At 72.2% G+C, this 193,682-nt stretch carries 177 protein-coding genes and 1 riboswitch (1 of these 178 running past the window's edge); of the genes, 99 read left to right on the top strand and 78 right to left on the bottom strand.

Features of this window, described 5'->3' with window-relative positions:
- A riboswitch (cyclic di-AMP (ydaO/yuaA leader) is annotated at positions 1–74 on the bottom strand (it extends 87 nt beyond the left edge of the window).
- 165 nt (positions 75–239) lie between these two features.
- Both GNZ18_RS16835 and GNZ18_RS16840 read right to left on the bottom strand, forming a co-directional pair.
- Positions 240–1,409 (bottom strand): S8 family peptidase, encoded by a 1,170-nt coding sequence (locus GNZ18_RS16835; RefSeq protein ID WP_156217385.1) that lies wholly within the window; start codon positions 1,407–1,409, stop codon positions 240–242.
- Positions 1,410–1,683: 274 nt separating this feature from the next.
- Positions 1,684–3,702 (bottom strand): serine/threonine protein kinase, encoded by a 2,019-nt coding sequence (locus GNZ18_RS16840; protein ID WP_156217386.1) that lies wholly within the window; start codon positions 3,700–3,702, stop codon positions 1,684–1,686.
- A gap of 150 nt (positions 3,703–3,852) precedes the next feature.
- On the opposite strand from GNZ18_RS16840, the gene GNZ18_RS16845 reads away from it, so the two are divergent.
- The 4 genes from GNZ18_RS16845 (at position 3,853) to GNZ18_RS16865 (ending at position 10,047) form a co-directional block, all read left to right on the top strand.
- The gene (locus GNZ18_RS16845) at positions 3,853–4,302 is read left to right on the top strand and encodes a sterol carrier family protein (protein WP_156217387.1); all 450 of its coding nucleotides are present in this window, start codon (positions 3,853–3,855) and stop codon (positions 4,300–4,302) included.
- A gap of 1,558 nt (positions 4,303–5,860) precedes the next feature.
- On the top strand, positions 5,861–7,522 hold the full coding sequence (purF, locus tag GNZ18_RS42230) for an amidophosphoribosyltransferase (RefSeq protein ID WP_246249893.1): 1,662 nt from the start codon (positions 5,861–5,863) through the stop codon (positions 7,520–7,522).
- A 97-nt stretch (positions 7,523–7,619) separates the two neighbouring features.
- Positions 7,620–8,645, top strand: a complete 1,026-nt coding sequence (gene purM, locus GNZ18_RS16860; protein ID WP_156217388.1) for a phosphoribosylformylglycinamidine cyclo-ligase — start codon at positions 7,620–7,622, stop codon at positions 8,643–8,645.
- An 802-nt stretch (positions 8,646–9,447) separates the two neighbouring features.
- Positions 9,448–10,047 (top strand): SanA/YdcF family protein, encoded by a 600-nt coding sequence (locus tag GNZ18_RS16865; protein WP_312874572.1) that lies wholly within the window; start codon positions 9,448–9,450, stop codon positions 10,045–10,047.
- 55 nt (positions 10,048–10,102) lie between these two features.
- Here the strand turns inward: GNZ18_RS16865 and GNZ18_RS16870 are convergent, their stop codons facing one another.
- Together GNZ18_RS16870 and GNZ18_RS43690 are read right to left on the bottom strand one after the other, a co-directional pair.
- Positions 10,103–10,309 (bottom strand): DUF3073 domain-containing protein, encoded by a 207-nt coding sequence (locus GNZ18_RS16870; protein ID WP_131954916.1) that lies wholly within the window; start codon positions 10,307–10,309, stop codon positions 10,103–10,105.
- 300 nt (positions 10,310–10,609) lie between these two features.
- Positions 10,610–11,692, bottom strand: coding sequence for a Leu/Phe/Val dehydrogenase (locus GNZ18_RS43690; RefSeq protein WP_312874573.1), 1,083 nt, complete (start codon positions 11,690–11,692; stop codon positions 10,610–10,612).
- Between the two features lie 173 nt (positions 11,693–11,865).
- On the opposite strand from GNZ18_RS43690, the gene GNZ18_RS16880 reads away from it, so the two are divergent.
- Positions 11,866–12,783, top strand: coding sequence for a DUF8083 family protein (locus GNZ18_RS16880; RefSeq protein ID WP_214615448.1), 918 nt, complete (start codon positions 11,866–11,868; stop codon positions 12,781–12,783).
- 264 nt (positions 12,784–13,047) lie between these two features.
- Positions 13,048–13,251, top strand: a complete 204-nt coding sequence (gene bldC / locus GNZ18_RS16885; RefSeq protein ID WP_012850682.1) for a developmental transcriptional regulator BldC — start codon at positions 13,048–13,050, stop codon at positions 13,249–13,251.
- 533 nt (positions 13,252–13,784) lie between these two features.
- Here the strand turns inward: bldC and GNZ18_RS16890 are convergent.
- On the bottom strand, positions 13,785–14,465 hold the full coding sequence (locus GNZ18_RS16890; RefSeq protein WP_214616566.1) for a TetR/AcrR family transcriptional regulator: 681 nt from the start codon (positions 14,463–14,465) through the stop codon (positions 13,785–13,787).
- Between the two features lie 347 nt (positions 14,466–14,812).
- On the opposite strand from GNZ18_RS16890, the gene GNZ18_RS16895 reads away from it, so the two are divergent.
- The 3 genes from GNZ18_RS16895 (at position 14,813) to GNZ18_RS16905 (ending at position 17,545) form a co-directional block, all read left to right on the top strand.
- Positions 14,813–15,883 carry a LacI family DNA-binding transcriptional regulator gene (locus tag GNZ18_RS16895; RefSeq protein WP_272498217.1) on the top strand — a complete coding sequence of 357 codons (1,071 nt, stop codon included), beginning with the start codon at positions 14,813–14,815 and terminating at the stop codon, positions 15,881–15,883.
- Between the two features lie 331 nt (positions 15,884–16,214).
- On the top strand, positions 16,215–16,451 hold the full coding sequence (locus GNZ18_RS16900) for a hypothetical protein (RefSeq protein WP_156217390.1): 237 nt from the start codon (positions 16,215–16,217) through the stop codon (positions 16,449–16,451).
- Positions 16,452–16,684: 233 nt separating this feature from the next.
- Positions 16,685–17,545: an N-acetylmuramoyl-L-alanine amidase gene (locus GNZ18_RS16905; protein WP_308165797.1), complete on the top strand. Its 861-nt coding sequence runs from the start codon at positions 16,685–16,687 to the stop codon at positions 17,543–17,545.
- Between the two features lie 60 nt (positions 17,546–17,605).
- Here the strand turns inward: GNZ18_RS16905 and GNZ18_RS16910 are convergent, their stop codons facing one another.
- Positions 17,606–18,100, bottom strand: a complete 495-nt coding sequence (locus GNZ18_RS16910) for a beta-class carbonic anhydrase (RefSeq protein WP_156217391.1) — start codon at positions 18,098–18,100, stop codon at positions 17,606–17,608.
- Between the two features lie 118 nt (positions 18,101–18,218).
- Between GNZ18_RS16910 and GNZ18_RS16915 the strand changes: the two genes are divergently transcribed.
- Positions 18,219–19,685, top strand: coding sequence for a DUF7059 domain-containing protein (locus GNZ18_RS16915; RefSeq protein ID WP_156217392.1), 1,467 nt, complete (start codon positions 18,219–18,221; stop codon positions 19,683–19,685).
- Between the two features lie 3 nt (positions 19,686–19,688).
- On the opposite strand, the gene GNZ18_RS16920 is transcribed toward GNZ18_RS16915, so the two are convergent.
- Both GNZ18_RS16920 and GNZ18_RS16925 read right to left on the bottom strand, forming a co-directional pair.
- A complete protein-coding gene (locus GNZ18_RS16920; protein ID WP_156217393.1) occupies positions 19,689–20,765 on the bottom strand; it encodes a quinone-dependent dihydroorotate dehydrogenase in 1,077 nt (358 codons plus the stop codon).
- 36 nt (positions 20,766–20,801) lie between these two features.
- The gene (locus GNZ18_RS16925; protein ID WP_156217394.1) at positions 20,802–21,917 is read right to left on the bottom strand and encodes a hypothetical protein; all 1,116 of its coding nucleotides are present in this window, start codon (positions 21,915–21,917) and stop codon (positions 20,802–20,804) included.
- Between the two features lie 253 nt (positions 21,918–22,170).
- Between GNZ18_RS16925 and GNZ18_RS16930 the strand changes: the two genes are divergently transcribed.
- The 6 genes from GNZ18_RS16930 (at position 22,171) to GNZ18_RS16955 (ending at position 28,759) form a co-directional block, all read left to right on the top strand.
- Complete coding sequence (locus GNZ18_RS16930; protein ID WP_156217395.1) at positions 22,171–23,163, top strand: hypothetical protein; 993 nt, start codon at positions 22,171–22,173, stop codon at positions 23,161–23,163.
- A gap of 329 nt (positions 23,164–23,492) precedes the next feature.
- The gene (locus tag GNZ18_RS16935; RefSeq protein WP_216651323.1) at positions 23,493–24,896 is read left to right on the top strand and encodes an extracellular solute-binding protein; all 1,404 of its coding nucleotides are present in this window, start codon (positions 23,493–23,495) and stop codon (positions 24,894–24,896) included.
- 11 nt (positions 24,897–24,907) lie between these two features.
- Positions 24,908–25,846, top strand: coding sequence for a carbohydrate ABC transporter permease (locus tag GNZ18_RS16940; RefSeq protein WP_156217396.1), 939 nt, complete (start codon positions 24,908–24,910; stop codon positions 25,844–25,846).
- Positions 25,846–26,676: a carbohydrate ABC transporter permease gene (locus tag GNZ18_RS16945; protein WP_156217397.1), complete on the top strand. Its 831-nt coding sequence runs from the start codon at positions 25,846–25,848 to the stop codon at positions 26,674–26,676. Before GNZ18_RS16940 ends, GNZ18_RS16945 begins: the two co-directional genes overlap by 1 nt.
- Before the next feature lie 23 nt (positions 26,677–26,699).
- Positions 26,700–28,016 carry an ABC transporter ATP-binding protein gene (locus GNZ18_RS16950; protein WP_156217398.1) on the top strand — a complete coding sequence of 439 codons (1,317 nt, stop codon included), beginning with the start codon at positions 26,700–26,702 and terminating at the stop codon, positions 28,014–28,016.
- Between the two features lie 44 nt (positions 28,017–28,060).
- Complete coding sequence (locus tag GNZ18_RS16955; protein WP_156217399.1) at positions 28,061–28,759, top strand: class I SAM-dependent methyltransferase; 699 nt, start codon at positions 28,061–28,063, stop codon at positions 28,757–28,759.
- Here GNZ18_RS16955 and GNZ18_RS16960 read toward each other — a convergent pair.
- Positions 28,751–29,623: an SCO6745 family protein gene (locus GNZ18_RS16960; protein WP_156217400.1), complete on the bottom strand. Its 873-nt coding sequence runs from the start codon at positions 29,621–29,623 to the stop codon at positions 28,751–28,753. The two genes, GNZ18_RS16955 and GNZ18_RS16960, sit on opposite strands and share 9 nt — an antisense overlap.
- 572 nt (positions 29,624–30,195) lie before the next feature.
- Here GNZ18_RS16960 and GNZ18_RS16965 point away from each other — a divergent pair.
- A complete protein-coding gene (locus tag GNZ18_RS16965) occupies positions 30,196–30,591 on the top strand; it encodes an ATP-binding protein (protein ID WP_156217612.1) in 396 nt (131 codons plus the stop codon).
- Between the two features lie 69 nt (positions 30,592–30,660).
- The gene (locus tag GNZ18_RS16970; RefSeq protein WP_156217401.1) at positions 30,661–31,254 is read left to right on the top strand and encodes a TetR/AcrR family transcriptional regulator; all 594 of its coding nucleotides are present in this window, start codon (positions 30,661–30,663) and stop codon (positions 31,252–31,254) included.
- Between the two features lie 4 nt (positions 31,255–31,258).
- Here GNZ18_RS16970 and GNZ18_RS16975 read toward each other — a convergent pair whose 3' ends face one another.
- A complete protein-coding gene (locus GNZ18_RS16975; protein ID WP_156217402.1) occupies positions 31,259–32,992 on the bottom strand; it encodes a pyruvate dehydrogenase in 1,734 nt (577 codons plus the stop codon).
- A 115-nt stretch (positions 32,993–33,107) separates the two neighbouring features.
- Between GNZ18_RS16975 and GNZ18_RS16980 the strand changes: the two genes are divergently transcribed.
- The 4 genes from GNZ18_RS16980 to fahA all read left to right on the top strand — a co-directional run bounded on the left by GNZ18_RS16980 (position 33,108) and on the right by fahA (position 36,989).
- The gene (locus GNZ18_RS16980) at positions 33,108–33,641 is read left to right on the top strand and encodes a MarR family winged helix-turn-helix transcriptional regulator (RefSeq protein WP_156217403.1); all 534 of its coding nucleotides are present in this window, start codon (positions 33,108–33,110) and stop codon (positions 33,639–33,641) included.
- 110 nt (positions 33,642–33,751) lie between these two features.
- Positions 33,752–34,942 carry a homogentisate 1,2-dioxygenase gene (locus GNZ18_RS16985; RefSeq protein ID WP_156217613.1) on the top strand — a complete coding sequence of 397 codons (1,191 nt, stop codon included), beginning with the start codon at positions 33,752–33,754 and terminating at the stop codon, positions 34,940–34,942.
- Positions 34,939–35,820 (top strand): hypothetical protein, encoded by an 882-nt coding sequence (locus tag GNZ18_RS16990; protein ID WP_156217404.1) that lies wholly within the window; start codon positions 34,939–34,941, stop codon positions 35,818–35,820. Before GNZ18_RS16985 ends, GNZ18_RS16990 begins: the two co-directional genes overlap by 4 nt.
- Complete coding sequence (gene fahA / locus GNZ18_RS16995; RefSeq protein WP_312874574.1) at positions 35,817–36,989, top strand: fumarylacetoacetase; 1,173 nt, start codon at positions 35,817–35,819, stop codon at positions 36,987–36,989. Before GNZ18_RS16990 ends, fahA begins: the two co-directional genes overlap by 4 nt.
- 34 nt (positions 36,990–37,023) lie before the next feature.
- Here fahA and GNZ18_RS17000 read toward each other — a convergent pair whose 3' ends face one another.
- The gene (locus GNZ18_RS17000) at positions 37,024–38,421 is read right to left on the bottom strand and encodes an alpha/beta fold hydrolase (RefSeq protein WP_156217405.1); all 1,398 of its coding nucleotides are present in this window, start codon (positions 38,419–38,421) and stop codon (positions 37,024–37,026) included.
- 203 nt (positions 38,422–38,624) lie between these two features.
- On the opposite strand from GNZ18_RS17000, the gene GNZ18_RS17005 reads away from it, so the two are divergent.
- Entirely contained in the window at positions 38,625–39,269 is a 645-nt protein-coding gene (locus tag GNZ18_RS17005) for a TetR/AcrR family transcriptional regulator (RefSeq protein ID WP_156217406.1), read from the top strand.
- A 433-nt stretch (positions 39,270–39,702) separates the two neighbouring features.
- Here GNZ18_RS17005 and GNZ18_RS17010 read toward each other — a convergent pair whose 3' ends face one another.
- Positions 39,703–39,939, bottom strand: coding sequence for a hypothetical protein (locus tag GNZ18_RS17010; protein WP_156217407.1), 237 nt, complete (start codon positions 39,937–39,939; stop codon positions 39,703–39,705).
- Between the two features lie 122 nt (positions 39,940–40,061).
- On the opposite strand from GNZ18_RS17010, the gene GNZ18_RS17015 reads away from it, so the two are divergent.
- From GNZ18_RS17015 to GNZ18_RS17035, 5 genes are all read left to right on the top strand, one after another.
- Complete coding sequence (locus GNZ18_RS17015) at positions 40,062–40,895, top strand: helix-turn-helix domain-containing protein (protein WP_156217408.1); 834 nt, start codon at positions 40,062–40,064, stop codon at positions 40,893–40,895.
- On the top strand, positions 40,892–41,104 hold the full coding sequence (locus GNZ18_RS17020; protein WP_312874575.1) for a DUF397 domain-containing protein: 213 nt from the start codon (positions 40,892–40,894) through the stop codon (positions 41,102–41,104). Before GNZ18_RS17015 ends, GNZ18_RS17020 begins: the two co-directional genes overlap by 4 nt.
- 2 nt (positions 41,105–41,106) lie before the next feature.
- A complete protein-coding gene (locus GNZ18_RS17025; protein ID WP_156217409.1) occupies positions 41,107–41,367 on the top strand; it encodes a DUF397 domain-containing protein in 261 nt (86 codons plus the stop codon).
- A gap of 2 nt (positions 41,368–41,369) precedes the next feature.
- Complete coding sequence (locus GNZ18_RS17030) at positions 41,370–41,627, top strand: DUF397 domain-containing protein (RefSeq protein ID WP_156217410.1); 258 nt, start codon at positions 41,370–41,372, stop codon at positions 41,625–41,627.
- 1,241 nt (positions 41,628–42,868) lie between these two features.
- Positions 42,869–43,975: a CapA family protein gene (locus GNZ18_RS17035; RefSeq protein WP_173390790.1), complete on the top strand. Its 1,107-nt coding sequence runs from the start codon at positions 42,869–42,871 to the stop codon at positions 43,973–43,975.
- Positions 43,976–44,479: 504 nt separating this feature from the next.
- Here the strand turns inward: GNZ18_RS17035 and GNZ18_RS17040 are convergent.
- Positions 44,480–44,941, bottom strand: a complete 462-nt coding sequence (locus GNZ18_RS17040; RefSeq protein WP_173390791.1) for a ribonuclease domain-containing protein — start codon at positions 44,939–44,941, stop codon at positions 44,480–44,482.
- Between the two features lie 580 nt (positions 44,942–45,521).
- Between GNZ18_RS17040 and GNZ18_RS17045 the strand changes: the two genes are divergently transcribed.
- Positions 45,522–46,373 carry a hypothetical protein gene (locus GNZ18_RS17045; protein ID WP_156217413.1) on the top strand — a complete coding sequence of 284 codons (852 nt, stop codon included), beginning with the start codon at positions 45,522–45,524 and terminating at the stop codon, positions 46,371–46,373.
- Positions 46,374–46,378: 5 nt separating this feature from the next.
- Here GNZ18_RS17045 and GNZ18_RS17050 read toward each other — a convergent pair whose 3' ends face one another.
- Together GNZ18_RS17050 and GNZ18_RS17055 are read right to left on the bottom strand one after the other, a co-directional pair.
- Positions 46,379–46,945 (bottom strand): DUF4232 domain-containing protein, encoded by a 567-nt coding sequence (locus GNZ18_RS17050; protein ID WP_156217414.1) that lies wholly within the window; start codon positions 46,943–46,945, stop codon positions 46,379–46,381.
- Between the two features lie 17 nt (positions 46,946–46,962).
- Entirely contained in the window at positions 46,963–48,066 is a 1,104-nt protein-coding gene (locus tag GNZ18_RS17055; RefSeq protein ID WP_173390792.1) for a serine hydrolase domain-containing protein, read from the bottom strand.
- 170 nt (positions 48,067–48,236) lie between these two features.
- Between GNZ18_RS17055 and GNZ18_RS17060 the strand changes: the two genes are divergently transcribed.
- Positions 48,237–49,397 carry a serine hydrolase domain-containing protein gene (locus tag GNZ18_RS17060; RefSeq protein WP_216651324.1) on the top strand — a complete coding sequence of 387 codons (1,161 nt, stop codon included), beginning with the start codon at positions 48,237–48,239 and terminating at the stop codon, positions 49,395–49,397.
- A gap of 47 nt (positions 49,398–49,444) precedes the next feature.
- Here GNZ18_RS17060 and GNZ18_RS17065 read toward each other — a convergent pair whose 3' ends face one another.
- Positions 49,445–50,200, bottom strand: a complete 756-nt coding sequence (locus GNZ18_RS17065) for an SDR family oxidoreductase (protein WP_156217416.1) — start codon at positions 50,198–50,200, stop codon at positions 49,445–49,447.
- Positions 50,201–50,454: 254 nt separating this feature from the next.
- On the opposite strand from GNZ18_RS17065, the gene GNZ18_RS17070 reads away from it, so the two are divergent.
- On the top strand, positions 50,455–51,210 hold the full coding sequence (locus GNZ18_RS17070) for a hypothetical protein (RefSeq protein WP_156217417.1): 756 nt from the start codon (positions 50,455–50,457) through the stop codon (positions 51,208–51,210).
- A gap of 153 nt (positions 51,211–51,363) precedes the next feature.
- The gene (locus tag GNZ18_RS17075) at positions 51,364–51,813 is read left to right on the top strand and encodes an ATP-binding protein (RefSeq protein WP_156217418.1); all 450 of its coding nucleotides are present in this window, start codon (positions 51,364–51,366) and stop codon (positions 51,811–51,813) included.
- On the opposite strand, the gene GNZ18_RS17080 is transcribed toward GNZ18_RS17075, so the two are convergent.
- Positions 51,797–51,949, bottom strand: a complete 153-nt coding sequence (locus GNZ18_RS17080; RefSeq protein ID WP_156217419.1) for a hypothetical protein — start codon at positions 51,947–51,949, stop codon at positions 51,797–51,799. The two genes, GNZ18_RS17075 and GNZ18_RS17080, sit on opposite strands and share 17 nt — an antisense overlap.
- Positions 51,950–52,339: 390 nt before the next feature.
- Here GNZ18_RS17080 and GNZ18_RS17085 point away from each other — a divergent pair, with 390 nt between their 5' ends.
- From GNZ18_RS17085 to GNZ18_RS17095, 3 genes are all read left to right on the top strand, one after another.
- Positions 52,340–53,677 carry an LCP family protein gene (locus GNZ18_RS17085; RefSeq protein WP_156217420.1) on the top strand — a complete coding sequence of 446 codons (1,338 nt, stop codon included), beginning with the start codon at positions 52,340–52,342 and terminating at the stop codon, positions 53,675–53,677.
- Positions 53,678–53,740: 63 nt separating this feature from the next.
- On the top strand, positions 53,741–54,694 hold the full coding sequence (locus tag GNZ18_RS17090; protein WP_156217421.1) for a GlxA family transcriptional regulator: 954 nt from the start codon (positions 53,741–53,743) through the stop codon (positions 54,692–54,694).
- Positions 54,691–55,296 (top strand): DJ-1/PfpI family protein, encoded by a 606-nt coding sequence (locus GNZ18_RS17095; protein ID WP_156217422.1) that lies wholly within the window; start codon positions 54,691–54,693, stop codon positions 55,294–55,296. The genes GNZ18_RS17090 and GNZ18_RS17095 overlap by 4 nt, the downstream gene beginning before the upstream one ends.
- Before the next feature lie 27 nt (positions 55,297–55,323).
- Here GNZ18_RS17095 and GNZ18_RS17100 read toward each other — a convergent pair whose 3' ends face one another.
- Together GNZ18_RS17100 and GNZ18_RS17105 are read right to left on the bottom strand one after the other, a co-directional pair.
- Positions 55,324–56,178, bottom strand: a complete 855-nt coding sequence (locus GNZ18_RS17100; RefSeq protein WP_156217423.1) for a hypothetical protein — start codon at positions 56,176–56,178, stop codon at positions 55,324–55,326.
- Between the two features lie 10 nt (positions 56,179–56,188).
- Positions 56,189–57,106 (bottom strand): arginase family protein, encoded by a 918-nt coding sequence (locus GNZ18_RS17105; protein ID WP_312874576.1) that lies wholly within the window; start codon positions 57,104–57,106, stop codon positions 56,189–56,191.
- Positions 57,107–57,151: 45 nt separating this feature from the next.
- On the opposite strand from GNZ18_RS17105, the gene GNZ18_RS17110 reads away from it, so the two are divergent.
- The gene (locus GNZ18_RS17110) at positions 57,152–58,768 is read left to right on the top strand and encodes a CocE/NonD family hydrolase (RefSeq protein WP_156217425.1); all 1,617 of its coding nucleotides are present in this window, start codon (positions 57,152–57,154) and stop codon (positions 58,766–58,768) included.
- Here the strand turns inward: GNZ18_RS17110 and def are convergent.
- On the bottom strand, positions 58,745–59,332 hold the full coding sequence (def, locus tag GNZ18_RS17115; RefSeq protein WP_156217426.1) for a peptide deformylase: 588 nt from the start codon (positions 59,330–59,332) through the stop codon (positions 58,745–58,747). The two genes, GNZ18_RS17110 and def, sit on opposite strands and share 24 nt — an antisense overlap.
- A 581-nt stretch (positions 59,333–59,913) precedes the next feature.
- Here def and GNZ18_RS17120 point away from each other — a divergent pair.
- From GNZ18_RS17120 to GNZ18_RS17130, 3 genes are all read left to right on the top strand, one after another.
- Positions 59,914–60,846, top strand: a complete 933-nt coding sequence (locus GNZ18_RS17120; RefSeq protein ID WP_156217427.1) for a dienelactone hydrolase family protein — start codon at positions 59,914–59,916, stop codon at positions 60,844–60,846.
- 115 nt (positions 60,847–60,961) lie between these two features.
- Positions 60,962–61,225, top strand: coding sequence for a hypothetical protein (locus GNZ18_RS17125; protein ID WP_156217428.1), 264 nt, complete (start codon positions 60,962–60,964; stop codon positions 61,223–61,225).
- 10 nt (positions 61,226–61,235) lie between these two features.
- Positions 61,236–62,087, top strand: coding sequence for a hypothetical protein (locus tag GNZ18_RS17130; RefSeq protein ID WP_156217429.1), 852 nt, complete (start codon positions 61,236–61,238; stop codon positions 62,085–62,087).
- Between the two features lie 52 nt (positions 62,088–62,139).
- On the opposite strand, the gene GNZ18_RS17135 is transcribed toward GNZ18_RS17130, so the two are convergent.
- Positions 62,140–62,334 (bottom strand): hypothetical protein, encoded by a 195-nt coding sequence (locus GNZ18_RS17135; protein WP_156217430.1) that lies wholly within the window; start codon positions 62,332–62,334, stop codon positions 62,140–62,142.
- Between the two features lie 75 nt (positions 62,335–62,409).
- Here GNZ18_RS17135 and GNZ18_RS17140 point away from each other — a divergent pair, with 75 nt between their 5' ends.
- Both GNZ18_RS17140 and GNZ18_RS17145 read left to right on the top strand, forming a co-directional pair.
- Complete coding sequence (locus tag GNZ18_RS17140) at positions 62,410–62,634, top strand: hypothetical protein (protein ID WP_156217431.1); 225 nt, start codon at positions 62,410–62,412, stop codon at positions 62,632–62,634.
- 8 nt (positions 62,635–62,642) lie between these two features.
- Positions 62,643–63,002, top strand: coding sequence for a DUF488 domain-containing protein (locus GNZ18_RS17145; RefSeq protein ID WP_156217432.1), 360 nt, complete (start codon positions 62,643–62,645; stop codon positions 63,000–63,002).
- Positions 63,003–63,245: 243 nt separating this feature from the next.
- Here GNZ18_RS17145 and GNZ18_RS17150 read toward each other — a convergent pair whose 3' ends face one another.
- Positions 63,246–63,680, bottom strand: coding sequence for a protein-tyrosine phosphatase family protein (locus GNZ18_RS17150; RefSeq protein ID WP_156217433.1), 435 nt, complete (start codon positions 63,678–63,680; stop codon positions 63,246–63,248).
- Positions 63,681–63,690: 10 nt separating this feature from the next.
- The gene (locus tag GNZ18_RS17155; RefSeq protein ID WP_312874577.1) at positions 63,691–64,284 is read right to left on the bottom strand and encodes a CGNR zinc finger domain-containing protein; all 594 of its coding nucleotides are present in this window, start codon (positions 64,282–64,284) and stop codon (positions 63,691–63,693) included.
- 190 nt (positions 64,285–64,474) lie between these two features.
- On the opposite strand from GNZ18_RS17155, the gene GNZ18_RS17160 reads away from it, so the two are divergent.
- Positions 64,475–67,336, top strand: coding sequence for an ATP-binding protein (locus GNZ18_RS17160; RefSeq protein ID WP_156217434.1), 2,862 nt, complete (start codon positions 64,475–64,477; stop codon positions 67,334–67,336).
- A gap of 170 nt (positions 67,337–67,506) precedes the next feature.
- Positions 67,507–68,211, top strand: coding sequence for a helix-turn-helix transcriptional regulator (locus tag GNZ18_RS17165; RefSeq protein ID WP_308165793.1), 705 nt, complete (start codon positions 67,507–67,509; stop codon positions 68,209–68,211).
- A 4-nt stretch (positions 68,212–68,215) separates the two neighbouring features.
- Here the strand turns inward: GNZ18_RS17165 and GNZ18_RS41230 are convergent, their stop codons facing one another.
- On the bottom strand, positions 68,216–69,688 hold the full coding sequence (locus GNZ18_RS41230) for a serine/threonine-protein kinase (protein ID WP_312874578.1): 1,473 nt from the start codon (positions 69,686–69,688) through the stop codon (positions 68,216–68,218).
- An 86-nt stretch (positions 69,689–69,774) separates the two neighbouring features.
- Positions 69,775–70,146 carry a DUF4267 domain-containing protein gene (locus GNZ18_RS17175; RefSeq protein ID WP_156217435.1) on the bottom strand — a complete coding sequence of 124 codons (372 nt, stop codon included), beginning with the start codon at positions 70,144–70,146 and terminating at the stop codon, positions 69,775–69,777.
- 89 nt (positions 70,147–70,235) lie between these two features.
- Between GNZ18_RS17175 and GNZ18_RS17180 the strand changes: the two genes are divergently transcribed.
- Complete coding sequence (locus tag GNZ18_RS17180) at positions 70,236–70,805, top strand: TetR/AcrR family transcriptional regulator (protein WP_156217436.1); 570 nt, start codon at positions 70,236–70,238, stop codon at positions 70,803–70,805.
- On the opposite strand, the gene GNZ18_RS17185 is transcribed toward GNZ18_RS17180, so the two are convergent.
- On the bottom strand, positions 70,792–71,499 hold the full coding sequence (locus GNZ18_RS17185; protein WP_156217437.1) for a DUF5825 family protein: 708 nt from the start codon (positions 71,497–71,499) through the stop codon (positions 70,792–70,794). The genes GNZ18_RS17180 and GNZ18_RS17185 overlap by 14 nt on opposite strands.
- A gap of 16 nt (positions 71,500–71,515) precedes the next feature.
- Positions 71,516–73,420: a RiPP maturation radical SAM C-methyltransferase gene (locus tag GNZ18_RS17190; protein WP_156217438.1), complete on the bottom strand. Its 1,905-nt coding sequence runs from the start codon at positions 73,418–73,420 to the stop codon at positions 71,516–71,518.
- A 297-nt stretch (positions 73,421–73,717) separates the two neighbouring features.
- Between GNZ18_RS17190 and GNZ18_RS17195 the strand changes: the two genes are divergently transcribed.
- Positions 73,718–74,962 (top strand): MFS transporter, encoded by a 1,245-nt coding sequence (locus GNZ18_RS17195; protein WP_156217439.1) that lies wholly within the window; start codon positions 73,718–73,720, stop codon positions 74,960–74,962.
- Positions 74,963–76,109: 1,147 nt separating this feature from the next.
- Here the strand turns inward: GNZ18_RS17195 and gdhA are convergent.
- Entirely contained in the window at positions 76,110–77,486 is a 1,377-nt protein-coding gene (gene gdhA, locus GNZ18_RS17200) for an NADP-specific glutamate dehydrogenase (protein ID WP_156217440.1), read from the bottom strand.
- 162 nt (positions 77,487–77,648) lie between these two features.
- Here gdhA and GNZ18_RS17205 point away from each other — a divergent pair, with 162 nt between their 5' ends.
- A complete protein-coding gene (locus GNZ18_RS17205) occupies positions 77,649–78,926 on the top strand; it encodes an acyltransferase family protein (protein WP_156217441.1) in 1,278 nt (425 codons plus the stop codon).
- Between the two features lie 599 nt (positions 78,927–79,525).
- Here the strand turns inward: GNZ18_RS17205 and GNZ18_RS17210 are convergent.
- Together GNZ18_RS17210 and GNZ18_RS17215 are read right to left on the bottom strand one after the other, a co-directional pair.
- Positions 79,526–80,233, bottom strand: coding sequence for a VWA domain-containing protein (locus tag GNZ18_RS17210; protein WP_156217442.1), 708 nt, complete (start codon positions 80,231–80,233; stop codon positions 79,526–79,528).
- 423 nt (positions 80,234–80,656) lie between these two features.
- Positions 80,657–83,110, bottom strand: a complete 2,454-nt coding sequence (locus GNZ18_RS17215) for a carbohydrate-binding protein (RefSeq protein ID WP_156217443.1) — start codon at positions 83,108–83,110, stop codon at positions 80,657–80,659.
- Positions 83,111–83,239: 129 nt separating this feature from the next.
- Between GNZ18_RS17215 and GNZ18_RS44015 the strand changes: the two genes are divergently transcribed.
- Together GNZ18_RS44015 and GNZ18_RS17230 are read left to right on the top strand one after the other, a co-directional pair.
- The gene (locus GNZ18_RS44015) at positions 83,240–85,273 is read left to right on the top strand and encodes a sensor histidine kinase (protein WP_216651325.1); all 2,034 of its coding nucleotides are present in this window, start codon (positions 83,240–83,242) and stop codon (positions 85,271–85,273) included.
- Positions 85,270–85,947, top strand: a complete 678-nt coding sequence (locus GNZ18_RS17230) for a response regulator (RefSeq protein ID WP_156217444.1) — start codon at positions 85,270–85,272, stop codon at positions 85,945–85,947. The genes GNZ18_RS44015 and GNZ18_RS17230 overlap by 4 nt, the downstream gene beginning before the upstream one ends.
- A 281-nt stretch (positions 85,948–86,228) precedes the next feature.
- Here the strand turns inward: GNZ18_RS17230 and GNZ18_RS17235 are convergent, their stop codons facing one another.
- Positions 86,229–87,410 (bottom strand): MFS transporter, encoded by a 1,182-nt coding sequence (locus GNZ18_RS17235; RefSeq protein WP_156217445.1) that lies wholly within the window; start codon positions 87,408–87,410, stop codon positions 86,229–86,231.
- A 213-nt stretch (positions 87,411–87,623) separates the two neighbouring features.
- On the opposite strand from GNZ18_RS17235, the gene GNZ18_RS41240 reads away from it, so the two are divergent.
- The gene (locus tag GNZ18_RS41240; RefSeq protein WP_216651326.1) at positions 87,624–90,416 is read left to right on the top strand and encodes a hypothetical protein; all 2,793 of its coding nucleotides are present in this window, start codon (positions 87,624–87,626) and stop codon (positions 90,414–90,416) included.
- Positions 90,413–92,176, top strand: a complete 1,764-nt coding sequence (locus tag GNZ18_RS17245; protein WP_156217446.1) for a hypothetical protein — start codon at positions 90,413–90,415, stop codon at positions 92,174–92,176. Before GNZ18_RS41240 ends, GNZ18_RS17245 begins: the two co-directional genes overlap by 4 nt.
- Before the next feature lie 3 nt (positions 92,177–92,179).
- On the opposite strand, the gene GNZ18_RS17250 is transcribed toward GNZ18_RS17245, so the two are convergent.
- Entirely contained in the window at positions 92,180–93,376 is a 1,197-nt protein-coding gene (locus GNZ18_RS17250) for an FAD-dependent monooxygenase (protein WP_156217447.1), read from the bottom strand.
- 94 nt (positions 93,377–93,470) lie between these two features.
- On the opposite strand from GNZ18_RS17250, the gene GNZ18_RS17255 reads away from it, so the two are divergent.
- Together GNZ18_RS17255 and GNZ18_RS17260 are read left to right on the top strand one after the other, a co-directional pair.
- Positions 93,471–93,983, top strand: coding sequence for a MarR family winged helix-turn-helix transcriptional regulator (locus GNZ18_RS17255; RefSeq protein WP_156217448.1), 513 nt, complete (start codon positions 93,471–93,473; stop codon positions 93,981–93,983).
- A 191-nt stretch (positions 93,984–94,174) separates the two neighbouring features.
- Positions 94,175–95,041 carry a helix-turn-helix transcriptional regulator gene (locus GNZ18_RS17260; protein ID WP_173390793.1) on the top strand — a complete coding sequence of 289 codons (867 nt, stop codon included), beginning with the start codon at positions 94,175–94,177 and terminating at the stop codon, positions 95,039–95,041.
- An 8-nt stretch (positions 95,042–95,049) separates the two neighbouring features.
- On the opposite strand, the gene GNZ18_RS17265 is transcribed toward GNZ18_RS17260, so the two are convergent.
- Positions 95,050–95,880 carry an SAM-dependent methyltransferase gene (locus tag GNZ18_RS17265; RefSeq protein WP_312874579.1) on the bottom strand — a complete coding sequence of 277 codons (831 nt, stop codon included), beginning with the start codon at positions 95,878–95,880 and terminating at the stop codon, positions 95,050–95,052.
- 69 nt (positions 95,881–95,949) lie between these two features.
- The gene (locus tag GNZ18_RS17270; RefSeq protein WP_156217449.1) at positions 95,950–96,966 is read right to left on the bottom strand and encodes a DUF5753 domain-containing protein; all 1,017 of its coding nucleotides are present in this window, start codon (positions 96,964–96,966) and stop codon (positions 95,950–95,952) included.
- 280 nt (positions 96,967–97,246) lie between these two features.
- On the opposite strand from GNZ18_RS17270, the gene GNZ18_RS17275 reads away from it, so the two are divergent.
- Positions 97,247–98,011 carry a hypothetical protein gene (locus GNZ18_RS17275; RefSeq protein ID WP_156217450.1) on the top strand — a complete coding sequence of 255 codons (765 nt, stop codon included), beginning with the start codon at positions 97,247–97,249 and terminating at the stop codon, positions 98,009–98,011.
- Positions 98,012–98,048: 37 nt separating this feature from the next.
- On the opposite strand, the gene GNZ18_RS17280 is transcribed toward GNZ18_RS17275, so the two are convergent.
- The 5 genes from GNZ18_RS17280 to GNZ18_RS17300 form a co-directional block, all read right to left on the bottom strand.
- A complete protein-coding gene (locus GNZ18_RS17280) occupies positions 98,049–100,073 on the bottom strand; it encodes a SpoIIE family protein phosphatase (protein WP_156217451.1) in 2,025 nt (674 codons plus the stop codon).
- Positions 100,074–100,155: 82 nt separating this feature from the next.
- Complete coding sequence (locus GNZ18_RS17285; protein ID WP_214615405.1) at positions 100,156–101,328, bottom strand: cytochrome P450; 1,173 nt, start codon at positions 101,326–101,328, stop codon at positions 100,156–100,158.
- Positions 101,325–102,158, bottom strand: a complete 834-nt coding sequence (locus GNZ18_RS17290) for an SAM-dependent methyltransferase (protein WP_156217452.1) — start codon at positions 102,156–102,158, stop codon at positions 101,325–101,327. Before GNZ18_RS17290 ends, GNZ18_RS17285 begins: the two co-directional genes overlap by 4 nt.
- Before the next feature lie 74 nt (positions 102,159–102,232).
- A complete protein-coding gene (locus GNZ18_RS17295; protein ID WP_156217453.1) occupies positions 102,233–102,460 on the bottom strand; it encodes a hypothetical protein in 228 nt (75 codons plus the stop codon).
- A 20-nt stretch (positions 102,461–102,480) separates the two neighbouring features.
- Entirely contained in the window at positions 102,481–102,888 is a 408-nt protein-coding gene (locus tag GNZ18_RS17300) for an ATP-binding protein (protein ID WP_156217454.1), read from the bottom strand.
- Between the two features lie 113 nt (positions 102,889–103,001).
- Between GNZ18_RS17300 and GNZ18_RS17305 the strand changes: the two genes are divergently transcribed.
- The 5 genes from GNZ18_RS17305 to GNZ18_RS17325 all read left to right on the top strand — a co-directional run bounded on the left by GNZ18_RS17305 (position 103,002) and on the right by GNZ18_RS17325 (position 107,428).
- Positions 103,002–104,153 (top strand): hypothetical protein, encoded by a 1,152-nt coding sequence (locus GNZ18_RS17305; protein ID WP_156217455.1) that lies wholly within the window; start codon positions 103,002–103,004, stop codon positions 104,151–104,153.
- Positions 104,154–104,216: 63 nt separating this feature from the next.
- Positions 104,217–104,702, top strand: a complete 486-nt coding sequence (locus GNZ18_RS17310) for a DUF2975 domain-containing protein (RefSeq protein ID WP_156217456.1) — start codon at positions 104,217–104,219, stop codon at positions 104,700–104,702.
- The gene (locus GNZ18_RS17315; RefSeq protein WP_156217457.1) at positions 104,702–104,923 is read left to right on the top strand and encodes a helix-turn-helix domain-containing protein; all 222 of its coding nucleotides are present in this window, start codon (positions 104,702–104,704) and stop codon (positions 104,921–104,923) included. The genes GNZ18_RS17310 and GNZ18_RS17315 overlap by 1 nt, the downstream gene beginning before the upstream one ends.
- A gap of 78 nt (positions 104,924–105,001) precedes the next feature.
- The gene (locus GNZ18_RS17320) at positions 105,002–106,678 is read left to right on the top strand and encodes an Eco57I restriction-modification methylase domain-containing protein (protein ID WP_216651327.1); all 1,677 of its coding nucleotides are present in this window, start codon (positions 105,002–105,004) and stop codon (positions 106,676–106,678) included.
- A gap of 9 nt (positions 106,679–106,687) precedes the next feature.
- Entirely contained in the window at positions 106,688–107,428 is a 741-nt protein-coding gene (locus GNZ18_RS17325) for a PaeR7I family type II restriction endonuclease (RefSeq protein WP_156217458.1), read from the top strand.
- 71 nt (positions 107,429–107,499) lie between these two features.
- On the opposite strand, the gene GNZ18_RS17330 is transcribed toward GNZ18_RS17325, so the two are convergent.
- Positions 107,500–108,144: a fasciclin domain-containing protein gene (locus tag GNZ18_RS17330; RefSeq protein ID WP_156217459.1), complete on the bottom strand. Its 645-nt coding sequence runs from the start codon at positions 108,142–108,144 to the stop codon at positions 107,500–107,502.
- Positions 108,145–108,186: 42 nt separating this feature from the next.
- The gene (locus GNZ18_RS17335; protein ID WP_312874580.1) at positions 108,187–109,707 is read right to left on the bottom strand and encodes a molybdopterin-dependent oxidoreductase; all 1,521 of its coding nucleotides are present in this window, start codon (positions 109,705–109,707) and stop codon (positions 108,187–108,189) included.
- A 98-nt stretch (positions 109,708–109,805) separates the two neighbouring features.
- Here GNZ18_RS17335 and sigK point away from each other — a divergent pair, with 98 nt between their 5' ends.
- Positions 109,806–110,396: an ECF RNA polymerase sigma factor SigK gene (gene sigK / locus GNZ18_RS17340; protein ID WP_156217460.1), complete on the top strand. Its 591-nt coding sequence runs from the start codon at positions 109,806–109,808 to the stop codon at positions 110,394–110,396.
- Positions 110,393–111,097, top strand: coding sequence for an anti-sigma factor (locus tag GNZ18_RS17345; protein ID WP_156217461.1), 705 nt, complete (start codon positions 110,393–110,395; stop codon positions 111,095–111,097). The genes sigK and GNZ18_RS17345 overlap by 4 nt, the downstream gene beginning before the upstream one ends.
- 50 nt (positions 111,098–111,147) lie before the next feature.
- On the opposite strand, the gene GNZ18_RS17350 is transcribed toward GNZ18_RS17345, so the two are convergent.
- Entirely contained in the window at positions 111,148–112,116 is a 969-nt protein-coding gene (locus tag GNZ18_RS17350; protein WP_156217462.1) for an NmrA/HSCARG family protein, read from the bottom strand.
- Positions 112,117–112,207: 91 nt separating this feature from the next.
- On the opposite strand from GNZ18_RS17350, the gene GNZ18_RS17355 reads away from it, so the two are divergent.
- Positions 112,208–112,789: a TetR/AcrR family transcriptional regulator gene (locus GNZ18_RS17355; protein ID WP_156217463.1), complete on the top strand. Its 582-nt coding sequence runs from the start codon at positions 112,208–112,210 to the stop codon at positions 112,787–112,789.
- On the opposite strand, the gene GNZ18_RS40850 is transcribed toward GNZ18_RS17355, so the two are convergent.
- Positions 112,790–113,335 carry a 4Fe-4S cluster-binding domain-containing protein gene (locus GNZ18_RS40850; protein WP_173390794.1) on the bottom strand — a complete coding sequence of 182 codons (546 nt, stop codon included), beginning with the start codon at positions 113,333–113,335 and terminating at the stop codon, positions 112,790–112,792.
- Between the two features lie 180 nt (positions 113,336–113,515).
- Here GNZ18_RS40850 and GNZ18_RS17365 point away from each other — a divergent pair, with 180 nt between their 5' ends.
- Complete coding sequence (locus tag GNZ18_RS17365) at positions 113,516–114,346, top strand: FHA domain-containing protein (protein ID WP_214615397.1); 831 nt, start codon at positions 113,516–113,518, stop codon at positions 114,344–114,346.
- A gap of 11 nt (positions 114,347–114,357) precedes the next feature.
- Here GNZ18_RS17365 and GNZ18_RS17370 read toward each other — a convergent pair whose 3' ends face one another.
- Positions 114,358–116,298 (bottom strand): serine/threonine-protein kinase, encoded by a 1,941-nt coding sequence (locus GNZ18_RS17370; protein ID WP_156217466.1) that lies wholly within the window; start codon positions 116,296–116,298, stop codon positions 114,358–114,360.
- Between the two features lie 1,003 nt (positions 116,299–117,301).
- Here GNZ18_RS17370 and GNZ18_RS17375 point away from each other — a divergent pair.
- A complete protein-coding gene (locus tag GNZ18_RS17375; RefSeq protein ID WP_156217467.1) occupies positions 117,302–118,855 on the top strand; it encodes an acyl-CoA dehydrogenase family protein in 1,554 nt (517 codons plus the stop codon).
- Between the two features lie 20 nt (positions 118,856–118,875).
- Here the strand turns inward: GNZ18_RS17375 and GNZ18_RS17380 are convergent, their stop codons facing one another.
- The 5 genes from GNZ18_RS17380 to GNZ18_RS17400 are packed head-to-tail and all read right to left on the bottom strand — an operon-like array spanning position 118,876 to position 122,512.
- The gene (locus GNZ18_RS17380; protein ID WP_214615395.1) at positions 118,876–119,451 is read right to left on the bottom strand and encodes a GAF domain-containing protein; all 576 of its coding nucleotides are present in this window, start codon (positions 119,449–119,451) and stop codon (positions 118,876–118,878) included.
- A gap of 25 nt (positions 119,452–119,476) precedes the next feature.
- Complete coding sequence (locus GNZ18_RS17385) at positions 119,477–120,064, bottom strand: GTP-binding protein (protein ID WP_156217468.1); 588 nt, start codon at positions 120,062–120,064, stop codon at positions 119,477–119,479.
- Positions 120,045–120,434, bottom strand: coding sequence for a DUF742 domain-containing protein (locus GNZ18_RS17390; RefSeq protein ID WP_246249895.1), 390 nt, complete (start codon positions 120,432–120,434; stop codon positions 120,045–120,047). The genes GNZ18_RS17385 and GNZ18_RS17390 overlap by 20 nt, the downstream gene beginning before the upstream one ends.
- Before the next feature lie 8 nt (positions 120,435–120,442).
- On the bottom strand, positions 120,443–120,877 hold the full coding sequence (locus GNZ18_RS17395) for a roadblock/LC7 domain-containing protein (RefSeq protein WP_242883750.1): 435 nt from the start codon (positions 120,875–120,877) through the stop codon (positions 120,443–120,445).
- Positions 120,878–120,907: 30 nt separating this feature from the next.
- On the bottom strand, positions 120,908–122,512 hold the full coding sequence (locus tag GNZ18_RS17400; RefSeq protein ID WP_156217470.1) for a sensor histidine kinase: 1,605 nt from the start codon (positions 122,510–122,512) through the stop codon (positions 120,908–120,910).
- Positions 122,513–123,243: 731 nt separating this feature from the next.
- On the opposite strand from GNZ18_RS17400, the gene GNZ18_RS17410 reads away from it, so the two are divergent.
- From GNZ18_RS17410 to katG, 5 genes are all read left to right on the top strand, one after another.
- Entirely contained in the window at positions 123,244–124,668 is a 1,425-nt protein-coding gene (locus tag GNZ18_RS17410; protein ID WP_173390776.1) for a hypothetical protein, read from the top strand.
- A 103-nt stretch (positions 124,669–124,771) separates the two neighbouring features.
- A complete protein-coding gene (locus tag GNZ18_RS17415; protein WP_156217473.1) occupies positions 124,772–126,340 on the top strand; it encodes an alpha/beta hydrolase in 1,569 nt (522 codons plus the stop codon).
- Positions 126,337–127,536, top strand: coding sequence for a serine hydrolase domain-containing protein (locus GNZ18_RS17420; RefSeq protein WP_156217474.1), 1,200 nt, complete (start codon positions 126,337–126,339; stop codon positions 127,534–127,536). The genes GNZ18_RS17415 and GNZ18_RS17420 overlap by 4 nt, the downstream gene beginning before the upstream one ends.
- Positions 127,537–127,707: 171 nt before the next feature.
- Positions 127,708–128,112 (top strand): Fur family transcriptional regulator, encoded by a 405-nt coding sequence (locus GNZ18_RS17425; RefSeq protein WP_281378023.1) that lies wholly within the window; start codon positions 127,708–127,710, stop codon positions 128,110–128,112.
- A gap of 27 nt (positions 128,113–128,139) precedes the next feature.
- The gene (katG, locus tag GNZ18_RS17430; protein ID WP_156217476.1) at positions 128,140–130,368 is read left to right on the top strand and encodes a catalase/peroxidase HPI; all 2,229 of its coding nucleotides are present in this window, start codon (positions 128,140–128,142) and stop codon (positions 130,366–130,368) included.
- A 58-nt stretch (positions 130,369–130,426) separates the two neighbouring features.
- Here katG and GNZ18_RS17435 read toward each other — a convergent pair whose 3' ends face one another.
- Positions 130,427–130,861, bottom strand: coding sequence for a Fur family transcriptional regulator (locus tag GNZ18_RS17435; RefSeq protein ID WP_214615390.1), 435 nt, complete (start codon positions 130,859–130,861; stop codon positions 130,427–130,429).
- 142 nt (positions 130,862–131,003) lie between these two features.
- Here GNZ18_RS17435 and GNZ18_RS17440 point away from each other — a divergent pair, with 142 nt between their 5' ends.
- Together GNZ18_RS17440 and GNZ18_RS17445 are read left to right on the top strand one after the other, a co-directional pair.
- Positions 131,004–132,428 carry an AAA family ATPase gene (locus GNZ18_RS17440; RefSeq protein ID WP_156217477.1) on the top strand — a complete coding sequence of 475 codons (1,425 nt, stop codon included), beginning with the start codon at positions 131,004–131,006 and terminating at the stop codon, positions 132,426–132,428.
- Positions 132,425–133,294, top strand: a complete 870-nt coding sequence (locus GNZ18_RS17445; RefSeq protein WP_216651328.1) for a DUF7192 family protein — start codon at positions 132,425–132,427, stop codon at positions 133,292–133,294. Before GNZ18_RS17440 ends, GNZ18_RS17445 begins: the two co-directional genes overlap by 4 nt.
- Before the next feature lie 3 nt (positions 133,295–133,297).
- On the opposite strand, the gene GNZ18_RS17450 is transcribed toward GNZ18_RS17445, so the two are convergent.
- The 5 genes from GNZ18_RS17450 to GNZ18_RS17470 form a co-directional block, all read right to left on the bottom strand.
- Positions 133,298–134,584: a serine/threonine-protein kinase gene (locus tag GNZ18_RS17450; RefSeq protein WP_156217478.1), complete on the bottom strand. Its 1,287-nt coding sequence runs from the start codon at positions 134,582–134,584 to the stop codon at positions 133,298–133,300.
- A gap of 3 nt (positions 134,585–134,587) precedes the next feature.
- Positions 134,588–136,615 carry an outer membrane protein assembly factor BamB family protein gene (locus tag GNZ18_RS17455; RefSeq protein ID WP_216651329.1) on the bottom strand — a complete coding sequence of 676 codons (2,028 nt, stop codon included), beginning with the start codon at positions 136,613–136,615 and terminating at the stop codon, positions 134,588–134,590.
- Positions 136,616–136,798: 183 nt separating this feature from the next.
- Positions 136,799–137,773, bottom strand: coding sequence for an alpha/beta hydrolase (locus GNZ18_RS17460; RefSeq protein WP_173390795.1), 975 nt, complete (start codon positions 137,771–137,773; stop codon positions 136,799–136,801).
- Between the two features lie 85 nt (positions 137,774–137,858).
- A complete protein-coding gene (locus GNZ18_RS17465) occupies positions 137,859–138,344 on the bottom strand; it encodes a flavin reductase family protein (protein ID WP_156217479.1) in 486 nt (161 codons plus the stop codon).
- Positions 138,341–139,336: an LLM class oxidoreductase gene (locus GNZ18_RS17470; RefSeq protein WP_156217480.1), complete on the bottom strand. Its 996-nt coding sequence runs from the start codon at positions 139,334–139,336 to the stop codon at positions 138,341–138,343. Before GNZ18_RS17470 ends, GNZ18_RS17465 begins: the two co-directional genes overlap by 4 nt.
- Positions 139,337–139,420: 84 nt before the next feature.
- Here GNZ18_RS17470 and GNZ18_RS17475 point away from each other — a divergent pair, with 84 nt between their 5' ends.
- Entirely contained in the window at positions 139,421–140,014 is a 594-nt protein-coding gene (locus tag GNZ18_RS17475; RefSeq protein ID WP_156217481.1) for a TetR/AcrR family transcriptional regulator, read from the top strand.
- Here the strand turns inward: GNZ18_RS17475 and GNZ18_RS17480 are convergent, their stop codons facing one another.
- Entirely contained in the window at positions 140,015–140,875 is an 861-nt protein-coding gene (locus GNZ18_RS17480; RefSeq protein WP_246249958.1) for a formylglycine-generating enzyme family protein, read from the bottom strand.
- Between the two features lie 139 nt (positions 140,876–141,014).
- Between GNZ18_RS17480 and GNZ18_RS17485 the strand changes: the two genes are divergently transcribed.
- Positions 141,015–141,401 carry a VOC family protein gene (locus tag GNZ18_RS17485; protein ID WP_214615382.1) on the top strand — a complete coding sequence of 129 codons (387 nt, stop codon included), beginning with the start codon at positions 141,015–141,017 and terminating at the stop codon, positions 141,399–141,401.
- Positions 141,402–141,420: 19 nt separating this feature from the next.
- Here the strand turns inward: GNZ18_RS17485 and GNZ18_RS17490 are convergent, their stop codons facing one another.
- From GNZ18_RS17490 to GNZ18_RS17515, 6 genes are read right to left on the bottom strand one after another with little or no spacing between them, the layout of a single operon-like run.
- On the bottom strand, positions 141,421–142,413 hold the full coding sequence (locus GNZ18_RS17490; protein ID WP_156217484.1) for an NAD-dependent epimerase/dehydratase family protein: 993 nt from the start codon (positions 142,411–142,413) through the stop codon (positions 141,421–141,423).
- The gene (locus GNZ18_RS17495; RefSeq protein ID WP_156217485.1) at positions 142,410–143,741 is read right to left on the bottom strand and encodes a nucleotide sugar dehydrogenase; all 1,332 of its coding nucleotides are present in this window, start codon (positions 143,739–143,741) and stop codon (positions 142,410–142,412) included. The genes GNZ18_RS17490 and GNZ18_RS17495 overlap by 4 nt, the downstream gene beginning before the upstream one ends.
- A gap of 8 nt (positions 143,742–143,749) precedes the next feature.
- Positions 143,750–144,991 (bottom strand): cytochrome P450, encoded by a 1,242-nt coding sequence (locus GNZ18_RS17500; protein ID WP_156217486.1) that lies wholly within the window; start codon positions 144,989–144,991, stop codon positions 143,750–143,752.
- 19 nt (positions 144,992–145,010) lie between these two features.
- Positions 145,011–146,105: a glycoside hydrolase family 113 protein gene (locus GNZ18_RS17505; protein WP_156217487.1), complete on the bottom strand. Its 1,095-nt coding sequence runs from the start codon at positions 146,103–146,105 to the stop codon at positions 145,011–145,013.
- Between the two features lie 27 nt (positions 146,106–146,132).
- Entirely contained in the window at positions 146,133–147,500 is a 1,368-nt protein-coding gene (locus GNZ18_RS17510; protein ID WP_156217488.1) for a condensation domain-containing protein, read from the bottom strand.
- A gap of 53 nt (positions 147,501–147,553) precedes the next feature.
- Positions 147,554–148,837 (bottom strand): cytochrome P450, encoded by a 1,284-nt coding sequence (locus GNZ18_RS17515; RefSeq protein ID WP_156217489.1) that lies wholly within the window; start codon positions 148,835–148,837, stop codon positions 147,554–147,556.
- Positions 148,838–149,463: 626 nt separating this feature from the next.
- On the opposite strand from GNZ18_RS17515, the gene GNZ18_RS17520 reads away from it, so the two are divergent.
- The gene (locus tag GNZ18_RS17520; RefSeq protein WP_246249896.1) at positions 149,464–150,012 is read left to right on the top strand and encodes a helix-turn-helix domain-containing protein; all 549 of its coding nucleotides are present in this window, start codon (positions 149,464–149,466) and stop codon (positions 150,010–150,012) included.
- Positions 150,013–150,099: 87 nt separating this feature from the next.
- Here GNZ18_RS17520 and GNZ18_RS17525 read toward each other — a convergent pair whose 3' ends face one another.
- Positions 150,100–150,558, bottom strand: coding sequence for an enediyne antibiotic chromoprotein (locus GNZ18_RS17525; RefSeq protein ID WP_173390796.1), 459 nt, complete (start codon positions 150,556–150,558; stop codon positions 150,100–150,102).
- Between the two features lie 509 nt (positions 150,559–151,067).
- On the opposite strand from GNZ18_RS17525, the gene GNZ18_RS17530 reads away from it, so the two are divergent.
- Together GNZ18_RS17530 and GNZ18_RS17535 are read left to right on the top strand one after the other, a co-directional pair.
- Positions 151,068–152,378, top strand: a complete 1,311-nt coding sequence (locus GNZ18_RS17530; RefSeq protein WP_156217491.1) for an NAD(P)/FAD-dependent oxidoreductase — start codon at positions 151,068–151,070, stop codon at positions 152,376–152,378.
- Positions 152,379–152,420: 42 nt separating this feature from the next.
- Positions 152,421–152,813: an SgcJ/EcaC family oxidoreductase gene (locus tag GNZ18_RS17535; protein WP_156217492.1), complete on the top strand. Its 393-nt coding sequence runs from the start codon at positions 152,421–152,423 to the stop codon at positions 152,811–152,813.
- Between the two features lie 32 nt (positions 152,814–152,845).
- Here the strand turns inward: GNZ18_RS17535 and GNZ18_RS17540 are convergent, their stop codons facing one another.
- Both GNZ18_RS17540 and GNZ18_RS17545 read right to left on the bottom strand, forming a co-directional pair.
- Positions 152,846–153,730 (bottom strand): EamA family transporter, encoded by an 885-nt coding sequence (locus GNZ18_RS17540; protein WP_156217493.1) that lies wholly within the window; start codon positions 153,728–153,730, stop codon positions 152,846–152,848.
- Between the two features lie 22 nt (positions 153,731–153,752).
- A complete protein-coding gene (locus GNZ18_RS17545) occupies positions 153,753–154,475 on the bottom strand; it encodes an iron-containing redox enzyme family protein (RefSeq protein WP_312874581.1) in 723 nt (240 codons plus the stop codon).
- A gap of 689 nt (positions 154,476–155,164) precedes the next feature.
- On the opposite strand from GNZ18_RS17545, the gene GNZ18_RS17550 reads away from it, so the two are divergent.
- From GNZ18_RS17550 to GNZ18_RS17560, 3 genes are read left to right on the top strand one after another with little or no spacing between them, the layout of a single operon-like run.
- A complete protein-coding gene (locus tag GNZ18_RS17550) occupies positions 155,165–155,335 on the top strand; it encodes a hypothetical protein (protein WP_156217494.1) in 171 nt (56 codons plus the stop codon).
- Positions 155,332–156,207, top strand: a complete 876-nt coding sequence (locus GNZ18_RS17555; RefSeq protein ID WP_312874582.1) for an ABC transporter ATP-binding protein — start codon at positions 155,332–155,334, stop codon at positions 156,205–156,207. Before GNZ18_RS17550 ends, GNZ18_RS17555 begins: the two co-directional genes overlap by 4 nt.
- The gene (locus tag GNZ18_RS17560) at positions 156,204–158,741 is read left to right on the top strand and encodes an ABC transporter permease (protein WP_156217495.1); all 2,538 of its coding nucleotides are present in this window, start codon (positions 156,204–156,206) and stop codon (positions 158,739–158,741) included. The genes GNZ18_RS17555 and GNZ18_RS17560 overlap by 4 nt, the downstream gene beginning before the upstream one ends.
- Before the next feature lie 65 nt (positions 158,742–158,806).
- On the opposite strand, the gene GNZ18_RS17565 is transcribed toward GNZ18_RS17560, so the two are convergent.
- Positions 158,807–159,460 (bottom strand): TetR/AcrR family transcriptional regulator, encoded by a 654-nt coding sequence (locus GNZ18_RS17565; RefSeq protein ID WP_156217496.1) that lies wholly within the window; start codon positions 159,458–159,460, stop codon positions 158,807–158,809.
- Positions 159,461–159,621: 161 nt separating this feature from the next.
- On the opposite strand from GNZ18_RS17565, the gene GNZ18_RS17570 reads away from it, so the two are divergent.
- Complete coding sequence (locus GNZ18_RS17570; protein WP_156217497.1) at positions 159,622–160,329, top strand: hypothetical protein; 708 nt, start codon at positions 159,622–159,624, stop codon at positions 160,327–160,329.
- Between the two features lie 69 nt (positions 160,330–160,398).
- On the opposite strand, the gene GNZ18_RS17575 is transcribed toward GNZ18_RS17570, so the two are convergent.
- Positions 160,399–160,662 (bottom strand): hypothetical protein, encoded by a 264-nt coding sequence (locus GNZ18_RS17575; RefSeq protein ID WP_156217498.1) that lies wholly within the window; start codon positions 160,660–160,662, stop codon positions 160,399–160,401.
- A 466-nt stretch (positions 160,663–161,128) separates the two neighbouring features.
- On the opposite strand from GNZ18_RS17575, the gene GNZ18_RS17580 reads away from it, so the two are divergent.
- The 3 genes from GNZ18_RS17580 (at position 161,129) to GNZ18_RS17590 (ending at position 164,384) form a co-directional block, all read left to right on the top strand.
- Complete coding sequence (locus GNZ18_RS17580; RefSeq protein ID WP_156217499.1) at positions 161,129–162,175, top strand: hypothetical protein; 1,047 nt, start codon at positions 161,129–161,131, stop codon at positions 162,173–162,175.
- A 247-nt stretch (positions 162,176–162,422) separates the two neighbouring features.
- The gene (locus tag GNZ18_RS42245; protein WP_156217500.1) at positions 162,423–163,682 is read left to right on the top strand and encodes a chaplin family protein; all 1,260 of its coding nucleotides are present in this window, start codon (positions 162,423–162,425) and stop codon (positions 163,680–163,682) included.
- Positions 163,683–163,832: 150 nt separating this feature from the next.
- Positions 163,833–164,384 (top strand): class E sortase, encoded by a 552-nt coding sequence (locus GNZ18_RS17590; RefSeq protein ID WP_156217501.1) that lies wholly within the window; start codon positions 163,833–163,835, stop codon positions 164,382–164,384.
- 9 nt (positions 164,385–164,393) lie between these two features.
- Here GNZ18_RS17590 and GNZ18_RS17595 read toward each other — a convergent pair whose 3' ends face one another.
- Entirely contained in the window at positions 164,394–164,807 is a 414-nt protein-coding gene (locus GNZ18_RS17595) for a hypothetical protein (RefSeq protein ID WP_156217502.1), read from the bottom strand.
- A 287-nt stretch (positions 164,808–165,094) separates the two neighbouring features.
- On the opposite strand from GNZ18_RS17595, the gene GNZ18_RS17600 reads away from it, so the two are divergent.
- Together GNZ18_RS17600 and GNZ18_RS17605 are read left to right on the top strand one after the other, a co-directional pair.
- Positions 165,095–166,102, top strand: a complete 1,008-nt coding sequence (locus GNZ18_RS17600) for a DUF2382 domain-containing protein (protein ID WP_156217503.1) — start codon at positions 165,095–165,097, stop codon at positions 166,100–166,102.
- A 526-nt stretch (positions 166,103–166,628) separates the two neighbouring features.
- Positions 166,629–167,045, top strand: a complete 417-nt coding sequence (locus GNZ18_RS17605; protein ID WP_156217504.1) for an Hsp15 family ribosome-associated heat shock protein — start codon at positions 166,629–166,631, stop codon at positions 167,043–167,045.
- A gap of 19 nt (positions 167,046–167,064) precedes the next feature.
- On the opposite strand, the gene GNZ18_RS17610 is transcribed toward GNZ18_RS17605, so the two are convergent.
- Positions 167,065–167,709: a class I SAM-dependent methyltransferase gene (locus GNZ18_RS17610; protein WP_312874583.1), complete on the bottom strand. Its 645-nt coding sequence runs from the start codon at positions 167,707–167,709 to the stop codon at positions 167,065–167,067.
- 90 nt (positions 167,710–167,799) lie between these two features.
- Here GNZ18_RS17610 and GNZ18_RS17615 point away from each other — a divergent pair, with 90 nt between their 5' ends.
- The 4 genes from GNZ18_RS17615 (at position 167,800) to GNZ18_RS17630 (ending at position 170,928) form a co-directional block, all read left to right on the top strand.
- Positions 167,800–168,882 (top strand): DUF6745 domain-containing protein, encoded by a 1,083-nt coding sequence (locus GNZ18_RS17615; RefSeq protein WP_214615370.1) that lies wholly within the window; start codon positions 167,800–167,802, stop codon positions 168,880–168,882.
- Between the two features lie 9 nt (positions 168,883–168,891).
- Positions 168,892–169,347: a DUF8820 family protein gene (locus GNZ18_RS17620; protein ID WP_246249897.1), complete on the top strand. Its 456-nt coding sequence runs from the start codon at positions 168,892–168,894 to the stop codon at positions 169,345–169,347.
- A 110-nt stretch (positions 169,348–169,457) separates the two neighbouring features.
- Positions 169,458–170,585 (top strand): zinc metalloprotease, encoded by a 1,128-nt coding sequence (locus GNZ18_RS17625; RefSeq protein WP_214615369.1) that lies wholly within the window; start codon positions 169,458–169,460, stop codon positions 170,583–170,585.
- Positions 170,586–170,601: 16 nt separating this feature from the next.
- Positions 170,602–170,928, top strand: coding sequence for a hypothetical protein (locus tag GNZ18_RS17630; RefSeq protein WP_156217506.1), 327 nt, complete (start codon positions 170,602–170,604; stop codon positions 170,926–170,928).
- A gap of 7 nt (positions 170,929–170,935) precedes the next feature.
- Here GNZ18_RS17630 and GNZ18_RS17635 read toward each other — a convergent pair whose 3' ends face one another.
- Positions 170,936–171,529, bottom strand: a complete 594-nt coding sequence (locus GNZ18_RS17635) for a helix-turn-helix domain-containing protein (protein WP_156217507.1) — start codon at positions 171,527–171,529, stop codon at positions 170,936–170,938.
- Positions 171,530–171,622: 93 nt separating this feature from the next.
- Between GNZ18_RS17635 and GNZ18_RS17640 the strand changes: the two genes are divergently transcribed.
- Entirely contained in the window at positions 171,623–172,579 is a 957-nt protein-coding gene (locus GNZ18_RS17640; protein ID WP_156217508.1) for an NAD(P)/FAD-dependent oxidoreductase, read from the top strand.
- Between the two features lie 7 nt (positions 172,580–172,586).
- Here GNZ18_RS17640 and GNZ18_RS17645 read toward each other — a convergent pair whose 3' ends face one another.
- Entirely contained in the window at positions 172,587–174,173 is a 1,587-nt protein-coding gene (locus GNZ18_RS17645; RefSeq protein ID WP_216651331.1) for an ArnT family glycosyltransferase, read from the bottom strand.
- Between the two features lie 105 nt (positions 174,174–174,278).
- Here GNZ18_RS17645 and GNZ18_RS17650 point away from each other — a divergent pair, with 105 nt between their 5' ends.
- Positions 174,279–175,055, top strand: coding sequence for a hypothetical protein (locus GNZ18_RS17650; protein ID WP_156217509.1), 777 nt, complete (start codon positions 174,279–174,281; stop codon positions 175,053–175,055).
- Here the strand turns inward: GNZ18_RS17650 and GNZ18_RS17655 are convergent.
- The 5 genes from GNZ18_RS17655 to GNZ18_RS17675 all read right to left on the bottom strand — a co-directional run bounded on the left by GNZ18_RS17655 (position 175,052) and on the right by GNZ18_RS17675 (position 179,433).
- Positions 175,052–176,029: an LLM class flavin-dependent oxidoreductase gene (locus GNZ18_RS17655; protein ID WP_156217510.1), complete on the bottom strand. Its 978-nt coding sequence runs from the start codon at positions 176,027–176,029 to the stop codon at positions 175,052–175,054. The two genes, GNZ18_RS17650 and GNZ18_RS17655, sit on opposite strands and share 4 nt — an antisense overlap.
- A 53-nt stretch (positions 176,030–176,082) precedes the next feature.
- The gene (locus GNZ18_RS43700; RefSeq protein ID WP_156217511.1) at positions 176,083–177,153 is read right to left on the bottom strand and encodes an NAD/NADP-dependent octopine/nopaline dehydrogenase family protein; all 1,071 of its coding nucleotides are present in this window, start codon (positions 177,151–177,153) and stop codon (positions 176,083–176,085) included.
- Between the two features lie 90 nt (positions 177,154–177,243).
- On the bottom strand, positions 177,244–178,464 hold the full coding sequence (locus GNZ18_RS17665) for an RNA polymerase sigma factor (RefSeq protein WP_312874584.1): 1,221 nt from the start codon (positions 178,462–178,464) through the stop codon (positions 177,244–177,246).
- Entirely contained in the window at positions 178,461–178,796 is a 336-nt protein-coding gene (locus GNZ18_RS17670) for a YciI family protein (RefSeq protein ID WP_156217512.1), read from the bottom strand. The genes GNZ18_RS17665 and GNZ18_RS17670 overlap by 4 nt, the downstream gene beginning before the upstream one ends.
- Before the next feature lie 10 nt (positions 178,797–178,806).
- Complete coding sequence (locus GNZ18_RS17675; RefSeq protein WP_156217513.1) at positions 178,807–179,433, bottom strand: dihydrofolate reductase family protein; 627 nt, start codon at positions 179,431–179,433, stop codon at positions 178,807–178,809.
- Positions 179,434–179,551: 118 nt separating this feature from the next.
- Between GNZ18_RS17675 and GNZ18_RS17680 the strand changes: the two genes are divergently transcribed.
- Positions 179,552–181,228: an SWIM zinc finger family protein gene (locus GNZ18_RS17680; protein WP_156217514.1), complete on the top strand. Its 1,677-nt coding sequence runs from the start codon at positions 179,552–179,554 to the stop codon at positions 181,226–181,228.
- A 7-nt stretch (positions 181,229–181,235) separates the two neighbouring features.
- On the opposite strand, the gene GNZ18_RS17685 is transcribed toward GNZ18_RS17680, so the two are convergent.
- Positions 181,236–182,324, bottom strand: coding sequence for a helix-turn-helix transcriptional regulator (locus GNZ18_RS17685; protein WP_156217515.1), 1,089 nt, complete (start codon positions 182,322–182,324; stop codon positions 181,236–181,238).
- 142 nt (positions 182,325–182,466) lie between these two features.
- Between GNZ18_RS17685 and GNZ18_RS17690 the strand changes: the two genes are divergently transcribed.
- From GNZ18_RS17690 to GNZ18_RS17720, 7 genes are all read left to right on the top strand, one after another.
- Positions 182,467–183,864, top strand: coding sequence for an FAD/NAD(P)-binding protein (locus tag GNZ18_RS17690; protein WP_156217516.1), 1,398 nt, complete (start codon positions 182,467–182,469; stop codon positions 183,862–183,864).
- 117 nt (positions 183,865–183,981) lie between these two features.
- The gene (locus tag GNZ18_RS17695; RefSeq protein ID WP_214615356.1) at positions 183,982–184,335 is read left to right on the top strand and encodes a CU044_2847 family protein; all 354 of its coding nucleotides are present in this window, start codon (positions 183,982–183,984) and stop codon (positions 184,333–184,335) included.
- On the top strand, positions 184,298–186,142 hold the full coding sequence (locus tag GNZ18_RS42260; RefSeq protein ID WP_156217518.1) for a VMAP-C domain-containing protein: 1,845 nt from the start codon (positions 184,298–184,300) through the stop codon (positions 186,140–186,142). Before GNZ18_RS17695 ends, GNZ18_RS42260 begins: the two co-directional genes overlap by 38 nt.
- The gene (locus tag GNZ18_RS17705; protein ID WP_246249898.1) at positions 186,139–187,134 is read left to right on the top strand and encodes an AAA family ATPase; all 996 of its coding nucleotides are present in this window, start codon (positions 186,139–186,141) and stop codon (positions 187,132–187,134) included. The genes GNZ18_RS42260 and GNZ18_RS17705 overlap by 4 nt, the downstream gene beginning before the upstream one ends.
- A 2-nt stretch (positions 187,135–187,136) precedes the next feature.
- Positions 187,137–190,961 carry an SAV_2336 N-terminal domain-related protein gene (locus tag GNZ18_RS17710; RefSeq protein WP_246249899.1) on the top strand — a complete coding sequence of 1,275 codons (3,825 nt, stop codon included), beginning with the start codon at positions 187,137–187,139 and terminating at the stop codon, positions 190,959–190,961.
- A 143-nt stretch (positions 190,962–191,104) separates the two neighbouring features.
- The gene (locus tag GNZ18_RS17715) at positions 191,105–191,527 is read left to right on the top strand and encodes a DUF7144 family membrane protein (RefSeq protein WP_156217520.1); all 423 of its coding nucleotides are present in this window, start codon (positions 191,105–191,107) and stop codon (positions 191,525–191,527) included.
- Positions 191,528–191,559: 32 nt separating this feature from the next.
- Positions 191,560–192,063 (top strand): DUF1269 domain-containing protein, encoded by a 504-nt coding sequence (locus GNZ18_RS17720; RefSeq protein WP_156217521.1) that lies wholly within the window; start codon positions 191,560–191,562, stop codon positions 192,061–192,063.
- Between the two features lie 61 nt (positions 192,064–192,124).
- On the opposite strand, the gene GNZ18_RS17725 is transcribed toward GNZ18_RS17720, so the two are convergent.
- A complete protein-coding gene (locus GNZ18_RS17725) occupies positions 192,125–193,063 on the bottom strand; it encodes a sulfotransferase family protein (RefSeq protein WP_173390797.1) in 939 nt (312 codons plus the stop codon).
- Between the two features lie 338 nt (positions 193,064–193,401).
- Between GNZ18_RS17725 and GNZ18_RS17730 the strand changes: the two genes are divergently transcribed.
- Positions 193,402–193,682, top strand: a 281-nt coding sequence (locus GNZ18_RS17730) for an acyl-CoA dehydrogenase family protein (protein WP_173390798.1), incomplete at its 3' end; no start/stop codon positions are given.

Consider the following 193,682-nt stretch of genomic DNA (forward strand, 5'->3'; position numbering starts at 1 on the left):
CCCCGGCCGGGTCGTCCCGGCTGGTGGGTCCCCGGTTCCCGGGCGCGCGCCCTGGGATTCGGCCCGCCGACCGGCGTGCCCGGGATCTCCGGGCGTCGCGCCGACCGATCATGGCATCGGACTGGGTGGGGCCGTCCGTCGCCCCGCCAAGATTAAACACCCAGCGGGCCGCCGCGACGGCTCGAAGCCCGAGAAGCCCGGCTCCCTGCCGGGAGCCGGGCCGACTTATGTGATGAGGTTCATAGTTTGCCCTTGTAAAGCAGCCTGTTCGCCTGCCCCCGCAGGTGCCCCAGGGAGTTCTTGGTGGAGTTGTCGTTCAGCCATTTCTGGACGGTCGGGAACGTGGCCTTGCGGTGCGTCGTCAGGTAGAGCGCCGCGACGCCGCTCACGTACGGCGCGGCCATCGACGTCCCGCTGAGGGACTTGTGGCCGCCGTTCTTCCAGGTGGAGGTGATCCCGTAGCCGGGGGCGCTGATGTCCACGCACCTGCCCCAGTTGGACCAGGACGCCCGGTTGTCGTAGACGGTCGTCGCGCCGACCGTCATGACCCATCCCGCACTGGCGGGCGACGTCCGGCACGCGTCGACGTTCTCGTTGCCCGCCGCGACCGACACGAACACGCCCGACTTCGACAGGTTCGTCACCGCCGTGTTGAGCGCCGCCGACTTCGGCCCGCCGATCGAGATGTTGGCGACCGCCGGCTTCGCGGCGTGCGTGCGCAGCCACTGGGCGGCGGCGACGAGGCTCGACAACGAGCCCTCGCCCTTGCAGTCGAGCACGCGCAGCGCCCGCAGCTTCACGTTCTTGGCGACGCCGTAGGACTTGGACCCGATGATGCCCGCGACATGCGTCCCGTGCCCGTTGCAGTCGTTGCCGTCGGCGAACCCGGCCGCCTTCCACGCGACCGCGGCGCGCCCGCCGAACTCCTTGTGCGTCGTGACGAGCCCGGAGTCGATGATGTAGGCCGTCACGCCGCTGCCGGTCGCGCTGTAGGTGTAGGACTTGGAGAGCTTCCGCCCGCGCTGGTCGATGCGGTCGAGCCCCCACGGCAGCGGCGCGCGCTGGGTCCTGGACGCGATCTTCACGACCTGGTCCTGCTCGATCGCGGCGACCCGCCTGTCCCGGCGCAGCTCGCCGAGCTGCCGGTCGCTGAGCCGCGCCGCGAAACCGTTCAGCACGCCGTCGAACCTCTGCACCCCGGTCGCGTCGACCTTCTCGGCGGCGTCGCCGGTGGACGCGCCCGCCTTCAGGGTGACGATGTACCGGCCGGGCAGCGGAGCGCCCTCGGCCGCGGTGACCTGCACCAACGACGGTGAGGGGTCATCGGCGAGCACCGGCGGTGCGGCCGCGCCGCCCACACCCGCCACGACCGCGCCGACCAGCAAGAGCCTTCGGTGGACAGCCCGCAAGACGTCTCCTTCTGCCCGGGGAACGGCGTTCTCGGAGGCCAGACCGCCACGTCCGGGGGGCTGAGCCGAGGGGAACCTTAGCGGATCTATCACGACATGACTGGTAAATCGGTCATCCTTGATCCGCCGCCGGACGCCGCCCTTTACAGCCGGACACCGTCCCCTCCACGCGAACGGGCGCTGGAGCCGGGTGGGGCGGCCCTGCCGAGGGCGCGGGGACCTCCACCAGCGGCGACCTGCCGGGCGAGTGCGACGGACTCACCGGCTCGGGGCCTCAGCCGCGGCTCAGCTTGCCCGCGTAGCCGAGTTGGGTGCCGGGCTTGCTCCAGGTGTACTGGAGCGTCCCGTCCGGTTCGCGGAGGACGCGCACGATGCCGTTCGTGCACGGTTTGGGGATGACCAGGTCCATGTTGAGGGTCTGCTCCGTCCCCTTGCTCAGCGTGAGCGTTCCGGTGCACCTCTCCCGCGGATAGACGGCCCGCGCGGTCCTGCCGCCCGTCTCGAACGTGACCTCGATGGGGAACGAGGCGTTGCGGTTGGTGTTGACGACCGTCCCCTTCCACGTCCCGGCGAACGAGGGCGGGATCGCGGTCACCGGACGGTCGGAGGTCGTCTTGTCCACCGTGGGCCCGGCGTCGTCGCCCTTGAGCTGCGGCCACAGCACCAGCGCGATGATCGCGATGCCGACCCCCACGCCGATGGTCAGGGAGAGCGCGACACCCAGCACATGGTTGCTCGGACGGCGCAGCTTCCCGAGTGCGAGCCCCGGGTTGAACCGCCGCTGCTCGCCGCTCTCCCGCGAGGGCTTCAGCCCCGGGATGAGGTGCGGGCCCGTTTGGGTGCGGTCGTGCGAGCCGTCCGGCTCGACCGACGTGAACGCGGCCGTCTGGTCGTTCGGTGAACCGATCTCAAGCACCGTCGTCGACTCGCCCCCGCCCACCGGGGAGAACGCGGCGGTCACTTCGAAGGCCGCCGGGTCGAGCTCCGTCGGCGAGGGCTCGTCCTTCTTGGGAGCGTCTCCGGACGGCGGAGGCGGGGCTCCCATGGGTGACCGCGGCGGTACGAGCGGACCGCCCGCGGGCCCGGCACCGTAGTTCGCCGTCCACGGCCCCGCCGCACCACCCCCAGGCACGGCGCCGAAGTTGCCGGGCCCGGGCGCATTCGCAGGGCCGCCCGGCCCGGGCACGGGGCCGAGGTTCGTTGGGCCGGACTCCGGCGCGCCGCCGGAACCGCCGAACGGCGGTGCGGGAGGGGCGATGCCCGTCCCGCCAGGGGCGGTCACCGCCGAGCCGGTGTCGGGGGCTCCCGATCCGGAACCCTCGGAGTCGGACACCACGGGCTCGGGCGCCGTCGGATCGGGCACGCGGTCTCCGGAGCCCACCTGACCGGCCGCTTCGCCGGTCCCGGCGATGATCTGGGAGGACGACGCGAGCGCGCGGCCCTCCGCGACCGTGGCGGAAGGCATGCGTCCCGCCAGCGGCGCGCCGTCGTCCAGCAGGCGTTCCAGCAGGATCTTGGCGGTCGGACGTTGGGCGGGGTCCTTGGCCAGGGCGTCCGCCATCACCTCGCGGAGCGACTCGGGGACGACCGACAGATCGGGGTCGTCGTAGACGATCCGCTGCATGACCTCGGACGGCGAATCGTCCCCGAACGGGGCCTTCCCGGTGGCCGCGAACAGGATCGTCGCCGCCCAGGCGAACACGTCGGCGGGCGCGCCGATGCCATGGCCGCTGAGCTGCTCGGGCGCCTTGTAGGCGGGGTCCTCGGCGACCCGTCCGGCGGGAGTGGCGTTGACGGCCTCCAGGGCACCGGCGATGCCGAAGTCGCACATCCTCGGCCCGGCCCGTCCGAGCAGGATGTTGCCCGGCTTCAGGTCGTGGTGCAGGGCACCGGCGCGGTGGACGGCGGCGAGGGCCACCGCGGCACCGACCGCCAGGCGCTCGACGACGGCACCGCCGCGTACGCCCTCCTCCTCCACGAGCTGCTGGAGGGACGGGCCGTCCACCCACTCGCTCACCACGTAGGCGCGGTCGCCCTCCACGTCGGCGTCCAGGATCGCGGCCGTGGAGAAACCGGAGACCTTCCGCGCCGCCGTGAACGAACCCGCGAACCGCGAGCGCGCCGCGGGCTCCCCGCTCAGCCGGGCGTGCAGCAGCTTCACCGCCACGACACCGCCGGCCGCGTCCCTGCCGAGGAAGACGGCGCCCTGCTCACCGACGCCGAGCCGTCCCGTGATCTCGTACGCGCCGAGTCTTCGCGGGTCACCCGGCTGCAGGGGCAGCGCCTCGGGCATCTGACGAACCTCCGTGTCCTGCGGGGACCCGTGTCCCCGGCCGTCCGTTCCCCTTCGCCCCCATGTCTCGCACCGGGGTCCATTGTTACCGCCCCGGTGGCGTTGTGCCGCCGGACGGCCCTAGCCCACGACCCGGTAGCGTCGGTCGCGATGCCCCGAACACCTCTGTCCCCGGCCGTCCTCACCGAGCAGCGCGCCGCGCTCGGCCTGCCGCCCTACACCGGCCCGGACGAGCCCGCCGAACTGCGCCGCGCGGCCCTCGACACCGTGCTGGCCTCGCTCGATGCCGGTCCCGCGGCCGCCGTGCCGTCCCGTCCGGTCGTCCAGGGCGCGGTGCGGTTCCTGCTCGACCGCCTGGCGGAACTCGCGCCCGGCCGGTCGGTGGAGGTCCGCGTCCCCCCGCACGCCGCCGTTCAGTGCATCGACGGCCCGCACCATACCCGGGGAACACCGGCAAATGTGGTCGAGATGGACGCCACCACCTGGATCGCCCTCGCCACCGGACGCCTGACCTGGCCCGACGCCGTAGCCAACGGCACCGTCCGCGCCAGCGGCTCAAGAGCAGACCTCTCCGCCCACCTTCCCCTCCCCACCGACTAACCCCCGCCACATCCTGGACGTGACGCCGCCAGCAGGAAGGAGAGGCCAGGGCGCCCCCGCCAAAACGAGCGCCGCCCCCGCGACGCCAGCCGCCCACCCCGAGGAATCGCCTCTATCCCGGGTCCACCGTGCCAGGAAGAACATCGGGCGAGGTGCCCGAGGCAAGACCGTCCGGACCAGAGCGGCTCCAAGCCCCAACCCCGGACGCGACCACCGGAGCCGACGCTCCCCCTCAAAGCCGCTGCCCAGGCCCACCGCTCGCAACCCCCGTGCTCACCACTCGGCAGCCCAGCCCAGCGACCCCGACACCAACCTTCGCCTGTCCCGCGAACATCTCCTCGCCACAGTCGAGGACATGCAGGGCGTGCCGCCTCTACCTGTGGTCCAGGTTCGTGCGAGAACCTCGCACGAACACGTCAGCAGAGCAGGACGGAGTTCCAGACAAAGGCTCAGCGGTGGGGCCAACCGGCGCGAGCGCGCCGCCGCAGGATGCTGCCTTGCTGAGCGAGCCGGACAGCGCCACAGAGCCGAAGTCAGGCACGCCGGCCAGCAGATGCAGTGACGCAACGCGCGGTCATGGCCGTCGCATCCGCGCCGCTACGCCTACCCCGCCCTGGGCGCGCCGCAGGGACACGGAGCTGTGGGGTTGCGGATCTGTGGGGACGTGAGACGCAGCCAGCCACCGCCAAGCACCGCCAAGCACAGTCAGGCGCCGCCTGCTCGTGCGCCGCCTGCTCGTGCTCCAAATCGCTGTGAGCCAGAGTGCCGAGGCTTCGCGGCCAGCTGACAGGCGCGTCTCGGCACTGGGGGTCTGCCCCCGGCACCTGGGTGAGTCAGGGAGTCTTGGGCGGGTGGCTGGCGAGTGGGCGTGGCCCGGCCTCGTCAGCCCGGGCGGGAGCCGAGGGTCGCGGCCAGTAGACGGGCGCGTCTCGGCACTGGGGGTCTGCCCCCGGAACCAGGATGAGTCAGGGAGTCCTGGGCGAGCGGCCGACGAGCGGGCGTGGCCCGGCCTCGTCCGCCTGGGCGGAATCGGAGTGCGCAAGGGGGCTCTAGGTGGGGGGGGTTGCAGGTCAGTGTGATCTGGCGCTGTCCGCCTGTGTACGGAGTTGCTGTGGGCAAGGAGGTCGGCTCGGCGGGGGCCCCGAGCTTCCTGGCAGGGGCGTGAGGCCCGGAGCGCGGTTTCGGCGGCGGGCGTTCGCGCCTTGCGGTCTGCGGAGTCGGGACGGACCAGGACCTAAGGGATGTGTGGCCAGCGAGTCTGGCGTGGCTCGCCATCGTCAGCCTGGGCGGGTCGGCGGGGATTGGGGGCTGTAGCCGAGCGGGGCGGCAGGGCAGGTGGGCTTGGTGTCGTCAGTCTGTGCGCGGAGTTGCTGTGGGCGGGGGAGGCCGAGCGGCTTGGGCGGGGCGTAGGGCGTGAGGCCGGTGGTGGGTGTTTGTGTTTTGTGGCCTGCCTGGGGGCTGGGGCCGGTGTTCGGGAGGTGGTGTGAGAGTTGCTCCCCTCTGGAGGGCCGAGGTTTTGCGGGCGTGGGAAACCGGGGGGTAAAGGCCGGTTAAGGAGATGCGCCGATCGGAGCAGGTGAAGGGGGCATCTAGACTGGTTCGCGTGCCTCTCCGTGATGGACGTCTGAGCCACGACCTCGACCCCTCCGACCGCTCCCCGCAGGACGCCTGCGGTGTGTTCGGCGTCTGGGTCCCCGCTGACCAGGCGTCGCGAGCAGAAGTGAGCAAGCTCACCTACTTTGGCCTGTACGCGCTTCAGCACCGCGGGCAGGAGTCGGCCGGGATCGCGGTCAGCGACGGGTCCCGTATCGTCGTTTTCAAGGACATGGGCCTCGTCGCCCAGGTCTTCGACGAGTCGGTGCTGAACACGCTCCGTGGTCACATCGCCGTCGGACACTGCCGATACTCCACGACCGGCTCGCCCACGTGGGAGAACGCGCAGCCCACCTTCAGGTCGACCGACTCGGGCGGGTTGGCGCTGGTCCACAACGGCAACCTGATCAACACGCCCGAACTCGCCGCGCGGCTGGAGCCCGGGGTGTTGACCGCGACCAGCGACACCGAGGTGCTGGCCGCGTTGCTCGCCACCGAGGGCAAGCGCGCGGAGACCACCGCGGCGGTGGACGCGCGTGGTGACAATGGCCACACTTCCGCCCCGTCCGAAGATCTTCGTTCCCTCGGGCAGGGTGCCGCCTCGGTGAACGGTGGGGCCAGGCTCCTCCATGACGGTCACGATGAGCCGGTGGCGCGGGTCGACGAGGGGCCGTTGGCTGCGGCACGGGAGATCCTTCCTGCTACGCGGGGTGCCTACTCACTTGTCTTCATGGACGAGGGGACCCTGTACGCCGCGCGCGACCCCGAGGGGATCCGCCCGCTCGTCCTGGGCAACCTTGAGGACCGCGGCTGGGTGGTCGCGTCCGAGACCGCCGCGCTCGACATCGTCGGGGCCCGCTTCGTCCGCGAGATCGAGCCCGGCGAGATGGTCGCGATCAACGGCGACGGCGTGCACTCCGAGCGGTTCGCCGAGCCCCGGCCCAAGGGCTGCCTGTTCGAGTACGTGTACCTGGCCAGGCCGGACACCACGATCGCCGGACGCAGCGTCCAGGCCACCCGCGTCGAGGTCGGGCGCCGGCTGGCGCGCGAGCATCCCGTCGAGGCCGACATGGTCATCCCGACCCCGGAGTCGGGGACGCCGGCCGCGATCGGATACGCCGAGGCGTCCGGGATCCCCTACGGCCAGGGGCTGGTGAAGAACTCCTATGTCGGGCGTACCTTCATCCAGCCGTCCCAGACCCTTCGCCAGTTGGGCATCCGCCTCAAGCTGAACCCGCTGCGCGAGGCCATCGAGGGCAAGCGCCTGATCGTGGTGGACGACTCGATCGTGCGCGGCAACACCCAGCGGGCGATCGTCTCGATGCTGCGGGACGCGGGTGCGGCCGAGGTCCACGTGCGGATCTCCAGCCCGCCCGTCGCCTGGCCCTGCTTCTACGGGATCGACTTCGCCACGCGCGCCGAGCTGATCGCCGGGAACCTGTCGGTCGAGGAGGTCCGCGACTCCATCGGCGCCGACTCGCTCGGGTACATCTCGCTGGACGAGTTGATCTCCGCCTCGCACATCGCCAAGGACAACCTGTGCCGCGCCTGCTTCGACGGCGTCTACCCGATCGAGGTGGAGGAGGCGGCACGCGGGAAACACCTCCTTGAGGTGACCCGCTCCTGAGGGGCCACGGGCGGCTGTGGTCGATCTCCTTCCATGCCAGGGTGGGGGATCTGCCGGGTGATGGACTGGATGCGCAAGTGCACGTCGAGAGGACGAGATGACCTCGTATGAGGCCGCCGGAGTCGACATCGCGGCGGGAGAGCGTGCCGTCGAGTTGATGAAGGCCAGGGTCGCGCGGTCGCGGCGGCCCGAGGTCGTGGACGACGCCAGCGGGTTCGCGGGCCTCTTCGACGCGTCGGCGTTCCTGCGCTACCGGCGCCCGCTGCTCGCGACGTCCACGGACGGCGTCGGCACGAAGGTCGACCTGGCGCGGCGCCTCGGGGTCTACACCACCATCGGGCATGACCTGGTCGGCATGGTCATCGACGACCTGGCGGTGTGCGGCGCCGAACCGCTGTTCATGACCGACTACATCGCCTGCGGCAAGGTCGTGCCCGAGCGCATCGCCGACATCGTGGGCGGGATCGCCGAAGCGTGCGCCCTCGCCGGATGCGCGCTGGTCGGCGGCGAGACCGCCGAGCACCCCGGGCTCCTCGAAGCCGACGAGTTCGACGTCGCCGGCGCCGGGACCGGTGTCGTCGAGGCGGACGAGCTGCTCGGGCCCGAGCGCGTGCGGCCGGGCGACGCCGTCATCGCGATGGCGTCGTCGGGGATCCACTCCAACGGGTACTCGCTCGTCCGCCACATCCTGGCGACGACCGATCTCACGCTGGAGTCCGAGCCCGCCGACCTCGGCCGGTCGCTCGGTGAGGAGCTCCTCACCCCGACCCGCATCTACGCCAAGGACTGCCTCGCCCTCACCGCGCTCGGCGGCGTGCGCGCGTTCGCCCACATCACAGGCGGCGGCCTGGCCGCCAACCTGGCCCGGTCCCTGCCCGCGACCGTGGACGCCGTGCTGCGCCGGTCCTCGTGGGAGGTCCCACCCGTGTTCCGGACGCTCCAAGCCCACGGGAACGTCCCCCAAGCGGAGATGGACAAGACTTTCAACCTCGGCGTCGGCATGGCCGCCATCGTCGCCCCCGACACGGCCGACGAAGCGCTCCGCGTCCTCGCCGACCGTGGCGTCCCCGCCTGGCAGCTCGGTGAGGTCGTTCCGGGCACCGGTACCGCCCTCCTGTCCTGACGTTTCCCGCTTGGGGGGCCGTCTCGGCGGTGTGTCGTCGGTTGGCGCCGCGTCGGTATTGCCCTTCTGTGCTGACGTCTCCGGCTTGGGGAGTCGTCTCGACCGTGCGTGGTCGGTCATCGCTGTACCGGTATCGCTCTCGTGTGCTGGCGTTTCCCGTTTGGGGGCCGTCTTGGCGGTGTGTCGTCGGTTGGCGCCGCGTCGGTATCGGCCCTCTGTCCTGACGTCTCCGGCTTGGGGAGGCGCCTCGACCGTGCGTGGTCGGTGGTCGGTCGGCGCCGCGTCGGTATCGCTCTCCTGTGCTGACGTCTCCCGTTGGGGGGGCCGCCTTGGCGGCTTGTTGTCGGCCATCGCCGGCACCTCCGTTCTGCTGAGTTCGACGGCCTTGTGGGCGGATGGTCCGTTTGGGGCTCTGGGGCTGTGTGTTCGGTGTGAGGCGGCTTCTCGCGGCTGGTGTGCCGCAGGGGCTCGACCGCCGTTGAGATCCCGGTCTCGGAGGGCGTGCGAGCTTGTCGGACCGTCCGGCTTCGGTTCGTTTCGCGGCCTCGGGGGTGCGCCGGTTGGGGGCGGGTGGTCTGTCGGCTTCATGCTCTTCTTGGCGGTGGGGGCGGGGAAGTGGAATCGCGTTCTGTGGATAACGCGCGAACTTCGGGGGTGGTGGGGACGTCCTAGTTGTGTGATCTTCATGCGGGGGCGGGCTGAGGGAGCTCAGGAGGGCGCGGGAAGGCTGCTGAGACTCTGGGGATGGGTGAGGCGCTGGGCGGGGCCTCTGGGCGTTCTCGGCGGCCTTGGGGCGTACGCCGTGCTGGCGCCGATGGGGTGGGCGTACGCGGACACCGCCCGATATCGGTACTCGGTGGAGGGCGTGCCGGAGACGCCGGTCGCGCTGGTGCTGGGGGCCGGGGTCTGGAGCGGGCAGCCGTCGCCGCTGCTCGCGCGGCGGCTGGATCTGGCCGTGGACCTCTACCGGCGGGGCAAGGTCAAGGTGGTGCTGGTCTCCGGCGACAATCGGTTCCGGGGCTATGACGAGCCGACGGTGATGCGCGCCTACCTGGTGGGGAAGGGCGTGCCCGAAAGCAAGATCGTCCGGGACTTCGCCGGGCTGGAGACGTGGGACTCCTGCACGCGCGCCAGACGGATCTTCGGCGTCACGAAGCTGACCGTCGTCACGCAGGACTTCCACCTGCCGCGGGCGGTCGCGCTCTGCCGGGCGGCGGGGATCGAGACCTGGGGCGTGGGGGACGACAGCATGGGCGGTTCGCGTACGCAGGCCACCGTGCGGGGTTACGTGCGCGAACCGCTCGCGATGCTGAAGGCGATGCGGAGCCTCACGCTACGGCCCGATCCGGCGCTGCTCGGCCGGAAGGAGCCGGGGGTGGAGCAGGCCCTGGCCTCCCCCTGAGGAGGCAAACAAACGCCACTGCCCGGGATCCGGGCAGTGGCGCCATGTCAGCCGGTCAGCCGGAGGTGCCGTCCTTACGGTCCTCCGTGCCGTAGTCCTCTGCGAAGTCCGCGTACTTCTCGGCGAGCTCGTCATAGGAGTCGTCGCCGGAGTCGTTGACTCCCAGTTCGCTCTTCAGGCGGTCGAGGTCCGTGTTGCCGCTGTTGTACTTGAGCTGTCGGGCAACCTTTACCTGCTTGGCCTTGGCTCGGCCGCGACCCATTGGCTCGACCCCCTCGATGGTCAGGGCTTTCGTGGGCCCATCAACGCGCGCGTGTACCACACGAACCGGTGCCTGATGAGCCATGCGTCAGTCACGGATACAACCGTACCCGTTTTGCGCCCGGCTCGGTACATCGACGGTACGTGGCGGCGCTCATGTTGCTTGGAACACCAGTCTATCTAGGCCCTGGCTAGGGAAGACAGGGTCTCGTAACCCACCCGGACACTTAGATCACCAAGGCCGTCATGGGAAGTTTCGGACAGCCCATGACGGCCCCGTGATGGCCTCGTGACGGGTCGCTCAGACGAGGATGCCGCGCAACCGGCCGATCTCCGACATCCGGCGCTCGGCGAGCCGGTCGGCGGCGACCGCCGGGGGGACGCCCTCGTCGGCGGCGAGCGCGAAGATCTTGCGGGTGGTCTCGAAGATGCCGGAGGCGCGGGCCTTGGCACGGTCGAAGTCGAAGCCGTCGATCTCGTCCGCCACCTGGATCACGCCACCGGAGTTGACCACATAGTCGGGCGCGTACAGGACGTCCCGGTCGGCGAGGCTCTTCTCTATGCCGGTGTGGGCGAGCTGGTTGTTCGCCGCCCCGCAGACGATCCGGGCCTGGAGGGCGGGGACGGAGTCGTCGTTCAGGGAACCGCCCAGGGCGCACGGCGCATACACGTCGAGTTCCGTGCGGACCATGGCGTCCTTGTCCGGGACGACCTCCACTTCGGGGTGCTGCGCCCGGACGCGTTCGACGGCGGCCTCGTTCACGTCGCAGATCACGACGTCCGCGCCGTCCTCGCGCAGGTGCTCGACCAGCCGGTGGCCGACCTTGCCGACGCCCTCGACGCCGACGCGGCGGCCATGCAGGGTGGGAGCGCCCCACACGGTCTCGGCGGCGGCGCGCATGCCCTGGAACACGCCGAACGCCGTGAGGATGGAGGAGTCGCCGGCCCCGCCGTGCGCGACCGTCCTGCCGGTGACGTAACGGGACTCGCGCGCGATGACGTCCATGTCCTCGCTGAAGGTGCCGACGTCGCAGGCGGTGTAGTAGCGGCCGTTCAGGGTCTGGACGAAACGCCCGTAGGCCCGTAGCAGCGCCTCCGACTTGTCCACCGACGGGTCGCCGATGATGACGGCCTTGCCGCCGCCGAGGTCCAGCCCCGCCAAGGCGTTCTTGTACGCCATCCCCCGGGACAGGTTCAGGACGTCGGTGAGCGCCTCCTCCTCCGACCCGTAGGGGTAGAACCGGGTGCCTCCCAGGGACGGGCCCAGGGCGGTGGAGTAGATCGCGATGATGGCGCGCAGGCCGCTGGCCTCGTCTTGGCAGAAGACGACCTGCTCGTGTCGGGGTTCTGAGCCCTTGTGAGGCGACCCGAAGACATTAGGCACGGTAGTGCCCTCCTCTCTGTCTCTAGATCAGCCTAAGGGGGCTACATGCCTGGCCGCCTGCGTATGCGCGTTTCCTCCGGGACGTGATCAGAGACGGGCGGGCGAGGTAACGCGCCCGTCTCGGTGGCCCTGACAGGCCCTCGCCGGGGCCAGTCTCATGTCACGATGCGGTTGTGTTTCCGTACGCCGCGTACCTGCGGGTATATGAGCCGGTGACCGCCTTCCCGCAACCCGCGCGGACCCTGTGGACGGCCTACGCGGACTCCAGACGGCGCCCGAGGCGGATCCACGCCCTCGCCGCGGAGCACCGGGAGGCGGCGCGGCGCCTCACCTCCGCGCCGCCCGAGGTCGTGCCGGACCGCGAGAGCCGCGACGCCTACGTCCGCCGCTCGGACGACATGATCTTCATCTGCCCCTGGGAGACGCGGCTGCGCTCCTGGCTGGCCTTCGAGCGCTTCCGGGACGAGCGGTCCGCGGGCGTCGCGGCGGCGTTCGTCCCGCCGACGGTGGCGGAGCGGGCGACGAGCGAGTTCGAGCGCTGGAAGCGGGCGGGCCGATCACTGCGCCCGCACATCCTGACGGATGTCTGGCATGTGCCGCTGGCCTGGTTCGTGCCGTTTGCCCGCTCGGAGCGATGTCTGATGCTCGGCGCGCCCGGTACCGGATACCGGACGACGTCCGACGCTTTGCAGGAACATGCAGGTCATGGGCCTGCGACGGCCGCTCGTGCGCGTACGCTCATCTATGTCACCTCGATGGGCGAGGCCCGCCGCAGGGTCGCCTCGGCGCTGCCGGTGGTACGCGCCAACCTCGGCGAGGGGGCCGCGGACGCCGTCCCGCTGTCGGCCGGACGGCTGGAGGCCCTCGGCCGGTGGCTGGAGGAGTTCCATCCGCGGGCGCTGGTCGAGCTGGACTACGGCGGCCTCGTCCACCTCCTGGACGACCGGACGCTCCAGGCGGACGAGTCGGTGGCGGAGATGTCCGTGGCGCTCGCCGCGATGGAGCGCGGTGAGGCCGAGCTCGCCGTCGCGATGTACAAGCGGCTCCTCGCGCGCTGGAGGCCGGTCAGGGCCCTCGAAACGGCGAACTAAAACAAATTTCCCGAATCAGCGGGCGATACGACTATACGTGTCGCTAGAATCACGCAGCGTGACCCGCTGGCCATCGAAGACGCGCTGCTCCCGGCGTCCGCAGGGATGTTTGCACGCAACTACCGCCAGGAACTTGCTTGTTGCGCTGAGTGGTGGCAAGGTTACACGTTGTGATGTCATAGTGGCTCTTTCGGGCCATAGGGGACATCAGTGACACCGCGAGGATCAATCGCAGGATCGGTCCACGGAGGAGAGGCCGCAAACATGTCAGCACGTACGCCAGAGGCCGAGCCCCTGCTGACGCCGGCGGAGGTGGCGACGATGTTCCGCGTCGACCCCAAGACCGTCACGAGGTGGGCGAAGGCCGGGAAGCTCACGTCCATCCGCACGCTCGGGGGGCACCGCCGCTACCGCGAGGCAGAGGTGCGGGCGCTGCTGGCGGGGATCCCGCAGCAGCGGTCGGAGTAGCGACTCCGCTCGGAGTAGTCGCTCCATCCGGCGGCGTACCGCCGGAACCGCCGGTCACCCGGCGGAACGCAAGGGGGGTCAGGAGGCCCTTGGACGACCTCGCGCGTCCATGTTCGCGCGAGGACACGCCAGAGGTCTCCTGAACAACGGGCCGGGACCACGGTCATCCGAGAATCGCGGTCCCGGACCGGCATCGTTCGACCGGATGTCCCGTCCGCGACCAACCGCGGGCGGGACATCCGCACGCCCTCACCCGCCATCCGGTCACGTGGTCGCTGTGTGTGCGCGGCCGGTGCGGCGGGGTAGGGCCGGCCTACCTCGGAGGCCACTTCTCGGTGCCGGGCGGGAGAGCGGAGGCGGCCGTGGGCCACGTCTCGGCGCGGCCACTTGTGGGTGGCCGCGGTGGTGACGTCGTCTGACCTTCGGTCACGCTGTGCGGTCGCGTCTGTTTGCATGGACGCGTGCGGGTGTTCGTGGCCCATGGGACGTGAGTCGTCGAGTTTGGGACGCGGCGTCCACAAGAGGACAGATCTTCAGGGGCTCGGGTGGAGTTCCGCTCGGGCCAGGCGGTCGACGAGGGCACCGGTGTCGGGGTCGCGGCGACCGGCGGCGTCGAGCATGACCACGAGCTGGTCGGCCAGGAGTCCCTCCAGGTCAGGACGTGGGACGTCGCGGTTCTCCAGCCAGTCCAGGCAGGCGGTCTCCACGGCGGCCATCCAGGAACGCAGCGTGATGCGCAGGATGGGCTGCGGAGACGCGACTCCCAAGGAGTGGAGGATGCGGTCGAGAAGGAGTCGGCGGATGCCGTCGACGATTTCGCCCACTTCGCCGGAACGGTCGGCCGGGCCGCCGCGAAGGAGGGCGGTATAGCCGGCGGCGTGGCTTTCGACGAAGTCGAAGTAGCGTTCGAGAGAGATGCGCAGGCGGTCGAGGGGGGCGCCCTCGGCGGGGGGTTCGAGGAGGACCGACAGCCGCTTGGCCGCGCTTCCGAGAGCGGCCAGGTAAAGCTCGTACTTGCCGCCGAAGTAGTGGTAGACCAATGCGCGGGAGGCGCCGGCGGCGGCCGCGACATCGTCGATCGAGATGTCCTCGGGCGGGCGGGTGCTGAACAACTGCAGCGCCGCTTCGATCAGTTCGTCGCGCCGTTCGTCGACGCTGAGCCTGCGGCGTCCGGGGCGGGTGCCCTCCCGGCTCCGTGCCTTTCCACCGGCCACGGCATGATCTCCCACCTGGGCAGCGTATCCGAGCGTGAACGGCCACCCGCCGCCCGCGGGCGGGGCCCGGCGCCGTTTTCGCCGGGTCCTGATCACGCCAGAATACGGCTGTGGCCCGAAACACCATAGCCCCGAACTGCCATTCACGGATGCCCGTTACTGACTGTTGCGACGATATGGGGTGAAGCCGAGGCATCATGGCATCTCCTCCCGCGCGGAGGCGGGCGCGCCGAGACTTCCCTGCAGTGGATCCCCGGGGCGCCATCGCGGCAAGTCCTGCAGGCCCCCCTCCTGGACGGAGTGCCATGTCATCTGGTGAAGGAAGCCCCCCGCACAACAGGCCGGTGATGGGAGAAGGCGCGGTTCCCCCACCGCGCGACGGCGGCCCTCATTCGGCGCGCGGCGAAGGGAGGTCGGTACCCGCGCCCAAACCGACCATCCGCAACGTCGCCGAGCGAGCCGGCGTGTCCAAGTCGCTCGTGTCGCTTGTCATGCGGGGGTCACCCCACGTGAGCGAAAGGCGGCGGCAGGCCGTCCTCCAGGCGGCGCGGGAGCTCGGCTACCGGCCGAACGCCGTGGCGCGCAGCCTCGTCGAAGGACGGACGAGGCTGATCGGCGCCATCGTCGCCGACCTGCACAACCCCTTCTTCGCGGAGTTCCTCGACGGGTTGCAGGAGAGCCTGCACGGTGAGGGGCTGCGGATGCTGGTCGGCAGCGGGCGGTGGGATCCGCTGTTCGAGGCCGAGGCGGTGGAGGCGTTCCTGGAGATGCGGGTGGACGGCCTCGTGCTGCTCAGCGTCGTCCCCGAGTCGTTGAAGGAGGCCGCCGCCAGCGTGCCCGTGGTGGTGGTCGGCGAGCGCGACGTCGTCGGCGTCGACATCGTGGTGGACGACGACGAGCTGGGCGCGAGCCTGGCCGTCGACCACCTCGTCGAGCTCGGGCACCGGCGGATCGCGCACATCGAGGGCGCGCGCTCGACCACCGCGCGGTACCGGCGCGCGGGCTATGAGAAGGCGATGCGACGGCACGGCCTGACGGACGAGATCGTCGTCGAGCCCGGAGACTTCACCGAGGAGGGCGGCTACCGCGCCACCCGCGCGCTGCTGCGCCGCGACCCCCGGCCGACGGCGATCTTCGCGCCGAACGACCTGGTGGCGACGGGCGCGCTGTCGGCGGCCGACGAGCTGGAGACGCCGGTGCCGACGCAGCTGTCGATCGTCGGATACGACAACACGCACCTCGCGGCGATCAGGCACATCTCGCTGACCAGCGTCGACCAGCCGCGCCGGGACATGGGACGGGTGGCCGCCGAGCTGCTCACCGCGCGGATCGGCGACCCGTCGCGGATCGCGCGGCAGAACCTCGTGGTCCCGCACCTGGTGATCCGATCGACGACGGGCCCGGTGCCCGTCCTGTAGTGGCCACGGCCAGGTCCCGGTGCCACGGCCCGGCCCCGGTACCGACGGCCGGGTTCCCGGTGGTCACGGTCAGGCCCCCCGCCTCCTCCAAGCTCCCCATCTGTCGTAGGGGCCCGCACGTGTTCCCGAGGTAGATCGTTCCTCGGACCGGTGCGCCCCGGGTAAGGGCCCGGCCAAGCCTGCCGTATTCGCCGGATCCCGGGCCGCCGCCGGAGGGTTAATGGACGCAACCGTTCGGCGGGGCCCGGTTCCGGCGCGGCCTCGGGTGAGGCCGCCCGTGTCGGCTCCGTCCTGCGTGACACGGGGAAGCTTCACCCAGGGGGGTCGGCTCATGCGTGATCCGGAATTGGTGTCGTGCGCGCAGCGCGCGGCGAACGAGTTGGAACGCGCGTGGACGGAGTGGCGGCATGCGCGCGGGCTCGCCGAGCAGGTCTCGGAGTCCGTCGCCAGCTACGTGGCCCACTCGATCGACCATCCGTGGGGGCAGCCCCGGGTGGTGCTGGGCCTGGACGCGGATGAGGCGCGCGCGCTCGCCGCGCTCCTCGGCAAGGAGGGCCCGCTCGGGTAGGCGGCCTGACGCGCTCGGGCAGGCGGCACGGCCCACCCGGCAGGCGGCACGGTCCGCCCGGGTAGGCGGCACGATGCGCCCGGATAGGCGGCACGGCCCCGCTCGGGAGGGCCCGCCCGCCTGCGCCGCGCGTGGCTGAGTCCTGCCCATTTCGTGGAACTTCGTTTGACGAACCCGGGTCCGTGTGCAGACTGTCAGGGTCGGTCACGAAGTCGTCACGGAGGGCGGGGTCTGTGCGCATCCATCGAGGCGGCCCCGCGGCCGCCGGTCTCGCGCTGTGCCTCGGCGTCCTGGCGGCCTGCGGTGGATCGTCCGACGACGCCTCAGGCGACCCCGCCGCGCCCCCCACGGTGCGCGGGACGGCCCCGCAGAGCGCGACCGGCTCCGAGGGGCCGAGGTCCCCGGAGGGCTCGCCAGAGGGCTCCCTGGACGGCTCCGCCCTGCGCGGCAAGGTGATCGTGATCGACCCCGGGCACAACGGGGGCAACGCCTCGCACCCGTCCGAGATCAACAAGCAGGTGCCGATCGGGAACGGCAGCAAGGAGTGCGACACGTCCGGCACGAGCACGAACGCCGGATACGAGGAGCACGCCTTCACCTGGGACGTCTCGAACCGGCTCGCGAAGCTGCTGCGCGCCGGGGGCGCCAAGGTGACGCTGACCCGCAAGAACGACACGAGCGTCGGGCCGTGCATCACCGAGCGGGCGGCGGTCGGCAACCGGCTGCGCGCCGACGCGGCGCTGTCCGTCCACGCGGACGGGGCGTCCGCGTCCGGGCACGGTTTCCACATCATCGAGCCGATCGGCGTGAAAGGCCACAACACCGAGGCCGTCCCCGCCTCCCTCAAGCTCGGCCGGAACCTCCGGGACGCCTACCGCTCGGGCACCGACGTCCCGTACTCGAACTACATCGGCGAGAAGGGGCTCGACCGGCGCAGCGACCTCGGCGGGCTGAACCTGTCGACGGTGCCGAAGGTGTTCATCGAGTGCGGCAACATGCGCAACGCGGGCGACGCGGGCAGGCTGTCCAGCTCGTCGTTCCGGCAGCGCATCGCCGAGTCGCTGGCCAAGGGCTTCGACGCCTACTTCCGCTGACCGCGACGCCCGGCGGTTCCGCGGCGCCCCGTCCCCTGAACCGGGGCGCCGCGTGTCACCTCAGGGCTTCACCTCGCGCAGGCGCCCGGTCTCGACCTCGTAGACGAAGCCGCGCACCTGGTCGGTGTGCGGGATGAACGGGTCGGACGTGACGCGCCGGATCGACTGGCGGACGTCCTCCTCCAGGTCGGGGAACGCCTCGGCGGCCCAGTCGGGCTTGACGCCCGTCTCCCGCTGGATGTCGGCCTTGAACCCGTCGTCGGTGAAGGTCAGCATGCCGCAGTCGGTGTGGTGGATCAGGATGATCTCGCGGGTGCCGAGCAGCCGCTGGCTGATCGCGAGGCTGCGGCGCTCGCCCGCGGTGATCACGCCGCCGGCGTTGCGGATGACGTGGGCGTCCCCCTCGCTCAGGCCGAGGACCCCGTAGGGGTTGAGCCGCGCGTCCATGCAGGCGACGACCGCGACGCCCTTGCCGGGCGGGAGGGGCAGGTCGCCCTTGTCGAATGTGGCGGCGTATCGCTCGGCGTTGGCGAGGAGTTCGTCTGTCACGCTCATGGCGGCCTTCCGTTCGCTCGGGACCTCAGGATTTCCGATTAAAACGGTAGAGTCAATGGGTAATGACGCACCGTGATTTCCGGGCCCGCGGAGTGTCGGGAGCGGGCAGGATGGGCGGATGCCTGATCTTCGTGCGCCCCTGGAACGCGTCCGCGCCGTCCTGGACGGGGCGGGCTACACCGTGGACGGCGTGCGCGAGCTGCTCGGGCCGGTGGCGGGCGGGGCGCTGGCGCGGGACGAGATCGTCCCGGCGCTGCGCGCCACCCGCGGCGGGTCGCCGCTGGAGGCGCTGACCCGGCTGTTCTGGCTCCAGGTCCCGGTGGCGGCGGACACCGTCCCGGTGGACGACCTCGTCCGCGCGGGCCTGGCCGAGGTCTCCGTGGACGAGGTGCGGCCGCTGCTCCACGTCGAGCCGCTCGAAGCCACCGGGCATGTCGGGTACGCCGTCTCGGATCTGAAGGTGCGGCCCGGATCCGGGGGCGTCGTGCCGTCCGATCATGTGGTGGGCGCGGGCGGCGCGTCGGGGAGCCTCGCCCGGCTGGTTGTCCACAGGGCTGTGGACAACGTGCTCGATCTCGGGACGGGATGCGGGGTGCAGGCGGTCCATCTGGCGCACCGCGACCCCGCCGCGCGGATCACCGCGACGGACGTCAACCCGAGGGCCCTGCGACTCGCCGCGATGAGCTTCGCGCTCTCCGGGGTGGAGGGCGCCGAGTTGCGCGAGGGGTCGCTTCTGGAGCCGGTGCGGGGGCGGCGTTTCGACCTGATCGTGTCCAATCCGCCGTTCGTCGTCGCGCCGTCAGGGGAGGGGGATCCGCGCTTCACCTACCGCGAGTCCGGGTTGCCGGGCGACGAGTTCTGCCGCCGGATCGTCACCGAGGCGCCACACCTTCTGAACGACGGCGGGCATGTACAACTGCTGGCCAACTGGCTGCACGTCGACGGGACGCCCTGGGAGGAGCGGGTCGGCGCGTGGGCGGAGGAGTCGGGCTGCGACGCGTGGATCGTCCAGCGGGACGTCCAGGACCCGGCGGAGTACGCCGAGTTGTGGCTGCGCGACTCGTGCGAGGCGGGGACCCCGGAGTACCGCGCGCGGTACGAGGCGTGGCTCGCGCATTTCGAACGCCGGAACGTGACCGGGATCGGCTTCGGCTGGATCACGCTGCGGCGCACCGGCGGGCGTCCGGGGGTGCGCGTCGAGGAGCTGCGGCACGCCGTCGAGCAGCCCGTGGGAGCCTATGTCGACCACGTGCTGGACGGCCTCGCGGCGGCCGCGGAGTTTTCCACAGGCTGTGGACGGCGGGTGCTCCGCGCGGCGGAGGGAATCGTCCAGGAGCAGATCGGCGCGCCGGGCGCGGAGGACCCTGAGCGGATCGTCCTGCGCCAGACCGGGCGGCTCGGGCGGGCCGCCGGCGTCGGGACGGTCGAGGCGGGGCTCGCCGGGGTCTGCGACGGCACGCTGCCGCTCGAACCGCTGCTGGACGCCATCGCCCAGCTCACCGGCATGCCCCCGGAGCAGGTGCGCGAGCACGCGCTGACCGTCCTGCCCGAGCTGATCGCGGACGGCTTCTTCGAGGTCCCGTAGGGGTCAGCCGCGGCGGGCGGCGGTGATCGTGCGGAAGGCGCTGCCGCGCAGGCGGCGTGCGAGGGCGCGGTTCACCCGGTGCGCCCACAGCGGCCCGCCGTAGATCATTCCCGTGTACGCCTGGACGAGGGTGGCCCCGGCCCGCACGCGTTCCCACACGTCGTCGGCGGTCTCGACGCCGCCCACCGAGATCAGGACGAGGCGTCCGCCGGTGCGGGCGTGCAGCCGGCGCAGGACCTCCAGCGAGCGCTCCTTGAGCGGGGCGCCCGACAGCCCGCCGGTCTCCTTGGCCAGGCCGGGCGCGCTGCGGAGCGCCTCGCGCCCGATCGTGGTGTTGGTGGCGATGATCCCGTCGAGCCCGAGGTCGAGCGCGAGGTCGGCGACGGCGTCGACGTCGTCGTCGGCGAGGTCGGGGGCGATCTTGACCAGCAGCGGGACGCGGCGCGCGGCGCACGCCCGGTCGGCCGCCTCGCGCACGGCGGTCAGCAGCGGCCGCAGGTGCTCGACGGCCTGGAGGTTCCGCAGGCCGGGGGTGTTGGGCGAGCTGACGTTGACGACGAGGTAGTCGGCGTGGGGGGCGAGGCGCTCGGTGCTCGCGACGTAGTCGGCCGCGGCCTCCGCCTCCGGCACGGCCTTGGTCTTGCCGATGTTGACGCCGACGATCGTCCCCGGACGCCGCCGCCGAAGCCGCAGCGCGGCGGCCTCGGAGCCCTCGTTGTTGAAGCCCATCCGGTTGATGACCGCCCGGTCGGGGACGAGCCGGAACAGCCTCGGGCGCGGGTTGCCCGGCTGCGCGCGCCCGGTGACGGTGCCGATCTCGACGTGGCCGAAGCCGAACGCGCCGAGCGCGTCGTAGGCGACGGCGTCCTTGTCGAACCCGGCGGCGAGGCCGAGCGGGCCGGGGAAGTCCAGCCCGAGCGCGCGGACGGCGAGCGCCGGGTCCCGGGGCGCGAGGACGCGGCGCAGCAGCGGCGCGAGGCCGGGCACGGCCTGGACCGCCCGCAGCGCGGCCAGCGTGAGGTGGTGCGCGGTCTCCGCCGGGACCCGCGTGATGACCAGTGAGAACAGGAGTCGATACATCGCCCGCCAGTATCCCAGCCGGTTCGTCCGGAAAGGTCAGTGGCCCCGGAAGGTGCGGCGCAGCGTCAGGCGGACCTCGCGGCTCGTCTCCCGCATGGTCGCGCGCACCGCCCGGACGGGGTCGCCGACGGTGACGCGCCAGCTCGTGCGGATGCCGTGCCCCACGGGGCGCAGCACGCTCGTCCTGACCCAGCGGGACGGCGCCACGATCAGGACGCGGCCGGTCCAGCGGAGGGGGACGGTGACGAACGTCCGCCAGAGCCAGCGCAGGAGCCGGGCCGCGAGGCGCCACGTCCCCCTGACGCCGTGCCCGATGGGGGTGAGCAGGTGCCGGTAGAGGGCACGTGCGGGCAGGACGAGCAGGTAGCGCGCCGGCAGGACGAACAGGACGTGTCCCAGCCACGCCAGGCCGCGGCCCAGCAATCGCCACGTCCATGCCACGGCGGATGCGAACGCCTTCCAGCCGCTGGCGAGCACGTCCCACACCGCGACGAAGAAGAGGCCGATTCCGCGCGCGACCCACGCGATGCCGCGGCCCACGGTCAGGAAGAGCCAGGCCAGACCGAGGAGCGGCGGACGCAGGACGTACCGCCACACCAGCACGGCGGGCAGCACCACCAGGACGCCGATCAGCCGGCCGACGACCGTCGCGATGCCCGATCCGAGCCAGGCCAGCCCGCGTCCGACCAGCCGGAGCGGTCGCAGCAGGACGAAGTCGAGCACGAGCGCGAGCCCGCGTCCGATCATGGCGAGGAGGCGGCCCACCGGGAGGAGCAGCCGGCGGTAGAGCCATCGGGCCAGGTGCACGGCGCCGCGTCCGAGGAGCCGGAGGCCGCCGATCACGACCACGACCACCAGCCACCGCAGCGGCCGGGTGATGAGGAGGTCGAGCAGCCACGCCACACCCCCGCCGACCGCGCGGAAGACCGCCGCGACGCCGCGTCCGACGAGGCGGAGCAGGTCGTAGCAGAGCCGGAGCGGGAGCACGACCACCAGCGCGACCGCCCGCGCGGGCACGACGATCCACGCCGGACCCGTCGGCCCCGCCGAAGGTTCGCGCCGCATGCCGGGTGCGGGCGCCGCGCCCTTGCCGAGGCTGACGCGGTCGCCCTCGCGCGCGCCGCGGCCGTCCGTGGGGGGTCCGGCGGTCACCACATCGCACCTCGGGGCGGGTCGGGGCAGTTCGTCCGGAATGAGACCTGCTGGGAAGGCGAACGGTTCCCTCGCGCCGCCGTGCCGGTCGTGCCGGTCGGGCCTGTCGCGCCCCGGTCGCACCCGGTTTGAACCTGTCGGGTCCCCTCCACCGTACTGCTAGTTGATCAAGGAGGGCGGTGCGGCCGCTTCGCCTCGATCGCCGCAGGGACCCCGGCCGACCCGGGGCCCGCATCGACCTGGAGGACACGACATGGAATTCCCACGTTGGGCGATCCCCGCGGCGGCCGCCCTGACCGCGACCGGGCTGGTGGTCACCGCGTGCGGGCAGGAGAAGGCCGGGGCCCAGCGGAACGCGGCGGCGGGCACGAGGCAGAGCCCCGCCGCGGCCGCGACGTCCGCGGCGCCGAAGCCCGAGCCCGAACCGACGACGCTGGAGGTCGCGAGCGTCACCAGGCTCGGCAAGGTCGTCACGGACGGCCGGGGCATGACGCTGTACCGCTTCGACAACGACACCGCGCGTCCGCCCGCCTCCACCTGCGAGGGGGCGTGCGCCAAGGCGTGGCCGCCGGTGTGGGCGGGCGCGGCCGAGACCGAGGTCAAGGGCGTCCGGCGGTCGCTGGTGGGCAAGGTCAAGCGGCCGGACGGCAGGTGGCAGGTCACGCTCGGCGGCTGGCCGCTGTACCGGTTCGCCAAGGACGCGAGCCCCGGCGACGTGAAGGGCCAGGGCGTGGGCGGCACCTGGTACGCGGCGGCGCCGACCGGCAAGAAGGCCCTGACGGCCGCGCCCACCGAGAAGGCGCCCACCGAGAAGGCGCCCACCGGGAACAAGCCCGCGAACGACCGCTGGAAGGGCTGGACGGTCGTCAGGGCCAAGCGCGATCCGAGGCTCGGACTGATCATCACCGATGGGCGGGGCCGCACGCTCTACCGCTATGACAAGGACACCAGCAGGCCGCCGAACTCCGTCTGCTTCGGCGCCTGCAAGAAGGCGTGGCCGCCCGCCGTGTTCAACGGCTGGAAGCATCTGAAGCTGGAGGGCGTCAGCAAGAAGGCCGTCAACTTCATCGAACGCAAGGACGACGGGAAGTGCCAGCTCACGATCAACGGCTGGCCCATGTACTTCTACGAGAAGGACGCGCGTCCGGGCGACACCAAGGGGCAGGGCGTCGGCGGGGTCTGGTGGGCCACGACCCCCGAGGGCAGGAAGGTCATGTCCGCGACCGGCAACGGTAACGGTTACTGAATTCGGCCGTCCGCGTCCTGATCCGCCCCCACGGGCGAAGGCGCGGGAGGTTCGTGGGTCGGTCGGGGCCCGCGAGCCTCCCGCGTCTTCTTTGCTCTGCTTACGCCATCGACGTTCCCCCGAGTCCCCTTTATCGAAACAAGTCCGTATCCGTACCACTGGTATCCCGTGGTATGGGCGGGGACATTGTTAGGCGTGGGCCGCTTTATGATCACGATCCCTTTCCGGACCTCGACAGGCACCCGCTCCAGTGATCGAATGAATACGGTCCCGCCATGGATGCGGCCCGGCGAAGTGCCCGCGCTTGGTGGGTGGCTTCAGGAGGCCCGATGGTCGAGCGGATCGGACGACGACCCGGCCGCGTCATGCGCGCTGAACGGATCGCACGGAGGAGAGCCATTCCGCCCGACCGGCACGCCCCGCCCGACCGGCGCATGCGGCGGAGCCTCCCCCCGCTCCGCGCCGCCGTGGCCCTGACCCTGCTGGCCGGCGGCCTCGCCGCGTGCTCGGGCGGCGGCGGGGGAACACCCACGCTGAACTGGTACATCAACCCCGACGACGGCGGCCAGGCCAAGCTCGCCGCGTCCTGCACCAAGGCGTCCGGCGGCAAGTACAAGATCAAGACCTCGGTGCTGCCGAACGACGCGACGCAGCAGCGCGAGCAGCTCGTCCGGCGGCTCGCCGCCAAGGACTCCGGGCTCGACATCATGAGCCTCGACCCGGTGTTCGTCGCGGAGGTCGCCAACGCGGGGTTCCTGCGCCCGTTCACCGCCGCCGAGTCGAAGCAGTTCACCGACGGGGTGTTCCCGCCCGCCGTCCAGAGCTCGACGTGGGAGGGCAAGCTCTACGCGGCGCCCTTCTGGGCCAACACCCAGTTGCTCTGGTACCGCAAGTCGGCCGCGCAGAAGGCGGGTGTCGATCCGAGCGCGCCCGACTTCACCTGGGACAAGATGATCGACGCCGCCGTCCGGACGAACACGACCGTCGCCGCGCAGGGCAACCGGTACGAGGGCTACATGGTGTGGATCAACGCCCTCATCTCGTCCGCGGGCGGCCGGATCATCAGCGACGCCGAGAAGGGCGCCGACGCCACCATCGAGATCGACTCCCCGGCCGGACGCCAGGCCGCGACGATCATCCGCAAGCTCGCCCGCTCGAAGGCGGCGAGCCCGACGCTGTCCACCGACATCGAGGAGCAGGCGAGGTCGGTGCTCAACGGGTCGCGCGGCGGATTCATGATCAACTGGGGGTACATCTGGCGCGCCGAGAACGGCGACGCCAAGGCCGGGGTGATCAACAAGAACATCCCCGCCGACCTCGGCTGGGCCCGCTACCCGAAGGTGAACGCGAACCAGGACAGCAAGCCCCCGTTCGGCGGCATCGAACTCGGCATCGGCGGCTACGGCAAGTACCGCGACACGCTCGCGGTGGACGCGGTCAGGTGCATCACCACCCCCGAGAACATGAAGCAGTACATGATCGACACGGGCAACCCGGCGGCCCGCGCGGTGGTCTACGACGACCCGCAGATCAAGAAGGAGTTCCCCATGGCCGGGCTCATCCGGGACTCGATCAACGCCGCGTCGCCGCGTCCCATCACGCCGTACTACACCGACGTGTCCGGCGCCGTGCAGAGCCGCTGGCACCCGCCCGCCTCCGTCGACCCGAACTCGACGCCGCGCAGGTCCGAGACGTTCATCCGCCAGGTCCTGCGCGACCAGGCGCTGCTCTGAAGGGACGGATGATGGCCGCAGTACAGAGCGCGCCCGCCGCGACGAAACGCAGGGCGGGACGCGCGGAGCTGTCCGACCGGAGCCGCAGCGAGCGCCGCCTCGGGCTGCTGCTGTCGGCGCCCGCCGTGATCGTCATGCTGCTGGTGACCGCGTACCCGCTGCTCAACGCGCTGTACCTGTCGCTGTTCCGGTACCGGATCACCGCGCCCGACGACAAGAAGTTCGTCGGCCTGTCCAACTACTGGACGGCGCTGTCGGACCCGCTGTTCTGGCAGAACGTGTTCACCACGTTCATCATCACGTTCGCCACCGTCGCCGTGGAGCTGGTGATCGGGTTCGGGCTGGCGATGGTGATGCACCGGGCGCTGTTCGCGCGGCGCACCGTCCGGACGGCGATCCTGCTCCCGTACGGCATCGTCACCGTGATCTCTGCGTTCGCCTGGCGGTACGCCTTCGACCTCCAGTCGGGGTTCGTGAACTCCTGGTTCGGGCTCGGCGACTACGCCTGGTTCTCCGGCCGCTGGTCGTCGCTGTTCGTGATCGTCCTGTCGGAGATCTGGAAGACGACGCCGTTCGTGTCGCTGCTGCTGCTCGCCGGGCTGGCGCAGGTGCCGAACGACCTCGGCGAGGCCGCGACCGTGGACGGCGCGACCGCCTGGCAGCGGCTCCGCCGAGTGACGATCCCCAACATGAAGGCCGCGATCCTCGTCGCGGTGCTGTTCCGCACCCTGGACGCGTGGCGGATCTTCGACAACGTCTACATCATGACCTCCGGCCAGCAGAAGACGCAGACGCTGTCGTTCCTCACCTACCAGCAGACGATCACCCGGACCGCCATCGGCCTCGGCGACGCGGTCGGCGTGCTGCTGTTCCTGTCGGTGGTCCTGATCGCGGTCGTGTTCATCCGCGGGTTCCGCGTGGACCTGTCCCAAGTGCGAGGTGACCGGTGATGGAGAGCGCCCGTTCCAAATGGCTGTGGATCGTCGCGTCCCTGCTCATCCTCGTCTGGACGGTCTTCCCGATCCTGTGGATCGTGATGCTGTCGTTCAAGCAGCCCGGTGAGATCGGCAACCAGAAGGGCTTCCTGCCCCACCACTGGACGTGGGACAACTACCGCACGGTCTTCAAGACCGACCTGTTCACCTCGGCGCTGATCAACTCGATCGGCATCTCGGTGATCGCGACGTTCGTCGGCGTGGTGTTCGCGACGCTCGTCGCCTACGCGATCGCCCGGCTGGAGTTCCCCGGCAAGAAGCTGATCCTGTCGTTCGCGCTGGCGATCGCGATGTTCCCGGTCGTCTCGCTCGTCGGCCCGCTGTTCAACCTGTGGCGCGACATCGGCCTGTACGACACCTGGCTCGGCCTGATCATCCCCTACATCTCGTTCGCGCTGCCGCTCGCGATCTGGACGCTGTCGGCGTTCTTCCGCGAGATCCCGTGGGAGATGGAGCAGGCCGCGCAGGTCGACGGCGCCACCGCCTGGCAGGCGTTCCGGAAGGTGATCGTCCCGCTGGCCGCGCCCGGCGTGTTCACCGCCGCGATCCTCACCTTCTTCTTCTGCTGGAACGACTTCGTGTTCGGGATCTCGCTGACCTCCTCCGACAACGCCCGTCCCGTCCCGGCGGCGCTGGCGTTCTTCACCGGCGCGTCGCAGTTCGAGCAGCCCACCACCGCCATCTGCGCGGCGGCGGTCGTCGTGACCGTCCCCGTCGTCGTCATCGTCCTGGCGTTCCAGCGCCGCATCGTGGCCGGGCTGACGTCCGGCGCCGTCAAGGGCTGAGCCCACCGGGATTAGGGAGAACCATGGCCGCCATCACCATGAAGAAGATCGTCAAGAGGTACGGTGACGGTTTCCCGGCCGTGAACGAGGTGTCCCTGGACGTACGGGACGGCGAGTTCATGATCCTGGTCGGGCCGTCGGGCTGCGGGAAGTCGACGCTGCTGCGGATGATCGTCGGGCTGGAGGACATCACCTCCGGCGAGATGGTCATCGGCGACCGCGTCGTCAACCGGGTCGCGCCGCGCGAGCGGAACCTGTCGATGGTCTTCCAGAACTACGCGCTGTACCCGCACCTCACGGTCTTCGAGAACATCGCGTTCCCGCTGCGGCTGGCGAAGACGCCCGACGCGGAGGTGAAGCGCCGCGTCAACGAGACGGCCGAGCTGCTGGAGCTGACCGAGCACCTGGAGCGCAAGCCCGCGAACCTGTCGGGCGGGCAGCGGCAGCGCGTCGCGATGGGCCGCGCGATCGTCCGGCAGGCCGACGCGTTCCTGTTCGACGAGCCGCTGTCGAACCTGGACGCCAAGCTGCGCGGCCAGATGCGCACCGAGATCTCCCGGCTCCAGCGGCGGCTCGGCGTCACGACCGTCTACGTCACGCACGACCAGACGGAGGCGATGACGCTCGGCGACCGCGTCGCGGTGCTGCGCAAGGGCGTCCTCCAGCAGGTCGGGAGCCCCCGTGAGCTGTACGAGCAGCCGGTCAACCTGTTCGTCGCCGGGTTCATCGGCTCGCCGTCGATGAACTTCCTGCCCGCCTCCGTCGACGGGACGACGCTGGAGACCCCGCTCGGCCGCTTCGAGGTGCGCGACGAGCGCAAGGCCGCCGCGCTGGAGGGCCGCGAGGTGGTGCTCGTCGGCATCCGTCCCGAGCACTTCGAGGACGCCTCGCTCGTCAGCGAGGAGAAGAAGGCGCACGGCAGCGTCGTCGCGGCCCACGTGGACGTGACCGAGTGGCTGGGCAACGAGCTGTACGCCTACGTCCCCTACGAGGCCCCGGACGACCTCGCCGCGCAGCTGCGCGAGCTGTCCCGCGAGCTCGACGGCGACCAGCTCCGCACGCAGGCCGTCGTCGCGCTGGACGCCTCCAGCCCGATCACCCCCGGGCGCGACGCCGAGCTGTGGATCGACACGTCCCGCATCCACATCTTCGACCCGTCCACGGGTGACAACCTGACCCGCGACGAGGAGCACGTCGCCGAACTCGGACGGCTCGGCGAGGAGCACCGCGAGGCCAAGCGCGACGCCCAGCGCCACGCGGAGCGGCCCGCACCGGAGGCGTCCACCTCGGAGGCGTCCACCTCGGAGGCGTCCGCGCCGGAGGCGCCCACCGAGCCCTGACCGGCCGCTCCTCCCCGTTGATCTTGTCTGGCACGATCGGGGGCATGACTTCCGGGGACATGTACGAGCGCTTCGCCCACGAGTACGCCGCCCACGCCGAGGACAGCGCCTACAACGCCTACTACGACCGGCCCGCCCTCCTCGGCCTGGCGGGCGACGTCGCGGGGCTGACGGTCTTCGACGCGGCGTGCGGCCCCGGCCTGTACGCACGCGAACTCCTGGACCGGGGAGCGCGCGTCCTCGGCTGCGACGCGTCCCCGACGTTCGTCGAGCTGGCCCGCGAGCGCACCGGCGGCCGGGCCGACCTGCGCGTCCACGACCTGACCAAGCCCCTGACCTGGGTCGAGGACGGCACGGCCGACCTGGTCGTGCTCGCGCTGGCCGTCCACTACTTCGACGACCGCGTCGCCCTGCTGCGCGAACTCCGCCGCGTCCTCACCCCGTCGGGCGCGCTCGTCCTGTCCACCGAGCACCCGATGGCGACATGGTTGCGCCTGGGCGGCTCCTACTTCACGACCGAGCCCGTGGAGGAGTCCCTCAGCGCGGAGCACGAGTGGCCCATCCGCGCCTGGCGCCGCCCCCTCACCGTCACCGTCGCCGAGTTCCGCGAGGCGGGCTTCTACATCGACGAACTCCTGGAACCCCGTCCCGCCCCCGAAATGGCGACCCGCTATCCCGACGACCACGCGCGCCTGGAGCAGTCCCCCGGCTTCATGGCCTTCCGCCTGCGCCCTCTACCGTGACGGCGCGGGGATCTTGCCTATGCCGAGGGCGTTCTCGCTGGGGAGCAGGCCGGATTCGAGTGCCTTGACCAGCAGCGGCGTGGTCAGTTCGGCCAGGCGGGCGGCCTTGTCGGCGCCCAGGGCCTGCCAGGGCGCGTAGGCGAGGTCGTCGGTGGTGCGCTCGACGTCGTCGCGCAGCGCGCGGAGTCCGTCGGCGGCGGCGCCGTCGGGGGTGAGGAGGCCGCGGCCGATGAGGCGGTCGCGGGCGGCGGTCCATTCGGCGTCCGTCCAGCCCCGGGTGGCGAAGGTCGCGGGGGACGCGGCGCCGATCGCGGCGAAGGAGACGAGGGCCTCGGCCGGGTCGAGGCCGGCGGTGAGCAGGGCGGCGATGTGGCCGTCGCCGCGGTGCTCGCGCAGGATGCCGATGGCGTGCCAGAGGACCAGGTGCGGCTCGTCCGGCCAGGGGACGGCGGCGTAGGCGGCGGCGAGCGGGCGGCCCGCCAGCGGGGCCGCGAGCGCGGCCTCGCGGGCGAGGTCGGCCGCCTCGGAGAGTTCGCCGACGGCGTCGCCGAGGAGGGTGCGGTAGAGGCGGTCCACGACGCGGGTGCGGGCGGCGAGGACGCGGTCGGGGGACGCGGTCTCCCAGTCGGCCGGGAAGTGCGCGGCGATCAGGCGCGGGCTGAAGCTGTAGAAGGCGGACGCCACGCGTTCGGCGCCCACCGCGCCGAGGGGCGCGGCGCGCCAGGCGAAGTAGCTCGCCCAGCGCTCCTCGCCGTCGAAGCCGAGGGCGGCGGCCTCGGCGAACATCTCGGGCGCGTACCAGAACGGGGCGTGGACGGGTTCGAGTTGGTGCCACATCCGGCGGGCCAGGCTCGGGTCGGTCATGTCGGGCTCCTCAGGTCGGCTGGGCACAGCATCGCATGATCGTTATGGGGCGCTCGCGGGGGCCTCGACCTGTGATTCTCCGTCCGGGTGAGCAATCGGCGACGCGCGGTTTACTTTTGGCGCAATCGGCGGATGGGACGTTAAGTCATACCGTAGGCTCCGCCCCAGAGCCCGACCTGGAAGCCCTCGAACGCACCGCCGAAACCGTCCGCCGCTCCGACCCGCCGCGCGCCCCGTCGGGTCGGTTTGGAGCGGTCCCAGACCGTCAGCGACCCGTCCCGGGCCGCCGGTGGTCCGGTTCCGCCCGCCGGACGGCGCCTGCCCACCGGACCCCCTGTGGCCCGGGCCCGCCGCTCGCCCGCGCGGGACCGGTGCCGCCCGGTACCCGTGCCGCCGAGCGTGTCCCGGAAAGGTCAAGATCAAGTCGTCCGGCGCGTTGCCCGATCACTTACCGCAGGTGAATGATTGCGATGCGCTTCCGACCCTCTGTGTGGTGATGCAGTGAATCTCGGCACGACGGACCCAGGCTCCCGCGACCGTGGCGGCCCTCGGCGGGCCGCGACGTGAGCGGGATGGAGCGGCTCGGCGACCCGCTCGGTTTCACCGCCGACCCGGAGGAGGCGCGGCGGGCGCGGCGCACGGTCCGGGAGCGGGCGGGCAAGGTCGTCGCCGACCCGGCGCTGCTCGACGACGTCGAGCTGATGAGCGCCGAGGCCATCGCGAACGCCGTCCTGCACGGGACCGGGCTCATCAGGGTGACCGTGGAGACCGACGGGCGGCGGCTGCGCGTGGAGGTGGCCGACGACGGTCCGGCCGGCGCCGACCAGCACCGGCGGTGCCGCCTGGACCACGGGCGCGGGCTCACCGTGATCGACGCGCTCGCCGAGGAGTGGGGGCTCGACCAGACGCCCCGCCGCACCCGGCTCTGGTTCGAGGTCGACGCCGCCAGGGTGTCCGCGGGGGCCTGAGACCGGGGGGCGGCGGGCAGATCGTCTCCTGGGCGGCGGTTCGTCCGGCATGGGTAGTCTGGATCGACCATGGAGACGACGTCCGGCGGGTTGCGCGAGCGCAAGAAGGAGGCGACGCGCGAGGCGCTGCACGACGCCGCGATGCGCCTCGCCGTCGAGCACGGTCTCCAGGAGGTCACCGTCGAGGCGATCGCCGACGCGGCCGGGGTGTCGCGGCGCACGTTCTCCAACTACTTCGGCGGCAAGGAGGAGGCGCTCCTCTACGGCGACGAGCGGCGCATGCAGAACCTGCTGGAGCGGTTCATCGCGCGCCCGTGCGACGAGTCGTCGTGGGCCGCGCTGCGCGGCTCGCTGCACGCGATGCTCGCCGAGGAGGGCGAGCGCGATCCGCGCTGGGTGGCGCAGGCGCGGCTGGCGCGCGAGCACCCCTCGGTGATGGCGCAGCAGCTCGCGCACTGGGCCTCGCTGGAGCGCACCTTCGCCGACCTCATCGCCGTGCGGGACGGCCTCCCCTCCGGCGGCGCCCGCCCCCGCGCGATGGCGGGCGCGTTCATGGCCGCCCTGCGCATCGCCGCGATCGTCTGGACGGACGAGCGGCCGCCCCGCCCGCTGGCCGAGATCGCCGACGACCTGCTGCAGGAGATGGCCCGGCCGTTCGGCTGAGGGGTCAGGGCCGCGGGATGTTGCGCAGGTTGCTGCGGGCCAGGTCCAGCATCCTGCCGACGCCGCCGGTCAGGACGGTCTTCCCGGCGGCCAGCGCGAAGCCCCTGATCTGCTGCGCGGTGACGCGCGGCGGGATGGACAGCGCGTTCGGGTCGGTGACGACGTCCACCAGGTAGGGGCCGGGCGAGGCGAGCGCCCTGCCGAGCGCGCCGCGCACGTCGGACGGGCGCTCCACCCGCGCCGACTCGATGCCCGCCGCCTCGGCGATCGCCGCGTAGTCGACGGCCTCGTGGTCGGTCTCGAACGAGGGCAGGCCGTCCACCAGCATCTCCAGCTTCACCATGCCGAGCGACGCGTTGTCGAAGACGACGATCTTCACCGGCACGCGGTGCAGCCGCACGGTGAGCAGTTCGCCGAGCAGCATCCCGAGGCCGCCGTCGCCGGAGACCGAGATGACCTGGCGGCCGGGCGCCCCGTACTGCGCGCCGATCGCGTGCGGGAGGGCGTTCGCCATGCTGCCGTGCACGAACGACCCCATCACGCGGCGCCGTCCGTTGGGGGTGATGTAGCGGGCGACCCACACGTTGCACATGCCGGTGTCCACGGTGAAGATGGCGTCTTCCGCGGCGAGGTCGTCCAGGACGCTCGCGACGTATTCGGGGTGGATCGGAATGTGCCGGTCGATGTCGCGCGTGTACGCGGAGACGACGTTCTCCAGGGCACGCGCGTGCTTGCGCAGCATGTCGTCCAGGTAGGAGCGGTCGTGCTTCTGCTCCACCTTCTCCAGGACGAGCCGGAGCGTCTCCCCGATGTCCCCGTGCACGGCCAGGTCCAGGGGTGTGCGGCGGCCCAGCCGGGACGGGTCGTCGTCCACCTGGATGGTGTTCTTACCGGGCAGGAACGGGTCGTAGGGGAAATCGGTGCCGAGCAGCAGGACGAGGTCGGCCTCCTGCGTCGCGTCGTAGCAGGCGCCGTAGCCGAGCAGCCCGCTCATACCCACGTCGAACGGATTGTCGTACTGGATCCACTCCTTGCCGCGCAGCGCGTGCCCGACCGGCGACAGGACCTTGTGCGCCAGCGCCATCACCTCCGCGTGCGCGTTCCTGACCCCCGCGCCGCAGAACAGCATCACCCTGCGGGCCCGGTTCAGCGCGCCCGCCAGCCGCTCCACCTGGTCGGGCGGCGGACGCACCACGCCCTTGCGGACGAGGAGGTCGTGCTCGCCCGTGGGCTCGGTCGCGTCCCGGCTGGCGATGTCGCCCGGCAACGTCAGCACGGCGACGCCGCCGAGCCCGACCGCGTGCTGGATCGCGGTCCGCAGGATCCGGGGCATCTGCGCCGGGCCGTTGATCATCTCGCAGTAGTGGCTGCACTCGGCGAACAGCCGCTCGGGACGGGTCTCCTGGAAGTAGCCGCTGCCGATCTGCGTGCTCGGGATCTGCGAGGCCAGCGCGAGCACGGGCGCGCCGGAGCGGTGCGCGTCGTACAGGCCCTGGAGCAGGTGCGTGTTGCCGGGCCCGCAGCTTCCGGCGCACACGGCGAGCCGTCCGGTGGTCTGCGCCTCGGCCGCCGCCGCGAACGCGCCCGCCTCCTCGTTGCGGACGTGGACCCAGTCGATGCCGTCCGTCCGGCGGACGGCGTCCACGACGGGGTTGAGGCTGTCGCCGACCACCCCGTAGATCCGCCGCACCCCGGCCTGCCGCAGCACCTCGATGAACTGGTCGGCGACCGTCGCCATCGTCCCCCCACGTCCCCGGTGATCGTCAGAGGGGAGATGCCCGGGGACCGCCACGGTGAACCCGCAGGTAATCAAAATGTGAACCAATTAGATCCGGCGGGACTAGGGTGGCGTCATGGACGCTGATGGCGACGCGGAACTGGACTTCTGGTCGTTCGTCGACCTCGCCGGCCGCCGTCTGTCGGAAGAGTTCGGCTTTCCGCACCGCGCCGCCACACGGTTGTTGCTGACGCTCAACCGGGCGTCCGCGATCGTCACCTACGACCTGGAGTCCACCGTGCACCGCCCGCGCGGGCACTCCTGGTCGGCGTTCCGGCTGCTGTTCGTCACCTGGCTCGCCGGGCCGCTGGAGCCCGGACGCGCCGCCACGCTGGCCGGGATGAGCAGGGCGGCCGTCTCCAACCTCGCCAAGACCCTCGTCGCGGACGGGATGATGGTCCGCACGCCCGGCGAGCGCGACGGCCGGTCGGTGATCCTGTCGCTGACCGATCAGGGCGGCAAGGCGATGCTGGACATCTTCACCGGGCAGAACGAGCGCGAGCGGCAGTGGGCGAGCGTGCTGACCGAGGCCGAGCAGCAGATACTGATCATGCTGCTGGACAAGCTCATCGCCGGGCGCGACCGGTTCGACGTCCGCGAGCGCAGCTAGCCTGGCGGGCGGCCGGCCCGGGGGGCGACCCTTCCCTGATCCCGACCGGCGTCGTAATGTCGACGCAAAGTAGTAAACACGTTAATCATTTGCTGGAGGCGAACGAGACCATGGCCCACTACCGCCGGGCCGGCGACGTACCGCCGAAGCGCCACACCCAGCACAGGGACGGCGCGGAGCGGCTGTACTTCGAGGAGTTGATGGGCGAGGAGGGCTTCTCCTCGGACTCCTCCCTGCTCTACCACCGGGAGATCCCCTCGGCGATCGTCGACTCGCGCGTCTGGGAGACCCCCGACGCCGCGACGACGCCGAACCACCCGCTCAAACCGCGCCACCTCAAGCTGCACGAGCTTTTCCCCAAGGAGACCTGGAGCGAGACCGACACGGTGACCGGGCGGCGGCTGATCCTCGGCAACGCCGACGTCCGGCTGTCCTACGCCGTCTCCAGCGCCGCGTCCCCGCTGTACCGCAACGCGACCGGCGACGAGATCGTCTACGTCGAGTCCGGCAGCGCGACCGTTGAGACGATCTTCGGCGCGCTCTCGGCGCGGCAGGGCGACTACGTGGTCATCCCCACGTCCACGACGCACCGGTGGCTGCCCAACGGCGACCTGCCGCTGCGCACCTACGTCATCGAGGCGACCGGGCACATCACGCCGCCCAAGCGGTACCTGTCGCGCTTCGGCCAGTTCCTGGAGCACGCCCCCTACTGCGAGCGCGATCTGCACGGCCCCGGCAACCCCATCCAGGTGGACGGCAGCGACGTCGACGTCCTGGTCAAGCACCGCGGCCCCGGCGGCGTCGCCGGCACCCGGCTCACCTACGCGCGGCACCCGTTCGACGTCGTCGGCTGGGACGGCTGCCTCTACCCGTTCACCTTCAACGTGGACGACTTCGAGCCGATCACCGGCCGCGTCCACCAGCCGCCGCCGGTGCACCAGGTGTTCGAGGGGCACAACTTCGTCGTGTGCAACTTCGTCCCGCGCAAGGTGGACTACCACCCGCTGTCCATCCCGGTGCCCTACTACCACTCCAACGTGGACTCCGACGAGGTCATGTTCTACTGCGGCGGCGACTACGAGGCCCGCAAGGGGTCGGGCATCGGGCAGGGCTCGGTGTCGGTCCACCCCGGCGGCCTCGCGCACGGCCCGCAGCCGGGCGCGTACGAGCGCAGCATCGGCGCCGAGTTCTTCGACGAGCTGGCCGTGATGGTCGACACCTTCCGTCCGCTGGAGATCGGCGAGGGCGGTCTGGCCGGTGAGGATCCCGCGTACGCCTGGACCTGGGCGAGGCGGTCATGACCGAGCCTCTCGCCGCCGTGGCCCCCGCCATCGAGCCTCCCGCCCTGTTCACCGGGCTGTGCGACGACGCGGCCGTGTTCCCGCCCGGCCTCGCGCCGCTGGCGGAGGCCGTTCCCGCGCACCGCCGGCACCGCGCCGCCGCCTACGCGCCGATGGTCGGCCCGCTCGTCCTGCCGGTGAACGCGCTGGGCGACCTCGGCCCGATGCTGCGCGAGAAGATCGGCATCTCGGTGACCGCGCCCGGCGGCCCCGACGACGTCACCGAGACCTTCGCCGCCGCGTCCGGGATCCCGGTCGAGCTGCACGGGATCGAGGTCGCCGTCCCGCCCGGCATGTCCCCGGGCGACTTCTTCCGCGCCCTCGACCGCGCCCACGCCGGACGCGAGGACGTCCCCGTCTGCGTCGAGGTGCCCCGCGACGAGCGCCGTTCCGAGATCATCCGGGGCCTCGCCGCGACCGGCCACCGCGCGAAGTTCCGCACCGGCGGCGTGACGGCCGACCTGTACCCGTCCGTGGAGGAGCTGGCCGACGCGATCAAGTCGGCGGTCATCGCGGGCGTGCCGTTCAAGGCCACGGCGGGGCTGCACAACCCCGTCCGGCACACCGAGCGCGCGACGGGCTTCGACCAGCACGGCTACCTGAACATCCTGCTCGCCACCGACGCGGCGCTGGACGGCGGCACCGCCGCCGAGCTGGCCAAGATCCTCGACCAGCGCGACCCGTTCTTCGTCGCGGGCGCCGTCCCCGCGCTCGCCGACCGGGCCGCCGAGATCCGCTCGGCCTTCCTGTCCTTCGGGACGTGCAGCATCGCCGAGCCGCTGGGCGACCTCGCGGGTCTCGGCCTACTCCCAGACGAGTTCTTCCAGGAGGATCTGTGACCCGTATCGCGATCCCGGCGGATTCTCCGTTCGGCCTCGCCAACCTGCCCTACGGCGTGTTCTCGACACCGGGGCTCTCACCCCGCGTGGGCGTCCGCGTCGCGAACACGGTGGTCGACCTGGCCGCCGCGCTCGGCGACGACGTCTTCGCCCGGCCGTCGCTGAACCCGTTCATGGCGCAGGGATACGGACGGTGGGTGGAGGTCCGCGAGCGGATCATCGACCTGGTGTCGGGGGACGTGCCGGGCTCGGCCGTCCACCCGGTCGGCGCGGTCACCCCGCACCTGCCGATCGAGGTCGCCGACTACGTCGACTTCTACGCCTCCGAGCACCACGCCTCCAACCTCGGACGCCTGTTCCGCCCGGACTCCGAGCCGCTCATGCCGAACTGGAAGCACCTCCCGGTCGGCTACCACGGACGCGCCGGGACGGTCGTCGCGTCCGGCACGGACATCGTCCGCCCGAGCGGCCAGCGCAAGGCGCCGTCTGAGGACACGCCCTCCTACGGCCCGTCCCGCCGGTTGGACATCGAGGCGGAGGTCGGCTTCATCGTCGGCACCACCTCCCCCCTGGGCACACCCGTCCCCACGGACGAGTTCTCTGAGCACGTCTTCGGGGCCGTCCTGCTGAACGACTGGTCGGCGCGTGACATCCAGGCTTGGGAGTACGTCCCGCTGGGGCCGTTCCTGGGGAAGAGTTTCGCGACGTCCATCTCCCCTTGGGTCGTCCCCCTCCTCGCGCTGGAATCGGCCCGCGTGGCCACTCCGCTGCAGGACCCCGAGCCTCTCCCGTACCTCCAGGAGAAGAACGCATGGGGGCTCGACCTGAACCTCGTCGTCGAGTGGAACGGCCAGGTCGTGTCCCGTCCGCCTTACCGGGAGATGTACTGGTCGCCTGCGCAGATGCTCGCGCACATGACGGTGAACGGCGCCTCGTCCCGCACCGGCGACCTGTTCGCGTCCGGGACGGTGTCGGGCCCCGAGAAGGACCAGCGCGGCGCGTTCATCGAGCTGACCTGGGGCGGCAAGGAGCCCGTCGAGGTGAACGGCGAGCCCCGCACCTTCCTTGAGGACGGCGACGAGGTCACGATCTCCGCGACCGCGCCGGGCGCGTCCGGCGCCTCGATCTCCTTCGGCGAGGTCCGGGGCCGCGTCCTGCCCGCACGCTGAACCGCCGGGCCCGGTCGGCGACCGGGCCCGGCGGTCAGTCGGTGCAGACGGTGCCGGGCGCGGGCAGCACGAGGTCGGTCAGGTACTGGTTGGTCGCGTCCCGGACGCATGCCGACGACAGGAACATGCTGTAGTCGTCGCCTTCCCGGCTCAGGACGACGCTCCCGGGCAACTGGCCGGCGAACGCCCGGCCCGCCGAGTGCGGCGCGTGCGCCTGGTGCGTCGACTGGACGACCAGCGCCTTCGGGCCCTGCGGGACCCTCCCACCGGCACGCGCGGGCTTGGCGGGCACCGGCCAGCCCACGCACCCGATGAGCTTGGCCCAGCCCGACACGGCCCCGCCGAGGTGAGGCGAACGCGCCTTGAGCGCCTTCTGCGCCCGCTCGGCCTGCTTGAACGTCCGGATCTGCCGGTGCGTGTCGAGGCACCCGCCGACCTGCTCCTGGACGCGGTCGAGCGTCCGGTCGGCCGCGGTGGCGAACCCCGACGCGTCCCCGCCCCGCGCCTTGGCGATCGCCCCCGCGAGCCGGGGCCAGAAGAATCCCTTGAGGTCCAGGCTCTCCTGCGTGGCCTCGCGGATGTCCTCACCCGTCAGCGGCCGCCCGTCCTCGACGGGGATGGGCTCACGATCGGCGCGGGCGACGAGCGCGTCGTACTCGGCGCCGACGTCGTGCCCCTTCAAGGCGCACCTGTCATCCGTGCCGCACCAGGCGGCGAACCGGTCGAAAGAATCCTCGGCGGCGGACGCCTCATTCAGCGCCTGGTCGAGCGGCGAGACGGTGTCGTCGAGCGCGGTGTCGGCGTTCAGCGTGCGGAGCCGTCCGGGGAAGAGCGCGGCGTAGGTGCGTCCGAGAAGGGTGCTGTGCATGATCCCGTACCAGTTCAGCTGCCGCTCCCCGAGCTTCACACGCAACGCCTCGAAGTCCCTGGCGGCGCTGACGGAGTCGACATTGGCGACCAGCGGCCCATTGCGCCGCAGGCAGTCCTCGCCGAATCCGCGATTGTGCTCGGCGAGCCTACGGAAGGCGCCACGATCCTGGGGAAAATGAGTGACCCCCTCGCCCTTCATCGGCACCGCACACCGCACAGGCGCACTGTGCCCCACCCCCCGAGGGTCGATCGCGACGATGTCGAACCGCTGCGTCATCGCCCCGGCGAGCTCGGGAAACCCGCTGCGCATCGCGAGCCTCAACTGCTCGATCGCGGACCGCCCGGCCCCGTTGTTGAGCACCAGCGTCCCCTGCCGGCGCGCCGGATCACCGGCCGCCCGCCGGACAAGCGCCAGCTCGATCTGCGCGCCACGCGGCGTGGACCACTCCACCGGCACCCGCATGGTGCCGCACTGCAGGCCCGCGAACTCGGCGTCGGCACAAGCACGCCACGCGATCCCCTGCGCTGCCTGCGCGGGCGCGGCCAGCACAGGGGCCAACATCACCCCACTCGCCAAAACGACGACCTCCACCCGCAGCCCGAAGACTCCGCCCACACCCAACCCCTTAGAAGCAGTTATGTACGCTAGAAGCTATAACCAAATTGACAGCCTCACAGTCGCCTCGTCAAGGGGCAGGGGGCCCGCAAGTTAGAAGCACTACTGTCGGCGATACTCTTTAACCCACGGTGGAAAGGGGTGGTGACATGGCGAAGAGCGCGACGTCTCCCCGCGAGCGGTACCGGGCGCAGGTCCGCGAGGAGATCAAGGAACGGGCGTGGGAGCAGATCGCCACCGCCGGAGCGTCCGCGCTGTCCCTCAACGCGATCGCCAAACAGATGGGCATGAGCGGCCCCGCCCTCTACCGCTACTTCGCCGGACGCGACGAGCTGATCACCGAGCTGATCAAGGACGCCTACCGCAGCCAGGCCGACACCCTCAAGGCCGCCGTGGCGGACAGCCCCGACCTGGCCACCCTCGCCCACGCCCTACGCCGCTGGGCGCTGGACGACCCGCAGCGCTACTTCCTCCTGCACGGCACACCGATTCCGGGCTACCACGCCCCCGACGAGACGACCGCGATAGCCGACGAGGTCATGCGCCTCGTACTGGACGCCTGCCAGGAAATCCCCGCCGCCGACCCGCCCACCGACTTCGAGGAACACCTGGCGACGTCCCGCCACTGGGCGAAAGACCACCCGGCCCCACCCCAAGCGCTGCACCGCGCCCTGTCCACGTGGACGCGCGTCCAAGGCGTCCTCTCCCTGGAACTAGCCGGCCACTTCGCCCCCATGGGCTTCGACCCCGCCCGCCTATTCGAGGCCGAAGTAGAAAGCCTGACAACCCCCTGACCCGCCGCCAGGACGAGGCGGGCCCAAGTGCAGGCCCAACCTCACCTAAGCCCGAGCCAGCTCCCGAACGACGAGCGCGACGGCATACTCGACATCGCTCACCGGCGTAATCCGCCGCCCGTCACCCCAGGTGAACCACCAGGCCCCCTCGAAGAAGTCGCACCCGACCTCAACCAGCCTGTGCGGCCGCCCCCGCCACACCACACTCAACCCCGCCGGCGCCCCACGCCGCTCAACCACCCCGCACGCCAGTTCCGGACGTAGGTCGAGGACTGCTCGCAGCGCACTCAGATGCGTCTGCCGGTCGCTCATAGGGGCGGGAAACGCCTGCCAGCTCACACCCATGACACACCCATGACGGTTCACCTCGCAGTTATCGATTGGAAGCGGCGCGGCCGGTGGTCCGGGGGGCATGACACCGACCGCGCCGCGCTCACCCAGACCCCGACGAGCCCTTACGGGCCCGCCGGGCCTGTTGCTTGAGGGCCTCGCGCAACAGCGACGCAGAGGGATGCATGAGCGTGGGCTCCACACCCGCCGCCGGGTCGTGCAGGCTGGCGACCCACTCACCGAGCCGGCCGTCCTGCCGCACGGCCCGCCAGATCCGCCACCCACCGAAGTCACCTCGCAGTGACTCCAGCTCCCGCTCGTCCCGCGCTCGCCCGTCCATCACCGACCCCTTGCTCGCCCGCCTGCCGGATTTCGTGCGACAACCTTCACACGCTCGACTACTCTCAGCTACAGCCCCAACACTCCCCAGGCTTCACCCCAGCTGTCCCGAGGAGCCTCCCCATGCCGAACGAACAAGCCGGTTACACCCGAGACCCGCTGCTTCGGACATTCGGCGCGGTCCTGCGCGCTCACCGAGAGGCAGCGGGCGCCTCGCGCCCCCAACTCGCGCAGGCGCTCGGCTGTCAGCCAGGGTGGATCGAGAAACTGGAGACCGCCCAGAAGCCCTGCTCCGAAGCCACCGCCGATGACCTGGACGTCTACTTCCAGACCCCGAAGCGTGTGTTCTGGAAGATGTGGCTTGAGATCAAGCGCGAAGGCAAGCACGTCGCAGCGCCTCCGGGATTCTCCAGGTATGCCGAGATCGAAGCCAAGGCTGTGGCGGCCCGCTTCTTCGAAGCTCAGGTAGTGCCCGGCCTGCTTCAGACACCGGCCTACGCGCGGGCGGTCCTGAACTCGGGACTGGCCCCTGAGATGCTCGAAGAGCGCGTCGCCTCGCGTATGGAGCGTCAGGAGATCCTCGCCCGGGACGATGCGCCTCGCATGTGGTACGTCCTCGACGAGGCCATCCTGCATCGTTGTGTCGGCGGGCCGCTGGTCATGGCGGAGCAGCTGGATCGATTGATTGACGTGACTGAAACGAACCCTAAAATAGAAGTCCGAATGCTGCCATTCTCCTCAGTTACTTACGCTGGCCTTGATGGGTCATTCTTTGTGTTGAGTCTTCCCATGGGCATAGATGTCGCCTATCATGAGGGTCCTGAGGTCAGCCAGATAATAGAGGATGCGGCCACGGTCGCCGAATACAGAGTGCGCTTCGACCTGGTGATGGGAGAGTCGCTTCCGACTGGAGGCTCTCTCAAGATGATCAAGATGGCTCTGGAGGACTACTCGTGAATGCCTCTGACCTGCAAGACCTTCGCTGGCGTACAAGTAGCTACAGCAGTGGTCAAGGTGGCGCCTGTGTCGAAGTCGCGCCACACGGCCCAATGGTGGCCGTACGAGATTCTAAGAACACGAGCGGTCCAAAGCTGATCTTTGATGCTTCTGCTTGGCAGGTCTTCGCGCAGCGCGTGAAGGTGAACGAATACGACCTGAGGGGGTAACTATGGTTGCCTCGGACGTCCGATGGTGCAAAAGCAGCCGCAGCAGTGGCCAGGGTGGCGACTGTGTCGAGGTGGGCCAGTGGCGCAAGAGTAGCCGTAGTGGCGGCCAGGGTGGCGACTGCGTGGAACTAGCGGACACTACATCCGCGATCCTGGTTCGTGACTCCAAGGATCCGAATGGTCCTCGGCTGGCGCTCGCCCCCGCCGCCTGGCGAGTATTCGCCCAACACGTGAAGGCGGATGTCTTCGACCTGTGGGGTTAATTATGGACGCATCGGACGTCCGATGGCGCAAAAGCAGTCACAGCGGCGGCCAAGGCGGTGCTTGCGTGGAAGCTGGCCGGTGGCGCAAGAGCAGCCGCAGCGGCGGCCAGGGTGGTAACTGCGTCGAGGTCACAGATGCGGCGTCCGTGATCTTGGTGCGAGACTCCAAGGACCCGGACGGCCCTCGGCTGGCACTCACCCCCGCTGCCTGGCGAGCTTTCACCAAGCACATAAGGCGGACCCCACCCTCTGAGCGCTAGGGCGCCACCATCCGCATGCGGTAACGAAACCTCCAAGGACGACGAGAACCTGACGTGGAGTATCAGGCGCGGCTGCTGGTGAGGTTGCGAACCCTGTAGGGGCGATAAGAACGCAGGCGCCCCACGAGCGCGGCCGTGGCAGCGCCCCAGATTGCGAACCCTCGCGGAGGGGCAATGAGGACCGCGATGGGCGCGGTCACGGAGCGCACGACGCGCACCTTGCGAACCCACCTAGGGCCGATGGACAGTCCACCCGGGTCAGAATGCCGCTGCGGATGTTGCGATCCCGCGTAGGGGCGATGAGGACGCGCGAGCGCCTGACGGACGCGGACATGAACTTCGAGTTGCGAACCCGCGTAGGGGTGATGAAGACAGGACGATGTGCCCGCCATGGTCGCCATGCGACGGTTGCGAACCCTCGTAGGAGCGATGCGGACAACCGCTCATCATGGCGCGGCTCTGGCCGTCTGAGCGTTGCGAACCCTCCCAGGGGCGATGAGGACCCCACGGTAAAGCCACAGGTCTGTGAGGGGAAGCACGGCCTGCTCGAAGCGGAATCTTCAGCGATCCGCCGGTTGTGTCGTTGACCCTGGCGTGTCGCTGAAAAACCTTGATCAAGCTTGTATCGGCGACCCGGGTGGATGAAGAGGTTACGACGCATTGATGACGGCGGTGCATCGCAGGTTCAGCGTAGGGCCTCGCGAAGCTCGGTGACGTCCGGTCGGCCCGACGTGCGTGAGGTCAGCTGGGTGTGCGAGCGGCGTAGCTACTCCAGTAGCCGCTGCGGCGCCGTGCCCTTGGCAACCGTCGACGCCTGTCTTGCATTCACAGGCGAGCCCTTGGCCTGAAGTCGGCGGTGCTCAGCCGGACGCCGAAAATCGCGGGCATGGTTGGGGGTGGCGTCTTCCGCTGGTCGGGGTCACTTCGCCGAGACCGTGACGCGCCTGACGTACGCGTACTTGGCGTGCCGTCGGAGGTTCTTCCAGTCTGCCGGCCTTGCCGATGGCGGTGACGCGCCGGGCGCCGCTCCGCGCGATGGCGTCGCCAATATGCCTGTTACGCGAGGCTTGTGCGCTTGCAAAGATGGTTCCAGAATCCGGCGGATTCCGACAAAGGCATCCTTAACGATGATCCACATTCTGGTAAGTTGTCGTTTGAGGGAAATGAGATGTTGAAGACCCGTATGCATGGGAACTTCTGCGTCCGTTCGAAAGGCCGTGATCACCCGGGGTCAGTGCGCTATGGGCGGTCTGCTCGTCGGCGCGCTCGGGCTCGCCGTGCTGTCGGGGTGCGGTGGCGACGACGACCACCCTGCGGGGCAGCGCGGGGCGACCGAGTCGGGCGGACGGCAGGAAGCTCGGTTCACCGTGGCGGGGACCGGCGACTTCCTCCTGCACGAGGTCGTGACCAAACAGGCCGCCTCGGATGCGAAGGCCAGGGGGAAGAGCGGGTTCGACTTCAGCCCGATGCTCGCCCAGCTCAAACCCATCATCAGTGACACGGACCTGGGAGTCTGCCACGTCGAGACGCCGTTGGCCCCGCCATCGGGGCCCTTCCAGGGCTACCCGATGTTCAGCTCACCGCCGCAGATCGTGAGCGCGATCCGCGGGCTCGGCTACAAGACCTGCTCCACCGCGTCCAACCACTCCATTGATCAAGGAGAACCGGGCGTGCGCCGAACCATCGACGACCTGGACAAGGCGGACATTCGGCACACGGGCACAGCCCTCAGCGCGAAAGATGCGGAGCGGATAAACATCCTGAACGTGAAAGGGGTCAAGGTCGCCCAGCTCTCCTATACCTTCGGCACCAACGGCATCCCGAAGCCCGCCGGAAAACCCTGGATCGTGAACTCCCCTCTGAACCCCAAAAGGATCCTCGCCGACGCGGCCCGCGCCAAGCAGGCAGGCGCCGAGATCGTGATCCTCAGCCTGCACTGGGGTGAGGAGTACAAGCACGAGCCGACGGCTGAGCAGCGCAGTCTGGCGAAGACCTTGATGCGCTCGCCCAATGTTGACCTGATCCTCGGCTGCCACGCGCACGTCGTCCAGCCCTACGAGCAGATCAACGGCAAATGGGTTGTGTACGGCATGGGGAACGTGGTCGCCAACCCGACCGCCAACACCCAGGCCACGCACGAAGGGATCGTCGCGAAGGTCACCTTCACCCGCAACTCGCAGGGCCAGTGGAAGACGCAGCCCTCCTTCGTCCCCACGCTCGTCACGCCCGGCACCATCAGACTCCGCGCGCTGAGCAGTGATTCAGGAAGCCAGGCCACCGTGGCCAGCACGACCCGGGTCGTACGAAGCCTCGGATACAACATCCCACTCGCCTCAACCCAGAACTAGGGCCGACGAGAACCTGCAAGCGCTGCTCCGCCTGCCGCTGACGCCCGAGTTTCGATCCCGCTCGGGGCGATGAGGACGTCGCCCAGCCGTCCGCCAGGGACCATTCCGGAGGCGTTGCGAACCCTGCTGGGGCGATGAGGACAGGTCGATGCGAAGGGAATTCGTCGCACTGCTGAATGTTGCGAACCCTGCTGAGGGCGATGAGGACCACTACGCCCTGGCCGCCATGGCGGCCGCCGTGTTCGCGTTGCGAACCCTGTGGGGGGCGATGAGGACGTGTATGAGTTCGGCGACCCGGCCACCGCGGCGAAGGTTGCGAACCCTGCTGGGGGCGATGAGGGCCCCACGGTAAAGCCGTAGACCTGAGAAGGGAAGTGGGGCTCGCTGGATATGGGTTCTTCAGCGGTCCGCCGGTCGTGTTGGCGAGGCCGGTGTGTCGCTGAAGAGTCTGGATCCACTTCGTGGCGACAGGTCGGGGCCTAGCTTGGAGATGATCAGGGTCGCCTACCAGCCGGCGCCTATGTAGCAGAAGCTTCTGTAGTGGTCGGCGGTGTAGTAGAGGTTGCCGCCCCTGAGTCTCCGGACGAGGCGATGGCTGTCTCTCGGCGCGTTCGGCCTACTGCTCGGGTGCACGTCGTACTCGTTGTAGGTGCCGTATGACGGCAGTCGCGGTGTACTGACGTTCTTGTAGGTTTTTCCGCCCCAGATGAAGGCGACGCGCCCGCCCTCGTCCATGCGGTACTGCTTGTTGACATCTCCGTTGCGCACCCAGCCGTTGCGTTTCCACCACCTGGCGATGGCGGTGGGAGGGTTGCTGCACATCGGGAAGCCGCGTGTCCATGATTCGGAGGCCGGGGCTGATGGTGCCGGGCGGGTCGGTGCGGACGAGGCGGCGGGAGCGGCGCCGGTGATCAGGGCGGCGGCGGCGAGTGGTGTCAGCCATCGGGCGGCTCTCTGGGCCAGCATGGATTCCCTTTCTTGCGTTGAGAAGCGAGGAGAGGTTTCGTGGCAGCGCATTATCGTGCGGTGTGGTCAGTCGTGAGCCTCGATGATGCGCCGCTATGTGTACATATTTGTTGGCGTGGGCGGCCGATCGCGTGGATCTTTGTTGCGCGAGTCAAAGTTAGCAGGTGCCATTTATTGATCACAAGCTTGCGACTCAATGGGGACTTGCTGTCCATTCATTGCAAATGGATGAGATTTGGCACTTGGTTGTTGTCTGGTTGGAACAGTCCGAAGGGTGGGGCGGCATGCCGGGGTGGGACCGGAAGGGTCTGGGGATCTGCCTTCCTTATGGGCGCTGAGCGCGGAGGACCGGTTGGCCCGTTGCATCGGTGATTTCGGACCGGTCGCGCGACGGCGGTGATTCGAGGGCGTCCAGCATGTCAGCGTGGTCGTCAAAGGGTCGCAACCGTCTCGGGTGGGCCAGAGTTTCAGATGGTGGCGAAGGTCGGGAATTTTTGGCCCTTGGCGACATGGGTGGGCGGTGAGACGCTCACCGCCCACCCGGCCCCAGCGGAGGGTGCCTTCCTGAAAGGAGACCGTTTTGCTGTCTCGACGCTCCCCGGCGCGCCGCCGTGTCATGGCGGCCGCGCTCACCGTGGCGGTCGCCGGTGTCTCGCCCGCCCCGGCCTCCGGTGCGACCGTTCGGCATCGCTTGTCCGGCCTGGAAATGGTGCAAGAGAGCGGGAAGGTCTCGCCCTACGAGGCCAGGACCGCCCACTGCCCCGAAGGCAAGCAACCCGTGGGAGGAGGCTTCGATCTGCCCGAGGGCCATAGTGTGGCCGCCTCGTTCCCTGTCGCCGACTCCGGGTGGCTGGTCAAGGCCCGCTCCGACAACGGCGACACCGCCCCGTTCGAGATGACCTGGTACGCCATGTGCGCGACCCCGTCGCCCGGCTACAGGATCATCAAGAACTCGGGGGTCGTTCCCAACAGGCATGGCGTCGGAATGGAGTGCTGGAACGACGCACCCCCGTACCCCCATTACGAACACATGGTGAATGTCGGAGGCGAGGCCAAGGGGCCGACTGCGGCGCTGACCGGTGCCAATATGTCGTACCAGCCGTCCCGCACCTACATTCGCGGCTTCGCCGGGGGCGCGCGAACCGACTCCGACACCGTGGAGGTCGACCTCTATGTGATCTGCATCGAGAACTCCGACGGCAGCGCCGACTGGTACAAGGAAGAACGGGGTTCCTACCTCAACGGCGACGGGCCCACCTGGGCCTGCCCGCGCGGCACGAGCAGCGTCGGTGTCGGCTTCTTCAGCTGGGAAGCCTTCCTGAGGTCCAGCAGGCCGCACGCCACCGGCAAGAGCGACTGGAAGCTCACGGGGGTCAACCCCAGCGGACCCGGTTACGAGATATCCGGGAACCTTATTTGCGAACGCTATTGACGCGGCTAGCGGGAGAGGGTCCAGGCTGTGGTTTTCAGGGTGCCTGTGGTGCCCAGGTCCAGGGTTCCTGACGGCTGGATGGTTTGGGGTTGGCGGCCTGGGGCGGGAACTATTTGGAGGTAGATGCCTTTGATCGGTGGGTCGACTGAGTCGGCGACCGTGTTTCGCCAGACGACCACCGCTTCGGCTGCCTTGCCCGGGGTGAGTGTCAGGGGGTGCGGGCCTGCGTCTTTTACCTCTGTGGGGCCTTGAACGATTCTGATCGGGGCCGGCTTGCGGGAGGCGTCCAGGACGGTGAGGCCCGGGTAGCCGTTCAAGGTGTAGGGCTTCGTGCCGCAGTTGGCCAGTTTGATCCGCATCGCGCGCAGGCCCAGGGCGGCGTCCGGGATGTCCGAGGTGATCGAGATGCCGTCCGGGGGGCAGGGCGGCGGCGAGGGGGACAGCGCGGACTTGGGCAGCATCGACGGCGGCGGGACGGCGGCGGTGGTGTCGGTGGACGGCGCGGATCCGCATGCGCCGCACAGCACCACCGCCGCGGCGATGATCGGCCAGGCTCGGGGACGGCGGGTCACCCGCTCAGCATGTCAGGTCAGGAGCAGAAGGCCGTCTCGGCGGCCTTCTTGATCTTCGCCTGGAAGGCCGGGTTGCCCTCCTCGCCTTCGGTCTCGTTGTAGGTGATGACGGCCTGGCGGCGGCCGTCCGCGCTGGTGTAGGCCCAGGTGCGGTAGCCGGGGAAGCCGCCGTCGTGGCCCCAGCCGTAGCCGCAGGAGAACCTCGTCCGGGCGACGCCCAGGCCGTAGTCCTCGACGATCCACTCGTCCATCACGGGGCGGGTGGTCGTCAGCTCGCGCATCTGGCGCGCGGGCAGGATCCGGCCGGTGAACAGGGCCCGGTGGAAGCGGGCCAGGTCGTCGACGGTGGAGATGAGGCCGCCGGAGCCGCGTCCGCTGGACGGGCTGACCTCCGTGCTCACGTCGCCGTACTTGCCCCAGTAGCCGTGGATGTAGGGGCCGGGGAACGCGCGGCTCGACGTCGGGAACGAGGTGTGCCGCAGCTTGAGGGGGTTGAAGATCCGGCGCTTCAGCTCGGTGCCGAGCGTCCGGCCGGTCGCCTTCTCGACGACCATGTCGGCGAGGATGTAGTTGGTGTTGGAGTAGTTCCAGTCTTCGCCGGGCTCGTACTTCGGCGGCTGCTCCATGGCCATCGCGATGAGTTCGGGCTTGGTCCAGGTGCGCTTGGGGTCCTGCAGGAGACGCGGGTCGCGGGTGTAGTCGTTCAGGCCGGTCTTCTGCGCGAGCAGCTGGCGGAGGGTGATCTTCGAGCCGTCGTTGCCGTTGCCCTGGACGACGCCGGGCAGCCACTTCTCGACCGTGTCGTCGAGGGAGAGGCGGTGCTCGGCGGCGAGTTGGAGGACGACCGTCGAGGTGAACGACTTGGTGAGGCTCGCCGCGCGGAACATCAGCCGGTGGTCCATGGGGGCGCCGGTCGCCTTGTCGGACACGCCCGAGGTGACGTAGGAGACGTGTCCGCCCCGGCGCATCATGATGTTCACGCCGGGGACGCCGGAGGCGACGAGGTCGTCCGCCGCGGCCTGGACCTTGGGCTTGGGGGCGGCGTTCGCGGCGGGGACGACGGCGGTGACGGCGAGTGCGGCGCCGAGGGCGGCGGTGAACAGGGCCGGGATGCGCGACATGGTGACTCCTCGTCGGTTCGTGCTGACGTGATCAACACTGCCGAAGCAGAGTCGGCGCGACACTGGGCCCAGGGCCCGAGCGGGGGTGTAGCTGTCTACACCATGGCTGTCCCCTGTGGGAGGGACCCTTCTGGCCTGTGATTTTGGCTCGGCCGGGGGACGCCTCCGGCGTGGCCTTCTCCGTAGCGTTCCGGGGCATGAAGGCATCCAGACTGACCGTGATCGTTGCCGCTGTCGTCATGACCGGTGCATGCGGCGGCGCCCCCGGGGTCGCCGCGCAGCGGGTGGCCGATACGGAATCGCCCCACAGCCCTGCGATCGACGCGTTCTTGGACGCGACGCTCCCGAAGGGGCCCGGGGGTACGGTCGTCGCCGCGCGGGACGGGCGGCTCGTCCACTGCGCGGGCTTCGGGCTCGCCGATCGCGAGAAGGCGGTCCCGGCGGGCTGCGACACCGCCTACGACATCATGTCGATCACCAAGCAGTTCACCGCCGCCGCGATCGTGAAGCTGGAGATGGCGGGACGGCTGCGGGTGACCGATCCGATCAGTACCTTCCTCGGCCCGGTGCCCCCTGACAAGCGGGGGATCACCGTCCATCATCTGCTGACGCACACCTCGGGGCTGGACGACGAGCAGGGCGGAGACGACTACGAGAAGGTTTCGCGTGGGCGCATGCTGAGCGTCGCGCTGAAATCCCGGCTCCAGTCCACTCCAGGTGCCGAGTTCCATTACTCCAACCTGGGTTACAGCGTTCTCGCGGCGATCGTCGAGAAGGTCTCCGGTGCCGGTTACGAACGGTTTCTCGCACGGGAGTTGTTCGCGCCGTCCGGGATGCGGCAGACGGGCTATGTGCTGCCGCGCTGGCGGCCGGGGCAGATCGCGGTCGAGTACGACGAGCAGGGCGAACCGCGGGGGCGGCCGAACGAGCACCCCTGGGCGCCGGACGGTCCGTACTGGTTCCTGCGCGGCAACGGCGGCATCATCTCAACGCCGCGTGACATGTTCCGCTGGCATCGCGCGCTGGAAGGCGACTCGATTCTGTCCGCGGATGCCAAGGCGAAGATGTTCAAGCCCTATGCCTACGTCGGGGCGCTGAACGGCGGCAAGTACTACTACGGATACGGCTGGGGAATCACCGATACCAGCGCGGGGACGGCCATTGAGCACACCGGCGGGAATGACTGGTCCTTCGGGGACTTCGCCCGCTTCCCCCGGCGGAAGACGATGGTCTTCTGGATCACCAACCACGTCCAGCGGGAAGGGAAGTGGAACCTGGAGGATCTGGACGCGGAGCTGACGCTCGGCGTGGAGAGGCGCGCGTCGGGTTGAGGCCGGGGCGCGCGGCGCGGTGGGCGGGCACCGCGCCGCGCGGCCGGTCAGCGGGCGGTGGTGAGCCACTCCTCGAACGTCGGGCCCGCGAGGACGGTGTCCGGGCCGGCGAGCAGCACGCCGGTCTTCACCAGCTCGAAGTCGGGGTCGCCCGGCCGCTCGACGCCCTCGACGCGCGGCGGGTCGCCGCGCCGCGCCGCGAGCCGGGCGGCCATGTCGACCAGGTCCTCCTCGCGCGGTCCCGCGATGTTCGAGATCGGCGGGGCGTCCTCGGCGCCGGGCGCCGTGGCCAGGTCGGCGAGCGCCTCGGCCACCGTCCGCGCGGCGACCGGCTGGACGCGGGTGGACGGGACGTGGCTCACGTCCCCCTGCCGTCCCCATTCGAGGTTCTGCGCGGCGAACTCGTGGAACTGCGCCGCCCTCAGGATGCGCACGGGGATCGGCCCCGCCAGCGCGACCCGCTCCTGCTCGGCCTTGGCCGCCATGTAGCCGCCCGAGAACCGGTCGACGGCGAGGATGGACAGCACGACCATCCGGCGCACGCCCGCCCGCCGCCCCGCCTCCATCAGGTTCCGGACGGCGGTCGTGAAGAACTCCGTCGCCGCCGCCTGGTCGATCGTCCCCGCGTTGCTGACCTCGATGACGCACTCCACGCCGCTCAGGGCGGCGTCGAGGCCGTCCCCGGTGATCACGTCCACCCCGGCGGACCGGGACACCGCGACGACGTCGTGGCCGCCGGTCTCCAGGATCTCGACGACATGACGGCCGACCATCCCGGTCGCTCCCACCACTGCGATCTTCATATCTCTTCCTTCCGTCACCAGAGCGACGACGCACCCCCGGTCCCTGTGACCGCGCGACCGGAGTACAAGGCCCGGACGCGGGCGGCCACTAGTGGCCGTCCCCAGATAAAGCCGCGAGATACGAGGTAGGGGGACCGCCTGCCCGGCGGGCGGGCGGGCGAATGGTCCTTTCGTCCGTGGCGCGCCGTGGCGGGTTGGAGGATGTCGGGTGGTCGGCCGAGGGGCCGGTCCCGGCGTCGGGTTGAGGAGTATCGGTGGGATTTCGGACGGGTTCGGCGGTGGTCGTCGCGTGCGCGCTGGCCCTGACCGGCTGTGACCTGGGGGGAGCGAAGGATTCGGAGGGGAAGGGCAAGCCCGCGGTGACCGAGGCCCCCGCCACCGACGGCGGCGAGCTGGCCAACCGGATCTCGGCGGCGTTCAAGAAGGCGCGTGCCGTGCACGCGTCCGGCACCTGGAAGGACAGCGGCGGGGGCGTCTCCCGGATCGACATCCGGATGCAGGGGGCGGACAGGCAGGTCGACGCGAAGGTCTTCGAGCTCGGCCGGATCGAGTTCGTCCAGGTGGGCGAGAAGGCGTATCTCAAGAGCCCGGCGGTGTGGAAGCTGCTTGAGAACGAGTCGAAGACGAAGGGTCTCGCGGCGCGGGTCGGCGACCGCTGGGGGGCGCTCAACGCCTCCGGAGGGCAGTTCGTCGACAAGCTGGTCGGGCTGGACGCGCTGCTGGTCCTGGCGTTCGGCGGCATGAACCCGCCCGGGACGGTGACCACGCTCGGCGGCCGGCCCGCCCGCGCCATCGGCTTCAAGGACTCGCCCGGCAAGACGATGTACATGGCGGCGTCGGGGGACGCGCGGCCGTTCGCGTTGGTCGACGGCAAGGAGCGGCTCGGCTTCGAGTACGACGTCCCGGTGCGGATCGAGGAACCCCGCGACGTGGTCTTCCTCCCGCACATGACCGGCGCCGCGTCCCGTCCGGGGGCGGAGCGTGGTCGGGGCGGTGTACGGGCGGTGTGATGTGCGGAAACGTTCGCGCATCCTGAACGGCGGGCGGGGACCGGCCGTACAGCCTGGGTGACGGGTGACTTTCCGGAGCGGAGGGGGGCCGTCGCCGTGGGTGTCGAGGACGCGTCGCGACCCGCCGGACGAACCGGACGGCGGGGAGGTGCGGTGGGCGGGGTGCTCGGTGAGGTCACGCTGCCGGGGACGCGGCGCTCGGTCGGGGTCGCGCGGGGTTTCGTCCGGGAGCTCGCGGCCGGTTTCGAGGATCTGGACGACCTGGTGACCGTGGTGAGCGAGATGGTCGCGAACGCGGTCACGCACACGGCGTCGGGACGGCGGGACGGCCACGTGCGGGTGGTGCTCGCGGAGGCCGCGGGACGGTACCGGCTTGAGGTCGCCGACGACGGCGCGGACGGCGCGCTCCCCCGGGTGAGGGAGGAGGCCGGCGCCGAGACGGGGCGCGGGCTGCGGATCGTCGCGGTCCTGGCGGAGCGGTGGGGGTTCCGGAGGGACGGCACCCGCACCGTCGTCTGGGCGGAGTTCCCCGTCCGCAGCGGGGAGGCCCCGGCCCCGGCCGGGGAGGGCCGGGGCCGGGGGCCGGTCAGCGGCCCCGGTTGAGCTGCCGGGTGGGCATCTGCCGGGCGTTGCGCCGGCCGCCGGCGAGACCGGCGGCGCGGAAATCGTGGTTCTTCTGCTTCCCCTTCTTCCTGAATTTGGCGAAGGGGTCGGATTCCGGGTTGTTCATGGCGCGCATGAGTAAACCACCTCCGGGCATACGTGAATTCGGCCATGAAAAGGCCGCGAAAAGGCAAAGAAAAGACGCGAGGACGCCCTGAACGCGAGGTCAGGGTGTGTCTGCGGTACTGAGAGGTGGGAGCGGCCCTGAGGGCGGCTCAACCGAGGTGGGGGATCAGAGCTCCATGCGTCAGAGCATGGAACAGCCGCCCGGCGATGTCAAGTCCGATTTCCGTGAACCCGGAACGGCGGGAGTGGAGAAACGTTCGAGGACACGGCGGAAAGCATCGGGAGGGCCCATGGACATTCTGGCGGCGCTGCGCGCCCTCGGGCGCGGGTTGGAACACGAGCCGCCGCCCGCGCTCGTCCTGCAGCGCGGCAGGCTCGCCAAGGCGATCGCGGCGCGGCGGTGAGGCTCCTGGCCTGGGCGGCCGTGGGGATGGCCGTGGTGGTCGTCACCGCGAGCCTGTCGGCGTACGGGTACTACTGGAAGCTCCAGAGCGCGGTCGAGCACGAGGACGTCGACAAGCTGATCGGCGGGAACCGGCCGAAGAAGCTCAACGCCGCCCGCGACATCCTCGTCCTCGGGTCGGACACGCGCGAGGGCGCGAACGCCCGGTACGGGCGGGGCCTGCGGCACAAGCCGCCCGCGTCCGACACGATGCTGCTGCTGCACCTGTCGCCGGGCGGCGGGCAGGCGCTCGCGGTCAGCTTCCCGCGCGACCTGATGGTGCCGATCCCGGCGTGCACGCGCAAGGACGGGACGAAGGCGCCCGCCAGCACCGTCGCCATGCTGAACGAGGCGATCGCGCGGGCCGGGCCGAGCTGCACGGTCAACACGATCGAGCAGGTCACCAAGATCCATATCGACCATTTCGTGCAGGTCGACTTCACGGGGTTCAAGAACATCGCGACGGCGGTCGGCGGGGTGCCGGTGTGCGTGACCGGCGACGTCCACGACAAGGACTCGGGGCTGAACCTGACGAAGGGGCGGCACCGGCTGAAGGGTGAGGACGCGCTCGCCTACGTCCGCAGCCGCAAGGGGTTCGGCGACCACAGCGACATCCAGCGGATCAAGCGGCAGCAGCACTTCTTCGGCGCGCTGGCGAAGGAGGCGATGAGCGGCGGCGTCCTCACCGATCCGGGCCGGATGAACGCCCTGCTCCAGGCCACCGCGAAGTCGCTCACGACCGACCGCGCGCTGACCGTCGGCGAGATGCTGAAGATCGCGCAGGGGATGCGGGACCTGAGCGCCGGGAAGCTGCGGTTCGTCACCGTGCCGTCCGGCGAGTACGCGCCGGACAAGAACCGGGTGGCGCTCGCGCATCCCGCGTCCGACGCGTTCTTCACCGCGATCCGCAAGGACCAGGCGCTGCCCCCGCCCACCAGGGCGCCGCGCGTGCCGCCAGGGAAGGTGCGGGTGCTCAACGCCTCCGGCGTCGAGGGGCGGGCCGCGCAGGTGGCGGCCCAGCTCAAGGACGGCGGCTGGCAGGTCACCGGGGTCGGCAACCTCGCGCGGCCGGCGCGGGTGACGGTCATCCGCTACGCGCCGGACGTCCGGGCGCGGGCGGCGGCGCTGGCCAGGCTCGTCCCGGGTGCGCGGACCGTGCGCGTGCCGGCCCCGGGCACGCTCGACCTGGTGATCGGCGCGAACTTCACGAGCGTCCGGACCTCCGGCGGCGGTGTGCCCGTCCAGCAGGGCGAGAGCCGGGCGAGTGAGGCGGTGTGCGAGACCGTCACCAGGTGATGGCGCGATCCGTGGGGTAGGGGTCGTTGACGCCATGCGCGGCGAGCGGCGAGCCTGGAGGCCATGCAGCGCGTCGCGTTCGTGATCTACGAGGGGTTCCAGGCGCTCGACCTGACCGGGCCGCACGAGGTGTTCCAGACTACCGGGCGGTACGAATGCCGGGTGGTGGCGGCCGAGGCGGGCCTCGTCCGCACCAACAGCGGTCTCGCCGTCGAGGCCGCGTACGGCATCGCGGACCTGCGTCCCGACCTCGTGGACACCTTGATGATCATCGGCGGGGTCGGGGTGGACGGCGCCCGGGAGGACGCGGCGCTGCTCGCCTGGATCGGCGCGGCCGCGCGGTCCGCGCGGCGCGTCGCGTCGGTGTGCAGCGGCGTCCTGCTGCTGGCCGCCGCCGGGCTGCTGGACGGGCGCCGCGTCACCACGCACTGGAGCCGCGAGACGCAGCTCAGGCGCGAGTTCCCCGGCCTGGACGTCGACTGCGACCCGATCTTCGTCCGGGACGGGCGGTTCTGGACCTCCGCCGGGGTCACGGCCGGGATGGACCTCGCGCTCGCCCTGGTCGAGGACGACCACGGACGCGAGGTCGCGCACGCCGTGGCCCGCGAGCTGGTGCTGTTCCTGCGGCGTCCGGGCAGCCAGTCGCAGTTCAGCGTGCCGCTGTGGTCGGCGCAGCCCGCCTCCGACCCGGTCCGGACGGCGGTGACCTCGATTCAGGCCGACCCCGGCGCCCGGCACGCCATCGCCGACCTCGCCGAGCGCTGCGGGCTGAGCGCGCGGCACCTGCAACGCCGCTTCACCGCCGAACTCGGCGTCCCGCCCGCCGCCTACGTCGAGCGGGTGCGGGTCGAGGCGGCGCGGCGGGCGCTGGCCGAGGGCGACGAACCGGTCGAGGCGCTGGCGCGCCGCCTCGGCTTCGGGACGGGCGAGACGCTGCGCCGCGCCTTCCACCGGCGGGTCGGCGTCGCCCCGTCGGACTACAGGGACCGATTCCGGGGAGCGAGGGAGTTCTCATGACCACGTACGGACTGCTGATCTTCGACAAGGCCGAGGAGCTGGACTTCGTCGGCCCGTGGGAGGTGTTCACGGCGTCGGCGATGGTGCGCGACGAGGGCGACCGGGCCGTGCTCATCGCCGAGACGACCGGCCCGGTCCGGTGCGCCAAGGGCATGCGCGTGCTGGCCGACCACACCCTGGACGACCACCCCGACCTGGACGTGCTGCTCGTCCCCGGCGGCTACGGCGCCCGCGAGGTCCAGCCGCACAACGAGACCGTGACCGGCTGGATCGGCCGGACGGCCGCGGACGTCGACTGGGTGACCAGCGTGTGCACCGGCTCGTTCCTGCTCCACGCGGCGGGCGTCGCCAAGGGGCGGCGCGTCGCGACGCACTGGGGCTCGGAGGACCTGCTGGAGGCGTCCGGCGGCGTGACCGTCGTCCGCGACGCCCGCTACGTCGTGGACGGGAACCTGGTCACGAGCCAGGGCGTGTCGGCGGGCATCGACATGGCGCTGTGGCTGGTCGGGCGCATCCACGGCCGCGACCACGCGCGGGCCGTCCGGCGCTACATCCAGTACGAGCCCGCCCCGCCCTACCTCGCCGACGAGCCCGTCGCCTGAGCGGCCCAGCGGTCGAAGACGCCCGCGTCAGGGGTCGAAGACGTTCGCGGCGCCCATCGCGACCCGGCCGCGCACGTCGTCCGGCGTCATGATCTGGCCGGATCCGCCGAGCACCAGCAGCGGCCAGTGCGCGGCGACCGCGTCGACCAGCTCGGCGGTGAGCAGCTGCGACTCGGTCCCGTCGAAGATCTCCAGGGCGACCGGGGTGTAGGGCGGCTCGCCGAGGAGGGCGCGGTGCGCGAGGAGCGCGGACGGCTCGACCGGCGCGGCGCCCGGCGACTGGAGGCGCATCCACACCCAGGCGCCGCCGCGCTCCAGCACCGCGTCGGTGTCGTCGCCGGGGCCGGACCGCGCCCCGGCGGACCGGACGAGCCGGGCGAACCGGTCCGGGGAGACCGTTCCGGGCAGCAGCAGCGTCGCCCGGCGGACCCGGCCGCGCCGGTGCCCGGCGGGCGGGGCGTGCAAGCGGCCCTCGGGCTGGAAGAAGTCGGTGCGGCGCCGCGCGAGGCGGCGGTGGAACTCGGCGACGGTGATCACCGCCTCCCCGAAGTCGCACACCGCGAGCGGCCAGCGGTCGGCGGCGGCCAGCACGATCTCGGCGGCGAGCCACTCGCTGTCGCGGCCCGCGTGCACCTCCATCATGATCCGCGTGCGCGGCGGCGCGCCGAGCGCCCGCGCGCACTCCTCGCGCAGCGCGGCGGCGCGGATCGGCTCGTCCGGCGGGAACGGGTAGACCAGCACGGACCCGTTCCCGCGTTGCAGGACGGCGACGTCGGGCTCGGTCACCGAGGGCTGGTGGACCCCGCCGAGCGAGACGACCAGGTCGCGGATCTCTCCGGACGGGATCGGCGCGCTGGAGACGAGGTTGACGTCGTGCGACACCGCGCCCGGCCTAGCCGGCCGCGGCGGCGACGGCGGTGGTGAGCGCCGTGGTGAGCGCGGCGCCCGCCGATCCGTCCGGGTCGCGTTCGGGGTCGTAGATGGCGACGTGCAGCCCGACCGCGCGGGGGCTCGCCAGCAGCGCCGTGAGCACGGAGGTCAGCTCCGCGAACGACAGCCCGTCCGGGTTCGGCGAGTCGACGGCGGGCATGACGGACCGGTCGAGGATGTCGGCGTCGAGGTGGATCCAGAAGCCGTCGATCGGCGCGGCCTCCAGGTACGCGCGGGCCTCCCGCCCCGCCGCGTCCGCGCTGTGCTCGCGGATGTACTCGATCGGGAACCGGCGGATCCGCGACGTCTCGAACGCCTCCAGGTCGGAGTCCTCGAAGTCCTCCGGCTCGCGCTGGACGCCGATGTGCGCGACGTGCTCCTCGACGACGTAGGGGCGCAGCCCGCCCTGGTCGGTGAGCGCGTCCGGGCCGTGGCCGGTGACCAGGCCGAGCGCGAGCCCCCCGGCGGTGAGCCGGCCGGCGTGCGCGGCGGGGTCGAGGCGGGGCGAGTAGTCGTCGTGCCCGTCCAGGTGGGCGAGGCCGTAGGTGCCGCGCGTCCGCAGCGCCAGCATCGGGCCGAGCAGGATCGAGCAGTCGCCGCCGAGCACGAGCGGGAACCGGCCCTCGTCCAGCAGCGCGCCGATCCGCTCCGCGAGCAGCGGCGAGTACGCGGCGAGGCCGGGGCCGTTCAGGTAGCCGGTGGCGGTGTCGGGGCCGAAGATGTACGGCGGCGGCTCGACGCGTCCGGCGTCGTCCGCGCCGACGCGGTCGGCGATCCCGTGGCCGCGGAGCGCGTCCGCGAGACCGCGCACGCCCGGCTCGTGGCCGTCGCGCGGCGGTCGTAGCCCGAGGTTGGAGGGAGCGTCCAGCACCGAGATCACGCTAGGCAGCCTAACGTTGGGGAGATACCGGACGTGGAGGAATTGATGACCGTTTTGGGCCGCCTCACCGAACGGATCCTCGGTCTACCCGCGGCATCGACGTCCGCAACGTCATCCGCGGGCGCGGGCGCGGTCGGCGTGGCGCGCGACCTGAGGGTGCCGATGGCCGACGGCGTCGACCTGCTCGCCGACCTGCACCGTCCGCGTGGCGCGGGCCCGCTGCCCGCCGTCCTCGTGCGCACCCCCTACGGCCGGAGGCAGGCGCTGGTGCGGGTGCTCGTCGGCGTGCTCGCCCGGCGCGGCTTCCAGGTCGTCGTGCAGGACGTGCGCGGGACGGGCGGCTCCGGCGGCGACTTCCGCGCCTTCCACGACGAGCGCGCCGACGGCCTCGCCACCCTCGCCTGGCTGCGCGCCCAGCCCTGGTGCGACGGACGGGTCGCGACGGCCGGGGCCAGCTACCTCGGCTTCGCGCAGTGGGCGCTCGCGCCGTACGCCGACCCGCCGCTGGCCGCGATGGGCCTCGGCGTCACCGCCTCGGAGATGGTCGGCTCGTTCTATCCGGGCGGCGCGCTCTCCCTGCACAACACGCTCGTGTGGTCGTCGCTGATGGGCACGCGCGACGGGCGGCCGCTGACGCACGCGCGGCGGGTCAGGCGCGCGATGCGGCACCTCCCGGTCGGCGAGGCCGACACCGCCGCGGTCGGACGGCCCGAGCCGTTCTTCCGCGAGGTCACCGCGAACGCCGAGCGCCGCGAGTTCTGGGACGCGACCGACCACAGCGCGGCCGTCGCCGCGACGACCGCCCCCGCCAGCATGGTCACGGGCTGGTGGGACCTGTTCCTGCGCGGCCAGCTCCGCGACTTCGAGGCGCTGCAGGACGCCGGACGGCAGCCCCGGATCACGATCGGGCCCTGGGGGCACGACCTGAAGGCCCTGCGCGCCGTCCTGCTCGACCAGGTCTCCTGGCTGGACGCGCACCTGCACGGCGACGCCGCCGCGCCGCGCCGCGCGCCCGTCCGGCTGCACCTCCAGGGCGCGGGACGCTGGCTGGACGTCGAGCGCTGGCCGCCGCCGGGGACCGAGCCGACCCCGCTGCACCTGTCGCACGTCCTGACCTGGGACGGCGACGCGTCCGGCGCCGAGCCCCTCGCGTTCACCTACGACGCCCTCGACCCCACGCCCAGCGTCGGCGGCCCGCTCCTCGCGCCCGGACGCGGCGGGCAGCGCGACAACACCCGCCTGGAGCGGCGCGGCGACGTGGCCGTGCTCACCGGCGCCGTCCTCGACCGCGACCTCGACCTGATCGGGCCGGTGTCGGCGGTGATCCACGTCCGCACGAGCACCGGGCACGGGGACCTGTTCGTCCGGCTCAGCGACGTCGACCCGCGCGGCGTCTCCCGCAACGTGACCGACGGCGTGCTGCGGATCGGCGCGCCGGGCATCGTGCGCGCCGAGGTCGAGATGCGCCCGACCGCGTACCGGTTCCGGCGCGGGCACCGGCTCCGCGTGCTGCTCGCGGGCGGCGCGTTCCCCCGCTTCGCGCGCAACCACGGCAGGGGAGAGCCGGCGGGGCGGGCCGTCGCGTCCAGGCGCGTCCGGTTCGAGGTGCACCGGGACGCCGACCACCCGTCGTCGCTGCTACTGCCCGTCTGGCGCGGCTGACGCCTCGGCCTCCGCCGCTTCGGCCGCCTCGGCCGCCTCGGCCGCCTCGGCGCGGAGGCGCTCGTACTCCTTCAGCACCTTCTTGCGCGAGCGCGTGGACAGCCGGTCGATGTAGACCTTGCCCTCCAGGTGGTCGGTCTCGTGCTGGAGGCAGCGGGCCAGCAGCCCCGTCCCCTCCACCGTGACCGGGTCGCCCTTCAGGTCGAAGCCGTGCACGGTCGCGCGGTCGGGGCGGGCCAGCTTCGCATACGGGCCGGGCACCGACAGGCAGCCCTCGTCGCTGTCGTCCAGGTGCCGCTCGTCCAGCGGGGGAAGCTCCAGGACGGGGTTGACCACGACGCCCCTGTGCGCCACTTCCTCCTTGTCGGGGCAGTCGTAGACGAAGATCCGCAGATCGACCCCGATCTGGTTCCCGGCCAGCCCCACGCCCTTCGCCGCGTACATGCTCGCGAACATGTCGTCGGCCAGCTCCGCCAGCGCCGCGTCGAACTCCTCCACCGGGCGGCACGCCTGGTGGAGGACCGGAGTCCCGACCAACGTGATCGCCCGCACCCGCCCCGCCATGACCGCTCTCCTCCAGCCCGGCGCACACTCGGCGACCGCGACACCAGAGATTTTTCCACCTTCGGCGACACCGCCGGTATCCGTGGCCCCGCCCGCCGGCCAGGAGGAGGCGCGGGGCGCGGTTCGGGCCCACCCCCCTACGGCCCGACACGCCCCGCACGTCCGTACCAGAACGGTACGGCGGGCCGCTTACACAGCGCTTACATGTGCCGGACGGTATGAGCCGGAAGTCGCGCGCCGCCGAGCCCGGCGGCGGGCCGGACGCACACCGTGTTCCGTTCGTCGCACACCGTGAACCGCTCACCGACGCGGGCCCGGGAACGCTCGATCCGGTCGTGGCGGGCTCGCTACGTTCGTCTCGTCCGCCGGATGAACGGCGCGGCCGCTCCCTGAGGGAGCGGGCCGCTTCGGGGGGAGCGGCAGGCCACGGCAGAGGGCCCGCGGCCGACCCGGCGGAACGGGGGGTAGAGGGGTCACTTCTTGGGGGGAGTGGCCCCTCCGTCTTTCCGGGGCATGAATGCTGGAGAACCTCGATTCCCTCTCCCCTTGACGGAATCGGTCAATGAAGGGCATTCCCCCCAATGAACCAGAATTCCGTAAACGCGCTCACGGCGCTCACCGCGGCGGCCGTCCTCGCCGCGTGTTCCGGCAGCACTCCCACTGCTCCCGCCGCTCCGGCCCCGAAGGCCACGGCCGCGCCGAACGACCGTCCGGCCCCCACGGCGCAGGTCCCGCGCTCGTTCGAGCGCGGCCCGGCGCCGTCGGAGAAGAGCGTGACCGCCGAACGCGGCCCGTTCGCCTTCGAGAAGATCGAGGTGCCCGCGGGCAGCGGGCCCGGCTTCAACAAGGGCACGATCTACGCGCCGACCGACACGGGCCGCGGCACGTTCGGCGCCATCGTCATGTCGCCCGGCTTCGCGTCCCCGCACACCTGGATCGACTGGTACGGGCCGCGCCTGGCCTCCCAGGGCTTCGTCGTCATGATGCTGGAGACCAACACGCTGTTCGACGTCCCGCTGCTGCGCGGGCGGCAGATCGTCGCGGCGCTCGACTACCTCACCGCCAGGAGCGTGGTGCGGGGCCGCGTCGACCCGTCCCGCACCGCCGTGATGGGGCACTCCATGGGCGGCGGCGGCACGCTGGAGGCGGCGCGGCAGCGGCCCGGACTGAAGGCCGCCGTCCCGCTCGCGCCGTGGAACCCCGACTACGACTGGGGCGGGGTCGTCGTGCCCACAATGATCATTGGCGCGCAGCGCGATGTGATCGCGCCGACGGCGTTAATGTCCGAGGCGTACTACAACCGGCTCACCGCGGCCCCCGAAAAGGCGTACCTGGTGCTCAGGGGCGCCGGTCATCTGACGTTCATGTCGCCGAACGCCACCATCGCCAAATACGTCATCTCGTGGATGAAGCGGTTCGTCGACAACGACTCCCGCTATGACCGCTTCCTGTGCCCGCCGCCGAAACCGCGGGGCCCGCTCACGGTCTACCGGGGGACCTGCCCGACCGGTTGACTTTCCTTCCGGGCTTGGGCTGGTATCGGCGGACTGCCGGAATCCGTTGTCGATCTCTGAAAACTTGACGCGGCGAACATCGACTTGACCCGCGCGCTGCGCAATGGTCGTCCCCATGGATTCACGAATCGGAGCCGTGGCGCGCGGCCCGGCGGGCTGGCTGCTCACCTTTCTCGGCGCCCGCGAGCGGGGGCTGCGCACGCATCGCGGCCTCGCCGCCGGCCCGGCGGAATGGCTGCTGGCCTTCCTTGAGGTCGAGCGCGCCGAACTCGACGTCCGGCGGCCCCCCGCGAAGGGACGGCAGCGCCCCGCCATGCTCGCGCCGCGCGGCCGGGCCGAGGAGTCCCCCTTCGCACGGCGTCCCGCCCGCAGCGCCTAGAACGGAAATCATGATCATCGAGATGTTGCTCGCCGCCCTGATCGGCGGCGCGATCGGGGTCGCCGAGCTCCTCGCGCGCTACCGCGACAAGCCCGTCGCGGCGCTGGCGTCGCCGGGCGGCCTGCTGTTCGTCTTCATCAACACCGGCGCGTCGGTGCTCGCGCTGATCGCGGTGACCGCGGCGGGCTGGCGGTTCGGCCTGCCGCCGACGATGCCGCAGGCGAGCCTCGTGGTCGTCCGCGTGCTGGCCGCGGGGATCGGCTCGGCGGCGCTGCTGCGCATGGCGTTCACCCCCGCCCAGAGCGGCGCGGTCGGCGCCGGGCCGGTCGCCCTGCTCAACGGCGTGCTCCGGCTCGCCGACGGCGAGTTGGAGCGCAAGCGCGCGCTCAGCAGGCTCTCGCGCAACGACCTGTCGGGCCTGTCGTTCGAGCGCGACCACGCGGCGCTCGCCGAGCTGTGCTGCCACCTCATGCGCGAGTTCGACCTCGCCGAGGCGGAGCGGCTCGGCGGCCTGGCCGCCGACCTCGGCCACCGCGACGACCTCACCGACGCCGACAAGCTGGACTGCTGGGGCCTGGAGCTGACCCGGCTGGTCGGCGAGCGCGCCCTGCTTCAGGCCGCCCGCCGCCTGCGGGACCGCCCACGCGCGGAACCGCGCGAGGAACCGCGTGAGGAGCCGCGCGAGGAACCGCGCCCCGCCGCGCCCGCCGCCGAGCGGCTCCCGGCCCCGGCCGAGAAGCCCGCCGAGCCCGTTCCGGGGCCGCGGCGGCCCCTCGGGTCCGCACCCGGGTCCGTATCCGGGCCCAAGACGTCCCGCCTCGCCGGCGGGCGGAGCGAGCGCAGGAGTTTCAGCGACGCCTGAGCACACGTGGAATACCGGTGCGCCGCCTCGGCGCACCGGTCATTTCATCGCCTCACGATTTCGGACGGGTGATCAAAGGGGGAGCGCTCTCGTCCCTTTCCTCAAGGGCCGCCGCGATGCGGTGCAGCGCCTCGGCCATCGACACCAGCGCCTGGACCTGGGCGGCCGCCATGAGATTGACCGGGGACGGATCGGCCGCCTGCGCCTCCGCTGCCGCCTCGCACGCCTGCTGGCTCCACCAATGCACGCGGCGATCCTAGGGGAACCGGCCAATCCATTACCCGCCGCCGCGCGGAAAACACCCCGAGAAAGGCTGGACGTCGTGAATCCACGGCTGCAGGACGGGCATCCTCCCTGGGCGCTGAAACCGCCGGGCGGGCTCACCACGGGAGAACTCGCCGAGGCCCTGGAGTACCTTGAGAAACACCATCCCGATGACGAGGTCCTCGGCCGCGCGCTCGCCGGCGAGTTCGCCCGCCGCACCGCCGCCGAGAACCGTCCGGCGAGACGTCCCGCCAAGCACGCCCGTCCCGCGTACGAGAAATAGGGGGCACGATGACCGAGGTGCGGCTGCGCCGCGTGTACGGGCGCCCCGAGCCGGACGACGGCGCCCGCGTGCTGGTCGACCGCGTCTGGCCGCGCGGGCTGAGCAAGGAGGACGCGCGCCTCGACCACTGGGAGAAGGACGTCGCGCCGTCGACCGACCTGCGCAAGTGGTACGGCCACGACCCCGAGCGGTTCGCGGAGTTCCGCCGCCGCTACGAGGCCGAGCTGGACGACCCGTCCCGCGCCGCCGCCCTCGACCGGCTCCGCGCCCTCGCGGACGGGGGGACGCTGACGCTCCTCACCGCCACGAAGGACGCGGAGCGCAGCCAGGCCGCCGTCCTCGCCGCCCTCCTGAACGGCGTTCGCTAGCCACGCCCGTGTTCATCGCCTGGCGTCCCGTGCCGTGGCCGCGCCTCGGCGGGTGCGGCATCGCTTCGCGATCTTCCCCGTGGTGCTCGCTTCCGGCTGCGCCCCACCGATCAGCCAACGCGCCCGCGTGACGGCCGAGGTCGTTGCGGAGGGTGCCCTGGCGCCTTTCGAGGGCGCCGCAATCAATGGCACCCGGCGGCCATTTCCGCTGGAGCCGAATTCACCTCTCGGGAGCGGCGACCGTCAGGCGGGAAATCGGGCGACCCAGCGGCGTTGCCAGGGGGTCTCGACGGCGCGGCGGTGATGGTGTTCGCGCGTCCAGGCGACGGCCTCCTGCGGGGGCAGGCCCGACAGCACGGCCAGGCACGCGATGACCGTGCCGGTGCGGCCGACGCCGCCCCCGCAGGCGACCTCGACCGCGTCCCCGGAGCGGGCGCGTCCGTGCAGGTCGCGGACGCGGCGGACGGCCAGCTCCGAATCGCGCGGCAGCAGGAAGTCGGGCCATTCGATCCACTCGTGCGGCCAGTTCAGCGCGTCCTCGTGGCGGCGGCGCAGGCGGCCCGAGCCGAGGTAGAGGCCGAAGTCCGGCGGCGGGCCGTCCGGCGCCGGATCGCGCAGGCCGCGGCCGCGCACCCAGGAGCCGTCGGGGAGCCGGAGCGCGCCGGTCAGCGCGCTCATCGGGCCGCGCTCATCGGACCGCGCCCATCGGGTCGCTCCCGGCCTGGCGGCGGGCCCGGTGGTTGGCGACGTTCAGCCGGTTCCCGCACAGGTCGGGCATGCAGTAGCGGCGGCGCCCGGCGCGGCTGGTGTCGGCGAACACGCCCCGGCAGTCCGGCGCGGCGCAGGCGCGGAACCGGTCGTGGCCGAGGGTCCTGACGGTGCCGAGCAGCCCGATCCCGATCAGCGCGGCCAACTCGTCGGCGAGGGGCGCGCCCGGCACCGTCGGGACGAACCACTGCCACGCGCCGCCGACCCGGCGCAGCACCGGGCCCCGGCCCGCGCGTCCGGCCAGGACGGTCCCGCCCGCGACGGCCTGCTCCTCGGTCTCGGTCTCCAGGACGCCGCGCACCTCGCGGCGCAGCAGGTGCACCTGGAAGACGTCGGCCTCGTCCGCGCGGGCGCCGGCGGCGTCGAGCCGGACGTCGCGTTCAGCCAGGAAGCGGGTCAGCTCGTCCGGGCCGGGGATCGCGTCCCCGGCGGCGCCCCGGACGGTGGGCGACGTGCTGACCAGGTCGGTTCCGACCGCCGCCCCCACCGCGTAGTCGACGATGGAGATCTCCACGCTCCTCCTTCCAATGTAACCGATGTGGCGAGACTATAGCACTTACCGACGATTTCGCGAAAACTGCTCGTTTTCCGGGTGATGGGGGCGAATTCGGGGGCGGTAACACTATTCTGAGAGGTCCTCCCACCACGATCACGAACCCGCCGAGGAGCGTTCGCGCTCCGTGATTTCGCCCGAAGGGCAGTCCATGGACGAATTCACCGCTCGCTCGACCTCGCTCGTGGGACGCCGGGAGGAACTCCGCGCCATCGACGAGGCGATCGCGGCGGCGGCCGGGGGCGGGTTCCGCTTTCTCGCGCTGACCGGGGAGCCCGGCGTGGGGAAGACCCGGCTGCTGAACGAGCTGGCCGCGCGCGCCGCTCCGGAGGGGTTCCTCGTGCTCGCGGGGCGCGCCTCGGAGTACGAGCGGGAGGTGCCGTTCGGGGTGCTGGTCGACGCGCTCGGCGACCACGTCCCCGACGTCGTGCCGAAGCTGCCGCCGCGGGTCGGCCCGGCGGCGGTGGCGCGGCTGTCGGGGATCTTCCCCACCGTCGCGGACCGCTGCGAACCGCCCCCGGCCCCCGAGCCCGGCGCGGACGCGAACCCCGTCGCCGCGCGCCACCGGCTGCACGGCACCCTCCGGCTCGTCGTCCAGACGTTCGCCAAGTCGCGCCCGCTCGCGCTCATCCTGGACGGGCTGCACTGGGGCGACTCCGCCTCGCTCGGCTTCCTCGACTACCTCGTCCGCAACCCGCCGCGCGCGGGGGTGGTGGTGGCGACGGCGTTCCACTACCGCCCGGACATCCCGAGCCTGGCCCGGCTGATCCAGGCCGACGACGGCCTGCACCTCAACGTCGGCTGCTTCGACCTGGGCGAGACGGCGGAGTACCTCGGCGCGGGGTTCAGCCGCGCGCGCCAGCGCGAGCTGCACCGCGTCAGCGGCGGCAACCCGTTCTACCTGGAGGCGCTGTCGCGCATGGACGGGGCCGCGACCCGCGACCCCCAGGCGGAGGTGCCGCTGAGCGTGCGGGCCGCCATCCAGCTCGAACTCGGCGGCCTGTCGGAACCGGCCCTGCTCGTCGCGCGCGCCGCCGCCGTCGCGGCGGACGCGTTCGAGCCCGGCCTGATCGCCGTCGCGGCGGGCGTCCCCGAGAGCGACGTCGTCACCGCGCTGGACGAGCTGGTCGTCAGCGGCGTCGTCCAGCCGTCCGCCACGGGGCGGTTCCGCTTCCGGCACCCGCTCGTCCGCAACACCGTCTACAGCACCGCCGCCGCGGGCTGGCGGCACGCCGTGCACGCGCGCATCGCCCGCCACCTGGAGCAGGTGGGCGCGCCCGCGACCCTGCTCGCCCACCACGTCGAGAACTCCGCCCGCTACGGCGACGCCGCCGCGATCGACATCCTGCTGCGGGCCGCGCGGGCCGTGGAGTCGCACGCGCCGAGCGCCTCCGCCTTCTGGTTCTCCGGCGCGCTGCGGCGGATGCCCGAGGACCACCCCGAGCGCGTCGCGGTGATGCTGAAGGTGAGCCGCCTGCACGTCGTCGCGGGCGAGCTGGAGCAGGGGGAGCGGGCCGCCGACGAGGTGATGCGGCTGCTGCCGCGCGGCGAGGGCACCGACCGCGCGCGGGCGGCCCGGTTCAGCGCGATGACGCGGCGGCTGCTCGGACGGGTGGAGGAGAGCCGCGCCGTCATCATGGACGAGCTGCGCGCGATGCCCGACCGCGAGTCCCCGGCGGCCGTCCACCTGCGGCTGCGGCTGGTCGCCGAGAACCTGCTGCGGATGGACCAGGACGCGGCCCGCGCCCTCCTCGACGACATCCCCGAGCACAGCCCGTCCTGGGACGCGGCGTGCACGATGGCGGTCGCCGCGCTGCGTCCCATGTGCAGCTACGCCGACGGCCAGATCGACCGGGCGCTCGGCGAGCTGGACACCGCGTCCCACCTCCTCGCGATCACCCCGGACGGGCAGCTCGCCGAGTCGGTGGACTCCCTCACCTGGCTCTGCTGGTCGGAGCTGCTGATGGGACGGCCCGCCGACGCCTCGCGGCACTTCGAGCGGGTGCTCTCGGTGACCCGCGCGACCGGGCAGCACTTCATCGTCTCGGTCGCCATGTGCGGCCTCGCGCGGGCGCAGACCGCCCTCGGCGGGCTCGCGCGGGCCGCCACGACGGCCGACGAGGCGGTCGAGCTGGCCGAGATGCTGAACGCGGGGCAGCAGATCGTGTTCGGCCTCGCGCAGCGGTCGGTCGTCGAGTACTGGAAGGGGAACGGCGCCGACGCGGTCGACTTCGCGCGGCGGGCCGTGGACACCGCCGGCGACCAGGGCGAGTGGTGGGGCAAGCAGGCCGAGCTGGCGCTCGGCCTGGCGCTGGTGGAGACGGGGCAGGCCGAGGCCGGGGCCCGGTCCCTGCTGGAGGCGGCCAACGGGTTCGCCCGTCCCGGGTCCGACCTCGTCACGCTGGTCCAGGTCTCCGAGCGGCTCGCCGAGCTGGAGGCCGCGCGGGGGCGGCACGCCGCGTCCGCCGAGTGGGCGGCCGAGGCCGACAAGTACTCCCACGCGAGCCTGCCCGTCTCGACCGGCCTCGCCGCGCTCGCCCGCGCGCACTCCCTGCTGAGCACCGACCCGGGCGCCGCCGCCGAGCACGCCCGGGGCGCCGCCGCCGTGCTGGCGGGCAACGAGTACCCGCTCGACGCCGGGCGGGCGCTGCTCACCGCCGGGACCGCCGCCGCGCGCGCGTCCCGCCGCGACACCGCCAAGGCCGACCTGCGGCGCGCGGCGGAGGTGTTCGGCGGCTGCGGCGCGGCCTCGTTCCTGCGGCGGGCGGTGCGGGAGCAGCGGCGGCTCGGGATCTACGTCCCGGTGCGCGGCCGCTCGTCCGGCCCGCACGAGCTGTCGCGGCGCGAGCTGGAGGTGGCCGAGCTGGTCTCGGCCGGGCGGACCAACCAGCAGATCGCCGAGGCGCTGTTCATCAGCGCCCGCACCGTCGAGAGCCACCTCGCGCACATCTTCGCCAAGCTGGGCGTCTCGTCCCGGGCGGGCGTCGTCAGCGCGCTCAGGTCCCCCTCCTGAGCCGCGGTCGCGGCGCTCCTGGGGTGCGGCCGCCGGGCACTACGTAACCCCGGGAATCGGCAATATCAGTGATTCTCCGGATGTGCGTCCGTAACCCCATCGGCGAGGCTCGCGGCAGAGGTGATCGGGTGATCGGGTCCCGTTCGCCGAGGCGCCGGGAGGTGGGGGACGTGACGTCGATACTGCTGTGCTCAGCCAACGCCGACTGCCGCGACCGGGTGGCGGGCGTCCTCGGCCGGACGCTCGGGGGCCAGGTCAGGCTCGTGGTGCCGGACGGGAGATCGGTGGCCGCCGCGCTCGTCGCCGCCGCGACCGACCTGCTCGTGGTCGACCTCAGCCCGTGGCGGGCCGGGCACGGGGACCTCGTCCGAGCGGTGTGCCGGGAGGGGCGCGTGCTCCGCGTCCCGGTCGTGCTGCTGGTGGACCACACCGCGCGGTTCGGCGAGGCCGCCGGGCGCCCCGAACTGCTGGCCGCGCTGTGGGCCGGTGTCGCGAGCATCGCCGACCGGCGGGGGCCGGTCGCCGAGGTGACCGCCGCCGCCCGGACGGCCGCCGCCGGCGGCCGCTACCTCGCCCCCGCGTTCGCCTGCTGTCTGCTGGACGACCCCGTCGACGGGCCCGCGCTGCTGGACGAGCTGTTCGAGGCCGACCCGCACCGTCCCGGTGTGCTGACGCCGCGCGAGCGGGAGGTGCTGGCGCTGCTGGCGTCCCGTCCGTCCAACGCGTGGATCGCCGAGCGGCTCGCGCTGAGCGAGAAGACCGTGAAGTACCACGTGTCGAACGTCCTCGGGAAGCTCGGGCTGCGCGACCGGGGCGAGGCCGCCGCGCTGGCCGCGAGCATGTCGCCCGACCACTGCGGGACGCTGGCGTCCTAGCGCGTCAGGCGTGGCCGCCCCACCGGGGGCCCGCGTACCGGACGACGATCCCCTCGATCTCCCGCCGCGAGGTCCGCAGCCGGATCAGCGGGGCGATGACGACCCAGCCGGTGTCCGCCTCGGTGTAGCAGAACGGGCTCCGCGGGCTCAGGTAGTCGGGCTGCGCGCTCCCAGGGTTCAGGGATACGCACAACGCCCGCTTCTTCTTGTCGTCGATGCGGCGGAGCACGACCCGTCCGATCTCGTGCCACCCGTAGTGGACGCGGCGTCCGCCGTGCCGCAGGCTGAGCCCGCCGGGGCCGATCTCGAACGTCACGGGCCGCGCCAGCGCCATGGCCTGCCAGACCGCGCGCGGAATCGCCCTGACGCAGTTCACCGCGCCGACTATGGCCACGACGACGCCGATGAGCGTGGCGACGCTGTCGGCGTCGGAGGAGGTGCCGCCGAGGGCGAGCCCGGCGCCGAGCAGAAAGATCGCGACCCAGATCAGCGAGTAGAGGACGGACGCGGCGAGCGCGATCGCGGCGGGCGTGATCCGCCCCGCGATCCGCACGGCCTGCCGCGCGGGTGGGGCGGCCTGCGGCGACGGGAGTTGGCGCGTCGGTGCCGGCCTGGGAGTGGGCGTGTGCGCGGTGGGGAAGCGGGTGACCATCTCCTGGACGGGCGGCGGCAGCCAGGCGCCCGCGTCCCCGCCCGGGGTCAGGGCGCCGAGCAGGTCGGACGGCGCCGGACGGGCCGCCGGGTCCTTGGCGAGGCAGGCCGCGACCAGGGGGCCGAGCGGCTCCGGCACGCCGCCGAGATCGGGCTCCCGGTGCACGACCCGGTAGGTCAGCGCCTCCGAGGGTCCCTCGCCGAACGGCCGCACCCCGACCGCGAAGGCGAGCACGGCGCCGAGCGCGAACACGTCGCAGGCCGGCGTGCTCGCGCCGTCCGTGATCAGCTCGGGGGCCATGAAGCCGGGCGTCCCGGCGCGGGTCGTGATCCCGGACGCGTCGACCGCGCGGGCGATGCCGAAGTCGATGACGCGCGGCCCGTCGGCGGCGATCAGCACGTTGGACGGCTTGAGGTCGCGGTGCACGACCCCCGCCCCGTGGACGGCCTCCAGCGCCTCGGCCAGCCCGGCGCCGAGCACCCGGGCCGAGGCCGGGGGGAACGGTCCGTGCTCGGCGACCGCCGAGGCCAGCGAGGGCCCGGGGACGTAGGCGGTGACCAGCCAGGGCGTGTCGGCGTCGGGGTCGGCGTCCACGACCGGCGCGGTGTGGAACCCGCCGACCCGCCGGGCCGCCTCCACCTCCCGCTTGAACCGGCGCCGGAACTCGGCGTCGGCGGCGAAACCGGCGTGGACGAGCTTGACGGCGACGGGCCGTCCGCCGGGCGATGACCCGAGGTAGACCTGGCCCATCCCGCCCGCGCCGAGGCGCGCCGTCAGGGTGTACCGGCCGACGGTACGGGGGTCCTCGGGTCGCAGATCGTCCACAGCCCCTCCTCCGGTCGTGACGGCCCCCGCCCAAGATTCAAGCGGTGCGGGGAGGTTTCGGAAAGCCCCGGGACGGCGTCCGTCGCTCAGACCGCGAACAGCAGGGCGGCGCTGAGCAGGACGACCAGCGCGGTCGCGAAGTGGATGCCGAACGCGGCGGCCCTCGTCCCGCCGTTGCGCAGCACGATCACGGTGTCGCCGAGCGGGACGAGTGCGACGACGAGCATGTACCAGGCGGCGGCGTCGGCTCCGGAGAAGGCGACCAGGGCCAGGCCGAGGAGCCCGAAGGCGGCGTCGCGGACCCCCTTGACGCTCAGGTAGGCGGGGTCGCCGTCCGGCTTGGCGGGGACGCCGTAGCCGGCCGCCGCCGGAAGCGGCTGGACGAGGAACCGCGCGCCGATGAACAGGACGAACAGGCTGAGCAGGACGGCCAGGCCGTAGGCGATCGGTGCGAGCATGACGACTCCCGTTGAGTTAGCAGTGCTAGGAACGTGATCGACGTTAGCAGAGCATTGGCAAGATGACTAGCGATGCTAGGATCATGGCCATGTCGATTCAGGCGCGCCGGGAGCGCGAGCGGGCGGAACGGGAACGGGCGATCGTCACGGCCGCGCGGGAGCTGGCCGAGGCCGAGGGCTGGGACGCGGTGACCACGCGGCGGCTCGCGGCGGAGATCGAGTACAGCCAGCCCATCCTCTACAGCCATTTCTCGGGCAAGGACGCGATCATGGCCGCGGTCGCGCTGGAGGGGTTAGCCGACCTCGCCGCCGTACTGCGCGCGGCCCGTCCGGGCGGCATCGCGGCGGTCGCGGCCGCCTACGCCGAGTTCGGCGAGCGGCGGCCCGCGCTGTACGACGCGATGCTCACGCTCGCCGTCGACCTGGAGTTCGCCAGCCCGGAGTCACCGGCGCCCTTGCGGGAGGGGTTCGGCGAACTGCGCGAGACCATGCGCCCCTACGCGGGCGACGACGACCTGGAGATGCTCACCGAGACGTTCTGGAGCGGCCTGCACGGCCTGCACATGCTGATGCGCCACGGCCGCCTGCGCCGCGCCGACCACGAGCGGCGGCTCGCGCTCCTGATCGGCCGGTTCTCCTCCCCGGTCAGAAGTCGATGACGGGCGCGGGCCAGCGGCGCAGCCGGTAGGGCAGCCCGACCGCGACGCCGCCGAGCTCGACGGCGAGCCGCGCGTCCAGCAGGTCGCGCAGGTGGGCGCGGTCGTCCGCGCCGAGGTCCGCGACCTCGACCGGGTCGGCGAGGCGGTGGAAGAGCGCGAGCAGGCCCGGCTCGTGGATGACGAAGTGGGCGCCCGGGTCCTCGCGCAGGTCCTGGACGGCGGCGAACCCGGGCCCGCGCCGCCAGTAGCACTGGCCGTAGCGGTGCGCCGCCCGCCACTTGCCCGCGACCTCGTCGCCGAACGCCGGGGGCGCCAGGTGGAACAGCAGCCCGCACGGCAGGTCCGCGACCGGGCCGCCCCACTCCAGCGGGAGCTGGAACGAGGTCGCGCGGACGAGGAAGGCGATCAGCCAGGGCGCGCGCGGCAGCGCCGGGGCCTCCAGCGTCAGGCCGACGACCCCGGCGGCGGGCAGCGCGCCGAGCGCGTCGTCGCCGGGCCACGGGCCGCCGTCGAGTTCGGCCCCGGTCGGGCGGACGCGCAGCCACGTCAGCGGCTCCTGCTTCCCGCGCGGGACCGCCGTGCCGGACGCCAGGTCGGCCAGGGACACCTCCAGGACGCGGACGTCCGGGCGCCCCCGTGCGGCGGCGACCCCGGCGGCGCTGGTCAGGTCGACCGGCGGCAGGTCGCGGATCATCGTGCTCCCCGAAGGATCATGTGCCCGCACCGACCATGGCGGGCGTGGGGATGGCCGTGCCGCGCACCGCCGTCGCGTCGTGCCCGGTCGACAGCGTCACCGCGCGCCCCGACTCGCGGAAGACGAGGCCGAGCGCGGTGAGATCGTCGATGAACGCCGAGGCCCAGGCGGCGTCGACCGGCCACCCGCCCGCCGACAGGTGCCGCGCGAGGCCCTCCGGCGAGCGGCCCCGCCCGAGCGCGGCGTAGGCGGCGACCTCGGCCGGTTCGTCCAGGACGTGGTCGGCGGCGCGCCGCCCGGCCCGCCGGTCGTACAGGTGCAGCCGCCCGGCGACGGCCCGGTGGGTGAGCGCCGAGGTCGCGTACGCCTCGCGCCAGGCGTCGAACGCCGCCTTCAACCCGGTCAGTGTGGCGCCGCCGACGCCCTGGTCGGGCGTCTCGAAGAGGTAGGCGACGTCGTTCAGGTCCGGTTCGCCCAGGTCGGGGAACACGCCCCGGTACCAGGATCGCGGACGGCGCTCGGCGAATCCCAGGTCAGGGTGGTCGAAGTACGGGTTGAAACGTTCGAGCGCGATGCGGTGCGCGCCGAGCGGCGGCTGAAGATGGTACAGAAGGGGGATCTGGGTGATCACCTCCTGATAGCACCCATCGGTCTCGCCGGGGAAGCCGACGAGGTAGTTCCACAGCACGGTGAGGCTCTGCTCCTGGAGTTCGCGAAGCGTCGCGACGTTGTTCGCGCCGGTGACGCCCTTGCGCATGAGCTTCAGCGGCAGCGAATGGAGGTTCTCGATTCCCGGCTGCACCTGGATGACCCCCGCGCCGCGCAACGCGCGCGCCTGCTCCGGTGTGATGTTCGACTTGATCTCGTACATCACCCGCAGATCGAGATCGCTTTTCTCCAGTGTGGGGAAAACCGTTTCGTAGTAGTTCTTGTCAACGATGTTGTCGGTGGTGAGAACATCGAGCACCTGATGCCTCTCGATGCCCGCGAGCAACTCCTCGACGACCCGGTCCGGCGCCTTCGACCGGAACGGCAGAATGAGATCGGAGAGCCCGCAGAAAGTGCAGTGGTGCCGCTCGCCCCACCAGCATCCGCGCGCCGACTCCATCATCAGCGCGGGCTGGATGTAGTCGGCGACCGGCGATTCCTCCAGTCGCTCGAAATAGGCGCTCTGGTCCATCGGCGGGAACTGCGCGCCGCTCGGCAGCGCGCCGCCCTCGGGGTTCGCGCGGGACGTCCCGTCCGCGTCGCGCCAGCACAGGCCGGGAATCGAGGCCGGCCGCCCTTGGTCGCCCTCGGCCAGCGCGGCCAGCAGCGAGCGCAGCGGCGCCTCGCCCTCCCGCCGCACCACAAAGTCGATCTCCGGGAAGCACCGGTGCAGCGCGGCGCCCATGGTGTCGTCGCAGTTGGAGCCGCCGAAGACGATCGTGATGTCCGGATCGAGCGCCCGCAGCCGCCGTGCGACCGCGAGTGCCGGAATGGTCTGGGAGAACGTCGTGGTGAACCCCACGACCTCGGGACGGCCCGCGATGATCTCTTGCGCCGCGGCGTCGGCGAACGCCGGGGCGAGCTCGAAGATCTGCTCCGCGACGTCCGGGTCGAAGCCGATCGCGGCGCAGGCGGCGGACGCCTCGTCCGGGAAACTCCGGTGCCCGTAGAGCGCGCCGGTGAAAAGCCATTCACCTATTCCGCCGGTGAATCCCTCTTCGGCGACGTACATGTACGCCTCGGGCAGCAATCGCGCTCGCGCGGTGCCTTCCTCGGCCGTTTCCGCCTCGCCGAGCAGGTGCTCGGCGAAGGAAATGCTGCCGTAGTACGTGGTGACCTCGTGGTCCGGCGCGAGGGCCGCGGCCAGGACGCCGGCCGCGCCGTTCGGCGCGGTCATGAGGTGCCAGGGCATGACCGCGAGGGTCACCCGCACGTGTCGACCTCCGGTGGTGGATGGGAAACGAGTGCCGGACGGAAACGTGGCGCGAACCCGAAAAGGGGCCCGGCCACGCTCGGGAGCCGTCAGAACTCGTGGCGCTGGCTGGCCGTCTGCTGCTTACGGATTACCTTTCGCTTCACGGGTCCTCCCTTCTGGGCTGGAAGTTTCACGCACCTTTTCTACCCGCCGCGACGAGGGCCACCGCACCGGGGTGGCCGATGTCGGCCAAGATCAGGCACTTTTCCGCCAAGCCGTGTGCGGACCGTGCTTACCTGGGTGCTGGAGGTGAAAATGACGGGGCCGAACCTGGGGACGGGAAGCGCCAACTCCTATCGTGCCCTGTTCGCCATTCCGGGCACCGCGCGCCTGTATTTCGGATATCTGCTCGCCCGGATGCCGGTCGGCGTCATCGGGCTCTCCCTCCTCCTGCTCGGCCAGGACACCGGCGGCACCGCGCGCTCCGGCCTGCTGGTCGGCGCGTTCTCCGCCGCTCTGATGATCGCGACCCCCCTGCTCGGCCGCGCCCTCGACACCTTTCCTCCCGGACGGGTGCTCTCCCTGGCCGCGACCGCCCAGTGCGCGGCGCTCGCCCTCCTGGCGATCTGCTGGTCGACCTCCGAGCCGGAGACCGGCCTGCTCCTCACGGGCGCGCTCCTCGCGGGCGCGTCCCTGCCCCCGGCCGGGCCCGCACTGCGGGTCGCGCTGCCCGTCTTCGTCCCCGACGACCTGCTGACCACCGGTTTCACCGCCGAGGCCGTCATCCTGGAGACCGTCTACATCATCGGCCCGCTACTGGTCGGCGGGCTCGGCGCGGTCGCGGGCTGGCTGCCGCTCGCGGCGGCGGGCGGCTGCACCGCCGCCGGGGTCGCGGTGATGCTGTCCAGCGGACGCCTCGCCGGCGCCTGCGTCGACACCCCGCCCGCCCGCGCCCTGTGGACGCTCGGCCCGCTCGCCGACGGCGGCGTCCGCCGGCTGCTGCTCGGCGCGTTCCTTTTCCTGCCCGCGCTCGCGGTGGTCGAAGTGGGCGTCGCCGCCGTCGCGGGAGAGCGCGACCGCCCCGAACTGCTCGGCGTCGTGATGGCGTTCTCCGCCGTCGCGAGCCTGGCGGGCGGCCTCCTGTTCGGCCTGCGCCGCTGGCCGGGGTCGCTGGCCTCCCATGTGGCGGTGCTCGCGGGCTGGTTCGCGGCGGCGTCCGTCCTCGGCGCCCTGGCCCCGGGCCCCTGGCCGGCCGGCGCGGCGGTCGTCCTGGGCAGCCTCGTCGTCGCCCCCGCCCTCGCCCTCCTCGGCCGGATCGGCGGCGTCGTCGCCCCCGAGGGCCGCGCCGCCGAGACCTACACCTGGCTGTCCACCATGAACAACTGCGGCCAGGCGGCCACCCTCCCCCTGGCCGGCCTCCTGGCCGAACGCAGCGGCCCCGAAGGCGCCTTCCTCCTGGCAGCCACCCTGGCCGGCACCGCAGCCCTGTTCATCCTGAACAACCGCCGCCACCTCGCACCCACCACCACGTCCCGCCCCAGAGAAACAGTAAGAACCTAACCCCAGCCCCCACACCGAACTGCCTAAGCCACCCTCACCGCAAGCCATCCCTACCGCCACCGAACCCAACCTGACCCGCCGCACCCCTTGCCCTGCCCCCAACACCAAGCCCGCCACAACGCGCCCCCGTCGCCAACCACCCCACCCAAGCCGAACCCGCCGCAGGCGCACCTGCCCTCACACGGTCCTCCCAAGCCGAGCGCACGCCACCGAAGCCGCCACGCCGCGCCCGCTGCAAGAGGACCGCCGTCTGAGGACCCAAGCCAACCCTGCTGAGCCGGGCCCGCTGCGATGCAGGCCATCCGCCAGACGGGATCCCTCCTCGCGCTCGTCGCGCCGAACCCGCTACGCCTAACCCGCCGCAGGCGCCCCTGCCTTCGGACGCGCCGCCCAAGCCAAGCCCATTCCAAACCGAGGCGCCTATGCCGAGCGCGCTGCACCGAAGCCGTTACACCGAGCCCGCTCGATGGTCCTGGCGCAGCGCCGCCCGCGACAGCGCCACCCGCTGGAGCAGCGGGACGGCCGCCGCCAGCGCCTCCTCGCCGAGCACCGCCGCCGTCGGGACGGCGCGCTCCGGGCCGCCCGCAGCGCCAGCGTCGGGGTTGCCGCCGGGCAGCTCCTCAAGCCAGACCTGCTGAGTCAGCCCCGCTGCAAGTCATGCCAAGCGCCTGATGGGCGCGCCCTTACCCCCGCCCACTGCACTGGACTCACCATGCCGAGCTCGCTGCAAGCGGCCCCGTCGTCAGACAGCCCGCCCCAAGCCGAGTCCGCCCCAAGGCGAGCCCGCCTTAGCCGTATCGCCTACGCCGAGCGCGCCCCAAGCCGAATCGACTACGCCGAGGCATTGCGCCTGAGTGGCTGCGGCGCGATCGCTGCAACAGGGCCGCCGTTGGACGGCCCTTTCCCAGGCTGGGCCCGCTGCGCAAGCCCGCTGTAGGGCGGACCGGTTGCCGGACACGGGCGTCCCAGCCGAGCCGCGTACGCCGAGGCGCTGGCCCGCGGCGGCGAGCCGCAGGAAAGGGTGCACAGCGGACGGCCCCGCCCAGCCGAGCGCGCTGCGCCGAGCCCTGCTGCGAAGCGGACCGGCTGCCGGACGGGCCCGCCCTGGGCGAGGTCGCCGTTGGGCGGGCCCGCGATCGACTGCGGTCTAGATCAGGCCCTGCGCGAGCATCGCGTCGGCGACGCGCTCGAAGCCCGCGATGTTGGCGCCGACGACGTAGTCGCCGGGCGCGCCGTACCGCTCGGCGGTCTCGAAGCAGGTGTCGTGGATGGACGTCATGATCCCCGACAGCTCGGACTCGACCCGCTCGAACGTCCACGACTCGCGGCCCGCGTTCTGCTGCATCTCCAGCGCGCTCACCGCGACGCCGCCCGCGTTGGCGGCCTTGCCCGGCCCGAACGCGACGCCCGCGCCCTGGAACACGTGCACCGCGCCGGGCGTCGCCGGCATGTTCGCGCCCTCCGAGACGGCCTTGACGCCGTTGCGGACGAGCACCGCCGCGGCGCTCTCGTCCAGTTCGTTCTGCGTCGCGGACGGGAGCGCGATGTCGGCGGGCACGTCCCAGACGCTGCCGCCCGCCACATACTGCGCCGAGTCGCCGCGCTGCTCGGCATAGTCGGAGACGCGGCCCCGGTCGACCTCCTTGACCTTCTTGAGCAGGTCGAGGTCGATGCCCTTCTCGTCCACCACGTAGCCGCCGGAGTCGGAGATCGTGACGACGTTCGCCCCGAGCGCCTGCGCCTTCTCGATGGTGTAGATCGCCACGTTGCCCGAGCCGGACACGACGACCTGCTGGCCGTCGAGGTCCTCCCCGCGCCGCCGCAGCATCTCGGCGGTGAACATGACGTTGCCGTAGCCGGTGGCCTCCGTCCGGCCCGCGGATCCGCCCCACGGCAGGCCCTTGCCGGTGAGCACGCCCGCCTCCCAGCGGTTGGTGACCCGCCGGTACTGCCCGAACAGGTAGCCGATCTCGCGTCCGCCGACCCCGATGTCGCCCGCCGGGACGTCGGTGTGGTCGCCGATGTGTCGCTGCAGCTCGGTCATGAACGACTGGCAGAACCGCATGACCTCGGCGTCGGAGCGCCCGTGCGGGTCGAAGTCGCTGCCGCCCTTGCCGCCGCCGATGCCGAGCCCGGTCAGCGCGTTCTTGAAGATTTGCTCGAAGCCGAGGAACTTCACCACGCCGAGGTTCACCGTCGGGTGGAACCGCAGCCCGCCCTTGTACGGCCCGAGCGCGCTGTTGAACTCGACCCGGAACCCGCGGTTGACGTGGATCTCGCCCGCGTCGTCCTGCCATGGGACGCGGAAGACGATCTGCCGCTCCGGCTCGATGACCCGCTCCACCATCTTCGCGGCCGCGAGCCCGGGTCGCGCGGCCAGCACGGGCGGGAGTGACTCCAGCACCTCGTGGACGGCCTGGTGGAACTCAGGCTCGCCCGGGTCGCGGCGCAGGACCCGCTCGTAGGACTCCTCCAGCAGGGCCAGTGTCTCCGGCGGTGCCTGGAGGCGGGGGGACAAGGGCATAGGTGATTCCTTTCGCAGAACAACAACCTTTGTACCTGCCCGGGAGCACCATCCTCGCACCCCGCGATCATCCGCGCGGTGCGAACGCCGGCCTGCTTCCCCTTGACCGGATGATCTGACAACCGGACCACCCCAGGGCGCCATGCGCCCTACTCTGTCGGGATGATCCCCAATGCGGTTGAGTCCTCCGCAATCGCCCGACTCGGCTGGTTGGACGCGCTGCGGGGATGGGCGGCGATCACGGTCGCGCTCCATCACGCGAGCTATGTCTACATCCCGGACGTGCAGAGGTGGATGGCCGAACGCTTCGACCCCGGCCGCTACGGCGTCCTCGTGTTCTTCCTGGTCAGCGGCTATATCGTACCGGCCTCTCTGGAGCGCCGCGGCAGCGTCCGGGGCTTTTGGATCGGACGCTTCTTCCGCATCTACCCCATGCTCGCGCTGTGCTGCCTGGCGGCGGTGCTCCCCTTCATCCTCGGCATCCTCGGGCTGCGCGCGGGGCTGGAACAGTACGACCCGGTGACAGCCGTCCTGGCGCATCTGACCATGTTGCAGGATCTCCTCGCCGTCCCCAATGCCATCAACGTCCTGTGGACGCTGACCTACGAGATGGCCTTCTACCTCCTTATCGTCGGGTTGTTCGTCGTCGGCGGGCACCGCCGCTCCGCGCCGGTCGCCTCCGGATTCGCACTGGCCGCGGTGCTCGTGGGCGGCCTCATCCCCTCCACCCTGCTCTCGCGCACCGCGGGCATCGGCCCCCTCGTCGCCGCCGTCACCATCGGTCTGGTCATCTCGATCGCCGCCGCCGTGTCGGACCGCCCCGGCCTGCGCGTCGTCGGCGGCGTCCTCGGCGGCCTGCTGGCCGCCGCGCTGGCGGCCGCCAACAGCCGCGTCTACGCCTGGGAGGGGCTGACCCTCCTAGCGATCATGTTCACCGGAACCGTCCTCTACCGCGCCGAACACCGCCAGATCAGCCGCCGCGCCGCCGCCGTCACCGTCGCCGTCGTCCTCGCGGGCGGGATCGCCGCCGGAACGGTGCACGCGGGTTCCTCCACCCGCGCCTGGAACAACCAGTTCACCTGGACCCTCCCGATCGTCCTGGCCGCCCTGACGTTCGGCGCCGCCTGGCTGCTGCGCGGCCGGAGCTTCCCCCGCTGGGCCATCACCCTCGGCGCCGCCAGCTACTCGATCTACCTCCTGCACCCGATCCTGCTGATGGTGGACACCCAGTTCCTCGGCACCAGCAACCACGAGAACAAACTGGGCCTGGCCGCCTTCGTCACCGTCCTGGTCACCGCAAGCTGGGCCTGCCACCGCTGGATCGAGACCCCGGCCCAACGCCTAGGCCGCCGCCTGACCCGCCGCCTGGTCCCCCCACCGGCTCCACCCCCAACCCCTCCACCCCCCACAGACCAAGCCCCCCACGCCCTAACCCCCTAACCCCCTAACCCCACCACCACACCACCCCCACAGATCACCCACCATGCCCACCCCCGACCCGCCTACCGTCTGCCCAACACACCCCCCGACTCGCACATCCCCGGCCCTCACACCGCCCCATCTGCAGATCGCCCGGCCCGCAGATCGCCCGGCCCTCACGCCGCCCGGCCTCAACACCCCCGACGCTCGCGCCCCCGCGGCCCGCATGCCAACCGGCCCGCACGCCCTATGGTCCGCACGTCGCACCGCCCTCCCGTGCGCCGCCTCCCGTGCACCGCCCCTCCCGTGCACCGCCCCTCCCGTGCACCGCCTCCCGTGCGTGTCGCCGCCGTCCGCCTCGCTTGCGGACCGTGGACCCTTCCCGCGCGCTCTCCCACGTGCGCAGCACACGCCGCTTCGCGCCATCACCCTCCCGCTTCGACACATGCCATGCGGCCTCATCCCGCCCGTGTGCGTAACGCCAGCTGCGTACCACTTATGGCGCGCCACTCACGGCGCACGTCCCGGCACCTGACACAGCCCCCAGCTCAACGCTCGGGCAGTTGTCTGGTCTCCTCGGCTTCTTCACCTCCGGCACTGGCCTCTGCGGCGTGGCCCCCCTACTTCACGATTCCGGCGGCGCGTGCGTCGGCGAGCCATGAGGGGAACTCGGTCATCAGTTGGTGGTAGAGGTCGTCGTCGGCGATCGCACGCGGCTCGGGGCCGGCGGGGAAGAACGCCGCATTGTCGATCATGCGCTTCTGCGGGACGGGAAGGTCGTCGAGCTTGTGCAGGAACCGGAACTCGTCGTTGCCGAAGCCGATGAACTGCCAGAAGATCGGCAGCGTGGACGCGCCGCAGAGGACCTTCTCCGCCGCCGTCTTCGAGTCCGGCGACCCGTCCGTCTGGAAGATCACGAACGCCGGTGCGGCGGGGGCGGTCTCCCGGTAGTGGGCGATGACCGCCTCCATCGCGGCGGCGTAGTTCGTGGTGCCCATATGCCCGAGGCGTTCGTGTTCCTCGTTGATCCGGCCCTGGTACCGGGTGAGGCCGACCTCCACTGGCGGGTACGCGGCCTTGTCGAAGAACACCACGGGGACCTTGCCGTCGTCGTCCAGGTGCGCGGCGAGCGCCAGGGCCTGTTCGGCCAGGTGCTGGACGGTGCCGTCCTTGTAGTAGCGCCGCATCGAGCCGGACCGGTCGAGCACCAGGTAGACGGCGGCGCGCTCGCCGCCGAGACCACGCTTTTCGAGGTTGACTCTGGCGGTCTTGTAAAGGTCGACCAAGCCGGGGGCCGTGGCATTGACCTTCTCCAGGCTTATGGGCATCGAGCAACGCTCCTAGCTGGGGTGGGACGGTTCGGAGCCTCTCAGCATGCACTCGTCGGCGATCTTCTGAGGCGCGATGGCCGACTGCGGCTAAAACGGTCCAACCGGGAGTTCCCGAGTGGTTGGAACCGCGATGGTCAGCTGGGGCAAGAGCGGTCGGACTGCTCGTCCCTGTGTGTAGTCGGGTTTGCGATGGCTGTTCGTAGTGGTCGGACTGCCGCTGCTGTGTGATTGAGGCGATGGTCGTCGTCGACAAGGGCGGTTCGATCGCTCGTCTTTGGGTGTTGGGGCCGCGGTGGGTGGGTTTGGTTTGGGGCTGTCGAGCCGCTCGTCCATGTGTGGTTGGGATTGTGTGCTGGTTGGGCATGGGCGAGGCCGTTGGATCGCTGGTTCTTGTGTGGTCGGGGTGATCGTGGGCGTGGGTCATCGTTTGAGTTGGATCCAGGAGGCCGACGGCGGGATCGGACGGCCCGCGAGTGTGCCGGTGAAGGTGAGGTCGTAGTCGATGCCGGGGCGGGGACGGGTACCTGCGGTGATGGTGAAGGGCACGCTGACACGACCTTGTGGGGGGATCGTGATCGTCGTGGCGGCACCGGGGCGGATCGTCCAGCCGTTGGAGACACGGCCGGACAAGCTGATCTTTTGTGGACGGTTACCGAAGTTGTAGGCGTCGAGCCACATGCGCGTGGTGGTGCCCATTCGGTAGCCGACGGGCGGTTCGGTGTTGCCGTTGTCCTTGCCGGGGGCGGCGTTGGCGGCGGCGTACCGCTGGCTGAGCACGACCTGCTCCGCCGCAGACGGGGCGCGCCGGAGCTGCTGCTCGCCGTGCGGACGGTGCGGTCGGCGTTCGGTGCGTTGCGACACCAGGTAGATCGGGTCGGGTGAGGCTGTGATGTGCAGGGTTCCGTCCGTGGCGCGCTCGGCTGGGCCCTGGGGGGCGCCCATCAGGTCGTAGCGGTCCACCCGTCCGGATATCGGGAGTTGCACCTGGGTGGGTTTGGCCGCCCACAGCACCGTGACGTTCTGCGTACCGCTGTCGAAGACGTGCCCGCTGGCTCCCGCGGGCAGGCCCGGCAGCCGCCAGACGAAGTCCGCCCTTCCCAGCAGTCCGGTGAGGGCGGCGTGCGCGCTGTAGGCGGGCAGCGGCTGAAAGGCTCGGCTGAACATCGAGAACGTGAACCCGTCATCGGTCAGCGGCGGCCCGGCGAACCAGAAGTGCTTGTCCACCCCGTCGGCGAGATCCTCGACGGCCGAACGGACCAGGTACCGCGCCTGCTCGGACTGCCGCGCCCCGGTGGGATCCTGCCCGGGCTGGACCGGCAGGAAGATCCCGGATTCGGTCATCCACCTCGCGGTCCCCTCACCGTGGCGCCGCCAGAGTTCGTGTTGGTCGCCGGCGGAGCTCGGGACATCGGGGTCGGGCGTTCCCGGAGGCCAGGGGTAGCCGTGGAATGACCAGATGTCGGCGTACCGGACGACATCGCTCCGCAGCATCAGCTGTTGGTAGGGCCCTATGTCCGCGATGCCCGGCAGTGCGATGAGCGGACGGTCGCGGCGGGCCGCCACGCCGAGGGCGGCCGCTTTCACGTAGGCGGCCTGCTGGTCGCCGGTGCTCGCGGTGTCGTCCACGTCGGGTTCGTTCGACATCTGGACCACGTCGGGCCGGACCCCGGAGGGTTTGCCCGCGACGTGCCGCCCGTATCTGTAGGCGTCGCGCAGGTCGGCCGGGAGCGGGACGGAGGTCGGTGTCATCGCCCACTCCGGCGGACCCTCGATGACCTCCAGCGACTTGAGGCCGTGGCGGTGCATCGCGGCGATGACGCCGTCCTGCGGGGTCGGAGCGTAGCGGCCCCGGCGCGGCTCGGTGGCGGGCCAGGACCGGCCGTCGCGCACGTAACCCGCCCCCATCTGCCGCAGCGCGTCGGCCAGCGCGTCCCTCCGGGCCGACGGCACCACCGCGTGGGCCCAGGTGTTCACGCCGAACCGGTTGCCGGAACCCTGGACGGGTCGCTGCTCCGGCAGCCTCGCGAAGCGTCCGACCAGTGTCTTCCCGGAAAGCGTCGCGCTCGTTGTGTAGTGGCCCGGCGGCAAGTTCGGCAGCGCGAGGGTCGCCGTCGTGGCTCCGGCGGGGATCGTGGCGGTCCCCGAGGCGACCCGGGAGGAGCGGTGGTCACGGATGTCGTACCGGACGGTTTGGGGGGCCGCCGTGTGCGCGTTGAGGCGGAAACGCAGATCCGCCTTTGAGCGGTAGATGCCGAGATTGGTGGCGGGATCCTGGATATGGACGTCCGACAGGGCGAGCGGCGTCGGCGTCAGCGTGAAGGAGTCGAGGAGGAAGCGGTGGAGCACCGCCCCCTCGAAGGCGACGGGCTCGTCGATCCTGAAGGTGATCTCGTTGACGCCGCGATGCAGCTCGACGTCGCCGAGGCCCAGCCGGTAGAGGTCGCCCCAGGCTCGGGGGGCGTCCGACCAGTACGCCTGGGATTTGGAGACCTGGGTGGAGGGACCGCCGTTGACCGCCAGGTTGATCGGGGAGCCGGTCTCGGTGTCCTCCGCCTGTTCCAGCGGGGAGGACATTGTCGCCTCCAGGCTGTAGGGGCCGGCGGCCGGGGCATGGACGGTGTAGGTGGCGTACCAGCCCCGTCCGTCCGGACGGCGGGCCGTGGCCAGCGCCAGATATCTGCCGCCCGACGCCCGCCGGTCGGACGCGGACGGGATGTCGGCCCGGGTCGGAGCCTCGCCCTCGATCTTGATCGCCGTCGCGGCGGCGCGTGCGTCCGCCTGCGGCCCGGCCGTGCCGATCAGGCCGAGCGCGAGCGCCACAGTGATCGCGGCGGCCACCTTGCCGTGGGCGCCGGGTGTGTTGATGACCTTCATGCCGTCGAGCACACCACCGGGGTCCGGGTCGCGTCCTCGGCCAGGCGGCCATCGATTCTGGCCAGGTGGCCACGACCAAAGGCCGATCGGCTACTGCCCGTCCGCTCGGACCGTCCCTAGGCTCGGCTCATGCACCGAATTCGCGAAGCCCTCGCCGCCACGGGCGGGACGTGGTGGACGCCGCCCGCCGGGCTCAGGCACCGCCGCGTCATGCGGGACTGGGCGGTCGATATCGCCCTGCTCGGCGGCGCGTGGCTGGTGTGGGCGGATGTCCAGCGGACCCTTCCGCAGCAGGACGGCCTGCCCGGCTGGACGGTCACGGCCGACCCCTGGTTCGGCGCCGTCGCCTGCTTGGCGCTGTGCCTGCGGCGACGCTTCCCGCTGGGGCTGGCCCTACTGATGGCGCCACTGCTCGCGGTGACGGCCGCCGCGACCGGTGCCGCCGCCGTCGCCGTGCTCACCGTGGCCGTCCACCGGGAATGGCCCGCCGCCGCGCTGGCCACCGGCCTCAACCTGCTGGTGGTCGTGCCCTTCGGGCTGCTGTTCCCGCCGCCGGGCAGCTCCGGCGGGCAGAACGCGGTGGCGTTGTTGCTGATCTTCACTGCGCCGCTCGGGTGGGGCGTGGCCGTCCGGGCCCGGCGCCGCCTGGCGGAGGGAGCGCGCCTGGAGGAGGAACGGCGACGGCGCGAGCACGCGCTGCGGCTCGCCGACGCCCGCCGGGCCGAGCGTGCCCGGATCGCCCGCGAGATGCACGACGTGCTGGCGCACCGCGTCTCCCTGCTGGCGATGCACGCCGGAGCGCTGGCCTACCGGACGACCCAGGCCGAGACGGGGAAGGGGCCGCCGCTTGAGGCCGCCGAGGTGCGGGAGGCGGTCGAGGTCATCCGCGGCAACGCCCGCCTCGCCCTCGACGAACTCGGTGACGTCCTCGCGGTGCTGCGTTCGGACGACGCCGAGGATCCCGACGACGCCTCCGCGTCCCTCGCGCGGCCACAACCGCGCATGACGGAGATCGCCGGTCTGGTCGAGGAGGCGCGGGCCGCCGGGCAGCGGGTCGCGTTCGACGGCGGGGACGTCCTCGACGCGCCGGTCCCGCCGCGTCCGCAGGTACAGCGCACCGCCTACCGCACGGTCCAGGAGGGCCTGACCAACGCCCGCAAACACGCCCCCGACGCTCCGGTCACCGTCCGCCTCACCGGCCGACCCGGCACCGGCCTAGAGGTGGTGGTCACCAACCCGATACCCGACAACGCTTCCACGCTGACTGAGCCCGCCCCCACGCTGACCGATGGCGCCTTGGTGGTGAGGGGCTCCATGCCTGGGTCGGCGGAGGCCGCTGGTGTGCCGGGGGTTCCTGGTGCCGCGCTAGGGGATGCCGCTGCTGCGTTGGAGGAGATCGCACCCGCGCCGGCGGTGTCTGGCCCTGTGGCCATCGGCGCCACGTTGACCGATGGCGCCCTGGTGGTGACGGGCTCCATGCCTGGGTCGGCGGAGGCCGCTGGTGTGCCGAGGGTTCCTGGTGCCGCGCTAGGGGATGCTGCTGCTGCGTTGGAGGAGATTGCACCCGCGCTGGCGGTGTCTGGCCCTGTGACCATCGGCGCCACGTTGACTGATGGCACCTTGGTGGTGGCGGGCTCCACCCCTGCGGCGGTGGAGGCTGCCGCCGTGCCGGCGGGACCCGCTGCCGTGTTGGGGGATGTCGCTGCTGTGGTGGGGGAGGCCGTATCCGCGTCGGCGAAGGCCGTCGCTCTGCCGAAGGACCCCGCTGTCTCTTCGGCGGATTCGGCTGCTGCGGTGGAGGTGGCTGTACCCGGGGTGGCTGAGGCTTGCCCTGCGGCGGTAGACGTCGCGTTGGCCGGTTCCGCTGGCGCCGCGATACCGGGATCGACGACGGGACGGGGCGTGCTGGCGAATGCTGCCGCTGTCAGGGGGGAGGCTCGGGCGACCGTGGTGGCCGAGGCTGTGACGGCGATGACCGGGGCGGCTGTCGGGTCGACAGGTGATGGCGCCGCGTTGGTTGATGCTGGCGGCGTGGTTCTGCCTGGTGCGGGGCGGGGGCTGGCCGGGTTGGGGGAACGGGTGGCGCTGGACGGTGGGACTCTGGAGCATGGGCCGCGCGAGGGGGGTTTCCGGTTGGCCGTCCGGTTACCGTGGCCGGCATGACCGATCGGCCGTCCGCCCCGGTACGGGTACTTCTCGTTGATGACGACCCGCTGGTGCGCACCGGGCTGCGGCTGATGCTGCGCGGCGCCACCGACCTGGAGGTGGTGGGGGAGGTCGCCGACGGTACCGGCGTCGTCGATGCGGTGTCCCGCCTGCTGCCCGATGTCGTCCTGATGGATGTGCGGATGCCGTATCTGGACGGCATCGCCGCGACCCGAGCGCTCTCCGCTCGTGGGGACGGTGCGCCAGCGGTCATCGTTCTGACGACGTTCGGTGACGACGCCAACGTCGTGGCCGCGCTGCGCGCCGGGGCGGCGGGCTTCCTACTCAAGCACGCGGGGCCCGACGAGATCGTCGACGCCGTGCGGCGGTCCGCCAGGGGCGAACCGGTGCTCTCCCCGACCGTGACCCGCACGCTGATCGACCGGCTCACCACGGGACCGGTGGAGAACGTCCGCTCCGCTGAGGCGCGTAAGCGCATGTCCGCGCTGTCGCGGCGCGAACGCGAGGTCGCCGCCGCCGTCGCCGAGGGACTCGCGAACTCCGAGATCGCCGAGCGCCTCTACATGTCGGTGAGCAGCGTCAAGGCCCACATCTCCAGCGCGCTGACGCGGCTGGATCTGTCCAACCGCATCCAGCTCGCCATCCTCGCCCACGACGCCGCCGACCACTGAAGACCACGCTCCGGCGAGGGGCGAGGGGCGAGGGGCGAGGGGCGAGGGTTGTGGTGGGCCAGCGCGAGCGCAAGAAGGCGGCTACCCGCCGCTCGATCGCGGACACGGCGCTCCGGCTGTTCCTGGAGCGCGGCTACGACGGGGTGGGTTGTTTATCGCGGGGTGAGTTTTTTTGTGGGGCGGGGTGGGGTTGTTTGGTGTTAGGGAGGTTGCGGGGCGGGGGAGGTGGAGTGGGGTGGGGTGGGTTTTGTGGGGGGTGGTTGTTTGTTGTTGTTGTTGGGTTAATTGGGGGTTCGGATTGGGGTTTTTAGGGCGGTTAGGGCTGTCAGGGTGCAGAGGGTGCCGGCTGTTAGGCAGGCTGTTTTTATGCCGTAGCGGGAGGCGGCGCCGGTTAGGGCTGCTACGCCTAGGGGGCCCAGGGTGTTGTGGATTGTCCAGAAGGAGGCGGTGACGCGGCCTAGGAGGTGGTCGGGGGTTACCTCTTGGCGGAAGGACATTGAGCAGATTCCGGCTGTACCGGTGGCGAACAGTTGGACGACCGCGAGGGCGCCGACCAGGAGGACGCCGGGGGACAGGCCCAGGAAGGCGATCGCGGTGCCGCACAGGGCCCATGAGCCGATCCAGCAGGCCGCGAAGCCCAGGTGGCGGCGTGCGGACGCGACGGTCGTCGCGGCCAGGAGGGAGCCCAGGGTCGCGGCGGCCAGGACGTAGCCGACGGTCCTGTCGGAATGGCCCAGGTCGTGCTTCAGGTAATAGATGATGAGGTCGGTCAGGCCGTAGGTGATGAAGATGAGCAATGAGAGCAGGGCTGTGAGGGCGCGTAGTGCTGGGTGGCGCCAGAGGAATTCGGCTCCTGCCAGGAAGTCTTTGAGGGGGGTTTGGTGGGGTGGGGTTTGGGGTGTGGCGCGGAATTTTATGAGGGCTATGCCGGCGGCGGAGAGGGCGAAGCTGGTCGCGTCCACGGCTATTGCCATTGCGGGGCCTACAAGGGCGGATACCAGGCCGGCGAGTAGGGGGCCGGCGACGCCCGCTACCGAGTACGCCGAATAGAGGTGGCCGTTTGCCTTGGTTATCTGGTCCTCCTTGACCAGGCCGGGCACCACCGTGACGTAGGTGACCTGGAACTGCATCGCGAAGGCGCCGGTGAGGGGCATGATCGCGTAGAGGAGCCAGACCTGGGGGGAGAAGAGCCAGACCAGGGGGATCAGGCCGTAGAGCAGGCAGCGGGCGATGTCGCAGGTGATCAGCAGGGCGCGGCGGTCCACGCGGTCGGCGAGGTATCCGGCGAAGAGGCCGGTGAGGATGGAGGAGGCGCCGACCAGGGCGGTGACCGCGCCCATCTGGACGAGTGACCCCGTCGCCCGCAGCACCAGCAGCGGAATCGCCACGAAGGAGAAGGCGTCGCCGAGGGCGGAGAGGGTCTGCGCGGTGAGGAAGATCCGGAAGTCCCGTCCGGAGTGCATTCGGCTCCCGTCGTGGTGATCAAGCCGCCCACGAAGAAGTGGAGCAAGATCGCGTCGCGTTGTCGAGGGGGCGGTGGCCGGGAGTGGTCGCGGGACCCTGTGAAGCGTGATCGTCACGCTACGGTGCGTGCAGGCTCTGGCAGGGGGTTCGCTATGGCGTTGGTGGTCACGTTCGCCGGCAAGGCGCCTTTGGGCGCGGATTCGGCTCTTCAGGTGTGGTCGTACACGGTGGCGGGGAGCCCGCCGGATCTGATCCCCGGGCAGCGGATCGCGATCGCGCTCCCGGCGGACGTGGACGTGCGCGACCCCGCGTCCTATCCCGCCGTGCCCGCGTTGCGCGGCATGTTCTTAGAACGGTCCGCCGCGGTCAGCAGGCAGTACGCCGGACGGACGATCTCCCCCGGCGGCGGCCAGCAGACGATCGCGTTCGTCGCGCCGCCCGGCCAGGCCGACCGGGAGCTGTTCGTGGTGACCGCCCAGGGCGGGCGGCCGTGGGCGGTGCAGCCGTTCGCGACGAGTGCGGGCGGGACGTCCGACAACGTCCAGACGATGGCCTCTCCGGCGCGGGCGTCCGGCACGGGGAGCGGCAGGCCGGTCGGGGAGTTCGCCGGGACGCTGCCCTATGCGAGCGAGGTCTTCGGCGTGTACCAGCCGCTGGCCGGGTGGTTCGGCAACGACGCCTCGCTGCGGGTCGCCGCCGCGCTCGGCCTCGACGTGGGCAGGGACGCCTTCGCCGGGGACGCGGCGCGCGAACTCGCCCATCCGGCCCTCGCGGAGCTGGCCGCGCAGGACCCGCCCACGGACGGCATCCTGTCGCCGGTCGGGCTGGTCAACCTGTTCCGGCAGTACTTCTTCGAGTTCGACACCTTCCTCGGCCCGCCCGCCGGGCACCTGTGGCTGAGCCCGGGCGGCACGGTCGAGGTCGTGGAGACCAGCACGCGGCGCACGCTGGTGGAGCGGACGGCCGAGCAGTCCGAGGAGGCGACCCGCAAGTCCGAGGAGAGCCTGACCTCGCAGGACGACGTCGCCGACGCGGTCAAGGAGGAGAACGCGAACGACACCAAGCTCGGCGCGAGCGTCAGCGCGGGCGGGAAGTTCGCCGGGATCTACCACGCCGACGCGAGCGCGAGCTTCAGCACCGAGAACACCACGAAGCGGTCGTCGGAGGAGACGCACAAGCACACCAGGACGCAGAGCTCCAAGGTCAGCAGCGAGATCAAGCGGAACTTCAGGACGACGTTCAAGACCGTCACCGAGACCACCGACACGACGAGCCGCCGCTACGTCGTGCAGAACACCACGGGCAAGCTCCTCAACTACGAGCTGCGCCGCAAGATGCGCAAGGTCGGGGTGCAGGTCCAGCACATCGGCACGCAGCTGAGCTGGCAGGTGTTCCTCGGGCCGGGCGCGGCGCAGCCCCCGGGCGCGCCGTCCCCGGGCGCGCCTGCCCCGGGCGCGCAGCCGCCGGGCGCGCCGTCCCCGGCCGCGCCCGCCTCGGGCGCGCCGCCCCGGACCGTCGTGGCCCCCGGGCGGCTGCTCGGGCTCGGCGAGCTGGTCCACGTCGTCCCGGCGCCGGACCTCACGTCGCTGCGCGAGCCGGTGAAGCCGCCGAAACTGGAGCGCAAGGAGGTGAACTACACCTGCGTCTACAACATCCAGATGTTCCCGATCGCCAACAACAACCCGCCCCACAACGACGCGTTCTGGAGCCGCATCGACGAGAACACCGGACGGATGGGACGCGGCGAGGAGGACGAGTACATCGTCGGGAACCTCCAGGTCAGGCCGAGCCCCCCGGCCCCCGGCTACACCCTCGACCCGAACACGGCGCTGATCCGGTTCATCTCGTGCAAGTCGGCGAACGGCTCCGACACCGCGTTCGACGCGCACTACAGCATCGACGGCACCGACCCCGCCGCGATCACGATCAAGTGCGACCATGTGAGCTTCGGCGGCACCGGCGCGGTCACGCTCGTCCACTCGCTGACCTGGAACCCGCCCCGCGTCGACCCGGCGCAGCAGGAGTACGAGGCGGCGAAGAAGCTCTACGACGAGCAGGTCGCGGAGTTGCAGCGCAAGGCGTACGGGGAGGCCGTGCGGACCCGGCTGAACCTGGTGAGCGGGATCCGGCCCCGGCCCGCCGCCGAGCTGCGCGAGGAGGAGCGGCAGGCGGTGTTCGCCAGCCTGATCAGGCAGCTCCGGCTGATCCCCTCCGACCCGCATCTGGAGTCGGAGATCATCCGGCAGATCTTCGACATCGACCAGATGCTGTACTTCGTGGCGCCCGACTTCTGGCGGCCCGACTACCTGTCCGACCCGGCCGGGCCCGACACCTCCGGCCGCTACCCGGTGCCCCAGCCGGTCTGGACGACGACCGCCGCCGATCCGCTGGCCGGGGAGACGGTGCTGAGCTGGTACTCCCACACCAGTTCCGACACGCTGCCGCCGTCCGCGCCCGCGCCGCCCGCGCCCGGCGAGCCGCCCACGCCGCCGCCCGCGCAGCAGAAGGAGTGGCGCGTCAACTACCTCGTCACCGAGAACACCCAGCCCGCGCCGATGGGCAGCTCGCTCGGCTGGCTGATCCAGGCCGACGGCGACGAGCGCCGCAACGAGTTCCTGAACGCGGCGTGGGTGAAGGCGGTGCTGCCCGTCCGGCCGAGGCACGAGCTGGACGCGCTGTCCTGGCTGTCGAAGGCGAACGTCGAGGGGGAGGCGGGGCTCGGCCGTCCCTACCCGTGGCAGCCCGGCGACCCGGACGAGTACCGGGGCAAGAAGGTCGGCGAGGTCCTCGTCCTGCTCGCCAAGGAGCTCCAGACCAAGAACGGCGACGTGGCGGTGACGCTGGCGACGGAGAAGGTGTTCGAGACGGGCTTCGACCCGCTGGACGGCGGTTTCCGGCCCGCGGAGCCTTACCAGATCTTCGACCAGTGGGTCGAGGTGCTGCCCACCGACCAGGTCGTCGCGGTGGAGGTCGAGTACGACCCGAAGACCGGCCAGCAGCGGTGAGGCTGCGGGTGGCGTGGGCCGACAAGGCCCACTTCCTCCTCGACCGCCGCTCCCCGGCGGGCAGGCCCGACGGCGCCGTGTCGCTGGAGGTGTTCGGCGACCTCCCGGCGGACGCGCCCTGGCACACCCCGGGCAGCGGCCTGCCGTCGCTGGCGGTCGATCCGGGCGACACGGCGGTGGCGTTCGACGTTCCGGCCGACACCCCGCTGCGGCTGGAGTTCACCGTCGACACGGTCGTGGACGGCAAGCAGTGCCGGTCGCTGGAAGTCGTGCAGTTGTTGCGCGTCTCGCCCGATGGGGCGGTCACCTTCGTCGAGCACGCGCTGACCCGGTTCCATGTGGACCTGCGCCCGTCGGGCGGGCCGGGGACGGTGCCGGGGCGCAGGCCGTTCGTGCACGCCGGGGGGACGTCGCTGTTCACCGGCCGCCACCCGCTGCTCACCACCGACGGGCGCGGCCAGCCGCGCGTGCGCGCCGACTTCCTCGACGTCACCGCGCTCTGGTGGGACCTGCATTTCCAGGACACCACCGTGCCGCCCGGCCAGGGCGTCTCCACCTGGGACTTCTGCCCCTGGTACCTCGACCCCGCCTGTGCCGGACGCCCCGACGGCCTGCGCGTGCTCGCCAGCACCTGGGGCGCGCCGCTGGTGTGGTTCGCCGTGATCCCGCCGTCGGCGGGGAAGGAGCTGCCGCCGCGGACGAGGCTGGGCGGCGCGGTCCTCTTCCGCCCGGTGGCGAGCGCCTACGCCTATTCGTCCACCGACAAGTCCGGGCTCGGCGACCGGACGCACGCGAAGCTCGGAATGGAGCAGCTCGCGCATTACCTGTTGCGCGGGCGCAACCGGCAGCAGGCGGCGAGCATCGTCCACTACAGCCCGCGTTCGCCGGAGCTGTACGACTTCGCCTCGGCGTTCCACAAACCCGAGGAGCCGTTCCCGAGGCCCAGCGACCGGCTTCCCTCCCTCCCGATCGGCGTGGAGGACAACCTCGCGAGGTCGGCGGCGCGGCTGCTGCCGGAGGCCGGGGAGCAGCGCGTGCTGTTCCTGCCGTGGCCCACCGCGCGCGGCCTCGACCCGGCCTACGCCGCCGCGCTCGCGCCCGGCCTGTCCGCGCGCGTCGAGCGGGCGCTGCACCTGCTGGCGGCGCGCGGCGCGGTCGGCGGGCGGAACCAGGCCATGGCCGGGCGGGACGGCATCGCGCCCATGTCGCTCGGCGGCGCGTCCCCCGCGTTCGCCCTCGACCCGCTGCTGTGGATCGCCGGGTACAGCCTGGGCGGCGCGGCCGCGAGCAAGGCGGTGGCGGCCAACCCCGCCGACGTGGCCCGCATGATCTCCCTCGACGACGGCCGGCTCGCCGAGCACGAGCAGGGCCTGGTCAACGCGGCGCGGCAGGCCGCCCGCGCGGGGCGCCGGATGCGGGCGATGATCGTGCACTCGCCCTACACCGGCGGCCCGCCGCAGGCGACGATGACCGCGCTGCGCGGTGCCGGGGCCGAGGTGACGATGCTGCCGCGCGGCGACTACACCGCGTTCTGGGCGGCGCCGCCGTTCACCGCGCCGTCCTGGCGGCAGTACGTGCTCGCGGAGTGGGACAAGCAGCCCGATGTCGTCCGCAAGGACGTCCGCGAGCAGGCGGGGAAGGAGGCGAACCGCTACGCGGCCTGGCAGCACGAGGTCGCCGCCTACGGCGGGGACGTGTTCGCGGTGGAGCCGCAGAACCCGGGCAGCCGCGCGTTCCTGGAGGAATGCCTCGGCCCCTGACCCCTACAGGGCGGGCGCGGGGTAGTCGGGGAGGACGTAGGAGTCGTTGGCGCCCCGCACCGCGTTCCCCGAGGGGATGCTCGACGGGTCGCGCAGCGCCCGGTCGCGGAGCGCCAGCTCCTCCTCGGTCGCCGGGTTGAGGACGGGGCGGGAGACGTCGGCGATCGCCTGGTTCCTCTCCACGAACGTCCGGAGCCCGCTCTCGTACGCCTCGAACGCCTCGGTGTGGGAGGGGCGGGCGGCCAGCTCGTTCGCGAGCACGTACGCGCCGATCAGCGCGATGCCGGTGCCCTGCCCCGACAGGAACGAGGGCGCGTAGGCGGCGTCCCCGACCAGCGCGACGCGTCCGCCGGACCAGCGCGGCATGTGGATCTGGCCGACCGAGTCGTAGAACAGGTCGCCCGCCGCGCGCATGGCCTCGACCAGGCCGGGGGTCCGCCAGCCGAGACCGGCGAACGCCTCGGCGACGACGGCGCGCTGCGCGTCCGGGTCCCGGTGGACGGCGGGCGAGGGCGAGCTGAAGCCGAGGATCGCGAACACGCGGTCGCCGTCGCCGGGCGCGTAGAGCGCGGCCATCCGGCCCGGCGTGTTCCAGATCAGGCTCTCGTGGGCGAGGCCCAGCTCGTTGGAGGAGCTGAAACCGGCGAACGACCAGCCGAGATGGCGGTGGTAGCGCTCCTCGGGCCCGAACGCCAGGCGCCGGGTGCGGGAGTGGACGCCGTCGGCGCCGACGACGATGTCGAAGGTGCGCCGCGTTCCGCCGCGGAACGTCACGTCCACGCCGCCGTCGTGGTCGTGGAGGGTCTCGATGGAGTCGTCGAAGATCAGCTCGACGCCGTCGGGCACGGCCGAGTGCAGGGCGGCGGCCAGCTCGCCCCGGGGGATCTCCAGGTCGCGTCCGCGTACCCCGCCGACGAGGTCGCCCGTGTCGATGACGGCGACCGGACGGCCGTCCGCGTCGAGGAAGGTGCTCTGGCGCGTGTCGACGTGGAGGGCCTCCAGCCGCTCGATCAGGCCCATGCGGCGGACGACGTCCAGCGCGGGCCCCCGGATGTCGACGGGGTAGCCGCCGTCGCGGATCGCGGGCGCCTTCTCGACGAGCGTGACGTCCCAGCCGTGGCGGCCGAGCCAGTAGGCGATCACGGGTCCGGCGATGCTGGCCCCGGACACCAGGGCCGTGCGGCGTGCGGTCGAGTCCATCGTGGTGCCTCCTCGGGAACTAGATACCTACCTTAGGTATCTTTCTGCCGTCTCGGCTACCATATACCTAACTTAGGTATGTATTGGAGTGACGATGGACACCCGCGACCCCGGGACGGGAGGCGACGACGCCGGACGCGACCGCTACCTGCGAGAACTGCTCCCCCGCCTGACCCAGCTCAGCAACGCGCTCAACCGCGGCCGGCTGACCGAGCGCGCGCTGGAGGCGGCGGGGGGCTCGGTGGACCGCCCGGCGATGTCGGCGCTGCTCGTCCTGCATATGGCGGACGAGCCGCTGCGCGTCGGCGAGATCGCCGCGCGGATGCAGGTCGTCGGGCCCCACGTCACGCGGCAGGTGAACGAGTTGGAGCGGCGCGGGCTGGTCCGCCGCGTCACCGACCCCGGCGACCAGCGCGCCCGCCTCGTCGAGCCGACCGGGCAGGGCCGCGAGGTGACCGACCGCTACATGCGCACCATCTTCGGCTGGTTCGGCGACGCCCTCGCGGGCTGGCCCGAGGGCGACCGCCGCGCCTTCGAGCGCCTCCTCGGCCGGTTCGTCGACGACCTCACCGTCCACCTGGCGACGCTCGACGACGACGCGACCTGACGTCCGGAGCCCGGGCCCGAGGGGCGGAGAGGATCGTCGCCTCCGCAGGGGGCACCGGTCCTCAACGCGCCCAGGCCCGCCGTCGTGACCAGGACGTTCAGTCCCGGGTGCGGCCTCGGCGCTCGCCGGGCCCGCTATCGGGGGATCCGCGCTCCCTGGTTCGCCCGCGCCGTCCGCGGATAATGGAGCGCATGGACCGTGCAGCGATGGCCGACTTCCTGCGGCGGCGGCGCGAGGCGCTGCGACCCGAGGACGTCGGGTTCAACCCGGGCCCGCGCCGCCGGACCCGGGGACTGCGGCGCGAGGAGGTCTCCTCGCTCGCCGTGATGTCGACCGACTACTACACGCGGCTCGAACAGCGGCGCGGCCCGCAGCCGAGCGAGCAGATGCTCGGTTCGCTGGCCCGCGCGCTCCGGCTGAACGCCGACGAGCGCGACTACCTGTTCCGGGTGGCCGGGCACAGCGCCCCCGACGCGGTGTCGGTCGCGACGCACGTCGCCCCCGGGCTGCTGCGGGTGATGGACCGCCTCGCCGACACCCCGGCGCTCATCCTGTCGAACCTCGGGGAGGCGCTCGTCCAGAACCGGATGGCGGACGCGCTGCTCGGCGACCGGTCGTCCTACACGGGCCTCGCCCGCAGCTCGACGTACCGCTGGTTCACCGACCCGCGGGCGCGGCGGGTCTACCCCGAGCGCGACCACGCCCGGCACTCCCGCTCGCAGGTCGCGAACCTGCGCGTCGCCTACGGGTCGATGGGGGCGAGGTCGCGCGCGGGCGACCTCGTCCGCGCGTTGCAGAAGGAGAGCGCCGAGTTCTCCGGCCTGTGGGAGCGGCACGAGGTCGGCAAGCGGTTCGAGGAGCACAAGACGCTCGTCCACCCCGAACTGGGCGAGATCGAGCTGGACTGCCAGTCCCTGTTCACCGAGGACCAGTCGCAGGTGCTGCTCGTGCTCACCGCCCCGCCGCGCACCGAGGGCCACGAGAAGCTGCGGCTGCTCTCGGTGCTGGGCGGAAGCCGCTTCCCCGACACGACCGCCGCGGCCCAGGAAGCGCACTGACCCTTTTCTCAGGCGTTTTTCCGTGCGATTCCCACCAGCGGCTGGACGGTGGGCGGCGCCGCCACGGGGGCGACCTCGGGACGCCATTCCAGGCACGGGACGAGCCCCGGCTCGACCAGCTCCAGCCCCGAGAAGAAGCGGCGGACCTGGTCGGCCGACCGCAGTTTGTAGGGGACGGAGCCGCCCTCGTCATAGTCGTGCTGCGCCTGGGAGAACTCGGTGGAGATGTTGTTGGAACCGTCCGCGACGGCGAGCCAACTGCCCGGGGCGAGACCGTCCATCAGCCGCGAGACGATCGCGGCGGCCTCGTCGTCGTTCCCGATATGGCCGAGCACGCCCATGACCGTCAGCCCGACGGGGCGCGAAAGGTCGAGGGTCCGGTCGGCGCCCTCCAGGATCGCGTCCGGGTCGTGCAGGTCGGCCTCGACGTAGTCGGTGGCCCCCTCGGGCGTGCCGGTGAGCAGGATGTGGGCGTGCAGCAGGACGAGCGGGTCGTTGTCGACGTAGACGACGCGGGCGTCGGGCACCAGGCGCTGCGCGACCTCGTGGGTGTTGTCGACGGTCGGCAGCCCGGTGCCGACGTCGAGGAACTGGTCGATCTCCGCCTCGTCCGCCAGGAAGGCGATCGAGCGTTTGAGGAAGTAGCGGGTGAGGCGCGCGATGTCGATGATGCCAGGGAATGTCTGGACATACTGGTCTCCCGCCGCGCGGTCCACGGGGAAATTGTCCTTGCCGCCGAGCCAGTAGTTCCATATCCGCGCCGAATGCGGGACGGAGGTGTCGATACCGCCGGCATGCTCCTTCGCCGCCTCGCTGAAGAACTCTTCTTCGCTGCCCACGTCGCCTCCCCAGGTTCCGCTTCCATACTGGGCTTGTCCGTGGGTGCGGGCAACTCGCGTAGCGAGAGTTCAGAGTTCGTTCTCGATACTGCGCAGCAATGCCCGGGACGGTTCGGGCAGTAGCGCCGCGAGGCCGAGTTCCTGGATCTTCTTCTGGTAGCGCGCGCGATCTTCCTCGTCCGACGGGTAGAGCGCGCTGTCGGTGTCCTCGATAAAGATCAGGTCCTGGAGCTTGAAGGAGCCGAAACGCAAGATCGTGATGGGCTTGGCGGCCTCGTCGTGGGCGGGGTGGGAGATCGGCAGGATCTGTAGGCGGACGTGCGGCCCGCTGTGGAGGAGGCGCCGGACCTGGCCCCGCATCGTCGCCGGTTCGACCAGGGGGTTCCGCAGGGCGCCCTCGTTGATGATCGCCCACATCTGCGGGCGCCCGTTGGTGCGTGCCAGGTGCTGTTGGCGCAGCATCCGGAGTTCGATGCGCTGGAGGAGGCGGTCGGCGGGCTCATGCCCGTAGGTGCCGCTGATGACCTCGGTCGCGTACTGGCGGGTTTGGAGGAGGCCGGGCACATAGAACGGCTCGTAGCCGATGATCAGGTCTGACAGCGGCTCATGGGTCAGGTAGCTCCTGAACCAGGGCCGTACGACACCGTGGAAGCGGTACCACCAGGTCGGCGGGCCGGTGACCACGGATCCAGGGGCGCCGGTGTCCCCCGTGGCCGGCACGGGCGTCAGATCGGGGCTGGACGCCGGGGTCAGGCGGTAGGCGGTCACGGCCACCTCGTGGCGGGCCTTCCACTCGGCCAGCGTCCCCACCTCCTCGACGGGAATACGCCGCTCGACGGCGGCCGCCTGGAACACGCGCGCGAGCAGGGAGACCTGGTCCCAGGACGGCATGCGCTTGCGCCTTCCCCGGAGAATCGCCCAGGCGGCCGTCCGGCTCAGGTGGGTCCTCCGGCCGGGCTGGTCCGCGGCCTCGACCTTGTCGAGCCTCCTCGCCAGCTCCCGGTAACTGCTGATTGCGGCCCTGTGGTAAGCCGCTTCCAGTTGACGTGAGAAAGCTTCGACGATACGCACGCGCTCATCCGGCATAGGTGTGCCTTTCTAGCGATCTCCACGGCCGCGCTGGGGGGCAACAATACCGTGCAACCGTACACGGGGTGCAACTGTGTGATAAATCAACAAACGACTCTTTCGTCCGAGTTGCCGAACGAGACTCGGTTTATGACCATTCAGTCATGATCGGATTCAGGGGTGCGGCGGGTTTGGCGTTCTTCTTTGTCCGAGGTTGCTCCAGTCGCCCACATCCGCTCCTTCGTATGAGCAGGATCTGTCTTGTAAGGCCGATCCGCCCGGAGGGGGAATTCGACCGATGCCGCGTTCACTACCGATCTTCGATGAGGACGACCCCGTATGGCGTGAGGCGGCGAAGGCGCTGTTCGTGGTCTGGGCGACCCGGACCGGGCGGAGGCTGCGGCACGTGCCCGTCGAGCACCTCAGCGCCTGGGAGCTGGAGGACTTCTGGGCCGACGACCAGCTCGACGACGTCCCCCTGCCGCGTCCCACGCACAAGGCGCTGGTCGCCGTCGACATCGTCGCCTTCGGCGCCCCCGGCCGCGACACCCGCATCCAGATCAGGCTGCGCGAGAACATGTACACGCAGGTCGAACGCGCGCTCGGCGCCACCGGTCTCACGCTGTCGGACTGCCACCACGAGGACCGGGGCGACGGCGCGTTCATCGTGGCCCCCGACGACGCCGACCCCTGCGACCTGCTGGACCCCTTCGCCCACGACCTGGCCGCCCACCTGCGCCGCGAGAACCGGGACGCGGGCCCCGACCTGCGGCTCCGGCTGCGCGCCGCCGTCCACTACGGCCATGTCGACCACGACGCGCACGGCGTCGTCGGACGCGCGCCGGTCGACCTGTTCCGCCATCTGGAGGCCCCGGCGTTCCGGCGCGCGATGGCCGAGACGCCGAGCGCCGACCTCGGTGTGATCGTCAGCGACTCGCTGTTCCGCGAGGCGGGCCACCGGGACGGCCGCGTCGACCACGACGCCTACCGCCCCATCCGGGTCAGGGTGAAGGAGACCCGCACCCGCGCCTGGCTGTGGCTCCCCCCGGCGCGACCCCGGTGACCCCGACGGATGCCTCCTCGACCCGGCCGGGGCCTGATCACGGCTCCGCCGGGATGCGGAGGGCGATGGCGGCGATGTCGTCGATGCCGGTGGTGGGCAGGCCCTCCAGGATGCCGTCGCAGAACAGCGGCAGCGGCTCGGCGGCGAGCCGGGACGCCTGGCGGAGGAGCCGCTCCAGCCCCCGGTCCAGGTGCTCGCCGGGGTGCTCGACCAGGCCGTCGGTGTAGAGGAACAGGGTGCAGCGGGGCGGCAGCGCCTCGACGGCGCTGCGGTAGGGGCGGTCGACGAGGAGGCCGAGCAGGGGGTTGCCCGCGTCCTCCAGCAGGCGGGCGTCGCCGTCGGCGGTGACCAGGAGGGGCGGCGGGTGCCCGGCGACCGAGTAGGTGAGCCGCCACCCCTCCGCCTCGGCGCACACCCGCGCGAGGGCGCAGGTGGCGGTGCTCTCGGGCGACAGCGTCTCCATCGCGATGCACAGCCGGCGCAGGACGTCGCCCGGGGCCTCCCCGCGGTCGATGGCGAGGGCCCGCAGCATGTTCCTGAGCTGGCTCATCGCGACCGCCGCCGCCAGGTCGTGCCCGGCGACGTCGCCGATCGCGAGGACCGTCTCGCCGTCGGGGAGCACGAACGAGTCGTACCAGTCCCCGCCCACCTCCGCCGCCGCCGGGCTCGCCCGGTACCGGGCGACGATGTCCAGGCCCGGGACGTCCGGCGGCTCGGCCAGCAGCCCGTGCTGGAGCGCCAGCGCGACCCGCTGGGTGCGGTGGTAGCGCAGGGCGCTGCTCAGCGCGTCGTGCGCGTGGTCGAACATCTGCCCGATCAGCACGACGTCCTCCGGGCTGATCGGCGGGCGGTCGCCGCAGGACGCGGCGGTCACCACGGCCGCGACCTCCCCGTCCACGGTCACCGGCAGCAGCACGACGCTGTTGGCGCCCGCCCGCGTCAGCCAGCCCGCCGTGCCCTCGGGCACGATGTCGGCCGGGGGCCGCCCCGCCTCGAACGTCCGGTAGACGGGCCGCCGCCGCTCGACCGCCCGGGTGAAGCCGCTGTCGGCCGGGAACGACTCCTCGCCGCCCGGCGGCAGCCTCGGCAGCCCCTCCCGCGCCCCGGTCGCGATGCGCTGCGCGGTGACCGGCCCGCCCTCGGGACGGTCGGTGAAGTCCGGCAGCAGGTGCACGCCGCAGCCGTCGGCCAGCGCGGGGACGAGCACGTCCGCGAGCGCGCCGAGCATCTCCCGCAGGTCGGAGTGCTCGGCGGTCGCGGCGGCGGCCCGGTCGAGCACCTCCCGCCGGTGCCGCTGGAGCCACTTCTGCTCCACGTCGGTGCAGGTGCCGACCCACTCCAGCACCACGCCGTTCTCGTAGACGGGCGCGGCGTTCACCTCGAAGTGCCGGTACTCGCCCTTCGGCGTCCGGAGCCGGTAGACGTGCCGCCACGGCCGCGAGAACCGGCGCGACTCGGCCCACGACCGCACCGTCGGCTCCTGGTCGTCGGGGTGCAGGGCCCGCACCCAGCCCATCCCGCGGAACTCCTCCCAGGTCTGCCCGGTCACCCGCTCCCATCCAGGGCTCGGCTCGATCGGCGTGCCCTCCGGCCCCGTCACCCACACGATCTCCGCGCTCACCCGGACGAGGCTCTGGAACCTGCGCAGCATGCGCCGCTGCGCCTCCGCCGCCCACCGGGCCTGCCGGTCCGCCGTCACCCGCTCGGTGACGTCGACGGCGACGATCAGCACCCCGGGCTCCCCGGTGATCCGGGACAGGCCGAAGGAGAAGAAGCGCTCCTCGCGTCCGGCGCCCGGGTAGGCGAGGCTCACCGGCACGTCCTCGCGGCTGACCGCCTCCCCGGTGGCGAGGACGTGGTCGAGCATCTCGAAGTAGTCGCGCTGGAGGAGGTCGTGGAAGGCGTCCCGCATCGGCCGCCCGAGCGGCCGGTCGCCGAAGCTCGCGCGGTAGGCCATGTTGGCGTAGACGAGCCGGTGGTCGCTCCCGCTCGTCACCGCCACCCCGACCGGCGCGAGATCGAAGACCTCCAGCGTCAGGTCGCCGCCGCCGGCGCCCTCCATGCAGTCCCCTCCTGACCTGCGCTCCCCCCTTGTTCGCCTACCCGGGAGAAAACCCAGTATGTGTGGACAGGGGTGCGCGCGGTCAGCGGGCGGGCGGCCAGCTCAGCGGCAGGGCGTCGAGGCCAAGGACGAGGCTCGCGTGCTCCGTCGGCCGCGCGCCCGGCGCGATGCCGTAGTCGGGGATGCGGGCGTGCCACTCGGTGAGCGCGACCTGGAGCTCCAGCCGGGCGAGGTGCGCGCCGAGGCAGCGGTGCGGGCCCGCGCCGAAGGCCAGGTGCGGCGCCGGTGGCCCGCCGATGTCCACGGACGCGGCGCTCGGGAACGCCCGCGGGTCGCGGGTGGCCATGGAGATCGGCAGCATGACCATCTCGCCCGCCCTCATCGGGCATCCGTGCAGGTCGACGTCCTCGGTGAGCCTGCGGGCCGGGAGCGGCAGCGCGTAGACGCGCAGGAACTCCTCGACCGCGCCGGGGACGACCGCCGGGTCGGCGGCGACGCGGGCGCGGTCGTCCTCGTGCGTGGCCAGATGCCAGAACGTGTAGGAGAGCTGCGCCGCGACGGTGTCCAGCCCCGCGAGGAACAGCAGCACGCACAGTTGCAGCAGCTCGGCGTCGGTCACGGGACGCCCGTCCAGGACGAAGGTGGTCGCGGCGCTGACCAGGTCGTCGCGCGGGTCCGCGCGGCGGTCCCGGATCAGCTCGGTGAAGCAGTCCGCGACCTCCCGCAGCGCCTCGGCCCGCCCGGCGCCGGACGGCGGCGGATGCAGCACCGCGTCCTCCCAGGCCAGGAACTCCTTCAGCCGCCCCGTCGGCAGGCCGACCAGCTCCAGGAAGATGATCGTCGGGAACAGCCGGGCGAAGTCGGTGACGAAGTCGCACGACCCCCGCCCGGCCAGGTCGCCGATCAGCGCCGCGCAGTGCCGGGTGATCCGCTCCCGCATCGCCCCGGCGGTCGCGGGCGTGAACAGAGGGCGCAGCAGCCGCCGCCACGCCGTGTGGAGCGGCGGGTCCAGCATGACGGGAATCCACTGGTAGGCCGGGTCGGGGTCGATGACCGCGATCGCGCGGCTGGAGAACGTCTCCGGGTTCTGGAACGCCGCGAGGATGTCGTCGTGCCTGGTGAGGACCCAGAATCCCTGCTGCCCCGTACTGCGGAACGCCTCGTGGCGCTCGCGCAGGCCGTCCAGCATCGCATGCATGCGCCCGGCGGGCCCGGACTCCGCGAACGGGTCGAAATCGATCTGCGGCACGCTCACCGCGTGATCATACGCGCCACTCCGCAGAGATAGGTGGCCGGAAGCTCGCACATCGACGTCGGCTCCGGACAGGGGTCGGGCCGCCAGTCCGGCAGGTTCACCAGCCCCGGCGGCAGCACCTCCCAGCCCCGGAAGAGCTCGACGAGCTGCTCCCTCTCCCGGAACGTCATGCTCATGTTGACGCCCAGGTCCTTGTAGGTCCGCGCGCCCTGCTCGGCGTTCCGCCGGTACGCCGAGGACGCGGTCGGACGGGTGATGTGCGAGACCGCCAGGTAGCTCCCGGGCGCGAGCACGTCGCGGAACCGCCGGACCGACCGCCGGACCGGCTCGTCGTCGGGGACGCAGTGCAGCACCGACAGCATCAGCAGCGCGACCGGCCGGTCCAGGTCGAGGACGGACCGCAGCTCCGGATCGAGCAGGATCGCGTCGGGGTCGTGGAGGTCGCCGCCGATGACGACCGTCCGGGGCTGCGTCGCCAGGAGCGCCCGCGCGTGCGTGAGCACCATGGTGTCGTTGTCGACGTACACGACACTGGCGTCCGGCCGCGCCGCCTGCGCCACCTCGTGCACATTGTGCTGGGTCGGCAACCCGCATCCGATGTCGAGGAACTGGTCGATCCCGGCTTCGAGTGCGAGGAACCGCACGACACGGGCGAGAAAATGGCGATTCGCCCAGGCCGTGGCACGGGTGGCGGGCGCGGCCCTGATGATCTGCTCCGCCGCCTCGCGATCGGCCGCGAAGTTGTCCTTGCCGTTCAGGAAGTAGTCGTAGATCCGCGCGACGTTGGGAGTGCTCACGTCAACGCCGGTCGGCGCTGCTTCCAGGGTCATGGTGCCCTCAATCTCGGCGACGGAGGCCCATGATGATACGCAGACCCCGGTGCCGGGGGGAGCCCCTCGCGACCCTACTTCACCCCGCGATTTCGTTCGCCCTGCAACAATCCGAGGTGAAAGCAGTAGTCGACCGCCATGATCTCCCGCCGCACATCATCGGCGCTCCCCAGGACATACCGCCGGGCGGGCTCCCGGACCGCCCGCCAGGCCCCCTTCGCGGCCTGCGTGATCTCCCAGTGCGGAAACTCGCGCCGCAGGCGCAGCAGCTCCTGCTCCCTCCGCCGCCGTATCGCTTTCAAGGAACCCGCCCTTCTACTAACTAGCGAACCATGAATTCGAACCAGGAGTTCTGGCCCTCGGGATCGGTGAACGTACCCCGCGCGGCGCACAGCCGCTCCACGATGAACAGCCCCCGCCCGGTCTCCGATCCGAGGTCCACTCCCACGCCGACGCGCGGCCTGTTCACCGCGGATCCGGAGTCCAGGACCTCGACCCGCACCCGGTCCGGATACTCGATGGCCAGGACCATGATCGTGTCCCCCTTCGCCCCGGTATCGGAGTGAAGGATCGCATTCGTAACCAACTCGGTCGCGCACAACTGGATCAGATAGGTGAGATTCTCAGAAAGGCCCGGAAGGGCGGCATGGACGAAGCGGCGCACCACTCTGAGTTCGGCGAGATCGCAGCCGACCAGTATCCCTGTCATGCGGGGCGCCGACGTTTCCATGATCGCTCCTGTGTGATCTTTCCTAACCCTCTGGCCGGTCGATGCCCGGCATCCTGACAAGCGGCGAAAACAAAACGTAGGCGCGCGGTCGCGGCGTGTTATAGCGTGGCCGCATGGACGGATCGATCATTCCGGCGCCGCTAAAAGCGATCATGGCCGAGCGCGAGTGCAGCCAGGTCGTCCTGGCCGAGGATCTGGGAATCAGCCAGGCGTTCGTGTCGCAGTTAGTGGGCGGTAAGCGGGACTACGGAATCAACAAGATGAACCGCTGCCTGGCGAGCGTAGGGTGGGAGGTACGCATCGAACCCAAGGCCAAGGAGAAGGTCCCCGTGGAACGACGCCGGTTCATCGCAGGTGCCGCGTCCGTGACGTTTGTGGCCGGTCCGAAAACCTTCCCGTTCCAGAACCCCGATTATGTGCATGGTTTGGCCGTCCGGCTAACGGATTCGACGGAGCAACTCGGAGGCACCTCACTGGTTCCAACGGTGTTGCGCTACATGGGCAACCTGCGCCGCATAACGAGCAGCCGCGATGAGCGGCTTCTGGAGGCGGCGGCCGAACTCAGTCGAGTCTCGGCCCACGCCCTCTACGACGCCCGGCAGCGGAACTCCGCCGAAGAGGCGGGCAGGCTCGCACTCGTGTTCTCGCGTCGTTCCGCCGACCCTGCGGAAATCGCGCAGGCGTACGAGAGTCTGTGCCTCATGACCACGGCCCTGGACGCGAACCGCGCGGCGCACTACGCGCAGCTCGGCCTTCAAGTCCCCGATGTCCCGGAGGAACAGCGCGCCCGCCTCAACGCGCGGCTCGGAACCGCGCTGGCGCGCAACGCGCACACCTCCCGCATCGCCGCACGGTCGGTATGCGCCGTGATCGACAAGGCGTGCAGTGTCAGCGGGCTGCCCAGCGAATCGACCGCTCTGATCCTCGGAAGCGCTGGGATCTCCAACGCGAGCCTTCACCGCTACGAAGAAGCGGACGCCGCACTGGCGGCCTCCGTGCGCACGTTCGGCGAGCGCCCGCTATACGTCGCGCTCTGGCGCGCACGCCAGATCATGACGACTCTGAGTGCGGGGGATGTCGCGAAGGCGGCGCACCAGATGTCGGCCCTCTCCGGAGTCGTCCCCCTGGTGGCCTCCGGGCGCCTCGACACCAAGGTCCAGCAGATCCTGACCGTCGCGGAGCGCTGGAAGCGCGTCCCGGAGATGAAGGACGCGACCCTCCAGCTCCGCTCGGTGGCGCCCCCGACCCCTGCCCGGTCCGTCTGACGCCCTTGTCTCACCTATCGAACTTCGATAGATTTCCATCGTGATTCGATGGAAGGGTGGGTTATGGGAAACCTGGCAGTGCGCGCGCTGCGCGCCGTGCTCGCGGTGGTGCTCATCGGCACCGTGCTCGTCCAGATACTGATGGTGTGGGCGCTGGCCACCGACCCGGAGGACGGGTCGCTCCCGCTGACGCCGCTGCGCGTGATCACGATCGTGGGCATCGGGACCGTCCAGGTCGCCCTGGTCTGCATATGGCGGCTGGTGGCGATGGTGCGGCGCGGGACCGTGTTCTCCGACGCCGCCTTCCGGTACGTGGACGTCATCATCGGCGCGATCGTGGCGGCCGCCCTCGTGTGGTTCACGGTCACGGCCGTCAACGCGCCGGACCAGCGGGACGACCCCGGCGTCACCGTCATCATGGCCGGGGTCGGCGTGGCCATCCTGGGCGGCGCGCTGCTGGTGCTCGTGCTGCGGATGCTGCTCCTCCAGGCCGTCGCGCGCGATGTCGAGGCGACGCGGATGCGGGCCGAGCTCGACGAGGTGGTCTGATGCCGATCGCCGTCGACATCGACGTGATGCTGGCCAAGCGCAAGATGTCGGTGGGCGAGCTGGCGGACCGCGTGGGGATCACGCCCGCCAACCTGGCGGTGCTCAAGAACGGCCGCGCCAAGGCCGTGCGCTTCACGACCCTCGCCGCGCTCTGCGAGGTGCTGGAGTGCCAGCCGGGCGACCTGCTGCGCTGGGAGGCCGAAGTCCCCGTGGACGGATGACGACGCCGTTGGATATGGCGGTCGCCACCTGGTCGGAGTTGACCGGGGCCTCCGGTGGCTGGCGGTATCGTCTGGTCGGTGGGCACTCAAGGGCTGTTCGATGTGGATGGGCCTCCGCTGCCTGCGGTGTCGCAGGAGGCCGTTCGGCACGGTGAGGTCTTCACCCGCCGATGGATCGTCGAACTGATCCTTGATCTCGCGGGATACACCGCCGATGGTGATCTTGCCCGGCTGAGGATCGTCGAGCCGGCGTGTGGCGCGGGCGCGTTCGTCGGGCCGATCGTGGAACGGTTGAGCAAGTCGTGCCGAGGGCACGGTCGGCCGCTCTCGGACGCCGCCGGAGCGATCCGGGCCTTCGATCTGCTGATCGGGAACGTGGAGCTGACCCGTGCCCTCGTTCGCGACCGGCTCACAGCGGACGGTTGGGAGCGCGACGAGGTCGACGAGGTCGTGCGGGGCTGGGTGCGCCAGGGGGACTACCTTCTCACCGCTCACGGCACCGCCGACGCCGACTTCGTGGTCGGAAATCCTCCCTACATCCGGCTTGAGGACGTACCGGATGAGCGTATGGCGGCCTACCGTTCCGCATGCCTGACGATGGGCGGTCGCGCCGACGTGTACGTCGGGTTCTACGAGCAGGGCCTTCGTAGCCTGAAGCCGGGGGGCACGCTGGGTTTCATCTGCGCCGATCGCTGGATGCGCAATCAGTATGGCCGGCACCTCCGGCGGATGGTGACCCGGCACCACAGCATGGACCTTGTTCTCTCCATGCATGACGTGGACGCGTTCCACGAGCGGGTCGCCGCCTATCCGGCGGTCACGATCATCCGCAACACGGTGCAGGGTTCCGTGGTCGCGGCCGACACCACCCGGGAGTTCGGGCCTCGTGAAGCTCAGAAGTTCCTGGCTTGGACAGCCCGTCCGACATCGATCGCCATGACCGATACGGGCTTCAAGGCTTCGAGGCTTTCCCACTGGTTCCCCGGCGAGGACTCATGGCCGACGGCCTCTCCCGCTCGGCTGGCGGTCCTGGAGGAGCTGAGCCAGGGTTTCCGGCCGCTGGAGGACGAGACCACCGGTACCCGCGTCGGCATCGGCGTTGCGACGGGGGCGGACAAGGTCTTCATCACCGACCGGTCCGATCTCGTGGAGGGGGACCGGATGCTTCCTCTCGCCATGGTCCGCGATACCACGGCGGGACGGCTCGACTGGGGCGGTATGTATCTGGTGAACCCGTGGGATAGAGCGGGCGCGCTGGTCGATCTCGCGGCCTATCCGCGCCTGCGGGCCTACCTCACAAAGAACAGGGCAGCGCTGGAAAAGCGTCATATCGCCCGTAAGCAACCAGGACGCTGGTACAAGACGATCGACAAGGTCGATCCTCGGCTGAACGTCCGCCCCAAACTTCTTCTTCCTGATATGAAACAGGCCATTCACCCGGTACTCGACGAGGGCGGCCTGTACCCTCATCACAACCTGTACTTCATCGTCTCCGAGGTCTGGGACCTGCGGGTACTCGGTGGCCTCTTGCTGTCCAAGATCGCTGAAGCCTTTGTGGAGGCTTACGCGGTCAAGATGCGAGGCGGTACCCTGCGTTTTCAAGCGCAGTATCTGCGTAAGATTCGGGTTCCTGACCCCTCGGAGATCGACGAACCCACCAGTACGGCGCTGGCGGTCGCGTTCGAACGCCGTGACGTCCAGGCGGCGACGCAGGCGGCACTACGCGCTTACGGGCTCACGAACTTCCCCGACTAAGAGGAATAAATGGCGGTCACCCGACAGGACTTCGAGGACGCGGTCGCCGCCTACTGGGGCGCGAAGGCGTCCCAGCGAGAGCTATCCATGATCAAGGACGCCGTCGGTGCAGGAACCGCCGGTTCAGTGCGGGCCGGCAAGCATTTCGACGACATCGTCGCCCTCCTGGCCAAGTTCTTCCTTGAGGCCGGTTACCCACCCGAAGACATTCGAGTCAAACGAGGTCGTGGCCTGGAACTGCCCGGATACTACCGTCCGCGGAAACAGTGGGACCTCGTGGTATCCCATAAGTCGACGCTCGTTGCGGCTTTCGAACTCAAGGGGCTCGGCGGTCCGTCCTTCGGCAACAACTACAACAACCGAGTGGAGGAAGCACTGGGAAGCGCGGTCGACCTCCGGCGCGCCGCCCTCGCCGACCTGTTTCCCGGTGAGAAGCCATGGCTGGGATACTTCTTCATCATGGAAGACGCCCCAGGCTCGCGCAAGCCGAAAGACACGAAAGGCGTCAAAGCGGGTGTGTTCTCCGGGGAGGAGATCTGGCGCGGGCGATCCTATCAGTCTAGTTTCGCGCTCTTCTGTGAGCGCCTCGTGGCCGAGGGCTTGTACGACGCGGTCTGCTACATCACCTCGTCCGAGGAAAACCCTAGCCCCAACGAGCTGGTCGAGAGTCTTGACTGGCAACATTTCTCCGCCGCCATTAAGGCCCGAATCACCTATCTCAACGAACTCGGCCTGCTGGCCGACGACTAGTTCACGGCCCTGAACCGTCCGGATGAGGACGGCCGAGACCTGGTGAGGTCTCGGCCGCCGTCCGTGCCGGGTCACTTGGGCGGCATCAGGACCGTGTCGATGATGTAGACGGTGGCGTTGGCGGTGTGGACGTTGCCGCAGACCACCCGCGCGGTGCCGCCGACCGTGAACGACTCGCCGGAGCCGCTGGTCTTCAGCGTCGCGCCGTTCAGGGTCTTCTCATCGGCGTTCGCGAGGGCGCTCGGCGTGATCGGCTGCCCGACCACGTGGTAGGTCAGGATCGCGGTGAGGGCCTTCTTGTCGTTCATGACCTTGTCGAGCGTCGCCTTCGGGATCTTCTTGAACGCCTCGTCGGTGGGCGCGAACACCGTGATGTTCTTCGCGGAGTTGAGCGTGTCCACGAGCCCGGCCTGCTTCACGGCGCCGACCAGCGTGGACAGCACCGGGTTGTTGGACGCGGCGGTCGCCACGGGGTCGGCGGACATGCCGCTGAAGCTGCCCTTGCCGGACGTCGGGACGGCCGAGCAGGCGGGCCCGAACGGCTGGTCGGCGGACGGCGCGGCGGACGGCGCGGCGCTCGTCGGGGCGGCCGGGGTCGCGGGGGCGGCGGCGGTGCCGCCGTCCTTGTCGTCGTCGGAGCAGGCGGCGGCCGTGGTCACGACGGCCGCGGCGGCCAGGACGCAGGCGGCGACGCGGGTGTGCGGGATGCGGTACATGGTGACTCCTTGGATCCGGTGTTGTCGTTGGCGGATGTTCGGTCAGGTGACGGTGACCACCACCGAGTGCCAGCCCGTCGCGCCGTCGGGGAACGGCGGGGTGCGGTGCTCCGGCTGGGTGTGGCCGGTCCCGTCGGTGGCGCGGCAGCGCAGCGTGTGGGAGCCGGGCGCGGCGTCCCACTCGGCGGTCCACTGCCGCCAGGTGTCCAGGCCGGGGACGGGTGCGAGCCGCGCCTGCCGCCAGGGCCCGCCGTCGACCTGCCATTCGACGGCGGCGACGCCCCGGTGCTGCGCCCAGGCGGTACCGGCGACGGCGACCCGTCCGGCGCGTACCGTGGCGAGCGGCTTGGGGACGTCCACGCGGGAGAACGTCTTGACCGGGGCGCGGTCGGCGTAGCCGCGCCTGGTCCAGTAGGCGTGGTCGGTCGCGAACCGGGTGACCTTGAGGTCCACGACCCACTTGGTGGCCGACACGTACCCGTACAGGCCGGGGACGACGAGCCGCGCGGGGAAGCCGTGGGCGATCGGGAGCGGCTCGCCGTTCATGCCGACGGCGACCATCGCGTCCCGGCCGTCCAGGACCGCCTCGATCGGGGTGGACAGCGTCATGCCGTCCGCCGAGCGGGACAGGATCTGGTCGGCGCCGGAGGTGATCCCGGCGCGGCGCAGCAGCGGCGCGAGCGGCGCGCCGAGCCAGCGGGCGTTGCCCGCGAGGTCGCCGCCGACCTGGTTCGACACGCACGACAGCGTGATGTCGCGTTCGATCAGCGCCAGGCGCAGCAGGTCGTCGAAGCCCAGCTCGACCGGGCGGGCGACCATGCCGTGGATGCGCAGCGTCCACTCGCGCGGGTCGACCTGCGGCAGCGTGAGCGCGGTGTCGACCCGGTAGAAGTCGCGGTTGGACGTGCGGAACGGCGTCATCCCGGGCGCCCGCGCCTGCGCGGCCGGGGGCACCGGACGCGCGGGGCCCGCCGGGCGCGGCAGCCGGGTGTCCGCGCGGACGGCGGAGACGTCGCCGCGGCGCAGCAGCCACCGGCCCGCCGTCCCGCTCGCGGCGGCGACCGCGACCACCCCGGCGCCGGTCAGCAGGGCGCGGCGGTCGGGGGCCTCGCGTGCGCCGCCGCGCACCAGCACGACCAGGGCGGCCATACCGGCGAGCGCGCCGATCGCGGACGGCGCCGCGTCCGCCGGTCCGGCGACCGGGCGGGTCAGCGCGGCGGCGACCCCGGCGGCGCCGAAGGCGGCGAGCCCGGCCAGCGCGTAGCCGAGCCGGATCCGGCTCACCAGCCCGACGGCCAGCGCGGCGAGGGTGACTCCGACGCCGAGGCCGACCAGCAGGGCGGTCTTGTCGTCGTCGCCGAAACGGCGGATCGCGAAGTCCTTCAGCCACACCGGGGTGAGGTCGATGAAGGCCGCGCCGACGGCGAGCAAGGGGGAGGACGAGGCGCGTCCGAGCAGACCGGCGGCCAGCTCCGCGACCCCCAGCGCGGCCACGGCCGCCAGGAGCCCGCGCAGCGCGGCGGTCACCCACCGCGTCGGTCCGATCGCTCGTTCGGCTGTCACGACCGGTGTTCGGGGCGGGACGGGCGGTGGATGGGTCGAATTCTTGACGGTCCCGACCCCATCCGCCGAGCCGTCCGCGCCGAATCACTTGTGTGGAGATGAACGAGCCAGGCGGCGGCCGGCGGGGGGCGGGGGCGGTCGGCGCGGAGCCGCCGGACCTCGCCGAGCTGCTCGGCCGCGTCGCGCGCGGCGACCAGGACGCGTTCGGGCAGGTGTACGAGCGGCTCTCGGGGCCGGTGTACGGGATCGCGCTGCGGGTCGTCCGCGACCCGGCGCAGGCGGAGGAGGTCGCGCAGGACGTGCTGGTCGAGCTGTGGCGCAAGGCGTCGCACTACCGCCCGGACCGGGGCGGCGCGACGGCGTGGGCGCTGACCGTGGCGCACCGCCGCGCCGTCGACCGGGTCCGCTCCAGCCAGGCCGACCGCGACCGGGAGGAGCGGGCGGGGGCGCCGCCGCGCGAGTACGACGAGGTGGCCGAGGAGGTCGGCACCCGGCTGGAGCACCAGCAGGTGCGCCGCTGCATGCGCGGCCTGACCCCGACGCAGCGCGAGTCGATCACGCTCGCCTACTACGGCGGCTACACCTACCGCGAGGTGGCCGAACTCCTCGGCGTCGGCCTCGCCGCCGTCAAGAGCCGGATGCGGGACGGGCTCATCCGGCTGCGCGACTGCCTGGGGGTGCAGCCATGAGCCACGAGCCGCACGACCTCGCCGGGCCGTACGCCCTCGACGCGCTCACCGAACCGGAACGGCGCCGCTTCGAGCGCCACCTGACCGGCTGCGCGGCCTGCGCGGAGGAGGCCGCCGGGCTCCGCGAGGCCACGGCGCGGCTCGCGCTCGCCGCGTCCCGCCGTCCGCCGGAGCGGCTGCGCGGACGGGTGCTGGCGGAGATCGCCCGGACGCGGCAGTCGCCGCCGCCGCTCGCGCGGCGCCTGCCGTCCCCGCGCACCCGGGGACCGGCGTGGCTCGCCGCCGCGGCCTGCCTCGTCCTGGCGCTGACCGGCGGGGGCGCGGCCTGGCACTTCCACCGGGACGCCGAGCACGCGCGGGCCCTGAACCGGCAGGTCGCCGCCGTGCTGACCGCGCCGGACGCCCGCACCTCCACGGTCTCGGGCCAGGGCCGCGTCACCGTCGTGTCGTCGCGTTCGGCGGGCAAGGCGGTCGTCACGGCGTCGCGGCTGCCGCGCCTGCCGTCCACCCGGACGTACCAGATGTGGTGGCTCGGCCCCTTCGCGCCGCGCTCGGCCGGGACGCTGGACCCGGGCGGGGAGGCGCGTCCCGTCGTCACGGCGGGCCTCGGCGACGCGCGGCGCTTCGGCGTGACGGTCGAACCGGCGGGCGGCTCGCCCCGGCCGACCGGCGCCCCGATCCTCACCCTTCCGCTGGGCTAGGCCGTGCCCTGGCGGGCGCGGCATCGCTTCGCGATCCTCCGGCGTCACCCTCACCGGTCAGCCGGCGCGCCCGCGGGACGGCCGAGGCCACTGCGAAACGCGCCCTGGCGCATGTGCTCGCGGGCCCAGGGCTCGAAGCCGGTCAGCGGGAGGCCCAGGGCGCGCGCGTACTCGGGGCGGGCCGGCTGCCCGGCCGCGTTCAGCCATTCGTGCGTGGCGCCCATCGGCGGCATCCCGGCGGCGAGCGCCTCGTCCACGGTCATGTCGGGGGCGGGCAGCCGCCTGCCCAGGACGCGGGAAAGGGTCTCGGCGATCCGCTCCATGGTCAGGTGGTCGCCCGCCAGTTCCAGTTCGACCCCGTTGAAGCCGTCCGGGGCGGTGAGGGCGGCGGCCGCCGCGGTGCCGATGTCGTTGACGGCCACCAGGGACAGGTGGGTGCCGGGTTTCAGGACGCTCACCAGGCCGCCCTCGATGCCGCGCGGGAACAGGAACGCCATGGAGGGGAGGAAGTTCTCCATGAAGAAGCCCGGCTTGAGGAGCGTCCAGTGCGGGAACCCGGCCGCGCGGACGTGGTCCTGGACCGCGGTCTTGGCGCCGAGCGTGGGCTCCAACGCGGACCAGCGGCCCTCGGCCCAGCCGGGGACCTCGGTGTGCTGACCGGCGCCGCTGACCGAGGTGTGCACGAACGTCGGGACCCCGGCGGCCTTCGCGCCCTCGACGAGGTTGACGCCCTGGGCCACCTCGCCCGCGAAGTCGAAGCCGTCGCCGGTCATCGCGGGCATCTGCACGGAGAAGACGGCACGGGCGCCCTCGGCGGCCCGCGCCACCGAGTCGCGGTCGAGCAGGTCGCCGGTGACCAGCTCGGCGCCGAGAGCGGCGATCGCCCCGGCCCGGTCGGCGGAGGGGTCGCGCACCAGGGCGCGGACGGGGACGCCCGCCGCGAGCAGGGCGCGGGCCGTGGCGCCGCCCTGCCTGCCGGTGGCGCCGGTGACCAGGACGGGTGCGGACGCTGTGGACATGATCCCCTCTCCAGAAATGGCGGGGCCCGCCGTTTTCTACTCGGGTACGATACGGCGGGCCCCGCCACTTAACAACCCGGGAGAGCACGCCATGACCGAGCGCCCGCGCGCGGACGCCAGGCGCAACCGCGCGCGCATCCTGGCCGTGGCCGAGGACGAGGTCGCCGCGCACGGCCCCGACGCCTCGCTGGAGCAGATCGCCCGGGTGGCGGGGGTCGGCTCGGCGACCGTCCGGCGGCACTTCCCCACCCGGCGCGCGCTGCTGGAGGCCGTGTCGCGCAGTCAGATGGAGGCGCTGTGCGGGCGCGCCCGCGGCCTGGGCGGGGACGGCGGGGGCCGGAGCGCGCTGGTGGAATGGCTGGCCGACGTCGTCGCGCACTCGGCGTCCGCGCGGGGCCTCGTCGCGGCGCTGGCCTTCGAGGGCGCCGAGCCGGGGCAGGAGGACGGCTGCGCGGCGATGATGGAGGAGGCGGTGGAGCCGCTGCTGCGCCGCGCGGTGCGCGAGGGCGCGGTCGCGGCGGACGTCACCGTCGCCGACCTGGTCACGCTGGTCGTCGGCGCCGTCCTCGCGACCGAGCACCACCCTGACCCGGTCGCGGCGGCCGACCGGGTGTTCCGGCTCGCCGTCGCCGGGATCGGCCCGCCCGGCGGCCGGTGGTCAGGTGCCCGGTGATCAGGCGTTCGGAGGAGGGGCCAGGTCGGCGGCGGTGTACCGGTCGGTGAGGAGGTGGACGGTCTTGCCGGACGAGCCGCGCAGCCCCTCGCCCAGGTGCCGGTCCTCGTCGCCGCGCCCGGACAGGAGCACGTCGACCCGGTCGCGCAGGGCGGTCGCCCCGGGCATGCGGACGAGTTCGGGCCAGGTGTAGCCGGTGAACAGGATGACCGACAGGGACGTCTCGTCCCGGATCCGCGCGAGCAGCCGCAGCACCGGGCGGCGTTGCAGCAGCGGTTCGCCGCCGCGGATCGTCACCCCCTCGATCCAGCCGGTGAGCAGCGCGATGTGCGCGAACATCTCCTCGCCCGTGACCTGGTGGCCGCGCCGGGCGTGCGTCTTCGGGTCGCGGCAGCTCGGGCAGCCCAGCGTGCGGCTCTGGAGCCAGAGCACCGCGCGCGTGCCGGGCCCGTCGGTCTCGCTGAACGGCTCGAAGGCGTGCACGCGCAGCGGACGCGGCGGACGCGGCGCCCAGGTCAGCTGCCGAGGCCGGAGTTCGTCGCTCACGCCGTGATTACACTCCGGCCGCACCGGGACCGGTCCCGGGCGGCGCGGGGGACGGGCGGATGCCGAAGTTCGGCGACCGGGCGTCGGGGCCGGGGCGAGGCGGTACAACGTCGCAGACGGGACCCCTCCCGCCGGGGCACGCTTACGGTGAGCGCCGCGGGGCCGGAGAGGACGGTGCACATGGCGTCGACGATGCGGAAGCCGCCCGGCAAGGTCGACATCCTGCCGAAGGAGATCGGCAGCCTGGCGACCGGGCTGCCCCCGGCGCAGCCCGGCACGCTGTTCGTCATGGGCGCGAACGGCGGGATGCGGGTGTCGCCCGACGCGGGGTTCGACGTGGTGTTCGGACGCTGCGAACCCGACGTCCACGTCTGTGTGGGGCCGTCCGACCCGCGCGTCAGCAGGCAGCACGGCTACATCACCCGCGAGCACTCGCGCTGGGTGCTCTACAACCTCGGCAAGCTCGCGATCCGCTTCCCCGGGTCGCGCCTCGTGCTCGGCGGGCACCGCGCCGAGCTGCCGGTGGCCTACACACCGCTGTTCATCGTCGCGCCGGGGCAGGAGCACCTGCTGGAGGCGCGGATCGCCGCCGGTCCGGTCACGCCGGGCCCGGTCGACCTGCACGAGGTCCCGACCTACGACCCCGACAGCCCCGAGCACCCCGACAACCGCGGGCCGGGCGCCGACCGCTGGCGGCTGAACCCGCTGGAGAAGCTCGTCCTGGTCTGCCTCGCCCAGCGCTACCTGCGGCAGGAGCCGTGGCCGCAGCCGCTCACCTGGGCGCAGGTCGCCGACGAGCTGGGCCGCCTGCGGCCCGGGGAGAAGTGGAACGAGCGGCGCGCCGCCCGCATCGTCACCGGGGTGCGGATGCGGCTCAGCGCCGAGGTCCCCGGCCTGCTGGAGGAGCAGATCCCGCCGCCGATCGGCAACGCGCTCAACCACAACCTGATCAGCGCGCTGCTCGTCCGCACCAAGCTCCGCACCGAGGACCTGGACCTCCTCGGCGGCTGACCCGCCGCGCGTCAGGCGGGCGGCAGCTGCGCGGCGGCCGCGTCGGCCAGGGACGTCGCCATCGCGCAGAGCTGCTTGGTGGGCGGGTCGCCCTCCACGACGAGGTACAGCATCTCGATCGCGTCCTTGCCGTTCTGGTCGGGATAGTGCCGGTGCACGACCCGCGCCAGGCACGTCCCCTCGCCGTCGCCGTTCGCCTCGATGAAGGTCTCGCGGCCCCGGAGCCGGGTCGGGCTGCCGTCCCTCGGGCCGAGCGGCTCGCCCCGGTCGAACCGCAGCTTGACGAAGATGCGGCGGGTGGTGCTGCGCCAGCGGCAGTCCCAGCCGCCGAACCCGGTCTTCGGGTCGGCGGCGTCGATGCCCGGGACGAGGTCGAGCGCGCGGGCCCCGAGCAGCACGCAGGCGTTCCGGTTCGCCAGCGACGCCGCCGGGAACGGCGCCGCGCGGCGGGGGACCGGGCCCGCGTTCAGCACCGCGACCGCCTTGGTGACGGCGGCGTCGGCGATGCCGCACAGGGGCGCGGCCCTGCCGTCGTCGAGCTGCGCGTCGACCGAGATCGTGGTGCCGACGTCGGGGGAGGGCAGCAGCAGCCGCCGGCCGCAGTGGTCGTCCTCCTCCGGGTCCTGGACGACCTGGACGCGCCCCATCGCCTTCACCGGACCGGCCGTCTCGGGCGCGGACTCGGCGGCGAGGTGGACCTCAAGATCGACCACCGCCTCGCCCGCGCCCTCGCCGATCGTCAGCACGACGTCGCACCGGTCGAAGTTGCCGTAGTCGATGTCGAGTTCGGTGTCGCCGAACCGGCCGAGCGCGGCGGGGTCCAGCAGCCGGCACGGGTCGATCGTGTGCGGGTCGCCGATCAGCGACACCGGCGTCGCGCGCTTCGGCGTGGCGCCGCCGTCCCTGTAGAGGGGGCTGAACGGGAGCGCGATCAGCGCCGCGAGGATGACCGCGCCCACCGCGAACCGCCGCGGATACCGCCGGATGAGCACGGCCGAACGCGTCCACGGCGACGGGCGCCCGCCCGGCCCGCCCGGCACCGGCCCGCCCGGCACGGGGCCGCCGCCGGGAGGATCCGACGCCGGGGGCCAGGTCTCCTTGGCGTAGTCGGGCGGCTCCAGCGCCACATCGCCGGCGACCTCGTCCAGCATCCGCCGCGCCTCGCCGGGGGTGGGCCGGTCGGGCGGGTCGGCTCGCAGCATCGCCGCCAGCACACCGCCCAGCGGCCCCGCCGCGACGGCCGCCGCCTGTGCGGAGGGCCCGGCCTCGGGCGCGTCGCCCGGGGGCTCGTCGGCGCGCGTCCCGCCGGTGAGCTCCTCGCCGGTCCTCGGGCCGGGCGGCGACCCGGTGATCAGGGCGTAGACGGTGGCGCCGAGCGAGTACACGTCGGACGCCGGTTCGGGCAGCCCCCGGACGACCTCCGGCGCGGCGTAGGCGGGGGTGTGGCTGACGGGCCCGTTCTGGGTGGTCGTCTCCAGCCCCGCGAGCCGGTAGGCGGCGCCGAAGTCGGCGAGCTTGACCGTGCGCTTCTCGGTCATGACGATGTTGCCCGGCTTGACGTCGCAGTGCACGATGCCCGCCGCGTGCAGGGCGACCAGCGCGTCCGCGATCTCGGCGCCGATGCGGGCCGCGACCCGCGGCGGGGCGGGCGGCCACGCGTCCAGGCTCCCGCCGCGCACGTACTCCAGGACGAGCCAGGACGTGCTCCGCCACAGGCTCCGCACCTGGATGGCGTCGAACAGCGTGACCACGTGCGGATGGCTGAACCGCGCCAGCGCGTGCGCCTCGGCCCGGAGCTGTTTGAAAGCGTGCGGGCCGCTGCCGCCGAATTTGGGCCGCTTCAGCACCACATGGCGCGGCAGGACCAGGTCGTCGGCCACCCACACCTCGCCGGTTCCCCCGTGAATGGGCCCTTTGACCAGCCGGTACCGTCCGGCGATCACCGCTCCCATGCGCACCGTGACTCCTCTCACCGGAACGCCCACAAGCCGCGCGAGATCAAACCTACTGGGTGACAGTCCAGACACACACCGTTTCGGCGTTACCCGTCCTTGGCCGGTCCGGCAAGGAGCTACCGCGAACAAATGATCATTACCAGGGGCTTTCCCGGCCCGGCCCCACTTCCGGAGGGGAGCGCCGTTTCTCCTAACCCCCTTCCCGGTTGGACGTTGGACGCCGCCCGGCGCGCCGCCCCCCTCCTCCAGGGCAGGGCCAAAAGGGGCCCTATCAGATCAGGACGCTCAATGCAATCACTTCGGCTTGGTAGCTCGCCCGGCCGTCACTTGGACTGTCCAAACGGAAAATCAGTGCCGCGAGCAGGGGGTTTCACCTCCGTCGGGCGGCCTCGCGGGCAAACGTCACGGGCCGGGACTTACCCTCGCCTTTGCGGGCATCGAGAGAAATGGTTTGTGCCGGAGGCGGGTGACCATAACCCGCGTGCACGCCAACGGCTCGCGGGTCGGCGGCAGGTGTGTTCACTGTGCCCGGCAACGCTATGTCTGTGCAGGTCAGAGCATATTTCGAGGGCGATTGAAGGGCCCCTGAAAACGCCGTCCAAGGCGGGCTTGCCGCCATCTGCCGGGGCCCGCGCAGCCTTGGCGGAGCATGCCGGTGATCTGACTACCGGCCTGGAATCTCTCTACTTTTAGTGTCAGGGTGGCAAATCGCGGTGGTACTGTGATCGTCGCGGTTCCCGGCCCTGGCCCGGAAAGCCCCGGCCGTGCCGCGAGAACGCGCAGGTCGCAGCAGGTGAAACGGTTTTTCGGACCGGCCGCGGTAAGCGAGATGTCCCTTGCGGGTGGCGACCGGGACGATTAACCATGACGATGTCCAAGATTGGACGATTCGGGAGGTGCTTCGTAGTCTGCCTTAGCACAGTGAATCGGACGAGCTCTTGATTGCCGGTACCTGACGCTTCCCCACGCACTGACAGGCCGACCCGTGAGAGCGGACACCATGTTGCATGATCTACTCCCTCTGTCGACGAACGAGTTCATCGCCGGGATCGAGGCGGTCGCGCCCCGCTTCGATTCCGCGACCTACCCCCAGCGGAACCTGCCCGCCGACGACTGGACCCTGCTGACCAAGGCGGGAGTGCTCCTCCCGACATTGCCCAAGGAGTTCGGCGGGCGCGACAGCCATATCGAGATGTGCCGGGTCGTGGAGACCCTGTCCGAATGGAACCTTCCGCTCGGCATGTACGTGACGATCGTCAGCGCGGTCGCGCTGCGTCCGATCGTGCTCTGGGCCGGTGAGGAGGCCCGCCAGGAGGTGCTGCCGCACTACGCCGGCGGCGACCCGATGATCGCCGGGTTCGCCTCGACCGAGCCCGGCTGCGGCTCGGCCATGTCGGCGATGACCACCACCTTCGAGGAGGTGACGGGCGGGTACCGGATCCGCGGCCGCAAGCACTGGCAGGCCTTCAGCCTCAGCGCGCAGTGGTGGCTGGTCAGCGCGAAGAACGACGACCACGGTCGGCGCGAGTACGGCTACTTCATCGTCAAGCGCAGCGAGGGGTTCCGCACCCTCCAGACCTACGAGCCGCTCGGCCTGAAGATCATCGACTACGGGTTGAACGAGATCGACGCGGTGATCCCCCGGCACCGGCGGATCGCCGCCGACGGCGGGTCGCTGCGCCCGATGGCGGAGATGCTGATGGCCTCGCGGTCGATGATGGCGGCGATGGGCACCGGGTTCCTGCGCCGCGTCAGCCGGGAGGCGCACGCCTACGCGGCGCGCCGCCGGATCGGTCCGGCGCCGCAGTCGGCGATCCGGTTCGTCCAGTACCGGCTGGCGGCGATCGACGCGTCCTACGCGATCTGCGCCGCGCTCAACCACCACCTCCAGACCGACCTGGACATGAAGGGCGCCATGCTCGGCGCGTTCCCGGCCGTCCACGCCATCAAGACCGTCGCCACCGAGCGGATGCTGAGCGCCGCCCACCACTACCAGCAGCTCGTCGGCGGCGAGGGGTACCGCAGCGGGTCCCCCACCAACATCTCCGCGCAGGCGTTCCTCGACGCCCGCGTCTACACGATCTTCGACGGCACCAACGACCTGCTCAGCCAGCAGCTCACCGAGTGGTGCCTCGCCCGGACGGCCGGGCGCCCGCTCAGCCGGTTCCTGGCCGAGTGGCCGCCCACCGCCTCCGCCGTCCGCGCCTGCCGCCTCGACCTCGGCTTCCTCGACCAGCCGCTCCGGCAGGAGCACCTCGTGCTCGCCGGGCGCGCGATCGCCTACCTGTTCACGGCGGGCCAGGTCATGCGGTGGACCGCCGAGACCGGCGCCGACCCCGTCCGGTCCCGGGCGGCGGTCGAGTTCCTCAAGGCCGACATCGCCTGCGTCCAGACCGAGTTCGGGCTGCTGGCGGCGGGCGTGATCCGTCCCGTGGACGGGCTCGACAACGGGCCGGGGGACATGGCCGCGGACGCGGGCGGCGCACCCGCGGCCGCGCCGTCCGCGGCCGGGGTGCTGTTCTCGCGTTCCGTCCCGGTCAGCACCGAAGCCTGACCTTGGGCCCGGCCGGGAACTCAGATGCCCTCGCGGCGGCGGATCAGCTCGACCAGGTCCGCCGCCCGTTCCTTGATGAGGTTCAGGCCGGGATGCCCCCACGGCTTCGGGTCGCGGTCGACGATGCAGACCGTTCCGAGGACCGTGCCAGTGTGGTCGATGAGGGGGGCGCCCGCGTAGGTGCGGATGCCGAGCCGGTCGACCACGGGGTTGCCCGCGAAGCGCGGATAGTCGCACACGTCGTCCAGGACGAGGGCCTTACGCCGCATCACGACGTGCGGGCAGTACCCGTGGTCGAGCGGGACCTCCCGGCCCAGCTCGACCGCGCCCGTCGCGTCCGACCCCGGGACGGGCGGCGCGTACAGGCCGCTCAGGTACTGCCGGTCGGTCACGAAGTTCACCATCGCGAACGGCGGGTGCTCGGAGCCGACGAGCCGCCCCGCGGTCTCGGCGAGGTCGCGGGCGAGCGCGTCGAACTCGCTGTCGGGGCCCTGCCCGAGGCCGAGTTCGCGCAGCCGCGCGACCCGCTGGGGGACCTCGGGGTCGACGGGCGTGAGGAGGTGGCCGGGCGGGTCGTAGAGCGGCTCATGGGTCACGGGGTTCTCCCTGAGTGGTGGAACGTCAGTTGGGGGAAGCGGGGGCGGGCGCCGCGGCCAGGAGGTGCAGGATCAGCTCGCGCAGCACCGAGGTGGCGGACGGCCGGTCCCGCGCGTCGCACGGCACGACCGGCACCGCCGGGTCGAGGCCGAGCGCGGAGCGCACCTCGTCGGCGCCGTAGCGGAACGCCGAGTCGAACTCGTTGACCGCGACGAGGAACCGGGTGCCCCGGCTCTCGAAGAAGTCGACCGCCTCGAAGGAGTCCTGGAGGCGGCGGGTGTCGGCGAGCACGATCGCGCCGAGCGCTCCGGCGGACAGCTCGTTCCACATGAACCAGAAGCGCCGCTGGCCGGGCGTCCCGAAGAGGTAGAGCACGATGCCGTGCTGCTCGATCGTGATCCGGCCGAAGTCGAGCGCCACCGTCGTGGTGGACTTCTGCTCCACCCCGCCGAGGTCGTCGACGCCGACGCTGGCCGCGGTGATCAGCTCCTCGGTGCTCAGCGGCTCGATCTCGCTGACCGCGCCGACGAACGTCGTCTTGCCGACGCCGAAGCCGCCCGCGACGAGGATCTTGACCTGGGTGGGGGGTTCCTCAGGCTCGTTGTAGGCCATCGAGCAGCTTCTCCAAGAGGGCTCGGTCGGTCGGATCGGCGGCGATGTGGGTCGCCTGCGTGGTCATCGCCCGGCGATCCAGCAGGTCGGACAGGACGACCTTGGTGACCACCACGGGCAGCCGTAACTGCGCGGCGACCTCCGCGACGGAGGTCGGCGTACGGCACAGGTCGAGGGCCCGCGCGTACTCGGGGTCGACGCCGGGCGGCGGCCGCTCGGCCGCCACCACCAGCGAGAGCAGGCCCAGCTCGACGGAGGGGCGGGTGCGGCCCGCCGTCACCGTGTAGGGCCGGACGAGCCGTCCGGCCGCGTCGTCGAGCCAGACCTCGTCGTCGGCGGGGTCACCGCCGGGGGGCATACCGGGCGTCATGCCGGACGTCATGCCGGACGGCGCGGATCGGCGGCGGCGGCCGGGGGGCGCGCCGCGGTGTGCAGGAACGGCCGGACGGCCCTGATCAACCGGGCCATCTCGAAACCGACGACGCCCGGATCGGCGTCGCCTCGCGCCAGCACCGCCAGCACCGAGTTGAAACCGGCCCAGGAGATGAAGAGCTGGCTGGACTGGAGTTCCGCCACCACCTGCCGGACCTCGTTGCTGTTGTCGAACTTGGTGCCGGTGCTCCGCGCGATGGAGAACAACCCCGACGCGAGCGCGGCGAGGTGTTCCGCGCTCGCCCGGTCGAAACCGTCGGATGCCTTCAACATGCCGTCGGAGGACAGCAACACGCTCCCGCGTATCACCGGAACCTCCTCGCCCAGCCCCCGCAGCAGCCAAGCGAGATCCTGCGCCTGGTTCGGGGAGACAGCACTCAATGGACGCTCCTTCTCGTTAGTCATGTCTCGTCAGTTCGCGCCGCCGGAGCCGTCCGGGGCGCCGTCGGTCTCCTCGGCGCTGCGGACTCCCCGCTTGAACGCGGCCATCAACCCGGGGTTGTGCTCGATCTCCCGCTCGTCGTCCACGGGCGCGGACATCTCGACCTGCTCGGCCAGCTCGGGCGCGATGTGCGTCTGGGCCTGGCGGCGCGGCAGGGGCGGCCGCTCACCGGCGCTCGCGGCCGGGGGCTGCTGCGGCGCCGCGGGCACGTGGCCGCCGAGGACGTCGCGCTGCTCCGGCGGGGCGCTCGGCCGGGTGGACGGCTGGGCCGGCGCCGCCGCGGCGACCGGGACCGGAGCGGGGACCGGTGCCGGTACGGAGGCCGGTACAGAGGCCGGGGCGGCTGCGGGCGCGGGTTCGGGCACGGGCTGCGGGGGCGCGGCGTGACGGGCGCCCGACCGCCTGGGCTGGGGCTGCGCCGGGGCCTGCGGCTGCGCCGGGGTGTGAGCGGGGGCCTGAGCGGGGGCCTGCGCCTGGACGGGGGCCTGCGGCTCGGGCCGCGCGCCCGCCTGCGGGCCGGTCTCCTCCGGGCCCCGGCCGTCCAGCTCCTTGGGCACCACGACGACGGCCTGCGTGCCGCCGTAGACGTTGCCCTGGAGCTGGACGCGGACCTTGTGGCGGCGCGCGAGCGCGGACACGACCAGCAGCCCGATCCGGCCGTCCTTCAGCAGCTCCTCGGTGTCGGCGCGCTCGTGGTCGGCGAGCAGGTCGTTGAGCCGCCGCTGGTCGCCGCGCGGGATGCCGAGGCCGCGGTCCTCGACCTCGATGGCGAGGCCCGCGCTGACGGTCTCGACGCGGATGTGCACCTGCGTGCTCGGCGGCGAGAACTTGGTGGCGTTCTCGATCAGCTCGGCGAGCAGGTGCACGACGTCGGCGACCGCGCCGCCGTGCAGCTCGCCCTCGATGGGCGGCACGACCTTGACGCGGTTGTAGTGCTCCACCTCGGCGATGGCCGAGCGCAGCACCTCGAAGACGCTGACCGGCCGCGTCCACTGGCGGCGGGACGCGGCGCCGCCGATCACCGCGAGGCTCTCGGCCTGGCGGCGCGTGCGGGTGGTGAGATGGTCCACCTTGAACAGCCCTTTGAGGAGGTCCGGATCCTCCACCTGGTTCTCCAGCTCGTCGAGGCCCTGGATGGCCCGGTGGGACAGCGACTGCATCCGCCGGGCGAGGTTCACGAAGACGCCGACGCGCTGGTTGGCGCGGTCGGGCTCGCGGGTGGCCGCGCCGAGCACGGTGTTCCAGGCGGCGCCCTGCGCCTGCCGCACCTCGTACGCGAGCGCGATCACGGGATCGGCGTCGCCCGGGGGCGGCTGGTCCTCGGTGTAGGGCATGGCCGTCTCCCCGGCGCTCAGCCCCTCGGCCAGCCGCTGCAGGTCGCGGCGGCCCCGGCTGACCAGCAGCCCGAGCTCGCCGAGGCGGCGGCGCGTCGCCTCCTGCTCCCGGGCGAGCGCACGCGCGCGCTGCTGGAGCACCCGGCGGGTCGCCGCGTCCGCCGCCACCGCGGCGATCGCCAGGGTGATCACCGCGCCGCCGGCAGCCAGGGCGAGGACCAGGCGGGTCTGCCGGGCCACGTCCGCGTCGCGGTACAGGACGCCGACGGCCGCCGTCCCGAATAGGCCGACAATGGCCGCGGGAAGGACGGAAATGGACAGATGAAAGGCGCGTATACTGCGATGGCGACGCTTAGCACGGGTCTGGGACCTGCCGGTTCGTCGACCATCCTGGTGCTCGGCGCCGGCGGCAGGTTCGAAGAAGTCAGGCATCGGCGTCCTCAGTGCGTTGACAGCGGAGATCACGATACTGAGTAATACGTACTCGTATGGGTACAGCTCGGATCTAGGCTGGCACAACGCCTCATCGGGGAAGCACGGATTGCTGAGATTCCACCGTCCCGACGACTCTATCAGGGTGTCCGTCCGCCGATGTCCCTTTCGCCGGCCTATTCGTCCCCTCGATCGTCATCCCCTGTTCACCTGCGCCGATGTCGCGATCCGCTGGTTCGGACGGCTGAAAACGGTCGGAACGGCCAGTCCCTAATGCGCCACGTTGAGATCATCCCTGGTGTCCCCTTATCGGCGTTGCTGACCTGCGGAAATCCGCGTCCAGAAGCCGTCCCGGGACCCGTCCCGCCGTCGCCGCCGAACAATTGGTGACGGTCCGCCGACAGCCCGTTTCGCGCCGAAGGACGACGATGTATCCCCCAAGCCAGGGCACGCCACCACCGCCCCCGCCACCACCGCCCCCGCCCCCTCCTCCCTCTCCGCCGCCGCTGCCCCCGTCGATGCCGCCGTCGCCGCCGCCGATGCGCCCGCGCCGCCCCCGGCCGCCGCGCGACCCGCTGGCCGTCGCGCTCGCCAACGCGTCCTTACTCAACGTCGGCTACCTGATGCTCGGACGGTACGGCCGCGCCGTCGCCACGGGGTTCGTCACCCTGGTCCTGCTCGACATCCTCGTTCAGTCCGGCCATTCGCTGTGGTTCGAACTCGTCGTGCTGCTGTGGTGGGCGGCCCTCGTCGCGAACGGCTGGTTCCTGGCGGGCGGGCGGAACGCGTGGGCCGGATGGTCCGGCGCGGGCGCGGTGCGCGGGCAGCTCGCGGTCGCGCTCGCGGCCACGCTCCCGGTGCTGCTGGCGCTGGGCCTCCTCCGCTACGACGCTGCCACGATCGGCGGGTCACTCGCGGACGCCCGCCGCACCGGCGACTGCGCCAAGGCGCTGCGCGCCGAGCGCGACATCTGGTTCGGCGACCGGCTCGCCGACTCCCCGCTCGCCGCCGACGCCGAGCGGACGGCCCGCGCGTGCCGGGAACTGGGGCGGGCCAAGGCCGACCTGACGACCGCGCTGACCGGCGACACCGGCGCGCTGCGGCGGGGGTTCGACGGCCTCGCGTCCGTGCTCGCCCATGAGCCCGGCCACAGGCGGATGGTCGAGGTCGTGCTGGACGGCTTCCTGCGCGGCCTGCCCGCCAGGGACCACTGCGACACGGTCCTGGTCACCGACTGGCTCGGCGCGCGGCGCGCGAGCCACGACGCGCTCGACCGGTCCGTCGCGACCGTGGCGCGGACGGCGCCCGCCGCGCTCATCGGATGCGGCGACCAGCTCATGTCGGCCAAGGAGTGGGCGACGGCGCGCATCCAGTACCAGAACCTGCTCGCCCGCTATCCGGGTTTCGCGCGGGCCGCCGAGGCGCGCGAGGGCGTCAGAAAGGCCACGCTCGCCATCGAGCTGGCACAGGTCACCCGGCTGCTGGAGGAGTCCGACGACGCCACCGACCTGGAGACCGGGTATTGCGCCGACCCGGTGAAATACAGCGGCGCGCCCCGCTACCGCAAGGGGGCCGACAAGGCGTATTTCACCGGCGACTCCGAATACGTCGGCAAACTGCCCGGGTCCTGGAAGACCGGCGACGCCGCCAAAGCCTCGCTGGTGGTCTGCGTGGGGGAGAAGGGCATGGGGGAACGCGTCCAGACCTGCCCTTATGAGCCCGAGTCGGGCTCGGGGGGCATCACCAACGTCACCTTCCGGAAGATCGCGGTGCCGGTGCGGGTCTATGAGTTGCGGACCGGAAAGCGCGTGATCGACCGGAAGCTCCAGATCGGCGGGTCGAGCTGCCCGTCGAGGATCCACTACCAGAGCTTCCTCAGCGGCGGGCCCCCGCCGGACGAGATGTACGTCGACGCGTCCACCTCCGACATCCGCGGCGCTTTCCAGTCGCTCGTCTCCCGCTGACGGGAATGGCCGGGCGCGCGTGAGGGGTTCGGGTTATCCCCACCCCCGGGCCAGGTGCCAGCCGTAGTGATGGCGCGGTGGTCCGGGCGGTGGGATCGGACGCATGACCATCCCACGCATCGCAACGGCCGTCACGGCGCTCGGCGTCGCCGGGCTCGTCGGCTGGACGGGGCCGGCCTCGGCCTCGATATCGGCGTCCCGGCCGCCCGCGCCCGGCCTGGGGCGCTATCTCGGGCAGCATCCGGACTGGGGCGCCTGCCCGTCCGACGCGCCCGAGCTGACCAAGGCGGGCGCGGAGTGCGCGAAGGTACGGGTGCCGCTCGACTACGCGGCGCCCGGCGGGCCGTCCGTCGAGATCGCCGTATCGCGGATCAAGGCCAAGGACCGCGCGCACCGGCGTGGAATCCTGCTCGCCAACCCGGGCGGCCCCGGCGGGGCCGGGCTGGAGTACACGGCGCTGATGCGCCCCGCGATGAAGGACGCGGCGGACCGCTACGACCTCATCGGCTTCGACCCGCGCTTCGTCGGCCGCAGCACCCCGATCCACTGCGGGAACGGCCCGAAGCCCGCCGACACGCACTCGCGGCGGGAGGCGTTCGAGGCGTCGGTGCGGAACGCGAAGGACACCGCCGAGCGCTGCTACGCGCACGGGAACAACGCGGCCCTGCTCCCGCACGCGTCCAGCCGGAACGTCGCCCGCGACATGGACCTGATCCGCGCCGTCCTCGGTGAGCGCAAGCTGTCCTACTACGGCATCTCCTACGGCGCGGACCTCGGCGCCGCGTACACGCAGATGTTCCCCCGGAACGCCGACCGCATCGTGATCGACAGCGTCACCGACCCCGCGAAGACGCAGTACGAGAACTTCCAGGCCGCGGGTCCCGCGCAGGAGCGGGGCCTGTCCGAATGGGCGGTCTGGACGGCCGAGCGCTCGGCCGAGTATAAGCTCGGCGGCACGCCCCGGCAGGTCAGGGCGACCGTCGAGCGCATCAGCGCCCAGACCGACAGGGGCCCGCTCACCCTCGGCGAGTACAAGCTGCACCCGAGCGTGCTCGGGCTTTTCCTGCGCCAGATGGTCGGCCTGGAGGAGAACAACGACGTCCTCGCGCGGAGCGTCCAGAACCTGGCCGACGCCGCCGCCGGGCGGCAGGTGACGCCGATCCCCGAACTCGCCGGCTGGCTCGGCCTGTTCAACGACCCGAGCCCCGAACTCGACAACCTGTTCAACAGCGGCAACGCGTTCCTCTGCGGGGACGGCGGCTGGCCCGCCGGGGGCTGGCCGTCCGAACCGGAGCGGTACTGGCGGAACATCGAGGCGGCGCGGCCCACCCAGCCGGTCTTCGCGGCGACCGCGAACGCGATCTTCCCGTGCCCGTTCTGGAAGACGAAGCCGCGCGAGCCCGGGGTCGCGGTCGACAACCGGGTGCCGCTGCTCCTGCTCCAGGCCACGCGCGACAACAACGTCCCCTACGAGGGCGCCGTCGCGCTGCACCGCAGGCTGAGGGGCTCGCGGATGATCACGGCGGACCTGCGCTCGCACGGCGTCTACGGGCGCGGTGTGGACGGCCTCACCCCCGTCCCCTGCGCGGACGACGCCGTCAACGCCTACCTGCGGACCGGCGCGCTGCCCGCCACCGACCGCACCTGCGCCCACCCCGAGGAGCGACGATGAACAAGCACGTCACCGCGACCCTGGCCGCGGGCGCGCTGCTGGCCGCGCTCGCCCCGGCCGCCGCGTCCGCCGCCGCTCCGTCCGCCGCCGCTCCATCCACCGGCGACCTCCAGCGGGACGCGGACGCCATCCACGCGACGGGGGCCACCGGCGTCCTCGCCGAGGTGCGGACCGACCGCGACAGCCGCACCGCCCGCGCCGGGGTCGCCGATCTGAAGACCCGGCAGCCCGTCCCGTGGGACTCCTACTACCGGATCGGCAGCGACACCAAGACCTTCACCTCGACCGTCGCGCTGCAACTGGTCGGCGAGGGCAGGCTCAAGCTCACCGACACCGTCGAGAAATGGCTCCCCGGAGTCGTCACGGGCCACGGGAACGACGGACGCAGGATCACCGTGAAGAACCTGCTGCGCCAGACCAGCGGCCTGAACGACTACGTCGCCGTCGAGCTGGGCGACGGCAGCGGCCTGACCCCCGAGAAGTTCAGGGAGAACCGGTTCCGCCCGTCCTCGCCGCGCGACCAGGTCGCGACGGCGATGACCGTGGCCCCGCAGTGGGTGCCGGACGCGGCCGACCCCGCCGAGGAGACCCGCTGGGGCTACTCCAACACCAACTACGTCCTCGCCGGGATGATCATCGAGAAGGCCACCGGGCACCCGTGGGCGCAGGAGGTGCACGACCGGATCATCGAGCCGCTCGGGCTGCGGCACACGATGACGCCGGCCGGGTCCTCCTACGTCCCGCAGCCGAGCGCCACCGCCTACACCCGCTTCCCCGGGCGGACGGACCTCACCGACACCTCCGTCAGCATGGGCGCCGGGGCCGACGGCGGGATCATCAGCACCACCCGCGACCACGGGGCGTTCCTGCGCGCCCTGATGGGCGGGAGGCTGCTGAAGCCCGAGCAGCTCGCCCAGATGAAGCAGACCGTGGCGGTCACCGACTGGGTGCCCGCGCCCGGCGTCCGGTACGGGCTGGGCATCGCGTGGCGGCCCGCCGGGAGGTGCGGCGGCGGGATCTGGTTCCACGGCGGCACCAGCTTCGGCGTGGTCTCGGAGTCGGGCGTGACCCCGGACGGCCGCCGCGCCGCAAACGTCGCCGTGTCCACGTTCCGGCTCGGCGGCGACGGCCAGGACGCCCAGGACAAGGCGTCCATGCGGCTGGTCGAGGACGCCCTCTGCCCGGCTGCCCGCTGAGTCGCAGGTCAGAGCCCCGCCGCGGTTCGGAGCACCCCCCGGGCCGCGGCGGTCCGCCGTCCTGCCGCAAGGGCGGGCAACGGCTGGGCAAAGATGGCCGTTCCAATCTTGACTCGTTCAAGAAAGCGCGCGAGTCTGTGGTGCGTGGCGACGCCCATGGACTTCCGGCAGATGCTGCGCGGGGCCGCGCTGCGCGTGACCCGTCCCCGCCTGGCGGTGCTGAGCGCGGTGCACGCGCATCCGCACGCCGACACCGACTCGATCATCGGCGCCGTGCGCGCCGATCTCCCGGCGGTGTCCCACCAGGCGGTGTACGACTCGCTGCGCGCGCTCACGGCGGCGGGTCTGGTGCGGCGCATCCAGCCGTCCGGCCATGTGGCCCGGTACGAGTCACGGGTCGGCGACAACCACCACCACGTCGTCTGCCGGTCCTGCGGTGAGATAGCCGACGCCGACTGCGCGGTCGGTGAGGCGCCCTGTCTCAGCGCGTCCGACGACAGCGGCTTCTCGATCGACGAGGCCGAGGTCATCTACTGGGGCCTGTGCCCCGGGTGCGCCACCGCCCAGAGTTCCTGATGCGCACTGCTTAGCCCTGGAGGAACCATGTCCGAGAACAACGAGAGCATCGCCAACGACAAGGCCGCCGAAGCCGGAGGCGGGTGTCCGGTCGCGCACACGCGCGCGCCCCACCCGACCCAGGGCGGCGGCAACCGGGGCTGGTGGCCGGAGCGGCTCAACCTGAAGCTCCTCGCCAAGAACACCTCGGTGGTCAACCCGCTGGGTGAGGACTTCGACTACGCCGAGGCGTTCAACAGCCTCGACCTGGACGCCGTGAAGCAGGACCTCGCGCGCGTCCTCACCGACTCGCAGGAGTGGTGGCCCGCCGACTTCGGCCACTACGGCCCGTTGATCATCCGGATGGCGTGGCACAGCGCGGGCACCTACCGCGTCAGCGACGGCCGCGGCGGCGCCGGGGCGGGCCAGCAGCGCTTCGCGCCCCTCAACAGCTGGCCCGACAACGCGAGCCTCGACAAGGCCCGCCGCGTGCTGTGGCCGGTCAAGCAGAAGTACGGCCGGAAGATCTCGTGGGCCGACCTGATGATCCTCGCCGGCAACGTCGCGCTGGAGACGATGGGCCTGAAGACCTTCGGCTACGCCGGCGGCCGCGAGGACGCCTGGGAGGCGGAGGAGGACGTCTTCTGGGGCCCGGAGACCACCTGGCTGGACGACGAGCGCTACAGCGGCGACAGGGAGCTGGAGAACCCCCTGGCGGCGGTGCAGATGGGGCTCATCTACGTCAACCCGGAGGGCCCGAACGGCAACCCCGACCCGCTCGCCGCCGCGCGCGACATCCGCGAGACGTTCGGCCGGATGGCGATGAACGACGAGGAGACCGTCGCGCTGATCGCCGGCGGCCACACCTTCGGCAAGGCGCACGGCGCGGCCCCGGGCGACAGCATCGGCCCCGAGCCCGAGGGCTCCCCGCTGGAGGACCAGGGCCTCGGCTGGAAGGGCACGCACGGCACCGGCAAGGGCCGCGACTCCTACACCAGCGGCCTTGAGGTCACCTGGACGGCCACCCCCACCACCTGGGACAACACCTTCTGGGACAACCTCTTCGGCTACGAGTGGGAGCTGACCAAGAGCCCCGCCGGGGCGCACCAGTGGCGGCCGAAGGACGGCGCCGGGGCCAACACCGTCCCCGACCCCGAGGACGGCACGCTGAACCGGCAGCCGATGATGCTGACGACCGACCTGTCGCTGCGCTTCGACCCGATCTACGAGCCGATCTCGCGCCGCTTCAAGGACAACCCCGAGGAGTTCGCGGACGCGTTCGCCCGCGCCTGGTTCAAGCTCACCCACCGCGACATGGGGCCGGTCGCCCGCTACCTCGGCCCGGAGGTCCCCGCCGAGACGCTGATCTGGCAGGACCCCGTCCCCGCCGTGGACCACGAGCTCGTCGGCCCGCAGGACGTCGCCGAGCTCAAGGCCCGGCTCCTGGACTCCGGCCTGTCGGTCTCCCAGCTCGTCGCCACCGCGTGGGCGTCGGCCGCGTCCTTCCGCGGCACCGACAAGCGCGGCGGCGCCAACGGCGCGCGCATCCGGCTCGAACCGCAGCGGAGCTGGGAGGTCAACAACCCGAGCGAGCTGGCGACGGTGCTGCGGACGCTGGAGCGGGTGCAGGAGACCTGGAACGCCGAGCAGACCGGCGGCAAGCGGATCTCGCTGGCCGACCTGATCATCCTCGGCGGGTCCGCGGGCGTCGAGCGGGCGGCCAAGGACGCCGGCCACGACATCGAGGTGCCCTTCACCCCCGGGCGCACCGATGCCTCGCAGGAGCAGACCGACGTGGAGTCGTTCGAGGTGATGGAGCCGGCGCACGACGGCTTCCGCAACTACCTCAAGAAGGGCCACCTGCTGCCGGGCGAGTTCCTGCTGATCGACCGGGCGAACCTGCTCACGCTGAGCCCGCCGCAGATGACCGTGCTGCTCGGCGGCCTGCGCGTCCTCGGCGTGAACCACGGGCAGTCGTCCCTGGGCGTCCTCACCGACCGTCCCGGCACCCTGACCAACGACTTCTTCGTGAACCTGCTCGACATGGGCACGGTGTGGAAGGCGACGTCGGAGGAGGCGGAGACCTTCGAGGGCCGCGACGCCTCGGGCAAGGTCCGGTGGACCGGCAGCCGCGCCGACCTGGTGTTCGGCTCGAACTCCGAGCTGCGCGCGGTCGCGGAGGTCTACGCGAGCGACGACGCCGAGGAGAAGTTCGTCCAGGACTTCGTCGCGGCGTGGGTCAAGGTCATGAACCTCGACCGCTACGACCTCGCCTGAGCGTCCCGGCGGCGTCCAGGCCAGCCCGGTTCCGGGTCGGCCTGGACGTTTCCGCTGTTCAGGGGGTCTTCGGCCGGCAGTTCGGGCACAGGCCCCAGAACGTCACGTCGGCCTGGTCGACCAGGTAGCCCTCGTCGTCGGACGGGTCGAGGCAGGGCGCGGCCCCGACGACGCAGTCGACGTCCTTGACCGCGCCGCAGTTCCGGCACACCAAGTGGTGGTGGTTGTCGCCGACCCGCCCCTCGAACCGGGCGGGGCCGCCCGCCGGTTCGATCCGGCGCACGAGGCCCGCCGCCGTCAGCGCGTGCAGCGCCTCGTAGACGGCCTGGAGCGAGATGTGGCCGACGCGGTCGCGCACGCCGGAGGCGATCGTCTCGGCGTCGAGGTGGTCGCCGGCGCGGACGGTGTCGAGCAGCGCGACGCGTCCGGCCGTCACCCGGAGGCCGGCACCGCGCAGTTCCTCGGCGATGGACGGGGCGGACGGAGCGGTCACGGCAACCGAACCTGCCCTTCACGAATCATGAACGACTCAAGTCAACAAATGACATCAGTCTAAGTCACTTTTCCCATGATGCGCCGTCGGCGGGATCGGGCGCGGGAGGGGTCCCGGCGCCGTTCGGGGAGGCTTGGCGGCCATGCGCGAGACATTCAGGGCGGAAGTCCGCCAGATAGCGGGGGCCATCGCCTTCGAGACCGTGATGCGGCACGGCGACGCCCTGGCCAGATCCCCCCATGCCGAGCGGCTGATCGAGGCGATCGCGCGCCGGACGGCCGCCGAGATCGCGCACGAGATCGCCGACGAGCGCGCCGCCCGCGCCGAACAGCTCCTGGCCGGCGCGCGGGAGGCGGCCGGGGAGACGGCCGCCGCCACCGCGCGCGAGATCGCCGGGGCCGCCGCCGCGGCCGCCGCGTCCGAGGCCGCGGCGGCATCGCTGGCGGAGGTGCGCGCGGCCGTCGAGGAGGACGTGCGCGCGGCGCGCGCCGCCGCCGAGAACGACCGGAAGAACGCGTGGGCCGCGCTGCGGGACGCGCGCGAGGGCGCCAAACGGGACCTGCGGGCCGGCCGGGACTCGCTCAACGAGGCGCGCTCGGCCGTCGAGGAGGAGGTGAAGGCGGCCCGCTCGGCGGTCGGGGAGGAGCTGAAGGGCGCCCGCGCGTCGCTGGCGCGGACGCGGGAGGAGATGACGCGGCACATCGACCGGTTCGCCCGCGAGGAGGCCGCCCGCGTCGTCGCCGAGGTCGTCGCCGGCAACGTGCCGCCCGTCGTCGAGGTCAACGTCGAGGGCGCCCTGGCCCCGGTCCGGGTCGGCGGCCACACCCACCGGCTGCTCCCGGACGTGCTGCTCGCGCTCGGCGCGGGCTGCCACGTGCTGCTCGTCGGCCCCGCCGGGACCGGCAAGTCGATGATGGCCCAGCAGGCGGCGGAGGCGTTCGAGCAGGAGTTCCACGCGCTCTCGCTCGGCCCGACGACGCCGATGAGCAAGATCTTCGGCTACTACGACGCGCACGGCCACTACCACGGGACGCCGTTCCGCCGCGCGTTCGAGCACGGCGGGCTGATGCTGCTCGACGAGCTGGACAGCGGCCACCCCGGGCTGCTGGCGGAGCTGAACCAGGCGCTGTCGATCCGGTCGTGCGCGTTCGCCGACGGCATGGTCGAGGCGCACCCGGACTTCCGGCTCGTCGCCACCGCGAACACCTACGGCACCGGCGGCGACCGGCAGTACGTGGGCCGCCAGGCGCTCGACGCCGCGACGCTGGACCGCTACATCGTGATCGACGTGCCGGTGGACGAGGGCCTGGAGGAGCGCCTCGCGCTCGGGTTCGCGCCCTCGCGGCAGGACGAGGCGATGCGGGTGGTCGAGGAGGTGCGGCGGCTGCGGGCGACCGCCGCCGAGAAGCGGCTGCCGGTGATGTTCTCGCCCCGGGCCAGCATCGACGCGGCGCGCCTGCTCCAGGCGGGCGCGAGCGTCGAGCAGGCCATGCGCTGGCGGGTGGTGCGGGGCATGTCGGCCGCGCACCGCTCGGCCCTCGGCCTCGCCGAGGACGGCGCGGCGTGACCGACGCGGCGCCCCGGCACGGCGACACCGTCCACGCGCTGCCGCCGATGTGGTCCTGGCAGGAGTTCGTGGACCGTGCCCGCGCCCCCGACACCATCGAGGACGGCGAGGGCCGGGGCTGCGCGGACGACTGGGCCGGGGCGACCTGGGAGGAGGCGCTGCGGCTCGCCGAGGACGGCTGGACGACCGTCCTGCCCGAGGTCGACGCCGAGGTCGCCGAACTGCGCGAGCGGGTCGGCGCCGAGGTGCTGACCACCGCGCTCGTCCCCGCGTGGGATGTGACCGGCAGCGAGGTCGACATCGGCGCCTACCTGAGCGGCGAGCCTGAGTGCATGGTGGACGCGGTGCCGCAGCGCATCTCGACCCGCGGCCGCGTGGTGACGTTCTTCGTTCCGGCCGGATACGTGCACACGACCCCGCACTCGGCCGTCCACCATCGGGGCGTGGCGCTGGCCGCGCTGTGCTCCTCGATCATCGCCGCCGGGCACAGCGTCGAGATCTGGTCGGGCTTCTGCCCCTACGTGAGCACGACGGACCGCTACGCGTCCATCGCGCGGGTGGTCTCGGCGGCCGAGCCCTTCGACATGGGACGGCTGATGTTCGTGATGGCGCATCCGGCGATGCTGCGCCGCCTGTGGTGCGCCGTCTGGGACAGCGCCCCCACACCGAACGCCCTCACCATGTGGAGCGAGAACTACGGGCACGCCTCCTACGAGTGCTTCCCCGAAGACCTCCCGGAGGGCATCGAGGACCCGTACATCCTCCCGTTCCTGTCCCCGGCCGACCCGCAGTGGAGAACGGCGGAATCAGCGATCGCGTGGTGCCGAGAGATGTTCACCAGCCTCGGCCTGCTGCGCGCGGCCTGACGGCTAGGCGTCGCCTTCGCCGCCGCCGCTGGTGCTTCCGCCTCTGCCGCCTGACCCGTTGAGGATCCGGTCCACGAACACGCGGTAGTCGACCTCGCCGTTCGGGTGCCGGTACCGGATGCGCCACGGGACGGACGGCGGGTACGCCGGGATGTCCACGGCGGTCTTCCAGGGCAGCGCGACGTTCCGGAGCGTCGTGCTCCTCCCGCCGACCGTGTAGGTCAGCGACGTCAGCCGGACGTCGCCGGTCAGCCGGATCTCCAGCACGCGGGACCGCGCGGCGGGCACCGCCGACGCCGTCCTCAGGGGCGTCGGGGCCGCGCTCCCCGGCTCCCGCGCCTCCTTCTCCGGCGGCTCGCCGTTCTGCTGGAGGAGCAGCGCGCCGGCGGCGCCCCCGGACAGCGCCGCGACCAGCGCGCCCGCGCCCGCCAGCAGCGTCCGCCGCCGCGCGGGCTCCGGCGCCCGGGGCGCCGGGGGGTTCTCGATCTCGGTGATGTGCCGGTGGATCTCGTCCCGGATCGGCGGCGGCCACGCCGAGGGCGCGCCGGGTGCGAGCGATCCGGCGAGGTCGCGCAGCCCGGGACGGGACGCCGGGTCGGGCCGCAGGCACCCGGCGACCACCGCCCGCAGCGCCTCGTCGGGGACGGCCGCGGGGTCGTCGGGCGGCTCGCCGGTGCATGCGAACACCAGCGTGGCGCCCAGGGAGTAGACGTCGGACGGCGGCCCGGTCGCCGCCCCGGCCTCCTGCTCGGGCGAGGCGAACCCGCGCGACCCCACCGGGCACCCCGCGACCGGCGCGCCGTCCCGCGACTCCTGGGCGATGCCGAAGTCGATCACGCGCGGGCCCTCGGCGGTGAGCAGCACGTTCGCCGGTTTCAGGTCGAGGTGCGCGTACCCGGCGCGGTGGATCAGCGTGAGCGCCTCGGCCAGCCCGGCCGCCAGCGCGCGCGCCGCGTCCGGCGGCAGCGGGCCGAACCGCCGGACGGCGTCGCGCAGCGACACCCCCGGCACGAACTCGGTCGCCATCCAGGGGCGCCGCCCGCCGGGGTCCGCGTCGAGCAGGCCGGGCCCGTACAGGCCGCCGACCTCGCGGGTCGCGGCCACCTCGCGGCGGAAGCGCGCGCGGTGCTCCGGGTCGTCGGCGAACTCGGCGTGCATCATCTTCACCGCGACCGGGCGTCCGCCGGCGGACCGGCCGAGGTAGACGACCGCCATGCCCCCCGACCCGGCGCGCGCCATGATCCGGAACCGCCCGACCGACCTCGGGTCGCTCTGCTCCAGCGGTCGCACCGGCTAGACCCCGTCCGGCGGGGTGAGGGCCAGCACCGACCCGTCGGCGGTGCCGACGAACACCGAGCCGCCGACGGCGACCGGCGCGGACGTCCGGATGGTCACATCGGCCGGGTACCGCCACCGCGTGTGCCCGTCGGCCGCGTCCAGCGCGTAGACGTGGTGGTCGGCGCAGCCCACGTACACCGTGCCCCCGTCGACGCCGAGCGCGTTCCACTGGTTCCGGGACGTGGTCGCGAACAGCCGCCGCGACCACACCGGCTCACCGGTCGCGGCGCGGAGGGCGAGGACGTCCCCGGCGGCGGTCCCGAAGTAGAGCAGACCGGCCCCGGCCGCGAACCCGGAGCTCTCGTAGACGTCATTGCCGATCTGCCGCTTCCACACGGGCGCCCCGGTGTCGGCCCGCAGCGCGTGCACCGTGCCGGGGCCGTCGCAGACGAACACTTGGCCGTAGCACGCCTGCGGGTAGTGGGCCCAGGTCGCCGGGTACCTCCACCTGAGCCGTCCGGTGCCCGCGTCCAGGGCGGACACCGCTTTCCTGTCGGCCGCGACGACGAGGTCGCCGTCCACGGCGATGCCCATCTCGGCGCCGACGCGCGTGGTCCAGCGCCGCCGCCCGGTGCGCGCGTCCAGGGCGGTGACGGTCTCGTAGCCGAAGCAGGACACGTCCTCGCCCGCCACCGGATACATCGGGACCGCCTCGGACGGCCACGGATGACCCCACCGCTCGGTCCCGGACGAGGCGCGCACCATGCGGATCCGTCCGCCGAAGTGGTCGTACAGGAACACCCCGTCGCCGTCCACGCTGACGTGGGTGATGTCCCACGAGTGCTGCTTCCAGCGGGTCCTGCCGGTCTTCGGGTCGAGCGCGCGCAGCAGGCCCTCGGAGTGCGCCAGCACGACGCCGCCTGCGGCGGCGAGGTCGGGGTAGTAGTCGCCCACGCCCACCTTCCACCGCCGCACCGCGAGCGGCGGCGGCCGGGTCGGTGAGGGCCGGACGCTCGGCGACGCCGCCCCGGCGGCCGGGCCGGGCGCCGCCCGCCCACCGCCCCCGCGCTCGCCCCGCGACAGCGCCACCAGCGCCGCGCCCGTACCGGCGAACGCCACCGCCGCCGCGCCGCCGACGAGCAGGGCGCGCCTGCTCACCGGGGGCTCGCCGTCCTCGGCGGGCGGGCGCTCGGGCGGGTTCCGGGCCTCGTGCGCGCGGACGTCGATGGCCGCGGCGATCCCGTCCGGCAGCCACCGGGCGCCGTGCGCGGGGCCCGCCCCGTCGAGCCTGGCCAGCAGCTCGCCGGCGGACGGCCGCAGCTCAGGCTCGGGCTGGAGGCAGTCCTCGATCAGGTCGCGCAGCCACGCGTCCTCCAGGTCGCCGAGCCGGGCGTCGACCCCGTCGCGGGACGGCTCGGCGCCGGTCGCGGCGAACGCGAGCACGGCGCCGAGTGAGTACACGTCGCTGGACGGCCCGACCCTGCGCCCCGCCGCCTGCTCGGGCGACATGAACCCCGGGGTGCCCGGGTTGAAGCCCACCCGGGTGATCGTGACGGCGTCCTCGGGCCGGGCGATCCCGAAGTCGATCACCCGGGGTCCCCCGGCGGTCAGCATGATGTTCGCGGGCTTCAGGTCGCGGTGGGTCAGCCCCGCCCGGTGGATGTCGACCAGCGCCTCGGCGAGCCCGGCCGCCAGCGTGCGGACGGCCGCCGCCGGGAGCGTGCCCTGCCCGGCGACCGCCTCGCGCAGCGTCACCCCCGGCAGGTAGGCGGTGACCAGCCAGGGCGCCGCCGCCTCCGCGTCGGCGTCCAGCACCGGCGCCGTGAACGCGCCGCTGACCGTGCGGGCCGCGCCGATCTCCCGCCCGAACCGCGCCCGGTACGTCGCCTCGCCCGCGTGCCGGGCGCCGATGACCTTGACCGCCACCGTGCGGCCGCCGGGCGAGCGGCCGAGGTAGACCACGCCCATGCCGCCGGTGCCCAGCCGGGCCAGCAGGCGGTAGCGGCCGACCCGTCCTGGATCGTCCGGCCGCAACCGCTCCACGCCTCTGCCTTCCCCACGCGCGTCCTGAGATCACACCGCCCCCATAATGGCGCCCGCACTCCCGGTCCGGAAGCCGGGACGCCCTGGTTGGTAATTCGACTCACAAGCGCGAGCCGAATTGAGCCGGACGATCACTTGGGGCGAATATCGGCGGGCCTCCAAGCCGCTTTTGATTACTCGGTGTCAGCGCGCGAGGGTGGCCAGGGCGTCGATTACCGGGGCGGGGTCGAGCGGGCCGAGGTGGGAGGCGCCCGGGAAGTCGTGGACGCGGAACCGGTTGCGCGGCGTCAGCTCGTCGGCCTCGGCGATCATGCGGTCCTGGAGCGCGGTGGCGATCGTGCGGTCGTCACCGAAGCGCAGGTAGGTGCGGGGGAGGCGGCCCCAGGTCTCGGCGCGGCCGACCGCCCGCCCGGCGTAGGCCCTGGTGGGCTCGTCGGTCTGGACCATGCCCAGCACGCGGCGGAAGGCGTCGTCGGGATAGTCCGCGCACATCATCGCCTTGAGCGCCGCGAGGTCCTTGGCGTCGCCCGTGCGCGGATTCAGCCGCATCACGCCGAGCCGCTCGGAATCACCGATGATCTGGTCGTAGGGAATGAGCGCCTCCTTGTTCTCGGGCGCCGCCGTGCAGTCGTCCGGACTGGGCATGCTCCGGCTGGGGCAGAACGCGGCCATGTAGCAGATGTGGTGCAGCAGGTGCGGGACGGCGTCGCCGACCCGGCTGACCGAGGCGCCGCCCAGGCTGTGCCCGACCAGCACGACCGGGCCGAGCGCGGCGGCCCGGCGCACGACGCCGGTGACGCGCCGCTCGTAGTCGTCCAGGCCGAGGCCCGCGAGCGGCGACGGCTCGGTGGCGAGGGCCGCGAGGTCCTGCCGCTGGTAGGACTCGGGGACGAACGCCTCCGCGCCGTGCATGGGCTGGTCGATCGCGACGACCTGGTGCCCCCGCAGGGAGAGTTCGCGGGCGATCGGGAGCCAGAAGGCCCCGGCGCTGTGGGTTCCGTGCACGAGGACGTAGGTGGTCGGCCTCCGGCGCGTTTCCGCCCTGGCCTCCGGTGCGCCGAGCCCCGCCGCGAGCGCGGCGCCCCCCGCGGCCAGTCCGAGCCCTCGCATCGCCGCCCGCCGACCGGGCAGCGCCGGTCCGGTGTGATCTGTGGTCATGGCCACGACGCTAGGGAGCGGCCGGACGCCCGGACATGGGCCTGGCCTCCCCTGCGGGGTGGGCCTGGCACCACATCCGGTCGCGTCACGGGCCCGCCGTCACGTAGCCGCCGCCGGTGAAGATCAGCGGGGGCTCCGCGACGCGCGCGGGGATCACCTCGACGACCTCGCCGACGAACAGCGTGTGGTCGCCGAGCCGGATGCGCCGCCGCACCCGGCAGTCGAAGGCGACCAGGCTGTCCAGCAGCAGCGGGTTCCCCGTCGCCAGCGTCGGCCGCCACCGGATCCCCGCGAACTGGTCCGCCTCCATCGGCGCGCTCGCGGCGAACCGCTCGGCCTGCTCCCGCTGGTCGCGGGCCAGGACGTTGACGGTGTAGGAGCCGGTGTGGTGAAGGATCTCGTGCGTGCGGGCCCGGACGCCGACCGACGCCAGCAGCGTCGGCGGGTCGGTCGAGACCGAGAGCACGGCGTTCATCGTCATCGCGTGCGGCCTGCCCTGGCAGCGGGTGGTGAGCGCCACGACGCCGGTCGCCAGGTGCCGCATCGCCCACCGGTGCTCCTCGCCCGTCACCACACGGGCGCCTTGGGCGCGGGCCCGGTGAGGGCCGGGAAGTGCGGGACCACCTCGGTGGCGATCTGCTCGACGACCTCGGCGGCCGGACGCGAGCCGTGCTGGACGCCGAGCGCCGCGTGGTTGATCCCGACCTCCTGCCAGCGTCCGAGCAGGTCGATGAGCCCCTTGGTGCCGGTGCGCATGACGAATCCGGCGCGCAGCGGCGTGGGCGGGTGGTTCGCGTCCTCGACGAGGTCGATCCACTCGTTGGTGGCCACGGGCTTGAACCGCCCGCCGGGGACGAGGTCGCGCCACTTCTTGGCGCTGCGTCCGAGGGCGCTGGTGCCCATCGAGGTGTAGGGGTCGCCGGGGTAGGTGAGCCAGCCGTCGGCATGCTCGGCGTTCCACTCCGCCTTCTGCTGGGACGACCCGGTGACCAGGATCGGGATGCGGCGGCTGACCGGCTTCGGGAGCAGATCGACGTCCCGCATCTGGCCGAGCGGGGACGACACGACCGGGCTGCGCTTCTCCAGCAGCGTGCGGAACATGTCGACCGCCTGGCGGAAGCGCTCGCCCCGCGTCTCGTAGTCCACGCCGTAGGCGGGGAACTCGGCGGGCCGGTCGCCGCTGGCCGCGCCGAGGATCAGCCGGCCGCCCGACAGGTGGTCGATGGAGGCCGCCTGCTTGGCGAGGTCGATGGGGTGCCGCAGCGTGAAGATCGCGCTGCCCGCCGCCAGCGCCGCCTCGCTGGTGTGCGCGGCCAGCCAGGCGAGGTAGGTCCAGGGGTCGTAGACCTGGCCGATGTCGCCGAAGCTCGGGACGGTCAGCGGGACGTCGCGGACCCAGATGGCCGAGAACCCCGACCGGTCGGCCAGCTTCACCGCCTCGCCCTGGCCGGACATCTTCGCCATGTCGCCGGAGTAGGGCCACAGGGGCAGGAACAGGCCGACGGTGAGGCGGCCGGGCGCGAACATCCGCTGGAATCCGGGGTGGTCGTCCAGCAGGGTCATCACGGGCCTCCAAGTAGAGCGTTCGTTCTAGTGACGGTCCATGAGTAGCACTAGAACGAACGTTCTATCAAGTACGATGAGGCGATGGACGCACCTCCGGCCCCCCGCGCCCCCGCCGACGGCACCCGTACGCGGATCGTGCGCGCCGCCGCCGTGCTGATGCAGCGGCAGGGCTACGAGGCGACCGGCATCAAGCGCATCGCGCAGGACGCCGGTGCCACGCTCGGCTCGGTGTACCACTTCTTCCCCGGCGGCAAGAAGGAGCTGGCCGTCGAGGCGCTGCGGCACGGGGCGCAGGAGTTCACCGACCTGCTCCGCACCGGGCTCGACAGCAGCGACGACCCCGCCGAGGCCGTCGCCGAGTGCGCCCGGCTGCTGGCGCGGACGCTGCGCGACTCCGACTGGACCGACGGCTGCCCGGTCGCCGCGACCGCGCTGGAGTTCATCGGCCGCTCGCCCGCGATCCAGCTCGCCTCGGAGGAGGCGCTGGGGAGGTGGCGCGAGCTGCTGGCGGGCAAGCTCGGCGCGGCCGGGATCTCCGACGAGGTCGCGCGCGAGCTGGCGTGCTCGGTGCTCAGCACGCTCGAAGGCGCCGAGCTGCTGTGCCGCGTCTCGGCGAGCGAGGAGCCGCTGCACATCGCCGGCCGCCACCTGGCCCGGCTGATCCGGTCCTTCTGATCAGTCGTCCCGGGCGCAGCGGAAGCCGTGCGCGAACGACGACCAGCCGGTCGGGTCGCCGTGCATGCGCTCGCTGCACCGGGTCTGGTAGCGGAAGTTCATCCAGGAGCCCCCGCGGATGACCCGGTAGCGGCCCATGGCCGCCCGCAGCGTCGGGTCGCATTCGGTCGAGGCGTCGTAGAGGTGGGAGAGCGTCGAGGTCCATTCGTAGACGTTCCCGGCCATGTCGGCGCAGCCGTACTCGCTGTCGCCGCGCGGGGAGAACGCGCCGACCGGGGACGTCCGCGGGACCGGGCCGTCCTGCGCGCACGTCGCCCGCCACCACGCCTTCCACGCCGCGAGCGTGTTCAACGCCCCGGCGTGGAACTCGGCGGTGTTGGCGTTGCCGGTGTCCCACTTGTCGCCCCACGGCCAGATGCGGAATCCCGGGCCGCCGCGCGCCGCGAACTCCCATTCCGCCTCGGTCGGCAGCCGCTTCCCCGCCCACGCCGCGAAGGCGACGCAGTCCTCCCAGGAAACATGGACGACGGGGTGGTCCCGCATTTCCGCCGAGCTGGTCCCGGGCCCGCCCGGCGCGCGCCAGCACACGCCGTCGATCTCCTGCCACCCGCGCTCGGTGTAGACGAGGCCGTAGCCGCGCGCCTCGGCGTCGGTGACATGGCCCGTGCTCTCGGTGAACCGGGCGAACTCGGCGACCGTGACGGGATGGCGGTCGATCCGGTAGGGGGCGAGGGTCTGGACGAACTGGGGCGTCTCATCGCCGAACCAGATGCGGGGCAGCGGCTGGTCGTTGTCGTCCAGCCAGTCCAGCAGCCACGGCGGCGACCCCTGGAGGAATTCGCCTCCGGGGACCCGTACCATTTCCCCCACCGCGTCCTCCCAAAGGTCGTTGGTGCCTTTCCAAGAGCACCATGGCCGCGCCGTTCCGGACATCTCCCCGATTGCTCGCCACCGCCGCTATGATCGCGATTTCCGAGCGCAAAGGATGGCCCTCGTGGAGATGAAGATCGAGGTTGTCCCGGTTCCCGTCTCCGACCTGGACGCGGCGAAGGACTTCTACGCGAACAGGATCGGATTCCACGTCGACATCGACAGGGTCGTCCCCGGCGGAAGGCGCGTCCTGCAACTGACGCCGCCCGGGTCGGGATGCTCGATCCACCTGGTCGAGGGCGCGAACCCCGTGGTCGGGCTGACGGTCGTCGTGCCCGACCTCCGCGCGACCCACGCCCGGCTCACCGCGTCCGGCGCCCCGGTGTCGGAGGTCATGCACCACGAGGGCGGCGAGCGGGTGCCGGGCTACAGCGACGAGCCGTGGAGCGCCATGGCCTCCTTCACCGACCCGGACGGAAACCACTGGGTCGTCCAGGAGCGTCCGTCCGGCCCGTGAGGCTCAGGTCCCGTGAGGCTCAGGTGGCGCCGCTGTCGAGCTGCGCCAGCCAGCGCGGGTTCGCGCGGGCCCACTCGATCGTGCGGGCCAGCCCCTCGCGCAGCGTGGTGCGCGGCGTCCAGCCGAGCAGCTCGCGGGCCTTGGTGTTGTCGGGGACGCGGCGCGGCAGGTCCTCGTAGGTCGCGCCGAACGACCGCGAGGTGTCGACCGGGATCGTCGGCGCCTCGGTCCCGGTCAGCTCGGTGATGAGGTGGACGGCGTCGGTGATCGTGGTCTCCGTCGTGCCGCCGACGTTGATGGCCTCGCCGGGCGAGTCCGGGTGCGTCCCGGCGAGGAACGTGCCCTCGGTGACATCGTCGACGAAGGTGAAGCAGCGGGTCTGCTTGCCCTGGTCGTAGACGATCGGCGGCAGCCCGTTCAGCGCCCGGTGCACGCTGCGGCTGACGAGGTAGGCGGGGCGCTGGCGCGGCCCGTAGACGTTGAAGTAGCGGACGATCGTCGCGTCCAGGCCGTGGGCGCGCGCGAACGCGAACGTCAGGTGCTCGGTCAGCGCCTTGCTGGAGGAGTAGGCCCACCGGTCGGTGGTGGTCGGGCCGAGGACGCGGTCGTCGTCCTCCCGCCAGGGCACGTTGGGGTTCTTGCCGAACACCTCGCTGGTGCTGGCGACGACCAGCCGCGTCCCGGCCTTGGCCGCCAGGTCCAGGACGTTCCTGGTGCCGGTGACGTTGATGTCGATGACCTCCAGCGGCCGGGCGAGGTACTGGTCCACCCCCACCGAGGCCGCCAGGTGGTAGACGACGTCCACGCCGGGCCGGATCGCCCTGCCCAGCGCGTCCCGGTCCCGGACGTCCCCGCTGACGTGCTCGCTGACCTGACCGGCGGCGCGCGAGTCGGCGGGGGACTCGGCCGCGTCGAACACCGTCACCCGGTGGCCGCTCGCGACCAGCCGCTCCACCAGGTGGCTGCCGATGAAGCCCGCCCCCCCGGTGACGACCGCGTGCGGGGCGCTCATCGCCCGATCCCCCGGTACCGGTAGCCCAGCTCGCGAAGCATGGCGATCTTCTCCTTGGAGTAGTAGGCGCGGCCGTCCAGCAGCAGGCAGGAGGCGGCGACGGGCAGCGCGGCGAAGTCGATGCCGGTGAACCGCTCGTGCAGCGCCAGGACTGCGACGCAGTCGGCGTCGCGGACGGTGTCCTCCAGCGACGCGGCCGGCCGCGTCCCGACGAGCCGTTCGGCCTGGTCGGGGTCCACGAGCGGGTCGTGCGAGCGCACCGCGACGCCCGCGCCGAGGAGTTCGGCCACGACGTCGCGGACGGGGGTCGCCCGCAGGTCGCCGGTGTTGTTCTTGAACGCCAGGCCGAGGATCGCGACCGTCGACTCCGCCGGGTCCTTGCCGCGCTCGCGCAGGTCGTCCAGGATCAGCCGGGCGGTGTAGGCGGGCATCCCCGCGTTCGCCCGCCGTCCGACCTGCGGGGTGTGGATCTCCAGCCCGCGCGAGGCGGCGGTCTGCCACACCATCCACGGGTCCTTGGTCAGGCACGACCCGCCGACCCCGACGCTCGGCATCAGGATGTTGACGCTGCCCTTGCCCTTGGTGATGGAGTTCGCGGCGGCGATCACGTCGAGCACGTCGACCCCGAACAGCGAGCAGAACTGGGCCAGCTCGTTGGCGAGGGCGATGTTCAGGTCGATCCACCAGTTGTCGGCGAGCTTGACGATCTCGGCGGACTCCAGCGAGTCCTGCGGGATCACCTGCACGTTCAGGGCCTTCTGCCAGAACGCCATCGCCTCGGTGGTGCTGCGCTCGTCGAGCCCGCCGACGACGATCGGCAGCGTGCGCAGGTCGGTGAGCGCCGTGCCCTCGGCGAGCCGCTCGGGGCTGAAGGCCAGCAGGAAGTCGCGCCCGCCGACCAGGCCGCCCGCCTGGAGCAGCGGCAGCACCAGCTCGCGGGTCGTGCCCGGCGGCACGGTGCTCTTGCAGATGACGAGCTGGCCCTCGCGCAGGTGGCGGGCCAGCTCCGTGCACGCGCCGCGGAGCTGGTCCTCGGCGAGCGTCATGGCGTCGGTGATGGGCGTCCCGACCGCGATGAGCACGACCGGGGCCTCGGCGACGGCGGCGTAGTCGGTGGTGGCGCGCAGGCGCCCCTCGTCCAGGGCGCGCCGCGCCGCGCCCGCGACGCCGGGCTCCTGCGAGCGGACGACGCCCGCGCCGAGGTCGGCGACGAGGTCCGGGTCGTTGTCCACGCCGATGATGTCGAAGCCCGCGTCGGTGAGCGCCGTGGCGACGCACAGCCCCACGTATCCGAGCCCGATCACGGCGATCGTCTGTCTGTCCGGCATGACGGTCCTCACCAGGTGACGGGGAACGCCAGCAGTCGCTGGACGGTGGCGTCGTTGAAGGCGGGTATCTCGGCGACCGGGACGGCCGGGCGCAGCGAGGGCAGGCGCTTGGTGAGCGCGCGGAACGCGATCCGCAGCTCCAGCTGCGCCAGGTTGTGGCCGAGGCAGCGGTGCAGCCCGTAGCCGAACGCGAAGTGGTGGTCGGGCGGCAGCGTGATGTCGAGCGCGCCCGGGTGGCCGGTCACGCTCGGGTCGAGGTTGGCCCCGGCGAAGCTGACCAGCAGTCCGTCACCGGCCTTGATGACCTGCCCCGCGATCTCGATGTCCTCGGTGGCGACCCGCGCGAGCTGCTCGACCAGCGAGGTGTGCCGCAGGATCTCATCGACCGCCGCCGGGATCAGCGTCTCGTCCTCGACGAGCGCCTCGTACTGGCCGGGGGTGTCGAGCAGGGCCAGCGTGCCCAGCGCGATCGCGCTGGTGGAGGTGACCGTGCCCGCGACGAGGATCGCGAACGCGAACTGGACGAGCTCGCCGGGGGCCATCCGCCCCTCCGCGACCTCGGAGTCGAGCAGCTCGGTCAGCAGGCCCTCGCGCAGGTTCGCCCGCCCGTCGCCGACGAGGTCGGTGAGGTAGCCGGTCAGCTCCTCCATCGCCGCGTCCGCCCGGTCGGGGTCGAACAGCTCCCGCGCCGGCTTCTCGAACCGGTCCCGGTCCTCGTAGGGGACGCCGAGGAACGCGCAGACCACCATCATCGGCACCGGCGCGGCGAACGCGGTCATCAGGTCGGCGGGCGGGCCCTGCGCGAGCAGCGCGTCCACCCGCTCGTCCACGATCCGCTCGATCTCGGGACGGTGCGCCGCGACGCGCCGGGCCGTGAAGTGGGGGAGCAGCATCTGCCGCTGCCGGGTGTGCTCGGGCGGGTCGACGCCGAACAGCGCGCCCGCGAAGCCGCCCTCCTCCTCCTTGGCCATCTCCCTGGTGCCGCGCATGTGCAGGTGCCGCGGGTCCAGGACCGGGTAGTCGGGGAAGCCCGACCGGCTGGACATGCGCTTGTCCGACAGCAGCGCGCGCACCTCGGCGGGGCCGGTGGCCAGCCAGGTCGTCCGGCCGTCGTAGAGCCGGACGCGCTGGAGCGGCCCGGCGGCGTGCAGCGCGGCGGTCCCGTCCGGCGCCCGGTAGGGGCATTCGCGGGTGAGCGGGTAGTCCGGCAGGTCGCCGGTGGGGCTGGGGTCGACGGGTGTGGCCGTCATGGGGTCCTCCTGCCGGCGGTCAGCGGTGCGCTTCTTGGAAGCCGATGTGGGCGTAGTGGTCGGCGATGGCGTGGAACGACTCCTTGGGCTCCAGGCGGTAGTCGGAGCCCGCGTCGGCGAAGTCGTCGCGGATCGTCTTGACGATGCACATGCTGGCGGTGTCCAGGTCGAGGCTCGGGTCGAAATGGTGCGGATGCGTCGGGTGGACGAGTTCGGAGACGGTCGCGCCGCGGACCCCGGCCTCCTGGAAAATGCCGAGCATCTTCAGGTGGTAGGCGGCCTGCGCGCTCTCGTCGCGGGTGTAGGTATCCAGCACGCGGGGCGGATCCTGGTAGCGGTCGACGATGTCGTAGAAACGGAACGCCATCTTCTCGGCATCGGTGTAGGTGGCGGTTCCGTATTCCGCGATGTCGATCGGCTTGTTCCATTTGCGGTAGGGGCTGATCAGGCTGATGTGGTCGGCCGCCGCGGGCAGATATGTCGGCAGGTACTGGTACATCAGCCCGATGCTGTCGAACGGCGTCCAGTCGACCTGCTCGAAGGGCGCGGCCGAATAGCTGAGCGGGCCGTCGAAGATCGAGCGGGCCGTGGCGGCGGCGCGTCCGAGGAAGTCGTTGAGCGGGCCCGCCGCCTCGGTGAAGTCGATGCGCCCGTCGGGCTCCAGCAGGTAGTGGTCAAGGTCGGCGTAGGCGTTGGCCATCCGCTGGTGGTAGGGGTGGCCTGGGGCGATGCCCGGCGTGAAGATCAGGTGGACGGCGCCGACCGTCAGCTCGACGTCGCCGCCGTCGGCGCGCAGCGCCTGCGCCAGGCGCGCCCCCTCGGCGAGGTGGTCGAGGATCTCGTCCTGGGTGTGGTCGACCAGCCGGGGCTGGAGCCGCACGCGCAGCCCGTTGTCGAGGGCCGCGGAGGCGGTCGCGGCCAGCCGGGAGTGGTCGGTGCCGTAGACGGTGACGGCGTTGCAGTTCAACTGGTCGCTGATGAGGGAGATCTCCTCGACCATGTGGTCCTCGTTCCACATGATCCGCGACAGTTCGCCTTGGCCCGTGCTGAAGTTGGTCCCGGTGTCGTAGGCGACCCCGCGCAGGGCCAGGCTTGCCGGTTCCGGCGTGGCCATTCCGCTCCCCTTTTCGCTAGGTGTTCGTTAGAGGTTCTTCAGTTCCTGGTCCGGACGGGAGAGCACCCGCGACAGGACGCGCTGGAAATCGATGGTCAGCTCGACCATCGACTCGCTGGTGAAAAGGTTGCTGAGATAGCCGACGCTGCCGACGATTCCGGGGGCGTTCAGCTCCAGGTTCCACAGCGCGCCGTCGGGCAGCGCGGAACCGACCGGCTGCGGCAGCATCCGGCGCCGCATCGCGGTGTAGGACAGGTCGCCGACGGCCTGGTCGGCCATGATCAGCGGCGACTGGACGACCTGGAAGGCGAGGTCGGCGGTCCGGTCGGTGCCCGCCGCGTCCAGCAGCTCCGGGGCCGCCGCGAGGATGTCGTTGAACGGCAGCTCGTGCGTGTGCGCGGCCAGGCAGGTCCGCCGCACCGCGGCGAGCACGTCCGCGAACGTCCGGCAGGGCGCCAGGTCCACCCGCAGCGGGACGAAGTTGTAGAACGAGCCGACGGTGTCGAGCATCCGCGACTGCATCCGGCCGGGGGTGAACGTCGGCGCGACGATGTCCTCGCCCCCGCCGCGCTCGCGCAGCAGCAGGGCGTAGGCGGCCAGCAGCACCATGAACGGCGTGGTGCGCGTCGTCCGGGCCAGGCGCAGCACGGCGGTGCGGAAGTCCTCGGCCAGCAGGAACCGGTGCCAGGACGTCGCCGCGGGCAGCCCGGCGCCGCGCGCGTGGTCGGTCGGGACCGGCGTGATCCGCGCGCCGCGCAGGGTGTCGCGCCAGAACGCGCGCGACGCCTCCGCCGCCGGGCCGCGCTCGTACTCCCGCTGCCACGCGACGAACTCGCGGTACTGCCCAGGATCGGGCAGGACGGCCGGACGCCCCGCGCGCCGCGCCGCGTACAGCTCGGCCAGGTCCCGCACGACGAGCTGCATCGACCAGCCGTCGACGGCCGTGTGGTGCGCGGCCAGCGCGAGCACCGCGTCGCGCTCGTCGAACCGGCCGAGGACCGCGCCGATCAGCGGCGTCCGCTCCATCGGGAACGGCGTCGACTCGACCTCGTTGACCAGCTCCTCCGCCTGGAGGTCGCGCGACCCGCCCTGCCCGGAGAGGTCGTGGACGGTCAGGCTCGGCGACCCCGGCCCGCCCACCACCTGGCAGGAGTCCTCGCCGTCGCGGACGAGCGAGGTGCGCAGCGACTCGTGCCGCACCACCAGGTCGTCCAGCGCGCCCTGGAGGGTCGCGACGTCGAGCGGGCCGGAGAGCCGCCAGCCGCCCACGATCGTGTACCAGGGGCCGAACGGCCCGGCGTCGGTGCCGGAGTCGATGAGCCGCAGGAAGTCCTGCTGGAGCGAGAGCGGGATCCGCTCCGCCTGCGCGGTGGCGGTTCCGTGCGGGTGTGACATGCCCTGTCCTTTCTCGTGTCACCGGGTCACGCGTCAGTACCGGGTCGCGCGCTTCACCAGGTCACGGGGAAGGAGTAGAGGCGCTGGAGCGTGCCGTCGTTGTTGTTGCTCTCCATCTCGCTGATCGGGACGGCGGGCCGCAGCGTCGGGAAGCGCTGCGTGAGCGTGTGGAACGCGATCTCCAGCTCCAGCCGGGCGAGGTTGTCGCCCGGGCAGCGGTGGATGCCGTGGCTGAAGGAAAAGCTCGGCTTGGCCGGGCGGTGGATGTCGAATTTCGCGGGCTCGGGCACGTTGCCGGCGTCGAAGTTGACCCCCGCGCAGCTGATCAGGATGCCGTCCCCGCGCCTGATCGTGGTGTCGCCGAGCGTGATGTCCTCGGTGGCGACCCGGGCGAACGCCTCGACCAGCGACACATAGCGCAGGATCTCCTCGACCGCGGCCGGGATCAGCGACGGGTCGGCGCAGAGCGCCTCCCACTGGTCGCGGTTGTCCAGCAGCGCCAGCGTGCCCAGCGAGATGACGTTGGTGGTCGTGTCGGTCCCGGCGACGAGCATCGACATCGCGATGTGGACGAGCTCGTCGCGGGTGATGTTGCCCGTGGCGAGGTGCTTGGCGACGAGGTCGTCCAGCAGGCCGGTCGTGTCGTTGTCCCGGTCGTCCTGCTTGCGCTGGATGAGCCGGTCCAGGTACTCGCCCAGCTCCTGGGTGGCCTCCTCGGCGAGTTCGGGGACGAACAGCTTGTGGGCCGGGGTCTCGAACTCGGCGGCGTCGGAGTAGGGCACGCCGAGCAGCAGGCTCATGACCATCGACGGGACGGGCTGGGCGAACATCGGCACGAGGTCGGCGGGCGCGCCGTGCCGCTCGATCTCGTCGAGCTTGCCGTCCACGATGGCCTGGATCTCCGGGCGCAGCCGCGCCGTCCGGCGCAGCGTGAACGGCGACATGATCATCTGCCGCTGCTTGGTGTGCTCGGGCGGGTCGACGCCGAACAGGACGTCGGCGTAGCCGGAGTCGACGACCTTCTCCATCTCCTTGTTGAGCAGGGGATAGCCCGGGCCGCGGTTGCGGATCGACACCCGCCGGTAGTCCGAGAGCAGCGCGCGGGCCTCGGCGGCGCCGGTGACCAGCCAGGCCGTGCGGTCGTTGTAGAGGCGGACCCGGGTGAGCGGGCCGGCGGCCATGAGAGGCTCGTGGCCGGTGGAGGGCCGGTAGGGGCACTCCCGGGCGATCGGGTAGGTCGGCAGCTCGGCCAGGTTCGCCGGCCTGGCCGGTTCGGGCAGCTCGGCCGGGCTCGCCTGACTCGCCTGGCCGGCTGGTTCCGCGGGTGACAAGGCCATGGGTCACAACCCCTCGCGTCGTGGGAGACGGCTTCCCCCGCACATCCTTGGCCCGACCCGACGGCGCCTCCATCCTCCAGAATGCGGCCCGCCGGCCGCCCGCTCCGGTGCGTCCGGCGGGCGCTCGCGGCACATCGGCCCAGGGCTGTCAAGGCCCAGGCAAGCGGACTCTCACCCCTTCGGTCAGAACGCATTGTTTGGCCGGGAATGGCGCTCTCCCGTACTTGCGGAAGGGCGGTGACATGGATGTATCTTGTGGGAGAAAAGGGCCGGGCGAAACTCGTCGGTAACCATCGTGATCCATAACCGGTGCATCACGGTGTGATGTTACAAGTGGTGAGGTACTGATTACTGGTTCCGGTCGAGCGCGAATGACGGCCCTGGCCCGAGTGCGGAGTGGGGGGTAATTCATTGGCCGATCAATGCGAAGTCGACCCATTCTGACGTGGGCAGACCCTCGGCGGGATCCCTGGTCGAGCCCGAGGGCGACGGCTGCGCCCGCGCCGCTGAAATCGTTTCTACATAAAGATCGGGCCGCCAATGGGAATTCCGCGGCGGTGAATCCGGGAGGCGAAGATCCAGACCCTTTGAAGGTCGGAGCCTGGTAGATCGGCAATGGAAGGCACATGGACGACGGGCTGGGTGATGTGATGAATCCGCGCTGGGGCCGGGAGGCCGATGATCCCGTTGACGCCGCCACCGAGCGGGCGGTCGAGGACGCGATCGAGATCATGCGGGAGAAACTGGGGGAGCACATCACCGTCGACGACCTGGCGCGCGCCACGATGTTCAGCAGATTCCACTTCTCCCGCGCCTTCCAGCGGATCACCGGGATGTCGCCCGGACGGTTCCTGTCCGCCATGCGGATCCAGGAGGCCAAGCGCCTGCTGCTGGGTTCGCCGCGTCCGGTCGCGGAGATCGCCCGTCTCGTGGGCTATCCGGGTGCCGACGCCTTCGTCGCGGGGTTCAGCGAGGCCGTCGGGCTGTCGCCGGGCGAGTACCGCCGGCTGAACGGGCTCGCCGGCGCCATCCCGCGCGACTGCCACCGCTGGATGGCGGGCGTCGCGTCGGTGTGGACGGCGCCCGCCGCGCCGGCCCCGGCGGTCGCCCCGCCGCCCACGGCGGTCACCGGGCCGACCACGGCCGTCGCCGGGAACGTGAGCGCGTCCGGCTGAGGCGCCCGGTTCCGGCCGCAGGGTGAGGCCGGGCCGTACGGGAGCGGCCCGGCCTCGGGCTGGGGAGCTGGTGGGACCAGATCCGGGTTACTGGAAGAAGATCTCCGCGCCGCCGCCGACGCCGCCCTGGCCGCCGTCGTCGGAGACGCCGATGAAGCACGGCGTGGCGGTGCCGCACTCCACCGTGCCGTAGGGGGTGTCACCGATCTTGGCCGCGAAGGTCTTGTGCACGACCAGCGAGGTGTTCAGCGTGCCGTCGGCCTCGGACGAGAGCGTCCCGAGGTCGAGGCAGGCGGGCACACCGGACGGGGTGAGCGTGCACTCCCCGAGGTGCTGGGCGGCGCTCGGGGTCAGGCCCGTCGCCGACAGCGCGACCGTCTGACCGTCCTGGAGCCCCGAGGCGGGGGTGACGGTGACGGTCGCCGCGGCGGCGGCCTGGGCCGGTCCCGACAGGGCCGTGACGGCCAGGCCGAGCGCCAGCGCCCCGCCGACGCCGAGCTTGGCGAGGAGCCTGTTCCCGCTGGTGACTCTGGTCTTGTCGAACAAGATCCCGGTCCTCCTTCTGCATACCGCCGCGCGCCGTACGCGGCGTGTCGTTGATTGAGACGGCGGTCGCCGGAGAAAGTCACCGCACCAATCACCAAGATCATTTAGTGGGCGTCGATGGCGCCCCGCCCCGGCGCGATCCTCGTTTCCTGGAAGTCCGCAGGTCAGAGGCGAGATGACGGCGCGGATCGCAATGATCGCGCACGGCTTCAAACGTGTCATTGATCACTTCTTGGGGGTTCCGGTCGGGGCGCGGAGGGGCGCCGAAAGGGGTTTGGGTGTGGCCGCGGGGCCGCCGAGGCGCGGCCGACCAGGCCCGGCGCGGCGGCGACCTCCTCGCGGAGCGCCGCAGGATAGGAACTCCACCCCCAATCCGCATCTTCTCGTGTGCCCTTTGGAATTCGCGGTTCCAGCGCACTCCTGGAGAAGGGGGAATGCGTGCTTCATCCAATACTGAGGTCGGTAGGGCGCATGTTCCGCACTGCTTCGCTATTTACAGGAGGAAGCACATGACCGACCGCCAAAACCACCCGGAGAGCGTCGACGTCGTGGTCATCGGCGCGGGCCCGGGCGGGTGCTCGACGGCGACCAGACTCGCCCAGGCGGGCCGATCTGTGCTGGTCCTGGAAGCCCGTGCGCTGCCGCGTTTCCACATCGGTGAGTCGCTGCTGCCGCCGACGATGGCCCTTTTCGAGCGGCTCGGGCTGCTGGAGCGCGTCAAGGAGCAGGGATTCGTCCCCAAGCACGGCGCGGAGTTCAGCGGGCCCTCCCCCCACCGGTTCGGCCGGGTGCCCTTCGCCAAGCAGGGGCCGGGCCGTTACCCCTCGGCGTACCAGGTGGAGCGCGAGCGCTTCGACAAGATGCTCGCCGACTTCGCCCAGGAGCACGGCGCGCAGCTCATCGAGGAGGCGACCGTCCACGACCTCGTCCAGGAGGACGGCCGGGTCGTCGGCGTGCGCTACGAGCACGAGGGGGTCTCCCACACCGTCCGCGCCGAGTGGGTGGTGGACGCGGGCGGCCGCGGCAGCAAGATCGCCAAGTCGTTCGGGCTGCGCCACTACGTGGACCGGCTGCGCATGGTCGCGGTGTTCCGGCACTTCGCGAACCTGGACGAGTCGAAGAACCCCGGGTACAAGGGCGACATCCAGATCGGCCGCCACAAGGACGGCTGGATCTGGGCCATCCCGATCCGCGAGGACGTCATCAGCGTCGGGTCGGTGATGCGGCGCGAGGTGCTCCAGGAGGGCGACCCCGCCGCGCTGCTGGACGACCACGTCCAGCGCGTGCCGCGGATCATCCAGCGGATCGAGGGCACCTCGCCCGGCGAGGTGCACGTCGAGACCGACTACTGCTACTACGCCGACACGGTCGCGGGGCCCGGCTGGTTCATGGTCGGCGACGCCGCCTGCTTCTTCGACCCGATCTTCTCCGGCGGCGTGCTGCTGGCGACCGCGACCGGGGTGCGCGCGGCGGAGACCATCGACACGCTGCTGAAGGAGCCGGGCCGCACGGTCGAACTCCAGACGGCCTACAGCAACTTCCTCAAGACGGGTTACGACACCTATTCGCGCATCATCCACGCCTACTACGAGCACGGCTACAACGTCCGCCCCTACCTGGAGGCCATCGGCCTGGACCGCGAAGAGCTGCGCTGGTACGACAACCCGTGGGTGGTCCGCCTGCTCAGCGGTGACCTGTGGAGCAAGAGCGAGCTCAACCAGGAGCTTCGCAAGGTGTCCCGGTGGGACACCTTCGCCCCCTTCGAACGCGACCTCGAATGCCCCTTCTACGCCGAGCTCAACGCGGCCGAAGGCGTCTGACCGCCCGGCCGGGCGCCCCCCATTCCACGAGAAAGGCACGCCATGTCCATTGACCTGATGGAAGTCCAGCAGGTGCCCAACCGCATCGTCGCCGCGTGGGCGAAGAACGACGCCGGCGCCTTCGCCAAGGTCTTCGCCGAGGACGGGACGCTCGTCCTGCCCGGCGGGGTCTTCCTCAAGGGCCGCGAGGAGATCCGCGCCCACATGGCCGGGCTCTACGAGGGCGAGCTGAAGGGGACGACCGTCACCGGCTCGCCGCAGCTCATCAAGCCGCTCTCCGACAGCATCGTGCTGCTCATCAACAAGGGCGGCGTCCTGCACCCGGGCGACACCGAGCCGTCGGAGAAGGAGGCGATCCGGGCCACCTGGCTGCTGGTCAAGCAGAACGGGGAATGGCTCATCAGCGCCTACCAGAACACCCCGCTCGCGAGCTGACCAGGGGAGCGCCCCGGTTCGGGAACCGGCCGTCATCGCGGCGGCCGGTTCCCGGCTCGTCTCCGGGCCTCGGCCGGGGCGGCGGGGGAGGGCGGGGTCCGCCGGACGACGCCGACCGCCGCGACGGAGATCAGCGCCATGCCCGCGAGCTGGCGGCCCCCGGGCGTCTGGGAGAGCGCCAGGTAGCCGACGCCGAGCCCGATGACCGGGCTGAGGCCGAGCAGGATGCCGAACGTGTGCGGGGAGACGTGGCGCAGCGCGACGAGGTCGAGGCTGTAGGGGATCGCGGACGAGAAGAGGCCGACGGCGAGCGCGAGGACCAGGACGGCGGCGTCCAGCAGCCGCGAACCCCCGGTGGCGGTGCCGACGGGCAGCCACAGGGGGACCGCGAGCAGCAGCGCGGCGACCAGCCCGGTCCGGTCGTGGTGACGGCGTCCCAGCGAGCGGGTGAGCAGGACATAACCGGCGCGAAAGGCCGCCGCCGCGACCGCGAACGCCAGCCCGGTGCGGGACGTGCCGCCCGGCGTGGTGAGCAGCGCGAGCCCGGCGAGGGCGAGCGCGACCCAGGCGATGTCGACCGCTCCGCGCGCGGCGAGCAGCGCGATGGCGAGCGGGCCCAGCAGCTCGATCGCGGTGGCGACGCCGAGCGGGACGCGGCCGATCGCGGAGAAGTAGGCGAGGTTCATGCCGGAGACGACGAGCGCGTAGGCGGCGATCGCGGGCAGGTCGCCGCGCCCGATCCGCCGCAGCCGCCTGCCCGGCAGGACGGCGAGCACGAGCGCGGCGAACAGCACGCGCAGCGACACCGTGGCCCACGTGCCGATGTGGTCGAACAGGCGGGTGGCCACGGCGGCGCCGACCTGGAGGCTGGTGATCTGGGCGAGGACCAGCGCGGGTGCCCACCGGGCGATCGTCATCGGGTCCTCGCCCTGATCGGGGTCAGGCGGCGAGCATCGCGCCGTGGACGCCCGCCCAGTACTCGGCGGTCAGGTCGAGGAAGCCGTCGAAGCCCTTCCGGACGCGCGCGAGGTCGGCGTCGTCCCGGCAGACCCGCGCGGCGGACACGACGGCCTGTTCCTTGTGCTCCTTCTCGGCCTCGCCGATATGGATGTAGAAGTACTCGCAGGACTCGTGGAACTCGTCCTCGCCGTAGAGGTGCTTGTAGTTGCGCACGCCCTCGTAGAGCCGCACCAGCATGGAGTAGGCCAGGTGCTCCTGCCCGAGCAGGGCGCCCTGCACGACCCGCTGGTCCTCGTCGGTGAACAGGGCCCGCTGGCCGGCGCTGAACGCGCTGGTGGAGGGCAGCGGATCCGAGCCCCGCAGGTCGCCGGCCCCGTGGGGTCGGTCGCCGAGGCGGGAGAGCAGATCGGTCAGGAACTGTTCGAGCAGCAGCAGGTGCGCCTTCGCGGCGTCGCCGTTGCCGTATTCGGAGTACAGATTCTTCACGCATTCGACCCGGGCGGCCAGGTCCTCGGTGTGCAGGACCGACAGCGCCACCATCACCGCGGTGTTGACGGTGCGCGCGTAGAACTCGTGGGCGAATACGCTGACCTGCGGATAGGGGAGCGGTCCCGATCGCCAGTGCCGGTAGAAGTCGTTGTCGAGGGCGGGATGCCTGCCTGTGGTGGCGGCGAGTTCACGGACGGGAGCTTCGTAGCGCACGGACTCTGTCCTCCAGACTTCCTTGCTGTGTTCAATCCGCTACTGCCTCGATCCTGCAATAGCACCGGCCATTTTTGAAGGGCCGCTTCCGGCCTTTGCAAGATCATCTAGTGGGCCGGGTTCGTGTCCCAGCCGGGGATAGGCCCGCTTCCGGCAAGATCAGCGCGAGATGGCGCGCATTCCTTTGCCGTATTTCCGATCGACGTCGCGTGGCGGGGTGACCGGGGGGCGGCAGAGCGTAAGACGAGACGTTCCGTCTTGACGTGTCGGGGGCGCGGGTTTACTGTTCGGCTACGTGACGGTACGTCTCGTCTCGTCACGGACACACCCCCTAGCACCACCATCGATCGGGTCCTAGCCCTCCTGGCCTGGGTGTTCGCAGAGCGCAGGCTGTACAGGGCCGCGGCCGGCCCTGGTGGCCCGCCGAGCCGGAACACGAACCCGATCACCCCCACCCGATTGGTAGTAGAGAGATGAAAGACGATTTCTACGGTCCGCCCTCGACGGTCAGCGCACCGCCGCACCAGCACTCCACGCCTCCGCACGCCACCGTGTACGACCCGTCTCGCCCGCCTCACGAGGCTCCTCCGCGTGAGGCGCCTCGTGACACACGGCGTGGCGCCCCTCGTCCGCGCGCCTCGGTCGACCCGCGGGTCGCGCTCCGGATCGCCACCGGCCTCTGGATCGCCGTGACCGCGATCCAGTTCGTCGTCTGGCTCGCCATCGCCGTCATCGGCGGGAACCTGCTCGACCCCTGGTGGCTCTACACGACCGTCCCCACCGGCGCCCTGCTCGGCGGCGCCTGGATGATGTTCGGCCGCCGCGACGGCTCCGCGACGAGCGGCCGGGAGGCGCGGTGAACGCGCCGGTGGACCCGGCGGTCCAGCTCAGGGACCTGCGCAAGCACTACGGCGGCGGCGGCCAGGTGACCGCGCTCGCGGGAATCAGCGTCGACTTCCCGGCGGGCAGCTTCACCGCGGTCATGGGGCCCTCGGGCTCGGGCAAGAGCACGCTCCTGCACTGCGCCGCCGGGCTGGACGAGCCCACCTCCGGGACGGTCGCGCTCGTCGGCGTGCCCCTCGCGGGCATGAACGAGACCGAGCTGACCCGGCTGCGGCGCGAGCACGTCGCGTTCGTCTTCCAGTCCTACAACCTGATGCCCGCGCTGACCGTCTGGCAGAACGTCACGCTGCCCGCGCTGCTGGCCGGGCGCCGCCCCGACAAGGAGTGGACGCGCCGGGTGATCGAGCGGGTCGGCCTGGGCGAGCGGATGGGGCACCGGCCCGGCGAGTTGTCGGGCGGCCAGCAGCAGCGGGTGGCGATCGCCCGCGCGCTGGCGAGCCGGTCCGCCGTGGTCTTCGCGGACGAGCCGACCGGCGCGCTCGACACCACCACCGCGCGCGAGGTGCTGAACCTGCTCACGCAGATCGCCCGGATGGGCCAGACGGTGGTGATGGTCACGCACGACCCGGTCGCCGCGTCCTACGCCGACAGCGCGTTGTTCCTGGTGGACGGGCAGATCGTCCGGCAGCTCCCGAACCCGACCGCCAAGGCCGTCGCCGACGAGCTGGCCGGGCTCGCGAACCGCCCGCAGCCGGGCCCCGCCCCGCGGACCTCCGCGTTCCAGGGCCCCGCGCCCGACGGGGCCGCGTTCCAGGGCGCCGCGCACCGCGCTCATGCGGGGGGCCAGGCGATGGCGGCCGGATTCCGGGAAGGGACGGCGCGGCGATGATCCGGCTCGCGTTCGCCTCGCTGCGGCACCGGGCCGCCGCGTCCGTGGCGACGTTCCTGGCGGTGGCCGTCGGCACCGCGCTGCTCCTCGCCTGCGGCGGGTTGTTCGAGACGGCGATCCGGCTCGACGCCGAACCCCAGCGGCTCGGCGGCGCGCCGATCCTCGTCACCGGGCCCGCCGGGTTCAAGCCGCCGGGCGGGTCCCAGCGCGCCGCCTACGCCGAGCGCGGCCGCGTCGATCCGGCGCTCGCGGCGCGGCTGGCCGGGACGCCCGGGGTCGCCGCCGCCGTGCCGGACGTCTCGTTCCCGGCGGTCCCCGTCACCCGCGGCGAGGCGGCCGCCACCGGCGACGACGTGCTCGCCGGGCACGGCTGGGACTCGGCCGCGCTCACCCCGTACGCGCTCCGCGAGGGCGTCGCGCCGCGGGGCAGGGGCGAGGTCGTGCTCGACAGCGCGTCCGCCCGGCGGCTGAAGGCCCGCGCCGGGGACCGGGTCCTGATCGCGGTCGCCGGTGCGCCGGAGACGTTCACGGTGACCGGCGTCGCCGCGCCCGGCAGGCACGTGGACGCCCCCGCCTACTTCTTCTCCGGCGCCGACGTCCAGCGGCTCGTCCCCCGGGGCGCCGACGCGATCGGGATCCGGCTCCGGCCCGGCGCCGAGGTCGAGGACGTCGCCGCGCGGGTGGCGGCGAGCCTGCCGCCCGAGCCGAAGGTGCGGACCGGCGGTGACCGGGGCGCGGCCGAGTTCACCGGCGTCGAGGCCGGACGGCTGCCGCTGATCCTGCTCGCGGGCGTCTTCAGCGGCATGGTCGTCGTCGTCATGGCGCTGGTGGTGTCGGCGACGATCGGCCTGTCGGTCCGGCAGCGGCGGCGGGAGCTCGCGCTGCTGCGCGCGGGCGGTGCCACACCGCGCCAGGTGTACCGGATGGTGATGGTCGAGACGATGGCCGTCGCGGTGCTCGCCACCGCGTGCGGGCTGGTGCTCGGCCGGTTCACCGGCGGCTGGATCTGGGACGCGACGACCGGCCGCGGCGCGGTCTCGCCGGCCCTCGACTTCCGGCTCGGGCCCATCCCGCTCGCCGGGACCGCGCTCGTCGCGCCGCTGGCCGTGTGGATCGCCGCCGCGTTCGCCGCGCTCCCGGCCGCGCGCACCCGTCCGATCCAGGCGTTCGCCGAGGCGGCCCTCCCCTCGGCCAGGGTCGCGCCCTTCCGGCGCCTGCTCGCCGCCGTCTTCGCGGCCGGCACCGTCGCGCTCGCCGGGACCACCATGTTCATGGGCCCGGAGGCGGCGCAGGCCGTCGGCGGACCCGCGGTGCTGACCGGCTCGATCGCGGTCGCCCTCATCGCCCCCGAACTGCTGGACCGCCTCACCGACCGGGCCGCCGCCCTCATCCGGCGCGCGGGCGGCCCCCTCGGCATCCTGGCCGCCATCAACATCCGGGCCCGCGCGGGCCAGTTCGCGGCGGTGCTCACGCCGCTCACGCTGGGCGTCTCGATCGCGCTCGGCAACGTGTACTCCCAGACCACGGCCGCCGAGGCCGCCAAGGACGGCTACCTGCACCAGTTCAGGGCCGACACCGTCGTCACGTCCTCGGCGGGCGGCATCGCCCCGGCGCTCGTCGAGCGCGTCCGCTGGGCCGACGGCGTCGCTACCGCGTCCCCGCTGGTCACCAGCCACGGCTGGATCGAGGAGCCCTACGACGGCAAGGGCACCGACCCCGCCACGCTGATCGGCGTCGGACGCCAGGACGCGGCGCCCGTCCTCACCGCGCCCGCCGCGTCCGGGACGCTGCGGAACTTCACCGGGAACGTCGTCGCGCTGCCCGAGCCCCTCGCGCGGCGGCTCCACATCGGCGTCGGGCAGCGGATCGTCATGCGCCTCGGCGACGGCGCCCGGGCGCCGGTCACGGTCGCGGCGCTGCTGCGGGACTCCTCCGACTACGCGGGCATCATGCTGCCCGCCGACCTGCTGGCCCCGCACACCACGAACGGGCTGCCCACCCACCTCCTCGTCCGCGCCGCGCCGGGAACCAGTGCCGGGAAGATGCGGAAGGCGGTGGAGGAGCAGGTCGGCGCGTTCCCCGGGAGCGGCGTCGGCGGCGACCGGGTGCTCGCGGAGACGGTCGAGCGGGGGCTGGACGTCCAGGCGTGGATCAACTACCTGATCGCGGTGCTGGCCATCGGCTACGCGGCGATCGCGGCGGTCAACACGCTGGCGGTGGCCGTGCTGTCGCGGCGCGGGGAACTCGCGGCGCAGCGGCTCGCCGGAGCCACCGGGGGTCAGATACGGCGGATGCTGCTCATCGAGGGCATCGTGCTGGCGGTGATGAGCCTGGTGCTCGGGACGGTGATCTCGGCCTTCACCGTCCTGCCGATGGCCTTCGCGGGCGGCGCGGCGCTGCCGTCCGGGCCGGTCGCGGTCTTCCTCGGCGTCGCCGCCGCGGCGTTCCTGATCGTCGTGCCCGTGACGGCGCTGGCGGGACGGGCGGCGCTGCGCCCGAAGGCCGTCGAGATCATCGGTTCGGCGGCGGCATGAGCCCGCCGCCCCTGGGGCACCGGCCGGGGGCGGGTCCCGAACGGGGCTCGCCCTGGGCGGGCCGCTTACGCGCCGTCGGCCCCGCCGGCCCTGCCGTACTCGGGCTTGTCCGGGTCGGGCTTGCCGGCCTCGGGCCTGCCGGGGTCCGGCGACAGTCCCGAGAAGGCGATGTCGAGTATCTCCGACACCTGCTTGAGGGACGGCGGACGGGTGTGGAGCAGCAGGCGGTAGTACAGGGGCCCGTACAGGATCTCGACCAGGGTGTCGATGTCGAAGTCCTTGCGGATCTGCCCCTCCTCCTGCCCGCGCCGGAGCCGCTCCTCGCAGGCGCGCACCCGCGGCTCGATCATGTGCTCCCGGAGCGAGGCGGCGACCTCGGGGTCCTCCTGGGCGGCCGCGATGAGGCCGGTGTAGGGCGCGAACTCCTCGCTGCCGAAAGCCTCGGCCACCCTGCTCATCTGCGTGTGCAGGTCGGCGCGCAGGTCCCCGGTGTAGGGGAAGTCGATCGTGCTGTTCACGCGCTCGTTGAGGGCCTCCTGGAGGACCGCCGCCTTCGACCCCCACCACCGGTAGATCGTCTGCTTGCCGACCCCGGCCCGCTTGGCGATCTCCTCCACCGTCATCTTCGCGAGGCCGCGCTCCCGGCACAGCTCAAGGGCCGCGTCCAGGATCGCCCGGCGGGATCGCTCGCTCCGTCGCTGCTCGTTGGGCGTACTCATGTCATGACCCTACACGAGACGAAACGGAGCGTCTTGACAGGGTTCCACGTCATCCCTATGGTCGAAATTGAGTCGAGACGAGACGTCTCGTCCACTGGTTGGGCCAGGCCGGCGCACACCCGCAGACCCGGGACCCGGAAGGCCCGCGAAGGAGGCTCGCCGTGAGCGAGGCAGCAGCACGCAGGTACACCGGCATGTTCGGTGTGATCGCCAGCCTGTTCATCGTCGTCCAGGTTCCGCTCTACTTCGTCTACTCCGGGGCCCCGCCGGACTGGAACATCCTCACCCGCAGCCTGATCGGCGTCACCGGCTGCACCTTCTACATCGTCTACTTCATCGGGCTGCGCCACCTCGTCGTCCGGGTCAGCCCGGCCCACGAGTGGGCGGCCTCGGTGATCCAGACGGCGGGGCTGCTCTGGGTCGCGATGGTGTTCGTCCCCCAGTCCATGGAGGTCGGCGCGGCGATCTCGGTGCACCACGACATCGACACGACGACCGAGGGCCCGTTCGCGGCGGCCCAGTACCTGATGCAGGGCGGGATCTCGCGGCTGCTGATGGGCCTGTTCCTGATCACCTTCGGGATCGTCGTGACCCGGACCCGGCTGCTGCCGGCCTGGGTGGGCCGCTCGTCGTTCATCGTCGCCGCCATCAACCTGGCGTTCCTGCCCGCCGTGTACTTCGGCGACGACGCGGCCGACTTCTACAGCGCGCAGGGCTGGGGGACCACCGCCAGCATGGGGGCGCTGTGGTCGGTCTGGACGCTGGCCGTGAGCGTCAGCATTCTGCGCAGCGCGCGGCGCGCGGCGGCCGAACCGGTCGAGCCGGCCGAACCGAGCCGCCACGCGCGGACGGCGGCCGGTATCGGCTGAGGCCCTCGACGTTCACCTCGGCCGGTACCAGGTGCCCGGGCTTCTCGCCCGGGCACCTTTCGCGTGGGGTCAGTGCCATGGCGGGCGGGAGCGGCGGAGCACCCGCTCCGCGCGGGCGGTGGCGGTGATCCACTCCCAGCGGGAGTAGAGCGTCCACGCCCAGGACGACTCGGGGCGCGGGGCGCGTCCCGGGTCCGGTTCGTCGGGGGCGTCCTTCCGCGCGGGGGACGCGCAGGCCGGGCGGGCGACGAAGCGGCGGGTGACCCGCGCCGGGCGCCTCCGGCGGCGCCGAGCCCGTCGCAGCCGGGCGAGCGCGGACGCAGGGACGGGCATCGCTTGGCTCCTCGGGATCACCGGTCATCGCCGCTCCCGAATGTAGCGCAACGGATACCGTCCGCCATCCTTCTCCCGGCGTTCGGGTGAACGGCGGGAGAACGATCTTTCCCGAGACCTTGCCGTCCGATGGGGGTCTCCGGACCCGGTGCGGCGGGCGTTCGGCGGCATCCCCGGCATTGCGCCGCACCAAATCACGGATAGCGGACGAAGGGTCTTCTAGTGGTTTTCGTGGCCATAAAGAGATGGCCACCGGATGCCGTTATCCATGGCCGGGTAAATGATGCGCGTGGTCGGTGGACAGCCGGTCATCATGGCTATGACGTGCGGAAACGTGCCTTCGCAGTGCGATGTAACCGCCGGGCTTCCCGGTAATCCGGGATTTCGCCGGGGGCGGTGCTAACGTTCAGCCGACCGCTCGTCATCCGACCCGGAAAACGATCGAAGCCGCCAGGGAGATCCGGCAATGGGGACCGTACCGACACACCGCGGGGCACCTCGCCCCCGGAGTCGGCATGCCCTGCCGGCCACCCTTACGCGGCTGGCCGTCGTCGCGGGGCTCGCGCTCGCGGGCTGGCTCCTGCTGTCGGCGCTGAACGGGAGCGCGCACGCGGCGCAGCGCGACGGAGAGAACGGGCTCGCGGGCGGGGACGGCCTGTCCGCGCTCCGCCACCTCGTGCCGGGTACCTCCGGTGCCGCCGCGCCCGCGCCCGAGCGGGAGCCCGCGCCGCGCCCCGCCGCCGAGCCCCGCCCCGCGCCGCGCCCGGCCGCCCTCTCGCGTCCGGAGCCGCGCCCCGCCTGGGTGGCGCGTCCAGAGCCGCGCCCCGCCGCGGTGTCGCGTCCCGCGCCGCGTCCGGCGGCGGAACCGCGGCACGGGCTCGCGCGGCCGGTGTCGGCCGTGGAACGTGACATGCGTGATCTCGGCGATGACCCGAGGGGCTACGCGGCGGCGCGGGGGCGCGACGTCCTCGCCGGCGAGGGGCGCGCCGTCCGGACCGTGCGGCACCTGGCCGAGGCGACCGGCGTGCGGCTCCCGGCCGTCCACCCGGAAGGGGCCGTCGGCGGGCTCGTCCAGAACGTGTCCGAGACGCCCCCGGGCCTGTCCCCGGTCGAAGAGGTGGCGCCGCCCTCGCGGAAGCAGGCGCAGCCGCGTGACCTGCCCGGCGTGCCGGGCGCCGAGGGAGCGGCGACCGGCACCACGCGGCCCGGCGCCCCGCCGGCCGCCTCCCCGTCGACCCCGGACGCGGCGCACCCCGGCGGGCAGGACGCCGCCGGCGACCGCGGCCACCCCCACCGGCGGCACCACGCCCCCGGTATGCCGACGCCGACCCCGTCGGGGCAGGACGCCCCGCGCGGCGACGGGCTCTCCGGCGGGCACGGCTCCGGGCCGGTCGCCGACCTGCGGGCCGTCCGGTACCCGGCGGTTCCGCCCGCGCACGACCAAGGCGCGTTCCACCGCGCGGCGCTGGTCGACCTGACCGCCCCCGGCGGCCCCGCGGTCGTCCCCGACTAGAGACGCCGGCTCGCCCCGGGGCGCCGCGCGCGGACGCGCGGAGACCCACGCGGACGTCGGCGGCGGGAACACCGCGCCCGTCCACGCCCGTCCACGCCCGGCCAGGCGAGCCGTCCTCCCCGCGAACCCTTTTCCCGAACCCGCAACGGCCGCTCTCACGCCGCTGCGCGCTGCGCTCACCGGACGGTGCCCGCGCAGCGACCTCCACCACCGAATCACCGAGCAGTAGAACAGGAGCACCAACAGCATGCGAATCTGGTCGAAGAACACCGGTCGCGCGGCCCTCGTGGCCGCGGCCTCGGTCGCCCTCGGGGCGGGGGGCCTCACGCCCGCCGCGTCCGCCGATCCGGGCGGCATGCACACGTCGGGGATGTTCAGCGTTCTCGGCGGCAACCAGGTCTACGCGCCGATCTCCGTCCCCGTCGAGGTGAGCGGCAACGCCATCGCCGTACTCGGCGTGGCGCAGGCCGGGTCGAAGGGCGGCGCCCACGTCAGCAACGCCCGCCACGGCGGCGGCGGTGGCGGGGGCATGCAGACGTCCGGGATGTTCAGCATCCTCGGCGGCAACCAGATCTACGCGCCGATCTCCGTGCCGGTGGACGTGTGCGGCAACGCCGTCGCCGTGCTCGGCGTCGCCAAGGCGTGGTGCAAGGGCGGCGCGTCGGTCACCAACGACGGACACGGCCACCACCACAAGGCCGGCCGGCGCGCCGGGCGGACCGGGGCCGGGAACCGCGGCGCCCAGGCCGCAGGCCGCTCCGGCGCCGCCGGGACCGCGCGCGAGTGGAGCGGCGGCTGGGAGCACGGCGGCGGGCACGGGCACGGCATGCAGACGTCCGGGATGTTCAGCATCCTCGGCGGCAACCAGATCTACGCCCCGATCTCCGCGCCGATCAACGTGTGCGGCAACGCCGTCGCCGTGCTCGGCGTCGCCAAGGCGTGGTGCAAGGGCGGCGCCCACGTCACCAACAAGCGCTCCGGCGGCCCCGACATGAAGACCTCGGGCATGTTCTCGATCGGCGGCGGCAACCAGGTGTACCTGCCGGTGTCCGTCCCGATCAACATCTGCGGCAACGCCATCGCCGTGCTCGGCGTCGCCCAGGCGTACTGCGAGGGCGGGGCGACGGTGAACAACGGCGGCAAGGAGGAGCACCCGCCGAAGGTGTGGCCGAAGAAGCCGCACAAGCCGCACAAGCCCCGCAAGCCGCGCAAGCACCGTCCCGCGACCGTGCACCACAAGCTGCCGTCCACGGACCGGCTCCTGACCGACGGTTCCGCCAAGGACCGACCCGGCACGGACCGGCCGTCCGCCGACCGCCGCGCGACGCGGCGGCTCGCCGCGCCGCGTCCGGGGCCTCGCCCGGGGGCGCCGCGTCCGGCCGCCGAGCCGGGGCTGCCCGTTGTGCGCGACCTGACCGGCGGCACACCGCTCCCAGGCGACGGGCCCGTGCGGACGAGCCTCCAGAAGAAGGCTCCGGTGACCGTCGGCGCGCCGCTGCTCAGCTGAGCCGTCCACGATGAGCCGGCCCGCCCGGCCGCTAGCGGGGACGGGCGAAGGCCCAAGAACAGAAGGGCCGGCGAACAGGGGGCGGCAGACGTGCCGCCCCCTTTCCGTGCCGTCCCTGCCGGTATCGGCCTTTTGCGGCGACGGAGGTAAATGATGCTCTACCGAAAATCACTGGCGGTGGCGGCGCTCGCCCTCGGGTTTCTCGTGCCGGGGCCCGCCCTGCCCGCGCACGCCTCGCCGCCCAGCCGGGCGCAGGCGAAGCCGCGACACGGTGCCGTCATCGCGAGGATCGGCATCCGGCGGATCCATCTGAAAGGACGCGTGCTGCACGGCATCGAGGCGAGGGTGCTCCAGAAAGGCGTCGGCCACTATCCGGGGACGGCCTATCCCGGACGCGAGGGCAACACCGTTCTCCTCGGCCACCGGACGACCTATCTCCATCCGTTCGGACGGATCAACGAACTGCGGCGCGGGGACCCGATCGTCCTCAGGGCGGGCCGCACGTCCTATGTCTACACGGTGCGGAGCAAGCACATCATCAGGCCCGCGGACCGGCGGGCCCTGGAGGCGGTGCCGTTCAAGCGGAACAGTGTCGCGGACGGGAAATACGTCACGCTGATCTCGTGCCATCCGAAGGGGTCGAACCGGCGGCGCTACGTGGTCGTCGGGAGGTTCGACCACGCGTCCGTGCGGCCTCGCTGAGGCGGGGGGCTACGGGTGGGCCATCGCGGCGGGGTGGCAGTCCACCATCAGCTCGATGTTGCGGGTGTGGGTCAGCGCGGCCTCGCCGTCGCGTTCGACGGCGGCGGCCAGGACGGATCCGACCGCGCCGGTCAGCAGCCCGCGGATCTCCTCGGGCCGCAGGTCGGCGGGCTCCCAGGAGCGCAGCGTGGCGTCGCCCGCGAGCGTGACGTGGCGGACGCCCGCCAGCAGCAGCGCCAACTCGCCGCGCCGGGAGAGCCCGGCGGCCCCGCCGGGCCCCGCCTCGCTGATCACCGCGCCGAGCCGCCGCGCCACGCCGTGCAGCGCGAGCAGGGCGGGCCGCTCGTGCGGGCCGGGCCGGAAGATCGGCGGGCGGCCGTCCTCCCGCCACCTGCCGTAGGCCCCGAAGAAATGGCTGTCCATGACACGACACTAGAGTCGCAGGGCGCCGGGCCTGTAGCGGGACGCACCGCCATTCGACTCCTTTTGACTTTTGGGAGCGGCGCATTGTCCGGGCGTTGCCGTGCGGGGGGCCGGGTAAAGAACGTGAAGGCGCGGCAATAACTCGGTAGATCGTCCCTTGCGGTCGGGCGATGGGGTTTACCGCCGGGCTGTTCGGAAAAGCAGCAAGTAATCCGGCAACTCGGGAGTAACAGAACCACGCGGTACGGTCCGGGCCACGCCGGATCACGAGAGCAGAGGTGTTCAACGTGCAGACGCAGACACAGGTGCGGGAACTGATGGGAATGAGCGTGACCGACGCCCACGGCACCAAGGTCGGCACGATCAAGCAGGTGTACCTCAACGACGACTCCGGCGCGCCCGAGTGGGTGACCGTGCACACCGGGTGGTTCGGGATGCGGGAGAGCTTCGTCCCGCTGTCCGGGGCGAACAAGGCCAAGGACATGCTCCAGGTCCCCTACGACAAGGAGACCATCAAGGGCGCTCCGAACGTGGACGCGGACGAGCATCTGTCGCACGCGCAGATCGTCGACCTCTACCGGCACTACGGCGTACGTCCCCCGAGCGGCCGCCGCTCGTCCGGCGACGCGGGCACGCGTCCCGACGAGGGATCGGGCGAGCGCGCCATGCCGGGCGGCGAAGGCCAGGGCATGGGCAGGAGCGGCACGACGGGCGCCGCGGGTCCCGTGGCGGGGGCCGCCGGGACCGCCGGGACCGCCGGTGCGGCGGGCGCCGCCGGTATGGCCGTGCACGCCGAGCGCCAGGGCAAGCGCGGGAAGGACCTGCCGCCGCAGTCGGCGCGCGAGGGCGCCGAGGCGCCGATGACCGAGATCACCCGGTGCGAGGAGCAGATGCGCATCGGCACCGAGCGCCACGAGAGCGGGCGCGTCCACGTCCGCAAGTGGGTCGAGACGGAGATGGTCGAGCGCACGATCCCGGTCTCGCACGAGGACATCAAGATCGACCGCGAGCCGATCACCGGTGGCCGCCCGGACATGAAGGCGACGCTCGGCGAGGACGACCGCGTCATCGTCCTGTACGAGGAGCGCCCGGTCGTGACGAAGGAGACCGTGCCCGTCGAGCGGGTGCGCATCCACACCGAGCAGGTGCAGGACGAGCAGACCGTGCGCGGCGAGCTGCGCCGGGAGCGCATCGAGGTCACCCGCGAGGACGGGGCGGGGAGCGAGCGGGGCTCCTCCGGCATGGGCGGCTCGTCCGGCCAGAGCGCCGAGCGGGGACCGCGCACCAGCCGCTGACCCCGAGGCCCCGGCCGCGCCCCGCCGCGCCCGGCCGGGTGGCCCGCCCCGCCGCCCGGTTGGGTCTGGCCGGATGTGGACGCGCGCGGTGGCCGTTGGACGGATGTGACGGGTGGGGCTCGTGGGAGACCGCCCCCGTTCGCGCCGGTAAAGGCGGGCGCGGGTGGGACTTCCGAACCGGGCCGTGGTCGACGGTTCGCCCGCCCTTTAGCGGGACGCCCAGAGACCATTAGTTCGGTTTCTTGACAGATAGGGGATAAAGGGGGAAGTTTCACTCGACGCCGAGCCCGCGCGAGGGGTCGTGGCCTCCCCGCCACGGTTCCGCCGCAGGCGCGTGGCCCGCTCGGCGGTGGCCCCGAGGCCCCCCGCCGACCGCTCCCCCTAGGGCCGGCCGCTCGCTGGGGCGAGCGGCCGGCCGCCCCTGTTCCGCCCGGTCGAGGGGCTCCGGAAATGGCGGATCCGGCCTCTGAATTCGCGGTCGCCGCGGGCACGCGGCGGGTTCGGCGCCGCGGGTAGAGTCGCCTCCATGACCGAGCAGGTGAGGGTGGACGTGTGGCTGTGGTCGGTGCGGCTGCTGAAAACCCGTTCGGTGGCGAGCAACGCGTGCCGCGCGGGGCATGTCCGGGTGAACGACGAACGCGCCAAGCCCGCCACTCCCGTCCGCCAGGGGGACGAAATTCGCCTGCGCCATGACGGGCGGGAGCGCATCGTCATCGTCGAGCGGATCGTCCGCAAACGCGTCGGCGCTCCGATCGCGCAGGAATGCCTCATCGACAAGAGCCCGCCGCCACCGCCGCGCGAGGCGCTCATTCCGATCGGCCGCCGCGAGCGCGGCGCCGGACGTCCCACCAAACGCGACCGGCGCGAACTCGACCGGCTCCGCGCGCTCAACCAGAGCCGCGCCGCCCATGACCTCGACGTGGAACTCGGCGAACGCGAATGACCCCGGCGCGGGCGGGTTCTCAGCCCGGCCGGTGCTCCGGCTTGCGGGCGAGGACACGGCCGTGCTGGAACCTTTCGGATTCCTCCGGCTCGCGGAAGGTATAGGCGTCCACGACCAGTCCGGCCTCGTTCAGGAGCCGGCCGACGAGCGGGATCGGCCAGCGGTGGGCGAGCGTCACCCTGTGGTCGAAGGGAATGGGCTCGCCGACGCCGTCCGCGCCCGCCGGGGCCTCGAAGAAGCCGATCAGGAGGCGCCCGCCGGGAGCCAGCAGCCGGTGGAATTCGGCGAGTATCCCGGGCCACCGCTCGGGCGCGGCGTGAATGGTCGAGTACCACGCGAGAATGCCGCCGAGCGTCCCGTCCGCGAGGTCCAGGTCGGTCATCGAGCCCTGCTCGAAACGCAGGTCCGGATGCGCCGCGCGGGCGATCGCGATCATCTCCGCCGACAGGTCGACGCCGAAGGCCGTCCGGCCGAGCGAGGCCAGGTAGGCGGTCATGTGGCCGGGGCCGCAGCCGAGGTCGGCGACGGGATCGCCGGCGAGTTCGGCGAACGCGGCGATGAGCGCGCGGTCCAGCGCCGGCGTGACGTCGATGTCGGCGAACATCTCCGCGTAGAGGGCGGCGACGGAGTCGTAGGCGGCGCGCGTGGTGTCGAGTTCGGTCACGGCCGCCGACGATAGCGGCTGGACACCCCCGGCCGGGATCTGCCACCATGACGCCATGATCGTTGGAAGGGACCGCGGCACCGTCGTCCGGTGACCGTGACAGCGCGGCGGGAAGCCGCGAAGATCCGTGCGGAATGGCTGGACGCGGCGTTGTCCGCGGAGCCCACCGACCGCCCCACCGCCGAAGCCGCCATTTCCCGGCTTTACCGCCTGATCGGCCTTCCGCCGCCGCGTTTCCACTGGGCGGCCTCGCCCGTGACGGCGATGGAGACCGTCCCGCCCGGTATGCGCTCGCGTGCCGCGCCACGCTTCCGCGACGTGGACGAATGGCCGATCGCGCGCATGCTCCGCACCGCGCAGGCCGAACTCACCGTGGACCTGAATTCGCGGCTCCCCTGGACCCCCGAGGCGGCGGAGACGCTGGCCCGCCTGGAGGTGCGTTTCCCGATCGCGGGATCGGTGCGGGCTTCGCTGGGAACCGCGCTGCTGACGGCGCAGAGCCCGTCCGCGTTCACCAGGAGTGCCTGGAACTCCGTGCTGAACCCGGAGTGGACGGCCTACTACGACGCCCTGCGCAGAATGTCTGGAAACAGATTCACCGCCGATCAGGGCGCACGTCTCGATCTGTGGGCGGACGTGCTCCGCTCATGCGGCCCGTGGTGGCCGCACGAGAATTTCTGCATCGCCTCCGAAAGGCCCGTCGCCCTCCACACGGAGGTGTCGGGTGAGAACGGCGAGAGGCGTCCGCATCGCGCGGACGGGCCGGCGCTGCGTTACGCCGACGGATGGGAGATGCACTTCTGGCACGGGACGCCCGTCCCCGCCTGGGTGGTGGACGAGCCGAGCGTCCAGCGGATCGAGCGGGAGCCGAACGTCGAGATCCGGCGCTGCGCGATCGAGAACCTCGGCTGGGCGTCCTACATCGACCAGGCCGGGCTGAGGCTGGTCGCCTCCGCCGCCGACCCGGGCAATCCGGGTTCGGAACTGCGCCTCTACGACCTGCGGCGGGAGACCCGGGTGCTCCTCGCCGTCAACGGGTCCGTCGAACGGGACGGGCGCCGCCGCCGGTACGGGCTGACCGTGCCCGGCTCCCTCGACGATCCGATCGCGGCCGCCGCCTGGACCTACGGGCTGTCGGCCGCCGAGTACTCCCTGCTCGCCCGCCGAACCTGAGGTGATGACATGACCGTGACCATGACCGAGGCCGAGACCCTCGCGTCCCTGCTGACCAAGACCGACCTCGCCGCGCTCGACCATCTGGAGCGCTCGGCGGTCATCCCCGTGGTGGCCGGGCTCCAGGCCCAGGGCGACCTGATCGTCGTCCCGCTCCCCATGATCGCGGACTCGGTGCGGGTGCGCCGGGACGCCGGGTGGCGGGAGGTGCCGGCCACGGGCGTCGAACTGCTCCGGAGCGCGGCGGGCGGCAACCCGCACACGCTGGTGGCCGAGCCCGACACCTGCTGGTGGACGGCCGGGGTGTCCGACTCCGTCGGGCTGGCGCTCGGGGTCTTCGAGACCTCGGGCGTCGCCTACCTGATGCACCCCGAGCACGGTGCGAGCGGGTGCGCGCCCGGGAGCTACGCCGTCCGCCGCCAGCGCGAGCGCGACGGCGGCCGGATGCGCGTGGTCGCCGACTGAGCGATGAGCGCGCTGGAGCCGGGATTTGCCCTCTATGGGGCTTGTCATCGGAAGCGCGGTGGTAGGTAAGGGGCGTCGTGGTCCGTCAGCGCGACCGAGAGGCAGCGACCATGACTGAGACCAGCCATTTCCCGGCACCGACGCGTGATCTCTGCGGGACGATGCACGTCCACCGGAGACTGCTCAACAACAGCATGACCTACCGCGCCCAGCGCGCTCGCATCGAGAACCGGGCGCTCCAGTACAAGATGGGACGGCGCGGCGCGGCCCGCGACGAGGTGATCACGATCCCCGTCGTCGTCCACGTGGTGCACCACGCGAAGGTCCCCGAGCAGAACATCGACGACGACCAGATCCGCAGCCAGATCGACGTCCTCAACCGGGACTTCCGGGCCGCGAACCCGGACGTCTCCCAGGTTCCGGAGGTGTGGCGGCCGCTGGTCGCCGACGCCCGCGTCGAGTTCCGGCTCGCCGAGCACGACCCGCTGGGCGGCGCGACGGACGGGATCGTCCGGGTCGAGACCGACCAGGACGGCTTCGACACCGACGACGCCGTGAAGGCCGCCGCGACGGGCGGCGCCGACCCGTGGCCGAGCGACCAGTACCTGAACCTGTGGGTCTGCCAGCTCGGCGGCGGGCTGCTCGGCTACGCCCAGTTCCCGGGCGGGCCGCCGCAGACCGACGGCGTGGTGATCCTCTACACCGCGTTCGGGACGACCGGCGCCGCCGCGGCCCCCTACGACGGCGGGCGCACCGCGACGCACGAGATCGGCCACTGGCTCGACCTCCTGCACATCTGGGGCGACGACGACGGCGCGTGCGCCAGCGACGACCGCGTCCCCGACACCCCGAACCAGGCCGACTCCAACGCGGGGACACCGTCCTTCCCGCATGTGACCTGCGACAACGGACCCAACGGCGACATGTTCATGAACTACATGGACTACGTCGACGACCGGGCGATGTTCATGTTCACCCAGGGGCAGAGCGAGCGGATGGACGCCTGCCTGGAGGGGGCCAGGGCCTCGTTCGTGGTCGCCCACCACACCGGCGCGCCGGCGGCGCAGCCCGCGGCCGCGCAGCCCGCGCCGGCGAAGGCGGCGGCGGGCGCCGGCGGGAACGGGCACGCCGAGGGGCCCGTCGAGCGGCTCCTGCACGACACCGAACGGCTCACCAAGGAGGTCCTCGACGAGATCCACGACGCGCTCGGCCTCGTCACCGGCCGGACCGGCACGTGAGCGGGGAGGAGGGCGCGTGAGCGCATCCCAGGAGGCGCCCCGCGATGTCACGGGCGCCTGGCTGCACTCCTTCGAGGAGGACACCGAGACGGAGGCGGTGTACCGGCCGTCCGGGCACGCGTTCCGTCCGGCGCGGCGCCCGAGGCGCGGCCTGGAGTTCCGCCCGGACGGGACGTTCGTGGAGCGCCGGGCGGGCCCCGACGACCGGCGTGTCGGGGTCGAGGGCCACTGGGAGCGGCGCGGCCCCGACCGGGTCGCCGTGTCGTTCCCCGCGGGTGGGCGCCCGCCGTTCGAGATCACCGTCCTGTCGCGGACGGCGGACCGGCTCACGATCGCGCGCTGACCCCGGGTCAGCGCCTGCGGCGGGACTCGGGGGCCGCGCGCAGGTGGACGCGTTCGCCCTGGCGGCCGAAGAGGCTGAGGATCTCGGCGGGCTGGTCGCCGCCGGGCCCGAACCAGTGCGGCAGCCGGGTGTCGAACTCGGCGGCCTCGCCCGGCCCCATGATCAGGTCGTGCCCGGCGACGATCAGCCGGACCTTCCCCGACAGGACGTACAGCCACTCATACCCCTCGTGCGTGAACATCTCGGGGACGCTCTGGTCCGGCGGGATGATCGACTTCCACGCCTGGAGGGGGCCGGGCTGGCGGGTCAGCGGGATGTGCGTGCGGCCGTGGACGCACCGGGCCTGGAACCGGACCCGGGGGTCGCCGACCTCGGGCGCGCCGACCAGCTCGTCCAGCGGCACCTGGTGGGCCTGCGCGATCGGCAGCAGCAGCTCCAGGCTCGGCCGCCGCTGGCCCGCCTCCAACCGCGACAGCGTGCTCTTGGAGATGCCCGTCGACTCGGCGAGCGCGGCGAGCGTGACGCCGCGCTCGGTGCGCAGCCGCCGGAGCCGGGGCCCGACGTCGGCGAGCGCCTTGGTGATCGCTGCGGCGTTGTCCATGTCCCCATTCCACCCCCGTTTCCCAGAAATGGCAACAGAAGTTGTCGTTCCCGGCGACCGGGAGGCACTGTCGTGGGACGGAGGTGATCGCAGATGTACGACGTCGTGGTGATCGGCGGGGGAGCCGCCGGGCTGAGCGCGGCGCTGGTCCTCGGACGTGCCCGCCGCCTGGTCGCGGTGGTCGACGGCGGGGAGCCGCGCAACGCGCCGGCCGCGCACATGCAGGGCTACCTGTCGCGGGACGGTATGTCCCCGGCGGCGCTGCTGGAGGTGGGCCGCGCCGAGGCGGCCGGGTACGGGGTGCGGGTGATCGACGCCCGGGTGGGCCACATCGAGCCCGGGTTCGACGTCCACCTGACGGGGGGCGGGTCCCTGCGGGCCCGCCGGATCCTGGTGGCGACCGGCCTGCGCGACGAACTGCCGGACATCCCCGGCGTGCGCGAACGCTGGGGCAAGGACGTGCTGCACTGCCCCTACTGCCACGGCTACGAGGTCCGGGACGAGCCGCTGGGCGTCCTCGGCACCGGCCCGCACGCGGTCTCGCACGCGCTGCTGCTCCGGCAGTGGTCGGACGACCTCGTGCTCTTCCCCCACCGGACGGAGCTGACCGGCGCCGACCGGCAGCGGCTCTCCGCGCGCGGGGTGCGCGTCGTCCCGGGGGAGGTCAAGCGGCTGGTGACGGACGAGGGCCGCCTCAGCGGCGTCGAACTCGCCGGCGGCGGGACGGTGCCGCGCACGGCGGTCTTCCTCGCCTCGCGCATGGTCCCCCGGGACGGCCTCCTGACCGCGCTCGGATGCGAGCGCGCGGACGGCTGGGTGCGGACGGACCCGTCCGGGCTGACGAGCGTCCCGGGAGTGTGGGCGGCGGGCAACGTCCGCGACCCGCGCGCGCAGGTCGTCACCGCGGCGGGCATGGGGTCGGCGGCGGCGATGGCCATCAACCACGACCTCACCGACGAGGACGTCGAGGCCGCCCTCGCCCCGTTCTCCGCGCGGGCCGAGGCGGCCAACTGCGCACGGGTCGCGGCCGACCGCCGCCACGGGCTGTGACGCGCGTTCAGCGGCGGAAGATCGTGATGGAGTGGCCGACCTCGTCGACCGGCCGACCGTCCCTGAGCAGGGCGGTCAGCCGGGGGTCGGCCTTGGCGACCCAGCTGTCGGACACCACCAGCAGCCCCCGCACCCGGTCGGGCGGCACCAGGAGCGGGTCGCCCGCGTGGATCCCGTAGTAGGACGGGACGCCGCTGCCCTTGTAGGCCAGCCAGACCCGCTCGTCCGGATACCGGGTGCGGAGGCGGTCGGCGAGCCGTCCGAGGTCCTGGCCCCAGTCGACGTTGGAGTCGTGCAGGCGCAGATGGGTCCTGGACGGCCCGCCGAACGCCTCGTTGGAGTACGGCAGGTAGTAGGGGAACGTCCGCAGCGAACTCACCGCGACGAAAAGCACCAGGACCGCCGTAATGAAGCGCAGGCGGGGGACGGTCACGCACGCCGCCGCCGCGACGGCCAGGAACATCGGAATGAAGATGACATACCGGACGCCGAGATCCCGCGACCCGGTCATCGCCACCGCGAGCAGCACGGCGGCGGGCAGGAGCAGGGGGAGCGCGGCACGGCGCAGCACCCCGACCCCGACCGCCCACAGCGCGAGCATCCCCAGCGGCGTCTTCACCAGCAGTGCCGCGGGCAGGTAGTACCAGAGTGACCCGCGGTAGTGGCGGCCGAGCAGGAACCCGTCCCAGGTCGAATCCTCGAATCCGAACTGGACGCGCATGCCGTCCCGGTACGGGCGCGGGAACGGCATGAGGTCGACGAGGAGGCCGCGCGGGCCGCCGATGTCCGGCACGCCGGGCGGTGCCGTCCAGCGCAGCCGCGGGTCGACGGCCAGGTAGCACGCCCACACCACCGCGACCGTCCCGGCCAGCATGCCCAGGGCCGCTCCGGCCCGTCCCCGCCAGGAAGGTCGGGGGCACGCGGCCAACGCCATCAGCACCGGAACCGCCGCGAGCATGCTCATCTTCGTCGCCGCGGCCGCGCCCAGCGCGGCCGCCGCGAGCGGCAGGTAGGGGAGGGGACGCTCGCGCGCCCGCCGCAGCGTCCACGCCGAGGCCAGCAGGAACCCGGACGCGGGGACGTCGAGCGTCGCCAGCGACCCGTGCGCGATGACGTCCGGCGAGAACGCGTAGAGGGCGAGCGCGACCAGCCCGCCGGCCCGGCCGGTCAGGTCGGCCGCGAACGCGAAAACCACCAGCCCGAACAGCAGCGTCAGCACGATCATCGGCAGCCGCGCGGCGAGCAGCACCCGCCGCGCGTCGTTCCCCGACTCGTAGAGCAGGTGGCGACCGGCGGCCTCCTGCGTCCCGGTGAACCCCTCGTCCAGCCGGGGCCTCGCGACCGCGAGCCCCGCGCCCATGACCAGCTTGCCCAGCGGCGGATGCTCGGGGTTGGGGCGGAGGCTGTGCTCGCGCTGGTAGACGGCGGCGGCGCCCACGTACACGGGCTCGTCGATCGTCGGGGTCTGCTGGAGCGCCGCCGTCACCATCGCGGCGGCCATCTCCGCCAGCAGGGCCGCCACGCACACCACCACGACCCAGCGCCGGAGCGCGGGCGGCGGGGCCGAGGGGGGCGCCTGGGCCGGCGAAGTCACCGAATCCGGCGAAGTCACCGCCCCACTTAACCACCGCGCCGGGAACCCCGGGGGCGGGCGGCCCGTCGAACGTCGCGACGATCACCGTTGATGGGAGTGCCCGCCGTGCCTGTGAAGCTGGAGATGTCCGACCCCGAGGACCTGTGGGCGGAGGCGTCCGCCCTGGCCATGCTCACCGTCGGGACCGAGGGGTTCGGCGCGACCGTGTACCCCGACGGCGCGCGCGGCGACGACGTCGGCAACGGCTGGCACGGGATGAGCTGGATCGGCGGCGGGCGGGCCGTCCTGTACGGCTACGACGTCGACGCGAGCAAGACCCGCCACCAGGTGCCGCCCATGGACCTCCTGGCGGGCGGGCCCGACTGGCTGCCCTGGGAGTGGCTCTCCGACATGATGCGCCGGGAACAGCTGATCCAGTACGTCTTCTGGTGGGACGGCTCGTCCTGGGGCCGCACCGACTACCCGGACGGCCTGCGCGACGGCGGGTACGGCGACACCAGGCGCGACGACCAGGTCGAGGACGCGTTCCTGGCCTTCGCCGAGGACCCCAAGGCGGCGCGGGAGGCGTTCGAGGACCTCATCCGCGCCGCGCGGGCGCGCACCGTCGACCGGGCCGTGATCGACGCGCTCCAGCGCCATCTCGACCCGGAGAACTTCGACATCGAGCCGGACGAGCCGTTCGACACCGACGCGATGCTCGCCGTCGCCGAGCGCGCCGGGGTCACGCCCGGGTCCGCCCGGCCCGAACTGCCGCCGGGCCGGGGCGAACCGGCGGACCGCCGCGTGTGGCTGCTCGACCACCTCCGGCACTGGAGCCTGTTCGAGGAGCGCCAGCTGACCGAGGGCGTTCCGCCGAACCTGTGCTGGTCGCCGGGGTCCTAGCGGGCGGCGATCGCCTCGCCGATGATCTCCAGGGCGAGCGAGGTGTCGGGGCCGAGCTGGCCGGAGAACGAGACGGCGGTGTGGCCCGCCGCCTCCAGCCGGTCCAGGCCCGCGCGCAGGTCGTCCGCGTCCCCGGCGGCCATGAACAGGTCGAGGGTCCGGTCGCTGATCTCCGCGAGCCGCTCGGTGGCGCCGTCGCGCTTGGCCGCCCGCGCCGCCTCGATCTCCGACTCCGGCACCTCGTGGAAGGCCAGCGGCGCCCCGAGGTGCGGCAGGAACGTGGCGAGCAGCGAGCGCGCCTCGCGCCGCGCCAGCTCGCGGTCGGGGTGGACGAACGTCCAGTTCTCGGCGACGAACTGGACCTCGTCGGCGGCCCGCCCGGCCTCCTTCGCGCCCGCCTCCATGTGCTCCTTGAGCAGGGAGGCGTAGCCCGGGTGCCACTGCGCGGCGGCGCGCAGCCCGTCGCAGTGCGCGCCCGCGAGCCGCGCGCCCTTCGGGCCCATCGCGCCGAGGTACACCGGGACGCGGCGCCCGGTGCCGAAGTGCAGCCTCGCGTCCTTCCTGAGCTGGAACACCTCGCCGTCGTAGGGGCCGCCGCCGCCCTCGACCAGCGTGCGGATGACGTCGACGGCCTCGCGCAGGCCGTCGAGCGTCGCCGGGTTCGTCCGGCCGACCATCTCATACATCGAGCCGCGGCCGAGGCCGAGCACCGCGCGGCCGCCGGACAGCTCGTCCAGGTGCGCGAGGTTCGCCGCGAGCTGCACGGGATGGCTCAGGTAGGGGTGGGTCACGTTCGGGCCGACCAGCACCCGGGACGTCGCGCGCGCCATGTCGCACAGCACCGGCCAGACCGGCCGCCGGAACAGGACGTCGTGGAGGGAGACGTCCTCGAAACCCAGCTCCTCCGCCCGCGCCGCGAGCACCGGGTAGGCGTCGAGCGGCAGGTTCCCGTGCAACTGCAGGAAGTACTCCATGTCACTGCTTTCCCGGCACGGCCGCGGGGGCGGCGTGCCGCGTCGTCCGTCGGCTAGTTGGGGTTCACTCCGTGCGGCACGCCGGTGCGCGCCGCCTCGCGGAGGTGGTCGAGGTCGTCGGTGCCGAGGAGGGCCGCGGCCCGGCCGGGGTCGAGGAGGTCCTCGCCGAGCGCCGCGCCGAGCAGGGTGAGGATCGCGGCGCCGACCGGGGCCGCGACCCCCGCGAGCCGCGCCAGCGCGACGTTCAGCACCAGGCCGCGCCGGACGTCCTCGTGGACGTAGCGGTGGTCGAGGCCGACGGTCTCGCGCCAGAGGCCGGAGGCGAGCAGCCGCTCCTTCGCGTCCGGCGGGTACATCGAGGTGTCACGTTCCAGGTAGTAGTCCTCCAGCGGCCAGTGCGGTCCGGGCAGGCCGAGGGCCTCGCGCAGCGCGACGCGCTCCGCGTCCAGCGCCCGGGTCGTCGCGAGGACGGCGGGGGACGTCCCGTCCGCGTGGATGTCGAACCGGTCGGCGAGGTTCTGGATCGCGCCGAGGTTGTGCGCGATCAGCGGCGGGTGGATCACCGGGCCCCAGTTGGTGAGCGCCGCGTCCAGCCCGTCGGAGATCCGGACGGCCGCCGGGTAGGCGGCGGCGAACCGCGCGTGGCCCTCGTCCGCCAGCGCGCCCGTGCCGGGGATCGCGCCCACCGGCAGCCGGGTCGCCGTCACCGGGATGGCGAGCTCGCCCGGCGCGGTCACGCGGGTCAGGTACGGGAGCGTTCCAGTCTCCAGGAACGCGACGTCGGGCCGCAGCCGCGCGCCCTGCCAGGTTCCGAACGTCCCGGGGGTGAACGCCACCGCCTGCCCCGGCTCCAGCACCGGCGCGAGCGCCGCCAGCAGCTCGGGCTGCGCGGACGCGGGCACCGGCGCCACGACCAGCCCCGCCCCGCCGACCGCCCGCGCGAGGTCGTGCGTGACCAGCGCGGGCGTGACCGTGCCCGTCCGGTCGTGCGTCCGGTACCGCAGCCGCCCGCCGGACGGGAACGCCGCGCCGCGCCGCCACCACCGCACCTCGTGCCCGCCCAGCGTGAGATCGACGACGGCCGCGTGCGCGCCGTTCCCCCCGCCCAGCACCGTCACGATCACTGTCGGCCCTCCCCATCCCCGATCACGGGCATTCCTTGATCACGGGAGCCATCTTCCCCTGTGCGCGGCGGATCGTGCGACCGGCCCCGATCATTTCGTTTCGGCTAGGCGGCGGAGGAGGAACGCGCGTTCCGCTTCGTTGGCCGTCAGGGCGAGCGCCCGCTCGTAGGCGTCCGCCGCGTCCCGGGCGCGGCCCATCCGGCGCAGCAGGTCGGCCTTGACCGCCGGAAGGTAGCGGTACCCGGCCAGCCGCCCGTCCCGTTCGAGCGCCTCGACCTCGGCCAGCGCGGCGGGCGGCCCGCCGACCATCGCGACCGCCACCGCACGGTTCAGCGCGACCACCGGGGACGGCCACACCCTCAGCAGCGCGTCATAGAGGACGAGGATCTGGTCCCAGTCGGTGTCGGCGTAGGCCGGGGCGGTCGCGTGCAGCGTCGCGATGGCGGCCTGCAAGGTGAACCGCCCTGGGTTCCCGCTTCTGAGCGCGCTCACCACGAGGGCGTCGGCTTCGGCGATGGACTCCTGGTCCCAGGCGGAGCGGTCCTGCTCTTCGAGGGGGAGGAGGCGCCCGTCCGCCGTGCGTGCGGCGCGGCGGGCGTGGCCCGCGAGCAGGAGCGCCAGCAGGCCCCTCGCCTCGCTCTCGTCCGGCATCAGGGCGTGCAGCATGCGGGCCAGGTCCACCGCGCGCCCGGCGACGTCGTCCCTGGTCAGCGTGGCTCCGGTCGGGGCGGTGTGGCCGGTGGTGAACTGCAGGTGGATCGCGGTGAGCGCCGCGTCCAGCCGGTCCGGCAGCTCGTGCGCGGCGGGCATCCGGAACGGGATCCCGGCCTTCGCGATCTTCTTCTTCGCGCGGGTGATCCGCGCGGCCATCGTGGCCTCGGGAACCAGGAACGCCCGCGCGATGTCGGGCGTCGCGACGCCGCAGGCCAGCCGCAGCGTGAGCGCGACCCGCGCCTCGACCGCGAGCGCCGGATGGCAGCACAGGAACACGAGCCGCAGGCGGTCATCGCCCGCTCCCGGCGCGGCGTCCCGCTCCGGCTCGACCAGCAGCGGCAGCTTCGAGCGCAGCGTCCGCGCCCGGCGCAGGACGTCCAGCGCGTTGTGCCGGGCGGCGGTCGTCAGCCAGGCCCCGGGCCGGCCCGGCACGCCGTCCCGCGTCCACTCGGCGAGCGCCGCCACGTAGGCGTCCTGGACGCACTCCTCCGCGAGGTCGAGGTCGCGGGCGACGCGCACCGTCGCGGCGAGCACCGTGGCCCACTCGCGGCGGTGCGCGCCCTCGACCGCCCGCCGGGCCGCGTCGGCGTCGCTCACCCCGTCAGCAGCGGACGCACCTCGACGGCGCCGTCCATGATCGGCAGCAGCCTCCCGATGGCGACCGCCTGGTCGAGGTCGGCGGCCTCGACCACGAAGAACCCGGCGATGACCTCCTTGCTCTCGATGAACGGCCCGTCGGTGACCAGCCCGCCCTTGCGGATCGTCCGGGTCGCCGAACTCGGCTCCAGCGCCTGCTCGTGGACGACCCGCGCGCCCATCGCGGCGATCCGCTCCCCGGCCGCCAGATTGGCCTCCATGACCTCGGGCGGGATGTCGGCCGCGCCTCCGGGAAGCTCCGCCTCGTAAATCAGGATCGCGTACTGCGGCATTTCCGCTCCGTCACCAGTTACCGGTCTCCGGCCCCATGGCCCCGTACGCGAGCCCGCCCACCCGCGTGTACGTGCAGGCTATGACACCGGTGCCGAACGTTGTGGCGTTCTCCAGCCTGAGGCCCGCGGGAACCGTCCCTTCCGCGAACAGCCGCTTGCCCTTCCCGACGAGGACCGGAAAGACGAGCACATGGAACTCGTCGACGAGGTCGTTCCGAATGAGCGTCTGGACCAGTCCGCCGCTTCCGTGCACCTGGATCTCCCCGCCGTCCTCCTCCTTGAGCTTCCGGACCGCGTCGGGGACATCGCCGTCGAGCAGCGTCGAGTTCTGCCACTCGACGCTCCGCAACGTCCGGGACGCGACGTACTTCGGCATCGTGTTGATCTTCGCGCCGATCGGGTCGTCGTCCTCGGCGAGCGGCCAGGTGGACGCGAAGTCCTCATAGGTCCGGCGGCCCAGCAGCAGCGCCCCCGCCCGCGCCGTGACCTCGGCCATCAGCGTGATGATCGCGGGCTCGAAATGGGGGGCGCCCCATCCGCCGTGCTCGAATCCGCCGTCGTGGTCCTCCTCGGGCCCGCCGGGCGCCTGCATGACCCCGTCCAGCGAGACGAACGTCGTCACCAGCAGTTTCCGCATTGCTGTCTCCTCGGTCGAGGGCGCCCCGGTCGGGCGCCCGCACCCACACGGCGAACGGCGCCGTCCCGAATCGACGACTTCGCCGCCGCGTTTCGAGAAATCGCGGCACGATGTCGGCATGGACCGGCAGACGGTGACCGAGCGATCCATTCAGGAGCGGGCGGGCTCGGAGGCGTTCAACCGGGGGCGCGTCTATCTCGGGCAGGGACGCGTCGAGGACCTGTCGGTCACCGCGACTTCCGCGACCGCGACCGTGGACGGCACGCGGCCCTATCGCGTCCGGCTCGAACTCGCGCACTCGCGAATGGCGGCCGAGTGCTCCTGCCCGCAGGGAGGCGAAAGCGCTTTCTGCAAACACTGCGTCGCGGTGGCCCTCGCGTGGGTGGCGGAGGCGGGGCCACTGCCGCTCCCGGATGCCGCCCCTACGCCGGAACCCGAACCAGAACCGGAGCCGGGGGCCGGTGACGCCCGGTTGCGCGCGTTCCTCGCGACGCGGGACACGGCGTGGCTGGTCGAGGAGCTGATGCGCGCGGCGGCGGCCGCCCCGCTGCTGCGGTCCAGGCTGGAGGTCGCGGCGGGGGCCGAGGTGGCGGACGTCCTGGACGTCGAACGCCTGCGCCGCCGCCTGACCGGCGCGATCGAGGCCGCGTTCGCCGACCCCGACGACCCGGAGGACCCGGACGACCTGGACGAGGCCCTCGCGGAGGTGGCCGAGCTGATCGACACCGGTTTCGCGCCGACCGCCGTCGAGCTGACCGAGCACGCCATCGACGTGATCGTCTCCCATCCGGACGCCGGCGCCCTCGATGAGTTCCTGCTCTCGTCCGTCCGGCGGCTGCATCTGCGGGCCTGCGCGGGCGGCCACCCCGACCCCGCCGCCCTCGCCGACCGCCTGGTCGACCAGGCGCTCGCGGCCGGCGAGTGCGGCGAGCTCTTCCTCGACGCGCTGCCCGACTATGCCGAGGCGCTCGGCGAACCGGGGATGGCCCGCTACCGGGAACGGGTCGCCGAAGCCTGGGAGGCCGCCAAGGCGGAGGGAACGGACGCCGCCGAGACGGTCAAGCGGTTGCGGGAGCGGCTCGCCGAGGCCGAGGGCGGCGCGGACGCGCTCATCGCCGTCCTGACGGAGACCGAGCCGTCGTATGAGGACCTCCAGCTCATCGTGCGGGCGCTGGCGTCGGAGGGCAGGGACACCGAGGCCGTCGCCTGGGTCACGCGCGGCCTTGAGGAGTACGAGTACGGTGTCGACCTGCGCGAGCTCGGCGCGGAATGCCTGCTGCGGGCGGGCGACCGCCGGGGGGCCGTCGCGATGCTGTGGCCCGCCGTCATCCAGGGGCCGACCCTGGCGAGGTACCAGGCGCTCGCCGAGGCGGCGGGCGACCACTGGCCGCGATGGCGGGAACGGGCGCTGACCCTCCTGAAAGAGACCGTCAGCGAGCGGGAGGATCTGATCGAGATCCTGCTCTGGGAGGACGACGTCGAAGGGGCCTGGCGAGCGTCCCAGGGGATCAAGCTCTATGAAAGCCTTCACCTCAGGCTGGCCAGGGCACGCGGGGCGACCCATCCCGCCGACGCCGTTCCCGTCCTGCTGGCGCGGGCCGACCAGGAGATAGCGCGCACCGGGAAGTACGCCTACTCGCGCGCCGCGAGCTTCCTCGCCGAAGCGCAGCTTCTCGCCGAGCAGGGCGGGGAGGCCGAGAAGGAGAGGTTCGTCCAGCACATGGCGCGGCTGCGCGCCGAGCACAAGCCCAAATACTCGCTGCGGCGGTATCTCGACCGGGCCCGGCTCCCCTGAGCCGGGCTCAGGGCCGGGGGTGGGCGCGCGGCCAGTAGTGCTCGGCGAAGAGGCGCGCGACCAGCTCCCCCCGGCTCGACACGCCGGTCTTCTCGAACACGGTCTTGAGGTGGTCGCGGACGGTGTGCGGCGAGATGAACAGCCGCTCCGCGATCTCGCCGGTGGACAGCCCGCGCGCGACATGCCCGGTGATCTCCAGCTCGCGCGGGGTCAGCTCGTACGCCTCGGCGACGATCACCACCAGGTCGGACGCGGCGGCCGGTTCGATGACCAGCGCGACCGGGCCGGGCCGCCCGTCCACGCCGGTCAGCGCCGAGGCGTGGCAGACGAGCCAGCTCCCCTCGGCGGTCCTGACGCGGACCCGGGCGCCGCCCCGGTCGCGGCCCCGCGCGATCGCCCTCGCCTGGAGCGCGGTGCCGATGACCCAGATCGGCAGCCGCACGCCGAGCGCCGACGGCACGGAAGGGCCTTCCGGGACGCGCGCGAGATGCTCCCTGGCCTCGGCGTTGATCGACGTCGCCTCCCCGGACGGGTCGAACAGCACCAGTCCCGGGCCGGGCGCGTCGGGCAGCGGCTCGGGTCCCGCCGGGCGGGCGAGGCGGCGCAGCCGCGCGGCCAGCGGGCCCGAGAGACCGGCGACGACGTCCACCTCGTCCGGCGCGAAGGCGCCGCCCGCCGAACGGAACAGGCTGACCACCGCCCAGGGGCGCCCGCCGGCGCGGAGCACGGCGCGCAACTCGTCGTGGACGCCCTGGCCCTCCAGCAGCCGGCGGAAACGCGCGCTGCGGCCGGGCAGGTCGCCGGTGGCGGCGCGCAGCCCGGCGGCGGGCACGGCGGCCCGCGCGAGGTCGCGGAACGGGACGACGTTCTCCTCCAGGATCTCGCTCTCCCAGTAGTCGGCGCACCGGTCGCGCCCGCCGAGGCCCTCGACCAGCATCGGCGCCGTGACCAGCCCGGTCTCGGGGTCGGTGGCCGTCCAGACCGCCGAGTCGAACGGCACCGTCCGGCGCAGCCGCGCCGACGTCCCGCGGAACAGGTCCTCGGCGCTCGCGGCCCGGTCGAGCCCCGCCGTGAGACCGGCGCTCCGTCCGCCCATGGGCCCTCCCCGCGATCCGCACACGCGCCCAGCCTGCGCGTTCGTCCCCTCCGCGCCAACCCCCCAATTGAGGGGGACATTCCCGGAAGGTCCCCCCGGCGGGGGGATGGGGGCCGCGCCCGCGCGCGGCGACGCTCAAGCCATGGACATCGCCATCATCGGCGGCGGCGCCGCCGCCACCGCACTCCTGGACGCCCTCGCCGCCTGGCCCCCCGGCACCGGAACGGTCACGGTGTTCGAGCCGTCCCGCCACCTGTGGCGGGGCCGCCCCTACGCCCCCGACCTCGAATCGGTGCTGGTCAACGCCCCACCCGCGATCATGTCGATCCGCTCAGGCGACCGCGACCACTACGGCGCCTGGCTCGGGACGCGCGGCGCCGCGCACATGGACGAGCGGTTCGGGAAGCCGCTCGTCCCGCGCGCCCTCTACGGCGAATACCTGGAGCAGACCGCCGAGAAGGCGCTGGCCCGGCTGCGCGAATGCGGCTGGCGCGTGAGCGTCGTCTCCCGCCGGGTGGTCGGCGTGACGCGCGCGCGATCCCTCACCGTCCACACCGACGACGGACGTGAGCACCCCGCGGACCAGGTCGTCCTCTGCGTGGGCGGCGGCCGCCCGCACGACCACTACGGCCTGAAGGACGCCCCCGGATTCGTCGGAGACCCCTATCCGCTCGCCCGCACGCTGACGACGATCCCGCCGGAGGCGGACGTCGCGGTCATCGGCAGCGGGCTGACGGCCGTGGACGTGGCCGTCTCGCTCGCCGCCCGGGGCCACACCGGACGCATCAGCATGGTGTCGCGGACGGGAATGCTCCCCTACGTCTGGCAGCGCCCGCTCGACCACCGTCCGCGCCACGTCACCGCCGATCACGTGAAAGCGCTCCCCGACGTCACGCTCGACGCTCTGGTGGAACTGCTGCGGACCGAACTCGCCGAGGCCGGGGAGGATTTCGACGAACTCATCGCCGATATCCGAACGGCTCCGTCCGAAGACCCCGTCCACCGGTTGCGGCGCCAGATCGCACTGATCGACGCGCCGGAGATCGGACGCCGCGTCCTCCAGGAAACGGCGCACTCCGTCGGCCCGATCGCGTGGCGACGGCTCAACGAGCGCGACAAGGACCGCCTCCGCGCGGGGTTTCGCGTCGCCACCGGGCTCGCGTCACCAATGGTGCCGGTGAACGCCGTCCGGCTGCTCGAACTGCTCGACTCCGGGCAGCTCGACATCGTCCGCGGCGTGACGGGAATCGAGCATGCCGACAACCGATTCCGTGTGCACGCCCGCGATACCGCGAGAAGCGCCGCGCGGGTCGTCAACGCCGTGAACCCGCCGCCCCACGCGCTCCCGCAGGACGCGTCCGCCCTGGTCGGCAGCCTGGTCGAGGGGGGAATGGCGGCGCGGCACCCGGCGGGCGGCGTCGTCGCGTCCGACCCGCGCGTGCATATCGTCGGCGATCTCGCGGGGGACGGGTCCTTCATCACGTCGGGAATTCCGGGGGTGGCGGCCCAGGCCGCGGCCGCCGCCCACCGCATCGCGTAGCGGGCGGCCGGATGTGGACGAACGGGCGGGTGAAGGCGTGCGGCCGTCGCCTTTCGCTTGCCGTCCCCCGGGTTCCGGGACAGGCTTTTCACCGGACGGCGAAGGGGGACACGGCGCGTGGGCGAAAGCAGAACCGTCGAGTTGGAGTTGCCGGAGGGCGGGAGCGTTCTCGTCCGCGCCGAACAGGTGGACGGCGGCGGCCGGGGCGGGCCCGCCAACATCGGCGTCAAGGAGGCCCTGTCGTTCTCGGCGGTCGGCTCGGCCCTGCGCGGCGTCGCCGCCGAGGTGCACCGCGCGGTCGCGGCCGTCCGGCCGGACGTGGCCGAGGTCGAGTTCGGGCTGGAGATCGCGGTCAAGAACTCGAAGGTCATGTGCCTGCTCGTCGACGGGGAGACCAAGGCGACCCTCAAGGTCCGCCTCGAATGGAACGCGAATGGGAAATCCGATCGGGGCGGGTCCGCTCCCGCGTGACGGCGCGGCGGCGAAAGCGCTCACCGACGCCCGCACGGGTATCGCCCGACTGCTGGACGCCTGCGTCGTACTGATCCCCGCCGGTGGTCTGCGCGGCGGCAGCGGTTTTCTTGTGGCTCCCGGTGCCGTGCTGACGTGCGCCCATGTGGTCGCGCGCACGGAGGACGGCGCGACCGCGTGGGCCGCGCGCCAGGCGGAGTTCCACTGGAACGGCGGCGTCTATTCGGGGACCGTCCGCGCCGTCCCGGAGTATCGCGGCGACGGCGACCTGTGGGCCCATCCCGACCTCGCGCTGATCACCTGCGACGGCCTTCCCGACGGGCACCCCTACGCCTGGCTCGATGACCGCCTGCCCAACGACCACACGCGGCTGTACGCCACCGGCTACAAACCGACCTACGGCGCGATGGAGGTCGGCGGCGTCTGGGTGGACTACGACTCTCCCCATGACGTGTTCGGGCAGCCGAAACTGTCCATGTCGAAAGGCGAACTCGCGCCGGGAATGTCGGGCGGGCCCATTCTGGACCCGGCCACCGGCGCCGTCTGCGGCATCCTGACCACCGCCCGCGAGCCGGACTCGCCCTACGGCGGCCTCGGGACGCCGATGAGCGCCGTCCGGGAGCGGTTCCCCGAGGTCTGGGCGTCCGGCCGGCCGCCGCGGGACGCCCGCTGGCGGGCCTTCCGCGACGAGCTCCTCGCGCGCGAGCGGTTGCGGAACATCGGCGTCGAGTCGCTCCTGGCCGTCCTCGCCGCGATGCCCGAGGAGCACTACGACCTGCTGTTCGACCGCGTCTTCGACGGTCTGCGGCCGCTGCCCGAACGGCCGCTGCGCACCCCGGAGGACCTCCTCGACGAGGTCGCCGACTCGGTCCCGGCGGCGGGGCGGCCGCACCCGCTGGAGCGCCTGCGCGCCGAGGCGACGGCGCTCGCCGAACGGCCGCCCGGCCCGCGCGCGGCGCGGATCGAGATCCACCTCAGCCCGGCCGGGCACGACGTGCGGAAACTGCTGCTGGCGATCTGGAGCCACCGCGTCGGCTCCGAGCGGTGCGCGGTGCTGGAGCACTGCGACGACACGGCGATGCCGATCACCGACGTCCGCGAACGGCTCGCGACCGTGCTGGTCGAGGTGATGCGGCGGCTGGGCGGCGACGACGCCGCCATCGAGGACCTCGTCGTCGAGTTCGTCATGCCGTTCGAGTTACTCGGCGGACGCGACGGCCACGACGCCGTCGACGAATGGTACGTCGGCAAGCCCTACCGGCTGCTCGGCGTGCAGTTCCCGGTCATCGTCCGGACCTGCGACCGCCCCTACGACGCGCTCGTGCACTGCCGCCGCCGGTGGCGCAGCCTCCAGGAAAGGCCGCCCGTTCTGCGCTGGGCCGACTGCCGCGCGCGGGACAGCCTCGAACAGCTCTACGCGTCATTCCAGAACTCCGAGCCGCACGCCATGCTGATGGTCGGCTACCTGCCCGGCGACGGACGCCGCAGGGAGGTGCTGGAGGCCGCCTTCGACGCGGGCCTGCCCGCCGCCATCTGGCGCCGCACCCCCTGCGAGCTGGACGGCCGGACCTGCGGGAAGGACGGCGAATGCGCCGTGGCGGCCTTCCAGAAGGCGATCTCGGACCGCTTCTCCGGCCGTTCCTTCATCGAACTCCCCGGCCTCATCAGGACACTGCGCGCGGAGGCGCGGGCGCAGGCGCGCGACGTCGACCACTGCGGCAAGGCCCTCACCGTGCTCTGGGACGACCCCACCCGGCCAGACCCCAACGGCGCGGCGCTGTCCGCCCCCCAAGGAGCGACCCGTTGAACGACGACTGGCGGATCTACGAGGGGACCGGCTCCCCGCACGACGGCATCGACCGCCTGCCACCGGCCCTGTCCTGGCGGCGGTTCGAGGGAGAGGTCCCAGGCGATGCCGTCCCGCCGCCCGAATGGCGGCCCGGCGACCGCGAACGCGCCCGCCACTTCCTGCCCAATCAGACGACCGTCGACCTGACGAACGCGGCCCTTTATCTGCGGCGCCCTCTGCTTGTGACCGGACAGGCGGGGGTGGGGAAATCGACCCTCGCATTGTCGATCGCACACGAACTCGGTCTCGGGCCCGTCCTGCGGTGGCCCATCACCAGCCGTTCGTCGTTGAAGCAGGGCCTCTACACCTACGACGCCATCGGACGGCTCCACGATGTGAACCTCAGGGAGCAGGCCGCCCAGTCCGACATCGGGCGCTACCTCACGCTCGGGCCGCTCGGCACCGCGCTGCTTCCCCGCGAGCGGCCGCGCGTCCTGCTGATCGACGAGATCGACAAGAGCGACATCGACCTGCCGAACGACCTGCTCACCATCTTCGAGGAGGGCGAGTTCGACATCCCCGAGCTGGTCCGCGTCGCTCCGGACCGGCCGCGGGTGCAGGTCACCACCGCCGACGGCGCGGGCCGCCGGGTGAGCGTGAGCGGCGGCCGGGTGCGCTGCGCCGCCTTCCCGGTCATCGTGCTGACCAGCAACGGCGAGCGCGAGTTCCCGCCCGCGTTCCTGCGCCGCTGCGTCCCGCTGACGATCTCGCCGCCCACCCGCGAGCAGCTCGCGAACATCGTCCGCGCCCGACTCGGGGAGGAGATGGAGAACACGGGCGAGGACCTGCTGGCGCGCTTCGTGGAAAGGCAGCAGAACGGCCGCGAACTCGCCACCGACCAGCTCCTCAACGCGGTCTACTTCCGTTTCGAGGCGGCGCGCAGGCAGGGCACCTGCATCGAGGACGTCGCCGAGAAGCTCATCGAGCACCTGCGGACGGCGACGGACTGACCATGGCGTCCATCGAGGATCTCCTGGCCGCGCTGGAGGCGCTCGGCGTCCGGGGCACCGACCGGGAGATCGCCGAGACCCTGTGGCTGGCCGAGCGGTTCGGCCCGGCCGCTCCCGCGGCCCGGCGCGCCCGCGAACCCCACCCGCCCGCCGAGCCGCCCGAGCCCGGCCCCCCGGCGCCGCCCCGCCCGCCGCTCGGCGAACCCGCCGGGCCGCGCCCGGTCGAGAACCGCGTCGCGCTCCACCCGCCCGAGCCCGCGCCCGAAGACGCCGCCCGCGCGACCGGACGCGCTGTGGCCGCCCGCGCGCCCGCCGTCACGCCGCTGCCCCAGGGCCTCGACATCCTGCGGGCGCTGCGCCCGCTCAAGCGGCGGTTCCCCTCCGCCCACGCGCTCGTGCTGGACGAGGACGCCACCGCCGACCGGGGCGCCGACGAGAAGGTGCTGCTCCCGGTGCTCGTCCCGGAGCCCCGGCGCTGGCTCGGCCTGTCGCTCGTGGTCGACACCGGGCCGTCGATGGAGGTGTGGCGGCCGCTCGCCCTCGAACTGCGCCGGCTCCTGGAGACGCTCGGAGCGTTCCACGACATACGGCTGTGGTACCTGCGGCGGCAGCCGGGCGGCGGGCTCGGCCTGCACGCCGGCCCGGGAGCCGGGACCGCGCCGCGCAGCGCCAAGCAGATCATCGACCCGTCCGGGCGGCGGCTCACGCTGGTGCTGAGCGACTGCGTCGGCGATATCTGGCGCGACGGCGAAGCCCTCACGGTGCTGGACGACTGGGGACGCCACGGGCCGGTCGCGCTCCTGCAACCCTTTCCGCAGCGGCTCTGGAAACGGACCGGGCTGAACCTCGCCCCGGCTCGTTTCAACGCCTGCGAGGCGGGTGTGCCGAACGTCCGGCTCACGGTGGAGAGGCGCGGCCGTCGCCCACCCACGGGCGATGTCCCGGACGGGCGGGGCGTTCCCATTCCCGTCCTCGAAATCGAACCGGAATGGCTCGCGCCCTGGGCGAGACTGATCACCGCGAACGCGCCGGGCGGCATCGACGGCATGGTCGCCTGGACGCGTCCCGTCGCCCGGCCCGCCGAAGCGGAACCGCCCGGCCTCGTCGTCCCGGGCGATCGCGACGCGGCGCCGGAACAGCGGGTCGCGGCGTTCCGGGCGGCGTCACCGCAGGCGTACCGGCTCGCCGGATACCTGTCCACGGTGCCGCTGTCGCTGCCGGTGATGCGCCTCGTCCAGCAGTTGACGCTGCGCGACAGCCGTCCGTCCCACCTCGCCGAGGTGCTGGACAGCGGCCTGCTGCACATCGTCGGCGAGGCCGCCGCGGACCCCGACGAGACCCGCTACGCCTTCGACGAGGGCGTCGCCGAGGTGCTCCAGTGCACGATCCGCCGGTCCGAGGCCGTCCGGGTCATCGAGGAGGTCAACGCCTTCGTCACCGCGCGGCTGGGGCAGCCCCGCGCGACCGGCGCGCTCCTGGACGCGCCCGGCGGGGACCGTGCCTTCTCTCCGTCCAGCAGACCGTTCGCCGAGTTCTCCGCCGACCTGCTCGGACGCCTCGGCGGCGACTACGCGGAACTGGCCAGGCCCCGTGTCACCGCGGCCCCGCGAAAAGCCCCGCGAAGCCTGGTCGAGCACGTGGACGTCGTGGTGGTCGGCTCCGGATTCGGCGGCTCCGTCGCCGCGTACCGGCTGGCCGAGGCGGGCCGTTCCGTGGTCCTGCTGGAACGCGGCCGCCCCTACCCGCCGGGCGGTTTCCCCCGCTCGCCGGATGAAAGGGACAGGGCGTTCTGGCGGCCGGACGCGCGGCAGTACGGATTGTTCGACATCTGGACCTTCGACGGCGGAGACTCGATCGTGGCGGCGGGCCTCGGCGGCGGTTCCCTGATATCCGCCAACGCCATGCTGCGAAAGGACGAGCGCTGGTTCGAGTCGTGGCCGATGACGCGGAACGACCTCGACCCGCATTACGACGCCGTCGAGCGGATGACGGGGGCGACGCCCTACCCGTTCGACCGAGCGCCGTTCGACTTCACCTCGAAGACGCACGCGATGCGGGACGCCGCCGCCGAACTCGGCCTCGACTTCACGCTCCCACCGCTGGCGGTCAGTTTCGCCCGCGAACCGGGCGCGACGCCGGGCCTCAGCCTGCCCATCGTCAACCGGGAGTTCCCAGATCTGCACGGCCGCCCCCGCCGGACCTGCAAACTGTGCGGCGAATGCATCATCGGCTGCAACGAGGGCTCGAAGAACACGCTCGACTTCACCTACCTCTCGGCCGCCGCGCACCACGGCGCCGATCTCCGCACGTCCCACGAGGTGAAGGGGATCCGCCCCCGGCCGGGCGGCGGATATGAGGTCGATTACGTCCACCACGTCGAAACGGGGAGGAAACGCCCCCGGATCCAGACGCTGTCATGCGACAGACTGGTGCTCGGCGCGGGCACATACGGGACGACGTTCCTGCTGCTGAAGTCCCGAGCCGCCTTCCCGGGCCTGAGCGATGCGCTCGGCACCCGGTTCGGCGGCAACGGCGACCTGCTGACCTTCTTGCAGAGGACCAGGGACCACAGCCGGATACGACCGCTCGACGCCGGTCGCGGCCCCGTGATCACCAGTGCGATCCGGGTTCCGGACGGCCCCGGCGGCGTTCCCGGCGCCTATATCGAGGACGGGGGCTATCCGGGATTCGTCGACTGGCTCGCCCAACCCGCCGACAACGAATTCCAGCGCGCGGTGAAGTACCTGGTGGGCAATCTCACCGACCTCTTCAGGCGCGAGCCGGCTTCTCGCCTCGCCCGGGAGCTGTCGGAGCTGATCGGCGACGGCGCCCTGTCCGCCGGTGCGCTGCCGCTGGTCGGCATGGGGGACGACGCCGCCGACGGCCGGCTGCGGCTGGAGCGCGGGCGGCTCGCCGCCGACTGGACGGCGGAAGGCGGCGAGGCCCATTTCACCCGGCTCCGCCAGACGATGCAGCGTATGGCGAATGTCCTCGGCGCCGAGTACGCCGACAATCCCGCATGGTTCCGCCCCCGGATTCTGACCATTCACCCGCTGGGCGGCGCGCCCATGGGCCTTCATCCCGGCGTGGGCGTCTGCGACGCCTACGGTGAGGTCTTCGGATATCCGGGCCTCTACATCGCCGACGGCGCCGCGATGCCGGGCGCGGTCGGCCCGAACCCGGCCCTGACCATCGCCGCCCACGCCGACCGCATGAGCACGCGCATCGCCGAATCGTCCCCGGCCCGGGTGCTCCCCGCGGCCGGACCCGACGCGACCTCGCTCTCGTTCACCGAGGAGCTGCGGGGCTATTTCACCTACGGGAAGACCGAACCCAGGGCCGGTGAGAGGTCGGCCGAACGCGAACGGATGAAGGTCCGGCTCAGCGCCGTCATCGACGACACGAGACGCTTCCTCGGCGAACCGGGGCAGCGGGCTCCCGCCACTGGACGGGTGGAGATCGGCGGCCAGAGGTTCGCCGTGGAGGGGACCCTCACGCTGGATTCCGAGAACGGCACCGAAGATTCTCCGCAGTTGAAATACCGCCTCCATGGCGTCGACGGGCAAGCCGCCCACCGCACGGTGGTCATCCTCAGGAGCGCCTCGAACCTTTCGTCGGGACAGCCGGTTCGGATCTGCCTGGACCCGGCAGAGGGGGAGGACCACGCTCAGATCATCGGGGCGGGAATCCTGTACGTGGAGGCCGAGGACTTCGTGCGGGATCTGATGGCCTTCCGGACGAGCGGCCCCCGGGGCATCGAGGCCATGAGCCGTGTCGGAAGCGTCCTGTACGGAAACCTCTGGGAGACCTACGGCCCGACCGAGTGACGCCGGTCCACCGCGGCCAACTTTCGCAAAAGCCCTGGTCAATTGGGTATTGATCGTGGTTTGTCCACGGTCGGCTCCGGACATGTGGGGCTTTGTGGGCATTAGTCCGTGGGACTTGTGGCCATGGACGAGGGGAGGTTCCGATGACCAGCAGGGCCATGCACGACCGCACGCAGGCGCACCACCCGCATCGGACGTCCGGTTGGCTGACGTTCGCGGGCACGCTGGCCATGGTGGTCGGCGCGTTCAACGTCATCGACGGGCTGGTGGCGCTGTTCAACGACGACTACTACCTCGTCGCCCAGAACAAGATCATGGTGTTCAACTTCACCGCCTGGGGATGGTTCTGGCTGATCCTCGGCGCCATCCAGGTCGTGGTGGGCCTGAGCATCCTGACCGGCAAGTTGTGGGCCCGCGCGACCGGGGTCCTGTTCGCGGTGCTCGCCGCGATCGGGCATGTCGCCTTCCTGCAGGCGTACCCGCTGTGGTCGGTGCTGACCATCGCGCTGTGCGTCCTGCTGATCTACGCGCTCACCGCGCCGCCCGCCGGAGCGACCGGGGCCTAGCCGCGCGGTGAACCGTCAAATGGGGGAAATCCATGAGTGACCTGATCGCCGTCGCCTACGACGACCTGCCCGCCGCCGAGCGGGCGCGCGACAAACTCGTCCAGCTCCAGAAGGAGCACGTGATCGAACTCGCGGACCTGGTCGTCGTCGAACGCAAGGACAACGGCAAGGTCAAGCTCCACCAGGCCCGGAACCTGACCGCCGGAGGGGCGCTCGGCGGTGCCGCCTGGGGCGGGCTGATCGGCCTCATCTTCTTCATGCCCCTGCTGGGCATGGCGATCGGCGGCGCGACCGGGGCCGCGCTCGGCGCCGCGTCCGACATCGGCGTGGACGACGCCTTCATGCGTGACCTCGGTGAGCACCTGGTGCCCGGAGCGGCGGCGGTGTTCGTCCTGGTCGACAAGCGCAACCCGGACAAGGTCATCCCCGAGATGGCGCCGCTCGGCGGGCGGATCCTGAGGACGTCCCTGTCCGACGAGGCGGAGCAGCACCTGCGGGACGCGGTCAAGGCGGCCCGCACGCCGCAGCCCGCCTGACCCCCTACCGGCGCGGAGTCCCGGGCCCCGCCGAGAGCGGAGCCCGGGACCTCACGGCGCGTCACATGTAGCCGAGGTGCCTCGCGAGCCTGCCGATCTCCTCGACCATGGCCTGGGGGAGGCCGGTGAACGCCTCCCGCGGGCGGGCGTCGGGCAGGGACGGCGGGAACGTCTCCGGTGAGCGGAGAAAGCCGAGGTCCTCGCCGTAGGCCGAGTCGTCGTCCCCGGCTCCGGCGAACACCCATTCCTGCGTGGGCTTCATCAGGGCGACGTCGCCGCCGTCGAGCCCGAGCCAGTCGAGGACGCCGGGCAGGTGCGAGGCCGGGTCGGCGAGCACGTCCTCGGCGCGCAGGCTGATCCAGCGCCCGGTGGGAAGCGACGCGAGCGCGGACACCGCCCGCAGATGCCCGCGATACCAGGCGGACGCCCCCCGCTCCAGCAGCTCGCTCTCGCCGTCGGACGGGAACAGCTCACGCCACTGCTCGCGCATCGACCGCGCGGTGGTCACCGGATGCCGGACGAGATGGATGTACCGCGCGTCCGGGAACGCCGCGAAACAGCGGCGGAGCCCTTCGGGGTGCATCAGCGTCTCCGTCGACTTCTCGACCGCGATGCATCGTTCCAGGCGCGCGCGCAGGTGATCGAACAGGCGCGGGGTGGGCCAGTCGCGGCGCTCCTCAAGCCATTCGCGCGCCCGCTCCACGGCGGGCGCGTCCTGGCGGCCTTCATGGATCTCGGCGACCGCGCGGAGCGGGCCGCTCAGCCGGGCCTCCACCCGGCTCTTGGGGAGGTTCGGACGGCGCGTCGCCTCGTCCAGCAGTTCCGCGACGGTCGTCGCGCCGAACAGCAGCAGTTCCGGGAATCCGTAGATCCGGTCGTGTCCGGAGAGCATGGCGACGAGTGAGGTCGAGCACGAGCGTGCCGGGGCGAGGACGAACACGGGGCTCTCCCGGGTCCCGCGGTCTTGGGCGTGGCCTTCTACAGGGGTTGGCGCAGGCATGACGGCTCCTCGGCCCGCCGCTCCATCATGTGGGCGGCCGGGCGGTCGGGCGAGCGGATCGGGGTGGGTCGAGCTCGTCGGGGGCGGGATGGGCCGTCCGGCCGCCGCATTGGATCGGTGGGGGTGGGGGCGGAGGGCCGGGATCATGACCCACTCGCATCGTAGGCCGACCGCCCCGGTTTCGGGGGCCCTCTGGCCGATGCGGGAGTTTCGGCCACCGGAGATTCGGCGCATTCGGGAGGATGCCCGGCCCGGCCCGCGGATGGAACCGTCGTGTGTGGCGGTGCGGGGCGCCGCCGGTCGGTCGTCGTTCGTCGGGGTCGTGCGAGGAGGATGCGATGTTGGCCAGGGATGTGGTGGGTCAGGAGGAGTTGGTCGGGCGTGCCGGGGAGGCGGCGCGTGCGGCGGGTGCGTTCGTGGGGTGGTCGGATCGGCATGGCCGGTTGGCCGATGAGCAGATCGGGTTGCTGGCGGAGGCGGGGATCTTCAGGCTGCGTGTCCCGGCCCGGTTCGGGGGTTTCGAGGCCGATACCTCGACGTTGGTGCGGGTGGGTGCGGAGTTGGGGGCGGTGGATGGGTCGTTGGGGTGGACGGCGCAGGTGTATTGGATTCCGACGTG

The organism is Actinomadura litoris, from assembly GCF_009733595.1.
In the GTDB taxonomy this organism is placed as follows: Bacteria; Actinomycetota; Actinomycetes; order Streptosporangiales; family Streptosporangiaceae; genus Spirillospora; species Spirillospora litoris.

What these genes read in the sequence shown, in the direction of transcription:
- GNZ18_RS17460 (WP_173390795.1), bottom strand. Translation starts at nt 137,773, where the DNA reads ATGACCACAGATCACACCGGACCGGCGCTGCCCGGTCGGCGGGCGGCG.
- GNZ18_RS17505 (WP_156217487.1), bottom strand. Translation starts at nt 146,105, where the DNA reads ATGGCCACGCCGGAACCGGCAAGCCTGGCCCTGCGCGGGGTCGCCTAC.
- GNZ18_RS17120 (WP_156217427.1), top strand. Translation starts at nt 59,914, where the DNA reads ATGAACCAGAATTCCGTAAACGCGCTCACGGCGCTCACCGCGGCGGCC.
- GNZ18_RS17345 (WP_156217461.1), top strand. Translation starts at nt 110,393, where the DNA reads ATGAGCCACGAGCCGCACGACCTCGCCGGGCCGTACGCCCTCGACGCG.
- GNZ18_RS17230 (WP_156217444.1), top strand. Translation starts at nt 85,270, where the DNA reads ATGACCGATCGGCCGTCCGCCCCGGTACGGGTACTTCTCGTTGATGAC.
- GNZ18_RS16930 (WP_156217395.1), top strand. Translation starts at nt 22,171, where the DNA reads ATGGAATTCCCACGTTGGGCGATCCCCGCGGCGGCCGCCCTGACCGCG.
- GNZ18_RS17000 (WP_156217405.1), bottom strand. Translation starts at nt 38,421, where the DNA reads ATGTTGGCCCCTGTGCTGGCCGCGCCCGCGCAGGCAGCGCAGGGGATC.
- GNZ18_RS17520 (WP_246249896.1), top strand. Translation starts at nt 149,464, where the DNA reads ATGGACGACGGGCTGGGTGATGTGATGAATCCGCGCTGGGGCCGGGAG.
- GNZ18_RS16845 (WP_156217387.1), top strand. Translation starts at nt 3,853, where the DNA reads ATGCCCCGAACACCTCTGTCCCCGGCCGTCCTCACCGAGCAGCGCGCC.
- GNZ18_RS16980 (WP_156217403.1), top strand. Translation starts at nt 33,108, where the DNA reads ATGGACGCTGATGGCGACGCGGAACTGGACTTCTGGTCGTTCGTCGAC.
- GNZ18_RS17410 (WP_173390776.1), top strand. Translation starts at nt 123,244, where the DNA reads ATGCGCCCGCGCCGCCCCCGGCCGCCGCGCGACCCGCTGGCCGTCGCG.
- GNZ18_RS17145 (WP_156217432.1), top strand. Translation starts at nt 62,643, where the DNA reads ATGACCGAGGTGCGGCTGCGCCGCGTGTACGGGCGCCCCGAGCCGGAC.
- GNZ18_RS17280 (WP_156217451.1), bottom strand. Translation starts at nt 100,073, where the DNA reads ATGGAGGGCGCCGGCGGCGGCGACCTGACGCTGGAGGTCTTCGATCTC.
- GNZ18_RS17315 (WP_156217457.1), top strand. Translation starts at nt 104,702, where the DNA reads ATGCCGATCGCCGTCGACATCGACGTGATGCTGGCCAAGCGCAAGATG.
- GNZ18_RS17725 (WP_173390797.1), bottom strand. Translation starts at nt 193,063, where the DNA reads ATGCCTGCGCCAACCCCTGTAGAAGGCCACGCCCAAGACCGCGGGACC.
- def (WP_156217426.1), bottom strand. Translation starts at nt 59,332, where the DNA reads ATGGCGGGGCGGGTGCGGGCGATCACGTTGGTCGGGACTCCGGTCCTC.
- GNZ18_RS17040 (WP_173390791.1), bottom strand. Translation starts at nt 44,941, where the DNA reads ATGCTGGCCCAGAGAGCCGCCCGATGGCTGACACCACTCGCCGCCGCC.
- GNZ18_RS17500 (WP_156217486.1), bottom strand. Translation starts at nt 144,991, where the DNA reads ATGACGGCCACACCCGTCGACCCCAGCCCCACCGGCGACCTGCCGGAC.
- GNZ18_RS17425 (WP_281378023.1), top strand. Translation starts at nt 127,708, where the DNA reads ATGCTGCGCGGGGCCGCGCTGCGCGTGACCCGTCCCCGCCTGGCGGTG.
- GNZ18_RS17025 (WP_156217409.1), top strand. Translation starts at nt 41,107, where the DNA reads ATGGTTGCCTCGGACGTCCGATGGTGCAAAAGCAGCCGCAGCAGTGGC.
- GNZ18_RS17035 (WP_173390790.1), top strand. Translation starts at nt 42,869, where the DNA reads ATGGGCGGTCTGCTCGTCGGCGCGCTCGGGCTCGCCGTGCTGTCGGGG.
- GNZ18_RS17710 (WP_246249899.1), top strand. Translation starts at nt 187,137, where the DNA reads ATGGCGTCCATCGAGGATCTCCTGGCCGCGCTGGAGGCGCTCGGCGTC.
- GNZ18_RS16945 (WP_156217397.1), top strand. Translation starts at nt 25,846, where the DNA reads ATGGAGAGCGCCCGTTCCAAATGGCTGTGGATCGTCGCGTCCCTGCTC.
- GNZ18_RS17110 (WP_156217425.1), top strand. Translation starts at nt 57,152, where the DNA reads ATGACCGTTTTGGGCCGCCTCACCGAACGGATCCTCGGTCTACCCGCG.
- GNZ18_RS17590 (WP_156217501.1), top strand. Translation starts at nt 163,833, where the DNA reads ATGATGCTCTACCGAAAATCACTGGCGGTGGCGGCGCTCGCCCTCGGG.
- GNZ18_RS16910 (WP_156217391.1), bottom strand. Translation starts at nt 18,100, where the DNA reads ATGAGCGTGACAGACGAACTCCTCGCCAACGCCGAGCGATACGCCGCC.
- GNZ18_RS17480 (WP_246249958.1), bottom strand. Translation starts at nt 140,875, where the DNA reads ATGGTACGGGTCCCCGGAGGCGAATTCCTCCAGGGGTCGCCGCCGTGG.
- GNZ18_RS17375 (WP_156217467.1), top strand. Translation starts at nt 117,302, where the DNA reads ATGTTGCATGATCTACTCCCTCTGTCGACGAACGAGTTCATCGCCGGG.
- GNZ18_RS17485 (WP_214615382.1), top strand. Translation starts at nt 141,015, where the DNA reads ATGAAGATCGAGGTTGTCCCGGTTCCCGTCTCCGACCTGGACGCGGCG.
- GNZ18_RS17010 (WP_156217407.1), bottom strand. Translation starts at nt 39,939, where the DNA reads ATGGACGGGCGAGCGCGGGACGAGCGGGAGCTGGAGTCACTGCGAGGT.
- GNZ18_RS17655 (WP_156217510.1), bottom strand. Translation starts at nt 176,029, where the DNA reads ATGGAGTACTTCCTGCAGTTGCACGGGAACCTGCCGCTCGACGCCTAC.
- GNZ18_RS16915 (WP_156217392.1), top strand. Translation starts at nt 18,219, where the DNA reads ATGCCTGATCTTCGTGCGCCCCTGGAACGCGTCCGCGCCGTCCTGGAC.
- GNZ18_RS17090 (WP_156217421.1), top strand. Translation starts at nt 53,741, where the DNA reads ATGCAGCGCGTCGCGTTCGTGATCTACGAGGGGTTCCAGGCGCTCGAC.
- GNZ18_RS17255 (WP_156217448.1), top strand. Translation starts at nt 93,471, where the DNA reads ATGGACACCCGCGACCCCGGGACGGGAGGCGACGACGCCGGACGCGAC.
- GNZ18_RS17095 (WP_156217422.1), top strand. Translation starts at nt 54,691, where the DNA reads ATGACCACGTACGGACTGCTGATCTTCGACAAGGCCGAGGAGCTGGAC.
- GNZ18_RS16840 (WP_156217386.1), bottom strand. Translation starts at nt 3,702, where the DNA reads ATGCCCGAGGCGCTGCCCCTGCAGCCGGGTGACCCGCGAAGACTCGGC.
- GNZ18_RS16955 (WP_156217399.1), top strand. Translation starts at nt 28,061, where the DNA reads ATGACTTCCGGGGACATGTACGAGCGCTTCGCCCACGAGTACGCCGCC.
- GNZ18_RS17310 (WP_156217456.1), top strand. Translation starts at nt 104,217, where the DNA reads ATGGGAAACCTGGCAGTGCGCGCGCTGCGCGCCGTGCTCGCGGTGGTG.
- GNZ18_RS17510 (WP_156217488.1), bottom strand. Translation starts at nt 147,500, where the DNA reads ATGTCACACCCGCACGGAACCGCCACCGCGCAGGCGGAGCGGATCCCG.
- GNZ18_RS17030 (WP_156217410.1), top strand. Translation starts at nt 41,370, where the DNA reads ATGGACGCATCGGACGTCCGATGGCGCAAAAGCAGTCACAGCGGCGGC.
- GNZ18_RS16900 (WP_156217390.1), top strand. Translation starts at nt 16,215, where the DNA reads ATGCGTGATCCGGAATTGGTGTCGTGCGCGCAGCGCGCGGCGAACGAG.
- GNZ18_RS17530 (WP_156217491.1), top strand. Translation starts at nt 151,068, where the DNA reads ATGACCGACCGCCAAAACCACCCGGAGAGCGTCGACGTCGTGGTCATC.
- GNZ18_RS17290 (WP_156217452.1), bottom strand. Translation starts at nt 102,158, where the DNA reads ATGACCCTGGAAGCAGCGCCGACCGGCGTTGACGTGAGCACTCCCAAC.
- GNZ18_RS16950 (WP_156217398.1), top strand. Translation starts at nt 26,700, where the DNA reads ATGGCCGCCATCACCATGAAGAAGATCGTCAAGAGGTACGGTGACGGT.
- GNZ18_RS17365 (WP_214615397.1), top strand. Translation starts at nt 113,516, where the DNA reads ATGGCGTCGACGATGCGGAAGCCGCCCGGCAAGGTCGACATCCTGCCG.
- sigK (WP_156217460.1), top strand. Translation starts at nt 109,806, where the DNA reads ATGAACGAGCCAGGCGGCGGCCGGCGGGGGGCGGGGGCGGTCGGCGCG.
- GNZ18_RS17195 (WP_156217439.1), top strand. Translation starts at nt 73,718, where the DNA reads ATGACGGGGCCGAACCTGGGGACGGGAAGCGCCAACTCCTATCGTGCC.
- GNZ18_RS17420 (WP_156217474.1), top strand. Translation starts at nt 126,337, where the DNA reads ATGAACAAGCACGTCACCGCGACCCTGGCCGCGGGCGCGCTGCTGGCC.
- GNZ18_RS16940 (WP_156217396.1), top strand. Translation starts at nt 24,908, where the DNA reads ATGGCCGCAGTACAGAGCGCGCCCGCCGCGACGAAACGCAGGGCGGGA.
- GNZ18_RS16870 (WP_131954916.1), bottom strand. Translation starts at nt 10,309, where the DNA reads ATGGGTCGCGGCCGAGCCAAGGCCAAGCAGGTAAAGGTTGCCCGACAG.
- GNZ18_RS17270 (WP_156217449.1), bottom strand. Translation starts at nt 96,966, where the DNA reads ATGCCGGATGAGCGCGTGCGTATCGTCGAAGCTTTCTCACGTCAACTG.
- GNZ18_RS17385 (WP_156217468.1), bottom strand. Translation starts at nt 120,064, where the DNA reads ATGGCCTACAACGAGCCTGAGGAACCCCCCACCCAGGTCAAGATCCTC.
- GNZ18_RS16970 (WP_156217401.1), top strand. Translation starts at nt 30,661, where the DNA reads ATGGAGACGACGTCCGGCGGGTTGCGCGAGCGCAAGAAGGAGGCGACG.
- GNZ18_RS17690 (WP_156217516.1), top strand. Translation starts at nt 182,467, where the DNA reads ATGGACATCGCCATCATCGGCGGCGGCGCCGCCGCCACCGCACTCCTG.
- GNZ18_RS16985 (WP_156217613.1), top strand. Translation starts at nt 33,752, where the DNA reads ATGGCCCACTACCGCCGGGCCGGCGACGTACCGCCGAAGCGCCACACC.
- gdhA (WP_156217440.1), bottom strand. Translation starts at nt 77,486, where the DNA reads ATGCCCTTGTCCCCCCGCCTCCAGGCACCGCCGGAGACACTGGCCCTG.
- GNZ18_RS17125 (WP_156217428.1), top strand. Translation starts at nt 60,962, where the DNA reads ATGGATTCACGAATCGGAGCCGTGGCGCGCGGCCCGGCGGGCTGGCTG.
- GNZ18_RS17515 (WP_156217489.1), bottom strand. Translation starts at nt 148,837, where the DNA reads ATGGCCTTGTCACCCGCGGAACCAGCCGGCCAGGCGAGTCAGGCGAGC.
- GNZ18_RS17670 (WP_156217512.1), bottom strand. Translation starts at nt 178,796, where the DNA reads ATGCCGCAGTACGCGATCCTGATTTACGAGGCGGAGCTTCCCGGAGGC.
- GNZ18_RS17160 (WP_156217434.1), top strand. Translation starts at nt 64,475, where the DNA reads ATGGACGAATTCACCGCTCGCTCGACCTCGCTCGTGGGACGCCGGGAG.
- GNZ18_RS17675 (WP_156217513.1), bottom strand. Translation starts at nt 179,433, where the DNA reads ATGCGGAAACTGCTGGTGACGACGTTCGTCTCGCTGGACGGGGTCATG.
- GNZ18_RS17080 (WP_156217419.1), bottom strand. Translation starts at nt 51,949, where the DNA reads ATGCGCGCCATGAACAACCCGGAATCCGACCCCTTCGCCAAATTCAGG.
- purF (WP_246249893.1), top strand. Translation starts at nt 5,861, where the DNA reads ATGCGCCGATCGGAGCAGGTGAAGGGGGCATCTAGACTGGTTCGCGTG.
- GNZ18_RS16965 (WP_156217612.1), top strand. Translation starts at nt 30,196, where the DNA reads ATGGAGCGGCTCGGCGACCCGCTCGGTTTCACCGCCGACCCGGAGGAG.
- GNZ18_RS17175 (WP_156217435.1), bottom strand. Translation starts at nt 70,146, where the DNA reads ATGCTCGCACCGATCGCCTACGGCCTGGCCGTCCTGCTCAGCCTGTTC.
- GNZ18_RS17205 (WP_156217441.1), top strand. Translation starts at nt 77,649, where the DNA reads ATGATCCCCAATGCGGTTGAGTCCTCCGCAATCGCCCGACTCGGCTGG.
- GNZ18_RS17635 (WP_156217507.1), bottom strand. Translation starts at nt 171,529, where the DNA reads ATGGACAACGCCGCAGCGATCACCAAGGCGCTCGCCGACGTCGGGCCC.
- GNZ18_RS17370 (WP_156217466.1), bottom strand. Translation starts at nt 116,298, where the DNA reads ATGGGAGCGGTGATCGCCGGACGGTACCGGCTGGTCAAAGGGCCCATT.
- GNZ18_RS17055 (WP_173390792.1), bottom strand. Translation starts at nt 48,066, where the DNA reads ATGTCGCGCATCCCGGCCCTGTTCACCGCCGCCCTCGGCGCCGCACTC.
- GNZ18_RS42260 (WP_156217518.1), top strand. Translation starts at nt 184,298, where the DNA reads ATGGGAAATCCGATCGGGGCGGGTCCGCTCCCGCGTGACGGCGCGGCG.
- GNZ18_RS16920 (WP_156217393.1), bottom strand. Translation starts at nt 20,765, where the DNA reads ATGTATCGACTCCTGTTCTCACTGGTCATCACGCGGGTCCCGGCGGAG.
- GNZ18_RS17015 (WP_156217408.1), top strand. Translation starts at nt 40,062, where the DNA reads ATGCCGAACGAACAAGCCGGTTACACCCGAGACCCGCTGCTTCGGACA.
- GNZ18_RS16895 (WP_272498217.1), top strand. Translation starts at nt 14,813, where the DNA reads ATGGGAGAAGGCGCGGTTCCCCCACCGCGCGACGGCGGCCCTCATTCG.
- GNZ18_RS17440 (WP_156217477.1), top strand. Translation starts at nt 131,004, where the DNA reads ATGCGCGAGACATTCAGGGCGGAAGTCCGCCAGATAGCGGGGGCCATC.
- GNZ18_RS17260 (WP_173390793.1), top strand. Translation starts at nt 94,175, where the DNA reads ATGGACCGTGCAGCGATGGCCGACTTCCTGCGGCGGCGGCGCGAGGCG.
- GNZ18_RS17640 (WP_156217508.1), top strand. Translation starts at nt 171,623, where the DNA reads ATGTACGACGTCGTGGTGATCGGCGGGGGAGCCGCCGGGCTGAGCGCG.
- GNZ18_RS17595 (WP_156217502.1), bottom strand. Translation starts at nt 164,807, where the DNA reads ATGGACAGCCATTTCTTCGGGGCCTACGGCAGGTGGCGGGAGGACGGC.
- GNZ18_RS17330 (WP_156217459.1), bottom strand. Translation starts at nt 108,144, where the DNA reads ATGTACCGCATCCCGCACACCCGCGTCGCCGCCTGCGTCCTGGCCGCC.
- GNZ18_RS17565 (WP_156217496.1), bottom strand. Translation starts at nt 159,460, where the DNA reads ATGAGTACGCCCAACGAGCAGCGACGGAGCGAGCGATCCCGCCGGGCG.
- GNZ18_RS17720 (WP_156217521.1), top strand. Translation starts at nt 191,560, where the DNA reads ATGAGTGACCTGATCGCCGTCGCCTACGACGACCTGCCCGCCGCCGAG.
- GNZ18_RS17580 (WP_156217499.1), top strand. Translation starts at nt 161,129, where the DNA reads ATGGGGACCGTACCGACACACCGCGGGGCACCTCGCCCCCGGAGTCGG.
- GNZ18_RS17535 (WP_156217492.1), top strand. Translation starts at nt 152,421, where the DNA reads ATGTCCATTGACCTGATGGAAGTCCAGCAGGTGCCCAACCGCATCGTC.
- GNZ18_RS17150 (WP_156217433.1), bottom strand. Translation starts at nt 63,680, where the DNA reads ATGAGCGCGCTGACCGGCGCGCTCCGGCTCCCCGACGGCTCCTGGGTG.
- GNZ18_RS16935 (WP_216651323.1), top strand. Translation starts at nt 23,493, where the DNA reads ATGGTCGAGCGGATCGGACGACGACCCGGCCGCGTCATGCGCGCTGAA.
- GNZ18_RS17495 (WP_156217485.1), bottom strand. Translation starts at nt 143,741, where the DNA reads ATGCCGGACAGACAGACGATCGCCGTGATCGGGCTCGGATACGTGGGG.
- bldC (WP_012850682.1), top strand. Translation starts at nt 13,048, where the DNA reads ATGTCAGCACGTACGCCAGAGGCCGAGCCCCTGCTGACGCCGGCGGAG.
- GNZ18_RS17575 (WP_156217498.1), bottom strand. Translation starts at nt 160,662, where the DNA reads ATGCCCGTCCCTGCGTCCGCGCTCGCCCGGCTGCGACGGGCTCGGCGC.
- GNZ18_RS17415 (WP_156217473.1), top strand. Translation starts at nt 124,772, where the DNA reads ATGACCATCCCACGCATCGCAACGGCCGTCACGGCGCTCGGCGTCGCC.
- GNZ18_RS17300 (WP_156217454.1), bottom strand. Translation starts at nt 102,888, where the DNA reads ATGGAAACGTCGGCGCCCCGCATGACAGGGATACTGGTCGGCTGCGAT.
- GNZ18_RS17005 (WP_156217406.1), top strand. Translation starts at nt 38,625, where the DNA reads ATGGCGAAGAGCGCGACGTCTCCCCGCGAGCGGTACCGGGCGCAGGTC.
- GNZ18_RS17325 (WP_156217458.1), top strand. Translation starts at nt 106,688, where the DNA reads ATGGCGGTCACCCGACAGGACTTCGAGGACGCGGTCGCCGCCTACTGG.
- GNZ18_RS17475 (WP_156217481.1), top strand. Translation starts at nt 139,421, where the DNA reads ATGGACGCACCTCCGGCCCCCCGCGCCCCCGCCGACGGCACCCGTACG.
- GNZ18_RS16975 (WP_156217402.1), bottom strand. Translation starts at nt 32,992, where the DNA reads ATGGCGACGGTCGCCGACCAGTTCATCGAGGTGCTGCGGCAGGCCGGG.
- GNZ18_RS17680 (WP_156217514.1), top strand. Translation starts at nt 179,552, where the DNA reads ATGGACCGGCAGACGGTGACCGAGCGATCCATTCAGGAGCGGGCGGGC.
- GNZ18_RS17250 (WP_156217447.1), bottom strand. Translation starts at nt 93,376, where the DNA reads ATGGACTCGACCGCACGCCGCACGGCCCTGGTGTCCGGGGCCAGCATC.
- GNZ18_RS17185 (WP_156217437.1), bottom strand. Translation starts at nt 71,499, where the DNA reads ATGATCCGCGACCTGCCGCCGGTCGACCTGACCAGCGCCGCCGGGGTC.
- GNZ18_RS17540 (WP_156217493.1), bottom strand. Translation starts at nt 153,730, where the DNA reads ATGACGATCGCCCGGTGGGCACCCGCGCTGGTCCTCGCCCAGATCACC.
- purM (WP_156217388.1), top strand. Translation starts at nt 7,620, where the DNA reads ATGACCTCGTATGAGGCCGCCGGAGTCGACATCGCGGCGGGAGAGCGT.
- GNZ18_RS17605 (WP_156217504.1), top strand. Translation starts at nt 166,629, where the DNA reads ATGACCGAGCAGGTGAGGGTGGACGTGTGGCTGTGGTCGGTGCGGCTG.
- GNZ18_RS17355 (WP_156217463.1), top strand. Translation starts at nt 112,208, where the DNA reads ATGACCGAGCGCCCGCGCGCGGACGCCAGGCGCAACCGCGCGCGCATC.
- GNZ18_RS17350 (WP_156217462.1), bottom strand. Translation starts at nt 112,116, where the DNA reads ATGTCCACAGCGTCCGCACCCGTCCTGGTCACCGGCGCCACCGGCAGG.
- GNZ18_RS17065 (WP_156217416.1), bottom strand. Translation starts at nt 50,200, where the DNA reads ATGAAGATCGCAGTGGTGGGAGCGACCGGGATGGTCGGCCGTCATGTC.
- GNZ18_RS17390 (WP_246249895.1), bottom strand. Translation starts at nt 120,434, where the DNA reads ATGACGCCCGGTATGCCCCCCGGCGGTGACCCCGCCGACGACGAGGTC.
- GNZ18_RS16960 (WP_156217400.1), bottom strand. Translation starts at nt 29,623, where the DNA reads ATGACCGACCCGAGCCTGGCCCGCCGGATGTGGCACCAACTCGAACCC.
- GNZ18_RS17715 (WP_156217520.1), top strand. Translation starts at nt 191,105, where the DNA reads ATGACCAGCAGGGCCATGCACGACCGCACGCAGGCGCACCACCCGCAT.
- GNZ18_RS17625 (WP_214615369.1), top strand. Translation starts at nt 169,458, where the DNA reads ATGACTGAGACCAGCCATTTCCCGGCACCGACGCGTGATCTCTGCGGG.
- GNZ18_RS17620 (WP_246249897.1), top strand. Translation starts at nt 168,892, where the DNA reads ATGACCGTGACCATGACCGAGGCCGAGACCCTCGCGTCCCTGCTGACC.
- GNZ18_RS17560 (WP_156217495.1), top strand. Translation starts at nt 156,204, where the DNA reads ATGATCCGGCTCGCGTTCGCCTCGCTGCGGCACCGGGCCGCCGCGTCC.
- GNZ18_RS16990 (WP_156217404.1), top strand. Translation starts at nt 34,939, where the DNA reads ATGACCGAGCCTCTCGCCGCCGTGGCCCCCGCCATCGAGCCTCCCGCC.
- GNZ18_RS44015 (WP_216651325.1), top strand. Translation starts at nt 83,240, where the DNA reads ATGCACCGAATTCGCGAAGCCCTCGCCGCCACGGGCGGGACGTGGTGG.
- GNZ18_RS17305 (WP_156217455.1), top strand. Translation starts at nt 103,002, where the DNA reads ATGGACGGATCGATCATTCCGGCGCCGCTAAAAGCGATCATGGCCGAG.
- GNZ18_RS17210 (WP_156217442.1), bottom strand. Translation starts at nt 80,233, where the DNA reads ATGCCCATAAGCCTGGAGAAGGTCAATGCCACGGCCCCCGGCTTGGTC.
- katG (WP_156217476.1), top strand. Translation starts at nt 128,140, where the DNA reads ATGTCCGAGAACAACGAGAGCATCGCCAACGACAAGGCCGCCGAAGCC.
- GNZ18_RS17215 (WP_156217443.1), bottom strand. Translation starts at nt 83,110, where the DNA reads ATGAAGGTCATCAACACACCCGGCGCCCACGGCAAGGTGGCCGCCGCG.
- GNZ18_RS17235 (WP_156217445.1), bottom strand. Translation starts at nt 87,410, where the DNA reads ATGCACTCCGGACGGGACTTCCGGATCTTCCTCACCGCGCAGACCCTC.
- GNZ18_RS17180 (WP_156217436.1), top strand. Translation starts at nt 70,236, where the DNA reads ATGTCGATTCAGGCGCGCCGGGAGCGCGAGCGGGCGGAACGGGAACGG.
- GNZ18_RS42245 (WP_156217500.1), top strand. Translation starts at nt 162,423, where the DNA reads ATGCGAATCTGGTCGAAGAACACCGGTCGCGCGGCCCTCGTGGCCGCG.
- GNZ18_RS17275 (WP_156217450.1), top strand. Translation starts at nt 97,247, where the DNA reads ATGCCGCGTTCACTACCGATCTTCGATGAGGACGACCCCGTATGGCGT.
- GNZ18_RS17490 (WP_156217484.1), bottom strand. Translation starts at nt 142,413, where the DNA reads ATGAGCGCCCCGCACGCGGTCGTCACCGGGGGGGCGGGCTTCATCGGC.
- GNZ18_RS17130 (WP_156217429.1), top strand. Translation starts at nt 61,236, where the DNA reads ATGATCATCGAGATGTTGCTCGCCGCCCTGATCGGCGGCGCGATCGGG.
- GNZ18_RS17685 (WP_156217515.1), bottom strand. Translation starts at nt 182,324, where the DNA reads ATGGGCGGACGGAGCGCCGGTCTCACGGCGGGGCTCGACCGGGCCGCG.
- GNZ18_RS17470 (WP_156217480.1), bottom strand. Translation starts at nt 139,336, where the DNA reads ATGACCCTGCTGGACGACCACCCCGGATTCCAGCGGATGTTCGCGCCC.